The 226,359-nt window shown below is 65.8% G+C and carries 204 protein-coding genes, 5 tRNA genes and 2 pseudogenes (2 of these 211 only partly in view); 109 read left to right on the forward strand and 102 right to left on the reverse strand.

What is annotated here, in order from left to right; all coding sequences use genetic code 11:
• The 3 genes from nusG to RHM57_RS15395 form a co-directional block, all read right to left on the reverse strand.
• Positions 1–798, reverse strand: the 5' portion of a protein-coding gene (gene nusG / locus RHM57_RS15385; protein ID WP_134446685.1) for a transcription termination/antitermination protein NusG. It extends 201 nt beyond the left edge of the window; the window shows 798 of its 999 coding nt (coding positions 1–798); its start codon is at positions 796–798; its stop codon lies beyond the left edge, outside the window.
• Positions 799–898: 100 nt separating this feature from the next.
• Entirely contained in the window at positions 899–1,174 is a 276-nt protein-coding gene (gene secE / locus RHM57_RS15390; RefSeq protein WP_134446683.1) for a preprotein translocase subunit SecE, read from the reverse strand.
• Between the two features lie 42 nt (positions 1,175–1,216).
• Positions 1,217–1,289, reverse strand: a tRNA-Trp gene (locus RHM57_RS15395).
• 145 nt (positions 1,290–1,434) lie between these two features.
• Between RHM57_RS15395 and RHM57_RS15400 the strand changes: the two genes are divergently transcribed.
• From RHM57_RS15400 to RHM57_RS15420, 5 genes are all read left to right on the forward strand, one after another.
• Positions 1,435–2,676 (forward strand): pyridoxal phosphate-dependent aminotransferase, encoded by a 1,242-nt coding sequence (locus tag RHM57_RS15400; protein ID WP_416173093.1) that lies wholly within the window; start codon positions 1,435–1,437, stop codon positions 2,674–2,676.
• Positions 2,677–2,770: 94 nt separating this feature from the next.
• Entirely contained in the window at positions 2,771–3,730 is a 960-nt protein-coding gene (locus RHM57_RS15405) for an ABC transporter ATP-binding protein (protein ID WP_322188554.1), read from the forward strand.
• On the forward strand, positions 3,727–4,590 hold the full coding sequence (locus RHM57_RS15410) for an ABC transporter permease (protein ID WP_322188556.1): 864 nt from the start codon (positions 3,727–3,729) through the stop codon (positions 4,588–4,590). The genes RHM57_RS15405 and RHM57_RS15410 overlap by 4 nt, the downstream gene beginning before the upstream one ends.
• A 42-nt stretch (positions 4,591–4,632) precedes the next feature.
• Positions 4,633–5,880, forward strand: a complete 1,248-nt coding sequence (locus RHM57_RS15415) for a sensor histidine kinase (RefSeq protein ID WP_134446675.1) — start codon at positions 4,633–4,635, stop codon at positions 5,878–5,880.
• Positions 5,877–6,500, forward strand: a complete 624-nt coding sequence (locus tag RHM57_RS15420; protein ID WP_134446674.1) for a response regulator — start codon at positions 5,877–5,879, stop codon at positions 6,498–6,500. The genes RHM57_RS15415 and RHM57_RS15420 overlap by 4 nt, the downstream gene beginning before the upstream one ends.
• A 36-nt stretch (positions 6,501–6,536) precedes the next feature.
• Here the strand turns inward: RHM57_RS15420 and RHM57_RS15425 are convergent, their stop codons facing one another.
• Both RHM57_RS15425 and RHM57_RS15430 read right to left on the reverse strand, forming a co-directional pair.
• Positions 6,537–7,172: a response regulator transcription factor gene (locus tag RHM57_RS15425; protein WP_322188559.1), complete on the reverse strand. Its 636-nt coding sequence runs from the start codon at positions 7,170–7,172 to the stop codon at positions 6,537–6,539.
• A gap of 147 nt (positions 7,173–7,319) precedes the next feature.
• Positions 7,320–8,840, reverse strand: coding sequence for a PspC domain-containing protein (locus RHM57_RS15430; RefSeq protein ID WP_322188561.1), 1,521 nt, complete (start codon positions 8,838–8,840; stop codon positions 7,320–7,322).
• A 112-nt stretch (positions 8,841–8,952) separates the two neighbouring features.
• On the opposite strand from RHM57_RS15430, the gene RHM57_RS15435 reads away from it, so the two are divergent.
• Positions 8,953–10,644, forward strand: coding sequence for a PspC domain-containing protein (locus RHM57_RS15435; protein WP_322188563.1), 1,692 nt, complete (start codon positions 8,953–8,955; stop codon positions 10,642–10,644).
• Between the two features lie 9 nt (positions 10,645–10,653).
• On the forward strand, positions 10,654–11,334 hold the full coding sequence (locus tag RHM57_RS15440; RefSeq protein WP_322188565.1) for a hypothetical protein: 681 nt from the start codon (positions 10,654–10,656) through the stop codon (positions 11,332–11,334).
• Between the two features lie 153 nt (positions 11,335–11,487).
• Here RHM57_RS15440 and RHM57_RS15445 read toward each other — a convergent pair whose 3' ends face one another.
• The 3 genes from RHM57_RS15445 to RHM57_RS15455 form a co-directional block, all read right to left on the reverse strand.
• Positions 11,488–12,636: a UDP-N-acetylmuramate dehydrogenase gene (locus tag RHM57_RS15445; RefSeq protein WP_322189881.1), complete on the reverse strand. Its 1,149-nt coding sequence runs from the start codon at positions 12,634–12,636 to the stop codon at positions 11,488–11,490.
• 103 nt (positions 12,637–12,739) lie between these two features.
• On the reverse strand, positions 12,740–13,180 hold the full coding sequence (locus RHM57_RS15450) for a MaoC family dehydratase (protein WP_134560347.1): 441 nt from the start codon (positions 13,178–13,180) through the stop codon (positions 12,740–12,742).
• Positions 13,177–13,623 carry an FAS1-like dehydratase domain-containing protein gene (locus RHM57_RS15455; RefSeq protein WP_134446663.1) on the reverse strand — a complete coding sequence of 149 codons (447 nt, stop codon included), beginning with the start codon at positions 13,621–13,623 and terminating at the stop codon, positions 13,177–13,179. The genes RHM57_RS15450 and RHM57_RS15455 overlap by 4 nt, the downstream gene beginning before the upstream one ends.
• A gap of 29 nt (positions 13,624–13,652) precedes the next feature.
• Here RHM57_RS15455 and RHM57_RS15460 point away from each other — a divergent pair, with 29 nt between their 5' ends.
• The 3 genes from RHM57_RS15460 (at position 13,653) to RHM57_RS15470 (ending at position 15,626) form a co-directional block, all read left to right on the forward strand.
• A complete protein-coding gene (locus RHM57_RS15460) occupies positions 13,653–14,111 on the forward strand; it encodes a GNAT family N-acetyltransferase (protein ID WP_134560349.1) in 459 nt (152 codons plus the stop codon).
• Between the two features lie 50 nt (positions 14,112–14,161).
• Positions 14,162–14,788: a HEAT repeat domain-containing protein gene (locus tag RHM57_RS15465; RefSeq protein ID WP_134446661.1), complete on the forward strand. Its 627-nt coding sequence runs from the start codon at positions 14,162–14,164 to the stop codon at positions 14,786–14,788.
• Between the two features lie 70 nt (positions 14,789–14,858).
• Positions 14,859–15,626: an SGNH/GDSL hydrolase family protein gene (locus RHM57_RS15470; protein ID WP_134446889.1), complete on the forward strand. Its 768-nt coding sequence runs from the start codon at positions 14,859–14,861 to the stop codon at positions 15,624–15,626.
• A 172-nt stretch (positions 15,627–15,798) separates the two neighbouring features.
• On the opposite strand, the gene RHM57_RS15475 is transcribed toward RHM57_RS15470, so the two are convergent.
• Together RHM57_RS15475 and RHM57_RS15480 are read right to left on the reverse strand one after the other, a co-directional pair.
• Positions 15,799–16,740 carry a carbohydrate kinase family protein gene (locus RHM57_RS15475; RefSeq protein WP_322188568.1) on the reverse strand — a complete coding sequence of 314 codons (942 nt, stop codon included), beginning with the start codon at positions 16,738–16,740 and terminating at the stop codon, positions 15,799–15,801.
• Complete coding sequence (locus RHM57_RS15480) at positions 16,737–17,732, reverse strand: LacI family DNA-binding transcriptional regulator (protein WP_134446887.1); 996 nt, start codon at positions 17,730–17,732, stop codon at positions 16,737–16,739. The genes RHM57_RS15475 and RHM57_RS15480 overlap by 4 nt, the downstream gene beginning before the upstream one ends.
• A 188-nt stretch (positions 17,733–17,920) precedes the next feature.
• Between RHM57_RS15480 and RHM57_RS15485 the strand changes: the two genes are divergently transcribed.
• The 7 genes from RHM57_RS15485 (at position 17,921) to RHM57_RS15515 (ending at position 23,835) form a co-directional block, all read left to right on the forward strand.
• Positions 17,921–19,018, forward strand: a complete 1,098-nt coding sequence (locus RHM57_RS15485) for a substrate-binding domain-containing protein (protein WP_134446659.1) — start codon at positions 17,921–17,923, stop codon at positions 19,016–19,018.
• Positions 19,019–19,110: 92 nt separating this feature from the next.
• The gene (locus RHM57_RS15490; RefSeq protein ID WP_241975475.1) at positions 19,111–20,157 is read left to right on the forward strand and encodes an ABC transporter permease; all 1,047 of its coding nucleotides are present in this window, start codon (positions 19,111–19,113) and stop codon (positions 20,155–20,157) included.
• Entirely contained in the window at positions 20,154–20,960 is an 807-nt protein-coding gene (locus RHM57_RS15495) for an ATP-binding cassette domain-containing protein (protein WP_134446658.1), read from the forward strand. Before RHM57_RS15490 ends, RHM57_RS15495 begins: the two co-directional genes overlap by 4 nt.
• Positions 20,957–21,283: a putative quinol monooxygenase gene (locus tag RHM57_RS15500; protein ID WP_134446657.1), complete on the forward strand. Its 327-nt coding sequence runs from the start codon at positions 20,957–20,959 to the stop codon at positions 21,281–21,283. The genes RHM57_RS15495 and RHM57_RS15500 overlap by 4 nt, the downstream gene beginning before the upstream one ends.
• A gap of 71 nt (positions 21,284–21,354) precedes the next feature.
• Positions 21,355–22,023, forward strand: coding sequence for a histidine phosphatase family protein (locus tag RHM57_RS15505; RefSeq protein ID WP_134446656.1), 669 nt, complete (start codon positions 21,355–21,357; stop codon positions 22,021–22,023).
• A gap of 43 nt (positions 22,024–22,066) precedes the next feature.
• Positions 22,067–22,387: a DUF6458 family protein gene (locus RHM57_RS15510; protein ID WP_416172960.1), complete on the forward strand. Its 321-nt coding sequence runs from the start codon at positions 22,067–22,069 to the stop codon at positions 22,385–22,387.
• A 56-nt stretch (positions 22,388–22,443) separates the two neighbouring features.
• Complete coding sequence (locus tag RHM57_RS15515; protein ID WP_134446655.1) at positions 22,444–23,835, forward strand: protein kinase domain-containing protein; 1,392 nt, start codon at positions 22,444–22,446, stop codon at positions 23,833–23,835.
• On the opposite strand, the gene RHM57_RS15520 is transcribed toward RHM57_RS15515, so the two are convergent.
• The 8 genes from RHM57_RS15520 to RHM57_RS15555 form a co-directional block, all read right to left on the reverse strand.
• Positions 23,798–24,763 (reverse strand): DMT family transporter, encoded by a 966-nt coding sequence (locus RHM57_RS15520; protein ID WP_322188573.1) that lies wholly within the window; start codon positions 24,761–24,763, stop codon positions 23,798–23,800. The two genes, RHM57_RS15515 and RHM57_RS15520, sit on opposite strands and share 38 nt — an antisense overlap.
• Positions 24,764–24,894: 131 nt before the next feature.
• Entirely contained in the window at positions 24,895–25,956 is a 1,062-nt protein-coding gene (locus RHM57_RS15525; protein ID WP_322188575.1) for a metalloregulator ArsR/SmtB family transcription factor, read from the reverse strand.
• 75 nt (positions 25,957–26,031) lie between these two features.
• Positions 26,032–26,742, reverse strand: a complete 711-nt coding sequence (locus RHM57_RS15530; protein ID WP_241975479.1) for a GntR family transcriptional regulator — start codon at positions 26,740–26,742, stop codon at positions 26,032–26,034.
• A gap of 84 nt (positions 26,743–26,826) precedes the next feature.
• Positions 26,827–27,903 (reverse strand): mannonate dehydratase, encoded by a 1,077-nt coding sequence (uxuA, locus tag RHM57_RS15535; RefSeq protein ID WP_134446652.1) that lies wholly within the window; start codon positions 27,901–27,903, stop codon positions 26,827–26,829.
• On the reverse strand, positions 27,894–29,549 hold the full coding sequence (locus RHM57_RS15540) for a mannitol dehydrogenase family protein (RefSeq protein ID WP_322188578.1): 1,656 nt from the start codon (positions 29,547–29,549) through the stop codon (positions 27,894–27,896). Before RHM57_RS15540 ends, uxuA begins: the two co-directional genes overlap by 10 nt.
• Positions 29,550–29,554: 5 nt before the next feature.
• Positions 29,555–29,683, reverse strand: a complete 129-nt coding sequence (locus RHM57_RS15545; protein ID WP_255454104.1) for a hypothetical protein — start codon at positions 29,681–29,683, stop codon at positions 29,555–29,557.
• A 209-nt stretch (positions 29,684–29,892) separates the two neighbouring features.
• Positions 29,893–31,947 carry an FAD-dependent oxidoreductase gene (locus tag RHM57_RS15550; protein ID WP_416173115.1) on the reverse strand — a complete coding sequence of 685 codons (2,055 nt, stop codon included), beginning with the start codon at positions 31,945–31,947 and terminating at the stop codon, positions 29,893–29,895.
• A gap of 174 nt (positions 31,948–32,121) precedes the next feature.
• Complete coding sequence (locus RHM57_RS15555; protein WP_322188581.1) at positions 32,122–33,195, reverse strand: DMT family transporter; 1,074 nt, start codon at positions 33,193–33,195, stop codon at positions 32,122–32,124.
• 170 nt (positions 33,196–33,365) lie between these two features.
• Here RHM57_RS15555 and RHM57_RS15560 point away from each other — a divergent pair, with 170 nt between their 5' ends.
• Complete coding sequence (locus tag RHM57_RS15560) at positions 33,366–34,805, forward strand: HNH endonuclease signature motif containing protein (RefSeq protein WP_322188583.1); 1,440 nt, start codon at positions 33,366–33,368, stop codon at positions 34,803–34,805.
• 117 nt (positions 34,806–34,922) lie between these two features.
• On the opposite strand, the gene RHM57_RS15565 is transcribed toward RHM57_RS15560, so the two are convergent.
• Entirely contained in the window at positions 34,923–35,519 is a 597-nt protein-coding gene (locus RHM57_RS15565; RefSeq protein ID WP_134446647.1) for a cation transporter, read from the reverse strand.
• Between the two features lie 51 nt (positions 35,520–35,570).
• Here RHM57_RS15565 and RHM57_RS15570 point away from each other — a divergent pair, with 51 nt between their 5' ends.
• The 3 genes from RHM57_RS15570 to RHM57_RS15580 all read left to right on the forward strand — a co-directional run bounded on the left by RHM57_RS15570 (position 35,571) and on the right by RHM57_RS15580 (position 37,340).
• Positions 35,571–35,744 (forward strand): hypothetical protein, encoded by a 174-nt coding sequence (locus RHM57_RS15570; protein WP_166787281.1) that lies wholly within the window; start codon positions 35,571–35,573, stop codon positions 35,742–35,744.
• Between the two features lie 10 nt (positions 35,745–35,754).
• Positions 35,755–36,450, forward strand: coding sequence for a deoxyribose-phosphate aldolase (deoC, locus tag RHM57_RS15575; protein ID WP_322188585.1), 696 nt, complete (start codon positions 35,755–35,757; stop codon positions 36,448–36,450).
• Positions 36,451–36,761: 311 nt separating this feature from the next.
• Positions 36,762–37,340, forward strand: a complete 579-nt coding sequence (locus tag RHM57_RS15580) for a carbonic anhydrase (RefSeq protein WP_322188587.1) — start codon at positions 36,762–36,764, stop codon at positions 37,338–37,340.
• A gap of 67 nt (positions 37,341–37,407) precedes the next feature.
• On the opposite strand, the gene RHM57_RS15585 is transcribed toward RHM57_RS15580, so the two are convergent.
• Both RHM57_RS15585 and RHM57_RS15590 read right to left on the reverse strand, forming a co-directional pair.
• On the reverse strand, positions 37,408–37,956 hold the full coding sequence (locus RHM57_RS15585) for a helix-turn-helix domain-containing protein (protein ID WP_134448812.1): 549 nt from the start codon (positions 37,954–37,956) through the stop codon (positions 37,408–37,410).
• Positions 37,957–37,966: 10 nt separating this feature from the next.
• Positions 37,967–38,635 (reverse strand): cyclase family protein, encoded by a 669-nt coding sequence (locus RHM57_RS15590; RefSeq protein WP_134448811.1) that lies wholly within the window; start codon positions 38,633–38,635, stop codon positions 37,967–37,969.
• 111 nt (positions 38,636–38,746) lie between these two features.
• Here RHM57_RS15590 and RHM57_RS15595 point away from each other — a divergent pair, with 111 nt between their 5' ends.
• The 5 genes from RHM57_RS15595 to RHM57_RS15615 all read left to right on the forward strand — a co-directional run bounded on the left by RHM57_RS15595 (position 38,747) and on the right by RHM57_RS15615 (position 43,465).
• Positions 38,747–40,324: a purine-cytosine permease family protein gene (locus RHM57_RS15595; protein ID WP_134558669.1), complete on the forward strand. Its 1,578-nt coding sequence runs from the start codon at positions 38,747–38,749 to the stop codon at positions 40,322–40,324.
• Positions 40,321–40,731, forward strand: a complete 411-nt coding sequence (locus RHM57_RS15600; protein ID WP_134448809.1) for a nuclear transport factor 2 family protein — start codon at positions 40,321–40,323, stop codon at positions 40,729–40,731. Before RHM57_RS15595 ends, RHM57_RS15600 begins: the two co-directional genes overlap by 4 nt.
• Before the next feature lie 81 nt (positions 40,732–40,812).
• Positions 40,813–41,820, forward strand: a complete 1,008-nt coding sequence (locus RHM57_RS15605; RefSeq protein WP_134448808.1) for a dimethylarginine dimethylaminohydrolase family protein — start codon at positions 40,813–40,815, stop codon at positions 41,818–41,820.
• Positions 41,821–41,823: 3 nt separating this feature from the next.
• Complete coding sequence (locus RHM57_RS15610) at positions 41,824–43,095, forward strand: M20 family metallo-hydrolase (protein WP_322188591.1); 1,272 nt, start codon at positions 41,824–41,826, stop codon at positions 43,093–43,095.
• Between the two features lie 55 nt (positions 43,096–43,150).
• Positions 43,151–43,465 (forward strand): hypothetical protein, encoded by a 315-nt coding sequence (locus tag RHM57_RS15615; protein WP_134558666.1) that lies wholly within the window; start codon positions 43,151–43,153, stop codon positions 43,463–43,465.
• A gap of 160 nt (positions 43,466–43,625) precedes the next feature.
• Here the strand turns inward: RHM57_RS15615 and RHM57_RS15620 are convergent.
• From RHM57_RS15620 to RHM57_RS15650, 7 genes are all read right to left on the reverse strand, one after another.
• Positions 43,626–43,699, reverse strand: a tRNA-Met gene (locus tag RHM57_RS15620).
• Between the two features lie 33 nt (positions 43,700–43,732).
• A tRNA-Thr gene (locus RHM57_RS15625) sits at positions 43,733–43,804 on the reverse strand.
• 81 nt (positions 43,805–43,885) lie between these two features.
• Positions 43,886–44,413: an alpha-glucosidase C-terminal domain-containing protein gene (locus RHM57_RS15630; protein ID WP_322188593.1), complete on the reverse strand. Its 528-nt coding sequence runs from the start codon at positions 44,411–44,413 to the stop codon at positions 43,886–43,888.
• A gap of 18 nt (positions 44,414–44,431) precedes the next feature.
• The gene (locus RHM57_RS15635) at positions 44,432–45,763 is read right to left on the reverse strand and encodes an alpha-amylase family glycosyl hydrolase (protein ID WP_322188595.1); all 1,332 of its coding nucleotides are present in this window, start codon (positions 45,761–45,763) and stop codon (positions 44,432–44,434) included.
• 8 nt (positions 45,764–45,771) lie between these two features.
• Positions 45,772–46,680, reverse strand: a complete 909-nt coding sequence (locus tag RHM57_RS15640; RefSeq protein ID WP_134448804.1) for a sugar ABC transporter permease — start codon at positions 46,678–46,680, stop codon at positions 45,772–45,774.
• Position 46,681: 1 nt separating this feature from the next.
• On the reverse strand, positions 46,682–48,304 hold the full coding sequence (locus RHM57_RS15645) for an ABC transporter permease subunit (RefSeq protein WP_134562057.1): 1,623 nt from the start codon (positions 48,302–48,304) through the stop codon (positions 46,682–46,684).
• A gap of 125 nt (positions 48,305–48,429) precedes the next feature.
• Positions 48,430–49,668: a sugar ABC transporter substrate-binding protein gene (locus RHM57_RS15650; RefSeq protein ID WP_134448826.1), complete on the reverse strand. Its 1,239-nt coding sequence runs from the start codon at positions 49,666–49,668 to the stop codon at positions 48,430–48,432.
• Positions 49,669–49,842: 174 nt separating this feature from the next.
• Here RHM57_RS15650 and RHM57_RS15655 point away from each other — a divergent pair, with 174 nt between their 5' ends.
• A complete protein-coding gene (locus RHM57_RS15655) occupies positions 49,843–51,519 on the forward strand; it encodes a glycoside hydrolase family 13 protein (protein WP_134558663.1) in 1,677 nt (558 codons plus the stop codon).
• A 148-nt stretch (positions 51,520–51,667) separates the two neighbouring features.
• Positions 51,668–52,615: a GTP pyrophosphokinase gene (locus RHM57_RS15660; protein WP_241975298.1), complete on the forward strand. Its 948-nt coding sequence runs from the start codon at positions 51,668–51,670 to the stop codon at positions 52,613–52,615.
• A 23-nt stretch (positions 52,616–52,638) separates the two neighbouring features.
• On the opposite strand, the gene RHM57_RS15665 is transcribed toward RHM57_RS15660, so the two are convergent.
• From RHM57_RS15665 to RHM57_RS15675, 3 genes are all read right to left on the reverse strand, one after another.
• On the reverse strand, positions 52,639–53,928 hold the full coding sequence (locus RHM57_RS15665) for a M23 family metallopeptidase (protein ID WP_322188598.1): 1,290 nt from the start codon (positions 53,926–53,928) through the stop codon (positions 52,639–52,641).
• A gap of 292 nt (positions 53,929–54,220) precedes the next feature.
• Complete coding sequence (locus RHM57_RS15670) at positions 54,221–55,051, reverse strand: inositol monophosphatase family protein (RefSeq protein WP_322188600.1); 831 nt, start codon at positions 55,049–55,051, stop codon at positions 54,221–54,223.
• A gap of 83 nt (positions 55,052–55,134) precedes the next feature.
• A tRNA-Tyr gene (locus RHM57_RS15675) sits at positions 55,135–55,219 on the reverse strand.
• A 168-nt stretch (positions 55,220–55,387) separates the two neighbouring features.
• Here RHM57_RS15675 and RHM57_RS15680 point away from each other — a divergent pair.
• Positions 55,388–56,407, forward strand: a complete 1,020-nt coding sequence (locus RHM57_RS15680) for a LacI family DNA-binding transcriptional regulator (RefSeq protein ID WP_134558660.1) — start codon at positions 55,388–55,390, stop codon at positions 56,405–56,407.
• Between the two features lie 135 nt (positions 56,408–56,542).
• Here RHM57_RS15680 and RHM57_RS15685 read toward each other — a convergent pair whose 3' ends face one another.
• From RHM57_RS15685 to RHM57_RS15705, 5 genes are all read right to left on the reverse strand, one after another.
• On the reverse strand, positions 56,543–58,654 hold the full coding sequence (locus RHM57_RS15685; protein WP_322188602.1) for an HlyD family efflux transporter periplasmic adaptor subunit: 2,112 nt from the start codon (positions 58,652–58,654) through the stop codon (positions 56,543–56,545).
• Complete coding sequence (locus RHM57_RS15690; protein ID WP_134562052.1) at positions 58,647–59,528, reverse strand: hypothetical protein; 882 nt, start codon at positions 59,526–59,528, stop codon at positions 58,647–58,649. The genes RHM57_RS15685 and RHM57_RS15690 overlap by 8 nt, the downstream gene beginning before the upstream one ends.
• A gap of 103 nt (positions 59,529–59,631) precedes the next feature.
• On the reverse strand, positions 59,632–60,864 hold the full coding sequence (locus tag RHM57_RS15695) for an ABC transporter permease (protein WP_322188604.1): 1,233 nt from the start codon (positions 60,862–60,864) through the stop codon (positions 59,632–59,634).
• Entirely contained in the window at positions 60,861–61,655 is a 795-nt protein-coding gene (locus tag RHM57_RS15700; RefSeq protein ID WP_304989794.1) for an ABC transporter ATP-binding protein, read from the reverse strand. Before RHM57_RS15700 ends, RHM57_RS15695 begins: the two co-directional genes overlap by 4 nt.
• Positions 61,648–62,862, reverse strand: a complete 1,215-nt coding sequence (locus RHM57_RS15705) for an efflux RND transporter periplasmic adaptor subunit (protein WP_322188607.1) — start codon at positions 62,860–62,862, stop codon at positions 61,648–61,650. Before RHM57_RS15705 ends, RHM57_RS15700 begins: the two co-directional genes overlap by 8 nt.
• 171 nt (positions 62,863–63,033) lie before the next feature.
• Between RHM57_RS15705 and RHM57_RS15710 the strand changes: the two genes are divergently transcribed.
• Entirely contained in the window at positions 63,034–63,522 is a 489-nt protein-coding gene (locus tag RHM57_RS15710; RefSeq protein WP_134448794.1) for a YajQ family cyclic di-GMP-binding protein, read from the forward strand.
• A 123-nt stretch (positions 63,523–63,645) separates the two neighbouring features.
• Here RHM57_RS15710 and RHM57_RS15715 read toward each other — a convergent pair whose 3' ends face one another.
• Genes RHM57_RS15715 through ubiE form a run of 3 tightly spaced genes read right to left on the reverse strand, consistent with a single transcriptional unit; the run spans position 63,646 to position 66,943 of the window.
• Positions 63,646–65,106 carry an FAD-dependent oxidoreductase gene (locus RHM57_RS15715; RefSeq protein WP_134448793.1) on the reverse strand — a complete coding sequence of 487 codons (1,461 nt, stop codon included), beginning with the start codon at positions 65,104–65,106 and terminating at the stop codon, positions 63,646–63,648.
• A 10-nt stretch (positions 65,107–65,116) separates the two neighbouring features.
• Complete coding sequence (locus RHM57_RS15720; RefSeq protein WP_134558656.1) at positions 65,117–66,187, reverse strand: polyprenyl synthetase family protein; 1,071 nt, start codon at positions 66,185–66,187, stop codon at positions 65,117–65,119.
• Positions 66,188–66,217: 30 nt separating this feature from the next.
• Complete coding sequence (gene ubiE / locus RHM57_RS15725) at positions 66,218–66,943, reverse strand: bifunctional demethylmenaquinone methyltransferase/2-methoxy-6-polyprenyl-1,4-benzoquinol methylase UbiE (protein WP_166787350.1); 726 nt, start codon at positions 66,941–66,943, stop codon at positions 66,218–66,220.
• 113 nt (positions 66,944–67,056) lie between these two features.
• Here ubiE and RHM57_RS15730 point away from each other — a divergent pair, with 113 nt between their 5' ends.
• On the forward strand, positions 67,057–68,283 hold the full coding sequence (locus RHM57_RS15730) for an isochorismate synthase (protein WP_322136988.1): 1,227 nt from the start codon (positions 67,057–67,059) through the stop codon (positions 68,281–68,283).
• A gap of 145 nt (positions 68,284–68,428) precedes the next feature.
• On the opposite strand, the gene RHM57_RS15735 is transcribed toward RHM57_RS15730, so the two are convergent.
• The 3 genes from RHM57_RS15735 to RHM57_RS15745 all read right to left on the reverse strand — a co-directional run bounded on the left by RHM57_RS15735 (position 68,429) and on the right by RHM57_RS15745 (position 71,788).
• Complete coding sequence (locus RHM57_RS15735; protein WP_322188609.1) at positions 68,429–69,304, reverse strand: polyphosphate kinase 2 family protein; 876 nt, start codon at positions 69,302–69,304, stop codon at positions 68,429–68,431.
• Positions 69,305–69,381: 77 nt separating this feature from the next.
• Entirely contained in the window at positions 69,382–71,277 is a 1,896-nt protein-coding gene (locus RHM57_RS15740) for a thiamine pyrophosphate-binding protein (protein WP_322188611.1), read from the reverse strand.
• On the reverse strand, positions 71,270–71,788 hold the full coding sequence (locus RHM57_RS15745) for a PLDc N-terminal domain-containing protein (RefSeq protein ID WP_134448789.1): 519 nt from the start codon (positions 71,786–71,788) through the stop codon (positions 71,270–71,272). The genes RHM57_RS15740 and RHM57_RS15745 overlap by 8 nt, the downstream gene beginning before the upstream one ends.
• A 90-nt stretch (positions 71,789–71,878) precedes the next feature.
• On the opposite strand from RHM57_RS15745, the gene RHM57_RS15750 reads away from it, so the two are divergent.
• Positions 71,879–72,283: a DUF4229 domain-containing protein gene (locus RHM57_RS15750; protein ID WP_134448788.1), complete on the forward strand. Its 405-nt coding sequence runs from the start codon at positions 71,879–71,881 to the stop codon at positions 72,281–72,283.
• Here the strand turns inward: RHM57_RS15750 and RHM57_RS15755 are convergent.
• From RHM57_RS15755 to RHM57_RS15765, 3 genes are all read right to left on the reverse strand, one after another.
• Positions 72,257–73,306: a 1,4-dihydroxy-2-naphthoate polyprenyltransferase gene (locus RHM57_RS15755; protein ID WP_134448821.1), complete on the reverse strand. Its 1,050-nt coding sequence runs from the start codon at positions 73,304–73,306 to the stop codon at positions 72,257–72,259. The genes RHM57_RS15750 and RHM57_RS15755 overlap by 27 nt on opposite strands.
• A 158-nt stretch (positions 73,307–73,464) precedes the next feature.
• On the reverse strand, positions 73,465–74,709 hold the full coding sequence (locus tag RHM57_RS15760; protein WP_322189883.1) for an AMP-binding protein: 1,245 nt from the start codon (positions 74,707–74,709) through the stop codon (positions 73,465–73,467).
• Between the two features lie 16 nt (positions 74,710–74,725).
• Positions 74,726–75,637, reverse strand: coding sequence for a 1,4-dihydroxy-2-naphthoyl-CoA synthase (locus tag RHM57_RS15765; RefSeq protein ID WP_134558652.1), 912 nt, complete (start codon positions 75,635–75,637; stop codon positions 74,726–74,728).
• Positions 75,638–76,016: 379 nt separating this feature from the next.
• Between RHM57_RS15765 and RHM57_RS15770 the strand changes: the two genes are divergently transcribed.
• The 4 genes from RHM57_RS15770 (at position 76,017) to RHM57_RS15785 (ending at position 79,002) form a co-directional block, all read left to right on the forward strand.
• The gene (locus RHM57_RS15770) at positions 76,017–77,054 is read left to right on the forward strand and encodes a sigma-70 family RNA polymerase sigma factor (protein ID WP_241975296.1); all 1,038 of its coding nucleotides are present in this window, start codon (positions 76,017–76,019) and stop codon (positions 77,052–77,054) included.
• Positions 77,055–77,248: 194 nt separating this feature from the next.
• The gene (locus RHM57_RS15775; RefSeq protein WP_134448786.1) at positions 77,249–77,581 is read left to right on the forward strand and encodes an ATP-dependent DNA ligase; all 333 of its coding nucleotides are present in this window, start codon (positions 77,249–77,251) and stop codon (positions 77,579–77,581) included.
• Positions 77,578–77,841 carry a hypothetical protein gene (locus RHM57_RS15780; protein ID WP_134448785.1) on the forward strand — a complete coding sequence of 88 codons (264 nt, stop codon included), beginning with the start codon at positions 77,578–77,580 and terminating at the stop codon, positions 77,839–77,841. The genes RHM57_RS15775 and RHM57_RS15780 overlap by 4 nt, the downstream gene beginning before the upstream one ends.
• Before the next feature lie 147 nt (positions 77,842–77,988).
• Positions 77,989–79,002, forward strand: coding sequence for an o-succinylbenzoate synthase (locus tag RHM57_RS15785; RefSeq protein ID WP_134448784.1), 1,014 nt, complete (start codon positions 77,989–77,991; stop codon positions 79,000–79,002).
• 21 nt (positions 79,003–79,023) lie between these two features.
• Here the strand turns inward: RHM57_RS15785 and ccsB are convergent, their stop codons facing one another.
• The 5 genes from ccsB to RHM57_RS15810 are packed head-to-tail and all read right to left on the reverse strand — an operon-like array spanning position 79,024 to position 83,822.
• Positions 79,024–80,055 carry a c-type cytochrome biogenesis protein CcsB gene (gene ccsB / locus RHM57_RS15790; RefSeq protein ID WP_322189884.1) on the reverse strand — a complete coding sequence of 344 codons (1,032 nt, stop codon included), beginning with the start codon at positions 80,053–80,055 and terminating at the stop codon, positions 79,024–79,026.
• A 51-nt stretch (positions 80,056–80,106) separates the two neighbouring features.
• The gene (resB, locus tag RHM57_RS15795) at positions 80,107–81,798 is read right to left on the reverse strand and encodes a cytochrome c biogenesis protein ResB (protein ID WP_322188614.1); all 1,692 of its coding nucleotides are present in this window, start codon (positions 81,796–81,798) and stop codon (positions 80,107–80,109) included.
• Positions 81,782–82,543, reverse strand: a complete 762-nt coding sequence (locus tag RHM57_RS15800; RefSeq protein WP_134448782.1) for a cytochrome c biogenesis CcdA family protein — start codon at positions 82,541–82,543, stop codon at positions 81,782–81,784. The genes resB and RHM57_RS15800 overlap by 17 nt, the downstream gene beginning before the upstream one ends.
• Positions 82,540–83,181: a TlpA family protein disulfide reductase gene (locus RHM57_RS15805; protein WP_241987443.1), complete on the reverse strand. Its 642-nt coding sequence runs from the start codon at positions 83,179–83,181 to the stop codon at positions 82,540–82,542. Before RHM57_RS15805 ends, RHM57_RS15800 begins: the two co-directional genes overlap by 4 nt.
• The gene (locus tag RHM57_RS15810) at positions 83,178–83,822 is read right to left on the reverse strand and encodes a histidine phosphatase family protein (RefSeq protein WP_322188617.1); all 645 of its coding nucleotides are present in this window, start codon (positions 83,820–83,822) and stop codon (positions 83,178–83,180) included. The genes RHM57_RS15805 and RHM57_RS15810 overlap by 4 nt, the downstream gene beginning before the upstream one ends.
• 64 nt (positions 83,823–83,886) lie before the next feature.
• Between RHM57_RS15810 and aspS the strand changes: the two genes are divergently transcribed.
• Positions 83,887–85,215, forward strand: coding sequence for an aspartate--tRNA(Asn) ligase (gene aspS, locus RHM57_RS15815; RefSeq protein ID WP_198413453.1), 1,329 nt, complete (start codon positions 83,887–83,889; stop codon positions 85,213–85,215).
• A 121-nt stretch (positions 85,216–85,336) separates the two neighbouring features.
• Here aspS and RHM57_RS15820 read toward each other — a convergent pair whose 3' ends face one another.
• Both RHM57_RS15820 and RHM57_RS15825 read right to left on the reverse strand, forming a co-directional pair.
• The gene (locus RHM57_RS15820) at positions 85,337–85,633 is read right to left on the reverse strand and encodes a Dabb family protein (RefSeq protein ID WP_134448780.1); all 297 of its coding nucleotides are present in this window, start codon (positions 85,631–85,633) and stop codon (positions 85,337–85,339) included.
• Positions 85,630–85,899 carry a glutaredoxin family protein gene (locus RHM57_RS15825; RefSeq protein ID WP_134448779.1) on the reverse strand — a complete coding sequence of 90 codons (270 nt, stop codon included), beginning with the start codon at positions 85,897–85,899 and terminating at the stop codon, positions 85,630–85,632. The genes RHM57_RS15820 and RHM57_RS15825 overlap by 4 nt, the downstream gene beginning before the upstream one ends.
• A 53-nt stretch (positions 85,900–85,952) precedes the next feature.
• Between RHM57_RS15825 and RHM57_RS15830 the strand changes: the two genes are divergently transcribed.
• On the forward strand, positions 85,953–86,690 hold the full coding sequence (locus RHM57_RS15830) for an HAD family hydrolase (protein WP_134448778.1): 738 nt from the start codon (positions 85,953–85,955) through the stop codon (positions 86,688–86,690).
• A 46-nt stretch (positions 86,691–86,736) separates the two neighbouring features.
• Here the strand turns inward: RHM57_RS15830 and RHM57_RS15835 are convergent, their stop codons facing one another.
• The 3 genes from RHM57_RS15835 to proC all read right to left on the reverse strand — a co-directional run bounded on the left by RHM57_RS15835 (position 86,737) and on the right by proC (position 88,343).
• Entirely contained in the window at positions 86,737–86,835 is a 99-nt protein-coding gene (locus tag RHM57_RS15835; protein WP_003792170.1) for a 30S ribosomal protein bS22, read from the reverse strand.
• Between the two features lie 123 nt (positions 86,836–86,958).
• Complete coding sequence (locus RHM57_RS15840; RefSeq protein WP_134558651.1) at positions 86,959–87,405, reverse strand: ArsR/SmtB family transcription factor; 447 nt, start codon at positions 87,403–87,405, stop codon at positions 86,959–86,961.
• Positions 87,406–87,473: 68 nt separating this feature from the next.
• Positions 87,474–88,343, reverse strand: a complete 870-nt coding sequence (gene proC, locus RHM57_RS15845) for a pyrroline-5-carboxylate reductase (protein ID WP_322188619.1) — start codon at positions 88,341–88,343, stop codon at positions 87,474–87,476.
• A 58-nt stretch (positions 88,344–88,401) separates the two neighbouring features.
• On the opposite strand from proC, the gene RHM57_RS15850 reads away from it, so the two are divergent.
• Entirely contained in the window at positions 88,402–89,364 is a 963-nt protein-coding gene (locus RHM57_RS15850) for a cation diffusion facilitator family transporter (RefSeq protein ID WP_134562045.1), read from the forward strand.
• On the forward strand, positions 89,361–90,110 hold the full coding sequence (locus tag RHM57_RS15855) for a glutamine amidotransferase (protein ID WP_134448774.1): 750 nt from the start codon (positions 89,361–89,363) through the stop codon (positions 90,108–90,110). Before RHM57_RS15850 ends, RHM57_RS15855 begins: the two co-directional genes overlap by 4 nt.
• On the opposite strand, the gene tadA is transcribed toward RHM57_RS15855, so the two are convergent.
• Positions 90,079–90,558 (reverse strand): tRNA adenosine(34) deaminase TadA, encoded by a 480-nt coding sequence (tadA, locus tag RHM57_RS15860; protein WP_206750881.1) that lies wholly within the window; start codon positions 90,556–90,558, stop codon positions 90,079–90,081. The two genes, RHM57_RS15855 and tadA, sit on opposite strands and share 32 nt — an antisense overlap.
• A gap of 33 nt (positions 90,559–90,591) precedes the next feature.
• Between tadA and upp the strand changes: the two genes are divergently transcribed.
• Positions 90,592–91,224, forward strand: coding sequence for a uracil phosphoribosyltransferase (upp, locus tag RHM57_RS15865; RefSeq protein WP_134448773.1), 633 nt, complete (start codon positions 90,592–90,594; stop codon positions 91,222–91,224).
• Between the two features lie 567 nt (positions 91,225–91,791).
• A complete protein-coding gene (locus tag RHM57_RS15870) occupies positions 91,792–92,493 on the forward strand; it encodes a winged helix-turn-helix domain-containing protein (RefSeq protein ID WP_134448772.1) in 702 nt (233 codons plus the stop codon).
• Positions 92,494–93,127: 634 nt separating this feature from the next.
• Here the strand turns inward: RHM57_RS15870 and RHM57_RS15875 are convergent.
• Entirely contained in the window at positions 93,128–93,508 is a 381-nt protein-coding gene (locus RHM57_RS15875) for a hypothetical protein (protein WP_322188621.1), read from the reverse strand.
• Between the two features lie 14 nt (positions 93,509–93,522).
• Entirely contained in the window at positions 93,523–94,113 is a 591-nt protein-coding gene (locus tag RHM57_RS15880; RefSeq protein WP_322188623.1) for an HAD domain-containing protein, read from the reverse strand.
• A gap of 89 nt (positions 94,114–94,202) precedes the next feature.
• Between RHM57_RS15880 and RHM57_RS15885 the strand changes: the two genes are divergently transcribed.
• From RHM57_RS15885 to RHM57_RS15895, 3 genes are all read left to right on the forward strand, one after another.
• Positions 94,203–94,568, forward strand: a complete 366-nt coding sequence (locus RHM57_RS15885) for a hypothetical protein (protein ID WP_322188625.1) — start codon at positions 94,203–94,205, stop codon at positions 94,566–94,568.
• A gap of 101 nt (positions 94,569–94,669) precedes the next feature.
• The gene (gene istA / locus RHM57_RS15890; RefSeq protein ID WP_322188627.1) at positions 94,670–96,262 is read left to right on the forward strand and encodes an IS21 family transposase; all 1,593 of its coding nucleotides are present in this window, start codon (positions 94,670–94,672) and stop codon (positions 96,260–96,262) included.
• A complete protein-coding gene (locus RHM57_RS15895) occupies positions 96,259–97,029 on the forward strand; it encodes an ATP-binding protein (protein ID WP_322137582.1) in 771 nt (256 codons plus the stop codon). The genes istA (RHM57_RS15890) and RHM57_RS15895 overlap by 4 nt, the downstream gene beginning before the upstream one ends.
• Before the next feature lie 318 nt (positions 97,030–97,347).
• On the opposite strand, the gene istB (RHM57_RS15900) is transcribed toward RHM57_RS15895, so the two are convergent.
• The 6 genes from istB (RHM57_RS15900) to RHM57_RS15925 all read right to left on the reverse strand — a co-directional run bounded on the left by istB (RHM57_RS15900) (position 97,348) and on the right by RHM57_RS15925 (position 107,515).
• Positions 97,348–98,112 carry an IS21-like element helper ATPase IstB gene (istB, locus tag RHM57_RS15900; RefSeq protein WP_322135186.1) on the reverse strand — a complete coding sequence of 255 codons (765 nt, stop codon included), beginning with the start codon at positions 98,110–98,112 and terminating at the stop codon, positions 97,348–97,350.
• Positions 98,109–99,230: a Mu transposase domain-containing protein gene (locus RHM57_RS15905; RefSeq protein WP_322138562.1), complete on the reverse strand. Its 1,122-nt coding sequence runs from the start codon at positions 99,228–99,230 to the stop codon at positions 98,109–98,111. The genes istB (RHM57_RS15900) and RHM57_RS15905 overlap by 4 nt, the downstream gene beginning before the upstream one ends.
• A gap of 948 nt (positions 99,231–100,178) precedes the next feature.
• Positions 100,179–102,758 carry a DEAD/DEAH box helicase gene (locus tag RHM57_RS15910; RefSeq protein ID WP_322188629.1) on the reverse strand — a complete coding sequence of 860 codons (2,580 nt, stop codon included), beginning with the start codon at positions 102,756–102,758 and terminating at the stop codon, positions 100,179–100,181.
• On the reverse strand, positions 102,755–105,580 hold the full coding sequence (locus RHM57_RS15915; protein WP_322188631.1) for a hypothetical protein: 2,826 nt from the start codon (positions 105,578–105,580) through the stop codon (positions 102,755–102,757). Before RHM57_RS15915 ends, RHM57_RS15910 begins: the two co-directional genes overlap by 4 nt.
• Before the next feature lie 604 nt (positions 105,581–106,184).
• Positions 106,185–106,616 carry a hypothetical protein gene (locus RHM57_RS15920; protein ID WP_322188633.1) on the reverse strand — a complete coding sequence of 144 codons (432 nt, stop codon included), beginning with the start codon at positions 106,614–106,616 and terminating at the stop codon, positions 106,185–106,187.
• Positions 106,613–107,515, reverse strand: a complete 903-nt coding sequence (locus tag RHM57_RS15925; protein WP_322188635.1) for a nucleotide-binding protein — start codon at positions 107,513–107,515, stop codon at positions 106,613–106,615. The genes RHM57_RS15920 and RHM57_RS15925 overlap by 4 nt, the downstream gene beginning before the upstream one ends.
• A 698-nt stretch (positions 107,516–108,213) precedes the next feature.
• On the opposite strand from RHM57_RS15925, the gene RHM57_RS15930 reads away from it, so the two are divergent.
• The 6 genes from RHM57_RS15930 to RHM57_RS19630 all read left to right on the forward strand — a co-directional run bounded on the left by RHM57_RS15930 (position 108,214) and on the right by RHM57_RS19630 (position 118,394).
• Positions 108,214–109,092 carry a DUF4238 domain-containing protein gene (locus RHM57_RS15930; RefSeq protein WP_322188637.1) on the forward strand — a complete coding sequence of 293 codons (879 nt, stop codon included), beginning with the start codon at positions 108,214–108,216 and terminating at the stop codon, positions 109,090–109,092.
• A 1,285-nt stretch (positions 109,093–110,377) separates the two neighbouring features.
• A complete protein-coding gene (locus RHM57_RS15935) occupies positions 110,378–111,106 on the forward strand; it encodes a TnsA-like heteromeric transposase endonuclease subunit (protein ID WP_322188639.1) in 729 nt (242 codons plus the stop codon).
• A 70-nt stretch (positions 111,107–111,176) separates the two neighbouring features.
• Complete coding sequence (locus RHM57_RS15940) at positions 111,177–112,478, forward strand: ISL3 family transposase (RefSeq protein ID WP_322135197.1); 1,302 nt, start codon at positions 111,177–111,179, stop codon at positions 112,476–112,478.
• 198 nt (positions 112,479–112,676) lie between these two features.
• Positions 112,677–114,704 carry a Mu transposase C-terminal domain-containing protein gene (locus RHM57_RS15945; RefSeq protein WP_322188641.1) on the forward strand — a complete coding sequence of 676 codons (2,028 nt, stop codon included), beginning with the start codon at positions 112,677–112,679 and terminating at the stop codon, positions 114,702–114,704.
• A 113-nt stretch (positions 114,705–114,817) separates the two neighbouring features.
• Entirely contained in the window at positions 114,818–115,732 is a 915-nt protein-coding gene (locus tag RHM57_RS15950) for a TniB family NTP-binding protein (RefSeq protein WP_322188643.1), read from the forward strand.
• A gap of 1,993 nt (positions 115,733–117,725) precedes the next feature.
• Positions 117,726–118,394 carry a zinc-ribbon domain-containing protein gene (locus RHM57_RS19630; protein WP_416173116.1) on the forward strand — a complete coding sequence of 223 codons (669 nt, stop codon included), beginning with the start codon at positions 117,726–117,728 and terminating at the stop codon, positions 118,392–118,394.
• 90 nt (positions 118,395–118,484) lie between these two features.
• On the opposite strand, the gene RHM57_RS15955 is transcribed toward RHM57_RS19630, so the two are convergent.
• Entirely contained in the window at positions 118,485–119,297 is an 813-nt protein-coding gene (locus RHM57_RS15955) for a GIY-YIG nuclease family protein (RefSeq protein ID WP_322188645.1), read from the reverse strand.
• A gap of 579 nt (positions 119,298–119,876) precedes the next feature.
• On the opposite strand from RHM57_RS15955, the gene RHM57_RS15960 reads away from it, so the two are divergent.
• From RHM57_RS15960 to RHM57_RS15975, 4 genes are all read left to right on the forward strand, one after another.
• Positions 119,877–120,344: a MarR family winged helix-turn-helix transcriptional regulator gene (locus RHM57_RS15960; RefSeq protein ID WP_241975294.1), complete on the forward strand. Its 468-nt coding sequence runs from the start codon at positions 119,877–119,879 to the stop codon at positions 120,342–120,344.
• Between the two features lie 45 nt (positions 120,345–120,389).
• Positions 120,390–120,581, forward strand: coding sequence for a DUF1918 domain-containing protein (locus RHM57_RS15965; protein WP_134448813.1), 192 nt, complete (start codon positions 120,390–120,392; stop codon positions 120,579–120,581).
• Between the two features lie 171 nt (positions 120,582–120,752).
• Entirely contained in the window at positions 120,753–120,923 is a 171-nt protein-coding gene (locus RHM57_RS15970; RefSeq protein ID WP_166788304.1) for a hypothetical protein, read from the forward strand.
• A gap of 109 nt (positions 120,924–121,032) precedes the next feature.
• Positions 121,033–121,983: a DNA-3-methyladenine glycosylase 2 family protein gene (locus RHM57_RS15975; protein ID WP_322188647.1), complete on the forward strand. Its 951-nt coding sequence runs from the start codon at positions 121,033–121,035 to the stop codon at positions 121,981–121,983.
• Here RHM57_RS15975 and RHM57_RS15980 read toward each other — a convergent pair.
• Positions 121,927–122,343, reverse strand: coding sequence for a PLD nuclease N-terminal domain-containing protein (locus RHM57_RS15980; RefSeq protein WP_322136979.1), 417 nt, complete (start codon positions 122,341–122,343; stop codon positions 121,927–121,929). The genes RHM57_RS15975 and RHM57_RS15980 overlap by 57 nt on opposite strands.
• A 228-nt stretch (positions 122,344–122,571) precedes the next feature.
• Between RHM57_RS15980 and RHM57_RS15985 the strand changes: the two genes are divergently transcribed.
• From RHM57_RS15985 to RHM57_RS15995, 3 genes are all read left to right on the forward strand, one after another.
• Positions 122,572–122,970, forward strand: coding sequence for an ATP-dependent DNA ligase (locus tag RHM57_RS15985; RefSeq protein WP_241975293.1), 399 nt, complete (start codon positions 122,572–122,574; stop codon positions 122,968–122,970).
• A 64-nt stretch (positions 122,971–123,034) separates the two neighbouring features.
• Complete coding sequence (locus RHM57_RS15990; RefSeq protein WP_322188650.1) at positions 123,035–125,827, forward strand: cation-transporting P-type ATPase; 2,793 nt, start codon at positions 123,035–123,037, stop codon at positions 125,825–125,827.
• Positions 125,828–125,987: 160 nt separating this feature from the next.
• A complete protein-coding gene (locus tag RHM57_RS15995) occupies positions 125,988–127,094 on the forward strand; it encodes a DNA alkylation repair protein (RefSeq protein WP_322188652.1) in 1,107 nt (368 codons plus the stop codon).
• On the opposite strand, the gene RHM57_RS16000 is transcribed toward RHM57_RS15995, so the two are convergent.
• Entirely contained in the window at positions 127,072–127,731 is a 660-nt protein-coding gene (locus RHM57_RS16000) for a class I SAM-dependent methyltransferase (RefSeq protein ID WP_322188654.1), read from the reverse strand. The two genes, RHM57_RS15995 and RHM57_RS16000, sit on opposite strands and share 23 nt — an antisense overlap.
• Before the next feature lie 288 nt (positions 127,732–128,019).
• On the opposite strand from RHM57_RS16000, the gene RHM57_RS16005 reads away from it, so the two are divergent.
• Positions 128,020–128,559, forward strand: coding sequence for a cytochrome b (locus RHM57_RS16005; protein WP_322188656.1), 540 nt, complete (start codon positions 128,020–128,022; stop codon positions 128,557–128,559).
• 45 nt (positions 128,560–128,604) lie between these two features.
• Here RHM57_RS16005 and RHM57_RS16010 read toward each other — a convergent pair.
• A pseudogene (locus tag RHM57_RS16010) lies at positions 128,605–129,219 on the reverse strand (TetR family transcriptional regulator); the annotation flags it as partial.
• Between the two features lie 117 nt (positions 129,220–129,336).
• Here RHM57_RS16010 and RHM57_RS16015 point away from each other — a divergent pair.
• A complete protein-coding gene (locus RHM57_RS16015) occupies positions 129,337–130,800 on the forward strand; it encodes an MFS transporter (RefSeq protein ID WP_322188658.1) in 1,464 nt (487 codons plus the stop codon).
• Positions 130,801–131,909: 1,109 nt separating this feature from the next.
• Here the strand turns inward: RHM57_RS16015 and RHM57_RS16020 are convergent.
• The 8 genes and pseudogenes from RHM57_RS16020 to RHM57_RS16055 form a co-directional block, all read right to left on the reverse strand.
• On the reverse strand, positions 131,910–134,966 hold the full coding sequence (locus RHM57_RS16020; RefSeq protein ID WP_322188660.1) for a type I restriction endonuclease subunit R: 3,057 nt from the start codon (positions 134,964–134,966) through the stop codon (positions 131,910–131,912).
• A complete protein-coding gene (locus RHM57_RS16025) occupies positions 134,963–136,132 on the reverse strand; it encodes a restriction endonuclease subunit S (protein ID WP_322188662.1) in 1,170 nt (389 codons plus the stop codon). Before RHM57_RS16025 ends, RHM57_RS16020 begins: the two co-directional genes overlap by 4 nt.
• Positions 136,129–137,697, reverse strand: coding sequence for a type I restriction-modification system subunit M (locus RHM57_RS16030; RefSeq protein ID WP_322188664.1), 1,569 nt, complete (start codon positions 137,695–137,697; stop codon positions 136,129–136,131). Before RHM57_RS16030 ends, RHM57_RS16025 begins: the two co-directional genes overlap by 4 nt.
• Positions 137,698–137,816: 119 nt before the next feature.
• Entirely contained in the window at positions 137,817–138,482 is a 666-nt protein-coding gene (locus RHM57_RS16035) for a hypothetical protein (RefSeq protein ID WP_322188666.1), read from the reverse strand.
• Positions 138,483–138,537: 55 nt separating this feature from the next.
• Positions 138,538–139,494, reverse strand: a complete 957-nt coding sequence (locus tag RHM57_RS16040; protein ID WP_322188668.1) for a hypothetical protein — start codon at positions 139,492–139,494, stop codon at positions 138,538–138,540.
• A complete protein-coding gene (locus RHM57_RS16045; protein WP_322189885.1) occupies positions 139,491–140,048 on the reverse strand; it encodes an ImmA/IrrE family metallo-endopeptidase in 558 nt (185 codons plus the stop codon). The genes RHM57_RS16040 and RHM57_RS16045 overlap by 4 nt, the downstream gene beginning before the upstream one ends.
• 5 nt (positions 140,049–140,053) lie before the next feature.
• Positions 140,054–140,263 carry a hypothetical protein gene (locus RHM57_RS16050; protein ID WP_322189909.1) on the reverse strand — a complete coding sequence of 70 codons (210 nt, stop codon included), beginning with the start codon at positions 140,261–140,263 and terminating at the stop codon, positions 140,054–140,056.
• 27 nt (positions 140,264–140,290) lie between these two features.
• Positions 140,291–140,479, reverse strand: a pseudogene (locus RHM57_RS16055) (helix-turn-helix domain-containing protein); the annotation flags it as partial.
• A gap of 112 nt (positions 140,480–140,591) precedes the next feature.
• Between RHM57_RS16055 and RHM57_RS16060 the strand changes: the two are divergent.
• The 7 genes from RHM57_RS16060 to RHM57_RS16085 all read left to right on the forward strand — a co-directional run bounded on the left by RHM57_RS16060 (position 140,592) and on the right by RHM57_RS16085 (position 145,388).
• Positions 140,592–140,834 carry a multiubiquitin domain-containing protein gene (locus RHM57_RS16060; protein ID WP_322188670.1) on the forward strand — a complete coding sequence of 81 codons (243 nt, stop codon included), beginning with the start codon at positions 140,592–140,594 and terminating at the stop codon, positions 140,832–140,834.
• Positions 140,809–141,984 (forward strand): ThiF family adenylyltransferase, encoded by a 1,176-nt coding sequence (locus RHM57_RS16065; RefSeq protein WP_322188672.1) that lies wholly within the window; start codon positions 140,809–140,811, stop codon positions 141,982–141,984. The genes RHM57_RS16060 and RHM57_RS16065 overlap by 26 nt, the downstream gene beginning before the upstream one ends.
• Positions 141,981–142,385 carry a DUF6527 family protein gene (locus RHM57_RS19635; protein WP_369125146.1) on the forward strand — a complete coding sequence of 135 codons (405 nt, stop codon included), beginning with the start codon at positions 141,981–141,983 and terminating at the stop codon, positions 142,383–142,385. Before RHM57_RS16065 ends, RHM57_RS19635 begins: the two co-directional genes overlap by 4 nt.
• A 4-nt stretch (positions 142,386–142,389) precedes the next feature.
• Positions 142,390–142,575 (forward strand): hypothetical protein, encoded by a 186-nt coding sequence (locus RHM57_RS16070; protein WP_322188674.1) that lies wholly within the window; start codon positions 142,390–142,392, stop codon positions 142,573–142,575.
• A gap of 302 nt (positions 142,576–142,877) precedes the next feature.
• Positions 142,878–143,444, forward strand: coding sequence for an SLATT domain-containing protein (locus RHM57_RS16075; protein ID WP_322188676.1), 567 nt, complete (start codon positions 142,878–142,880; stop codon positions 143,442–143,444).
• A gap of 844 nt (positions 143,445–144,288) precedes the next feature.
• Positions 144,289–144,594, forward strand: a complete 306-nt coding sequence (locus RHM57_RS16080) for a hypothetical protein (protein ID WP_322188678.1) — start codon at positions 144,289–144,291, stop codon at positions 144,592–144,594.
• Entirely contained in the window at positions 144,591–145,388 is a 798-nt protein-coding gene (locus tag RHM57_RS16085) for a J domain-containing protein (RefSeq protein ID WP_322188680.1), read from the forward strand. Before RHM57_RS16080 ends, RHM57_RS16085 begins: the two co-directional genes overlap by 4 nt.
• Before the next feature lie 96 nt (positions 145,389–145,484).
• Here RHM57_RS16085 and RHM57_RS16090 read toward each other — a convergent pair whose 3' ends face one another.
• Positions 145,485–145,994: a DUF6804 family protein gene (locus tag RHM57_RS16090; protein ID WP_322188682.1), complete on the reverse strand. Its 510-nt coding sequence runs from the start codon at positions 145,992–145,994 to the stop codon at positions 145,485–145,487.
• Between the two features lie 102 nt (positions 145,995–146,096).
• Here RHM57_RS16090 and RHM57_RS16095 point away from each other — a divergent pair, with 102 nt between their 5' ends.
• Positions 146,097–146,288, forward strand: a complete 192-nt coding sequence (locus RHM57_RS16095; protein WP_322188684.1) for a hypothetical protein — start codon at positions 146,097–146,099, stop codon at positions 146,286–146,288.
• Positions 146,289–146,352: 64 nt separating this feature from the next.
• Here RHM57_RS16095 and RHM57_RS16100 read toward each other — a convergent pair whose 3' ends face one another.
• On the reverse strand, positions 146,353–147,300 hold the full coding sequence (locus tag RHM57_RS16100) for a GIY-YIG nuclease family protein (protein WP_322188686.1): 948 nt from the start codon (positions 147,298–147,300) through the stop codon (positions 146,353–146,355).
• A gap of 388 nt (positions 147,301–147,688) precedes the next feature.
• On the opposite strand from RHM57_RS16100, the gene RHM57_RS16105 reads away from it, so the two are divergent.
• Positions 147,689–148,594, forward strand: coding sequence for a hypothetical protein (locus RHM57_RS16105; RefSeq protein WP_322188688.1), 906 nt, complete (start codon positions 147,689–147,691; stop codon positions 148,592–148,594).
• Between the two features lie 99 nt (positions 148,595–148,693).
• Here the strand turns inward: RHM57_RS16105 and RHM57_RS16110 are convergent, their stop codons facing one another.
• The 4 genes from RHM57_RS16110 to RHM57_RS16125 all read right to left on the reverse strand — a co-directional run bounded on the left by RHM57_RS16110 (position 148,694) and on the right by RHM57_RS16125 (position 151,362).
• Positions 148,694–149,377 carry a hypothetical protein gene (locus RHM57_RS16110; protein ID WP_322188690.1) on the reverse strand — a complete coding sequence of 228 codons (684 nt, stop codon included), beginning with the start codon at positions 149,375–149,377 and terminating at the stop codon, positions 148,694–148,696.
• Between the two features lie 305 nt (positions 149,378–149,682).
• Positions 149,683–150,492, reverse strand: coding sequence for a metallophosphoesterase (locus RHM57_RS16115; protein ID WP_322188692.1), 810 nt, complete (start codon positions 150,490–150,492; stop codon positions 149,683–149,685).
• Positions 150,489–150,734 carry a hypothetical protein gene (locus tag RHM57_RS16120; protein WP_322188694.1) on the reverse strand — a complete coding sequence of 82 codons (246 nt, stop codon included), beginning with the start codon at positions 150,732–150,734 and terminating at the stop codon, positions 150,489–150,491. The genes RHM57_RS16115 and RHM57_RS16120 overlap by 4 nt, the downstream gene beginning before the upstream one ends.
• A 262-nt stretch (positions 150,735–150,996) precedes the next feature.
• On the reverse strand, positions 150,997–151,362 hold the full coding sequence (locus RHM57_RS16125) for a helicase associated domain-containing protein (RefSeq protein WP_322188696.1): 366 nt from the start codon (positions 151,360–151,362) through the stop codon (positions 150,997–150,999).
• Between the two features lie 589 nt (positions 151,363–151,951).
• Here RHM57_RS16125 and RHM57_RS16130 point away from each other — a divergent pair.
• The 6 genes from RHM57_RS16130 (at position 151,952) to RHM57_RS16155 (ending at position 159,282) form a co-directional block, all read left to right on the forward strand.
• Positions 151,952–153,379 carry a GH1 family beta-glucosidase gene (locus tag RHM57_RS16130; protein ID WP_322188698.1) on the forward strand — a complete coding sequence of 476 codons (1,428 nt, stop codon included), beginning with the start codon at positions 151,952–151,954 and terminating at the stop codon, positions 153,377–153,379.
• A gap of 30 nt (positions 153,380–153,409) precedes the next feature.
• Positions 153,410–154,675 carry an extracellular solute-binding protein gene (locus tag RHM57_RS16135; RefSeq protein ID WP_322188700.1) on the forward strand — a complete coding sequence of 422 codons (1,266 nt, stop codon included), beginning with the start codon at positions 153,410–153,412 and terminating at the stop codon, positions 154,673–154,675.
• A gap of 71 nt (positions 154,676–154,746) precedes the next feature.
• Positions 154,747–155,625, forward strand: coding sequence for a sugar ABC transporter permease (locus RHM57_RS16140; RefSeq protein WP_322188702.1), 879 nt, complete (start codon positions 154,747–154,749; stop codon positions 155,623–155,625).
• A gap of 13 nt (positions 155,626–155,638) precedes the next feature.
• Positions 155,639–156,529, forward strand: a complete 891-nt coding sequence (locus tag RHM57_RS16145) for a carbohydrate ABC transporter permease (RefSeq protein WP_322188704.1) — start codon at positions 155,639–155,641, stop codon at positions 156,527–156,529.
• A 6-nt stretch (positions 156,530–156,535) separates the two neighbouring features.
• Positions 156,536–157,975: a glycoside hydrolase family 5 protein gene (locus RHM57_RS16150; protein WP_322188706.1), complete on the forward strand. Its 1,440-nt coding sequence runs from the start codon at positions 156,536–156,538 to the stop codon at positions 157,973–157,975.
• 83 nt (positions 157,976–158,058) lie between these two features.
• Positions 158,059–159,282, forward strand: coding sequence for an ROK family protein (locus RHM57_RS16155; protein WP_322188708.1), 1,224 nt, complete (start codon positions 158,059–158,061; stop codon positions 159,280–159,282).
• A gap of 278 nt (positions 159,283–159,560) precedes the next feature.
• Here the strand turns inward: RHM57_RS16155 and RHM57_RS16160 are convergent, their stop codons facing one another.
• Positions 159,561–160,196 carry a helicase associated domain-containing protein gene (locus RHM57_RS16160; RefSeq protein ID WP_322188710.1) on the reverse strand — a complete coding sequence of 212 codons (636 nt, stop codon included), beginning with the start codon at positions 160,194–160,196 and terminating at the stop codon, positions 159,561–159,563.
• A gap of 282 nt (positions 160,197–160,478) precedes the next feature.
• Between RHM57_RS16160 and RHM57_RS16165 the strand changes: the two genes are divergently transcribed.
• From RHM57_RS16165 to iscB, 4 genes are all read left to right on the forward strand, one after another.
• Positions 160,479–160,796 carry a hypothetical protein gene (locus tag RHM57_RS16165; RefSeq protein WP_322188712.1) on the forward strand — a complete coding sequence of 106 codons (318 nt, stop codon included), beginning with the start codon at positions 160,479–160,481 and terminating at the stop codon, positions 160,794–160,796.
• Entirely contained in the window at positions 160,793–161,179 is a 387-nt protein-coding gene (locus RHM57_RS16170) for a hypothetical protein (RefSeq protein WP_322188714.1), read from the forward strand. Before RHM57_RS16165 ends, RHM57_RS16170 begins: the two co-directional genes overlap by 4 nt.
• A 219-nt stretch (positions 161,180–161,398) precedes the next feature.
• Positions 161,399–161,713 (forward strand): hypothetical protein, encoded by a 315-nt coding sequence (locus RHM57_RS16175; RefSeq protein ID WP_322188716.1) that lies wholly within the window; start codon positions 161,399–161,401, stop codon positions 161,711–161,713.
• Positions 161,714–162,423: 710 nt separating this feature from the next.
• Complete coding sequence (gene iscB / locus RHM57_RS16180; RefSeq protein ID WP_322188718.1) at positions 162,424–163,764, forward strand: RNA-guided endonuclease IscB; 1,341 nt, start codon at positions 162,424–162,426, stop codon at positions 163,762–163,764.
• 99 nt (positions 163,765–163,863) lie between these two features.
• On the opposite strand, the gene RHM57_RS16185 is transcribed toward iscB, so the two are convergent.
• On the reverse strand, positions 163,864–165,102 hold the full coding sequence (locus RHM57_RS16185) for a site-specific integrase (protein ID WP_322188720.1): 1,239 nt from the start codon (positions 165,100–165,102) through the stop codon (positions 163,864–163,866).
• Positions 165,103–165,428: 326 nt separating this feature from the next.
• Between RHM57_RS16185 and RHM57_RS16190 the strand changes: the two genes are divergently transcribed.
• Both RHM57_RS16190 and RHM57_RS16195 read left to right on the forward strand, forming a co-directional pair.
• Complete coding sequence (locus RHM57_RS16190) at positions 165,429–166,055, forward strand: hypothetical protein (protein WP_322188722.1); 627 nt, start codon at positions 165,429–165,431, stop codon at positions 166,053–166,055.
• Positions 166,056–166,169: 114 nt separating this feature from the next.
• The gene (locus RHM57_RS16195; RefSeq protein ID WP_322188724.1) at positions 166,170–166,616 is read left to right on the forward strand and encodes a hypothetical protein; all 447 of its coding nucleotides are present in this window, start codon (positions 166,170–166,172) and stop codon (positions 166,614–166,616) included.
• An 83-nt stretch (positions 166,617–166,699) separates the two neighbouring features.
• Here the strand turns inward: RHM57_RS16195 and RHM57_RS16200 are convergent, their stop codons facing one another.
• Positions 166,700–166,921: a hypothetical protein gene (locus RHM57_RS16200; RefSeq protein ID WP_322188726.1), complete on the reverse strand. Its 222-nt coding sequence runs from the start codon at positions 166,919–166,921 to the stop codon at positions 166,700–166,702.
• A gap of 127 nt (positions 166,922–167,048) precedes the next feature.
• Between RHM57_RS16200 and RHM57_RS16205 the strand changes: the two genes are divergently transcribed.
• Positions 167,049–167,438, forward strand: coding sequence for a hypothetical protein (locus tag RHM57_RS16205; RefSeq protein ID WP_322188728.1), 390 nt, complete (start codon positions 167,049–167,051; stop codon positions 167,436–167,438).
• Positions 167,439–167,838: 400 nt separating this feature from the next.
• Here the strand turns inward: RHM57_RS16205 and RHM57_RS16210 are convergent, their stop codons facing one another.
• A complete protein-coding gene (locus RHM57_RS16210) occupies positions 167,839–169,236 on the reverse strand; it encodes a HipA domain-containing protein (protein WP_322188730.1) in 1,398 nt (465 codons plus the stop codon).
• Positions 169,217–169,558, reverse strand: coding sequence for a helix-turn-helix transcriptional regulator (locus RHM57_RS16215; protein WP_322188732.1), 342 nt, complete (start codon positions 169,556–169,558; stop codon positions 169,217–169,219). The genes RHM57_RS16210 and RHM57_RS16215 overlap by 20 nt, the downstream gene beginning before the upstream one ends.
• Before the next feature lie 2,160 nt (positions 169,559–171,718).
• Here RHM57_RS16215 and RHM57_RS16220 point away from each other — a divergent pair.
• Complete coding sequence (locus RHM57_RS16220) at positions 171,719–174,850, forward strand: hypothetical protein (protein WP_322188734.1); 3,132 nt, start codon at positions 171,719–171,721, stop codon at positions 174,848–174,850.
• 485 nt (positions 174,851–175,335) lie between these two features.
• On the opposite strand, the gene RHM57_RS16225 is transcribed toward RHM57_RS16220, so the two are convergent.
• From RHM57_RS16225 to RHM57_RS16240, 4 genes are all read right to left on the reverse strand, one after another.
• Entirely contained in the window at positions 175,336–176,286 is a 951-nt protein-coding gene (locus RHM57_RS16225) for an IS1595 family transposase (RefSeq protein WP_322188005.1), read from the reverse strand.
• Positions 176,287–176,483: 197 nt separating this feature from the next.
• Positions 176,484–177,215, reverse strand: a complete 732-nt coding sequence (gene istB, locus RHM57_RS16230; protein ID WP_322140266.1) for an IS21-like element helper ATPase IstB — start codon at positions 177,213–177,215, stop codon at positions 176,484–176,486.
• Entirely contained in the window at positions 177,212–178,693 is a 1,482-nt protein-coding gene (gene istA, locus RHM57_RS16235; protein WP_322140446.1) for an IS21 family transposase, read from the reverse strand. The genes istB (RHM57_RS16230) and istA (RHM57_RS16235) overlap by 4 nt, the downstream gene beginning before the upstream one ends.
• A 294-nt stretch (positions 178,694–178,987) precedes the next feature.
• Positions 178,988–180,052: a DNA-methyltransferase gene (locus tag RHM57_RS16240; RefSeq protein WP_322188736.1), complete on the reverse strand. Its 1,065-nt coding sequence runs from the start codon at positions 180,050–180,052 to the stop codon at positions 178,988–178,990.
• Positions 180,053–180,317: 265 nt separating this feature from the next.
• Here RHM57_RS16240 and RHM57_RS16245 point away from each other — a divergent pair, with 265 nt between their 5' ends.
• On the forward strand, positions 180,318–180,587 hold the full coding sequence (locus RHM57_RS16245; protein WP_322188738.1) for a helix-turn-helix domain-containing protein: 270 nt from the start codon (positions 180,318–180,320) through the stop codon (positions 180,585–180,587).
• A 467-nt stretch (positions 180,588–181,054) separates the two neighbouring features.
• Here the strand turns inward: RHM57_RS16245 and RHM57_RS16250 are convergent, their stop codons facing one another.
• Positions 181,055–181,804, reverse strand: a complete 750-nt coding sequence (locus tag RHM57_RS16250; protein WP_322188740.1) for an ATP-binding protein — start codon at positions 181,802–181,804, stop codon at positions 181,055–181,057.
• A complete protein-coding gene (istA, locus tag RHM57_RS16255) occupies positions 181,801–183,351 on the reverse strand; it encodes an IS21 family transposase (protein ID WP_322188742.1) in 1,551 nt (516 codons plus the stop codon). Before istA (RHM57_RS16255) ends, RHM57_RS16250 begins: the two co-directional genes overlap by 4 nt.
• A gap of 75 nt (positions 183,352–183,426) precedes the next feature.
• On the opposite strand from istA (RHM57_RS16255), the gene RHM57_RS16260 reads away from it, so the two are divergent.
• Positions 183,427–184,425, forward strand: coding sequence for a tyrosine-type recombinase/integrase (locus RHM57_RS16260; protein ID WP_322188744.1), 999 nt, complete (start codon positions 183,427–183,429; stop codon positions 184,423–184,425).
• A 55-nt stretch (positions 184,426–184,480) separates the two neighbouring features.
• On the opposite strand, the gene RHM57_RS16265 is transcribed toward RHM57_RS16260, so the two are convergent.
• A tRNA-Arg gene (locus tag RHM57_RS16265) sits at positions 184,481–184,553 on the reverse strand.
• Positions 184,554–184,654: 101 nt separating this feature from the next.
• Positions 184,655–186,040 (reverse strand): MFS transporter, encoded by a 1,386-nt coding sequence (locus RHM57_RS16270; RefSeq protein ID WP_322188746.1) that lies wholly within the window; start codon positions 186,038–186,040, stop codon positions 184,655–184,657.
• An 84-nt stretch (positions 186,041–186,124) separates the two neighbouring features.
• Between RHM57_RS16270 and RHM57_RS16275 the strand changes: the two genes are divergently transcribed.
• The 4 genes from RHM57_RS16275 (at position 186,125) to RHM57_RS16290 (ending at position 192,304) form a co-directional block, all read left to right on the forward strand.
• Entirely contained in the window at positions 186,125–186,859 is a 735-nt protein-coding gene (locus tag RHM57_RS16275; RefSeq protein WP_134558640.1) for a flavodoxin family protein, read from the forward strand.
• Between the two features lie 115 nt (positions 186,860–186,974).
• Positions 186,975–188,594: a carboxylesterase/lipase family protein gene (locus RHM57_RS16280; protein ID WP_322188748.1), complete on the forward strand. Its 1,620-nt coding sequence runs from the start codon at positions 186,975–186,977 to the stop codon at positions 188,592–188,594.
• Between the two features lie 174 nt (positions 188,595–188,768).
• Entirely contained in the window at positions 188,769–190,553 is a 1,785-nt protein-coding gene (locus tag RHM57_RS16285; RefSeq protein ID WP_134448762.1) for an APC family permease, read from the forward strand.
• Between the two features lie 110 nt (positions 190,554–190,663).
• Complete coding sequence (locus RHM57_RS16290) at positions 190,664–192,304, forward strand: HNH endonuclease signature motif containing protein (RefSeq protein WP_322188750.1); 1,641 nt, start codon at positions 190,664–190,666, stop codon at positions 192,302–192,304.
• A 156-nt stretch (positions 192,305–192,460) separates the two neighbouring features.
• On the opposite strand, the gene RHM57_RS16295 is transcribed toward RHM57_RS16290, so the two are convergent.
• The 3 genes from RHM57_RS16295 to RHM57_RS16305 form a co-directional block, all read right to left on the reverse strand.
• Entirely contained in the window at positions 192,461–192,994 is a 534-nt protein-coding gene (locus RHM57_RS16295) for a hypothetical protein (protein ID WP_322188752.1), read from the reverse strand.
• Between the two features lie 11 nt (positions 192,995–193,005).
• Positions 193,006–194,538 carry an alkaline phosphatase gene (locus RHM57_RS16300; protein ID WP_322136971.1) on the reverse strand — a complete coding sequence of 511 codons (1,533 nt, stop codon included), beginning with the start codon at positions 194,536–194,538 and terminating at the stop codon, positions 193,006–193,008.
• Positions 194,539–194,696: 158 nt separating this feature from the next.
• Entirely contained in the window at positions 194,697–197,723 is a 3,027-nt protein-coding gene (locus tag RHM57_RS16305) for a hybrid sensor histidine kinase/response regulator (protein WP_322188754.1), read from the reverse strand.
• Between the two features lie 923 nt (positions 197,724–198,646).
• Between RHM57_RS16305 and RHM57_RS16310 the strand changes: the two genes are divergently transcribed.
• The 13 genes from RHM57_RS16310 to RHM57_RS16370 all read left to right on the forward strand — a co-directional run bounded on the left by RHM57_RS16310 (position 198,647) and on the right by RHM57_RS16370 (position 212,827).
• Positions 198,647–199,228 (forward strand): glycosyltransferase, encoded by a 582-nt coding sequence (locus tag RHM57_RS16310; RefSeq protein ID WP_322189886.1) that lies wholly within the window; start codon positions 198,647–198,649, stop codon positions 199,226–199,228.
• Positions 199,225–200,502, forward strand: coding sequence for an oligosaccharide flippase family protein (locus tag RHM57_RS16315; protein ID WP_322188756.1), 1,278 nt, complete (start codon positions 199,225–199,227; stop codon positions 200,500–200,502). Before RHM57_RS16310 ends, RHM57_RS16315 begins: the two co-directional genes overlap by 4 nt.
• A complete protein-coding gene (locus RHM57_RS16320; RefSeq protein ID WP_322188758.1) occupies positions 200,499–201,335 on the forward strand; it encodes a dolichyl-phosphate beta-glucosyltransferase in 837 nt (278 codons plus the stop codon). Before RHM57_RS16315 ends, RHM57_RS16320 begins: the two co-directional genes overlap by 4 nt.
• Before the next feature lie 9 nt (positions 201,336–201,344).
• Positions 201,345–201,677, forward strand: a complete 333-nt coding sequence (locus RHM57_RS16325; protein WP_134449091.1) for an STAS domain-containing protein — start codon at positions 201,345–201,347, stop codon at positions 201,675–201,677.
• A complete protein-coding gene (locus RHM57_RS16330) occupies positions 201,674–203,086 on the forward strand; it encodes a PP2C family protein-serine/threonine phosphatase (RefSeq protein WP_322188761.1) in 1,413 nt (470 codons plus the stop codon). Before RHM57_RS16325 ends, RHM57_RS16330 begins: the two co-directional genes overlap by 4 nt.
• On the forward strand, positions 203,070–203,528 hold the full coding sequence (locus tag RHM57_RS16335; RefSeq protein WP_166787369.1) for an ATP-binding protein: 459 nt from the start codon (positions 203,070–203,072) through the stop codon (positions 203,526–203,528). Before RHM57_RS16330 ends, RHM57_RS16335 begins: the two co-directional genes overlap by 17 nt.
• Positions 203,525–203,893 (forward strand): STAS domain-containing protein, encoded by a 369-nt coding sequence (locus RHM57_RS16340; protein WP_134449094.1) that lies wholly within the window; start codon positions 203,525–203,527, stop codon positions 203,891–203,893. The genes RHM57_RS16335 and RHM57_RS16340 overlap by 4 nt, the downstream gene beginning before the upstream one ends.
• Positions 203,894–203,902: 9 nt before the next feature.
• Complete coding sequence (locus RHM57_RS16345; RefSeq protein ID WP_134449095.1) at positions 203,903–204,292, forward strand: response regulator; 390 nt, start codon at positions 203,903–203,905, stop codon at positions 204,290–204,292.
• Positions 204,289–205,419, forward strand: coding sequence for an endonuclease/exonuclease/phosphatase family protein (locus RHM57_RS16350; protein WP_322188764.1), 1,131 nt, complete (start codon positions 204,289–204,291; stop codon positions 205,417–205,419). Before RHM57_RS16345 ends, RHM57_RS16350 begins: the two co-directional genes overlap by 4 nt.
• Entirely contained in the window at positions 205,416–208,937 is a 3,522-nt protein-coding gene (locus RHM57_RS16355) for a hypothetical protein (RefSeq protein ID WP_134562141.1), read from the forward strand. The genes RHM57_RS16350 and RHM57_RS16355 overlap by 4 nt, the downstream gene beginning before the upstream one ends.
• A complete protein-coding gene (locus RHM57_RS16360) occupies positions 208,934–210,202 on the forward strand; it encodes a hypothetical protein (RefSeq protein ID WP_322188768.1) in 1,269 nt (422 codons plus the stop codon). Before RHM57_RS16355 ends, RHM57_RS16360 begins: the two co-directional genes overlap by 4 nt.
• Positions 210,199–212,028, forward strand: a complete 1,830-nt coding sequence (locus RHM57_RS16365) for a hypothetical protein (RefSeq protein ID WP_322188770.1) — start codon at positions 210,199–210,201, stop codon at positions 212,026–212,028. Before RHM57_RS16360 ends, RHM57_RS16365 begins: the two co-directional genes overlap by 4 nt.
• A 136-nt stretch (positions 212,029–212,164) precedes the next feature.
• Positions 212,165–212,827, forward strand: a complete 663-nt coding sequence (locus RHM57_RS16370) for a TetR/AcrR family transcriptional regulator (RefSeq protein ID WP_134449100.1) — start codon at positions 212,165–212,167, stop codon at positions 212,825–212,827.
• Positions 212,828–212,903: 76 nt separating this feature from the next.
• Here the strand turns inward: RHM57_RS16370 and RHM57_RS16375 are convergent, their stop codons facing one another.
• Entirely contained in the window at positions 212,904–215,969 is a 3,066-nt protein-coding gene (locus tag RHM57_RS16375) for a cell wall-binding repeat-containing protein (protein ID WP_322188772.1), read from the reverse strand.
• Between the two features lie 311 nt (positions 215,970–216,280).
• Between RHM57_RS16375 and RHM57_RS16380 the strand changes: the two genes are divergently transcribed.
• Genes RHM57_RS16380 through RHM57_RS16390 form a run of 3 tightly spaced genes read left to right on the forward strand, consistent with a single transcriptional unit; the run spans position 216,281 to position 219,929 of the window.
• Positions 216,281–217,885 (forward strand): APC family permease, encoded by a 1,605-nt coding sequence (locus tag RHM57_RS16380; protein WP_134449102.1) that lies wholly within the window; start codon positions 216,281–216,283, stop codon positions 217,883–217,885.
• A 25-nt stretch (positions 217,886–217,910) separates the two neighbouring features.
• Positions 217,911–218,396: a DUF1003 domain-containing protein gene (locus RHM57_RS16385; protein ID WP_322188774.1), complete on the forward strand. Its 486-nt coding sequence runs from the start codon at positions 217,911–217,913 to the stop codon at positions 218,394–218,396.
• A gap of 42 nt (positions 218,397–218,438) precedes the next feature.
• Positions 218,439–219,929, forward strand: a complete 1,491-nt coding sequence (locus RHM57_RS16390; protein WP_322188776.1) for an alpha-amylase family glycosyl hydrolase — start codon at positions 218,439–218,441, stop codon at positions 219,927–219,929.
• Here RHM57_RS16390 and ald read toward each other — a convergent pair.
• A complete protein-coding gene (gene ald / locus RHM57_RS16395; RefSeq protein ID WP_134558307.1) occupies positions 219,926–221,041 on the reverse strand; it encodes an alanine dehydrogenase in 1,116 nt (371 codons plus the stop codon). The genes RHM57_RS16390 and ald overlap by 4 nt on opposite strands.
• A gap of 190 nt (positions 221,042–221,231) precedes the next feature.
• Between ald and RHM57_RS16400 the strand changes: the two genes are divergently transcribed.
• Positions 221,232–221,675: an Lrp/AsnC family transcriptional regulator gene (locus RHM57_RS16400; protein WP_322188778.1), complete on the forward strand. Its 444-nt coding sequence runs from the start codon at positions 221,232–221,234 to the stop codon at positions 221,673–221,675.
• A 37-nt stretch (positions 221,676–221,712) separates the two neighbouring features.
• Here the strand turns inward: RHM57_RS16400 and RHM57_RS16405 are convergent, their stop codons facing one another.
• Positions 221,713–222,309, reverse strand: coding sequence for a hypothetical protein (locus RHM57_RS16405; RefSeq protein WP_134558308.1), 597 nt, complete (start codon positions 222,307–222,309; stop codon positions 221,713–221,715).
• 103 nt (positions 222,310–222,412) lie between these two features.
• On the opposite strand from RHM57_RS16405, the gene RHM57_RS16410 reads away from it, so the two are divergent.
• A complete protein-coding gene (locus RHM57_RS16410; protein ID WP_134558309.1) occupies positions 222,413–223,102 on the forward strand; it encodes a DUF2461 domain-containing protein in 690 nt (229 codons plus the stop codon).
• A 138-nt stretch (positions 223,103–223,240) separates the two neighbouring features.
• Here the strand turns inward: RHM57_RS16410 and RHM57_RS16415 are convergent, their stop codons facing one another.
• Entirely contained in the window at positions 223,241–224,629 is a 1,389-nt protein-coding gene (locus RHM57_RS16415; RefSeq protein WP_241975241.1) for an alpha-amylase family glycosyl hydrolase, read from the reverse strand.
• Between the two features lie 58 nt (positions 224,630–224,687).
• On the opposite strand from RHM57_RS16415, the gene RHM57_RS16420 reads away from it, so the two are divergent.
• Together RHM57_RS16420 and RHM57_RS16425 are read left to right on the forward strand one after the other, a co-directional pair.
• Entirely contained in the window at positions 224,688–225,545 is an 858-nt protein-coding gene (locus tag RHM57_RS16420) for a PhzF family phenazine biosynthesis protein (protein ID WP_322136965.1), read from the forward strand.
• Between the two features lie 88 nt (positions 225,546–225,633).
• On the forward strand, positions 225,634–226,359 hold the 5' portion of the coding sequence (locus RHM57_RS16425; protein ID WP_134449110.1) for a shikimate 5-dehydrogenase. 93 nt of this gene lie beyond the right edge of the window; only the first 726 of its 819 coding nucleotides appear in the window; the start codon lies at positions 225,634–225,636; the stop codon falls past the right edge of the window.

Genomic DNA, 226,359 nt, shown 5'->3' on the forward strand with positions numbered 1-226,359 from the left:
GCCGTGCGTGCCCGCGCCCTTGGCGGACGGCACGTCCTGGATCTCGACGAGGCTCTTCAGCATGCCGAAGGCCTCCTCGAAGCGCAGCGGCGTCGGGTTGTGCGCGTTGCCGACGAAGCCGGTGACACCCGGCGTGTGCCGGACGACGGACCAGCTGTCCTCGTTGAGGTCCATGCGGACGAGCACGTATCCGGGGATACGCACGCGGGTGACCATCTTGCGCTGGCCGTTCTTGATCTCGACGACGTCTTCCATCGGAACCTCGACCTGGTAGATGAAATCTTCCATGGCCATCGACTGCTTGCGGTTCTCGATGTTCGACTTCACGCGACGCTCGAAGCCGGCGTAGGAGTGGATGACGAACCACTTGCCGGGCTGGAAGCGGAGTTCCTTGCGGAACTCGGCGTATGGGTCTTCGTCGACGGGCTCAGCGGATGCGTCAGCAGCGTCGGCCGCATCGGCTTCTGCATCGGCCGTGTCCGCGCCGCCGTCGACATCTTCCTCGTCGTCGACGGCTTCGGCGGCAGCCTCGGCCTCGTCGACGGAGTCGATGTCCAGGGCGTCGTCGACCTCCGAGTCGGCTGCGGGGTCGACCGCGCCGGCGAGGGCGTCGAGGGCGGCGTCGAGGTTGTCTTCAACGCCGACGCTGGGGTCGAAGACGTGGACGGCCACCTGTTCGGCGGCCTCCACGGACTCTTCCTCCGCTTCGTGGACGTTGCCTTCCTGTGCTTCGTCGTCGTCAGACGCCTGCTCGGCGGCGGTGGCCCAGTCGGCGTCGTCGTGATTCGTCTCAGTCACTAAATCTCAATCCTTATGTAGTGCGCGGGCACGAAGACGTGTCCCGCGCAGCGTTGCCGTGAATCCTGGCCGTGCGGTCAGCCGCCTTGGCGGCGGCCGGTCAGCCGCTTGGTGTTCCGAAGACGTACGTGACGACGAGTGCGAACACCCAGTCGAGGGCGGAAACCAGCGCCATCATGATCGCTACGAAGACCAGCACGACAGCCGTGTAACTCAGCAGTTCCTTGCGGGTCGGCGTGACAACCTTGCGAAGCTCCGCCATCACCTGCTTCAGGAACAGGGACATCCGTGCGAACGGACCGCGTTTGCCGTCGCGAGCGAGTCGTGCGTCTGCGACGATTTCCTCACTGGGTTCGTCGACAACTTTTCGGGCCACCTGTTACACCTTTCATGGGCCGACGGAAATGCCACCGACTTGCAGGGCGGACAGGACTCGAACCTGCAACCTGCGGTTTTGGAGACCGCTGCTCTACCAATTGAGCCACCACCCTATGCAGCCGGATCGCCATGCGAACTCACACCACCCCCCCGAAAAATACTCGAGAAAAAGGCGCAAAAAAGCATGGCAGATTTCAACTACCTCGATCAAGTCTAGGTCACACCGGCACGACTGTAAAGCTGGGGCCGCCGGGGCGGATGCTGGCCGCGCGGGTGCGGCCACCGTATGCTCGTTCTGTGGCTCACGAACTCAAGCGAATCTCTACCCGGATCGGCTCCATCGCGGAATCGGCGACCCTCAAGGTCGACAGCAAGGCCAAGGCCCTGCAGGCAGCCGGTCGACCGGTGATCAGCTTTGCGGCGGGTGAGCCGGACTTCCCGACGCCCGCGCACATCGTCGAGGCGGCGCTTCTCGCCGTGCGCGACCCGAAGAACCACAAGTACACGCCGGCCGCGGGTCTTCCCGACCTGCGCGAGGCCGTCGCGGCGAAGACGCTCCGCGACTCCGGCCTCGCAGTCTCCCCCGCCCAGGTGGTCATCACCAACGGCGGCAAGCAGGCCGTCTACCAGGCCTTCGCAACCCTGCTCGACCCGGGCGACGAGGTCATCGTGCCGACCCCATACTGGACCACGTATCCGGAGTCGATCCGGCTCGCCGGCGGCGTGCAGGTCGACGTCTTCGCCGGAAGCGACCAGGGCTACCTCGTCACGGTCGAGCAGCTCGAGGCCGCCCGCACCGAGCGCACCAAGGTGCTGCTCTTCGTTTCGCCCTCCAACCCGACCGGCGCGGTCTACTCTCCGGAGCAGACCAAGGCGATCGGCGAGTGGGCGGAGGAGCACGGCCTCTGGGTCATCACCGACGAGATCTACCAGAACCTCACCTATGACGGCGTGCGCGCGGTCTCGATCGTCGAAGCCGTTCCCGCCCTCGCCGACCGCACCATCCTCGTCAACGGCGTCGCGAAGACGTACGCGATGACCGGCTGGCGCCTCGGCTGGATGGTCGGCCCGCTCGATGCCATCAAGGCGGCGGCGAACCTGCAGTCGCACCTCACCTCGAACGTGTCCAACGTGTCGCAGCGCGCCGCGATCGCCGCGCTCACCGGCCCGCAGGACGACGCGATCGCGATGCGGGAGGCCTTCGACCGGCGCCGCAGGCTCATCGTCTCCGAGATGAACAAGATTCCCGGCATGGTCACGCCGACGCCGCAGGGCGCGTTCTACGTCTACCCGAACGTGACCGGGCTGCTCGGCCGCACCTGGGGCGGCGTCACGCCGACGACCTCCCTCGAGCTCGCCGACCTGATCCTCGACCAGGCCGAGGTCGCCGCTGTTCCCGGCGAAGCGTTCGGACCGAGCGGGTACCTGCGCTTCTCATACGCGCTCGGCGACGACCAGCTGCTTGAGGGCATCCGCCGCCTGCAGCGCCTCTTCGCCTGACGTCGCAGCCGGCCCCGCATCCACCGACCGGTGGATGCCAGGGTCGGCCGGGCGGACGCTTACGTTCCCGGGCCTCTGGTGGGATTCTTTCGGTATGAAGACCACAACTCCCGCGAGCAGCTCAGACCCCGTCGTGCGCGTGCGCGACCTGCACAAGTCCTACGGCGCGTTCGAGGCCGTCGCAGGCATCAGCTTCGACATCCGGCCAGGGGAGACCTTCGCGCTCCTCGGCCCGAACGGCGCAGGCAAGAGCACGGTCATCGAGATCCTCGAGGGCTACCGCGATCGCACGAGCGGTGAGGTGAGCGTGCTCGGCACCGACCCGCAGCACGGCGGCCTCGACTGGAAGGCCAGGCTCGGCATCGTGCTGCAGTCGACCGGCGAGAGCGGCAACGTCACGGTCGCCGAGCAGCTCGCGCACTTCGCGAGCCTCTACCCGAACCCCCGGCGGGTGGCGGAGGTGATCACGGCCGTCGGCCTCGAGGACAAGGCGAAGACCCGCATCAGCCGACTGTCCGGCGGGCAGCGCCGGCGGGTAGATGTCGCGCTCGGCATCATCGGCCGGCCCGAACTGCTCTTCCTCGACGAACCGACCACGGGGTTCGACCCCGAGGCACGTCACCAGTTCTGGGACCTCGTGCGCAGCCTGAAGGCGGAGGGCACCACGATCCTGCTCACGACCCACTACCTCGACGAGGCCGCCCAGCTCGGCGACCGCGCCGGGGTGATCACCGGGGGCCGCCTGATCGACATCGGCGCGATCAACGAGATCGGCGGGGCAGAGGCCCGGGTGCCGCTGGTCCGCTGGCGGGATGCCGGAGGGGAGCCCCACGAGATCCGCACGGACCAGCCTGGCCGGGTCGTCGCCGAACTCGTCGCTGCGGGCGGCACTGCGGGCGGCGCGGAACCGGCCGAACTCGAGGTGATCCGCCCGAGCCTCGAGGACGTCTACCTCGGTCTCGTGCGCGAGAACCGCGCGGAAACCACTGCGGCGGCGTCCGCTGGTTCAGCTTCTGCTTTTGCTTCTGACGACAGCACGGAGGTGCTCGCATGACCGCGATCGACACGACTGCCGGGACCGGCAGCATCCGCTCGGCCCGCCACGGTGTGCTGAGGCTCGGCCTCGCCCGGGTGTATTACGAAGCGCGTATGTACTTCCGCACCCCGGACAGCGTGTTCTTCACGTTCCTGTTCCCGTTCATCATGCTCGCGATCTTCACGGCCGCCTTCGGCTCGGCAGGCAACATCGGCAGCGCGCCCGATGGCAGCGGCGGCGTCAGTGTCGGCGCGTATTACCTTCCGGGCATGCTCGCGGCGGGGATGCTGCTCTCCGGGGTGCAGAACCTCGCGGTCGACATCGCCGGCGAGAAGAGCGACGGCACTCTCAAACGGCTCGGCGGCACCCCGCTGTCCCCGCTGAGCTACTTCATCGGGAAGATCGGGCAGGTGCTCGTCACCGGCACGATTCAGGCGGCCCTGCTGATCCTCGTCGCGCGGTTCGTGCTCGACATCGCCCTGCCGACCGACCCGGCCAAGTGGTTGACCTTCGCCTGGGTCTTCCTGTTCGGTGTGATCGCCTGCGCGTTCCTCGGCATCGCGCTCTCGGCGCTGCCGCGCTCCGGCAAGAGCGCGACCGCCGTCGTGATCCCGATCGTGCTGATCCTGCAGTTCATCTCGGGCGTCTACCTGCAGTTCTACGTGCTGCCCGACTGGATGCAGAACGTCGCGAGCCTGTTCCCGCTCAAGTGGATGGCGCAGGGGATGCGCTCGGTGTTCCTGCCGGACAGCTTCGCGAGCCTCGAGCAGAACGGGGTCTGGGACCTCCCCCTCGTCGCGCTCAACCTCGGCATCTGGCTCGTGGTCGGGCTCGTGCTCAGCAGGGTGACGTTCCGCTGGATCCGCAAGGAAAGCTGAACCGATGTTCCCCGGTCACGGCGAGCGTGGGAGGCTGGGCGCATGAGGATTCCGGCCATGACGACCCTGCGCTGGTGGGACGTCGCCGTCGGCGGGTCACTGCTGCTGATGGGGGTGCTCGCGGCCGCCGACCAGTACCGGTACGGGCACGAGCTGTCGCGGATCGGCGCGCTCGCGACGCTCGTCGCGATCGGCATCGGCTATGTCGGTTTCGGACGGCGCGCGATCGCCTGCCCGACCGGACGGACCGGTTCGGTCGCACTGGCCGCGACCGTCTTCCGCGGAGTGCTGATCGTCGGCGTGGGCGTCGCAGCGGCGTTCAATCCGAGTCTGGCGACGCTCCAGGCGATCGCCTTCCCGCTGCTCTGGACGCTCACCGATTCCTTCCTCGTCTCCGTCGCCCTGAGTGCGCTCCTCGCGGCATCGGCGGGGGCGGGTCTCTGGCTGGGCATCGGCGGCACTCCCGCGGCCCTCGGGCAGGCGTATGCCACCGAAGGGATCTCCTTCGTGTTCGCGATCGCGATGGGCGCCTGGATCACCCGCATCGCCCGCGACGGCAGCACCCAACGGCGTCTCTACGAGGAACTCAGCCTCGCCCAGGACGAACTCGCCGCCCTGCACAGGGACGCCGGGAGCGCGGCCGAACGGGAACGCCTCGCCAGGGAGATCCACGACACCATCGCCCAGAGCCTGACGAGCCTCGTGATGCTCGCGCAGCGCGCGGGGAGCGAGCTCGGGCCGGACAGCGGGGCGAGGCCCACCGTCGAGCTCATCGAAGACACCGCCCGGCAGGCCCTGACCGAGGCGCGCAGCCTCGTCGCGGCGATGTCGCCCGTGCGGGTCGGAGATTCGACCCTGGCCGAGACCCTGCGCCGCCTCGCCGGGCGCTTCGAACGCGAGACCGGCATCCAGGTGCGGGTGATCCTCGCCGACACCGGGCTCGACGGGCTCGACCGGGAAAACGAGGTCGTGCTGCTCCGCTGCGCCCAGGAAGGCCTCGCGAACGTGCGCAAGCACTCCCGCGCGGGGGCGGCATCCGTTCGTCTCGAACACGTCGGCACGGATGCCGTCCTCACCGTGACCGACGACGGTCGCGGTCTCGGCGCCTATGCTCCCGCCCAGGAGAACGGGTTCGGCCTCTCGGGGATGCGCGACCGGCTCGCCCTCGTCGGTGGCCGGCTCACGGTCGGCGCCGGTGAGCGCGGCGGCACCGTACTGCGGGTGACCGTGCCGGCGGCGGAAGCCGGGCACCCCACGATCTCCGTCGAATCGGCGAGGCACGAGCGATGATCCGCGTCATCGTGGCCGACGACCACCCGATCGTGCGCGGCGGTATCGCGCTCCTGCTCGGCGGCGCCGGCGACATCGAGGTCGTCGGGCAGGCAGGGAACGGCGAGGAGGCCGTCGCGCTCGCGGCCGCGCTCAACCCCGACCTCGTGCTGATGGACCTGCGGATGCCGCTGCTCGACGGCGTCGCGGCGACCGCGCTCATCGTCGCGGCGAACGAGCGGACCCGGGTGCTGGTCCTCACGACGTACGAGAGCGACGACCAGATCCTCGCGGCCATCGCGGCCGGAGCGAGCGGGTACCTGCTCAAGGCCGCGCCCCAGGCGGAGATCATCGAGGGCGTGCGCTCGGTCGCGCGCGGCCAGACCGCGCTCGCACCGTCGATCGCGGCGATGCTCGTACACCGGGTGCGCACGGATGCCGCGCCGGCTCCGCGCCTGTCTGCCCGCGAACTCGACGTGCTCCGGCTTGTGTCGGCCGGCGAGAGCAACCCGCAGATCGGCCGGTCCCTGTTCATCAGCGAGGCGACCGTCAAGACGCACCTGCTGCACGCCTTCGAGAAGCTCGCGGTGAGCGACCGGACCCGCGCCGTGACCCGGGCGATGGAACTCGGGCTGCTGTAGCCCGGCATCCGCCGCCTGCTTGGCTCGGCAGTGGGGCTAGAGCAGCTTGCGCTCGAGCGCCCAGGCGGTGAGTTCGTAACGGGAGGAGAGCTGCAGTTTGCGGAGCACCGCTGAGACGTGCGTCTCGACGGTCTTCGGCGAGATGAACAGGCTCCCGGCTACCTCCTTGTAGGTGTAGCCGCGGGCGATCAGCCGCATGACCTCCTGCTCCCGCGCGGAGAGGCGGTCGAGTTCTTCCGTCGTCTCTGCGGTCTCGCCGGCGACCGCGCCGAACGCGTCGAGCACGAACCCCGCGAGCCGGGGCGAGAACACGGCGTCGCCGTCGGCGACCCGGCGGGCGGCCTCGGAGACCTCGGCCCCCGATGAGCTCTTGGTGATGTAGCCGCGGGCCCCCGCCCGGATCACCCGGACCACGTCGTCGGCGGCGTCGGAGACGCTCAGCGCGAGGAACAGGGTGTGCGGCGCCCGGTGCGCGGCGTCGTGGATGACCTCGCTGCCGCCGCCACCGCGCCCGCCGGGCAGGTGCACGTCGAGCAGCACCACCCGCGGCTGCAGTGCGACCACGAGCGCGATCGCCTCGTCGACCGTCGCGGCCTCACCGAGCACGCGGATGTCCGCGTCCAGTTCGGCGCGCAGGCCCGAGCGGAAGATCGAGTGGTCGTCGACGATCACGACGGGGAGACCGGCGGTCGAGGCGGGCAGGGTGGGCAGGGTGGGCAGGGTGGGCAGGGTGGGCAGGGTGGACGGGGTGGAGCGGGGTGGGCGGGGTGGGCGCGCTTCCGGGATCGGTGCCGGGGCCTGGGGTGCCGTGCGGCTCGCTCATGGGCGGCTCCCGTCGGCATCCGCTGCCGCGGGCAGGGTCCGGTCGGGGTGAACCGCTTCGACGGAGTTTTTCGGGTCTTCGATCGTTTCCGGGCCGCTCAGGTGCGTTGTCATCACAAAGTCCGTCGAATTGGTTGGGTGCGGGAGGGCAGGGTCTGCGGGAGCGGGCGCCGTGGGCAGGGTGAGCAGGATCTCCGTGCCCGCGCCGCCGGGGCCGGGGCGCACGAGCGCGGTGCCGCCGAGGCGGCGCATCCGCCCGATGACGGACTCGCGGACGCCGTGCCGGTCGTCCGGCACGTCGTCGAGCCGGAAGCCCGGGCCGCGGTCGGTCACGCTGAGGCTCACCGCGTTCGCGCCCGTCTCGAGGTAGACGGACACCGGCCCGCCGGAGTGCCTCGCCGCGTTGAGCATGGCCTCGCGCCCCGCGGCGAGCAACCCCTCGGGGGCTGGGCCGAGGCTCGAGCCCGCACTCACGATGTCGAACTGCACCGGGAAGTCGGCCTCGAGCTCCGCCCCTATCCGGCGGAGGGCCGTCGGGAGATCGACGTCGGGGATGCCGCCGGCCCCGCCCGCACCGGCATCCGTTCCTGCGGCAGTACTCGCGGCCGAGCCCGCGGCAGTGCCGAAGCCGGTCCCGGTCCCGGTGAAGAGCCACTCGCGCAGCTCCCGCTCCTGGGCGCGGGCGAGCCGGGCCGCGTCGCTCTGCGGCCCGGCCTTCTGCTGGATCAGTGCGAGCGTCTGCAGCACCGAGTCGTGCAGGTGCGCGGCGATTTCGGCGCGCTCGGCCTCCCGCGCCCGTCCCGCGCGCTCGTCGGCGAGGTCGCGCGAGAGCCGCACGAGCCACGGCGCGATCACGACGACGACGCCGAGCAGCACCGAAGCGGATGCGATCACGACCGTCCACCCGTCGGGGCTGTCACTCGTCACGAAGAACAGCAGGATGCCGACGGCGACGAGCACGAGGGCGCCGAGCGCGCGCACGAGCAGGGCGGACGAGTGCTGCTCTGAACCGCCGCGGATGTCCGCGAACTGCCGCCAGGCGAGCGCGGTCCCCGACAGCACGACGATCGCGGGGATGACCACGGCGAGCGGGATGTCGGCGCCGAGCCGGCTCGCGACGAGAGTGAGACCGGCGGCGAGGAGCGCGAGCCCGAGCAGGATCTCCGTGATCGGAGCCGACCGGGCCGAGGACGCGGCGGCGGCGGCTCGCTCGGCCGCGGCATCCGCGGGACCGCCGAGGCCGTGGCGGGAGCCGGGGGAACCGGCGTACCCGGGCGCCGGCCGCGCGAGGCTCGCCTTGGGGAGCTCGGCGGCCCCGAACCGGACGGGGTTCGCCGTCGCGGTCGGCGTCGTCACCCAGAGCCAGGCGTAGAGCAGCGCGCCGGCCCCGCCGGCCAGGACGAGCAGCAGCGTCGCGGTGCGCACCACCGTCACGGACAACCCGGTGTGCTCAGCGAACCCCGCGCAGACGCCGGCGATGATCCGCTGGCGCGGCCGGGACATCCGCTCAGTTCTCATGTCTTCATCCAAGCACCCCGAAGGCCGCCCCGATCCGGTACGGCCAGATCTCAGGGTCCGTTCAGGGTTCTCCCCCATAGCAGCGCGCCATCGCGGGTGGTTGAGTGAAGTTATGACCGATCAACCGCGTAATCCGACATACCCGGCCGGCCCGGGCCCGTCGGGTCCAGACCAGCTCACCCGTTTCTTCGACTGGATCCGCCGCAGCGGCATGGTCCGCGGCGCAGACCGCTGGTTCGCCGGGGTCTGCGGCGCCATCGCCGGCCGCACCGGACTCGACCCGATCATCGTGCGCGGCATCGCGTTCGTGCTCGCCGTGCTCGGGGCGCCCGTGCTCTTCGTCTATGCGGTGGGCTGGGCGCTGCTCCCCAACGCACTCGGCCGCATCCATGCCGAGGAAGCCCTCCGCGGCCGCTTCGAGCCCGCCATGATCGGGATCGGCGCCGTCCTCCTCCTGACCGTCGTGCCGTTCACCCGCGGATTCTGGTGGGACGGCCCTCCCGCGGCCTGGGGCATGCCCGGCTGGCTGAGCACGTCGCTGAGCGCAGCGTGGGGCCTCGCGGTCGTTGCCGGCATCGTCTGGCTCGTGCTCTACCTCGTGCGCCGCGGTCCTGGCAGCGGCGGGTCTTCCGGCGGCGGAAACGGTGGCGGAAACGGTTCCGGTCCGGGCGAGCGCCCGCGCCCCACCTCGGGCTACGGCTCAGCGGCGGATGCCGGTTCGACCCCGCCCGCGCCCGGCGCACCCCCCGTTCCTCCGGCTCCGCCGGCTCCACCCGCGCCCGGCGCCGCGGTCTCTGCCGGCACCGCCGGCCCGGCCGCGTCCGCCGGCTTCGCTCCCCAATCGTCGTGGATCGCGACGCCTTCCGCGACCGAGAATCCGTACCAGGCCGACTACCGGAACCGGAACGGGATCCCGTCGGCGACGCCGGAGACCTACCCTGCGGCATCCGCTTACCCGGGCGCACCGGGCACGCCGGCAACCGCCGCGTACCCGGCGACCGCGGCGAGCGCGACGGCGGCGAACCAGTCCTGGCAGGAGCAGAACCGGGTGCGCTCCGAACAGAACCGTGCCTGGCGCGAGCAGAACCTCGCCTGGCAGGAGCGCCAGCGCCAGCGCCAGGCCGAACACGCCGCCTGGCGCCGCGGCCGCCGGCCGAGCGCCGCCCTCTCGGCGATCACCCTCGGGTTCGCACTGCTCGCCGGGGCGATCGCAGCGTTCGTCTACGCGCACGGGGTCTGGTCGAACTCCGCGTTCGTGCTCGGCCTCGCCGTCGCCCTCGGCGTCGCGGCGATCGGGATGATCGTGTCCGGCATCCGCGGCCGGGAGAGCGGGGCCCTCGGCGGGCTCGCGTTCCTCGCCGCGCTCACCCTCGTCGCCCTCGGCTGGATGCCGCAGGGCACCCAGTTCGCCTTCGCCGGCACCCACAACTGGGCCGTGCCCTCGTCCTCGGCCGGGGCTCCCCCCGGCTACGCGATGTTCGCCGGCACTCCGACCGTCGATCTCAGCGCCCTCGACAACGCCCCAGCTAAGGACGTCCGAACGGTCGACGTCTGGCTCGGATTCGGTGTGACGACGCTCGTGCTGCCGAGCGACCGACCCGTCGAGGTCGAGGTCAACCTCCTCGCCGGCGTCGTGACGACCGGCGGCGAATCGGGCGACCCCGAGCGCGCCGGCGTCTTCATCCGCGACGTGCGCACCGTCAACGCCACGGATGCCCGGGCCGTCACCCACGTTCGGGTCTGGTCGTTCGCCGGCCAGGTCGACCTCACCCAGTCCGGCGCCCGCGTCGGCACCGCACGCTAGGAGTCCGCCATGACCGATCCCGTCACCCCGTCCACCGGTTCGGGCCGTCCCGGCGGTTCCGCAGAGCCGCCCGCGACCGGCGAATCGCCCGAGTCCGCCGGCTCCCCCAAGACCACCGCATCATCCGATTCCGCCGCACGCGAGACCGCGGTGCTCCCCCTCAACGCGACCATCCCCTTCCCGATCTCGGAGGCCGATACGGAAGTGCTCCCGTTCGACACGACGGACCGTTCCGGAAACGCCGAGACCGAAGTACTCCCGGCCGAGCCGGTCATTCCGGAGTTCGCCGCATTCACCGCACCGCGGGAAAGCGCGATGCCTCTGGCACCGAGTGCCGCTGCGAGTGCGAGTGCGACACCTCCGTCCGGCTCGACGCCGCCGCCCGCACCTCCGACGCCGACCGCGCCGACTGCGCCGACTGCGCCGACTGCGCCGACTGCGCCCGCTTACGCGGCTCCGGGCGCGACCACCCCGGAGACATGGCCGACGGCGCCGGCGCGGCGGAGGCATCCGCTCTTCGGCACGATCTTCTGGGGAACGGTGATGCTCGCCTTCTCTGGCTTCATCATCTACCGCACGATCGTGCCCGGCGAGACCGACCCCGCGCTGTGGCTGCTTGGCGGCGTGATCCTGATGGGGCTCGTGCTCATCGTCGCGGGGATCGCCGCGGCCGCTCGCCGCGCGACCTGACCGGCCCCGAGTTCGGACTCGGATGCCGGTTGAGCGCCCCGCCCCGTCCCGCGCGCCATTTCCGCCGCTACGCTACCGGCATGCCTGGCGCGGAGCGGCGCATTTGGCGCGTGGGAGCGGATGCCGGCAGGCGCGCGGCAGCGAAACCAGGAACTACAGGCCGAGGCCGACGAGCACAGGCTCCGGCTGCAGGATCACGCCGAACTCCGCCTGCACGCGCTGCTGCACGAAGCGGGCGAGCTGGGCGATCTCCTCGCCGCTCGCGCCGCCGGTGTTCGTCAGGGCGAGGGTGTGCTTGCTCGACACCGCGGCGCGGGAGCCGGGCAACCGGAAGCCGCGGGAGATTCCGGCATGCTCGATGAGCCAGGCCGCGCTGAGCTTGACAAGCGGAACAACCTCGACCGCGCCGGGCACGGGGCCGATCCCGTAGTAGTCCTCGAGCGGGATCACCCGGTCGGGAAGCTCGGGGTCGTCCAGCGGCCAGCGCGGCGCGGACTCCGGCAGGGTCCGCGAGAAACTCAGGGAGACGATCGGGTTCGTGAAGAACGAGCCGGCGCTTGTCGCATCCGGGTCGCCCGGGTTGAGCAGCATCCCCTTCGCGGCACGCAGCCGCAGCACGGTCGCGCGCACGTCCGCGAGCGGCACCCGGTCGCCGACATGTACGCCGAGGGCGTCCGCGAGCTGGGGGAAGGCGAGGGGGCGGCTCAGCGCTGCCCCGAGAACGGATGCCTCGGCCTCGGTGTCCCACAGCTCCAGCTCGACAGCCACGACGAGGCCGCGGAGTCCGTGCTTGAGCAGCGACGTGCGGTAGCCGAGCTCGAGTTCTGCGGCGGGGATGCGGCGCCGTTCGCCGCTCTCGTAGTCGAGGAAGTCGATCGCGACGAGGCTGTTGGCGAGTTCCTGGCCGTATGCGCCGATATTCTGCACGGGCGCGGCCCCGGTGGAACCGGGGATGCCGGAGAGGGCTTCGATCCCCGACCATCCCTGCGCGACGGTGTGGGCGACGAGATCGTCCCAGGGTTCACCGGCCTGGACCCGCAGGATCACGCGGTCGGCGGAGCGCTCGACCGTGATGCCGCGGGTCAGCACTCGTACGACGGTGCCGTCGAATTCGGTGTCCGCCGCGACGGTGTTCGAGCCGCCGCCGAGCAGCAGCCAGTCCTCGCCGGACGCCCAGGCGTCCTGAACGGTCTCGATGAGCTCGTCCTCCGTCTCCGGCGCGAGCAGGAACAGCGGTCGCCCGCCGGTGCGGATCGTGGTGAGGTCGGCGAACGTCGTCGGCGCAGCATCCGCCGGCACCATACCGGCGGTCACGCCGTGCCCGGCGTCCGTTTCGGCCTGCCCGGACGCGGGCGCCGACGCTGGTGCGGGCACCGAACCGAAAGCGGGGTCCGTCATCGGGGGCCTAGGCGAGCGAGACGCGTGCCTGCGCCTTGCCGAGGACGGTCTGGTCGTTCGCGGTGACCGTGAGGTCGATGCGCACGATGCCGGCATCCGCTTCGATGCGGCCGACCTTCGCGACCACGGACACGACGGCGCCGAGCGTGGGATCGACGAGCACCGGGCGGGTGAAGCGCACCTGGTAGTCGATGACGCGGGCGGGGTCGCCGGCCCAGTCGACGACGGGTTGCACGGCGAGGCCCATCGTGAGCATGCCGTGGGCGAGCACGCCGGGCAGGCCGACGGAGACGGCGACGTCGTCGCGGTAGTGAATGGCGTTGAAGTCACCGGATGCCCCGGCGTACCGCACGAGGGAATCGCGCGTCAGCGGGAAGAGGCCGGTGGCGACGATCTGGCCGAGGGTGAGCTCATCGAGTGCGGGCGTGGCCGCGGGTTCCTGGGTCATTCGTCTCCCCTGACGACGAGGGTGGATGTCGCGGTGACGACGTGGGCGCCGGTCGCGTCGACGACGCGGGACTCCGCTGTGACCATCGAGTGGCCGCCGAGGCTCTTCACGCTTGCGACGGAGAGGGTGGCGGTCAGTTCGTCACCGGCGACGATCGGGCGGCTGAAGGTGAAGCGCTGCTCGCCGTGCACCACGCGGCTGAAGTCGATGCCGCCGTCGGGCTCGGCGAGGAGCTGGGCGAGGGTGGCCTCCTGGACGACGACCGCGAAGGTCGGCGGGGCGACGACGTCGGCGTAGCCGGCCGCTCGGGCGGCCGCCGGGTCGTGGTTGATCGGGTTGCGCGCGAAGACGGCACGGGAGAACTCCCGCACCTTCTCCCGACCGACGAGATAAGGGGCGACGGGCGGGAAGACCCGGCCCTGCAGTTCGGGGTTGACAGACACACGAGGAGTTTACCGGGCAGACTGGATCCGTGGAATTTGTACGCGTACGCCTGACCGACGCCGAAGTGGTCCCCCTGTTGAGCGATCTCAATCGCGAATACACGCTGCGGTACGGCGGCGGCGATGACGTTCTCGAGGACAAGGCCGCGGATTTCGCGGCACCCGATGGCGGGTTCATCGTGCTGCGCGAGGGCGACGTGACCGTCGCGGGCGGCGGCATCCGTCGGTTCGATGCCGACACCTGCGAGGCGAAACGCCTGTGGACAAGCCCCGCCTACCGCAGGCAGGGGTACGCCGCCGCGGTTCTCGGCGCGCTCGAAGACCTCGCCCGCGAGCTCGGCTACTCCCGACTGCGCCTCGAAACGGGCTACCGGCAGCCGGAGGCTCTCGCCATGTACCGCAGCCTCGGCTACACCGAGATCGGCAACTACGGCGTCTACGAGCATGCGACCGGCTTCGAGCGGATGCTGGGCGCACGCACGATGTGACGCGGCCGTAGTGGCCCCGTGGCCTCCCGGGCAGTACCGTGGGGAGTGCTATGCATAACAAATTAGAGCCACACCCCGACCTTCCCATCGACCTTCCGACGGCCGAGCGCATCCACGCGGCCGTCGAGCACTACGGCGAGACCGCGGTGGTCGACAGTTCCGTGGCCTTGTTGCGCGCCAAGAACGCCGGCAAGGACTTCCTTCTGTACGCCGGCGGCCGCCACGCGCTCGGCATTCTCGAGGGCGCCCCTGCGCTGTACTGGCCCGAGCTCTGGGGCGCGCGTGCGCTGCTCTACGTCTGGGGAGAGTCGGCCGCGCCGTACATCGTCGTCGGGCTGAACAACCAGGCCTGGCGGGTGCGCGAGATGTGCGCCCGCGTCGTGCAGCTGCGCGAGCTGCAGGTCGCCCCGAAGCTCGTGCGTCTCACGACGGACGAGGTGCCGCGCGTGCGCGCCGCCGCCCTGCACGCGCTCGCCGCCCAGGGCACCGAGGAGAACCTCCCCACGATCGTGCAGCGCCTGCGCGACCCCGACAAGGAGGTGCGCCGCGCCGCCCAGCAGGCCCGCGATGTGCTGCAGGAACGCTGGCAGCTGTCCCGCGACCCGAGCCAGGGCGAAGAACAGACCCACGGCACGAAGCACAGCCACGGAACGAAGCACAGCCACCCCGAGCGCTGACCCCAGCCGCGGGCGGGTAACATCGCGCTGGTGACGGATGCGGGGCACGCCCGCAGCAACAGGGGGTCGGATGTACCAGCGCTTCATCGCCATGGGCGACAGCTTCACCGAGGGGGTCGGCGACGAACTCCCCGACGGGCGGTTGCGCGGCTGGGCCGACCTCGTCGCGCTCGGGCTCGCCGCGGCATCCGCTGCCCCGGTCTCGTACGCGAACCTCGCCGTGCGCGGCCGGTTGCTCGGCCCGATCGTCGCCGAACAGCTCGAACCCGCGCTCGTCCAGGCGCCCGACCTGCTGTCCATCTGCGGCGGCGGCAACGACATGATGCGCCCGCGCGTGGAGATTTCGCGCGTGGTCGGGCTGATGAGCGAGGTCGTCGAGGCCGGGCTTGCGCACGGCGCGCACATGCTCGTGCTGAGCGGCGGCAACCCCTCGAAGCAGCTCCCCCTCGGTGCGCTCATGCAGCGCCGCGGCGACCAGCTCGCCGACGCCGCCCGCGCGGCATTCACCCGGCCCGGAGTCACGCTCGTCGAGAACTGGGCGGATGCCCGGCTCACCGATACCCGGTACTGGTCGGCGGACAAGCTGCACCTGAACGCGAGCGGGCACACCCTGATCGCGTCCAATGTGCTCACGGCTCTCGGCGTACCTGTTCCTGCGGAGTGGTCGGCGACGGATGCGTCGGGGGCCCCTGCGGCCCCTCCGGCCCAGCGGATGCGCACCGCGGCTTACTACCGCGGCTACGTGTTGCCGTGGATCGGGCGGCGCCTGACCGGCAAGTCCTCCGGCGACGGCCGCGAACCCAAGATCCCGCTCCTCACGGCCGTCGACCCCGCCTGAACGACCCCCGCACGCCCTGAGGTGTCGCATATCGACGTTCCTGAGCCTTGGGAACGTCGATCTGCGACACCTCACGAGGCCCGCCACCCACGCGCTGAAGTGTCGCATATCGAGGTTCCTGAGCCCCGGGAACGTCGATCTGCGACACCTCACGGCCGCTCGGCGGCGCGGCTCAGAGGGCGGGCGGCACGCGGAGCAGGGCTCCCTCCGAGCGGCAGGTCGCGGCCGCGATGCGCATGGCGCTCGCGAGCAGATGTTGCCAGCCTGCGGCATCCGTCGGGACGCCGTCGCTGAGGAAACTCTGCACGCTCGACGCCAGGGTCGCGTCGCCGCCGCCCATGGTGTCGACGACCGCGCCGGGCAAGGACGCGATCAGCTCGCTCACGAGCAGGCCGTCGTCGGTCTTGATCGAGGCCCCTGCGCGGCCAGCGGTCGCGAGCACGTGGTGCGTTCCGCTCGCGACGAGGCGCTCGCGCAACTCCTCGAGGCTGCTGCCGTAGAGGAGCTCCGCGTCCTCGTCGCCGACCTTGGTCAGCAGGCTGCTCGCTGCGGCGCGCTCGAAGTTCTCCACGAAGCGGGCCTTGTCGTGCAGCATCCCTGCCCGCGGATTCGGGTCGATCACGAGGCGGTGCTCGCCGTCGCCGACCGCGGCGAGGAACTCATCCGTCTGCGCGGTGTCGTCGAACGGGAAGCAGCTGACGACGACGAGCGGCGCGGCATCGAGGGCGGCGCGCTCCCGGGGACCGAATTCGATGCGCCGCTTCTGCGCGGCCTCGTTGAAGGCATATCTCGGCTCACCGTCGGTGCGGTCCGACGTCGCCCGGGAGCTCCCGAAGGGTCCGGGCGTCGCGATCAGCTCCACGTCGTAGCTGGCGATGAAGTCCCGGAGCACGGCGCCGTCTGCGTCGTCGCCGACCATCGCGATCAGGGTCGTCGGCACGCCGAGGATGGCGAGGCCGACGGCGACGTTGAGCGCCGCCCCACCGGGGAACTCCTGCACTGAATCGGGTTCGCGCATCTCGTCGATGAGCGCGTCGCCGACGACGACGACGCGCGGGCGGGTCGCCCCCGCACCCGCAGTCTCTGTGCCTGGCGCTGTCTGGTTTTCTGTCATTTCGGTCTCATCTCCCCTGATCCGCGAGTGATCAGCTCGGTTGGTACAACATAGGTTCTCCCGGCGGAGCGGTCTCCGTCGAGTCGGGCAAAGATCCGTGCGGCAGCGAGCCGGCCGATCTCGTGCGGGTTCTGCGCGACGACCGTGACGCCCGGTTCGAGCAGGTCGGCAAGAGGCACGTCATCGAAGCCGACGAGCGCAACCGTGTGGTGTGCGCCCCGCTCGCGCAGGCCGCGCACCGCGCCGATGGTGATGAGGTTCTGGCTGCTGAACACGGCGGTCGGCGGATGCTCCGACTCGAGCAACGCGATCAGCGCGCGGTTCGCGGCGTCCTCGTCGTGCAGGCCGGTGATGACCGGGATGTCCGCGGTCGCGACCCCGGCCCGCCCGAGTTCTTCGAGGAACCCGCGGCGGCGTTCCTGCGCCGTCTGGATGTCGGCCCGGTCGCCGAGGAAGGCGATCCGCCTGTGCCCGTACGAGAGCAGATGCCGCGTCGCGGCCGCCGCACCCGCCGCGTTGTCGCTCACGACGACATCTGCTTCGACGCCGGCCGGCTCGCGGTCGACGAAGACGACGGGAGTGCCGCGGCGCAACTCGGGCAGGAGGTAGCTCTGGCTCTTCGACACGGTCGTGAGGATGAGGCCGTCGACGCGACGGCGCAGGAACGCGGACACCGCGACTTCTTCACGGTCGGGGTCGTCGTCGAGGCTCGACGCGAAGACCGCGACTCCGCGGGCGTTGGCCGCGTCCTCGACGGCGCGGTGCATCGCGCCGGAGAACGGGTTGCCGACGCTGCCGACGAGCAGGCCGAGGGTGCTGCTGCGGCCGTCGGCCCTGCGCAGGTTGCCCGCATGCAGGTCGGGGTGGAAGTCCAGGCTCTCGGCCGCGGCACGCACCCGGGCGATGGTGGCGGGCGACACATTCGGTTCACCGTTGATCACCCGGGAGACGGTCTTCACGCCGACCCCGGCGAGCGCTGCAACGTTCTTCATCGTGGGGCGGGCACGCGGGTCGACGACGTCCACCGGGCTCGCAGCCCAGTCTTCCGGTCCTGACATCGATGTCACAGTTTGGTCTCCGCCTCACGATTGCACTTGACCTTATTACATTCACCGCTGAAGATGATCACTGACATCGTTGTCAGGGAGCACCCTCCCCCCTAGCAAGAGGAGATTCAAAGATGAATCGCACCACCACACAATCCACCGTCACGCGGATGATTGCCGCCGCTTCGGTCGCCACGCTCGCCACGATCGGCTTCGCCGGTTGTTCCTCGAACGCCTCGAGCAGTTCCACCACGGGGGCCGCCTCCGGCCCGATCGGCGTCTCGCTCATCGTCAAGACCACCACCAACCCCTTCTTCGTCGCAATGGAAGACGGCGCCAAGAAGGCCGCAGACGCGGCCGGCGTCACCCTCACTCTCGCTGCCGGCAAGGCAGACGGCGACGAGGCGAGCCAGATCACCGCCGTCGAGAACGCCATCTCCAAGGGCGACAAGGGCATCCTGATCACCCCGACCGGCCCCAGCGTCGAGGACGCGCTCGTCAAGGCCCGCGCCGCCGGCCTCTTCGTGATCGCGCTGGACACGCCGCCGACGAACAAGGATTCCGTCGACATCACCTTCGCGACGGACAATTACCTCGCCGGCCAGGACATCGGCAAGTGGACCGCTGCAAAGCTCGCCGGCCAGAAGGCCACCATCGCGATGCTCGACCTCTTCGGCGACAAGATCGTCTCGGTCGACGTCAACCGCGACCAGGGCTTCCTGGACGGGATGGGCATCAACACGGCCGACAAGGCCAAGAACGGTGACGAAGCCAAGACCGGAACGTACAGCGGCGGCGACTACGAGATCGTCGGCAACGAGCCCACGAACGGCGCGGAGGACGGCGGCCGCACCGCGGCCGAGACGCTCCTGAGCAAGAACCCGAACATCAACGTCGTCTACACGATCAACGAACCCGCAGCTTACGGCGCCTACCAGGCGTTCAAGGCGGCGGGCAAGACCGACATGATCGTCGTCTCGATCGACGGCGGCTGCGCGGGCGTCAAGCAGGTCAAGGACGGCATCATCGGTGCGACCGCCCAGCAGTACCCGGTCAAGATGGCCGAACTCGGCGTGCAGGCGATCGTCGACCTGATCAACAAGGGTGCGAAGCCGACCACGAGCCCCGGCCTCGACTTCTACAACACCGGTGTCGCGCTCGTGACCGACGCCCCGCAGACCGGGGTCGACTCGATCGACACGACGAAGGCATCCGGCATCTGCTGGGGTTAGCCAGAGCCGCTACCGCTCCCGTGGGGTGCCGAGAATCGATTCCGGCATCCCACGGGGCTTCCCTGTAGGCGTTTAGGAAACCGGAGCCCATCGTGACCCAGCCCACCCAAACCGCGAACCCGGCAACGGGCCCGCATGACCTGGCCGAGGAATTCCTCGACCGCACCACTCCCCTCAGCCGGCTGCGCGGCCTCATGCACCGCTACCCGGCGATCAGCCCGGCCGTCGTGCTCGTCATCGCGATCATCGTGTTCGGGATGCTCAACGAGCGGTTCCTCAACCCGGCCAACCTCTCGCTCATCACACAGCAGGTCGCCGTCGTCGGCACCCTCGCCATCGCCCAGACCCTGATCATCCTCACCGCGGGCATCGACCTTTCCGTCGGCGCTGTGATGGTGCTCAGCTCGATGGTGATCGCCCAGTTCACGGTGCAGAACGGCGTCTCGCCGGTCGTGGGCCTGCTCGCGGGGCTCCTCGTCGCACTCGCGGCCGGCGCCTTGAACGGCTTCCTCGTGACGCGGCTGCGGCTTCCCCCGTTCATCGTCACCCTCGGCACCCTCAACGTCTTCGTGGCGCTCACGCTGCTGTACTCGAACGGCGCGACGGTCCGCGGCGGCGACATGCCCGACCTCCTCACCTGGACGGGGACCACGTTCTCCATTGGCGGGGTCAACTTCACGATGGGCGTGCTGATGATGCTCGTCCTCTACGTCGTGATCGCCTTCATCCTCTCCCAGACCGCATGGGGCAGGCACGTCTACGCCGTCGGCGACGACAAGGAGGCTGCCCGCCTGGCCGGCATCAGCGTCAGCCGGGTACTCATGAGCGTCTACCTCGCCGCCGGGGCGATTCTCGCGATCGGCGCCTGGATCCAGATCGGCCGCAGTAACGCGGCCTCGCCGAACGCGGGCACCGACCTCAACCTCGACTCGATCACCGCCGTCGTCATCGGCGGCACGAGCCTCTTCGGCGGCCGCGGAACGATCTGGGGCACCCTGCTCGGCGCCCTCATCGTCGGCGTCTTCCGCAACGGGCTCTCCCTCGCCGGACTCGATGTGCTCTGGCAGACCTTCGCGGTCGGCGTGCTCATCGTCCTTGCTGTCTCCGTCGACCAGTGGATTCGAAAGGTACGCAAATGACCCTCCTCGATGGCAGCACATCGTCGGCCGCAGGACCGTCCGTGGTCCGAGAGCCGATCCTCACGGCAACGAAGCTCGTCAAGACCTACGGCCGCGTCGTCGGCCTCGACGGGGTCAGCCTCGAGCTCTACCCCGGCGAGGTCCTCGCGATCATCGGCGACAACGGTGCGGGCAAGTCCACCCTGATCAAGTGCCTGACCGGCGCCGAAGTCGCCGATGAGGGCGAGATCACCCTCGACGGGAAGCCCGTGCAGTTCAAGCGGCCCCAGGACGCGCACGCCGCCGGCATCGAGACGGTCTACCAGACCCTCGCCGTATCCCCGGCCCTCGACGTGGCCTCGAACCTCTTCCTCGGCCGTGAACTGCGGCGTGCGGGCCTGCTCGGTTCGGTGTTCCGCATGGTCGACAAGAAGGGCATGCGGAAGCGTGCGCGGCAGGAGCTGGCCGACCTCGGCATCAGCACCCTGCAGGACGTCACCGTCGCGGTCGAGAACCTCTCCGGCGGTCAGCGCCAGGCGGTCGCCGTCGCGCGCGCGGCGGCATTCGGTTCCAAGGTCGTCGTCCTCGACGAACCGACGGCGGCCCTCGGCGTCCGCGAGTCGAACCAGGTGCTCCAGCTGGTCAAGAACCTCCGCGACCGGGGCATCCCGGTCATCCTGATCAGCCACAACATGCCGCATGTGTTCGAGGTCGCCGACCGTATCCACATCCAGCGCCTCGGCAAGTGCGCCGCGACGATCACGCCGCAGTCGCACTCGATGACGGATGCCGTCGCGATCATGACCGGGGCCAGGAAGGCATGACCATCACACCGCCCACGCATCCCGGCGAGCCCGTCGCCCTGTACGCCGAATTCACCGCCCTCCCCGGCCGCGGGGACGAGGTGGCCGCGCTCCTCGCCGGCCTGACCGTCGACGTTCGCCGGGAGCCGGGCAACGTGACCTTCGACCCGCACCGCCGCGTTTCGGACCCGCTCGAGTTCTTCGTGTACGAGGTGTACCGCGACGCCGAAGCGTTCCAGGCGCACATCACGGCGGCCTACGGGGCCGTGTTCAACGCAGCCCTCGGCGACCTGATCGAGGGCGAGGGATCGGAGCTGACCTGGCTGACTCCTCTCACCGTCTGATTTCTGCGAGGGCCGGTCGTTGGGCATCCTAGAAGCGGATGCCCGACGACCGGGCGTCCCGAAAGGTAACCATGCGCCTCATCCTGATCCGGCACGGCCAGACGGTGTCCAACGTCGGTGGTCTCCTCGATACCGCGCACCCCGGCGCCGACCTCACGCCGCTCGGCCGTGAGCAGGCCGGGAATCTCGTGGCCGCCCTCGAATCGGTGACGATCGACGCCCTCTACGTCTCCACCCTCGTACGCACCCAGCAGACCGCGGCACCGCTCGCGGCGGCACGGGGACTCGAGGCCCGCGTCCGCGAGGACATCCGCGAGGTCGCAGCCGGCCACCTCGAGGGCCGCCACGACCGGGCAGCCGTTGACGCCTATTGCACGACGTTCCTGGCCTGGGCGAACGGCGACCTCGACACCGTGATGCCCGGAGGAGAGTCCGGCAGGGACACCTTCGCCCGGTTCGACCGGGTCGTGACGGAGGCCGACGATCTCGGGCACGAGACCGTCGCCTTCGTCAGCCACGGAGCGATCCTGCGCGCCTGGACGGGGTACTCCTGCAGCAACCTCCACGCCGGCTACGTGTCGGACAATCCGCTCAGCAATACCGGCACGATCGTCGTCACCGGTTCGCCGCTCACGGGGTGGACCGCGGAAAGCTGGATCGGCAGCGTCCTCCCCGAGGTCCTGACGAGTGCCCCCGCCTCGTCCGGACCCGCCGGACTGCCGGCGGACCGTGGATTCTGAGCGCGCCCACCGGTTCTCTTTTCGGTGTACCTAGGCTAATCTGATGCAACTGTACGACACCGGATCGCTCGGACTCGGCCTCGCCGCATCCCGAAGAATGGACAACACGATGAGCATTGGCGCCGGAATCTTCCTCCTTGTTGTGGGAGCGATCCTTGCATTCGCCGTCGATCTCCAGGTCGCAGGAATCGACCTGAAGACGATCGGTTACATCCTGATGCTCGCCGGACTTGTCGGAGTCATCCTCGGCATCGTGCTGATCACGCGGCGGCGACAGTCCGTTTCAACGACTCGGTCCGCCGTCGATCCTGCCAGCGGTGAACAGATCACCCGGCAGACGACCGAGCGCGACCCGCTGATCTGAATTTGCCAGGTTCGGGATATCCCGGCGAACCGAAACCTCGACACTGACAGGGTCAGATGACCGCGAAACCCACAGGGCTTCTTGGCCACCGTTACCAGCTCAAGGAGCTGATCGGACGCGGCGGCATGGCGTCCGTCTACCGGGCCGCCGACAACAGGCTCGGCCGGGATGTCGCGATCAAGGTATTCACGACCGTCGCCATCGAACAGGACGACATCCAGCGCCAGCAGGCCGAGATCAACGTGCTTGCAAGCCTCAGTCACCATAGCCTCGTGACGCTCTTCGACGTCGGTGTGCACCGGGCCACGCCCGACCGACGCCAGATCTTCCTGGTGATGGAGCTCATCGACGGCGTCGACCTCCGGGAGCGACTCCTCGAAGGTCCGCTGTCGGTGCGGAACATCTCCCAGGTCGGCTATGACCTGGCCGAGGGCCTCGAGTATATCCACGGGCGAGGCATCGTGCATCGGGACATCAAGCCGGCGAACATCCTCCTCGCCCAGTACAGCAGCCGGTTCCGGGCGCGCGCCAAGCTCACCGACTTCGGCATCGCGCTGTCCCCGGCGAGTGAGCGCCTGACCAACGGCGGCATGACGTCGGGAACGGCGGCGTACCTCAGCCCGGAGCAGGCCAGAGGCGAGGAAGTGGGACCGCCGAGTGACATCTACGCTCTCGGACTGGTGCTCCTCGAGTGTTTCACCCGGGAACTCGCCTTTCCCGGCCAGCCGGTTCCGGCGGCCGTCGCCCGACTCCTGCGCGATCCGGTGATCCCGGCGTCGATATCGCCGGCCTGGCGCGACCTGCTGTCCACCATGCTCGCCAGGGACCCCGCCGACCGGCCGGACATCGGCGAGGTGGTGCTCGCGCTCCGCCAGGCCGTGATCACGGAGACGGGCAGGCACCGGGGCGAGGAAACCAGTCCCCTCGTGACGGACGAAGCAGGGCGGATGGCTGCGGTCGCGCGCCTGCAGATCCTCGACACGCCTCCGGACGGAACCTTCGACCGGATCACGGCACTCGCCGCCAGGATCTTCTCGGTGCCGATCTCCATCATGAGCATCGTCGACCAGGACCGGATCTGGTTCAAGTCCCATGCCGGGCTCGACCTCGAACAGATCTCCCGAGACCCTGGCCTGTGCGCCTCGGCGATCATGCAGGACAGGCCCTGGGTGATCGAAGATGCGCGCACGGATGTCCGCGCCCTCGCGAATCCCCTGGTCTCCGGTGGTTTCGGCCTGCAGTTCTACGCGGGCGTTCCGCTGCGCACCCGGGACGGATTCAACCTCGGCACGCTGTGCGTGCTCGACTTCGAGCCGAGAACCGTGACGGATGCCGAGATCGAGACCCTGGGCGACCTCGCCGCCCTGGTCATGAACGAACTGGAACTGCGGCTCGAGTACGGCAGGGACCTCACCCGGCCCGCACCGGCATCCGCCGGGGCACCGTAAGGATCGCGAGTCCCGTCACAAGCAGCAGGATGCCGCAGATGGTCGCGGGAGTGAAGTCCTCGTGCAGCAGAAAGATTCCGAGTGCGGTCGCCGTCACGGGTTCGACAAGCGTGAGTGTCGATACCTGCGAGGCCGGGAGGCCCCGCAATCCGCGGGCGAACAGGGTGTATGCGAGGGCCGTCGTCACGACCGCGAGCCACGCGGCCGTCGCCAGCCCGGCCGGTTGGGCGAGCCAGGCCGGATTGCTTGCGAGAAGCACGGGCAGCATCAGCACGGCGGCCGTACCGAAGGTGGCGCCCATGGCTGTGGTGGGCGACCAGCCGCGATCGAGGAGCAGCTTGGTGCTCAGCGTGTACACGGCGTAGGACGCGGCCGCACCGAGTGAGCCCGCGATCCCGAGCGCCGTCACGGGGCCGCCTCCCCCGCTGTAGAGCCCGGAGAGCGCTGCCACCCCCGTCGCCGCAACGAACGTCGCACACGCCCAGCGGATGCCCGGGGGCCGGCGGAACCAGCCCCACTCGAGCAGTCCCGTCAGCACGGGAGCGGATCCGAGCGCGACGAGGGTGCCGACCGCGACCCCGTTCTGCGCGGTCCCGGTGAAGAAAGCCGGCTGGTACGCGGCAACGCCCGCAGCCCCGAGGAGCACGAGCGCCACGCTCGAGCCGCGCAGCCGGCCGCGGACGCGCCCCGGCTCGCGGTCGCTGTCGCCGTCGCGGTCGGCCCCGGCCGACCGCCTCCGGCGCTCAGCGAGCGCCACCGCGAACGCGAGGATCGCCAGGAGCGCGCCGCCGAACACGATGCGCGCCGCGCCGAGAGACGTCGCACTCGCCTGGGCACCGCCGAGGGCGCCGAGGGCCTGAGCGGTGCCCGTCGTCCCGAAGCACACGGCCGCAAGTACGATCAGCCACCTCGAAGCCCGCACGGTCATACGTCATTGTTCCATGCGCCCTGCCGCTGCCTGCCACCGTGAGATGGACGGTCGAGATGCACCGTTCCGGTCGAGTGTTCCCGTTCTGCCGGTGGCTCTCGACCGGAAAAGGTACATCTCGGAGGGCACACTCAGGTCGTGGGCAGCCGCATCCGGTCGAGGTCGGCGAGGAGGGCCTTGACCCGCGCCTCGATCTCGTCGCGAATCGCCCGGACGCCCTCCATCGGGAGTCCGACGGGGTCGGCGAGGTCCCAGTCGAGGTACGTGCGGCCGGGATAGACCGGGCACGCGTCGCCGCAGCCCATCGTGATCACGTAGTCCGCCGCCCGGACGACCTCGTCCGTCAACGGCTTGGGGTACTCGCCCGCGAGGGGAACGCCGATCTCGTCGAGCGCGGCGACGACCATCGGATTGACCCGGCCGGCCGGAGCCGACCCTGCCGTCAGGACCCGCACGCGATCCCCCGCGAGCGACCGCAGAATGGCCGAGGCGAGCTGGGATCGTCCTGCGTTCTGAACGCAGACGAACAGCACGTCCGGAACGTCCGGAACGTCGGGAACGTCCGGAGAGCCTGGAGAACCCGGAATGCCCGACGCGCCCGACGCGTCGGACGCGTCCGTCGCGAAGAGACCGTTCGTCGCATTCCGGCCATCCACCGCGGCCAGCGACTGCAGTCGGTCGCCGGCGAAGCGCGCCGTGAACGAGGGAAGATAGCGGGTGATCTTCGCCTGCCGGGCGAGGAGTTCGTAGCTCTCCCGCACGTATCGGCCGACGGTTTCGTGCGCGAACGTGCCCCGGAACCGGGTCGCGAGGTCGTCCGTGATGCGCGCCAGCACGGGCGCGGCCACGACGGCCGCGATCGGGTCGGTGTCGCTCCTGGTCGTCTCGAGAACGTCGCCGACCCGCTCGGGCACGACCGAATACCAGACCTGACGCCCGACCTGATCCCGGGCGAGCAGGCCTTCCTCGGTCATGATGCGCATGTGATGGCTGACGGTCGGCTGGCTCAGTCCGAGTGCCGTGGCGAGTTCGCCGACGAGTGCGCGGCCGTCCGGCCGGCCGACGATCATGCCGAGCAACTGCACCCGGGTCGGGTCGGCCATCGCGCGCAGGCCCCGGGCGATGTCCTCGGCGGCCGCGCGGTCGAGCGGCCGCAGCGCGTCCGGATCGGGGCCGGCAAGGTCTGTTCGCATAGACGCGAGTCTATGCGACCGGGCAGCGGATGCCCCTGGCGACCCGGCGTGCCACCTGGCCGGCGTCCCGCGCGCCTACTGGGACGGGTCGAGGGTGAACAGCTCCGGGTTGGTCTGCCGCACTGCGGCAATGTCGTTGAAGACACGGCGCAGGTGCTCCCGCATGGCGCTCGCGGCCGCATCCCCATCGCCCGCCGCGAGCGAGTCGGTGATGACCTGATGCTGGTCGATCAACACGCTCATCCCGGTGAAGGACAACGACAGGTGCCGCGCCCTGTCGAGGTGCGCCTTGGCCTGGGCGACGGTCCGCCAGGCGGAGCCGTGGCCGCTGATGCCCATCAGGGTCGCGTGGAACTCCTCGTCGAGGGTGAAGAAGCCGGACTGGGTCTTGCGGCTGTCCGCGATCCGCTGAGCGTCGATGATCGCGTTCAGTTCGGCGATGTCGTCGGGCGTCGCGCGGGCGACCGACTCGTTCAGGGCAGCGAGCTCGAGGGATTCCCGCACGAACTGGGCCGTCTCGATCTCGGAGAGCAGGATCGGCGCGACGAGCGTTCCGACCTGAGGGACCACGAAGACGAGCTGCTCCTCGGCGAGGAGGATGAGGCTCTCGCGGATCGGGGTGCGGGACAGCCCGAGCTGGCCGGCGAGCTCGTTCTCGGACAGCCGGGTGCCGGGGGCCAGGTCGAGCGTGATGATCTTCTGGCGGATGATCTCGAGGGCGTGCGTGCGGGCGTTGCGCCGTGTGGTCGCGGGCCTGGCCCGAAACGCTCCCGAATCCATCGTCATCTTTCTAGTATGAGGCGCTGGTGTTCTTGCATGGTACGGCGCAGTCAGGTGGGCCCGGAAGTCCGGGCCCACCAACCGGGCGGCTCAGGCCCTGGAGGCCTTGTCGATGGCTTCCCACAGCCCGTTGAGGTACGCGATTCCGAGCGCACGGTCGTACAGGCCATAGCCCGGGCGCCCGGTCTCGCCCCAGATCATCCGGCCGTGGTCCGGACGGATGTACCCGTCGAAGCCGACGTCGTGGAAGGCCTTCATGATCTCGTAGATGTCGAGCGAACCCATCTCCGAGAGGTGCGCGGCCTCCTCGAAGTTGTCGTTGCCGAGGTGCTTGATGTTGCGCACGTGGGCGAACGGCACCCGGTCGCGACCGGCGAAATAGCGGATGAGCGCGGGAACGTCGTTTTCCGGATTCTCACCGAGGCTGCCGGTGCAGAGGGTCAGCGCGTTGTGCGGGCTGTCGACCATTTCGACGATGGCCTTGAGGTCGTCGAAGTTCTTCACGATCCTGGGGAGGCCGAAGATCGGCCGGGGCGGGTCGTCCGGGTGGATGGCCATCTTGATGTCGTACTTCTCGCAGGTCGGGATGATCGCCTCGAGGAAGTACCGCAGGTTGTCGGAGAGCTTCTTCTCGTCGACATCCGCGTACTGGGCGAACAGGGCCTTGAGGCCCTTCATGCGCTCGGGCTCCCAGCCCGGCATGACGTATCCGTTCGAGTCGCCCTCGACCGATGCAGCCATGCCCTCTGGGTCCATGGTGTCGACGATGGACTGGTCATAGGCCATCGTCGTCGAACCGTCGGGAAGCGTCCTGGCCAGCTCGGTGCGCACCCAGTCGAAGACCGGCATGAAGTTGTAGCAGATGACCTTGATGCCGAACTCGGAGAGGTTCCTGATGGTCTCCTTGTAGTTCTCGATGTACGCGTCGCGGCTCGGGAGCCCGATCTTGATGTCGTCGTGGATGTTGACGCTCTCGATCACCTCGAGGCTCATCCCGGCTTCCTCGATCTGTGCTTTCAGCTGGGCGATCTTGGCTTTGGGCCAGACCTCGCCGACCGGGACGTCGTAGAGGGCGCCGACGACACCTTCGACGCCCGGAATCTGCCGGACCTGCCCGAGCGTGATCTTGTCGTCGTCGGGTCCGAACCACCGGAATGTCATTTGCATGATGCTGTCTCCTCTGTGTTACTTGTGGTGCTGTTGCTTGTGGTGCTCGCGTACTTGTGCAGCGTGCTGCGAACCGCCCCGGGGCCCGCGACGAGTTCTTCGACGTACCCCTCGATCCGCGCACCGAGTCCGGTGTCGTACAGGTTCAGCCCGAAGATGTCCCGGTTGGAGAGGATCGGATGCAGCCGCCGGCCGACGCTTGCCGGGTCCCCGAGCCTGATGTCACTCACGTACCGGCGCAGGTGCTCGTTCATCGGGTCCGGGCTCAGCTCGAACGGCTCTCCCCCGTCGTCGAGTGCGAGCAGGTAGCGGCACCAGCCGGCGATGGCGAGCGGAATGAACGTCAGATCGTCGGCGGCGCCAGTGTTCCGGTAGAGCTTGATCGTCTCGCCGAAGCGGATGCCGACCTTCTGCGAGGTGTCGGAGGCGATCCTCTGCGGGGTGTCCGGGATGCGCTTGTTCGGCAGCCGTTCCCCCACGACCTGGTCGAGGAAGCTCTTCGGGTCGATGATGCCGGGGTTCGTCACGACGGGGAGCCCCTCGCGGTAGCCGATCCCCGTGATCAGGGCCGAAATGTCGGCGTCTGCGGTCTCGTCGGCGATCGACGTGAAGCCCAGCAGGCATCCGTAGATCGCCATGGCCGTGTGCAGCGGGTTGAGGCAGGTGCACACCTTCATGCGTTCGACCTTGTTGACGGTGTCGCGGTCGGTGAAGTACACGCCGGCCTTCTCGAGCGGCGGACGGCCGTTCGGGAAGGTGTCCTCGACGACGAGGTAGTTGACTTCCTCGGTGTTCACGAAGGGCGCCGTCGTCGTGTGCTTCTGCGTGACGAGGATCTCGGTGTCGCCGAATACCGCTGCCTGCAGCTCGCCGGCGACGGAGGCCGACGGGCCCGGCGTGATCCGGTCGATCATGCTCCAGGGGAATGCGACCTTCGCCGGGTCGGTGAGGTAGCCGAGGTACCCGTCGTCGACGAAGCCCCTGTCCTTCCAGGCCCGGGCGACCACGAGGATCGCGTCGCGGAGCTTCTCGCCGTTGTGCGAGAAGTTGTCGGTGCTGACCATCGCGATCGGGGTCGCGCCGGCCCGGTAGCGCTCGAGGAGAAGCGAGGCCAGGTGCGCCATGGTGTGCCGCGCGTGGTCCGGGCCCGCCTCGATGTCCCCCAGCATGAGCCCGGAAAGTTCGCCGTCCGGGCCCTTCAGGTTGTAGCCCTTCTCGGTGATCGTGACCGTGGCGAGCTGCAGGCTCGGGTTCGCGAAGATCGCCCTGACCCGCGCGGTGCCGGCCGGGTTCGACTCCGCGAGGTACTGGCTCTCGGTGATGCTCGCGATCAGTTCCTTTTCGATGTCCCCGTTCGCCTTCATCACGACGGTCAAAGAGAGGTTGTCGCGACCCTGGTAGATCGTCTCGATCAGTTCGTCGTCGTAGGTGTCGACGACGACGATTCCGGTCTCGCTCTCACCGGCGTTGAGCAGTCGCTGCTGCAGCGAGGCGTGCAGGCAGCGGAACAGGTTCCCGCCGCCGAAGTGGATCCAGGCCGGGTTCGCCGTGGTGGCTCGCGTGACCGCGGCGCGGTCGAAGTGCGGCACGGTGATACCGGCCGATTCGAACGCGGCGAGGTTCTGCATGGTTTCGGTCGTGAGCATCAGCATCAGTTCTTGGCTCCCGCCGTTGTCAGTTCGACCTGGATCTGCTCGAGCGTCTTGCCCTTATTCTCCGGGACGAGCTTGTACGTGCCGGCGTGTGCTTTGGGTTGTGCTGGTGCGTGTGCGACGGTCATTGTCGCCACCTTCCTGGGGATGGAGCTCGTCCCGAGACGGATGGTCCCTGGTTGCTTAGACTACTACCATACTAGTGTTCCACAGGAATGGCTAGGACAGTGCCGCGGGCGTGCCGGACGCACCGAGCGCGGGTGCTCCGCCGCAACGCGGGTGGCGCACCACCAGCGGAACGGCGCAACACCCGCGCTCGGTGCGCGAAGGTCGCCGCCTACAGGCCGGAGGCGACTTCGAAGGCGTCCCAGATCCCGTACATGATGTTCGACACCCTGCGGGCATCGCCGAGGAGGTGGATCTCCTTGCCGGAATCGAGAATGCTCCGGTACAGCGTGTTGTTCGAGGCGTAGCCGACCGAGAGGATCACCGATTCGCTCGCGATCTCCCGCTCGATGCCGCCGACGACCACGACGACGCCCTGCGGTGTCGCACGCAGCACCGTGGCCGACGTCACCGTCGCGATGCCCTTGAACGGAATGAGTTCGTGCAGCATCATGTGGTTCGCCTCGCACAGCGGCCCGGACACGTCGAGGATGTCCTCGGCCTGCTCGACGATCGTGACGTTCACCCCGTGGTCGGCGAGGTGCAGGGCGAGCTCGCACCCGACGAGGCCGCCTCCGACGATCACGGTTGTCGCGCCCGGGACCGAGACGCCCTCGAGCACGTCGGCGGCCGAGAACACCGGCACGCCGCCCGGCAGCGCGAAGAGCCGTGGCACCGAACCGGTGGCGACGATGATCTCGTCCGCGGCGGATGCCTCGATCATCGTCTCGTCGACCGGCGCATTCAGGTGCACCTCGACTCCGAGCTCGGCGAGCGTGGCCTCGTACCAGCGGATCAGCGCGAGGTCGTCCTCCTTGAAATCGGGGACACCTCCCGGAATCAGGTTTCCGCCGAGGGCAGCGGAGGCCTCATAGATGACGGGCACGTGCCCGCGCAACGCGAGCACCCTGGCCGCCTCGCAGCCGGCGACCCCGCCGCCGACGATCATCACGTTCTTGGCCCGGAGCGCCGGGTGCAGGCGCCATTCGGCTTCGCGTCCGCACTGGGGGTTGACCGCGCAGTTGATGGCGGCGAACGCTTCGATCCGGCCCATGCACCCCTCCTGGCAGGAGAGGCACGGGCGGATCAGGTTCTGGTGCCCGCTGTGCAGCTTGTTGACGTAGTCGGCGTCGGCCAGAAGTGGGCGGCCGAGCGAGACGAGGTCCGTCGCGCCGTCCTCGACCGCGGCGAGCGCGATGTCCGGGTCGTCCATCCGGCCGGCGCAGATGACCGTGATGCCGACCGCATCGCTGACCGCCTTGGCGAAGGGCACGTAGAGGCCCTTCTTCTGGTACATCGGCGGGTGGTTCCAGAACCAGGAGTCGTAGGTGCCCACGTCGATGTCGAGGGCGTCATATCCGTACTCCTCGAAGAGGCGCGCGGCCTCGAGACCTTCCGGGAGGTCGCGACCCTTCTCGACGAAGTCCTCCCCGGGAAGGCCGCCCTCTCGCCAGTCCTTCACGAACGACTTGGGGCTGAATCGCAGCGTGACCGGGTAGTCGGCGCCGCAGCGTTCCTTGATTTCGTCGACGATCTCGCGGGCGAAGCGCAACCGGTTGTCGAGGCTTCCGCCGTACGCATCCGTGCGCTGGTTATAGAAGGAGGTCGCGAACTGGTCGAGGAGGTACCCCTCGTGCACGGCATGGATCTGCACGCCGTCGAACCCGGCGCGCTGGGCGAGCACCGCGGAATCGCCCATGCTCCGCACCGTCGCGTGGATCTCCTCGACCGTCATCTCGCGGCAGATGGCCTCTGACCACCGATGCTTGATCGGCGACGGCGCGACCGGCTGCGCGCCGCCCTGGAGGAAGGCGGTCATGATGACCCGACCGAAGCCGGCGCCGAGTTGCAGCATGATTTTGGCGTCGTAGGCGTGCACCCGCTCGACGAGTTCACGGCTGGTGCGGAGGAACGCACCGGGATTCCGCATCGGCATCGGCACGCTGCCGTTCGGAAACTTCTCCGCCGGGTTGGTGACGGGCGTGATTCCCGTGATGATGAGCCCGACGCCGCCGCGGGCTCGCGCGACGTAGTACTCGATGCCGCGCGAATTCCAGCCGCCCTCCGCATCTGAGAAACCGAGGGGCCCCATCGGCGCCATCGCGAATCGGTTCTTGAGCTCCATCGACCCGAGGTTCGTCGGTTCGAACAGGCGGCGATATCGAACGGATGCGCGGGGCGGCGCCGGAGAGGCGGGTGCAGCGGATGCTGGTGGTGCAGTCTTAATCGTTGGGACAGTCAGGATTGACGTAGCGGTATCCTCCTTGGTTGAGTGGATCCGCCAACATCGTTGTCAAGGGTGCAGCTTCTTCGGCGAAGCCGCGACGGTCCCTCCCTCCTCACGGTACGCTCAGCGCGGCGATGCGGACCGAGGAAACGGCCGAATCGGAATCTGTCAGGCTCAGTGCTCGTGCCGGTGGTGCATGTCCGGGTAGTGCTCGTGCGTGTGGGTGATGGCTTGGTGCGTGTGTTCGTGCTTGTGCCAGGTTCCCGGCGAGACCGGCTCGGCATGGTCGTGCTGGTGATGCTCATCGTGAGTGTGCCAGTGGTCGTGCGTGATCGGTTCGTGCGTGTGCTCGTGCTCGTGGCGCTCGGTGAGGTGAAGCCAGATCCCGACAGCCATCAGGAAGCCGGCGATGACGAGAGGCCACGTCACGGCGTCACCGAGAATGATGGCCAGCACCGCGCCGAAGAATGGCGCGATCGAGAAGTACGCCCCGGCCCGCGCCGTACCCACATGGCGCATTGCGACGATGAAGAGAACCAGGCTGATGCCGTAGGCGAAGAACCCCACGACGAGGGCCGCAGCGATGTTTCCAGCTGCCGGGAGGTGCGCACCGAGGAGGAAGGCGAGCGCCAGGTTGACCGGGCCGGCGACGGAACCCTTGACGGCGGCGAGCCACGTCGCATCCGTCAGTGCGATCTTTCGGGTGAGGTTGTTGTCGAGGCCCCAGCAGAGGCACGCGCCGAGGATGGCGAGGGACGGCCAGGCGCTTCCGAAGTTCGCCCCGCCGGGAGCGCTCAGGATGACGGCCCCGGCAACGATCGCGAGCATTCCGAGGGCGATGCGCCGGTCGAAATTCTCTGTGAAGACGAACCAGGCCAGGAGTGCGGTGAAGACACCTTCGGCGTTCAGCAGCAGCGATGCGCCCGAGGCCGGCATGTTCGAGAGGCCCAGCATCAGGAGCACAGGGCCGAAGATCCCGCCGAACAGGATCGCACCCGACAGCGGCACCCACTCGGCGCGGCTGAGCCGCACCCGGGGCGACCGGCGAACGACCCGGATCAGGCCGAGGCCGATCCCGGAGCCGCAGTACAGCAGGCCGGCCAGCATCCACGGACTGACCTCGCCGAGGAGGATCTTGGCGAGCGGTGTCCCGGCACCGAACAGCACCGCGGACACCAGCGCCGCCTGGACTCCCCGGTTGGCGAGGGCACCCGCCCTCGAGCCGTTCTCCGGTGATGAAGTATTCATCCGCACAGTCTCTCAGACGCATGGGCGACCACACTCGCGACGTCGGCGAGACTACCGGTTTCCGAGACGGCCACTCCTCAACAAAGTGCTTCTGACCGGGTTATCCACAGGTGATTTGCGGGCGTGCGGATGCCGGTGGAATGTCGGTGATGGTCCGTAGAGTGACCGGTATGACAGCTGAAGAACCCTCAACTATTCGTTCGGAAAGCACGGCGGAACCCCCGCCCGGGACCCCTCCCGACCCGTACCTGAACCCCCGGCATCTGAGCCTTGTGGAGCCGCCCCTCGCCGATTTCTATGACGCGATCCGGGACGCGGACCGGGAAATCAATCAGGCCACCGCTCGCCGGGCGGCCGCGGTCTACACCGCCCAACGGGTGCTCGCCGATGTCGGCCGGGCCCGGGCGGAGGCCGCTGAACGCGCCGGTGGGCCTCGCCCGCCGTGGTCTCCGGAGGAAGCCACGAAAGAGGAGTTCACGTGCGAGGTCGGCGCTCTGCTGCGGCTCCCGCGCCGGACGGCGGAGACCCTGATCGAAGCCAGCCGCACCCTCGCCGAAGACCTCCCCGCAACCCGGGACGCTCTGGCCTCCGGGGCGATCAGTTACCGGCACGCCCAGGTGATCATGGAGCAGGCCTGGGGTATCCGGGTCGATGATGACCCGGAAGCGGCCGCCCGGGCCCGCGCCGTGTTCGAGGAAGTCCTCGTGCCCGACGCGGAAGTGCTGACCGTGGCGAAGCTCGCCGACCGGGCCCGAAGGGTGCGGGAACGCACCCACCCGGAAACCATCACCGCGAGGCACCAGAAAAGCGTCGAAGACCGGCATGTGGTGTTCCAGGCCCTCAACGACGGCATGGCGTCGCTGTACCTGACCGGGGATGCCGAGAAGGTGCAGGCCGCCTACCACCGCACCCTCGACACCGCCCTGACCCTGCAGGGCCCGGAGGAGTCACGCACCCTGACCCAGATCGCGGCCGATGTGCTCACCGACGTCCTGATCGGCGGGATCACCCCGGATGGACTGGGCAAAGGGGTGGCCGCGCAGGTCAACGTCACCGTCCCGGTGCTGACCCTGCTGGGGAAGAGCGAGGAGCCCGGGTACCTCGCCGGGTACGGACCGATCGACCCCGACACGGCCCGGCGTCTCGCGGCGGGTGCGCCGAGCTTCACCCGGCTGCTCACCCACCCGGAAACCGGCGTCGTGCTGTCCATGGGCAGGGACACCTACAAGCCACCGGCCGATTTGAAAAAGTGGCTCGAGGTGCGGGATGAAACCTGCACCTTCCCCGGGTGCCGCCGCTCCGCCAAACGATCAGACCTCGACCACAGTGCGGAGTGGCAGCACGGCGGGGAGACCGACGCGATGAACCTCGCCCACCTCTGCCCGTATCACCACGCGGTGAAGAGCTACACACGGTGGTCGCCGAGGCACCTCGGCGACGGCCGCATCGAATGGACCTCACCCGCCGGGTACAGCTACATCGTCGAACCCTCCGCCGACATGAGACCACCCCGGAAACCGAAACCCGCACCGAAACCACCGGTCCCGATCGTGGACGTCTGGAACCTCGACCCCACACCCGAAGACCCCGACGACCCGACACCGTTCTAGAACCGGCGGGTCCCCCTCACTGGACTGCTACATTGTCCGGCCGCCGCAGCTATCGCTACGGCCCAAAAGCCACAGCAGCCGATACGGGGACCGACCAGGCGACCGACAAGAACGGGATCATGGCCGGAATATGTGGATGGCTTCACGGACCGCGTAGTAGACGATCACATAGCCGGCGAGTGGATCGGCCCACCACCAGCCGAGGACGAGGTCGAGGACCAACCCCGCGAGTACGGCGACGGCCAGCACACCGTCGATCAGAGTGACTCGGCCTTCCGTGACGAGCACGGGATTTCCGAGGGCGCGGCCGGTCCGGGCCTTCCCGAACGCCAGTGCGAACATGACAGCGGCCGTTATGCCCGTCCAGACGATTCCGGCGACGCTCGGCGACGCATGGTGGTTCGACGCCAGGGCCACGGTCGATTGCACGGAGAGGTATGCGGCGAGCGCGACGAACGCGACACCGATCATCCGCAGCGCACGCTGCTGACGAGTCTCCCCCGTGCCGGACAGTTCCCAGAGCACGACTGTACTGGCACCGATCTCGATGAGGCTGTCGAGTCCGAATCCGACCAGGGCGACAGACGATGCGGTCACGCCGAGCACGGCCAGGATGGCGACCCCAACGACGTTCCAGCCCAGGGTGACATATTCGAGTCGTCGTCCTCGCCGGAGGAGAACCACCTCGGTGTCGACGGCTCCGGTTGAACGCATGCCGTCCAGCGTAGAGTGAATGTCTGGGCAGATCACAGGCTCAGAGGGTCGGTGCTGCGCACAGCGCTCCGCTCCCGAATCTCCCGAACCTCCCACATCGCCATCGAAGCCGGTCGGGGTGATGCCTGGTTTCGCCGACTGGACCTGGACGGTCGCGTCGTCTCGATCGAGGAATTCAGCGCATCGACCGCGCTGCACATCTCCCCCGAACTCGTCACCAGCTAAGGACCCACCCATGACAACCTCCCTCGTCGACACCATCAGCATCGCCCGCCGTATTGACCACACCCTGCTCAAGCCGGAGGCCACCACCGCCGACGTCACCGCCCTCGTTGCCGAGGCCATAGAACTCGGCACCTACTCTGTCTGCGTCTCTCCCTCCATGCTGCCGCTCACCATCCCGGAAGGGGCCGACCTCAAGGTCGCGGTCGTCTGTGGTTTCCCCAGTGGCAAGCACCACAGCATCATCAAGGCCGCCGAGGCCGCCCTCTCCATCGCGCAAGGCGCCGACGAGATCGATATGGTCATCGACATCGGCGCGGCCAAGGCCGGCCGCTTCGCCGACGTGCAGGCCGATATCGCCGCCGTGCGTGCCAGCGTCCCAGCACCGAAGGTGCTCAAGGTCATCATCGAATCCGCGGCGCTGACCGATGCCGAGATCGTCGCCGTGTGCGAAGCGTCCGTGGCCGCGGGCGCCGACTTCGTCAAGACCTCCACCGGCTTCCACCCCGCCGGCGGGGCCACCGTGCATGCGGTGCGCCTGATGAAGCAGACAGTAGGCGACCGGGCCCAGGTGAAGGCGTCGGGCGGAGTCCGCAGCTTCGACGACGCCCTCGCCATGATCGAAGCGGGCGCGAGCCGCCTCGGCGTCTCCGGCAGCGCGGCGCTGCTCGCCGGCGCCATCCCGACCGGAGCTGCCGGGTCCTACTGACCCCCTCTCAGGCAAAGAATGACCCGGACTTCCGACGGAGTCCGGGTCAGTGTGGCGGGAGCGGGAATCAAACCGACGACGCCTTCCGAGCTTCCCGGTCAGCTGAAATGGCCGGAGAACTTATATGTGAGCTGCGACCAGGATCAAGGCGCGAGTTCTTGCGATATGCACGTCAGCTACCGCCCGACAACGCAGTGGACGACTTCCCCGGAACAATGCGCAACAAAGGCTTTCCGCTCCGGCATCGCTGACTACGCTTTCACAAAGTCCGCCAGCCGAGGCGGCTTACCCCCATCGTGAAGGACGCATCCATGACCGTTCTCGAAGAAGTCCTGTCCGCAAACAGCGCATACGCCGAAGCATTCGGCGACAAGTCAGAGCTCGCCCTGCCGCCGGCCAGGGGCTTCGCGATCCTCACCTGCATGGACGCGCGCCTCGATCCGGCCAAGTACGCGGGTCTGAGCGAAGGCGACGCGCACGTGATCCGCAACGCCGGCGGGCGTGCCTCCGACGACGCCATCCGCTCGCTCGTCATCTCCTACAAGCTCCTGGGCACCAAGGAATGGTTCGTCATCCACCACACCAACTGCGGGATGGAATTCTTCACCGACGAAGTCATCCGTGGACTGCTCGCCAACAGCCTGGAGACGGCCGCCCTCGGCGAGGCCGGCTTCTACGACGTCGGCACCGGCCCGGGTTCGGCGGAGGCGAAGTACGTCGACTGGCTGACGATCTCCGACCAGGCGTCGAGCGTTCTGGAGGACGTCGAACGCATCAAGGCGCATCCGCTCGTTCCCGAGGGAATCCCGGTCTACGGCTACATCTACGACGTGACGACCGGCCGGCTCGTCGAGGTGCCTGCGGCCACGGCAGCCGGCTCGGCGCACTGAGGCAACCCCTGCCCGGCTGAGGCGCGGTGCCGGGGCAAGCCTGCGGACGCGAGCCGGCGATGTGCGTCTACGGCGCCGGGGCGAGCATCCAGATGACTTCGCAGGCGTCCGCCGGCGAGGGGTTTCGCCAGCGATGCGGATCCCTGCCGCGGAATGTCATCGCGTCACCCGTGGCCAGGAGAAAGACGTCTTCGCCGATGACCAGCTCGAGAGAACCGGCCAGGACGAGCACGAACTCCGCCTCGCTTTCCAGTTCGTAGAGGTCCGGGCCCGCCGAACCCCCCGGCTGGATGCGGGAGTGGATCACCTGCATATGGGTCTGCACCCCCGGCGTCAGCAGGAACTCCTCGGCGCCCTGGCCCCCGAAGTTGATCGGCGCCCCCTCACCGGCACGGACGATCTGGGTGGCCGGCGCCTCGAAGAGTTCTCCCACCCGGAGACCGACGACATCGCAGATCGCGACGAGGGAGGAAACCGAGGGCGACACCTGGTCGCGTTCCATGCGGCTCAGAAACCCCGAGGTGACTCCCGCCGCGGTGGAGACCGCCTCCAGGGTCAGGTTCTTGGCCTGCCGGGCTGCGCGGAGCCGCGCTCCAATCGGAATCTGACGTGCCATTTCAACGTCCCTACGGTTCGAGCCGAATCGCTACCGCTCGCACCGGAGCACCATCTGCCGCTTCAAAAGCTATCGGAAGAAGCGAGATCACCGGCGCAGGGAAGTCGATTGCCGCGATATTCGTCAGATTCTCCCCGATCACGCCGTCGACGTCTGCGATGAGGTGATGCACAGGGAATCCATCACCAGGATGCGTCTCATCGGGTGTTTCATCGATGTTGATCGCGTCGATCGCGAACGTTCGCACGCCGAGCCCGATCAGGCGACGGCAGGCATCCGCATCGAGAAAAGGGTTCTCGAAATACCGGTCGGTACCGTAGTGCTCGCTCCAGCCGGTGTGCAGGAGGATGATCGAACCCGGTCGCACCTGGTCGGCGACCGGCTCGATGAACTCCCAGCCGATGCGGCCGCGGGGCCCTGCGGCCCGGGCGTCGACGATGACGCCGCGTCCGACGAAGCGCTCGAGCGGGATCTCGTCGATCTTCAGGCCGGTCTCGCTGAAGTGGAAGGGGGCGTCCACGTGGGTGCCGGTCTGGGACCCCATGGACACGTTGAGCAGATTGAAGCCGTCTCGCTCGATGGTGCTGTGCACGGAGAATTCGAGCACCGGATCCCCCGGGTAGACCTGCGTGCCCGCACCGACGGGGACGGAGAGATCGACAATCAATTGTTTCGTCATGGTAAATAATTCTTGCATATCTATCAATTTTCTCCCAGTGAACGTAATGTCATCTCAACTTCTTCTGCGCAGTCGGAGACCCCACCCGCTACGAAAGACAAGGCGTTCACCATGACCAGCAGCAACACTGGCGCCGGCGATTCCGGCACCGCCGTGCTCAATGCCCGCCCCAAGATCACCGAGGTCGAAACCCACGGGATCGACACCATTCCACACCCTGACCGCACATCGACGTGGGTCGACCTCCTCCGCATCCAGTTCGGCGGCGCCAACACCTTCGCGACCGTTCTGCTCGGCACCTTCCCGATCGTGCTCGGCCTCTCGTTCTGGCAGGCCGTGCTCGCCACCGTCGCCGGGGTGCTCGTCGGCACCGTCTTCCTCATGCCGATGGGCCTTTTCGGCCCGCGCACCGGCACGAACAATGCCGTCTCGTCCGGCGCGTTCTTCGGCGTTCGCGGCCGCGTCGTCGGCTCCTTCCTGTCCCTCCTCACCGCGATCGCCTTCTACTCGATCTCGGTCTGGGTGAGCGGTGATGCCCTCGTCGGCGCGCTCAACCGCCTGGCCGGCATCGAGGACTCCGTCGGACTCCGCACCCTCGTCTACGGCGTCATCGGCGTGATCGTCATCGTCGTCGTCGTGTTCGGCTTCCAGTTCATGCTCCTCGTCAACAAGACCGCCGTGATCGCAAACACCGCCCTGATCCTGCTCGCGTTCGTCGCGTTCTCCGGCACCTTCGACGCCGGATACAACCCCGGACCCGATGCCCTCGCCCTCGGCGGCTTCTGGCCCACCTTCGTCGCGTCCGCGCTCATCGTGATGGCGAACCCGATCTCCTTCGGCGCGTTCCTCGGCGACTGGTCTCGCTACATCCCGAAATCGACGCCGACGAGCAAGCTCCTCCTCGCCACCTTCCTCGGCCAGGCCCTCACCCTCATCCCGTTCCTGTTCGGCGTCGCCACCGCCACGATCGTCGCGGGCCAGGCAGACTACGTCTTCGCCCTCATCCAGGCCTCCCCGATCTGGTACGCAGTGCTCCTGATGGTTGTCGCCTTCATCGGCGGGCTGTCGACGGGCACCACCTCGCTCTACGGCACCGGCCTCGACTTCTCCTCGGTCGTGCCTCGCTTCAGCCGGGTGCAGGCCACCATCGGAATCGGTGTCATCGCTTTCCTGTTCATCCTCACCGGGCGTCTGTTCTTCGACCTGCTCGGTGCCGTCAACGCGTTCATCGGGGCCATCATCGTGACCACGACACCCTGGATGGTCATCATGGCGATCGGCTTCATCGTGCGTCGCGGACACTTCGATGCCCGCAACCTGCAGGTCTTCAACAAGGGCGAGACCGGTGGCATCTACTGGTTCAACTCCGGCGTCAACTGGCGCGGCATGGTCGCCTGGATCGGCGCCGCCGTGATCGGACTCCTCTTCGCGAACTACCCGCCCGTCATCGTCGGCCCGTTCAGCGCCCTGGGCGGCGGCATGGACCTCAGCCTCGTGACGGCCGTCGTCGCGGGAGCCGTGCTCTACCTCGGCGCCCTCTGGATCTTCCCCGAACCCCGCTACGTGTTTGGCGAGGAAGGCCCGCGGCTCGTTCCCTCCTCGAATGCGCCGCTCCAGGACGTCGTGACCGACCACGCCTCGAGCGCGGCCCGCGTGCACGCCAGGGCCGCCGCACGGCGCGCCTCATGAGCGACGACGTGGCCGACCCCGGCACCCCGGCCGCCGACGCCCTCGCCGCCGCAGACGCGCTGATCTCCGACTTCGGAAACCATCGGCGGGACGCGTACTTCTCCCGGTTCGCCCCTGAGGCGACGTTCCTCTTCCATTCGGCGCCCGCGCGGCTCGAATCCCGGGCCGCCTACGAACAGCTGTGGGACGAGTGGGAACAGCAGAACGGCTTCCGGGTACTCTCCTGCGTCTCGAGCGAGCGTCGGATCCAGGTCTTCGGCAAGGTCGCCGTGTTCAGCCACGACGTCGCCAGCACCGTCAGCTTCGACGACACCGTGGAGACCCTGGCCGAGCGCGAGTCGATCGTTCTGGAAAACCGGGGCGGCGCATGGCTGGCCGTGCACGAGCACCTCTCCGCGAGGTCGTGAGGTTCCCGTAGGAGCCGGACACGACATCCGACCATGACCATATCGACACGCGTCCACACCCAGTCACCGAAAGAAGCATTCATGCACGAGATCGATTCCACCCTCGAGATATCCGACGGAAAGTTCCACCGGCTCCTCGGACCGGAGGCCCTCCCCGCGTTCGGCGACACCGGGGAACTCGAAGCGACCTGGGGACGGCGCTGGGGTGCCGCAGACGAGGTCGGCCGGCTGCGCTCCGTGCTGATGCGACGGCCGAGCCAGGGCCTCGCGAATGTGCGGGCGAACACCTACAACGAGGAACTCGGCGCCCTCGTCGACCCGGAACTGCGCTGGTACTGGACCGGGCGCGACACCCCGGACCTCGACCTCCTCAACGCGCAGTACGACGACTTCGTGAGCACCCTCACCCGCAATGACGTCGAGGTGGTGTTCGCCCCCGAGCTTCCCGCCACGTTCACGAAGTCTGTGTACACCCGCGACCCGTTGATCACGATCCCAGGCGGAGCGATCATCGGGCGCCTCGCCCCGCGGATGCGCCGGGGGGAGGAACAGTCGATCACCGCAACGGTCGCCGCTGCGGGGATGCCCATCCTCGGCACGGTCACCGGCTCCGGCCTCGCCGAAGGCGGCAGTTTCCAGAAGGTGCGGCCGGACACGGCGTTCTTCGGCACCTCGGTGCGCTGCAACCCGGAAGGGTACCGGCAGCTGGCGAGGATCCTCGAGGAATTCGGCATCACCCTGAAGCGGGTCACGCTGCCCGGATACCTCATCCACCTGGACATGTGCGCCGTCATGCTCGACGACGACCTCGCCCTCGTCAACCCGCGGCTGGCGCCCTACGACTACATGGCACAGCTGTGGGACCTCGGCATCGAAACCATCGAGGTCGATCCCCGCGAGGAATGGGCGTGCAACATGCTCGCCCTCGATCGCCGCAAGGTGATCATGCCCGACCACTTCCCGCGGACGGCCGAGATCCTCAGCGACCGGCACGACGTCGAGGTCCTGCCCGTCGCCTACCGCGAGATGCTCAAGAACGGCGGCAGCGTGCACTGCTCGACTATGGAACTGCAAAGAGACTGGAGCTAGACGATGACCACGAACACGATTGTCGACGCGAACACCGAGGCGGATGCCGCAGCACTCCTGGCCGATTTCCACACCATGTCCGAATTCGGCGCTACCAGTGGCGGCGGCGTCGACCGTCAGGCGGCGAGCGCCGCCGACGGCCAGACGCGGTCCTGGTTCTCTGCCTGGCTGGCCGACCGCGGCTTCCGGGTGGAGGTCGATACGATCGGCAACATCTTCGGCCTGCTCGAGCTGGTGCCCGGCGCGCCGTACGTGCTGTTCGGCTCGCACCTTGACAGCCAGCCCCTCGCCGGGCGGTACGACGGCGCATATGGCGTGCTCGCCGCCGGGCACGCCGCGCACCGCGCACACCGCGATCTCGCGGCATCGGGAATCACGCCCCGGTACAACATCGCCGTGGTCGACTGGTTCAACGAAGAGGGCTCACGGTTCAAGCCGAGCATGATGGGCAGCGCGGTCTTCACCGGCCGACTCGACCTCGAGGTCGCCCTGGCGACGACCGACCCGAGAGGCACGAGCGTGCGGGAGGCGCTCGACGCGATCGGCGGCCGCGGCGGCTTCGTCGGACCCGATGTGGCCGGCTACGCCGAGATCCACGTGGAACAGGGCCGCACGCTCGAAGACGCCGGGGTACCGATCGGAGTCGTCGCAAGCACCTGGTGCGCGTACAAATACGAGATCGTCGTACTCGGTGAGCAGTCCCACACCGGCTCAACCCTGATGCGGGACCGCCGCGATGCCCTTCTCGGTGCCTCCAAGCTCGTCGTCGCGATCAACGAGCTGGTCCGCGAGTTCGACGACGAGGTGCTGCACGCATCCGTCGGCGAGTTCACGGTCGGGCCCAACTCCCCCGTGACCATTGCACGCGAGGTTCGGCTGCTCGCCGACCTGCGCGCCCGGGAATCCAGCATCCTCGCCAGCGCCTTTGAAATTCTGCAACAGCGGATGCGCGCCATCGAGTCGGAAACCGGCGTGCGCATCGAGGTCCTCGCCTCGAGCATCTGGGAGAGCGGACCTTTTCTCGAGACCGGGCTGGCCATCACCGAGACGGCCGCCGAGCAACTCGGCCTCGACAGCATGCGGGTGCTCACCCTCGCCGGGCACGACGCCACGAATCTGAAGGAAACGGTCCCCGTCATCCTCATCTTCGTTCCGAGCATGGACGGGGTGTCCCACAACGAGAAGGAATTCACCCACGACACCGACCTCGTCGCGGGCGCCCGAGTGCTCACCGAGGTCGTGAAGCGCCTCGCGCTCGGCGACTTCGCGGGGTAGTCGCGGCGGCGCGGTTGAGGCGTCGCGTCCGGGATCGGTCCCCTAGCATGGCCACATGGGCGAGATCGAGGCTGGGCAAGGCAACGTTTCCGAGTCAAACCGCTCGCGTCGGGTGAGCGTATCGATGGTCGTCCTCGGCGCCGTGGCGGCCGTCATCGGACTTGTGCTTCTTCTTCTGCCGAGCAATCAAGCGAGCTTCGGCTGGTACGCGTATGCGCCGCTCAGCGATTCGACATTCCTCCCGCCGGGCGGGCTGTTCTCGCCACAGAATCAGATCGGGACGGTGGTGTTCATCGTCGGGCTGGTCGTGCTCGCCTTCGGTGCCGGCTGGATGCTCGGGCAACGTCACGATGTGCGCCGTGCGGAATAAACCAGAACATCGAACTGGACGATGAGTCCGCGGCCCGAGGGAAGGGGCGCCGATAGTCGTGGTGATCGACAGCACAATCCAAAGTGCGGGGTTTGTGCGGGGTTGAGCCTCTGGATGGCACGAAGAAGCCCCGGACTTCGCTGAAGTCCGGGGCTATGTGTAGCGGGAGCGGGAATTGAACCCGCGACACCACGATTATGAGCCGTGTGCTCTAACCAACTGAGCTACCCCGCCACGACCTGCCGGCCTCACGACCGCCCAAGCCTGAGCCCCCTGTGGGAATCGGACCCACTACCTCTTCCTTACCAAGGAAGTGCTCTACCAATGAGCTAAGGGGGCAGAACTTCTCTTCAGAAGTTGCGCCCTGAATTTCGGCAACCGGTAAACATTATCATCTCCGCCGCCCTCCCCGTGACCGTTTCACCCAACGGGCACGAGCACCCCGGGAAGCGCCCAGGCCGTGAACGACAGGCCGGGCGCTGTGAGGCGGATGCCGTCGGTCGCGCCTACGAGCTCGGCGTCGCCAAGAAGCCGCATCGCGGCATCCGCTCCCGCCAGCGTTCCGGCCGGCAGGGACACCGCACCGGGCGCCCGTGCCGCCAGCACGAGCACGGACTCATCGCCCGTTTCGCGCACGAAGACGAGCACGTCGTCGTCGACGTGCAGCCAGCGCATCGAGCCTCCGTTGAGGGCCGGGTGGCCGGTACGCAGGTGGATCAGGGCGGCGTAGAGGTCGATCGTCTCCGCGACCGCCGGCTCCCCCGCGCTCGCCCAGGGCATCGGCGTGCGCGAGTGCTCGCCGTCGTCGCCGGTGAGGCCGAACTCATCCCCGGCGAAGACGACCGGGATACCGGGCAACGTGACCGACAGCCCGAACGCCACCGGCACGGCTCCGTCCAGGGCGTGAGTGCGGAAGCGAGGTGTGTCGTGCGTGTCGAGGGCGTTCATCGTGGCGAGCCGCGTGCGTCAGGGGAACCCGGCGGTGAAGCGGCGATGCGCCTCGACGAACTGCACCCCGGTGTACTGCGGGATCGTGCCATAGGGCAGGCCGAAGAACGAGGAGGGACTGTTCGGCTTCGAGAGCCAGCCCCAGACCGGCCGGGTGAAGTTCGCGTAGGTCATCGCGCCGTGCCAGGCGTCGCCCTGGAAGTCGCTCGCGGCGTCATTGGTGCTTTCACCGAGCAGGATCGTGTCGGGGTTGACCTCGATCATGGTGCGGCGGATGGTCTGGCGCACCTCGGCGTTGAGGTCGTCGCCGAGCATCCGCCCGGTCATGTTGGCGACGTCGATGCGCCAGCCGTCGAGGCTGAAGGGCGGCTCGAGCCAGTGCGCGACGACGGAGTCGGGGCCCTCGATGAAACGCCGCCGGAGCTCTGCCGAGGCCCAGTTGAACTTGGGCAGGCTGCGCGCACCGAGCCAGGAGGCGTAGCCGTCGTGCTCCTCGTCGAGCCAATAGTAGAAGGCACCCTCGGGGGCCGCCGGGGCGCGGTGCGCGGCCCGGAACCAGTCGTGGCGATCGCCCGAGTGGTTGGACGTGAGGTCGCCGATCACCCGGAGGCCGCTCGCGTGCGCGGCACCGACGAGCCGGACCAGGGCATCGTCGCCGCCGAGCAGGGGATCGACCTCGCTGAAGCTCGAGGCGTCGTAGCGGTGGTTGGAGGCACCGGGGAACACCGGGGTCAGGTAGATCAGGGTGATGCCGAGCCGGGCGAGGTGGTCGAGGTGGTCGACCACGCCGTCGAGGTCACCGCCGTAGAACTGGTGCGAACGACCGGGCTGTTCCCTGTCGACGCCGTCGCTCCAGCCCGCCGGGATGCCCCACGCGGGTGCCTCCCGCCCGTCGGCCCTCGCGGACCGGCCGAACCGGTCAGGGAAGACCTGGTACATCACGGTCGACCGCGCCCACTCGGGCGGCGGAGCAAACGTGACGAGCTTGAAGTCCTCCGAGTCGAGCGTCTCGATGGAATGCACGCCGCTCGCGTTCAGCCAGGCGTGGCTGCCGTCGACCCGCGTGAGGAGGAACCGGTAACCGTGCACCGGGTTCTCCACGAGCACCTCGGCCTCCCACCACTGGGCGCCGTCGACCCACTGCGTGCCGTCGACCGTGCCGAGCAGGTGCGCCGTATTGAATCGAGGCTCCCTGTCGGGGTTGGACCGCGCGTAGACGGCACTGACACAGCCGAACTGCCGGGGAACGCGCACCCGCACCCGCACCCTCTCCCCGAGCGCGGGAGTCTGGGTGGAGACGTAGAGCGGTGACCCGTCGTGATGGGGCTCTGCAGAGGGCTGCGGACACATCGTGCCGATTACTTGACGGACCCGGCGGTCAGCCCGCCGACGATGTACTTCTGCAGGAACAGGAACAGGGCCATCACCGGCAGCGCCGCGAGCACGGCTCCGGCGGCGAACACCGAGTAGTTGCTCGAGAACTCCTGGGAGACGAACTGGTAGAGGCCGACGGCGAGCGTCTGCTTCTCCGGCGTGATGAGCACGATGCTCGCGATCACGAACTCATTCGTCGTGCCGACGAAGGAGAGCAGGCCGACGACCGCGAGGATCGGGGCGACGAGCCGCAGGATGATCGTGAAGAAGATCCGGGCATGGCCGGCGCCGTCGATCTTGGCCGCCTCGTCGATCGAGGCGGGGATCGTGTTGAAGAAGCCGTACATCAGGTAGGTGTTCACGCCGAGGGCGCCGCCGAGGTAGACCATGATCAGCCCGATCTGGGTGTCGAGGCCGATCGCGGGGAAGATGTCCGAGATGCCGCTGAGCAGCAGGAAGATCGCGACGACGGCGAGGAGCTGCGGGAACATCTGCACGAGGACGAGCATGAGGAGCCCCGCCCGACGCCCGCGGAAGCGCATGCGGGAGAAGGAATATGCGGCGAGCGCTCCGAGGAAGACGGTGCACACCGAGGTGATCGTTCCGATCAGAAGCGTGTTGCCGTACCAGGCGGCGTATGGCTGCTGCGGCAGGTTGAACAGGGTCGAGTAGCTGCCGAGGTCGACCTCGTTGAAGAGGCCGTTCGCCGTGATCAGGGTGCCACCCGGGTGCAGCGACGCGGAGAGCACGTAGAGCAGCGGGAATGCGGAGAACACGACCATGACGGCGCCGACGAGGTGCCGCCAGCCGGTGCGGGAGAACCACCGGCCGAAGTTGAACGGTCGTTTGGTCGGGATGTACAGGTCACTGGTTTCGGGGGCTGCGATTCGCATCTCAGTTCAACTCCTCTAGCGCCTTGGTCTGTTTGAAGCTGACGATCGACACGAGCGCGACCAGCAGGAAGATGATGATCGAGAACGCGCTCGCGAGCCCGTAGTCCCGGCTCGCGCCGACGAAGGCCACCTTGTAGACCATCGAGATCAGGATGTCGGTGGCCCCGACGTTCACGCCGGCCGTGACGTCTCGGGGACCGCCGCCGGTGAGCATGTAGATCAGGTTGAAGTTGTTGAAGTTGAACGCGAACGAGGAGATCAGCAGCGGCGCGACTGAGACGAGCAGCAGCGGGAGCTTGATCAGCCGGAACACCTGCCAGGGCCTCGCCCCGTCCACGGTCGCGGCCTCCTGGATCTCGGTCGGGATCGACTGCAGAGCCCCGGTGCAGACCAGGAACATGTACGGGAAGCCGAGCCAGAGGTTGACGAAGATGATGCTGAACTTCGCGAGCCATTCGTTGGTCAGCCAGGGGATGTCCGCCCCGCCGAAGAGCACCTGGTTCACGAAGCCGAATTGCGGGTTGAGCATGCCCGCCCAGACGAGGGCGGAGAGGAAGGCTGGGAAGGCGTACGGCAGGATCATCACCACCCGGTAGACGTTCCGTCCGCGCATCCGCAGGTCGTTGAAGACGATCGCGAGGAAGAGCCCGAGCCCGAACGTGGTCAGCACCGAGAGCAAGGCGAAGGCGAAGGTCCAGAGGGTGACGCTGATCAGCGGCCCGCGGATGGACTCGGAGCCGAAGGCGTGCACGAAGTTCGCGAAGCCCACCTCGACCTTCCAGCCGGGGAGCAGTTCCTCGCCGCTCGGCGCCACGAAGGAGCCGGTCTTGCCGTTGTCGGCGTAGACGACGCCGGTGCTGCTGTTCGTCATGGTGCCGTCGGCGGCGGAGTAGACCAGGTCGGAGACGTAGAGGTAAGCGCTCGACCCGTCGGGGGTGCGGAGGGACCCGTCGTTCGGGTCGTCCGAGACGGGGACGGAGAGCGCGGCGATCGCCTGCTGCTGGGCGACGATGTCGGCGAAGCGCAGCGACGTGTAGCCGGCGAGGCCGGTGGCCTTGCCCGTGGCATCCGTCGTCGCGTCGGTGACGACCCGGAGGGGGCTCGTCGCCGAGCCGACGCTGATGGTGCCGTCGGGGTCGGTGACGAGGAAGCTGAACTCGCCGGACTGTTCGAGCACGGTGAGGCCGTAGCTCGCGGAGTCGGGAACCCGCTCCTGCGAGGAGACGATGAGCGCGTTGACCGCGTCGGCCTTGGTGCTGTTGTGACCGGTGCCGTAGTTGGTGAAGGCGATGTAGCCGGAGTAGCCGATCACGAAGATCTGGAAGATGAGCAGGAAGATCAGCCCGGGCGCGAGGTACTTGGCCGGGAGCTTCTGGTGGCTGAAGTAGATCCAGTTGACGACCAGGGTGACGAAGGCGACGAGGCCGACGACGACCCAGTCCTGCTTCATCACGAGCACGAAGAGGGCGTAGACGCTGATCGCGTCGACGATGCCCAGAAGCACGATCTTAACGAGGAGCACCTTGACCCCGGCGGAGGCGGCCTCGGCGACCCGGGAGGCCCGCCGGGAGCGTTTCGTCTGCCGGAGCTGCGCCGCGTCCTGCTCGGTGCGTGGTGTGGTCATCGTCGTCCGCTTTCTCGGGTGCAGGTTGTGCTGGTGAGCGGATGCCCGTCCTCGGGGGACGGGGACGGGCATCCGTCGTGCTGTGGTGCTGTGGTGCTGTGGTGCTGTGGTGCTGTGGTGCTTCGTTACTTGATGGCGGTCTGGATGTCGGCAGTCATCTTCTGCCACAGGGCGACCGGGTCACCCTTCTGGGAGATGATCGCCGCTTCGGTGACACCCCAGAACTGCCAGACCTTGCCCATCTGCGGGATGCTCGGCATCGGGACGGCCGTGGCCGCAACCTTGCCGAAGCCGGCGGTGATCGGGTCGGAGCTGGCTGCCTCGAAGGCCGCGGTGTTGGCCGGAGCCCGCCCGCCGACCTTGTAGAGGGCGGTCTGGACCTTTTCGCTGCCGATGTAGTTGACCAGGAACTCGTTCGCGGCGAGGGCGTTCTTGCTCTTGGCGCTCACGACGAAGCCCTGCACGCCGACGAACGGCTGTGCGGTCTGGCCGCCGGCCGAGGGGATCGGGTCGACGGCGACGGTGATGCCGGCCTTCTGGGCGTCGGGGACGTTCCACGGGCCGGTGATCAGGAACGGCGAGGCCCCGGCGAGGAACTTCTCCTTGGCGATGTCGCTCGTGACGTTGAGGCTCAGGTTGCCTGCAGCGCCCTGGGCGCCGAGCCAGGTCGCGAAGCCCTCGCCACCGGCGTTGCCGATGGACAGGTCGTTCGCGTTGTAGCTGCCGTCGGCGTTGGTGCCGAAGACCGGGGCGCCGAAGGAGGTCTGGAACGGGTACAGGTGGTACGGGTCGGCGTCCGGGCCGAGCTGCACGAGGTACGGGAACTCGGTGCCGGCGGCCTTGCCCGCTGCGACCATGTCGTCATAGCTGGCGGGGGCGGCCGGGGCGAGCGCGGTGTTGCGGAGCAGCGCGATGTTCTCGATGGAGTACGGGACGCCGTAGGTCTTGCCCTCGACGCTCATCGCCGTGACCGCGACCTTCTGGTAGTTGGCGGCGGTGTCGCCGAGTTCGACCGGCTGCACGACGCCGTTGGCGACGAAGTTGCCGAGCCAGTCGTGGGCGGCGATCGTGATGTCCGGGCCCTTGTCGGTGGGGACCTGGGCGATGAACTCGTCCTGGATCTTGGTGAAGTCCTTCTGGACCAGCTTCACCTCGACACCGGTCTCCTGGGTGAACGCTGCGGCGGCATCCTTGAGCACGGGTGCGCGGTCGGCGTCGACCCAGACGGTCAGGCTTCCGGAGCCGGCGGCGGCCGTGGAGCTCGCTGTCGAGGCGGCCCCTCCGCCTGAACAGCCGGTCAGGGCCAGTGTTGCGGCGGCCAGTACGGCGCCGGCGGCAAGCAGGGCTTTCTTCTTCACCATCATTGGTGTGCCTCTCATAGAACGAACAAATAAAAGTGCAAGCGTTTACATGTTTAGTCGATCGGCTGTTGATTGGCAATTCAAAGCACGATGGTATTTGAAAGTTTGTCGGAATCGTTTAAGCATAGATTTCTGCAAACGCTTTCATGAGGGATTCCATGCAGTAAAGTTTTCGTCATGACAGGCTCCGAATGGTGGCGTACCGCCGTTATCTACCAGATCTACCCGCGCTCGTTTGCTGACTCGAACGGCGACGGTATGGGCGACCTCGCCGGTATTACCAGCCGACTCCCGGCCCTGCGCGATCTCGGGATCGACGCGATCTGGCTTTCACCGTTCTATACGTCGCCCCAGCGCGACGCAGGCTACGACGTGGCCGACTACTGCGACGTCGATCCACTCTTCGGCAGCCTCGACGATTTCGCCACCCTGCAGGCGACGGCGCACGATCTCGGCATCCGGGTCATCGTCGACCTCGTGCCCAACCACTCCTCGAGCGATCACCCCTGGTTCCAGGCCGCCCTCGCGGCCGGCCCAGGCAGCGAGGAGCGCGGGCACTACATCTTCCGCGACGGCAAGGGCGTCAACGGCCAGCTGCCGCCGAACAACTGGGAATCCGTCTTCGGCGGTCTCGCGTGGACCCGCGTCATGGAGGCCGACGGTACTCCTGGCCAGTGGTACCTGCACCTCTTCGACTCGAGCCAGCCGGACTTCGACTGGCAGAGCCCCTGGGTGCGCGCACAGTTCCGCGACGTGCTGCGCTTCTGGCTCGACCGCGGCGCCGACGGCTTCCGGGTCGACGTCGCACACGGCATGATCAAGGCCGCAGGCCTCCCTGACTACACTCCCCCCGCGGACGGCGGCAGCATGGGCGGAGCCACCGCGCTCGAGCCCGGCGTCGTCGCCGAGCCCGCCGCGACCGCCCCGTACTGGGCGCAGCCCGGAGTGCACGAGATCTACCGCGACTGGCGGCTCGTGCTCGACGAGTACCCCGGCGACCGGATCCTGGCCGCCGAGGCCTGGGTCGACCCGCTCAGCCACGTCGCCGAGTGGGTGCGCCCCGACGAGATGCACCAGGCCTTCAACTTCGCCTACCTCGAGACCCTCTGGGGCGGCCCAGCCCTCCGCCGCGTCATCGACGATTCCCTCGCCGCGTTCAGCGCGGTCGGGGCGCCGAGCACCTGGGTGCTCTCCAACCACGACGTGGTCCGGCACGCTTCGCGCCTCGCGCTGACGGGCGACAACCTGCAGGGTCACGGCATCGGCCCGAAGACGGTCGGCCTTCCCGATACCGTCGTCGGCCTGCGTCGCGCGCGGGCGGCATCCGCCCTCATGCTCGCCCTGCCCGGCTCGAGCTACCTGTACCAGGGCGAGGAGCTCGGCCTGCCCGAGGTCGTCGACCTGCCGGACACCGCTCGCGAGGACCCGACCTGGTTCCGTACCAACGGTGAACGCTACGGCAGGGACGGATGCCGCGTGCCGCTGCCCTGGGTCGGCTCTGCGCCGTCCTACGGTTTCGGCCCGACCGCGGCCAGCTGGTTGCCGCAGCCGGCCATCTGGGGCGAACTCGCCCGCGACGTGCAGGAAGGCGTGCCGACGTCGACCCTTGAGCTCTACAAGCTCGCCCTCCGGCTCCGCAAGGAGCACGGCCTCGGGCTCGGTTCGGTGTCCTGGCTGAACGGGCTGGACGGGCTCGGTGACGCGGTCGTGGCGTTCACGAACGGCAGCGTGACCGTTGTCGCGAACACGGGGGCGGCATCCGTCACGCTGCCCGCCGGCGAGGTGCTGCTCGCGAGCGAACCGCTCACGGGACGCACCCTGCCCGGCGACACCACGGCCTGGCTGCGCGCCTAGCTCCACCCTCCCTCAGCTGAGGTGTCGCATATCGATGTTCGCGACCCGCGCGAACATCGATATGCGACACCTCAGCGGCTGCCGTTCAGCCCGAAGTGGGAGGATTGAGGGAGCGGCGCCGATTGGGAGCCCGTAGAAGGAGCACACCGTGACCGCCCCACAGACCGACAGCGTCGCCGGCATCCAGCAGAGCACGGATACCGACCTGGTCGCACAGGAGAGCACGGATACCGACCTCGTCGTCGAGTCCGGTTCAGGGCCAGGAACCCGGTCTGGGGCTCGCGCAGTGTCCCGTGCAGGAGCCTACGTCGAGACACACGCGGAAACACACGCTGAGATGCAGGCCGAGAGCGACGCCGAGAAGGCGCGCCACCATGAGATCAAGACCGAGCTCACCCGCTTCATGATGTCCTACAAGTTCGCGACCGACGAGATGATGACGAAGATCAACATCCTCAAGGAAGAGTTCGCGTCCATCCACGACTACAGCCCGATCGAGCATGTCAGCTCCCGGATCAAGTCGCCGGAGGGGATCCTGAACAAGGCTCTCCGCAAGGGCTGCCCGCTCGACCTCGAGGACATCCGCCGGCAGATCCAGGACATTGCGGGCATCCGGGTCACCTGCAGCTTCATCTCCGACACCTACCGGGTGCTCGACATGCTGACCAGCCAGGAAGACGTCACCGTCCTCGAGGTCAAGGACTACGTCGCCGCCCCCAAGTCGAACGGCTACAAGAGCCTGCATCTGATCGTGGCGATCCCGGTGTTCATGTCCGACCGGGTCGAGCCGGTCACCGTCGAGATCCAGATCCGCACCGTCGCGATGGATTTCTGGGCGAGCCTCGAGCACAAGATCTTCTACAAGTACCGCGGCGTCGTGCCGGCGAACCTCGTCGCCGAGCTCAAAGAGGCAGCGGATGTCGCCAATCGCCTGGACATCCAGATGGAACGCCTGCACAACCAGGTCGTCGCCCTCGAACCCACGGTGCGGGCAGGGGACGACCTACTGAGCATCGCCGGACTCACCCCGTTCGCGCTGCCGACGAGCCTGCTCGAAGCCATCGATCGCGGCCGCACGAGCGACGCCACCGACTAGCGCCACCGGGCGCGCGGGGGGCTCTAGTTCGTGTTGGCGCGGAGCCAGACGAGCGGGTCGACGTGGACGCCGTCCTTGCCGCCGAGGCGGATCTCGAAGTGCAGGTGCGGGCCGGTGGACATTCCGGTGTTACCGACCTTGCCGATGACCTGGCCGACCTTGACGACGTCGCCGGTCTTGAAGAGCATCGAGCCGTGGATCATGTGCGCGTAGACGCTCGAGACGACCTTGCCGTCGATGACGTGGTCGATGATCATATGCACGCCGAGGCTGCCTTCGCCGTCTTCGGTGAAGCTCACGACGCCGTCGGCGATGGACTGGATCGGGGCACCGATGCCGGGGTTGAAGTCCTGGCCCTGGTGGTCAGCGGAACAGCCGGCGCAGTTGCGATAACCGAACCGGTCGCCGATGTGCACGCCGACCGCGAAGGGCCACTGGATCGTGCCGTTCGGGTTGTTGGTGAAGGTCGCTTCCATGCGGATGCCGCTCGCCGCTGCGACCTCGGCGATCGACTTCGATTCGAAGCCGTCACGCGTGACGGAAATCGTGTCCGTGCCGCCGTCCATGCTGAGCGTCTGGGCCGGCTCGGCCGGTGAGGTCTGCGTGGAGAGCCGGGCGGCGGCCTGCACGTCGGCCGAGGAGAGCAGCGCCTCGGCGGGAAGCGATGTCGACACGGCCATCAGGGCGACGAAGGCCATGGCGACGACCGTGACGCCCGTCGTGGCGAGGCGGCGCAGCTTCGGTGCCGGCCGCTGGGACGGCGCCTGGACGGCGGGTCGCTGGGTCGACTGCTTCATCGTGCCGCTGCGGAGTGCCCGAGAGGCGGTCCGCGACCCGGTCCGAGACGGGCGGACCGGCTGGCCGCCGTCGTCCAGGGCCCGGATCGCCCCGGCGGCACCGTGGCCGGACTTCGCGGCGCGAACCTGGGACCCGGTCGGCAGGGGGATCGAGGCGGTCCGCGACCCGGCATCCGTCAGGAGCTGGTCGAGGTCGGTCACGGGTGCGTCTGCGGCGGCCGGGGCAGCAATCAGGCGGTCGGTGTCGTTGACCGTCACGGCGGCGAGTTCGGGTTCGGCGAGTTCATCGGCGAGGACCTGCGCAGCGTCGGCGCTGAGTTCGATCGGCCGCGCGGCGTTCGGAACGGCGGGAACGGCGGGAACGGCGAGTGCGTCGGCTGCTGCGGCGCGGTGTGCAGCGGCCAGGGGTGTCGCGGCGAGGCGTTCCTGCTCGCGCAGTTCCCGGCGGGTCAGTGCGGCCGGATGCACGGGGACAGCCTGCTGGACGGGCTGCGCCGGAGCGGAAGAATCGGTCACTGCCGGGCTTCCAGAGTCACTCGCGGCACGCGCGCGTTCACGCGGTGTGGAGGAGTGAGAAGACAAAGTCGGGTGAATTCTTTCGGCGGGGCTGACAGTGGCGAGAGAGTGGTCGTCTTGGCCTGGCCAAAGTAACGAATCACTACAGGCTAACCCGCGAGGCCGAATATTCCATTCCTGTGCACGTAATGACACCCCAAAACGGGGTATTTTGCCGTCACTATTGGGGGCGCTGTTTCGGCCGGATTTCCGCTGTCACCCCGGCATCGGCGGGCATCCGGCGGCCGACGCGTCACCGTTCCTGAGAACTCATGAATTCGCTGAAGAGTGGGGCCAGTATCGGCTCGAAGTCGGCGTACAGGTCGGGTGCCCCTGCGATCAGGAGGTCGATTCCCTCCCGGTCCTCGCCGAAGGCTCCGACGCGCGCGCCGGCCTCGCGGGCGACGAGCGCACCAGCGGCCTGGTCCCACGGGTTGAGCCCGCGTTCGTAGTAGAGGTCGAGGCGCCCCGCGGCAACCGAACAGAGGTCGAGGGCGGCCGAACCGATCCGGCGGATGTCCCGTACCCGGCCGATGAGGCCGTGTACAACGTTCGCCTGCCGCAGCCGCATGGCCGCCCGGTAGGAGAACCCGGTTCCGACCAGTGCGAGGTTGAGGGGAACGCCGGTCTTGACCTGGAGCCTGCTGCCGTTGAGGTGTGAGCCGCCGCCCGCCGAGGCCGTGAAGAGTTCGCCGAGCGCCGGGTTGAAGACGGCGCCGGCCACGGTCGCCCAGGTGGCCGGGTCGTCGCCCTCGACGACGGCGATGCTGACGCCCCAGGCGGGGATCCCGTAGAGGAAGTTGACCGTGCCGTCGATCGGGTCGACGACCCAGGTCAGGCCGGAGGTGCCGGGGGTCGCCGCGGATTCCTCGCCGAAGAAGCCGTCATTCGGCCGCGCCTCGGCGAGCAACGCGCGGATCAGGTTCTCGGTCTCCCGGTCTGCGAAGGTGACGATGTCCTCCGGCGAGGACTTGGACGCGGCCACCTCGACACCCTCCGCGCGTCGCCGCGCGGCCAGCTCCCCCGCGACGAGCGCGGTGTCCTTGGCGAGGCGGAGCAGTTCGGTCGGGGCGGGAGCAGTCATGGTTCCACGGTAGATGACGCAGGGGAGAGCCGGGAAGGAGACGCAAAAACCCCCGGAAACACGGGGTTTCCGGGGGCATTGGGTGGTGGCAAGTGAGGGATTCGAACCCCCGAAGTCTACGACGGCTGATTTACAGTCAGATCCCTTTGGCCACTTGGGTAACTTGCCATTGCGCACCCGACCATGTGAAACCACCTGACCGGAGACGCTCAGACAGAATACAAGGGAATTGCCCCCGTGCGAAATTGCGTCCGGAACCGTCGCTGACGGCTGGCGGATGCGCCCGCTCGATATGATCGCTGAAGGGCCATTTCCCCCTGACTTGTGAGGAGCCGCATGGTCGGCATCGACGACGTCGCCCGCCAGGCGGGCGTGTCCACAGCGACGGTGTCCCGCGCCCTGAGCGGCAACGGGCATGTCTCCCCGGCCACCCGGCTCCGGGTCGAGACCGTTGCGGGGGAACTCGGCTACGTCGTGTCCTCGAACGCCTCGAGCCTCGCATCCGGTCGGATGAAGAACATCGGCGTCGTCGTGCCGTTCCTCGACCGCTGGTTCTTCTCCAATGTCGTCGAGGGCGCGCAGAAGGCGCTGCTCCGCGGCGGTTTCGACCTCACCCTCTACAGCCTCGCCGGGGACTACGACGAACGCCGCAGCGTCTTCGAGCACTTCCTGCTGCGCCAGAGAGTGGATGCCGTCATCGCGGTCTCCCTCGAGCTGAGCCCGGATGAGGTGGCCCGGTTGCACGCGCTCAAGAAGCCGCTCGTCGGCATCGGCGGTCCGATCCCCGGGGTGCGTACCCTCACGATCGACGATGTCGCCGTCGCCCGTCTCGCGACCGAGCACCTGCTCGCGCTCGGGCACACCCGGATCGCGCATATCGGCGGCAACCTCGAGCTCGACCTCGACTTCCACCTGCCGACGAACCGGCGGCTCGGCTACGAGCTCGCGCTGACCGGCGCGGGCATCACGCCGACGCCCGCCCTGTTCCAGGCGGCGGACTTCACGGTCCGCGGCGGGTACCAGGCCGCGAAGCAGTTGCTCGGCAACCCGCACGAGCGTCCCACCGCGATCTTCGCCGCGTCGGACGAAATGGCGATCGGCAGCATCCTCGCCGCGCGCGACCTCGGGCTGGTCGTGCCGCGGGACGTCTCCGTGGTCGGGACGGACGACCACGACCTCGCCGACTTCTTCGGGCTGACCACGATCGCCCAGTTCCCGCAGTGGCAGGGAGACAAGGCCGTCGAGATCCTGCTCGACGAGCTGCAGCCGGGAAAGCACGACCCGGTCGGACTCGACACCGCCATCCCGTTCGAGCTGATGGTGCGGTCGAGCACCGCCCGCCCGGCCCAGGGCTGAACCTCACCCGTTCGCGCCCCGCGTCGAATCCACCGCCGCCCCCGTTCCGAATTCAGGAGTTGCGCCCGGCTGAACCGGTTTTCTGACCGGTTCTGGCCGGAATCCGAGGCCATCTCCTGAATTCGGAACGCGGGCTCAGCCCTGGGGCGGGGTGCCACCGCTGAAGCCGCTGAAGTCGCCGGATGGCGGGCCGCCCTGGAAATCGGTGCTGCTTCCACTGCTCGAACCGCCGAGGCTGGTGAGGCTCGAGCTCGTGTCGGCCGCGGTCCCCGGGATCGCGTCGTCCAGGTCGGCGAGGATCACGACGTCGCCGGCCACGAGGCCGGAGTCGATCTCGGTGAGCTCGGTGCCGACCGCGCCGACCGTGACCGTCGTCGAGGTGGAGGTACCGGCGACGAGCAGGTCGACGGTGTATGCCGAGCCGTCGCGGTGCACGGCAGAGGTCGGCACGGTGAGCACGGCATCCGTGCTCTCGATCGCGACCGTGACCTGGGCGGAGGCCCCCGTCAGGATTGTGGCGTCCGTCGCGTCGACGGCGAGGGTGACCGCATATTTCGGCGTCGACGACGTCGAGACGTTCAGGATGCCGATGGAGCTGACGACCCCGGTCAGTTCCGTTCCCGTCGTGGCGAGTTCGATCTTCGCGGTCTGGCCGACCTCGAGGCTCGCGACGCTCGCGAGGGACACGGTCGAGTCGATGACGTAGCCGTCATTGCCGAGGATCGTGATGACGGCGGTGGTCGACGCCGCCGAGACGGTGTCGCCGGCAAGGATCGCCACCGCGGCGACGGTTCCGGCGTACGGGGTCGTGAGGGTGGCGAGGGTGGCCTGCTTCTGGGCGATGGCGAGCTGAGCCCCTGCCGCGGCGATGTCGGCCCGGTCGGCGACGATCGTCTCGGCCGAGGCGACCGTCGTCGTCGCCGTCGAGCCCGTGCCGGCTCCGGAGATGGTTCCGGTCGTCCCGGTGGTTCCGGTGGCGGTGGACGGGGTGCCCGCGGTTGCTGCTGTACCCGTTGTCGTGCCGGTCGCACCCGTTGTCGTGCCGGTGCCGGTGGCTCCCGTGGTCCCGGTTGAGCTTCCGGTCGTCGCGGTCGTCGTGGCGGCATTCGCCGCCGTGACGGCGTCGGTGAGGCCGGTGACGGCGGAGTTCAGCGCGGTCACGAGCGTCAGCACGTCCTGCTGGGCCGTGTCGACGGTCTTCTGGCCGGCGAGGACCGCGGTGATGGCGGTCTGGCAGGCGGCCAGGTCGGCCTTCGCGGCGGCGAGTCGCTCGGCGGCGGTCGCAGGGTCAGCGGTCGCCGTCGGGGTCGCCGTCGGGGTCGGGGTCGGGGTCGGGGTCGGGGTCGGCGTGGCGGTGGCGGTGGGCGAGGCATCCGTCGTGGCGGTGATCGTGTCGGTCGCGCTCGTGTCGGTCGTCGCGGCGTCGTCGAGTGCCGCGTCGATGAACGGCTTGCAGGTCTCGTCGGTCGAGGCCATGGTCGCGTCGCTCGCGGCGAGCGCGGTCTGGGCATCGGTGTATTTCGCGAGGAGCGCCGCCTGGGCTGCGGTGACCGCGGTCACGGCCGCCGTCACGGCCGCGTTCGAAACGATCGGGGTCGAGCCGGTCGACGCTCCCGTCGTTCCCGAGCTCGTGTCCGTGGTGCCCCCGGACACTGAAGCCGCCGACGAGGACCCGGTCGCGACGGCCGTAGACGACGTCGACGACGTCGCGGTGGTCGCGGTTGTCGCGGTGGCGGTCTGGGAGTCGAGGTCGTCGGTGAGGGTCTGCTCGGCTGCGGTGACGGTCTCCTCCGCCTTCGTGACCGCGGCGGCCAGATCCGTGGCGTCGAGGGTCGCGAGGGTCTGACCGGCGGTCACGGTGGCCCCGACCGCGACGTCGACCGTCGCGACGGTCCCGCCGACGGAGAAGGCGGCATCCTTCCTGGTGGTCGGTGCGACGGTCCCGGTGACGGCGAGCGACTGGCTCACCGTTCCCGTTGCGGCGACGACGGTGCGGAAGTTGCCGCTGTCCGTGCGGTTCATCGCGTAGACGACCCCGCCGCCCGAGGCGCAGAGCACGGCGGTGACCGCGCCGAGGGCAATCAGGCGCCGGCGGCGCTTCACGACGGCCTTCGCCGATCGGGCCGTCCTGACAGATTTCGCGGTCGCAGGCGAAGCCCCGGCTGCGGCCGCTGCGGCTGCGGCTGCGGCTGCCGCAGCCTCCGCGCGGGCCGCCTTGCGGGAGGCGCCGAAGGGAGTCCTACTCATTGGAGGTGCTCCCGCTCGGACGGGTTCCGCCGCCGAAGCCCGACCGCGAGACGCAGCCGTCCGCGGTGGCGGTCGAGATCTTCAGGGCGGTCGCGGCGAAGCCGCCGCTCGTGTCCGAGGCGCCGGTCGCCACGGCGCACGCGCCGACGACGAGGGCGCTCGAGTCGGAGGCGACCGTGTTGAGGTACGTGGTCGTGGACGCGACGGTGACCGCGGTCGAGGTCGTGTCCGTGCCTCCCATGCCAACGGCGTCGATGGTGATCGAGTCGGCGGTGACCGCGGTCACGAGTCCGCTGACCGGGAAACCTCCTGTCATCCCGCCCGGGGCGCCGGTGGCGCCGTCGGTCGGCATGTCCGTCGGCATGTCAGTCGGCATATCGGTCGGTGCGGTCCCATCGGGGGCACCGCTCGGCATGGTGCCGTCGGCCCCGCCCGTTCCGCCCGCGCCGCCACCGCGGTTGCCCGTCGTGCAGGCTCCATCCACCGCGTCGGTCACGGTCACGCTCGTCGCGGCGGTGGCCACCGTCGTACCGCTCGCCGCGGTGAAGCCGGAGACGGAGACGCAACGGCCGACGGAGACATCCGTCAGGGCGCCCGTCACGGTCGCAGTGATCGTCGTCGCGGCCGTGTACGACACGGCGGTCTGGGTGCTGGAATCCTGAACCTGCAGGATGCCGGCGGCAACGGAGGCGATGGTGCCGGTGATGCCCCCGTCTCCCTGCCCCCCAGCCGAGGCCGCCGGGGCTGACGAGGCGGCCGGGACCGCGGCCGTGCTCGCCCCCGCGGCGCAGCCGGTCAGGAGGAGCACTCCGCCGAGGGCGAGAAGAACTCCGAAGTTGGTGGCGAAACGGGTGGTCGGTCGAGTGCGGGTCATGAGGTCTCCAATGGACGTGGAACGGTGGCTGAAGCGGATGCCCGGGGCCGGTTCTGCCTGCCGGGCGAGTCGTGCGGGGCGTGGGTTCGGTTGACGCGCATGGCTACTCGCTCCTGAGCGCATCGATCGGCGCGAGCTTGGCCGCCCGGGTGGCGGGGTAGACCCCGAAGACGATGCCGATGGCGATCGCCACGCCGATGGACAGCCCGACCGCGAGCGGGGACACCACGATCGAGCTTCCGATCACCGCGGGCAGGGTCAGGGCGGCAACGACGCCGATCACGGCACCGAGGATTCCGCCGGACAGCCCGAGGATGGCGGCCTCGATCAGGAACTGGCGCCGGATCGCCCACGGTGGGGCGCCGAGCGCCTTGCGGAGGCCGATCTCCCTGGTGCGCTCGGAAACCGAGACGAGCATGATGTTCATCACGCCGATGCCGCCGACGAGGAGCGACAGCCCGGCGACGCCAGTGAGGAGGATCGTCAGGGTCTGGTAGACCGCTGTCGCGGTGCTGACCAGGGCGTCCTGGCTGCTGATGGTGAAGTCGGCGTCGTCCGTCGAGGAGATCGAGTGCAGGTTGAGCAGGAGCGCGTCGGCCTCCTGGTACGCGGCGGACAGTTGCGTGTCCGAGGCGGCCTGCAGGTAGATCGTCGACACCGCATTGCTCGAGGTGCCGCCGACGAGGGCGGTGGCCGCCGTGCTGAACGGCACGATGGCCACGTCGTCGAGGTTGCTCGAGGAATCCGAGCCCGCCGTGGCGAGCACGCCGACCACCTGGAAGGTCTTGTCGCTGATCACGACGGACTGGCCGACCACGTTCTGGGTGCCGAAGAGTTCGTCGGCGGTCTCCGAGCCGAGCACGACGACCGCTGCGGAGGCATCCACCTGGGCCTGGGTGAAGAAGGAGCCGCGGGCGAGGGTGCGCTGCCGCACCGAGGTCCACGCGGTCGTGGTTCCCGTGACCGTCGTCGTCCAGTTGGTGTCATTGGCCGTCAGCGAGAGCGAGGTGGTGCTCTCCGGGGCGACCCCGGAGATGTCGGGGGCGTTCACGGTGGAGCTGAGGGCCTCGGCGTCCTTGATCGTGAGTGTCGCGCTCGTGCCGAAGCCGCCGCGGGTTCCCGTTGTGCTCGTGCTGCTGCCGGGGGCGACGATGAGCAGGTTGCTGCCGAGGGAGCTGATCTGGGCGCTGACGTCGAGCTGGGTGCCGAGGCCGAGGCCGACGGTCAGGATGACCGCGGCGATGCCGATCAGGATGCCGAGGATCGTGAGCATCGAACGCAGGGCGTGGGAGTAGACGGCGCTCCAGCTGGTGCGGAAACTCTCCATCCAGGTCATGCCGCATTCACCTCGTCCCTGATGATGGCGCCGTCCTTGACCCAAACGATGCGGCGGGCGCGCTGGGCGACCTCGAGTTCGTGGGTGATCAGGACGATCGTGCGGCCGAGGGCGTTGAGTTCGTCGAACAGGGTGAGCACGTCGCGGGTCGACACCGAGTCGAGGTTTCCGGTCGGTTCGTCGGCGAGGATCATGGTCGGTTCCCCGACGAGGGCCCTGGCGACGGCGACGCGCTGCTGCTGGCCACCGCTCATCTCTCCAGGCTTGTTGTCGAGGCGGTCGCCGAGGCCGACGCGTTCGAGGGCGCGGCTCGCGCGCTTCCTGCGTTCCTCGCGCGGGACGTGCCCGTAGACGAGCGGAAGTTCGACGTTGCGCCAGGCCGGGAGCGAGGACAGCAGGTTGAAGCCCTGGAAGACGAAGCCGATCTGCTGGTTGCGCACGCTCGCGAGTTCGATCTCGTCGAGCTCCTCGACGTCGGTGCCGCCGAGGCGGTACTGGCCGCGGGTGAGGGTGTCGAGGCAGCCGAGGATGTTCATGATGGTGGATTTCCCGGAGCCGGACGGCCCCATGATGGCGACGTACTCGCCCTCGTGGATGGCGAGGTTGATCCCTTTCAGTGCTTCGAATTCGATGGTGCCGGACCTGTAGGTCTTTCCGGCGTCGATGAGCTCGATGACGGGGCCTGCGGCATCCGCTTCGAGCACCCACGGGTGGGCGGGCAGGGCTGCGGACGGTACTGCCGCCTGGGGCGCGGGCAGGGGGGCGAACGGGTTCGCGAGCGGCTCAACCACCGTTCGACCCGTTTCCCTGGGTCATTCCGCCGGAGGGCGGGCCGCCGGACGGGAATCCGCCGCTGCCGCCGCTCTGCCGGTCGGTCGTCGAGCCGCTGTTGCCGGAGCCAGGGGTGAATGTCACGACCACGACTTCGTCGCCCTCCGCGATCCCGGTGAGGATCTCGGTGACGTTGCCGACGGTCTCGCCGACGGTGACGGTCGTCGCAACCGCGGTGCCGGAGGCGTCGAGGGTCTTCACCGTGGAGACGCCGTCCGCGGTCGTGACCGCGGCGCTCGGGACGGTGAGCACGTTGGTGCGACGCTCGTAGACGATTTTGGCCGTGACGGCGACGCCGTCGTAGAGGCCGTCGGGGTCGCCGGTGACGGCGACGACGACGGGGTAGGTGACCGCTCCGGAGGTCGTCGACGGCAGGATGCCGACGGACTGCACGGTTCCGAAGAACGCGGTGCCGTCGTCGAGGGAGAGTTCGACCTGGTCGTTGACCGCGACGTTCGCGATGTCCGACTCGCCGATGGCGAGGGAGAGCGACCACGAGTCTGTTCCGACGATACTGAAGTCGGCCGTGCTCGTCGAGGTCGAGGCGGTCGAGGCGGTCGTGGCTCCCCCTGCCCCAGAACTGCCCGAGCTGCCCGAGGAGATCACGTCACCGACGGCGACGTTGACCGCGGTGACGAGGCCGGCGGCGGGGGCGGTGAGGGTCGCACCGGCGACTGCGGCCTGCGCGGTCACGACGGCGGCCTCGTCGACGGCGACGGATGCCGTCTGGGCCGCGATCTGAGCGACGGCAGCGGCGGTTCCGTCGCTGTCGCTCACGCTCGTGGCGAGTTTCGCCTTCGCGGTCGCGAGCGTCGCCTGCGCTTCGAGCACGGCGGCGTCGAGGCTGAGCGTGTCGACGGTTACGAGCACCTGGCCAGCGGTCACGGTGGTCCCCGCGACGACCGGCACGGCCGTGACGGTACCGGACACGGCGAAGCTGACCGAGTCGTTCACGGTCGGGGTCGCGGTGCCGTCGCTGTCGACGGTCTTCTGCATGGTCGTCAGGCTCGCTGCGGTGGTGATGGGAGCGGCGACCGTGGACTTGGTGTTCGCCGGAACGGCGAATCCGAACCAGTAGATGCTGCCGCCCGCGAGGGCGAGCACGATGACGCCGGCAACCACCCAGGTTCGTGGGCGGATGTGCGTGAGAAACTGTGGCCGTTTCATGGTCTCCTCGATAGCTCGTGCGCGGCTTCTGACTGCCGCGTCGGCAACGGTACGCAGCAGGGCTATGGCCGCGGCCTCCAGCGGCTATCAGTTCCCGATGAGCCCGGCATGCCCGGTGCGTGAGCCGGTGTGCGGATGCCGGGCGAAGCATCCGCCGATAACATTGCTGTCATGGCAGACTCAACGTTCGACATCGTCAGCAAGGTCGACCCGATGGAGGTCGACAACGCCCTCAACCAGGCCCACAAGGAAGTCGCGCAGCGCTACGACTTCAAGAACGTCGGCGCCTCGATCGAGATGAGCGGCGAGAAGGTGCTCATGAAGGCGAACTCGGAGGAGCGTGTCAAGGCGATCCTCGAAGTCTTCGAGTCCAAGCTCATCAAGCGCGGCATCTCGCTGCGCAGCCTCGACGCGGGCGACCCGTACGCCTCCGGCAAGGAATTCCGGATCGAGGCCTCGATGAAGGCCGGCATCGACCAGGAGAACGCGAAGAAGATCGGCAAGATCATTCGCGACGAGGGCCCCAAGGGCGTCAAGAGCCAGATCCAGGGCGATGAGCTGCGCGTGAGCTCGAAGAGCCGCGACGACCTGCAGGCCACGATGGCGCTGCTCAAGGGCAAGGACCTCGACGTCGCCCTGCAGTTCGTCAACTTCCGGTAGGCATCGGGGCATCCTTGTGACGCCGTTCCACAATATGGCGCTGATGAGCCCGGACACCACCGCAGCGGACGTCGACGCCCACCTCGCCGTGTTCGGCGAGGTGGGCAGCGAACTGCTCGGGTTCTAGGCCGAGGCGGTCACTGCTGCTGGCGCGACGGCGCGGGAGATGGCGACCATCTCGTCGCGCGGCACGACCTTGATCCGCACCCGACCCTCGGCCGCGCCGAGCGCCTGCTCGTGCTGGTCGAGGCGGTGCCAGCCGTCGAGGTTCGTGTAGTCGACACCGCGTTCCTCGAGGAGCGCGACGACGCTCTCCTCCGACGGGGATTCGGGCCGCCACCAGTTGCCGAGATCGTTGATCAGGTGCCGCACGGTCTCCATCGCGTCGGACTTGGTGTGCCCGATCAGGCCGACAGGCCCGCGCTTGATCCACCCGGTCGCGTACACGCCGTAGAGCTGCTGGTTGGCGCTCCCCGCACCGGACGACGGGTCGCCCTTGGAGAGCACCTGCCCCTCGCGGTTCGGGATCACGCCGTGCTTCTTGTCGAACGGCACCCCGGGCAGCGGCGAGCCGAAGTACCCGACCGCGCGGTACACGGCCTGCACCGGCAGCTCGCGGATCTCCCCCGTGCCCACGACGCCGCCCTGGCCGTCCGGCGCTGTGCGTTCGTAGCGGATGCCGCCGACCCGGCCTGTGCCGTCGTCGATGAGTTCTAGGGGCTTGGCGAAGAAGTGCAGGTGCAGCCGGCGGCTCGCGCCCGCCTGCGGGTCCTCGGCGAGCTTGTGGGCGCGTTCGCGCCATTTGCCGAGCACCTTGTCGATCACGAACACCTGCTTGTTGCTCGCAACGGCGGCGCGCGCGGCGTCGTCGTAGTCGAAGTCCTCGTCGTAGACGACGATGTCGACGTCGGGCAGTTCGCCGAGCTCACGCAGTTCGAGGGGCGTGAACTTCACGGATGTCGGTCCGCGACGCCCGAAGATGTGCACGTCGGTCACGGGTGAGGCCTTGAGCCCGTCGTAGACGTTCGCCGGGATCTCGGTGGGCAGCAGGTCGTCCGCGTGCTTCGCGAGGATCCGAGCCACGTCGAGGGCCACGTTTCCGTTGCCGATCACGGCGACCTGCTTCGCTTCGAGCGGCCAGGTGCGCGGGTAGTCGGGGTGGCCGTCGAACCAGCTCACGAACTTGGCGGCGCCGTAGGAGCCGACGAGGTCGATGCCGGGGATCCTGAGGTCGGCGTCGCGCACGGCGCCGGTCGCGAAGATGACCGCGTTGTAGTGCTTCCTGAGGTCGTCGAGCGTGATGTCGACCCCGAAGCGCACGTTTCCGAAGATGCGGATGTCGCCGCGGTCGAGCACGTCGCGCAGGGCGGTGATGATGCCCTTGATGCGGGGGTGGTCCGGCGCGACCCCGTAGCGTACGAGCCCGTACGGCGCGGGGAGGTGGTCGAACAGGTCGATCGAGACCTCGAAGTTGCGTTCCGCCTTGAGCAGGATATCCGCGGCGTAGATGCCGGCCGGCCCTGCCCCGACGATCGCCAGGCGCAGCTTCGCGGGTTGCTGGTCGGTGGGGCGCTTCTCGGTCATGACGACCTTTCTAACTTGAACGCTCGACGATCGTGTCGGCGAATCGGGTCAGCGCCTTCTTGACGGACCCGTCGGGCAGGGGAGCGAGGGAAGCAACGGCGTCGTGTGCCCAGCCGTGGGCCTCTGAGAGGGTCTGCGCGGTCACCTCGTGGTCGCGCAGCGCGGCAATCGCGGAGTCGGCCGCCTCTGAGCGGGTGCCCTGGCTGCTCATGACGTCCCGCTCGAGCCGCTCGAGCAGGGCCGCGGATGCCGGCTCGTCGGCGGCGCGCTCGCGGAGCCTGAGCAGGGGCAGGGTGGCGACCCCGGCACGCAGGTCGGTGCCTGGCACCTTCCCGGTCGCCTCGGGCTGCGGGGACAGGTCGAGCACGTCGTCGATGAGCTGGAACGCGACGCCGATTTTCTCGCCGAAGCTCACGAGGGGCTGTTCGAATTCGTCGGGCGCATCCGAGAAGATGATGCCGGCCTGGGCCGCTGCCGCGATGAGCGAACCGGTCTTGTCCGCGAGTACCGAGATGTAGTGCTCGATCGGGTCGTCGCCCGCGTGCGGGCCGACGGTCTCGTGCAGCTGCCCCATGACGAGGCGTTCGAAGGTGTCGGCCTGCAGGCGGATGGCCCGCTCGCCGAGCTTGGCCATCAGCTGGCTCGCCCTGGCGAACAGCAGGTCGCCGGTGAGGATCGCGACCGAGTTTCCCCAGACCGTCTGGGCGCTCGGGACGCCGCGGCGCTGGCCGGAGTCGTCCATGACGTCGTCGTGGTAGAGCGAGGCGAGGTGGGTGATCTCGATCGCCGTCGACGCGGTCACGACGTCGGTGATCCCACCGCTGCCGAGGTGGGCGGTGAGGAGGGCAAGCATCGGGCGAACCCGCTTGCCGCCGGCTTCGAGGAGGTACCGGGTGGTGACGCTTGCGATCTCGTCTGCGAAGACGATCTCGGCGAAGAGGCTCGCCTCGACCCGCTCGAGACCGGCGTCGATTCCGGCGGCAAGGCCCCGGTCATCCGCTGTCGAGAAGATTCGATCGCTGAGGCCGATCTGGCTCGTCACGGAGGAGCCGCGCCGGAACAGGGGAAGACTCGGTTTCACTCTGACAGCCTATCCATTGGGTGGGGAGTTTCAGTCGGCGGGGACTGCCGCGGGGGCGGCCTTGACGCCGCGGTGCAGCGCCACGATTCCGAGGGTGAGGTTCTTGTAGGCGACGGACTCGTACCCGGCTTCGCGGAGCCATCCGCTCAGCACGGGCTGGGTCGGCCAGGCGGCGATCGATTCGCCGAGATAGTCGTACGCCTCGGCGTTCGAGGAGGCGAGCTTGACGACCCGGGGCATCACCTGGTTGAGGTAGGCGAAATAGGCGCTGCGGATGACCGGGTTCGGCGGGGTGGAGAACTCGCAGATGACGACCCTGCCGCCGGGCTTGGTGACGCGGAAGAACTCGGCGAGCGCCTTGCGCGGTTCCACGACGTTGCGGAGGCCGAAGGAGATCGTGACGGCGTCGAATTCGTTGTCGGCGAAGGGAAGCGCCGTGGCGTCGGCCTGGACGAACTCGACGAGCGGGTTGCCCGCTTGGCGTTCGCGGCCGACCGCGATCATGCCGGCGGAGAAATCGGCGGCGACGACGTGGGCGCCGGTGTGGGTCAGCGCGACGCTCGAGGTGCCGGTGCCCGCGGCGATGTCGAGGATGCGCTCGCCGGCCTGGGGGTTGACGGCGCGGGTCGCCTGGAGCCGCCACAGGGCGGCGTTTCCGACCGAGAGCACCGCGTTCGTGCGGTCGTAATGCGTCGACACCTGATCGAACATGGCAGCGACCTGCTCCGGCTGCTTACTGAGGTCTGCTCTGTTCACTCCAACAGTCTAGGTTGCCGTTCCCCGGTGATCCTGCGAAGCCGGTGATAGGGGCAGTCTGGAGTCCGGGAAGCCGGTCGTCGTGGCGGCTGGCATAGGCTGGGCAAGTGAATGTGCAGGCCCTAACGGTTGAAACCACTCCCATTGCCGACATTCGACAACTGGTCCTTCTCCTCGACGCCCAGAAGCCGCTGCTCTGGATGCGCCGCAACCAGGGCCTCGCCGGCCTCGGCTCAGCGCTGCGGCTCGAATTCTCGGGCCCGACCCGCATGACGGATGCCGCGAGTGCGTGGCGGGACGTCGTCGCCGCTGCGACGGTGACCGATCCCCTCGCGCGAACGGGCACCGGCCTGCTGGCGTTCGGAACGTTCGCCTTCGACGACGAATCCGCCGAGACGAGCGTGCTGCTCGTTCCGGAGGTCATCGTCGGACGTGAGGACGGTCTCTGCTGGGTCACCCGGATCTGGCCGACCGGAGGCACCCCTCCGGAAATTCCGGTGGCGCTGCATCCGCTGGGCACGGAGTACCGGATCTCGCTGCTCTCGGGCACGCTGCGGCCCGAGGCATACAAGGCAGCCGTCGATGAGGCGGTCGTGCGTCTCTCGGCCGGCGAGGTGAACAAGGTCGTGCTCGCCCGCGACCTCCGCGGCCACCTTCCGGCGAAGTCGGACCTCCGCCGCACGATCAGCGAACTCGCCCTCGGCTACCCGGACTGCTGGACCTACGCCGTCGACGGACTCGTCGGGTCGAGCCCCGAAACCCTGATCCGCGCCGACCACGGCGAGGTCAACGCCCGGGTGCTCGCCGGGACCGTCTCGCGCGGCGCCGACGCCGCAGCGGACCTCGAGGCCGCCGCCGCGCTCGCGACGAGCGCGAAGGACGGCGACGAACACGCCTTCGCGGTGCAGAGCGTGCTCGCCTCGCTGCGCCCGCATACCTCGCACCTGCTCACGAGCGAGCTGCCGTTCACGGTCAAGCTCCCGAACCTCTGGCACCTCGCGACGGATGTCGAGGGAACCCTCTCCGACGGATCGACCTCCCTCGACCTCATCGCCGCCATGCACCCGACGGCGGCAGTCGCGGGAACGCCGACGCAGGCAGCGCTTGCGCTCATCCGCGAACTCGAGCCCTTCGACCGCGGCCGGTATGCCGGGCCGGTCGGCTGGGTCGGAGCGGACGGCGACGGCGAATGGGCGATCGCGCTGCGCTGCGCCCAGGTCACTCCCGGCGGCGACGTCACGGCATACGCCGGCTGCGGCATCGTGCTCGGTTCAGAGCCCGACCGCGAGCTCGCCGAGACCCGGATGAAGTTCCGCCCCATCGTCGAGGCCTTCGGCTAACTCCCCCTCCTCCTCCGCTGCGCTCTGCGCTCAGCGCTCAGCGCCGTGAACCGCGAGAGCACACTTATGGCCCTAAAGACGACCCCATAAGGGCCGATTTCGTACTCTCGCGGGATGAACGGGAGGAGTGGGCGGATGGGGCGGGTCAGGTGGCTGCGAGGCGCGCCTTTTCGGCGTCGACGTCGAAGGCGGCGGGCGGCCAGTCGAGGTCCAGACGCTCGAGGGCATCGATCAGCAGGTGCTGCACGGCGAGGCGCGCGTACCACTTCTTGCCCGCGGGAACGACGAACCACGGCGCGTCGGGGGTCGAGGTGCGTTCGAGGGCGAGCTGGTATGCCGTCTGGTAGTCGGCCCAGCGCATCCGCTCGTCGACGTCGCCCGGGTTGTACTTCCAGTGCTTGTCCGGGCGTTCGAGGCGCTCCAGCAGCCGCTCTTTCTGGTCTGCCGAGCTGATCTGCAGCATGACCTTGACGATCGTGGTTCCGTCGTCGACGAGATCCTGCTCGAACTGGCGGATCTGCCCGTACCTGGCCTCGATCTCTTCGGCGGGGGCGAGCTCGTGCACGCGGGCGATCAGCACATCCTCGTAGTGCGAACGGTCGAAGACCCCGATCAGGCCGGGACCCGGCACGCGGCTCCGCACCCGCCAGAGGAAGTCGTGCGCGCGTTCTTCCGCTGTCGGTGCCTTGAACGCGGTGAGGCGCACACCCTGCGGGTCGACGGACCCGACGACGTGCCGCACGATGCCGCCCTTCCCTGCGGTGTCCATGGCCTGCAGCACGAGGAGTACCTTGCGGCCTCCGCCGTCATCAGCCGCGGCCCGGCTGTTGGCGTAGAGCTTCTCCTGAAGCGAATCGAGCAGGCCGACACCCGAGGCCAGCGCCTTGTCGGCGTTCTTCTTCGCGACGCCGTCGAAACCAGGGGTCGCGTCGGGGTCGACGGAGGCGAGCCGGAATCCGGGGCCGACGCGGAGCGTCTCGATCGGGTCTGAGTCCCAGAACTTGTGGTCGAGCCCGCTCATGATGATGCACCCTTCGTCGAAAATTGCAGGAAGACTGACACTGTGCAGCCGGGCCCTCGCGAGGCCATGCAGAAAACCTAGCGCGTGAGCGGCACCTCGAGCAGGCTCGGTCCGAGCGGCGGCGCGGTGAGCGCCCGCTCGAGCTCGCTGCGGGTCGCCGCCCGGTCGTATTCCCAGCCGTATGCTGCGGCGAGCGCGGAGAGGTCGACGCCCTGCGGTGTGTAGAGCACCCTGCTGATCAAGTCGTCGGGGGCGGATGCCGCGACCTCGAGCCCGTCGAAAATGGTTCCGCCACCGTCGTTGCCGACGATGACCTGCAGCCGCGCCCGCGCCTCGCCCGGGACCAGGAGCATCGATCCCGCGTCGTGCAACAGGGCGAGGTCGCCGAGGAGCAGCCGGGTCGTTCCGGTCGAGCGCGGTTCGCTGCCGTGCTGGAACGCCTGGCTCGCGAGCGCGATACCCGTCGCGGTCGAGATGGTGCCGTCGATGCCCGCGAGGCCCCGGTTCGAGTGCACGGAGATCTTCTTGCCCGGCACCCGCCGGTCCGCCTCGCGGATCAACCGGGACGCGCCGAGCACCAGCCGGTCGTGCGGCCAGGAGGCCCGCCAGACGGCGTCGACGAGCATGCTCCGGGTGACGGGAGCGCGGAGGGCTGCGAATTCGGCGCGCGTCATCCCGTGGGCGCCGAAGGGGACATCCGCGTCTTCGGTCGCCGCGTCGAGAACGCGCCGGCTCGACATCACCCAGCTGCCGAGCCAGGCCCGGCCGTCGCGGGTTTCCGCCTCGGACGAAGCGGATGCGCCGACACGCGCCGTGCGGGCGAACGTGCGCACCCGGTGCCCAGGGTTGTACCACTCGGCGCCGGTCGGGGCCACGACGATCGTCTCGACGTCGTCCCGCTGGATGAGGGCCGGGACTTCCCGGCTCAGCGACGGATGTCCGAACACGATCACGCGCTCGACCCTGCCGCCGAAGTCCTCGGCCTGCAGCAGCTCACGGTATGCGGCCACGAGATTCGGCCCGAAGCGGGCGTTGCTCGACACCTCCGCGAGCAGTGGCCAGCCTCCGGCCCGGGCGAACTCCTCTGCAGCACTCCCCGCGCCTGTGCCGGCGACCACGACGGTGCGCAGCCCCCCGTCGACGACGAGTGCGGCCTGGTCACCCGTCACCACGTCACCGCTCACCGCGAAAGCGGGTGAGCCGTCGGTCTGGCCGTGGCTCAGCGGCGGCTCAGTCGTCGTCGCGGCCGGGCCGGCGGAGCGCTCAAGGGTCACGGGGGCGGAGAGGGGCTCCCGGAAGGCGAGGTTGAGCTGCACGGGACCGGGGTCGAGCGAGCGGCCTCCGGTGGCGGCATCCATCGACCGGGCGGCGAGTTCGGCAGCGCGGACAGCGTCGGAAGAACGGCCCGCACCGTCGGCACGGGACTCGGTGGCATCGCCGGCATGGCCGGCCGGGGCACCGGCAGCAGCAATCGCAGCAGCACCGGGGGCCGGTACGTCGAGGCAGAGCCGGGTCGCGACGCCGAAGAGCCCGGTCTGCACGGTCGTCTGGTTCGAGCGGATGCCGCGGAGTTCGACGGGGCGATCGGCCGTCAGCACGATGAGGGGCACCCCGGAGTGATGGGCCTCGAGCACCGCGGGGTGCAGGTTGGCGACGGCGGTGCCGGACGTGCAGATCACGAGGGCGGGCACGCCGGTCTCGACCGCGAGGCCGAGCGCGAGGAAACCGGCGCCGCGTTCGTCGATGCGCACGTGCAGGCGGACCAGGCCGAGGCGTTCGAGTTCCGCGGCGACCAGGGCGAGCGCCTGCGAGCGGGAACCGGGGCTCACGACGATGTCGCGGATGCCGAGGCTCACGAACGCGCCGAGGAGGGCGACGCTGAAATCGGTCGCGGGGCTGCCGGTGGCCGCCGGACTGGTGAAGGGCAGGCCTTCACCCACGGCCGCGGTGTCGGTCAGGATCGGGTCAGGCATCCCGGCGGCCAGGCAGTTCGCCCTCGCCAGGGTCGGTCGTCTTCTTGGGTTCGGCTGCGGCGGGACCCTTCGCCGGGCCGGTGGACTGGCCCGTCGATGGCCCGGCGTTGCCGGCGGCCTGCCCCTTGCCGGGGCCGGAGTTCTGGCCCTTGCCCGGTCGGTCTGGCTTGTCGGTCGCGTCCGGCTTGTCGAGGTCGGCGAGCTCCTGCTCCATCTGGCGGATGCGCTCCTCCTGGAGCCGGTCCCGGCCGAGGCTCTTCAGAAAATCGGGATCGTCATCGGGGGCCAGCTGCCGCGATGGGCCGCGACCGGGCGCGGAACTCTGGTTGCTGCCACGGCCGATGAACAGCCAGAGGAGGGCGCCGACGACGGGGACCAGGACGATCACAAAGACCCAGACCCAGCGCGGCAATCCGCGGATCCGACCGCGGTCGAAGGTGACACACTCGACGAGCGCATAGACGGTCACGAGAATGACCGCAATTCCTACGACAAGCCACACCTTTACCATCCGCTCATTCTACGTATATCACCCGAGAGATCGGTGAGTACGCAGAGGTCCGCAAATCTAACGATCGGAACCACAATCTATGCTGAAAGTATGAAAGCTGTCCCGTCCTGGCTGAGCTACTCGGTCTACCGCATCCTCATGTTCGCAGTACCCCTCGCGGTACTGCTGATGCTCTCGATCGTCTGGTGGGTCTCCGCCATCGTCGCGGCCCTGATCGGGCTCTGCCTGTCGTACATCTTCCTGCGGAAGCCCAGGGAGCAGGTCGCCCTCGACCTGTACACTGCCCGGCACCCCACCGCTGAGGTCGTACATCCCGACGCGGAGTCGGAGGACGCGGCGATCGACCGTGCCGCCGACGCCGCTGCTTCTGCCGCGGTCGCCTCTGCCGAGGCAGCGGATGCCGCCGGCCGGGCGACGACGCGGGCCGCGGCATCCGCTGCGCCCGTCACGACCGCTGGGTCAGCGGCGTCAGAACGCGAAGGCAGCGCCCAGTAGCAGGCCGTACAGGAGCGCGCTGAAGCTCGTGAGCTTGAGCGCCAGGATGAGCTCGGCCGCGGTCTTCGCTGTGACGGTGATCAGGCACGCCGGAAGGGCGAGCAGGAGCACGAAGAGCACGAACCAGGCGAGCGGGTAGAAGAGCGCGAAGAAGGCCGCGATCGCGAACGGCACGAGCAGCAGCACGCAGAAGACGATGCGGCCGGGCAGGTTGCCGATCAGCACCGCGAGGGTGCGCTTGCCGGACGCCTTGTCCGGGACGATGTCACGCAGGTTGTTGACCATCAGCACGGCGCAGGCGATGAGCCCGATCGCGACCCCGCCGAGCCAGCTCTCAAGGTTCACCGTTCCGACCTGCACGAAGGTCGTGCCCGCGGTTGCGACGAGTCCGAAGAACACGAACACGAACAGCTCGCCGAGGCCGAAGTAGCCGTAGGGACGCTTGCCGCCGGTGTAGAACCAGGCTGCGACGATCGCGGCGGCGCCGACGAGCAGCAGCCACCACTGGCCGCTCAGGATCACGAGCACGAGACCCGCGAACGCGGCGAGCCCGAAGAACGCGAGCGCGACGGTGAGCACGGACCGCGGCCTCGCCGCTCCTCCGCCGGTCAGCCTGGCCGGGCCGACGCGGTAGGCGTCGGTGCCGCGGATGCCGTCGGAGTAGTCGTTCGCGTAGTTCACGCCGATCTGCAGGCAGAGTGCCACGATGAGCGCGAGCAGGGCGCGGACCGGGTGGAAGACGCCCGGGTCGCTCGCGACGATGGCCGCGCCGGTGCCGAGGGCGACCGGGGCGATCGCGAGGGGAAGGGTGCGAAGGCGCGCGCCGGAGATCCAGTCGCCGGCCGTCGCCGGGCCGGAGCGGCCGTGCGCCTCTGCGCCGTTCCGCTTCGCCGGGTTTCCGGATCGACCGGAGTTGGCGGGCTTGCCCGCTGCCTTCCCGGCTGGCTTACCCGCCTGCTTTCCGGACGGCTGTCCGGCGGACGCCGGTGCCCCGAGGGTCTCCGAAGGATTCAATCGCTGCATTTTGGGCCTGACCGGCCGCGCTCCCTGTGCCACGTTTTCATGTTACCGGGCACTTGATAAGAGGATGCCGCGAGTCGGCACCCTCGCGCGACGCGCGCAGATCAACGCCCGTGGCCAGCGCATGCGCCCGCGGCTCAGCCCACGGCCAGTGACCGCGGCTAGGCCCGCACGGGGCCGGCGTCGGCGATGCGCTGCAGGGCGAGCCGGTCGGGCTTGCCTGAGACGAGCAGGGGGATCTCGGCGACCACAAGCAGGCGATCGGGCCGGGCCGCCTTGCCCAGGGCGGATGCGACGGCGTCCTTCACGACTGCGAGTCGGGCCGTCGACGTGTCTGCCTCCGTCTCCGGCGAGCTGAACGGCGTTGCGGTCGGCGACGTGCGCGAGGCCTCGCCCCGCGACCGGGCCGGCACCGCGGCGTGCGACCCAGGGACCGCGACGACGGGCACCTGGCCCCACCGGGCATCCGCCACCCCCACGATCACCGCGTCGGCGAAACCGGGCAGGGCGCGCACCACGCGTTCGACGGCGTCGAGGGAGACCTTCTCTCCGCCCGAGATGATCACGTTGTCCGCGCGGCCGAGCACGCGCACGAGGCCGGTCACGGCGTCGACCTCGCCGAGGTCGCCGGTGCGGTACCAGCGCACGCCGTGGTCTTCGGTGAAGCGGTCGTGGGTGCGGAGCGGGTCGTCGAGGTACCCGTCGGCGAGCACGGAGCCGGACATCTCGAGCTCGCCGTCGACGACGCGCACAACCGTGTCGCCGATCGGGCGACCGTTGTAACAGCATCCGCCGGCCGTTTCAGAGGAGCCGTATGTGCGCACGACCGCGATGCCGAGCGAGGCGGCGCGCTCGATCAGGGCAGGGGGCATCGCCTGGCCGCCGACCAGGATCGCCGTGAAGCGGCGCAGGAGTGCGAGCATTTCCGCGGCCCCGCCCTGGTCGTCAGCGTCGACCGCGTCGAGGAGGCGGGCGAGCTGCACCGGCACAAGGGAGGTGTAGCGCAGCGGCGCGGTCAGCCGGGTCGCCGCTTCGAAGAAGGCGGCCGGGTCGAAGTGACCGGGTGCCAGCGCGATCGGCGTGGTCCCCGCCTCGAGCGAGCGGACGAGCACCTGGACGCCCGCGACGTAGTGGGCGGGCAGGGCGAGCAGCCACTGGCCGGGCCCGCCGAGCGCCGCACTCGACGCCGCGGCGCTCGCCAGGAGGGCTGGCGCGCCGAGCAGCACCCGCTTGGGCACGCCGGTCGAACCGCTCGTCTCGATGACGACGGCCGTGCCGTCCGGAACGGTCACGGGCACGGGCACGGGCACGGGCACGGGCAGCAGGGCGTCCCCGCGCCCGGAGAGGGCCTCGCGGAGCAGGTCGAGGAGGTCGAGCGGCCGGTCGACGGAGACGACCCGGAGCATCCGTGTCACGGCGGGACTAGAACTGCCAGTCGTACGGACCCCAGTCGGGGTCGCGTTTCTCGAGGAACGCGTCGCGGCCCTCGACGGCCTCGTCCGTGCCATAGGCGAGCCGCGTCGCTTCGCCCGCGAAGACCTGCTGCCCGACGAGTCCGTCATCGACGGCGTTGAAGGCGAACTTGAGCATGCGGATGGCGGTGGGCGACTTGGTCAGGATCGTGCGAGCCCAGTCGATGGCTTCGTTTTCGAGATCGGCGTGCGGGACGACCGCGTTGATCGCGCCCATCTCGAGGGCGCGCTGGGCGGAGTACTCGCGGGCGAGGAAGAAGACCTCGCGCGCGGCTTTCTGCCCGACCTGGCGGGCGAAGTATGCGCTGCCGTAACCGGCGTCGAAGGAGCCGACGTTGGCATCCGTCTGCTTGAACTTGGCGTGCTCTGCGCTCGCGATGCTGAGGTCGCAGACCACGTGCAGGGAGTGCCCGCCCCCGGCCGCCCAGCCGGGGATGACGGCGATGACGACCTTCGGCATGAAGCGGATCAGGCGCTGGATCTCGAGGATGTGCAGTCGGCCGCTGCGGGCCTTGTCGATGCCGCTGGCAGTCTCGCCTTCCGCGTACTTGTAGCCGTCGCGGCCACGGATGCGCTGGTCCCCGCCCGAGCAGAACGCCCAGCCGCCGTCCCTCGGGCTCGGGCCGTTTCCGGTGAGGAGGACGACGCCGATGCGCGGGTTCATCCGGGCGTCTTCGAGGGTGGCCTGCAGCTCGTCGACGGTGTGCGGCCGGAACGCGTTGCGCACCTCCGGGCGGTTGAACGCGACGCGCGCGATCTGCCCGGTGAGGTCGTGGTGGTACGTCACGTCGGTGAGGGACTCGAAGCCCGGGACGAGTTTCCACTGGCTCGGGTCGAAGATTTCAGACACCTGTTCGATCATGCTGCAAGCCTACGCGGCGGACCCCGCGCGCGGACCCGAGGGGTGCCGGCTGGACAGCGCGCGGATGGGCGCGCTCTCACACATACTCAGGCCTGAAAAACCAAACGACACGCCGGTGAAAATGAGAAATACCCCTTTTGTGGTGGCAAAGTCAACCCCCTTGAGCGCCTCATTTTCACCATGTGTACTTGTGGTCTCAGTGAGACCCGGAGGTAGTCATGAACGACCTAGACACACAGTCAAAAGCCCCGATCGACCTGCCACTCCACAACGACGTGGCAACCCGAACCCACAGCACCATCAGCGCCGTCAGCATCCGCATGACCCCGGCAGAAAACACCAGAAAACACCAGAACGCCATCGGAACGGCGGTGCGACCGTGACCGTCACGATGAACACGTCGGCACCGGCCCACGACCACTTCGATTCTCCCGACTCCTACCGCGCCCCGCTCCCCTCGATCAACCCGGCCGGCTCATCCCAGCGTTCGGCCGGCAGTACGGCAGCGTCCCGCTACAGCAGGGCATCCACGGATGCCTTCGGCGACTACCTGCGCCGCATCGGCAAGGGCCCCCTCCTGAGCGCCGAGGATGAGGTCAACCTCGCCCGGCGGATCGAGGTCGGCCTGTTCGCCGCAGAGAAGCTCGCGCACGGGGTCGACGACCACGAGCTTTCCCGGGAACTCGCCTGGCTCGCCCACGACGGCGGCCGGGCGAAGAACCACTTCATCGAAGCCAACCTCCGCCTCGTCGTCAGCATCGCCAAGCACTACTCCGGCCGCGGGGTGCCGATCATGGACCTCGTCCAGGACGGCAACATCGGCCTCGTCCGAGCGGTCGAGAAGTACGACTTCATGACCGGATACAAGTTCTCCACCTACGCGACCTGGTGGATCCGCCAGGCGATTCACCGCGGAATGGCCGACAAGTCCCGGATGATCCGCATCCCCGTGCACACCGCGGAGAAGCTCAACAAGATCAAGCGCATCCGCCGCGACCTCACGAGCACCCTCGACCGCGACCCCTCGCTCAAGGAGCTCTCCGAGGCGGCGCAGATCCCCATCCGCGACGTCTCGCGGCTGCTGCAGTACGACAATGAGCCGATTTCCCTGCATTCCCCGGTCGGTGACGGCGTCGGAGACATCTCGGAGCTCATCATCGACGACGACCTGCCGCAGCCGGACGAGTATGCGACGGTCACGCTGCGTGCCGCGGACATCTGCTTCTACCTCGACGCGCTGCCGCCGCGGGAGCGGTCGATCCTGAAGGCCCGATTCGGGCTCGACGGCGACGAACCGCGCACCCTCGACCAGATCGCCGTCATCCAGGGCGTCACGCGGGAGCGGGTCCGCCAGATCGAGAAGCGCGCGCTGGCCCTCCTGCACGTGCCTCGGCTCGAACGGTACCTGCGCGATTAGATGCCCGCAGGCCTGGTCCGTCGATGACCGGTTGTGCGGGTGCGTGAGCACCCGCACAACCCGGTTCCGGCGTGACCCAACTTTTCCACGGCACTGAACTTTTCCACGGCTCTCCGGGGGACCCCCCGAACTGAGCATTGGCAACGTCTCGATTTTGTAGCAATAATTCCTTATGACGCGCCAACGAGGGAATCATGGGAAAGCTCACCTATAACTCGACGGTGACGGCCGACTTTGATGATCGCATCCTGGCGCACATCCAGGTGGTCATCGGAGCCAAGCTGCGCCGGGGAGAGTGCTTCTACTTCACGTGGAGGGACGACCCGTCCGGAGGCGACGGTCGCAGCACGATCTGGCTGCATCCGGCCATCCCGCTCGCCTTCAAATACTTCGGCGGTCGCTCGCCGAGCCTCAATCGCGACTGGGTGGAGGCGCTCATGCTGACCGCCAACTCCTCTGGCGGTTTGCAGCTCGTCCCCGAACCGCACCGGCCGGCATCCGTGCTCGCGACGAAGGATGAACCATGATTCGCATCGACATCGTCTATGGCGGTCAGCAGTACTCCCTGGGCGGCCGGTCCGCAGAGTCGCTCCGGAATGAGATCAACGCGGCCGTCACGTCCGGCCAGCCGTACTGGCTTCCGGTCAACAGCGGCGGCGGCCGCTTCGAGGACGCCTATCTCCTGATCGCGCCCGGCATCGCGTTCGCGGTTATCGACGTCAAACCCACCAACGGGGACGACCTCGACCTCGAGGTCGACGGCGCCTTCAACCACGACTCCCTCTAGCCTCCCGCACGGTCCGCTCCGCCGCGCGCCCACTGCGCCGTTCCGCGCCCGGCAGGCCTGGCGCGGAGCGGCGCTTCTGGCGCGCACGCCCCGACGCGTGCGGCGGCACGGTCGCCCGCACCCGCGCCCGGCTGGCAGACTGGAAGCATGCTTCCCCCACTCGCAGAGTTGCTCGGAACGGCCCGCATTGTCGCGTTGCCGCTCATCACCCGATTCCGCGGAATCGACACCCGCGAGGCACTCCTCCTCGAAGGACCGGAGGGCTGGACGGAGTTCGCGCCGTTCGCCGAGTACGACGACGCAGAGTCCGTCGCCTGGCTGCGCGCCGCGATCGACTTCGGCTGGACCCCGACGCCCGCCCTCCTGCGCGAGAGCATCCCCGTCAATGCGACCGTCCCTGCAATCGACGCGGAACTCGTGGCGGATGTCCTCGCCCGCTTTCCGGGGTGCCGCACGGCCAAGGTGAAGGTGGCCGCCCCCGGGCAGACCCTCGCAGAAGACGTCGCCCGCGTGCGCGCCGTGCGCCGGGTGCTGGGACCGGAGGGGCGCATCCGTGTGGACGCGAACGGCCTCTGGAACCTCGACGAAGCCGAACACGCCCTGAACGCCCTCGGCGAGTTCGACCTCGAGTACGTCGAACAGCCGTGCGCGAGCATCGAGGAACTCGCCGAGATCCGCCGTCGCTCCGCCGACTACCTCGGCATCCCCGTCGCCGCCGACGAGAGCGTGCGCCGCGCCGAGGACCCGCTGCTCGTGGCGACCACGGGCTCTGCCGACATCCTCGTGATCAAGGCGGCACCGCTCGGCGGGATTCACGTCGCACTCGACCTCGTTGCGCTGGCCGGCCTGCCCGTCGTGGTCTCGAGTGCCCTCGACACCTCGGTCGGCATCGCGATGGGCGCGCACCTCGCCGCCGCGATCCCCGGCCTCGAGTTCGACTGCGGCCTCGGCACCGCCTCGCTGCTCGCCGCCGATGTCACCCACGACCCGCTGCTGCCGGTCGACGGCCGGATCCCGGTTCGCCGCGTCGTGCCCGACGCCGACCTGCTCGACCGCTACGCGGCATCCGCCGAGCGCAGCGCCTGGTGGCTCGCCCGCCTCAGCCGCTGCTACGCCCTGCTCGCCGCCGAACCCGCCATCACGGACGCCATCACGGACTGACCCGCCCGGGCGGATGCCGGGTTAGAGGCCCGAGTATGCGTGCAGTCCCTTGAAGAAGACGTTCACGACGCCGAAGTTGAACATCACGGCGCTGAAACCGACGATCGCGAGCCACGCGGAGCGGGAACCGCGCCAGCCCCTGGTTGCACGGGCGTGGATGTAGCCGGCGTAGATGGTCCAGATGATGAAGGTCCAGACCTCCTTGGTGTCCCAGCCCCAATACCGGCCCCAGGCCTTCTCCGCCCAGATCGAACCGGCCATCAGGGTGAACGTCCAGAGGATGAAGCCGATGATGTGAACCCGGTACGCCAGGTTCTCGAGCGTCGCTGCCGAGGGCAGCGTCGCGAGGAAGCGGAGGCGCACCCGGCCGGCGGTCGTGACGAGCGCCTCCCGCCGGAACTGCAGCAGTTGCACCACGGAGAGCGCGAAGCCGAGCGCGAAGAACCCGGTTCCGAGCGAGGCGACGAAGACGTGGATCACGAGCCATGCCGACTGGAGCGCCGGCGGCAGCGGGGCGACCTCGACATAGAAGCGCAGCGCCGCGATGCCGAGCAGCACGAGCACCATGCCGGTCACGAAGGTGCCGAGGAAGCGCAGGTCCGCGCGGGTGAGCACGATCAGGAACACGGTCACGATGAGCAGGGTGCCCGTCATCGCGAACTCGTACATGTTGGCCCACGGCACCCGCCCGGCGGCGAAGCCGCGCAGCACGTCGGCCATCAAGTGGATCGCCCAGGCCAGCACGGTGAGCGAGACGCCGATCCGCAGGCTCTTCGAGCGGCCGTACGGGGTGGCGGCGTCGTTGGCGATGCGGGCGCTGATCCGGTTCACGATCGTTCCGGCGGATGCCGCGGCACCGGCCTTGCCCGCAGGCTTCCCCGGATCGAGGGTCGCGTCCCTGCCCGCCGGTTGCGCCCCATTGGCCGCGCCGACGCCGACCGGTACGGCGGCGAGCGCCGCGAGGCCCGTCGCCTCGTCCGCCGTCTTGACGGCCGCGGAGCGCTTGGCGAGGTCGAAGGCGAAGGAAATGAAGGCGAGCGCATAGACGGCCATCGCCGAGTACAGGCTCAGGATCGAGAGCTCGTTGAGATTCACGTGGTCAGCCTAATTCTGTTCGGTCGCCGGGACGGCTGATGTGGAGGATACCAGCAGTCGCCCGTGGCGGTCTGCGATGTCGGTCACGGCTGCTTCGAGGGCCGGGTCCTCGCCGCGGGCGAGTCCCGCGTACTCGAGGGTCAGCGATCCGTCTTCGCTCTCGATCGCCTTGACCCAGACTCGCCGCCGCGGCACGAACAGGCTCGTGAGCAGCCCGAGCAGGGCGAGGATCGCGAAGGACAGCACCCAGACCTGCGTCGGGTCGTGGTGGATGTCGAAGGACGCGAACCGCAGCACCGAGCCGGAGAAATCGTTCGCGGCGGCGCCGGGGTGCGCGTCGTTGAACGTGACGGAGCCGAGTCCGTTCGGCAGCTGCTGGGTCTCCCCCGGCTTGAGCTCGAGCGACTTCACGCCGGTCTTGCCACCGGTGAGCCGCGTCATCTTGTCGGTGTTGAGCGAGTAGACGGATGTCGGAACTCCCGCGTTCAACCCGAGGTCGCCAGAGTAGATGTTCAGGGTGAGCATCGGGTATTCGAGGTCCGGGTACGACGAGTAGAAGGCGCCCGTCGAACTGGCGGCCTGCGTCGGGTAGAAGAAGCCGATCATGCCGAGCTGTTCGCTGAGGCCGTCCGGCACCTTGATCACGCCGAGCGAGGTGAGGTTCGCGTCCTGCGGCAGGAACGGCACCGCGTCGGTGAAGACGACGACCCCGTTGGGGTCCTTGACGGTGATCGAGGGCGCGTAGCCGTTGCCGAGCAGGTACACATCGGTGCCGCCGGTGCGCATCGGGGTGTTCACCTTGACGACGCCGGTCTGGAGGGCCTCGCCGCGGCGGGTGACGCTGACGGCAGCGGAGTAGTCGATCGCCTGGCCGTACGCCTCGAGGTTCTGGGTCTCGTAGGTGACGCTGAAGTCGTCGAGGGTGAGCTTGTACGGCTCGAGGCTCGAGTCGCTGAAGAACCGCCCCGGGCTGAACGAGTCGTAGGCGAGCAGGGTGTTCACGAAGGTCTGGCCCTCGACGAGCACCCGTTGGCCGCTGAACCCGAAGCCGCTGCCGAAGCCGACCGTGATCAGGATGCCGACGAGCGCGAAGTGGAACACGAGGTTTCCGGTCTCGCGCAGGTAGCCGCGCTCGGCCGACGCCGAGAATTCCCGCCCGCCGCGTGCCGGCGCGCTGTCGAACAGGGCGACGCGGTAGCCGCTCTTCTTCAGGAGCGAGCGGGCGGAGTCGACCGCCGCCGCGGCATCCGTGCCGGCAGGAGCCGTGCGTTCGGTGAAGCCGGCGAGCCGCATGAGCCGCGCTGGCGTGCGCGGCGGCTGGGCCCGGAGCGCCTGGAAGTGGTGCTTCGTGCGCGGGATCACGCAGCCGATCAGCGAGATGAACAGGAGGAGGTAGATCGCCGAGAACCAGGCGGAGGAGTAGACGTCGAAGGCCTGGATCTTGTCGAGCACGGGAGCCAGGTCGGGGTTGTCCGCGAAGTACTGGGTGACACCGTTCGGGTCTGAGCTGCGCTGCGGAACGAGCGAACCGGGCACGGCGGCGATCGCCAGCAGGAGCAGCAGGAACAGGGCGGTTCGCATGTTGGTGAGCTGGCGCCAGAACCAGCGCAGCCAGCCGACGAGGCCGAGCCTGGGCTGGATGACATCGTCGGACGCCGGGGCCGGCGCTGGGGAATCGTAGTGGTCAGATGGCCGGGACATAACTGCCGATCACTCCTTGCAGGTCGAGGAGCCAGGCATTCCAGACGCCGGTCACCATGAGGACGCCGATGACGACGAGGAGCACGCCCCCGAACAGATTGATCGCGCGGACGTGCCGTTTCAGGAACGACACCGCCCCTGTCGCCCAGTTGAGGCCGAGCGCGATGAGAAGGAACGGGATGCCGAGTCCGAGCGCATAGAACAGCGCGAGCAGGCCGCCCTGCCACGGGGAGCCCGTGGTGAGGCTGAGCGAGTTGATCGCCGTGAGCGTCGGACCGGTGCACGGGGTCCAGCCGACGGCGAAGACCGCGCCGAGCACGGGGGCGCCCGCAAGTCCCGCGCGCGGGCGCCAGCTCGTCTTGACCGTGCGTTGCAGGGCCGCGAACTGGCCGACGAAGACGAGCCCCAGCAGGATCACGACAACGCCGGCGATCCGGGTGACGAGGTCGCGGTACTGGTTGAGCCAGAAGCCTGCCGCGCCGAAGACGACCCCGGTCAGCACGAAGACGAGCGTGAAGCCGAGCACGAAGAGCCCGACGCCGGCCAGGAGCCGGTTCCGGCCGCGCCGGTCACCGCGACCGGCGGTCGACCGGCCGTCGGTGAATCCGCCGATGTATGCGAGGTAGCCGGGCACGAGCGGCAGGATGCACGGGGACGCGAACGAGACGAGCCCCGCGAGCACCGCGATGGGAATCGCAAACAGGAGCTGGCCGCTGAAGACGATTTCGCCGAAGGGATTGTTCACGCCGCGGGGACCTCGGCGATCGCGTCGCGCACAATGGTCTCGAGGATCGAGGGCGTCGACAGGGCGCCGAGGATGCGCGCGGCGACCCGGCCGCTCTTGTCGAGCACGAGGGTGGTCGGCACCGCGTTCGGCGGGATGCTGCCGCTGAAGGCGAGCTGCATGGCCCCGCCGTCGACATCCATGATCGAGGGATAGGTGATGCCGTAGCTCTGGTTGAACGCGATCGCGTTCGCGGCCTGGTCGCGCACGTTCACGCCGAGCCACTCGGCTCCTTTGCCGGAGAACTCGGCGTTGAGCTTCTGGAGGGCGGGGGCCTCGACCCGGCACGGCGCACAACTCGCGTACCAGAAGTTGACCACGAGCACTTTTCCGGCGTAGTCGGTGTTCGACACGGTGGCGCCGGTCTCGTCGACGCCGCTCCAGGTCACGGCGGCCCCGCGGTCGGCGGCCGGGATCTCCGTGACGCTGCCGTCGCCGGCGATGAAACCCTTGTTGCTTCCGGCGCGGTACTGGTCGGCGAGGGGGTCTGTCGAACAGCCGGTGAGGACGAGCGCGAGCGCGAGCAGCCCCGTCAGGCCGGCCAGGCCGGCGGCACGGCGCCGACGCGGGTGCGTTCCGTTCGCGGGACCGGCCTTCACACCGCTCCTACATCCGTGGCCCCAGCCTGCAGCGAGGCCGCCGGGTTCGCGTAGCTGATCTCCACGAGTCCCTCGCCCCGCCACGACAGCGTGGTGATGCTCGACAGGGCGCAGCGTCGGCCGCGCGGGTCGTGCGGGAGCCGCTCGCCGGCGAGGGCGCGGTGCACCATCCAGATCGGCAGCTGGTGGCTGACAAGCACGACGTCGCCGTCGGTCACGGAGTTGTATGCCTCGTCGATGGCCGCGAGCATCCGTGCCGAGATCACCCGGTACGGTTCGCCCCAGCTCGGTCGCAGCGGGTTGAGCATGGCCGGCCAGTTGCGCGGGTCGCGCAGGGCGCCGTGCTCGCCCGACATCCGCTTACCCTCGAATCTGTTGGTCGGCTCGATGATGCGCTCGTCGATCTCGACGGGCAGGCCGAAGGCCGCGGCGATGGGCGCCGCGGACTCGCGGGTGCGCTGCAGGGGGGAGGCGATGACCCGGCGCACCGGCCGGCCGCGTTCGACGAGGTCGACGGCAGCGGCGGTCGCCATGGCGGCACCGAGGTCGGAAAGCCGGAATTCGGGCAGCCTGCCGTACAGCACGCGCTCAGGATTGAACACTTCACCGTGACGGACGAGATGGATCTGGCTGGCTACCACCCGCTCATTCTACGGAGGAGGTGCCCATGAATTAGCCGAGAGCCGGTGCCGCTAAACTTATCTGGTGACTTCGCGCGTATTGATCAAGAACCTGGCCGCCCTCTCTAACGGAACCGTGACGGTCTCGGGGTGGGTCGACACGGTCCGCGACCAGAAGAAGGTGCAGTTCGTCGTGCTGCGCGACGAGTCGGGTGCCGTGCAGCTCGTGAACCCCCGCACGACGGATGCCGACGGTGCCGTCGTCGCCGACGAGCCGGCCTCCACGATCTCCACGCTCGCCCAGGGCAGCTTCATCACCGTGACCGGTGAGCTCAAGCACGACGAACGGGTCAAGCTCGGCGGGATCGAGATCAAGCTCGCGACGCTTACGGTCGTCACCGCCGCCATCCCCGAGACGCCGATCGCCGCAGACTCAAGCCTCGACAAGCGCCTCGACTGGCGCTTCCTCGACCTGCGCCAGCCGAAGCAGAACCTGATCTTCCGCATCCAGACCACGTTCGAGCACGCACTCCGCACGTACTGGATCGAACACGACTTCATCGAGTTGCACACCCCGAAGCTGATGGCGAGCGCGAGCGAGTCCCGCGCCGAACTCTTCGAGGTCGAGTACTTCGACACCAAGGCCTACCTCGCGCAGAGCCCGCAGTTCTTCAAGCAGATGGCCCAGTCGGCCGGCTTCGGCAAGGTCTTCGAGGTCGGACCGGCGTTCCGCGCCGACCCGTCGTTCACGAGCCGTCACGCGACGGAGTTCACGAGCGTCGACGCGGAGATCAGCTGGATCGACAGCCACGAAGACGTCATGCAGCTGCACGAGGAGCTCCTCGTCGCCGGCTTCACGGCCGTCAAGGCCAAGCACGGCGAAGAAGTCCTGGCCCTGTTCGGCGTCGAGGTGACGGTTCCCACCCAGCCCTTCCCGCGCATCCCCCTCGCCGAGGCCAAGGAGATCGTCAAGGGTCGCGGCTACGAGGTGCCGCGCGACGACGACGACATGGACCCGGAGGGCGAGCGCCAGATCGCCGCGTACGTGCTGGAGACCTACGGCCACGAGTTCGTGTTCCTGACCGACTACGCCGCGAGCATCCGCCCGTTTTACCACATGCGTCCGGAGAACGACCAGACCATCACCAACAGCTACGACCTGATCTTCAACGGCACCGAGATCTCGACCGGCGCGCAGCGTGAGCACCGCATCGACGTGCTCACCGCCCAGGCGATCGAGAAGGGCCTCGACCCGGAAGAGCTCGGCGGTTACCTCGACTTCTTCCGTTACGGCGTTCCCAGCCACGGCGGCTTCGGCATGGGCCTCGCCCGGGTGCTGATGCTGATGCTGCACCAGGCCAGCATCCGCGAGGTCACCTACCTGTTCCGCGGCCCGACCCGTCTCGAGCCGTAGGCCGCCGGGGTCCAAGCGGCACAACGAAACGCAGGAGCTCCGGCGCCCTGAGGCTCACACCGCCTCAGCAGCCCGGAGCTCCTGCGTTTCGGCGTTTCCGGCCGGCTCAGAACCGCACGGGTCAGAACTGGACGTCGACGGCTGCCTTCTCGGCGGCGACGGAGCGGATGAACGCCGCGGCGGCCTCGTGGGCCGGGTGCACCTGGTAGCGGGCGAGCGCGTCGAGGTCCTCGTAGTCCGCGATCAGCACGACGTCCCAGTTGGGGTTCCCGACGACATCCGTGCCGACCTGCAGGGTGCGGATCTCTGGGACGACGCCGACGAGGGCCTCGAGGCGCTCGACGATGGCGGCCGCATCGGCCGCACGTGCGGCGGGCTCGGTCGCGGCGAGCCGCCACGACACCACGTGCCGGATCATTTCACGGCCAGAAGGGCCGTGCGGAGGCGGTCGGGATCGATCCGCCAGTAGTTGTGCACCGTGCCGTTGATCATCAGCACGGGGATGTCCTCCAGATACAGGTCGCTCAGGGCCGCGTCGTCGAGGATCGAACGCTCTTCGATGGCCATCTCGGGCGCTCCCGGCGTGCCGTCCAGGGTCCTGACGACACCCGTGACGAGCTCACGCGCATCGTCGCACAGGTGACATCCGGGTTTCCCGATCAGGGTGAGCAGTGCAGTAGCCATGCACCCAGCCTAAGCCGGGGACGGCATGGTGACCCAACTAGACTCCAAGGGAGATGTTCCAAGCCACTCCCCCGCGCGCCATCGCGTTCTTCGATGTCGACAACACCCTGATGCGAGGGGCCAGCCTCTATCATCTGGGCGTCGCCGCGTGGCGGGGCGGGATCATCACCCGCAGGGACATCACCTCCTTCGGCTGGAAGCAGGCCCGGTTCCTCGCGGTCGGCGAGAACCGCGATCACCTCTCCACGGTGCTGCTGCGTGCCCTCGAGGTCGCCGTGGGATTCGAACAGGCCGAGCTCATCCGCTTGAGCGAAGAGATCTTCGACACGAAGCTCACCCGCCGGCTCTGGCCGGAGACGGTCGCGGTGGCCAGACGGCACCTCGAGAACAGCCACGAGGTCTGGCTGCTCACCGCGAGCGTTCAGGAGGTCGCCGACGTCATCGCCGAGCGCCTCGGCTTCACGGGCGCGCTCGGAACCGTGCTCGAGGCGGACGACGGCATCTTCACGGGTCGGCTGACCGCCGGGGTCTGTCACGGCGCCCTGAAGTCCGAGGCGGCACGGGCACGCGCCGCGGCGAGCGGCGTCGACCTCGCCGACTGCTGGGCGTACTCGGACTCCCACAACGACATTCCGCTGCTCGACCTCGTCGGCCACCCGGTGGTGGTCAACCCGGACGCTGCGCTCGCGCGGTATGCGGCGGCGCGCGACTGGCCCGTGATGCGGATGAAGCGCGCGAGCATCCGCCGGGCGGCACGCGCGAACCGGGTCCGCACAAGCAAAAAGCGCTAGGCCCGGAAGGACCTAACGCTCACGCTTGGGGACGGGCTAAGCCGTCCTACTTCTTATTGCGACGCTGATGGCGGGTCTTACGAAGCAGCTTGCGGTGCTTCTTCTTCGCCATACGCTTGCGTCGCTTCTTAATTACAGAACCCACACGGACCTCACAAGATTTGATTTCGCCGCGAGATTCGCGACAGACACGAAAGTGCCAGTCTAGCGGATAAGCGCGACGCTCGACGCTCGGTCGGCGGTTGCCGGTCGAGTACTGCTGGTTGTTCTATTCGTTCTTCCGCCATTTGCGCGGTTTAACGTCTTTGACCGCATGCGCGACCTGGAATGAGGTATCGGCGAAGACCTTGCCGATCGCGGTCGCGAACGCCCGCTGTTCTTCCTTGAGGCCCTCGGCCTCTTCGGCTTCCTCCTCCGTTGCGGCATCGAAATCGACGCTCAGGAATGGGATCAGCCAGTCTTCGATCTCCTCCAGGGGGGCATAGTCGAGATGGTAATAACGGTGCTGCCCTGCTTCACGTACGCCGACGAGTCCCGCCTCGCGCAACACCTTGAGGTGCTTGGAGACCGTCGGCTGGCTGAGGCCGAGTTGCACGACGATGTCAGACACGCTGAGCTCGCCGCCGACCGCCCCGGACTGGTTGTATCGCTCGAGGAGAATGCGTAATATTTCGCGTCGAGTCGAGTCCGCCACCACGCCGAAGATGTCTGCCATACCTTTAGGCTAGTCATTCCCACGAAGGGATACTACGGAAGGGCCCGCAACGGCTGTCCGGGACAGGGTCAGTCGGTGGGGGCGGCGAGTTCGCGCGCCCGGGCGAGTGCGGCATCCGTCGCCCGGTCGAAGAGCTCCTTGAGGCCGCCCTTCTCGAGTTCCCAGACCGCGCGCTCGGTGGTGCCGTGCGGGCTCGTGACCTGGCGGCGCAGTTCGCCCGGCGACAGCGGGCTTGCTGCGAGGAGGGTGCTCGCACCGAGGAAGGTGCCGTTGACGAGGATCGCGGCCTCCTCCGCCGTGAACCCCTTGTCGATGGCGGTGCGGGTGAACTCCTCGATCAGGTAGAACACGTATGCCGGGCCGGAGCCGCTGATCGTGCTCAGGGCGTCGAGCTTGTCCTCCGGGACGACGAGCACCGAACCGACGGTGCCGAACAGGGCCCTGGCCAGGTCGAGGTCGGCCGCCGTGGAACGGCTGCCTGCGCTCAGGCCGGTCACGGCCTTGCCGACGAGGGCAGGGGTGTTGGGCATTGATCGGATCACGGCGACGGATGCCGGCAGCAGCGCCTCGAACGTGGCGATCGTCACGCCGGCCGCGACGCTCACCACGAGGGTGCCCGGCGCGAGGGACGACGCGATCTCGCGGAGCAGGTCGGGCACCATCGCCGGCTTCACGGCGACGACGACGATGCGCGCCCCGGTGACCGCTTTGCGGTTGGCGTCCGGATCGAGCGCGGTCGCCCAGGCGGTGACCCCGGGCAGGTCGTGCAGCTCTGCCGCCTTCTCCGCGGTGCGGTTGGTGGCCCGGATGCCGCCCTCGACCGTCACGGCGGGGGTCAGCAGCCCGGTCAGGACGGCACGCGCCATCGATCCGGCTCCGAGGAACGCGATGGTGGGCAGGACGGCGGGGGGCACCGCGGTGGCGGCAGTCTCGGTCATGCAGCCAGTCTACTTTTCGGGGCGTTTCGCAGCCTCGGGGGCCTCCTAGAATTGCTGCATGAGCGCATCTTCGGGGAACAAGGCCATCATCGCTGCACTCGGTGCGAACCTGGGCATCGCCGCGACAAAACTCATCGCCTGGGCGTTCTCCGGTTCGTCGTCGATGCTCGCGGAGGGCGTGCACTCCCTCGCCGACTCCGGCAACCAGCTCCTGTTGCTGCTCGGAGCCCGCAAGTCGCGGAAGGACGCCGACACGGAGCATCCGTTCGGCTACGGGCGCGAACGCTACGTCTACGCCTTCGTCGTCTCGATCATCCTGTTCTCCATCGGCGGCGTCTTCTCGCTCTATGAAGGGGTGCAGAAGCTGCAGGACCCGCACCACCTCGACGTGCCGTGGCTGCCGATCCTCGTGCTGCTCGTGGCGATGGGCCTCGAGTCGTTCTCCCTGCGCACCGCGATCAAGGAGTCGAACCACACCAGGGGCGGCGAGACCTGGGTGCAGTTCATCCGCCACGCCAAGGCCCCCGAGCTGCCCGTCGTGCTGCTCGAAGACGTCGCGGCGCTCAGCGGCCTCGTGCTCGCATTCCTCGGCGTCGGCCTGACCATCGTCACCGGCGACCCGATCTGGGATGCGATCGGGACCATCTGCATCGGTGTGCTCCTCGTGCTCGTCGCGATCGTGCTCGGCATCGAGACGAAGAGCCTCCTCGTCGGCGAGGGCGCCCGACCCACCGACACGGCGACGATCCAGCGCGCGATCCTGAACGGCCCGGAGACACAGCGCATCATCCACATGAAGACGCTCTACCTCGGGCCGGACGAACTGCTCGTGGCCGCGAAGCTCGCGTTCGACGCCGAGCTGCGCTTCTCGGATGTCGCGGCGTCGATCGACGTGATCGAGGAACGCGTGCGGGCGGCGATGCCGAGCGCCCGCGCGATCTATCTCGAGCCCGATGTGTTCCACGACCCGAGCCAGCACGGCCCGCTCACCGACACCATCATCATCCGGGGCCGGGAATGAGCGCAGTGCCTGCCGCGCCGGCGACGGATGCCGCACCGGTCGCTGGGACGCGGACGGCACTCGTGCTGCGCCACGACGCCACCATCCATCTCGGCAACCTCGAGCCCGTGCTCCACGAGCACGGCTATTCCGTGACCTACGTCGAGATCCTCAGCGACGACCTCAGCACGATCGACCCCACCTCCGCCGACCTCGTCGTCGTGCTCGGCGGGGAGATGGGCGCGTATGAGATCGACCGGTTCCCGGCGCTCGCCCGGGAGATCACGATCCTGCAGGACCGGCTCGCCGCCGAGCGCCCGGTGTTCGGCGTGTGCCTCGGCGCGCAGCTGATGGCCAACGCGCTCGGCGCCAGGGTCTACCCCGGGCCGACCAACGAAATCGGCTTCCGCACGGTCGAACCGACGAGCCTCGGCGCCACAGGGCCGCTCCGCCACGTGGCCGGCGTCCCGGTGTTGCAGTGGCACAGCGACACCTTCGACCTTCCGGAGGGCGTGACACGCCTGGCCGGTTCGCCGCAGTACGGCAACGAGGCGTTCGGTATCGGCGACTGGGCGCTCGCGGTGCAGTTCCACCCCGAAGTGACGCCGGCCATGCACGAGGTCTGGCTGCGCGCTTCCGCCGCGGAGGTCACCGCGGCCGGCCTCGACCCGGAAACGCTGCGCGCCGAGCGCGACCTCTACGCCGGGACGATGCAGGATGCGTCCCGCGCGCTGTTCAGCGAATGGCTCGACGGGCTGGATCGCTGAAGAACTCCCGGAGGAGGGCGCCGCACTCCTCGGCGTCGACCTCCGCGTAGACCTCGGCACGATGGTTGAGCCTGCGGTCGCGCAGCACGTCGTACACGGAGCCCGCTGCTCCCGCCTTCTCGTCCCAGGCGCCGAAGACGACGACCGGGATCCGCGCGGCCAGGATCGCGCCGGCGCACATCACGCAGGGCTCGAGCGTGACCACCAGAGTGCAGCCGGTGAGGTGCCAGTCGCCGAGAGCGGCGGCCGCGGCCCGGATGGCGACGATCTCGGCGTGACCGGTCGGGTCCTGCCGTGCCTCCCTGTCGTTGCGGCCGTGGCCGACGACGACACCGGAGGCATCGATTACGACCGCGCCGACCGGGACGTCACCCGTCTCGAGGGCCGCGCGGGCCTCCCGGAGGGCAAGCCGCATCCATTCGCGGTGCTCGCGAGCCTGCTCGCCCATCCGGATACCTCCCCCAGCTAGTAGATTGAGCCTATGCGAGTCCATGTAGCCGACCATCCGCTCATCACCCATAAACTGACGGTTCTGCGGGACAAACGCACCTCCTCACCGCTCTTCCGCTCCCTCGTGGAGGAGCTGATGACGCTCCTCGCCTACGAGGGAACCCGCGGGGTGCGGGTCGAAGACATTACCGTCGAAACCCCGGTCGGGCTGGCCCACGGGGTGCAGATCAGCGACCCGAAGCCGCTCGTCGTGCCGATCCTGCGCGCCGGCCTCGGCATGCTCGAGGGCATGGTCAAGCTGCTGCCGACCGCAGAGGTCGGCTTCCTCGGAATGGCCCGCAACGAGGAAACCCTCCAGCCGACCACGTACGCCGAGCGCCTGCCCGACGACCTCTCCGACCGCCAGTGCTTCGTGCTCGACCCGATGCTCGCCACCGGAGGCTCGCTGATCGCGGCCATCAAGTTCCTCTTCGACCGCGGCGCCGTCGACGTCACCGCCATCTGCATCCTGGCGGCGCCAGAGGGTCTCGCCGCCGTCGAGGCGGCGTTCCCCGGTCGTGAGGTGTCGATCATTCTCGGCGCCGTCGACGAACGCCTCAACGAGCTCGGCTACATCGTTCCCGGACTCGGCGACGCCGGCGACCGTCTGTACGGACTCGTCTAGGGCACAGTCCACCCGTTCCGCCGGTTGCGACCACGCCGGCGGAACACGCAGGTCCTGCGACACACGGGCGTCGCAGCGCAGTACTTTCACGAATCTTTGATGAAGTGCCTTTCCATCGAGGAACATGTGATGAAGTGCCCATCGAGCACGGATCCTCCCGTTCGACCCGACCGGGGCGAACGTGATGCAGCAGGTTTCCTGGCTTCCTGCGTCACAAAGTTGACACACGCCGTAACAGTGGGCTTTACTCACAGTTATGACAACCCCTCACCGCCCCCTGACCTCCCTCGAGGCCCTTGGGAATGCCGGCATGATGATGCCCGGCATGCGCGCCGAGTGTTGCCGAATGTGCCGCTGAATCGCGACATCATCGCCGAGTTCCCCTCTCGCCTCCGAACCCCGCGCAGTAGCACCCCGTGCCTCTGCACTGAGCGGTTCTGAGTCAGTCGGTTGAACTCCCGGAGCCTTTCGTACGCTCCGCACCCGGTCGCAACGGCCATTGTCGAACCCACAACCGCGCAGAGCGCCGGGTTCACCCCAGCATCATCATTCCCAAGGACTCCTGCCATGTCGCTCGCACACATTGACACCGCCCGCTCCATCCACAACGCCCGCCCGGCACTCGCCCTTGCGCCTGCCCCCGCTGCTCCGCGCATCCGCGCCGTGCCGGAGGGCACAGAGGCCCGCGGCTTCGTCCTCTACGTCGGCATCGACGAGGCCAAGGCCGCCGCGGCCGGCACCTCGCTGCACCGCATCGTCGAGGCGCTCAAGGCTCTCACCGAGGAACTCGCCCCGAACGCGGAAACCCACGCCGCCGTGGCGCTCGCGCCGGCAGGTGCCGGCGGTCGCGACGTGGACGTCGTGCGCCTCGCCCTCCAGGACCCGGCCGCCCTGGCCCGCCACCGCACGGTGGCCGACCCGGACCGCGCCGCCGGCGGCGTCGTCGTGGACATCTCCCGCAAGCGCGTCGTGCTCGACAACGAGACCGCGGCGCTGACCTACAAGGAATTCGAACTCCTGCAGTACCTCGTGCTGCGTGAGGGCCGCACCATCGAGCGTGCCGAACTCATCGAAAAGCTCTGGGATGCCGCGGATGAGGACGACGCGCCCAACGAGCGCACCATCGACGTGCACGTGCGCCGCCTGCGCGCCAAGCTCGGCCGTTACGAAGACATCGTGCGCACGGTGCGCGGCGTCGGCTACCGCTTCGACCGTCACGCGGATGTCTCCATCCGCCAGTCGACGACGCCGAGCCCCGACATCTTCTAGGCCTTCTCCCCGGCCGTGCGCGATGCGCGACGAGCGGCGGGTTCATGACGCGGACGGGCCGTTAACGTGATTGAGGGCCGGTCGTAGAGGCTTAACGACCGACCCTCTTCCCTTGCACCAAGAGTGTCCTGCAATCACATTTCGCGTCTTCCGCCACAGCAAACGGTTGACGCACAACGAATATATAACGAACCGGTAACGGAAAGCTAGCTGTGCGGCTGTATTCTTTCTGCGAATTCGCCAAGTGTGAGATTTCAGCGCATTTGGCCAAAGCACATGTCGGTCTGGCCAATGGACAAAGCAGTTGGCTTGTTGGCCAACAAGACGGACTCTGGGGCAATCAACAAGTGAGGATGACGCAGGTTCTTGACCCAGTTGTTAGTGTCCTGATCTTGTTGTCGGTCACTTGTCCGTCATGACGAATCACTGCCCTACAACCTTTCGTCAGAGCAGCAGTCAACCGGCAACTGGATGATTGATCACTTCAGGGGGGGGAGGACGTTCGTTCCACCAATGGAGCGACGGGATGTCGGAGCCATGCTAATAACTGGAGCACAAAGCCTGCACGCCTGCAGTCTCATTCCTGTCGAGAGATGGCCAAATGTCTGTAGGCATCCCTGCGGCTCTGTGCTTTTCAGTGACGCAAGATTTGTGCTTGGCGTGTGGCGCGTTGGACTGCAGTCTCGGTGTCGCCAGACCGCAACCTTTCAATATTGCTAATGCCGTCATAGGGGTCCCTGTTGACGATCCATTGGGCGATGCTCCACTCGCTCAGGGTGCCGCCCAGGGCCTTCAGTACTCTGTCCAAGCATGGGAGGAATTCGCCATCCGGGCCGAATTGGAAGCTTGGGAAGAGCAAGTCACCCTCGAGGGTGCTGACTGTGAGGAGTTTCCCGTCTCGGGCCAAGCCAAGGATGGAGTCTTCCGTGAGGTCGAGCCATTCCTGCAGCCCTGCACAGTCGTAGAACGGTCCGACTGCTTCAACGAGGACCCGCGTCGCCTCTTCTTCATTCATGGTAGGAACTCTACTCAGCGGTCATGTTGGAGGCCACTGATCGTTGACGCTTCTGGTCCCGATTTCAGCGCGTTTAGCCAGGCTCGCATGGCGTGGATGTCATCCGGGCGGAGGCCGACCATGGGGTGCGGGGGGATCATCAGGCTGGGCGTGCCAGATGTGGCATTGAGCACTTTCCAGCCGTGGAGTTCAACCTCGCTGTCGTCCGTCCAGATGAACGGCCCTGCCTGGGCTGCTTGATCTTCGAGGAGGCGTTGAGCTTTCCACCAGCCCCGGGCTTCGCCTGAACTGCGAGGCCCCGGAGTCAGAGGCAGGATCCGACCATTCGCCAGACCGCCCAGTTTGGGGACCAGCAGTCGCCTGACGGCATCGACTTCCACCCAGGTGGTCAGCCAGACGAGTTCAAGCGCGAACTCGGCCCGCAACCTGTCGAGGGCCTCGATCAGAGCAGGTGCCCAGACCACGTCATAAGTCGCGGCTCTGTCGCCGTATTCAACGAAAACTGAAGTAGATGCAGCGGCTCCCCAGGCTGCGTCTGGACGCCCGAATGGGCAGATACACCCGTCTACATCCAGATATAGTCGCGGCGCAATCGTTTCAGGCATCTGGGGCAATGCGACGTCCTCTCTTGCGGGTTCTTTGGCGTCACCAGGGGGCGTTGCCGTGCTTCGCTCGTGATGAGAGCATACGAACTATGACTGACAATCACGCACCCGAGGATTTCGCTGGCGATCCCCTCCCGAGGGATGTGGCATTCCAGGTCTCCGACGCCGCCGTACGGCGCCTGGCGGAGGCCGTGGCCCGACTGGCGAACGATCCCGACTACTTCCTGCAAGCGCTCACGGACATGCTGCTGGCTATGGAGCCTAACTCGCGTGAGGAACTGCCTGAGAACGAAGTGCGCTATCTGATCGAATCGGGCGCGTTCACCGCCGAAACATGGGCCGCGGCATCGAAGTCCGTGAACAGAGGAAATCTGCAACTCCGAATTACGGAGGGATGGCTGCTGAACCTCTGGCGAGTCGCCCTATCGGGTAGCGGTGTTCCGGCGATGCGGTAGCAGGATTCCGGGGACAGGGTAGCGCTCGAAGCGGGTGTGCTGCTCTGCTGTGAAACGACAACACATGGGGTGTTGTCGTTTCACGTTTGGAGTACTGGTTCATGGCGGATTATCGAAAGATCCTGGTGCTGTTGCTGGAGGGGCGCAGCTATCGGGACGTGGTGGAGATCGCGGGGTGCTCTCACCGGGCCGTGGCCCGGGTGAGCCAGGAAATGCAGGCGCGCGGCATCACCGCGGCGGATTCGGTCAGCGACGCCGACCTAGCCGGGTGGTTCCCGGACGGGCGCCGGAAAGTGTCCGAGGAATATGACCAGCCCGACCTGTCTCGGGTGCTGGCGTCGATGAAAGCGAACCGGCACTTCACCCTGTTGTTGGCCTGGCGCCGCTACGTCGACACGAAGGACCTCGGGAAGAAGTATGGCTATTCGCAGTTCTGCGCCCTGTTCACCGACTACGTCCGCAGCCACGACCTAGTCGCGGTGCTGAACCACGAGCCGGGCCGGGCGATGCTGGTGGACTGGGCCGGCGACACCATCGAGCTGGTCGACGCGGTCACCGGTGAGACTACGAAGGCGGTGCTGTTCGTCGCGGTGCTGCCGTTCTCCGGGCTGATGTTCTGCTGCGCGTTCATCGATATGAAGTCGCCGGCCTGGCTCGACGCCCACGTTCAGGCATTCGCATTCTTCGGCGGGGTGCCGCAGATCATCGTGCCGGACAACCCGACGACGGCGACAAACCGGTCCCACCCCGGCGATGCGGAGCGGGTCGTGAACGCCCGCTATCAACAGCTCGCCGACCACTACCAGTGCGCGATCGTCCCCGCCCGAGTGAAGAAGCCCCGGGACAAGGCGTCGGCCGAGAACGCGGTGAACGTCGTCAACAAACGCGTCATCGGGTATCTCGAGGACGATGTCTTCACGACTCTGGCCGAGTTGAACGACGCGATCGTTGAGCGGGTGCGGGAGATCAACCACGATATCCGCCGCGCTGACGGCTCGACCCGGTGGGAGAGGTTCGACGCCGAAGAGAGGAAGCTGCTGGGATCGTTGCCGGACGCGGCATTCGAGGACGTCCAGTGGAAGGAGCTCAAGGCAGGCCGCAACTACCACGTCACCGCCGACACCCAACGGTATTCGGTGCCGTTCGCGTTGGCCGGCAAGCTGTTGCGGGTGAGGCTGACCGCCTCGACGGTGACAGTGTTCGACGGGAACGACATCCTCTGCCAACACCCGCGGTTGACGGGCCGGAAAGGCCAGTACTCGACCCTGCCGGAGCATGTTCCGCCGCAGCACCGCAATATCGACGGGCTGTGGTCCAGGCGGTGGTTCACCGATCGGGCCCGCAGTTTCGGCCCGGCGACGGTCACGGTGATCGAGCAGATCCTCGACAGCCAGGCAATCGAGGCGCAAGGGTATCTGGCCTGCCAGAACATTCTCGACGGGCTCGGCAAGAACAACCGGCAACGGCTGGACGCCGCCTGCCAGGAGCTGCTGAACCGTCACGGGCACCCCACCTACACGACGCTGAAACACCTCATGGCCACGATCGACAGCGACGCGAAGAAACCCAAGCCGTTGATCCCGGCGGCCTCGACCCGCAAGCGCGGCAGCACCGTCGTCTTCCGGGACACCGGACCCGACGTCTATGTTCGCGACGCCTCCCACTACGAGATCGGCGAAGGGACCGGGCGATGACCTTCACGAGCATCGACTACGACAAGTTCCGCGCCCTGCGGGTCACCCATGTTGCGACCCGGCTGGAGGAACTCATCCAGGACGAGGCCAACGACACCCTCACCCCGGAGCAGCTGTTCCTCACCGCCGTCGACGACGCGTTGGAATCCCGGCGGGTGAACAAGGTCGAGCGCCTGATCCGCCAGGCACAGCTTCCGATTCCCGGAGCCACGATTGCGGAAGTCGACTACCGCGACGGGCGCGGCATCACCCCCGTTCGGATGCGCCGCTATGCCACCCATCAGTGGCGGGCGGATTCGACGAACCTGCTCATCATCTCGCCCAGCGGAGGCGGGAAAACCTACCTCGCCTGCGCGCTCGGGATCAGCGCCAGCCAGAGCGAGCACACGGTCGCCTACTTCCGGATGGACGACCTCGCCCGACGGCTCGTCATCGCCCGCGGCAATGGCATCGCGCACCAGAAGCTGCTGAACGAGCTGTCCAACATCGACCTACTCATCATCGATGACTTCCTCACCGTCGGCATCGACAGCGACGCCGCCAGCGACTTGTTCGCGGTGCTCGCGAACCGAGAACACCGGTTGCCGACGATGATCGCCTCACAAACCGGACCCGCGCACTGGGTCGCCGAACTCCCCGACCGGGTCGCGGCGGACTCGATCGTGAACCGCCTCGCGAACCACGCCCGGATCATCAACCTGGGCCAGATCGACATGCGCCGGCACCGCAACGAACAAACCCGCAGCCACGACACCTACTGGGAGTGACACCACAGCGGCCCGGGCAGACAGTCCGGGCCGCTACCACTTCCGCAGAAGAACGCTACCGGGTCGTCAGAACAGCGCTACCCGATGAGGCGACGCGCCACCTCTTCGCGACTATGTCACTGGAGAACGTCACAGGTTTTCTGGGATGGGACAGAGAAGCTGTTCGGAAAGCCGTTGCCGAGGGACACCTGTACGCATTCGAGATCACCGGCCGGCTTCGCTTCCCCACCTGGCAATTCAATGTCGGGTCCCCTGTTAACGCCAACCGAAAATAGGGCCACTTCTGCCAACTGAAAACAGGGCCACTCTCGTGTGGTTCTAGTGTGCCGTAGTCGCGGTGGGTTGGTGTTGCTTGAGCCGGTAGCTGTTGCCTTTGAGGCTGATCACGTCGGCGTGGTGAACGATGCGGTCGATCATCGCGGAGGCGATGGTGAGGTCGCCGAACACGTCGCCCCAGCGGGCGAAGGGCAGGTTGCTCGTCATGATCAGTGAGGCGTGTTCGTAGCGAGATGACACGAGTTGGAAGAACAGGTTCGCGGCGTCCTGGTCGAAGGGGATGTAGCCGACCTCATCGACGATCAGCAGGCTGTAACGGCGCAGCCTGATGAGTTCGGCGGCGAGTTTGCCTCGTGAGTGGGCTTCTTGGAGTCGAGTCACCCAGCCCGTCGCGGTGTCGAAGAGGACCCGGTGGCCGGCTTTGGCGGCCTTGATTCCAATGCCGACGGCGAGGTGTGTTTTCCCGGTTCCGGGAGGCCCGAGGAGGACGACGTTCTTCGCTTCGGTGAGGAACACGCTCGTGCCCAGGTGCGCGATCAGGTTCCGGTCTGCGGAGGGCTGGTGGTCGAAGTTGAAGTCCTCGAGGGTTTTGTGACCCGGGAACCGGGCGGCCTTGATGCGGAGCGCTGCCCCGGAGGCTTCGCGTTCGGAGACCTCTTTGGAGAGCACTGCGGCGAGGTATTCCTCGTGGGACCAGCCCGCGTCGCGGGCCTGGTCGCCCAGGCGCCGGAAGGCTTCGCTGATCCGTGGGGCCCGCAGCGCGCGGGCGTAGTACTCGATCTGCGAGGCCGCTTCCGACCCGGTCATGACGCGACCGCCAACACGGTCGGGGTGGTGTCTAGGTCAACGCTGAAGAGTTCGTCGTAGCGGGCCAGTGAGGCCATCTCGACGACGGCAGTGACCGCGGGCCGGCGGGCGCGTTGGGCTTGGAACTGCGCGCGCAGCTCGGCCGCGCGGAGGACGTGCGCCGGATCGGTCACGGTCAGTTGCCGAGCCCATTTCCGGCGGTGCGCGGCGATGAGGACCCCGTCGTGGTGGACGGTGACGCGTTCCAGGCCCGCTGTCACGTCCACGACCCGGCCGATCATGGTCGGGTCGACGGAGTAGTCGTTGCTGAAAGCGCGAACGTAGTAATCCCGTGGGAGCCGGACGCTATTTCGGAACATCACTTCCGGCGCCAGCGGCGGCAGCCCGCGCATCGCCGCCCGGTCGATGCTGATCAGGTCCTGCGGGCGGCCTCTGCGTGACCGGGAGAGACGGTTGTTCGCGATGGGCAGCCACCCGGCCAACTGCTCATTGAAGTCGTCGGGCGAGGTGAACGCCCGGCCCGACATGAAGCGGCTGCGGAAGAACCGATTCATCCGCTCGACCATGCCCTTGGACTCGGGGTCACGGGCCTTGAGTAGCTTGATCTGGGTGCCGAGCGTACCGGCGAACGCGGCGGCGGGCTCGGTGAGTTTCCCGCGCCCGATGCCGGTCTCGTTGTCCCAGGTCAGCCGGGCGGGAACGGCCTCGGCCTCCTGCAGCAACGACCACATCCCGCCGAGCAGATCCGGCGTCGTCCGAGACGGCAACATGCGGGCCTGGATGAATCCGGAGAACGTCGAAGTCATCACCAGCACCGGCGGCGCAGCAGCCTGGTCATGGCCCAGCGGCAGGTCTTCGTGCGGGAACCAGAGATCACACTGGACCTGGAACCCGGGCGGGTGCACCAGCCGGTCCGCGGGGTCCGGCACCGCGTACTCCGGGCGCAGCTCGGCGATTTTGGCCCGGAACAGCGACGGAGACCCCGACCAGCCCACCCGTTCGGCCGCGGTCGCGGCCGGCATCGTCGGCGTTGCCGCAAGCAACACCCGCACCTGCGACGCAAACGCGTCGAAACTCGACCCGGTCGGCTCGCGCTTATACGTAGGCGACCTATCCACAGCCAACGCCCGATCCACCGTTCCCCGGGACACCCCGGCCAGCCGGGCTATCTCCCGTTTCGAATGCTTGCCCGTCGAATGCAGGTGGCGAATCTCTGCCCAATCATCCAATTTGATCACCTTCCATAATGGTTGGTGGCCCTATTTTCAGTTGGCGTTTCTGGCCCTGTTTTCGGTCGGCGTTAACAGTCCCCGGTGAAACTCCTTCCCGGCCTCACCGAAATCATCCAAGTCATCACCCCACGGTGGAGCTGGCGAAGCGCTGCAGGATTTATGGCCACACCGCAGTCAGAGCTCGTCGCCGATGGACGCCAAACCCCGGTTGAGTGGCTCCGTGACGGCGGCAACGTTGACGACGTGAGGAACATTGTCGAAGCTTCCGACTGGTCATGAGTATCGGATCGCGACAAAATCCAATCGATGACTGGGTCTTAGTGTGACCATGTCAACCTTTTTGGGCCCCACTAGGGCAATCTCGGAGCGACCCCCTTGGTGTGCTTCTTGATTATTGAAGGGACTGTGGGTGGCGCTTGGGCCAGAATCGGGGGATGAACTCTGACGTTGCCGATCCCATTGAGGTCATCTGCTAGGCGGTGATCCTCCCAGATATCGCCGCCGCCTAGATGAGAAATGATGACCTGCACGGTTCAGGAACTCCACCACTCAGCGAGACTTGCCCCCGGCTGGGACAGAGCCACCCCGTGTCGCCAGCCTCGATTGGTTACTCGGGACTTGTCTTAGTCAGGCGCACCAAGTCGCACGACGAGCCACGTCAGTAGAGGCTCGCTAGCCGCTCGTGGACCTGCATGAAGACCAGGCAACGTTCGCAGTTCAGAGGAGCACTCAGCGAGTCTGTTTCCATGACGGCACCATGACCCTGACTGGGATGAGCTACCGGTCGGCTCCAGGTGCTCTAAACCACCCCATAAAGCCCCTGTCACTGGCCTCCTACCTGAACGCCAAGAAAGCGTTCTCTACATCGGTGACGGAAACTCGCGCGCCAGTCCTGCTTTGGGTTAGGTCTGCCAGCCAGTCGCCGCCCACCAACCGGCGTTCCAAAGTGCTTCTGGCGACGCCGCGTTCCTTCGCCGAGCCGGAGCCGGACGCGGACGAGTACTCCGTAAACCTTTCCGCCATGTAGTCGAACAAGAGCACTACAGCTTCCTGATCTATCACGGCAATTCGACCGTTTGATGCGGCCAGTTCCGCAGCCGCCGAGAGTTCAGAAGCTGCCACTAGACAACCCCGTACTTGGGCCTTCGGCTGAAGAGTTTCCTCCTCGAGGACAACGGCGACGAGCTCGTTGACATCCTCTCTGCGTACGGGCGAATCGGGTTCGTGCCCCATCCACACCCGAATGTTTCCACGTCCCGCCGAAACCCATGACCACCGACAGCCTTTTGGCCGAGGTTCAGCGTTTTGCTTCACGTCGGCTCCGCATAAACGAGCGAGGACGACGTAGGCCTCTACGCGTCCTGCGACATCTCCGGATAGATTTTGCCTGCCTGCAACAACGGCCTGCAGTGCTCGTGGCCCCACTTCTCGAATCCACTCATCCCATGCCAGGAATATTGCATCCAGAGACGTGTCGCCAGGCGCGCTCCCGCCCATCGCGTCGATTGTTCGCTGGAGCCTGACGAACCAGGCCGTTTGAGGGGCAGAGTCCACCGCCGATTGGAGTGCTGCTTTCGCTTTAGCACTGCTGTCAGCTGACCGCTGCGAAAACAGGCTGTGAGCCTTAATGTAGGTCCAAAATGCCGCGTGTTCCAACTCCCCTGACGATTTCAGCACGGCCGCTGCTTGCTCAGCGTTGTCGGATGCTCGTTCAAAGGCTCCGAGCCAAAGGCTTGTCGAAGCGTTGACCTCAAATGGCGCGCTGTCAACTGATGCAGTTGTGCTCAGCTGCCTTCCCGGTCGCAATCGCCGACCAGTGAGGAGGGCGGGTGCGGGGGCTGCTGGCGAGGGTGCATCGATTTCATCCCAGAACTTGGCGGCCGCTTCCTCGGTGAGCTTCCAGGACCGACCGTGGAGGTCGATTCCCGCTGAGACGGCTGCACGAACATCCTGCCCGAGAGCTCCGTGAACAGAAGGATCCGCCAAAGCTGCCCCGAATCCTGGATCGAGCCCTAAGTACAGTGCGGCGTCGTTCGGTGTACGGTTCGCCCGGCCGAGCGCCTGAGTCACGCGTTGGCCGACTCTGTAACGCATGTACGTAGCGTCACCCAGATATGCGACAACGAATCGTTCGAATTCCGTCGACGCGGCGGGGACGCTCGGCACGATGACTAGCCGGCAAACATCGTTTGGGAAGTCCAACCCGTCAAAACGTCCAGCGGTCACTAAGTGCGCGAATGGAACAGTTGACCATCGCTCGACGGCGCCATCGTCACCTTGCTTGAGGCGGAACACGTTGCGGCCGGCTTTGGTCAGGCGGCGTTGAATCTCATCTGCCTCCGGAGTGCTTGCACAAAGCCACGCCACCCGACCCCCGCCCTTAAGTGCCGCCTTCTCGACCTGCTTCATCGCGAATGCCCATACTGGCTCGGCCAGCGCCTGTTCGGGCCCCGGGTTGATCAAGAAGGTGCGTTTTCCCAACTTGGCGGTTGCCTGCAACGCATCAATCGCCGGAGAAATTGTGTGAATTTGTTGAGTGCCCAGGCGCCGCTGGATGTCCCCCGTTTGCCCTAGCGTCGCCGAGAGGTAGACCCGTTCGCGCGACTTGGTGTAGCCCGGCACGGTTTGAGTAGGGATGTGATAAGGGCGGATCTCGATAGCCGAGGGCCCAACCAGGACTCCACAGCGAACGAGATTGGCCTTTATGGCACGCCAAGCGAAGTGTGCTGAACTGTCGTCATCGGTGTAGTCAGAAGAATCAATCGAATCCGAAACTACCTTGGCGACTCTCTCCCAGTCGAAGAATGAAATGAATTCTGGCGCGCTTGCAACTGAGACCAAACCGTCCCGCAGTGCAGGGAGAAGAGGGTAAGACTGTGGTGACGCTTGGATTATTGCATCACAAATCGTCTGAAATAATGCAGTTGCGATGGCACCCTCACGCGGAATGCGCAGCGTGAACATGTTCGAGAGGGCCTGCTCGGCCAGATGGGCGTCATCGAAAATAATCACATCGGCGGGTTCAACCTTTGGCGACGAGTTGAAATAGACCCAATAGTTCATTACTCCGACAACCTGCGCCTGATTGTACGCAAGCAGATCCGCGGCAGGATAGTTTCCACCAACGAATTGCCGCGCCTCCAATCCAGGTAGCTTTGCAATCTGCGTCATGACTTGATTCCCGAGCTGTCTCGTACCCGAGAGGTATGCGACCCGCTGTCCCCGTTCGAGCGCATAGTCAGCTATAAGCAGCGCTACGAGTGTCTTTCCAGCGCCAGTAGGGAGCTCAATTCCGAGATCGGGGTTCGTTGCCCGAAGTTCCTGGTATTCCCTCAAGACTTCAAGTTGCTGTGGTCTCAATTCGGTGAATGTCGCGCTTTCAAACGTGTTGAGTTGCGCTACAAAATCGTTCATTGAAGAACTCCCAAAACCCGGGCGTCCGAGCCCACCGGAGCTTTCTCATCAAGAATCGCCACCACCTGCTGGAGCCACATCGCCACCACGGCGTCTTCAACGCTCAACGAGTCCACTGCAGCGATCACTGCTGAGAGAATCGCTTCATCTTTGAGATACATTTCCAGCTCCAGCACGTCGCTCAACTTGACGACCTGATGAGCGAAGTCGGCAGCTTCTGACGCACTCACATTGTGAGTTGTCGCGCGTTCGAAGAGCAGGGCTGTCATTTGGTTCCATCTTTCGTGTTGTTCGCTGGAGAGTCCGTGAAGCACGCCGGCCCGGGATAGCACAAAGCCCGCAGAGTAGCCCTGGACCATTTCCCCACCGGGGACAGAAGGGGACGGTTTCCAACTCGTACTTGCGCCAAGTTCGAGATTCGCAAATGCTCCGGCGAACCCTGGTTTACCTTGCCAGCGCCGCAGCACAGCGACGGCGCTGATGCGCGCCCTTCCCGTGGACTCAAACGAATCCTTGATCGCTCGTCTGGCTATGTTCGAGTCGGTGGTGGACGCGCTATCCACGTACGGCTTGACGACCTCCGAGAGCTTCATCAGCTCGGGCCTGGGCCATCTTCTGAGCGCACCCAGCGCATGCTCGAGCAAGGACCGTCGAATCGCCGGGTTTGTGAAAGCGATGTCGTCTTCCAAAACGTCCAAGGCCAGCATCTCTCCGCTACCCAAAAAGGCTCCCAGGGTTCGGTTGTTGTCTAGCTGGCGAATGCGACCAAGCATCGAGTCACGCAGCCGCTCAACAGAGAACACCTTGGCAATGAATAGCAGAAGGGTATGTCGCCAAAACGACGAGGGCGCGAGCGCCTCCAGACGGTCAAGAACCTCCGCATCTGAGCCGTTCGCGAGTGCCCGTGCTGCCATATATTCCTGTAGCGACTTCACTTCGAAGGCAACGTGATCCGCTTGCTTTCCGACAAGGAGTACCACACGGTTCTTCGCGGCCATCAGTAGATCCGAGGTGAGTCGCTGCACCTCAGCCCCCTCATAGCCGGCGCTACAGAGCCTGTCCCGAAAGAGAGCCTCCAGTTCGTCATCGCTTAGCATCGCTTCCGATTCGCCCGAGATTTCAGCTCGGACCTGAAGCCGTAGCCCGACCTGCTCGTGAACGAAGTCGATGTGCTCACGGTGCCTCTCGAGAAGAATCCCGAGGTTGCCTGCTCGTCCAACCTCACGCGCATAAATGGTCCGATAGTACGCGTCGAACAGGGAGAATTTTGACGACGGCACACGGCTCATGTTCTCCAGGAGAATCGTCATGATTGTGACCTGTAGCGGAGTACGCATGAGGCGGCTCGTCGATTCGCTCGCGGAAGCGCTTCGGAGCCGCTCGCCGATTTCTTCGGCCTTATCCGCATTGTCTTTCTGGCGAATTTGAACCAGCTGCGAGGCATAGTCGAGGCCCTCTCGTTCAGTCAGGTCTCGCAGACGAAGCATCTGCGGATCGAACTCAGCGAACTCGCCGTGATATCCCTGGGGCCTTGTCGTCGCGACGATTAGGACGTCCCTGTCATTTAGCCGGGTTTCAGTTACAAAATCCGCTATGTGATCGATGACTTTCCGGCGCGTATCGGTCGCAGCGACCTCGTCGAGGCCGTCGAGTATCAGCAACCATGGCCATTTAGCGTTCCAGTGGGTGAGCTGATTGGTCTTCAGCGTCTCACCAGCGACAATGATGTTGTTCGCAATGAATTTGAGTAGCGAAGTGTCGGGATCAGCAGCCAGTGCGTCTCCGTATTTTGACAACTTGACGTACACCGGCCATCGCCGATTGACGGGCGGTTGCACCCCCATCGCAAGAAGATGAGTGCGTGAGGCTTCAACAAGGTCTTTCAGATTGGCCGGCAGGCTCGTTGGTGGAGCCTCGCTCAAGAGCGCCACCCTGTAAGCCTGGCAAATCAACTGAGTGATCGTACTCTTGCCTTGCCCCGGCCCGCCCACAAGCACGATTCCAGTGCCATGGTCCGCTTCAAATGCGTCACGCAGGTTCATGTCACCGCGGGCCAGCACGTGTTTGAGTACGCGAACCTCCTGCTGCACTTCAACACCGTCGGGACTCCGAGATATCAATGCCGGTAAGTCAATTCCTACCTTATTGAGCGCAAGCCTTTCGTCCCCTGCTCCGCCGCTGTCGCCCAGCTCAACCCATTGATCGCTGCGGAGCTGTTGGGCAGCATGCACCCGCAGATGGGTCCCAATGGCGGCAGTTGATGAATCGAAGTAGGTGAGCAGTTCGGAAAGCACATCCCCCGGCGTCACGAAGCCGGCGAATGTCCGCCGGATCGATTCATGATCTTCTAACATCCGGCAGATGTTGGCATAGTGCCAAACAAACGTCCCCTTCAGCCCGATCTTTCCTTCCCAATCAGCGAGTTCCCGCTCCACTTGGTCCAGCCCACCTCCATCGCCAGGTGACAGCCGCATGTTGGTCGCGATGAGGAAGTACTCGGGCATTGGCGTTCGCTTCGCATTACCGAATTCATCGGGCTGGAATTTCCGCAGCTCAGCGCGTATCTCTGCAATCAGGACATCTGCGTTGGTGGAGTTCTGTCCGGAGGGGAACAGATGGTGCTTCGCTTGAATGACCCCGTAGCCATTCCACAACTCACCTCGCCCCTGCGGAAAATCGAGCCTTCCGCTGAAAGTCGCCTCCCGCCCACCATCTCGGCCATCGCCAAAGATCTGGACCCCGTTGCCAAGCACTCGGATGGAAAGGGTTTGCACGAGGTGCTCGAATTGACGCCAGCCCATACGGTCGAGATCGAAGTCCATGGCTCATCTTCCCGCAGTTCTCGACGCAGTCTCGTCTTGAGGACCCAAAACGCTTTCCTATGGAGACTCGCGGTGCGTAGAGCAAGTCGGTTGATGGCCGACGACAGTCAGCTAACAGGATGAACATTCACTTCCGTGGGCACCACGTGTGGTGCCCTTGAACCGACGACCTCAACGAAGCGTTCTTGATCCCGCGGCTTGACTTGCTTTGGAGGGTGATCGACTCGCGAGGTCTCCGTCCGGAGCCGGACGCACTCGTTGCGGGCCGGCTAGTCACGACAGGTCAAGAAGACTCCGGCCGCGAATGTATTCCTGTCTAGCCACCTTCCGATGTCTAAACGTTGTCGCAGATGACGCACCGTTCTGGGTCTTCTTACAGTGCGGAGTATTCGGGGATCGCGCAGACGGCACGTATCGGTCGACTCGAGCAACCACCGAAGGACTGTTTGAGGGACCGCCTAATGGGCATCCAACTGTACGTGGATCGTTACCTTCGAGCGCCGCCCACAACGCGCGAGCCCACGCCACGTCATCGCAGTCACAATCCGACAACCGCTCCGTGCGGCGCGTTCAATGGTGCTGCAGCCACCGGATCATGAATCGCCTACACGGCGTAAGCCTCACCACACACCAGACAATAAAACGGTGCAGCTGCTTCCTCTGGAACCTTGACGGGCTCCCAGGGGTGGCAGGGACCGGCGATGATGGCCATGTCATCAGGCTCAATGAGCGGATCCGGCACCACGGAGTGCCCTTCCACTGTGAATGCGGCACCCAGCTCGCTTGCGAGCTCATCCAACATGGGACCTGCGGCCACTCCCTGCGCGTATGCAAGTTGGGCTTGAGTCCACCACTGGTCGAGCGGGGCAGATTGTCCGCAGAGTGGGCACCAGTGAACATCGGGGTAGACGTAGTAATCCGGCACCTCGTCCGTACGACCGCTGAACCACTTGAATTCCCGGCCACACGTCGGGCATTCCCGGCGCAAGAATCCATCAACGTCGAGGGGCAAGCTCACTGAAATCTCCATCGTCATCCCACCGTGTCCAGATAGATCTCTTGCTCGAAGGGGGTGCCATCCTCGAGGTTCGCTGCGACTATGAGCTCGAATTGGTTGGGGGCGCTGCCTCCCAACCCCCGATTGCTGGTAAAGGCTCGAATAGTGAGCGTCTTGCCGACGGGCAATTTCGGAATCGAATCATCCTGCCAAAGCTGCACGTGATCCGCGAGCGCCGCGGGAACGACTACGGTCGGACTGAACAACGGCAGAGCCCCATTGTTGGTCACCTTCAGAATATCCATTCTCGAACCGCTTCCAGCTATCCAGCTGCCGTCGACGTGTGGCCCCCGCCTCTCGTTCGTGACCAGCTTTCGCCCCATCGGCAATTCGCCGGCAAGAGGCGCCAACGTGAAGTTGCCTGCCTTCATCCAGTGATCACCGGTCAGGTCCACGGGGCAACCAGCAGTCTTAAGCCGCTGGGCGAGCGACTTTCTTCGCTGCGGGGTGTTATCGAGGCGAACGGTGTGCCGGCCACCCACATCACTGAACGGCCGAAGGTCACCGAACTCGACAAGGATCGTGTGGTCCTCGTTGCGGCCCATAGCCATGCCCGCTTCGAAGAGGACGTTCGGGCGCGCTTGACCGCGCGCTTTCTTGTCAGTGTCGTCGTCTCCACTCGCATATTCGCTACGCACATACGCAATGTCGTCAGGAGTCATGAGAACGACGACTGCCTGGCCCGCGCCGAACGCCGCATCGAGGATCTCGCCAACGTAAGGCGACCCCTTGCCCGTCAGCTCTACAGCGTGGTCCCACTCGATCGGCTTCAGGCCGAGAGCACCGAGAAACGAAAACATTGAGTTTCGGATCTCTTCGTTGCGCCCGTGCACTACAAAAACGCGATCGGATTTGCGATCACCGTCATCTGCTCCCATGCAATGACTGTACCGCTGCCCAATGACCGGTCAGAGGAACTCGAAACAGGAGTTGCCCACACTTGCACAGTATCAACTACTCAAATGGGGTGGGGTCAACCGAGGAATTCAATAGGACCACGTGGTTAAGCCCATCGCAAGACGAATCATGGGGATCGGCCATATCGAGTGCGAGGTGGTTGGTGGCCCGACATCGAGCACCTGTCTCGTTAGCGGATCCCCTATCGAACAGACCCCGTGGCGGTATACGACCAGTGTGGGCACCCTCAGAAATGGTTGGAACCCTACTGGCCGCCACGCGGAGGAGCCCGTCAGTTGCGAACTGCGCTCCGGCCTGAACAAGAGCGACTAGCCTGCCTGCTGCACCCCCTGTTTCCGGGCCCAGTCGCGCTCATCGGGTGGCGGTCCGATCAGCGATCGTTATCCGGTCGCTTCCCCACCAGGTCGACACGCCCGAAACTGTGAATTGCATTGCTACATCGCACCTTCTTGCAGCGCTATTGGAGCACCCTCTGCACGTAAGCCGATCCGTCGACGGGCATTTGGCGGACCTAGGCGCATCCACCGATGTAGTCGGGGTAGCTCGTGAATTCGTGGAATGCCCGACGCTAAGAACGGGGGGGCTCAGCAGCACGACAATAGGCTTGCAGAGGGCAACAGATGCTCCGTGTTCGGGGTGAGACAGGAGTATGGCTTCGATGGGGCAGTCCTACGACCATTACGTCAGCCGGGCACACATGCGCCAGTGGGCGACCGACAACCGGGTCACAGTGCTGCGCCGCGACGCTGAGAACCCCAAGCCGCTCGATATCGGCAAAGCAATCGCCGCTGAACAGGGGCTAAACAGCCCGTCAATCGAGGCGGCATATGGACGGATCGAGAACGCCTTTGCCCGGGCGCTGCCACGACTGCTCGACTCATTCAGCACACCAACGAACCTCGACTGGCAAGCTGTCCGGAAATACGCCGTACTGGTCCACGACCGGTACCCGGCACTGCGTGGCTCGGCCGTGGATGAGAACGGTCTGCCTGGTGGAAATGCCATGATGGTGCCGAATCCAGCTCACTGGGGCGGCTTGAGTGGGGTATCAGACCATCTGGCGCATCTTGCAACAACCATGGACCGTGAGCAGCTCAAGGCGGCGCGCCTGCAGCTGCTGCCAGTCTTCGCCCAATCGCTGCCACCCATGGCACAGGTGTTTCACGTCGGGCCAATGTTGCTCGGCGACGCAGGCATCCACGCAATCACCCTGCATCCCGATGATAAGACGAACCGGAGCTGTATCGCGATGCCCTTGTCGTCTAACGCCCTGGTCGTCTTCGGAAATCAATCGTTTGAGAACGAGGATGCGCGTGAAATCGAGCACGTCTTGAGAATGAAGGTCGCGATGGAGTCGACCGTGGTTGTCGATACGCCGGACGCACCCGTCATTAGGGGATTAGTGATGCAGATGTGGCGCTACCAGCCTCGGCCCAGCGGAATGGGTGCCCCCAAGGCGATTCACGTCTGGAGCCGGCCCGAGGACATCCCCGACTCTCGGTGCGATGAAGGCCAGTCGAGCATCTGGACACCATGATGAGGTGCACCGCGACCGTCCGGTGCTCCTAGGAGGGAAGCTGATGCTTCGACACACCTATCGCGCTTTGCGTCGGTGATTCCACGAATTCACGAGCCGCGCCTTACAGGAATTTGGGATGCGTGAAGACGTCCAGTTGACGGTAAATCACAGTGCACGTACCTCAGCCGGGCGAAATGCCGGCTCGGTGGCCCAGTGGTCCTGAACCATGCAACTCATGGCGCCGTCTCGAACGTTCGATGGTGCGTTGCGGGCGGTTGCAGCCCGTTTCCGCACACTCAGCCGGAGAAGAATGCCGGCCTTAGGCCTTGGAGACCCGGGAGGGGCCAAGATCTCAAAAAAACATCTGCAGGTATGCCGCGCAGATCTGACACCCCAAATCTTCCGTTTTTTGGAGGAATCCCCTAATCGCGTTCCGCCGTTTCAGGATGCTGCTGGAACGTAGGACGGTACCCCTCAACATCTGCGATAAGCCACAATCGCACGGTGCTGTGGGAAACGCCCACTTCTCTCGCAACGGCGCGGAGGGTGAGCCCGCTCTTGAGGGCCTGGCGGCATGAATTCCGGCGCAACATGGTCACCTCAGCCTGAACCGCAGCAGACGCCTGGAGAAATTGCCTGGCATCGCTTTGATCACAATCGGACACGTCGATCTCAGCGAGAGATTCCCGTACTAAGTGGAGCGTTTCCAAAAGGATTCTCAGCCGGGCAGCCGTTTGTTGGGTTGTTACAGTAGCGGGTTGCGAGTATCGGCGTTGACCGGCACTTTGTCTAATTTCTGGCATTGCAAGAGACCCTCCATGTGTGGTGTGCTTTCGTCCACAGGGTGGGCTTTGCAGTTCGCCGTCAATTTCGGGAAGTCGATTAGGAGGGTCAAATTGGATGCCGCCACATTGTGGTGGCGCGTTTTCAAGAGCTTTGTCCTGGATCCCCGACGCCAATCGGGTGTCGCAGGTAGTCGAACTGTCGTTCCTTGCCAGGAATTAGTCTCGACGATACAAGGTTTGCTTAGCCGTTTCAAGGAACGGTCAGTCCGTCGCGCCTCCACTCCCGTTTCCTTCTGCCCACCTATTTCCTCAGCGTTGGACCCAGCGAACCACGATTCCATGCCAGCGGCAGTCCAGCTAAAGCAACATTCGCGCGGAATGCTGTCGCACCGGACCCGCGTTGAAATCGCTCAAGCGCTAGATGCTCGTGAAGGTCGAGACCTGCCGCAGAAGCGGATACCGCCAAGCATCACCTGCTGGCTCGCTCCCGTTACGTGGCCGGATTGGAGGGATCGCATATGGCCCTGAGCCTCAAGTCTTCCATCGCTGGGCTGCCTCAATCGCGCCCTGCTGCCTTCGCAGCGATCGAGGCCATCTACTACCGACCTCGGCGAGGTGCGCCGAGTTGGGTGCGTGCAGACCGCAGCGCGACTAGCTGCGAGCTTCATCAGGTCCTCCCGGTGCGTAAGCCGACGAAGTACGCCAAGCGCCAGCATTACGAGGGACATTACTGGTTTAGCGGCGTCAACCAGCTTGTCTGGCACGAATCGATGGAGGAGTACTCGGCACTGATGTGGCTCGACCATTCTTTTGAGATCCATGGCATCGCAGCCCAACCGATGTGTCTATATTTCGCTGACGGCTCGCGCCACGTACCCGACTATTTCGCTCGCCACGTCGGTGGTCAACAGGTGGTGTACGACGTGCGGCCGCTTGCGCGAGTGAATGAAGACTTCATGCTCCAGGCAAAAAAGACACGCGACCTCTGCTACCAGGTCGGGTGGACATACGTTGTTCTCACTGGTTTGGACGCCATTTCTCGCTACAACTTGGAGTGGATTGCGACCTATCGTGATCGACGCTTAGCGGCGGACGCTGTCCTCGCGCAGGCCATTCTCGATCACCTCAGCAGGCCTCAACGTCTCGTTGACCTTGCGCAACTCCTCGATCCAATGGTCCCTGCGCGCCATATGCACCATATTTACGGCTCTCCTGACGTTACCGTGGGTGGTTTCCGAGCGCCTTAACGAGTGCACGCCGCTCTCCGTCTAGGTTTCTAACTGACAAAGGCAAGAAACACAGGGACGAGAAAACGGCGTGCAAAACTCAACACTATGGCGGACTCTGCTCGGAGTCGACAAAACCATCGTCGAAGCGGTCGATCTCGACGCGGATACGGGCATGCTGGTCGCGTCGGTGCGCCCAACGGCATCGATGCGGAACCGGTGCGGGGCCTGCCGGAAGCGCTGCCCGCGCTACGACGCCGGTGACGGGCGGCGCCGCTGGCGATCCCTGGACGCCGGCTCGGTGCAAATCCACTTAGAAGCTGCGGCGCCGCGGGTGAGCTGCCGGGTGCATGGCGTGACGGTCGCCGCCGTGCCGTGGGCCCGGCATCAGAGCGGGCACACTTTGTTCTTCGATGACCAGGTCGCGTGGCTGGCCACGCAAACATCCAAGTCCGCCATCACCGTGCTGATGCGCATCGCGTGGCGCACCGTGGGCGCGATCATCACCCGGGTTTGGGCAGATACGGAGAAGCAGTTCGACCAGTTCGCGGGCCTCACCCGGATCGGGATTGACGAGATCAGTTACAAGCGCGGCCACAAGTACTTGACCTGCGTCGTGGACCACGATTCTGGCCGTCTCGTCTGGGCGGCACCAGGCCAGGACAAGGCCACCCTCGAGACGTTTTTTGATGCGTTGGGGCCGGAGCGTTCGGCACTGATCACGCATGTTTCCGCGGACGGTGCGGCCTGGATCGCCAGTGTTGTCGCGGAACGAGCGCCGAACGCTGTTCGCTGCGCTGATCCGTTCCACGTCGTGAAATGGGCCACCGAGGCCCTCGATGAAGTCCGCCGGGGCGCGTGGAACGAGGCCCGCAAAGCCGCCCGGCACAACGATGCCCGACGCACTCGCGGCCGGCCCCCAGCCGACGCCCCGGCACGCCCAGACAGCGCCCGGGCGACGGGCATCAAGAACTGCCGATACGCGCTTTGGAAGAACCCGGAAAACCTGACCGAGAAGCAACAAACGAAGCTCGCCTGGATCGTGCAGACCGACCCCCGGCTGGCTCGGGCGTACTACCTGAAGGAAGGCCTCCGTGTGATCTTCAAACTGCCTCTCGAGGAAGCGACCGAAGCTCTCGACAAATGGGTTGGTTGGGCTCGCCGCTGCCGCATCCCGTCCTTCGTGAAACTGCAGAAGAGCATCGTGAAACACCGCACCGCGATCCTGGCCTCCATCGAGCACAGCCTCTCCAACGGCCGCGTCGAATCCATGAACACCAAGATCCGCCTCATGACCCGCATCGCGTTCGGCTTCAAATCACCCGAGGCCCTCATCGCCCTCGCAATGCTCAGCCTCGGCGGGCACAAACCCGTGCTTCCCGGCCGGGACTAACCCACGGAAGAGTCAGGAGAGCCGTATTTACAACCTCATGTGGGAGAAGCGCATCGACTTTGATCCGTCCGCGACGCTCAACTGGTCGACCGTATTGATGGCAGCAGGGCACATTCGCCCCGGTACCTTGCGGTTCGACGCCACACTTCCCACCGACCGATGGTAGCCAAATGACATCTCAACAATCCGAGGAACACCATGCGTGAAATCAAGCTCCAGTCGGAGGTGGTCCTCGACGATGGCCAAACTTACGTCGTTGTAGAACATGCCGGCTCAAACGTGAAACTGCGCAACACACTAACTGGCGAGTACTTGGTCATCACGTTGTCTCACTTGGTTCTGCGCTTGGCCGAACCGCCCGCCATGTCCTCTTGGCCCGTCCGCGGGCTCGACGGCCTCAGCCACGGTGAGTATGAGTCGACGGAAATCCTCAGCGCGCACCTTGAGGAAGTGATCTATGGAACTCCGATAGTTTCCGGCGGTGCGCGGCGGCCGGAGTTCGATCCGGAGCTTGTTTCGATCGGGAAACGAGTCGAACGCAAATCTGACGAACTCACGACATTGGGTTTTGGAATGTCGACCAGGACGTTGAGGCGAAAGGTGAGCGACTATCGCCAAGCTGGCCCCGCAGCGCTGGTCGATCAACGAAGCACCCGAGTCTTCAAGGCGTTGGACGGTGTGGACCCTCGGCTGCTCGCTGCCATAAAGCTCCTGCAAGGTAAAACGACCAACGCCACAACTCGAACGCACGACCACTTTGTGCATCATCTGAAGGAATACCTCCACAAGAAATACCCAGAAGATTACCCGGCGAAACTACCGTCGGATGCCACGCTCCGACGGTACAAGAAGGCGCTCGGTTCTGGAAAATACATCCACGGCAAATCGGGTAACCGCAGATCGGCTGCGGTCGCACCAGATCATGTATTCGGCGGCCGCGTCGCCATCAAGGCCGGACATGAGGTACAAGTCGATAGCTCTCCGTGGGACATCATTGCGCTTGACGACACGGGCACCCAGCGCAAAGCACAGCTGTCGATCATGATCGACAAGAAAACCCGGACCCTTGCCGCCTCCGCGGTGACTATTGGCGGAGTCAAAGCGGTGGACATCGCTCTGATGCTGGCGCGATGCGTCACCCCACGGCATATTCGTCCCGACAATGTGTACTTAAACACCCACAACCTGCCGGACATGCCGTGGGCGCGCTTGCTGAGCAGAGAGGACATGGAGAAATACGACACGTCACGCCCATTGATCAAACCCGACCGAATCATGATCGACAACGGTGCCGACTACAAATCCTTAGTTGTCTTGTCCGTCTGCCAGTCGCTGGGCATCAGCCGCACGGAGGCGTCGGTGAGGACAGGGTCGGATAAGGCAATCGTTGAACGGGCGTTCGAAACCATCAAGACTAGATTCGCCCAGTACCTGCCTGGCTACACCGGCGGAGACCTCTCCGAAAGAGGGTTAGCCCCGCAGAACGACAGTGACTTGCTGGACATCCACACGCTCGCCGAGCTGTTTGACCGCTGGATCACTGTCGTCTGGCAGAACTTGCCCGCAGAAGGTCTTCGAGATCCGGCGGTCCCCGGATTGCAGATGTCCCCAAACGCGATGTACATGGCGATGTTCGATGTAAGCGGATGCATCTCACTTCCCTTGCGATTGGATGAGTACATTGCTCTGCTGCCCATCGAATACCGCACGATCGGTACAGACGGCATAGTTATCGGGTATCGGAAATACGATTCCGCTGCATTGCAACCGTTCCGCTTGATGCGCACCGCCGATCGCGGCCATAGCGGCAAGTGGGCCGTTCGAGTCGATCCCTACAACCCGTCGACCGTATGGGTGGCTCATCCAGACGATGGTGAGTGGATCCCGTGTGCATGGAAAAACGCGGACACCTTCAAACAACCGTTCAATGCGACGGTTCGTCGCGAGGCGAAGAGGATCAGTTCTGAGATGGGTTTCTATGACGTTCCGGAAGCGGTGGCGCTCACCACTGAAATCATCGGACGAACAAAGTCCGTCCGCGCGCAAGCTTTAGCCGAGGAGGCTCGTAACCGCGCGGCAGCACAACGACTCGCAGACAGCGGCCTGACACCGCCCATACGCCAGCAGAAACCTCCCCACCGGCGAGTTCATACCAGCGACGATCCCGCAACCGATAGCACCTTCATGGAGATCGGTGCGTTCGACCCGGATGAGAATCTCCGATGAGGATGTTTTCTCCGAAACCGATTCCCGAACTCGGTACCCGGGAAGGTCTAGCCCAAGTCCTTGAGAAGAGAGCCGTACGCCCGTCGCTTCCCTCAATCGAAGAGTTCCGCGCCATGACGCCTGAGGCTAGAGCAACTCTCAACGAGAAGCGATTCGATTACATCAGCGCCGACATTGTCATCAATACCCCCCAACTGAAGAATGTCGCACTGACGGTTCAGCGTGCTGTCGTCACAAACCGGTCTAAGACCTCTGGTCGGTTCGGTGTCATGATTTCAGGCGCAGGAACTTCGGGAAAGACGACCGCGGCGATAGCAGCCATGCGCCACATCCATGCCCGATACACTGCGGAAGTCCCCGACTTCGCAAGTCGAGACCTCGTCCCCATCGTTTATATCGAAGTGCCAACTGGCGCCGGTGGCCGGGCTGTGATGATCCGCTTCGCCTATTTCTTGGGTCTACCCACGCGCCGCATTGACACCCTCGAAACGCTCTCCAACATGATCGTCATGCACCTGAACGCGCTAGGAACGAAACTGGTCGTCGTGGATGAAGTTCACAACCTTGCCAAGCACAGTCCTAGCAATGGTGAGGGCGTAGACGTCCTCAAGAGCCTGTCAAACCGCATCAGCGCCACGTTCGTCTACGCGGGTATCAACATTCATCGCGGCAATTTGCTGGCTGGCGAGCGGGGTGAGCAAATCACGGGGCGTTTCACTCTCACCAAGATCGAACCTTACCTGACCGCAAATCCGGCGCAAAAGGCCGAATGGGATGGAATAGTTCGAGCCTTTGAACGCGAAATTTCTCTCTACAACCATCGCCCCGGTGACCTGCAACTGATTTGCGAAGAACTCCACGCCCTCACCCGCGGATCAATCGCGAGCCTAGGCCGAATCCTGACCTGGGCAACAGAAGAGCTTCTCCAATTCCACATCGAACCCGAGCAGGAGAAAATAACCCAGGACCTACTCAGTCGGGTGCCCGACGACATCAGAACCTCCAACGAATCCGAACTCCACTCCTAGCTGTCGCATTCGACAATGAATCATCACGACATTGCTGCAGCGCAATCTCACAGGGAACGCCCTTTTCCCATACCTGTGCGGCACCGACAATACGAAATGCCGCGCAGCTATTTCCGAAGGTCGTGCGAAGCAAACTTTCTCCCCGTGAACATGGTTGGATACTTGATCCGCAAAACTCGCGAAGCGAACGTGGGCATGACCCAGGATCAGGCCCTGTGCCGGATCGCGGAACGCACCGGCGGACTCGACGAAGGGTACTTCGCCAGACTCGCTGCACATGGGGGCAGCCACCCGGGTGGCGTCCTGTGCAACCGATGCCGAACCGGTTCGGGCGCACGCTACATGTGCCGGTTATGTGCGCACGGAAATTTGGTCGAACAGTTCCCGTTCCTCCTCCCCAACGTCTGCGTAACTCATCGACTATGGGTCGCACAGGGGACCGGCCCCGCCGCACAATTCGGAGTGGAGGATGCGGTGGTCCAAGCAGAGTTGACCCGGCACAAGCTGGTGGCATCGGGCCGACTCGATGCACCCTTGGAAGCCGTCCTTGTCGCTGCGTTCCGAACGGGCGCTCAAGATCGTCCAACCACAAACGAACTGGCCGTCTCTCGCACCTATCCACTCATGATGAATGTCGCTCGGGCGATCACATCAGTGAAGTTCGTCCGCGCGTTCTTCGCTCCAGGCGAAGCAACGAACACCTCCCTCGACTACTTCACGACCACTGTCTCGACGGCCTCAGGCATGGGTTCCTGTCGCGTTGACCTCCTTTGGGAGTTCTTCCAGCCCATATGCCGGCGAATCAATGCCGACTTGCGGCTACACCCCCAAACGATGAGATGGACCGGGCACGACTACGGAATAACGCCGAGCATCTGGGACTGCTGGGCAGAGTCGACCCGATCATCACACCTTGAGGGGAATCCCCTTTCCGTACGCGCACCCCTGCGATGACAGACGAGAGCTTTCCTTCGCGAGCCACCCTGGATTTCCTCTAAGTAGATAGGCAACACGCTCCATCTTTCTTTCATCGATTCCGATTGATTCCTCTCGGATGCCCCGCCCCAGTAGTCACCGTTTGATAGAAGCTCGGATAAGGAGGCGTGCTTACAGCTCAAGGGACCGCGACGACATAAGTGATCTCCATGGAGACCCTGAGCAATCAAATCTTGAACGAGTTCTACCCATTCGGCTACGCCCCCTGCGCAACGAAGATCCCAGCAGCTATTTGACACGCCTGCTGAATGTCAATCACTTGGATCTGTCAAATTTCAGCAACATGATTCATGCAACACTGCAGTCGTATCCGGGCGTAAACGAGTTCCTCGCGGTACGCCTCCTAGCGGAACGCAAAGGAGGGTTGCCTCCAAACTTCTACGGAAAGACCCAGTCACCGTCCCAAATCCATGAAGGGGGAAAACAATGCCCGCGATGCACAGTAGACACCACCGTGTACCTCTGTTTGCAGTGCACCAAAGGTGATGTAGGCATTTCGTATCCCATCTTGAGCGCACAGGTGTGTGCCCAGCACCACACTTGGGTAGGTCTTGAATCACGACCCTCCACACAGTGCGCCGTCGCGCAGGACGTTTTATCAGCCGATGCCCTACTCCAGACGTTGGTTGCAAGCGGCCGTGTCGACCTGCCCATGCTCTTCGTGCTGCGGGCAGCGCTTCGGAAGAAAGATCGCCCGATGCACACGGTTGCTTCATCCGAAAGTGACGCACACCAATCAGTGGCGCTCGTCGCCATCGCCGTCGCCACGACCTCCGAGGATTTCGTAGAGTCCTTCTACGACCCGGGTTGCACGTTCGAAGCGGCACATAACGCCCTAACCGTGTGCATCCGCGCGATCACGAGCGATCGACTCCGGGAAGTGTTGGATGCTCTCTGGCGGCTGTTCCGGCCGACGTTCTTACGGATTCGGGAGTACCTCTCAGGCAACAGTGATGCGCTTCCCTGGGAGGGGCACAACTATGGAGTCACGCAAGCAATGTGCCACTCATGGAACACCGGCGTGACCATTGCCGAAGACTTCGCTCGGTACTTTGAGCCAGAGAATGTGATCTCGGTCGCGTCAGATCCGGCTTTCCACACCGCGTCGGGCCGTTCCACCGACTTCGGACACAAAAGAAGGCTAGACCCGCTCGCTCAGATAACTCCCGGCCGAGTTCACCCAGTTCGCGCGTTTTACTCTCAACTGGGTTGGGACGTTTCGCGCAATGGCGACATAACGACTTCCACTCGCCTGCGGGATGACCCCATAGTCGGTTGGACCTGCCACTCGGAGCACAATTTTGCACTCTCGGTTTCAGACAGATTGCGAGGCTTCGGCTGCGGTACGTGCTGGCCCAAAGGCTATTCAATCCTCGCGACTCCCTTCACGATTGCCCACCCGCTGGCTTGGCGGGATTGGGACTATTCCGCCAACGGGGCGCGAACACCCGACCGCATCTTTCCTGGCGCAGATGAGAGCGTCACCTACTTCTGGTTGTGCTCTTCGGGCCATCGTTACCAGAACAAGGTGCGACAGCAAGCAAGAATCGGATCCGCCTGCAGCTGCCCGAGCTGGGCGAGTTCGCCACGATTGGGGCCCCGGTCCTTGTACTACTCAACGCGCGCAGCGGGAGTCGAAAACGGCACCACGCTGCCGGAGCGGTGAGCGCGAGCGCTGGGAAGCGGTGCAACCCTGGCATAAGCGGGTCCACGACAGTGAGATAGGTCTCTTTGGCGAGTATCCCCGCCCGCGCGTTCAATTCCCGTTTAGCCCATGCTTGCGGGTGTCCAGGGCGTTCTTGAAGTGGTTCTCCGCTTCGTTGATCGCGTTAGGCGGAGTCGCAGGATCGAAAACCCTGAGCAAGGAAAAACGGAAGGTGTTCGGGTCGATTTTCATCAGCTTGACGTTGCCCCCGTGGCCGTTTGAGGCGTAGACATTCCAGCGTTGGCGAATACTCTCTGTGCCGTCGGCCTTACCGACGTACTGACGTCCGTCGAGGGTGTCAGTAATCAGATAGATGCCGACCACAGATGAGAGTGCGGTGCGCCACGAGGCATAGCGGTGCTCGCGCATCACCGCCTGAAGCTGCGCATAATTCAGAATTAGCCGGTCGAAACCAGGAAACGGTACCGGCTCCGCATCGGCGATTTCCATAACCGGATATGCGGCGGCGGTAGGGCCGTTGAGTCTCCAAGTGCGCGGTGACCTCCAACCGATCACGAGCCTGTTCCGAAGGCCCGTCATGTGCTCCGAGACGGCAAGTTCGAAGGTGCGGAGTGTGCCATCGTTCGAGATCTCGCCGCGGTTGTTCACCACCGACCAGAGGCGCGCTCGGTCGCCGCCCTCGCGGACGAAGACAACCCAGATTGACGGCGGGACGGCCGGGAAAGCTCCCGGTTTCGCGGACTGCTGGCTGGTGTAACTTAGGATCTCCAGATCGGAAGAGTCGGCATGAATGCCCTGCAGGCCGGTGTCCTCGTGCTCGCGCACATATGCGTGACGGATTACCTGCACCTCGTTTGGATCGATACCAGCACTGCGAAGAATTGGGCCGAGCGTCAATGTCATGGGTAAGCTGCCTTCCTTAGTGGCGGTCGGTACAGCAGGTCAGTGCCCATCCTCGCAGGCGGCGCACAGTCGCTTGCCCAACTTCGCGAAGCCATCCTGGCCCGTGGGACCGTGGCATTCCAAGCCGCCAACGCACCCGCGTCAGCCTTCTGGTGCTCCATCTCATCAGACACCAAACCCGAATGCAGACACGAGCAACGATGCTTGCCCGGGCGGCTGGATCTGGCTCCCGACTCCTGTTGCAGTTTGTCGTGGGTGAGCTGACCAAGGATCCAACGCGGCAGGAGGTTGGAGTAGGACCATGTTCTCGTGTGCGTCTCAATGACCTCAAAGCCGGTGTCCCGCAGCTCGTCGCCCAGAGCCTCGATAGACCAGCGATAAGCCTGACGATGAGCAATAAGGCCCGGAAATGGACAGATAGGTTGGATCAGTTCGTTGGCGACGCTCTCTTCATGTCGCGGGTTTGTGGGGGCCAACTCTCAAAATCGGGCCAGGTACCTTGGAATCTGACACCAAGAGGCGTGCAGCGAGGGTTGGCGTAGATTCTCTAGTCTGGGAAGACACGACTGAGGAGGACCGGTGACGGATCGAGCGGCCGCAGTATCCGCCTGGGAGTCGCTCTTCCGCGCGCAGGTGGCGATCATGCGCAGCCTCGCGAGCGATTTCCCGTCCCGCGAGATCTCCTTCAACGAGTACGACGTGCTCTTCAACCTCTCGAGGGAGCCGGACCGGCGCATCCGCTTGCGTGACCTGAACCAGCACGTGCTGCTCACCCAGCCGAGCGTGAGTCGCCTGATCGATCGCCTGGCCTCGCGCGGGTATATCCGCAAACTCACCGACCCGAACGACGGGCGCGGCGCGATCGTCGAGCTGACGGATGCCGGGTACGCGTTGTTCCGCAGTGTCGCAGTCGACCACATGGGGTCGATCTCGGCCCGCTTCGGCGATGCCCTCTCCAACGAAGAGCTCGAGCAGCTCACATCCCTGTGCGACCGGCTCCGGATCGGGCCGGCGGGTTGCCCGCCGCCGGAGGACCTGCCCTGTTGAGAACCGCCGCCCCGGCGTAGCGTGAGCCGCAGGAGGTTCGTGACCATGCACGCAATCATCGGCGACAGGATCATCATTCGCGGCCGGACGGTCGAGACACCGGACAAGCACGGGGAGATCATCGAGGTCCGCGGGCCAGACGGCGAACCGCCGTACCTCGTCCGCTTCGGCGAGGGCCACCAGAGCGTCGTCTACCCGGGCACGGACTTCGTCGTCGAGCGCTCCGACACGGACTGAGACCGCTGAGAACCGGCGGCCGGCGCGCCTGCACCCGGGACCCGGCATACGTTTCGGTTTGGATACATACTTCGTCACATCCGTCTAGGGGGTACCACGGCCGGTTTCGAGAGCTACCGTTGAAGTACACGTTACAAACCGTGGCGGGTAAGAGGATTAGGGGACCCAACCATGCTGATCACGTGTCCGTTCTGTCATTCGCCGGCGCAGCTCACGCCGAACGCCGCGCACGCGAAGCAGGTCACCCTGCCGCTCTACGTGCTCAAGTGCTCGGGCTGCGAACGCACGAGTGTGCGGATCGAGCCGATTCGCAAGCAGCACCTCACGGTCGGGGCGCACTGACCCGGCACCGGGTGTTCGAAGGAACAGGGTCCGGGGTTCGGAGCGCACCCGAAGCGCAGTGAGCCTCCGGGAACGCCCCTGTGTCGTACGCAGTCCCTAGGCTGTCAGGGTGGGCACAGCGACGGGACCTGACAACGCACCGGGGGCGGCGGACTGCTCGAGCCGGTGGAAGCCCGCCCATCCGACGGATGTCGGGCTCACTCTCTCCCGCTGGCGCCGGGGCCGGACAGACCCCACCTTCCAGGTGAGCCAGGACGGTGCCGTGTGGCGCACGACGCTCACCCGATCGGGACCCGCGACGCTGCGCCTGACCCAGTCCGGCCTGACCGAGCTTCGCTGCGAGGCGTGGGGCGAGGGCGCGAGGGAGGCCGTCGAGGACGCACCGGAACTTCTCGGGGAGCGCGACGATCCCTCGGGGTTCGAGGCGCAGCATCCGCTCGTGCGGGATGCGCACCGGCGCTGGCCCGGCCTGCGGATCCCCCGCACCGGGCGGGTCATCGAATCGCTCATTCCCGCGATCCTCGAACAGAAGGTCATCAGCCTGCAGGCGACGGCCTCGTTCCGCACCCTCGTCCGCGCGCACGGGACACCTGCTCCCGGCCCGGCACCTGCCGGAATGCGCGTGCCGCCTTCGGCACGGGCCTGGCAGCTCATTCCCTCGTGGGAGTGGCATCGGGCCGGTGTCGACCCGATGCGGTCCCGCACGGTGATGGTCTGCCTCGCCGTGACGCGGCAGCTGGAAGCGGCGAGCGACCTGTCGGCGGCCGAGGCGAGCGCGCGGCTGCGGGCGGTGCCGGGGATCGGCGAGTGGACGGCGGCGGAAGTCGCCCAGCGGGCGTTCGGCGACGCCGATGCGCTCTCGGTCGGGGACTACCACCTCGCCGGGGCGATCGGCCATACCCTGTTCGACGCGGACTTCGACGACGCGCTCATGGTCTCCGCGATGCGCATCTGGCAGCCGCATCGCTACCGGGTCGTCCGCCTGCTGGAGGCCTCGGGGAGCCTAGGCAAGCCCCGGCACGGGCCCCGGCTCGCCTTCGTCGACCACAGGGGTCACTGAGGCGGACTCGGACTGTGTCGGTGCGGGCGTTGGACTCGCGTCGGGCTCCGCGGGCGCCAAAGGCGCCGCGGGCACGGTGACCGCTGCCGGCACTGGTCCTGCCGAGGGTGCTTTCCGCCTGCCGCAGACGAAGTAGGCGATCGGCCCGACGAAGTTCAGTCCGATGATGGCGGCCCACAGGAGCTTGGGTCCGTTGACGAGTGCGGCGGGCCGCTTCACAAGGTCTGCCCATGCTGTCGCGGCGAGCGCCAGCTGCACCGACCCGGCGACGAGGACCCCGGTCTGCTCCCGGGGGCTGAGGTCGCTCCAGGCCCGTTTCCGTGCCGATCGCTTCGCGACGTTCTTCCTGGCCTGTGTCATGAGATTCTCCCCGTTGGCACCCTCTGCGGCAGCCGACGAGCACAGCGTACGCCCGGTCCACCGGCCCCGCCCTCACGCGCTGCCACGCCGTCTTTCCCCTGATCCGAAGGTTGCCTAGAAGCTCGCTTAATTGGTTGTAGTGACGAATTCTCACGCGTATAACTGGGCAATATGCTTCGAGGCGACATCGATGGCGCTGGGCCTCAGGCCGATCCGGAATGGCGCGCCATGGGATATCTGATGTACAAGGGGATGATCGTCGATTTCGACGATCGGATTCTCGCTCACCTGCAGATCGTGATCGTGCAGAAGCTCCGCAGGGGCGAGAGCTTCCTGCTCTCCTGGCCCGATGTCGGGAAATCCGGCGGTCACAGTTCGGCGTGGTTGAACCCGTCGATTCCGCTCTACTTCCGGTTCTCCGGCGGCCACGCCCCGAGCATCAACGAGAGATGGCTGCACTGCCTGAGCGAATCGGCGAACAGTTCTGCCGGTCTGGTCGTGACCGGGGAGGAGGACTCCCTTGTCGCCGCAGATCCGCGGCAGGCTTCCCTTCCCCGCCGACGCGGGGAGGGATACCTCGTGCACGCGGCCCCGCTGGTGCAGGAGACCACCGCCCGCGGAGACTGAGCGCGGACGCCCCGGCCGGTGGGCGCCGGCATCCGCCGCCCGGGCCGAAGCGTAGCCTTGGTCCATGAGCTTGCCGCAGCTCCACCCTGCCGATTCTGCTGACCCCGCCGCGTCGATCTATCGGGAAACGGCTGATGAGGTGCTCAGCGCATTCGGGAGCTCCCGCTCCGGCCTCACGACCGGCGCCGCGGACGAGCGGCGGATCCGCGCGGGCAGCAATGCGATCGTCACCCTCAGGAAGGAATCCACGCTGAGGCGCTACCTGCGCCAGTTCGCCGACTGGATGATCGTGTTGCTCCTCGCGAGCGCCGCCATCACGGGGTTCCTCGGCGACCTGGGCACCGCCGGCGTCCTCGTCGCACTCGTCGGATTCAACACCCTGATCGGTTTCGTCCAGGAGAACCGCGCGGAGAAGACCATGGAGGCGCTCGAAAGGCTCGTCGACCCGACCACCCAGGTCTATCGGGACGGCGCCCTGACCGAGATCGAATCCCGGGCGCTCGTGCCCGGGGACGTGGTGCGCCTGACCGAAGGCGCCTCAGTACCCGCCGACGTGAGACTGGTCGACACCACCGCCTTCTCCACCAACGACTTCGCCCTGACCGGGGAGAGCGACCCGACCCGGAAGCACGCGCGGCCGATCCCGCACGAGGTGCCGCTCGCGGACCGGCACAACCTGGCTTTCGCGGGCACGAGCGTCGCCACCGGTGAGGCGCTCGGACTCGTCACCGCGACCGGGATGCACACCGAGCTCGGCCGAATCGCCCGGCTCAGCCAGTCGGCCCCGCAGACCCGCAGCCCACTTCAGGTGGAGACGGGCAAGATCGCGAAGTACGTCAGCTATGGCGTCGCCGTGGTGTCTCTCGTCGTGCTTGTCATCGCCGTGCAGTCCGAGCTTCCGCTCCGCGAGGCGATGCTCTTCGCCGTCGGATTCGCCTGCGCCCTCATCCCGCAGGGGCTGCCCGCCGAAGTCAACACTGCGCTCGCCGCCGCGGCCGGTACCCTCGCCCGGCAGAACGCCCTGGTCAAGAAGCTCAGCTCCGTCGAGACGCTCGGGGCGACGCACGTGATCTGCACCGACAAGACCGGCACGCTCACCAAGAACGAGATGACGGTCAGCGAACTCGTCGTCGGCGGCGCCGACTACCGGGTCACCGGGATCGGCTACGCGCCCATCGGCGTCTTCGAGCCGGAATCCCGGAGCGACACGGCAACGGCCCGGCTGCGCGCGTTCCTCACCGTCGGGGTGTTCGCGAACAACGCCCGCCTGGTCGCCCCTGCCGGGGACGACGACTGGCGCATCCTCGGCGACCCGACGGAAGGCGCGCTCCTGGTCGCGGCCGGCAAGGCCGGAATCGACCTCGACGCCTTGCGCGCCCGCTGCCCCGAGATCGACGAACTGCCGTTCGATTCCACCCGGAAACTGATGACCAGCATCCGCAGGGACCCGGACGGAGTGCTCACCGCATACGCGAAGGGCGCCCCGGAAAGCCTGCTCGCCCGGGCCACCCTGATCGACGACGGCACCGCCGTGCGTTCGCTCACGGACGCCGACCGGGCGGCCCTGCTCGCCCGGCACACCGAGAAGGCGGGCCGCGCACTCCGCAACCTCGTCTTCGCGACGCGGGTGCTCACCGAAGCGGATGCCGCCAGCAGGGACATCCATGTCATCGAACGCGACCTGACCATCCTGGGACTCGTCTCGATGCAGGACCCGATCCGCGCTGCCGTCCCCGCCGCCATGACGACCGTGCTCGCAGCCGGGGTGAAGGTCAACATCGTGACAGGCGACTTCTCCCTCACGGCCGAGGCCATCGCACACCAGGCCGGGCTCTCTGGCGACGACGGGCTGAGCATCGTCACCGGCGCGGAGCTTGCGGCGATGCCCGACGCCGAGGTTCTCCGTCACGCACTCGGCGGCGGCACGGTGTTCAGCAGGGTCGCGCCGGAGGACAAGGTGCGTATCGTCGACCTCGTCAAGGCCTCCGGGCACATCGTCGCCGTCACCGGCGACGGCATCAACGATGCGCCAGCATTGCGGCATGCGAACATCGGGGTCGCGATGGGCGCCTCCGGGACGGATGTGGCCAAGCAGGCCGCCGAGATCGTGCTGCTCGACGACAGCTTCGCAACCCTCGTGAACGCGATCGCCGAGGGACGGACGATCTACCGCAACATCACCAAGGGCGTTCTCAGCTGCCTGACCTCGAACATCGCCGAGTTCGTGGTCAACACCGCGAGCCTGGCCCTGGCCTCCCTGTTCGGCGTACCCCTCGCCCTGAACGTGTTGCAGATCCTCGCTATCGACCTGCTCGGGGAGATCTTCCCGATCGCGGCGCTCGGCAAGGACCCCGCCGAAGGGGAGACGATGAAGGACCCGCCCCGGGATTCCCGCGCCCGGATCCTGAACGGACGGTCGATCGTCGACGTGCTCTGGTGCGGTGCCCTGATGGGCATCTTCGCCATCACGAACTACCTGCTGTTCTACGACCGGAACGGCATCGACCCGTTCAGCCAGACCGTGCCCGCTCTGCCGCTCGCCCAGGCGATGTCGATCACCTACGTCACGATCATGGTCTGCCAGCTCGTCAGCATCATCCAGCGCCGCAGCGTGCACGGGTTCTTCACGAGGTACCAGTTCAGCAACCCCTCGTTCTGGTATGCAGTCGCCCTCGCTATCACGATCATGCTCGTCATCGTCTACGTGCCGGTGGTCGCGGGCTTCTTCGGCACGAGCGGGCTCGGCGTCCTGGACTGGGCGTTCGTGCTCGGTGCCGCGATCGTGTTCCTCGGGATCCGGGAGGGGGCTGCTGCCCTTCGGCGCCGCGGTGCGAGCGCGGACGCCGGCCGCGCCTGAGACATCCGCTTCTCACCGCGACCGGCACCGCGCCCGCGCTGGTTTCGGCACACCGCGCCCGCCGTTTCGGGCGCGGACGGAAGAAACCGGCGGGGTGTTCGGCGCGACCGCAATCTGGCACGCTGGAGGGGTACACCGCTACACCAGCACCAGGAGCCCCATGCCCTTCGCCGACCAACTCATCGGAGTGCCGACCGCGGTCGCCCTCACCGCGGCGATCCAGGCCGTCACACCGCACGCGCCGCTCACCGCGCTGCGCGCAGCCACGGAAGCGCTCGACCCGCTCTCACTGCGGGAGCGGAGCGACCTGTTGCGTGACGCCCTGCTGGCAGACCTGCCGGGCGGCTACGACTCATTCGCCGCGACCATCCGCGCAGCCGCGTCGGGAACCGCGCCGTTCACCGGCTGGCTGATCTGGCCGGTGTCGACCGCGATCGCGGTCAAGGGCATCGAAGCGGGCACGGATGCCGCCTTCGACGACGCCCTGGGCATGCTCGCCGAGCTCACCGGCCGGCTCAGTTCCGAGTTCGCGATCCGGCTACTCCTCGACCACGACCTCGAGCGGGCGCTCCCGGTCGTGCTGGGCTGGACCGCCTCGACCGACGTCGACGTGCGCAGGCTCGCGACCGAGGGCACCCGGCCGTTCCTGCCCTGGGCTCGGCGGGTCCCGGGGATCCTCGCCGAGCCGACCGCGACCCTGCCGATCCTGCACGCGCTCTACCGCGACGATGACGAGGCCGTGCGCCGGTCGGTCGCCAACCATCTCAACGACCTGAGCAGGCAGCAGCCGGAGCTCGCGGTCGCCACGACGGCCGAGTGGCTCGCCGAGCCGGACGGGCACACCGCCCGGCTCGTGCGGCACGCGCTGCGCACCCTCGTGAAGCGAGGCAATCCTGCCGCGCTCGCCCAGCTCGGCTTCCATGCGGCCGATGTGACGGTGGCCGGCCCGGTGCTGGCCGAGACGAAGGTGGCGTTCGGCGGAACGGTCGACTTCACCGCAAGCATCCGCAACAACGCCCGTGTGTCCACCCGGCTGGCCGTCGACTATGTCCTGCACCACCAGAAGGCGAACGGCACCCTCACCGGCAAGACATTCAAGCTCACGACCCTGACCCTGGAGCCCGGCGAGGTCGTGCTGCTGGCCAAGGGGCACTCGCTCCGGGCGATCACCACCCGTCGCTACTACCCCGGAGAGCACGCCGTCGAGTTGCAGGTGAACGGTGTGACCCACGGCCGGACGCCGTTCATCCTGCTGCCGGAGGCCTGACCGGCCGGGTCGCCCTGACCACCACGTCGCGCACGGGGGTCGCGCCGTCGTGGGCGGCGGGCGCCTCCCGCTCACGCGATTCGGCGACCTCGACCTCGAGTTCCGCGCCGTCGATCGCGGCGAGCACGTCGTCGACCCCGAACATCAGCTCGCGGAAGTGCGCCCGGTGCTCGCCGGCATCAGCGTCGGAGACGTCGTGACCGACGATGAGCAGCGTGCCGCCCGGCGCGACGGCCGCCGCGAGGGCCCGGAAGAGCACGCTTCGGGCGCTCTCGGGCAGGTGCATGAACTGCGAAGTAACGAGGTCGAATGAGCGGGGCTCTGGCGACCAGAACGTCAGGTCGTGCTGCTCCCAGCGGATGCGCGCCGCGGCGGGTCCGTCGACGGACTCCGCCCGGGCACGTGCCTTGTCGAGCGCGTTCGTGGAGATGTCGACACCGGTGACGTGCCACCCGCTCATCGCCAGCCAGAGTGCGTCACCGCCTTCCCCACTGCCGATGTCGAGGGCGCGGCCCGGTGCGAGCGGGGTCGCTTCGGCGACGAGCACGGGGTTCGGGTCGCCGCTCCACGCCAGACCGGGGGCGGCGTAACGCTCCTCCCAGTAGTCGCGGCCGAACGGGTGTTCCTCGTGTGTCATGGCAGACCTCCTTCTCCGATGTTCGGCCCCGTGCGTTCGACGAACTGGTCGGGGCACCGAAGACGGGCGACCCGCGCATCCACCCAGGACCGACGCGGCACCGCGACACCGCGACCCGACCAGACCAGACCAGACCAGACCATCCTGCCACTGTCGCGTGGCGGCAGCGGTGGACCGCAGGCTCGAACCTAAAAAAGTAAGCGCCTGTTGACATTTTGCGCACACGAGCCTAGGCTCATGTCGAATCAGCCCGTCGGGAACAGCGCTCGGAAAGGTCGCACGTTGGCAATGAAGAGCACGGCAACGCGGTACGGCACGATCGCAGCCAGCTTCCACTGGGTGAGCGCCGTCGTCATCCTGACAATGCTCGTGACGGGTGTCCTGTCAGCGGGACTCGTGAAGGGCGAAACCAGATCCGGCCTGTTACGCGTCCACGTGGTGCTCGGAATCACCCTCCTGGCGATCACGATCGCCCGGGTCATCTGGGGGTTGGTTGTCGATCGACGTCCGGCAGCATTCGCAGGCCAACGGCGTCGTGAACGGGTCGCCGAGCTCAGTCTCCGCGTCCTGCTCTACCTCGCGCTCTTCGCCGCGTTTGCGAGCGGCATCGCCACACTTCTCATCTCCGGGACAGCCCTCCCCCTCCTCGGGGGCGTCACAGTGGCACTCCCCGACTTCGAATCAGTGCCCGGTTTCCCGATCCACGGTCTCGCCGCGGGCCTCCTCCTCCTCCTGAGTCTCGGCCACATCGGTGCTGCGCTCTGGCACCAACTTGTCCGCAAGGAGCGTGTGCTGGCTCGGATCGGCATCGGCCGCTCCGCTCGGTGAGTCTCCCGCGAGAACTTCGCCAGGAGGAGAGAGCAGGAGCCTGAGGAGTTCACCAAGCGGGCGGCCGAGTTCCTCACTGCTGGCCGTATTGAGGGGCGACATCTCAGTGGTTGATCGCAACAGCACGATACCCAGGGCGGCGGAGAGCGCGAGCTGGGCCCGAAGCAGGATTGTGTCGGAGTTGTCCCCGTCAGGCGTCCAGCCGGTCGCGGTGGCCATCTGTTCCGCGAAGGACCGAAGGATGTCGCGACGGAGACGATCCGCCCGCTCATCACCCGAGGTTCGCAACAACAACAACAACTGCACGGTCTGCGTGCCGCTCGGCGCGTCCGTGATATTCCGGACCATCGTGCGGACGATCGCGTCCACCGACGTATCCGTTCCATCGTGCCGGCCGAGCTCGTGACCCGCTGAGGTCACGCAGGCCTCGAACAGGCCCTCCTTCGAGCTGAAGTACCTGTTGATGAGCGCCACGTTCACGCCGGCATCCGCAGCGATGTCCCTGACGGTCGTCGCCGTGTAGCCGTCGCGGGCGAACCGGTGCCGTGCGGCTTCCAACAGGCGTTGCCGCGTGCCATCCCCCTTGCGCAGCCTGACGCCGTCCGCCGCCAGGGGCAGCGCAGCAGAGGCGTCTACTTTCTTCGGTGCAGCGGCGACCATGTCATCCTTCCCTCTCCTCCACCGTACAGCGTGCCCACCCCGAGGTAAACCTGCGTTGACTTCTGTGCCGGCTGGGCTAGGCTAAAAAGTAAGCACACGTTTACATTGGGAGATGTCATGTCAGAAACGCAAGCAGGAAACCGCGGGACGACGGTGGAGGGCACGCACCCGAACGCCACGTTGATCGTCACCTACCTGGCCTTGGGAGGATTGTCCTACGCCGTGTTGCAATCGCTGGTTGCTCCCACCCTGGGCACGATCGGGAAGGATCTCGGGGTGACGACCGCCGACGCATCCTGGATCCTGACCGCCTACCTGGTCTCGGCTGCTGTGCTGACGCCCATCCTCGGCAGACTCGGCGACATGGTCGGCAAGAGGCGAATGCTCATCATCGTTCTGTCCCTGCTGCTTGTCGGCACAGTGCTGGCTGCACTCGCCCCGAACCTGGGCGTGCTGATCGTTGCCCGCGCCCTGCAGGGCGCGGCGGGAGCGATCATGCCCCTCTCGATCGGGGTGGTCCGTGACGAACTCCCCCCAGAACGCGTGGGCGTCACGATCGGGCTGCTGTCCGCGATCGGCGGCGTAGGCGCGGGTGTGGGAATCGTCGCGGCCGGCCCGATCGTGCAAGCCTTGTCCTGGCCCTGGCTCTTCTGGCTGCCCGCCATCCTCATCACCATCGCTCTCCTCGGAGTGATCTTCGGCATGCCGGAGTCTCCGGTGAAGACCCCCGGGCGACTGGACCTCATCGGCGCCGCCATCCTGTCCGTCTCCTTGGTATCGCTCATCCTGGCCATTGAAGAAGGCGGGAGCTGGGGCTGGGGGTCGGTCGCGACGATCAGCCTGCTGGTCTTCGGCGGAATGACACTGGCCGGGTTCGTGCTCACAGAGCTGAAGATCCGCGAGCCCCTCATCGACATGCGCCTGATGAAGGGCCGGGGCGTCTGGACCGCCCACGTCGTCGCCCTCGCGTTCGGATTCGTCATGTTCGGCACGTTCATCGTCGTCCCGACCCTCCTGCAACTGCCCGCCGCGACCGGTTATGGATTCGATAAAACGGTCTCTGAGGCCGGCCTGTTCCTGCTCCCCACCGTCGGGATGATGGTCATCTGCGGCCCGATCGCCGGAATGCTCGTGCGCAGGGTAGGGCCCAAGACACCGATGCTCGTCGGTGCACTCGCGGTCACTGTCGCGTTCCTCCTGCCCGCAATCGCCCACCAGGAAATCTGGCAGATCGTCGTCTCCGGGATCCTCACCGGCGCGGGAATCGGCTTCGCACTCGCCTCCGTGTCCAACGCAATCATCGAGAGCGTCCCTGCGACCCAGACCGGCGAAGCGATCAGCGTCAACACCATCGCCCGCACCATCGGAAGCAGTATCGGCACTGCCGTGATCGCCGCCGTCATCACCTCGAACACCACAGCACAGGGCCTGCCCACAGACAACGCATTCACGATCAGCTTCTGGCTCTGCGCGGGCATCGCAATCCTCGCCATCGTTGCCACGCTTATCGCACCCTCACGGCGTGAGCGACAGGCAGGCGGCCAACCAGACCTGGTATCAGCGGCCTCTTCCCAGCGGTAGCCACGCCAGTTTCTGCGGTCCTCACGTAGGGGCCGGTCACCTGCCGCGAACGGGCGGTCGGCGCATGGAGACCGTGCACAGGAGGTCAGATTCGAGAGAATCGGGATGCCCGGCAGACAACCTGCTCCACAACAGGAAAAACCCCCGCAATCGAACCGATTGCGGGGGTTTTATCCTGTGCGCCCGAAGGGATTCGAACCCCCAACCTTCTGATCTGGGATCATGGGATTCACCACTATGCAGCACCGATCGACTGTCGCCAATTAATGACGCTTGACCGGGATTTTCGACTGATCTCAATGGTCCTGCCATACTCCTCCCCGGTGCCCATAGTGGCGAACGCAATGTGGCGAATTTCGATGAGCGGCGCGACGAAAGTCCGTGGCGCTGGTTCTGAGCCTCCGCCCAATCAGCGGGCGCCGACGGAACAGATCACTGCGCCATACCCGACTTCTGACTCCGCATGTGGCCATCAATGCACTCTTACAGCGTCACGACACCCCCACCGCCCGCACTAGCCTCAGTGGCGGTCGGAACAATCTGAACATCCCCACGGCGTGACACATGGAGCCAAACGCCTTAGATAGGCGCTGGAGGCTGCTGCTGGCCCTCGACATGTGGCAGGCCGGCAGCATCGAGACATCCCCCGAGACCGCCGTCGACTTTCCGGTGCGCGTGAGAGATCCCATGCTTTTCGGGATTCGTTCCACCTAGTCCGGGAAATGCGGAGACTCCCTAATGGTGTGACCAGTCCGAACGGAAGGAGTGTCGCGGAATTCCGCGGAGCACGCTGTAGCCCGATGAGTGCGCGTCAGGTTCCCTAGGCGAAAACGTAAGTCGCAGTCCGGATGAACACCACCGAGCTAGCCGGTCGTATGGTCCGTTGTGACTTCGCTAGCTACATGATCCTTCTCGCAGAGTGCTTGAGCCTCCAGAGTCGAAGACCGACCTAGGCTCAAGTTCCCATTCCTTAACATCCTCAACGCAGATCCATTTTGTCACTGGCTAGGTGCTTCCAGAGCCCAGAGCCAGCGCCTCGGGGCGACCTAGATGGAGAGATTACTTATCTTCGTTGGTCACGGTCTGGGTCTAGTGAGTACGCGGTAGCGTCACTCGCCGGCGCCTGAACTCAATCCAAGGAAGCGCTCAAAGAACTCGCCGAGTCTTTGGATTACGCGTTGCTTCTTCTCGCCGTGCCCGCCGTCGACGGAGAATCGTGAGGCAGGTGGAAGCACCTTGGTGATGGCGGTGCCGCCTGCCTGGATCTGGCCGTCACGGAACGCGGTCGCGACAAAGACACGGGTCTCATCGGGTTGAAGGTTCTCGTCGGCGATGATCGTCTCGAGTTCGGCCTCACGCTTGGCTGCGATGAATGCGCGCCATTCCTGGTCTATGTGACCGTCCACAGAGATGTTGTCTACGAAGTCTTCGATGAGGTCTTTTTTGTTGCGCAGGGAAGGGCTAGCAGCGACGGCTCGTGTGATTTCGGCACGGATCTCTTTGTCGTCGCCGTCGCCTCGTTCGTCACGGTACTTCTGGACGAGCATGAGAATGTAGTCGACATTGATCTCGACCTGCTTGATGAGCTCGATCTCGAAGACGATATCGTCAGTGATCTGCTCCTTGTCCGCGTCGGTGCCCTTGCGGAACTCTGCGTAAAGGTCGAGGTAGATGCTGCGGTAGTCCTGCCCTTGGCGGTCGGTGAGGATTTCATTCCCGGTGAACTCGTCGAACGAAGTCAGAATGTTGTGTAGACGCAGGATGGCGCCGAACAGCTGAATGAAGTCCTTCCACGCGGCCTCACCGATGATCTGCTGGCCCAGCGGGTAGGCGGCGAGTAGTTCCGCGACTTTCTCGGCGTAGTCGTTGTAGTACTCGGCGTATGCCTTGAGCAGCACGACGCCTTGGGCATTCTTGTTGCCGAACAGGGCGATCGCATCGTTCGTAGCGTCTTCGAGGTTCCGGAAGCTCACGATGTTGCCGTAGGTCTTCACCGAGTTCAGGATGCGGTTGGTGCGCGAATAAGCCTGGATGAGGCCGTGGGCACGCAGGTTTTTGTCGACGAACAATGTGTTCAGTGTGGTGGCGTCGAAGCCGGTGAGGAACATGTTGACCACGATGACGAGGTCGATACCCCGGTTCTTCAAGCGGAGTGAGAGGTCTTTGTAGTAGTTCTGGAACTTGTCGGCGGACGTGTCGTAACTCGTGCCGAACATTTCGTTGTAGTCCTGGATCGCGTCATCAAGGAACGAACGGGCGTCCATGCTCAGCGCGCCGGTATCGAAGCCTTCCTCGTCCAGCGCCCCGTCGTCGACCGCGTCGTTCGCGCCGTAGGAGTAGATGAGTCCGACCTTCAGTTGGCGGTCGGAGGGCAGGTGCTCCTGCAGGAGCTGGAAGTGGTTGTAGTAGACGCGAGCGGCCTCGATGGACGCGGTCGCGAGGAGGGCGTTGAAGCCGCGTACGCGCTTGTCGTCGAGAGTGTAGCGCTGGGCACGCTTCGTCTTCTGGTCGAAGTGCTCCAGCGTGTAGCCGACGATCTGCCTGATCCGTTCCGGGGCGAGTAGAGCTTTCTCAGTATCGATCGATGACACCTGCTTGTCGATGACGTTGCCGACCTTGATGGTGTTGACGTAGTCGATGCGGAAGGGCAGCACGTTCCTGTCCGAGATCGCGTCCACGATCGTGTAGATGTGCAGCTTCTCGCCGAACGCTTGCTCGGTGGTCTTTAGCTGCGGGTTGCCGGCGCTGCCCGAGTTTGCGGCGAAGATCGGTGTGCCGGTGAAGCCGAAGAGGTTGTAGCGTTTGAACGCCTTCGTGATCGCGGTATGCATGTCCCCGAACTGGGAACGGTGGCACTCGTCGAAGATGATGACGATGTGCCCGTCGTAGATCGCGTGGCCCTTGTTCGCGCCGATGAACGTCGACAGCTTCTGGATCGTAGTGATGATGATCCGCGCGCCCGGATCTTCGAGTTGCTTCTTCAGTACCGCAGTCGAGGTGTTCGAGTTCGCCGCGCCCTTCTCGAACCGGTCGTACTCCCGCATCGTCTGGTAGTCGAGGTCCTTGCGGTCAACGACGAACAGCACCTTGTCCACACTCGGCATCTTCGACGCCAGCTGCGCCGCTTTGAACGACGTGAGCGTCTTGCCCGACCCAGTCGTGTGCCACACGTAGCCGCCCGCGGCGACGGAGCCGAGCTGCCTGTAGTTCGTGGAGATGTCGATCTTCCGCAGTATCCGCTCGGTTCCGACGATCTGGTACGGGCGCATCACAAGAAGCATTTTGTCGGCGGTGAGGACGCAGTACTTGGTGAGGATGTTCAGCAGCGAGTGTTTGGCGAAGAAGGTCCTCGCGAACGCGCCCAGCTCGGTGATCGGCTTGTTCTGCGCGTCTGACCACCAGGAGGTGAACTCGAACGAGTTCGACGTCTTGCGGACCCTCTTCGAGCCGGCGGCTTCGCTCAGGTGCTGGCGGCGAGTGGTATTGGAGTAGTACTTCGTCAGTGTGCCGTTGCTGATCACGAACAGCTGCACGTACTCGAACAGGCCAGAGCCTGCCCAGAAGCTGTCGCGCTGATAGCGGTCGATCTGGTTGAACGCCTCACGGATGTCGACGCCGCGACGCTTGAGTTCGATGTGCACCATCGGCAGGCCGTTGACCAAGACCGTCACGTCATAGCGGTTGGCGCGGGCGGCGCCGCGCTGCGCGTCGCGTCCTTCGCCCAGGCCGATTTCGTATTGGTTGATGACCTGCAGGCGGTTGTTGTGGATGCTCTGCTTGTCGATGAGGATGATGTTCTTTGTCGAACCGTCATCCCGCATCAGAAGCTGGACGTGATCCTCTTGGATGCGCACCGTCTTGTCAACGATGCCATCGTTCGTACCGGCGATTCGCTCGGAAAAGAACTTTGCCCACTCAGCATCCGAGAAGGTCACTGAGTTCAGGGATTCGAGCTGGGCGCGTAGGTTCGCCACAAGCTGCGCTTCGGACGTGATCGGAAGGTGGTCGTACGCCTGTGACTCAAGAAGTCGAATTAGCTCGCGTTCGAGATCCGCTTCCGATTGGTAGGCGGCCTCCGCCTTCGCGTCCGAGATGTACTCCGCGACGACGGTACTCTCGTTCGACACCGCGATCGGGTCGTACCGTAGTCGAGTCCCATCGCTCATGCCGCCGCCTCCTTAAACGTGAGCAGCTCGTCGCGGTAGTACTCGTACTGCTTCCGACGAGCAGCAAGCTCAGCAGGGAGACCGATAATGCGGTCGTTCACGAGAGCATCAAGACTATCGAGGGCGCCCACTATCTTCTTCTGCTCATCAAGGGGTGGTACTGCTAGTTGCCACGAGGCCATGTCCGCTATCGGTATCCTGTCGACGGTTGAACCCGTAACGGTCTTGGCTTTGATGAGCGCCTGGAACTGTGGTCCGAGGTAGACAAGCGTCAGAAACCGGGGATCAACAACGGCCTTTCGTGGCCGCAGAAGACCCATTCTCCGGCCCAGTGCTGCAGGCACATCCAAGTCCCAAAACGCGGCCTGTCCTAGACGCGTCTCGTAAGAAAACATCGTGTCGCCGCGTCGAGGCACGACTCGACGCGTCCACTTAGCGAACTCGTCCTCTCCAAGATGTGCCGACTCTGCGAGGTCAAAGCGTCCGCCCTTTAGCGATGAGATGCTCAGATACCAGGGACCGGATTGAGTCTTCTTCGGTGTCGCATGAGGCCCATCGAAAACCTGGGCCACTTCACCGATCGTTGTCGTTCGCCAACCTTGACGCGGGCTCAGAAAGGTCTCCCAGTAGAAAGAGTGCTGTCGGCGGCGGGCTTCCAGCTCCGCCTCCAACTCCGCTTCCAACTGAGCGAAACGATCCAAGATACGCACGATTTCCCGCTGGACCTCAAGAGGCGGCACTGGCACAATCGTTGCACCGAGCGCTCCCCGCGCGAGTCCGGGAATCCCAGCGCCTCGAGCCGATGACTGAATAATGGCCTGCTTGGATTTCAAGACGTGATACAGGTACCTGCGGTCAATGGCAGGTCCCGGAGTGACGACGTAACAATGCGCCCCTGCCCAGAAACGACTAGTAACAAAGTTGACGAATCCCGCTGAAGCGCCCCCTTGGCTAACGATTAGCGCGGGCCCATCGGTGTTGTATTCGGAGTGCCATCCCGACGACGCGACACCTCCGTTGTAGACCTCGTATTCACCGTGAGACGACAAGGTGTCGCGATTCAATTGCTTGCCGGTACGGAAATGTGCTACTTCGTAGCTCGAAAGCTTGAGATGCCGAACGCCCCTAGGGCTCAACTCGGCGAGGAGCTCGTCGACGGACCTCACTTCGTCTTCTCCAGATCGGCGACCATTTCGTCGATTGAGGTGCGAAGTTCTTGTTGTCGATGCACAATCCGCGCGATTTCCTCGTTCAGCTCGGTGATGTCTACTACTTCGCGGGTGTCTTCGGCCTTGACGTAGGACGAGACGGCGATGTTATAGCCGTTCGCGGCGATGGACTCGTTTGTCACGAACTTGGCGAAGTACTCAACGTCCTCGCGCACGGTGAACGCTTCGAGGATCTTCTGCTGGTTCGGAACAGCGAGCTTGTTCTTGTTTCCCGTGCGTGCGAACTCGGCCGAGGCATCGATGAAGAGGACCGAGTTGTCGTGCTTGGACTTCTTAAGCACGATGATGCAAGTTGCGATTGTGGTGCCGAAGAACAGGTCCGGTGGCAGCTGGATGACGGCGTCGACGTAGTTGTTGTCGATGAGGTATTTGCGGATCTTCGCTTCCGCTCCCCCGCGGTAGAGCACGCCGGGGAACTCGACGATTGCCGCGGTGCCGTTGACGGCCAGCCATGACAGGATGTGCATGGTGAAGGCGAGGTCGGCCTTCGACTTCGGTGCGAGCACACCGGCGGGTGCGAAGCGCGGGTCGTTGATCAGCAGCGGGTTCGCGTCACCGTCCCACTTGATCGAGTAGGGCGGGTTGGAGACGATCGCCTCGAACGGTTCCTCGTCCCAGTGCGCGGGGTCAGTGAGGGTGTCGCCGTGGGCGAGGTTGAACTTCTCGTAGTTAACGTCGTGCAGGAACATGTTGATGCGGGCGAGGTTGTAGGTGTTCAGGTTGATCTCCTGCCCGTAGAAGCCCTGCCGGACGTTGCCCTTTCCGAGGACCTTGTCGAACTTAAGCAGCAGCGACCCGGAGCCGACTGCGGGGTCGTATACCTTGTTTACTTGGGTCTTGCCGACAACGGTGATGCGGGCCAGGAGTTCGGAGACTTCCTGCGGTGTGTAGTACTCGCCGCCGGATTTGCCCGCGCTGGAGGCGTACATCTGCATCAGGTACTCGTAGGCATCGCCGAATAGGTCGATGGTGTTCTCGCCGAAGTCACCGAGCGGCAGTTCGCCGATCGCATCCAGAAGCTTGACGAGCTTTTCGTTGCGTTTGGCGACAGTGTTGCCGAGCTTGGAGCTGTTCACGTCGAGGTCGTCGAACAGGCCTTTGACATCATCTTCGCTGTCGGTGCCGACGGCCGACCCCTCGATGTTCTTGAATACTCTCGCGAGCGTCTCGTTCAAATTCGCGTCCCGGGACGCGGCTGCCCGGACGTTCTGGAACAGCTCCGAAGGAAGAATGTAGAACCCCTTCTCCTCGACCGTTTCCTTGCGGCCGAACTCGGCCTGAGCGTCGGGGAGGGTGGCGTAGTCGAAACCAACGTCGCCTGCCTTCTGCTCGCCGGCATTGATGTAGGAGGTGAGGTTCTGGGAGATGAAGCGGTAGAACAGCATCCCGAGCACGTAGGACTTGAAATCCCAGCCGTCGACGGATCCGCGCAAGTCATTTGCGATGCGCCAGATGGTTTTGTGGAGCTCAGCGCGCTGCTCTTCTTTGGTTGTGGGTGCCATCGTTCATCTCTCGCGCTTGCGTACTGTTGGTGTCGTTGGAGGTTCTCCCTCACAGTATCGCTGGGCGGTGACACGCCATGACAGGAGTGACCATGTGCGTGCTGGCGCAGCGAGGGTGGCTATTTGCCTGACGCTGCGCTGATCCGAGCTAGGCGCGAGACCATCTCGCTCCACATCGCTTCGTAGTCGTCTGCTCTGTGGATGCGAGTGGTTTTGCTCTGCCGGTTTGCCACCAGGGTGAGGAAGTACTCCCCGCCGATGGAAGTGCGCTCCGGCCGTGGCGCCTCGTCCTGTTCCCTTCGGACCCGGTTGGCCAGCGCTATCCATGCTTCGATGTCGTACGGCGCATCGAAGGGCTCGCGGGGCGGCGGTTTGACCCCGAAGCCGGATTCCTCGATGCGCTCTGATTTGAAGCCGTTCTTGGATCTGTACACGTAGCGCACGGCATGCTCGGTGCCTGTTTCGAAGCCGAAGTGGTAGATGGTTGCGGTAGCTCCTTCCATCTCGTAATTCTCCAGCATGAGGTTCGCCCAAAGGAGGCTCAGCTGTTCCGGCGCGAACTTGTCAATCATCTCCATGTCTTGGACGATTGCTGAGCTCCGAAGGAGTTCGTTCCAAGCCGCACCCAAGTTAGCGATGCCCGTGACCGCAACGGCCATGTTCAGATGGGGCAGGGTCAAGCACTTGCTCTGGAACACGAAGGCTTCGCCGTCGGGTGCGGTAGCCAACGTATCGGTGAGGATGAGGATCGAGTCGGCTTCATGGCTGAACATGAGGAGGCTCATAGTCGAGCGCTCCGAGACGGGGTCAGGTTGATGGCGTCTACGTGCTGACGAGTGTTCATTTGCGCTCCTCACTAGCCTCGATCGAGACCGAGCCGCTGGCTGCAGCTAGTGCGAGCTGCCGCTTTGCAGCTTCGAGGGCGTGAGCGGCCTGCCGCAGGCGCTTGAGCTCATCGTTCACGCGCTCTTGTGTGTCGGCGAAGGCTCGCTGAACGGCGAGCGCGGGCAGCAGGACGACGAATTCCTTCAGGTTGAAATGAGTTCGTGAAGCGCCGGCCGCCATGAATTTTTCGTTCACGGGGGCCGCGATCGCGGCAGCAAGGTACTCCGGGTCTAGCGAGCCGTCGAGCACTCGGTTGGACTGCATGAATCGTCCTAGAACCCAGCCGTTCTCTGGCCAGACTCGGGTACTCACCGTGCTGCCGTCTAGATAGACGATGACGTCACCCTTGTGGACGAGCTGGGCAGTTGTACTGGGTGACGCAAGCACGTGTTCTGTTTCGATCCCGACGAGATCCGCTCCTGGTCGCACGTGCCGGATCGTCAGGATCGGGTACGGAGGGGCCGTCTCTGCGAGGTTGCGTTCCATGTGCCGGCCACGGAGAACGGCAATCGCTTCGCTCTTCTGTAGTTCTCCGATTGACAGTGTTCGCGCCTCGTCTTGGAGGGGAGTGACCTTCAAGCTGGGCAAAGCCTGGCCGAGCGCGGACACAGCCGTAGACGCGGCGGAATACGAATCAACGACGAGGGTTGTCCAGTCGCGTGCGGAGAGGTGTTCTGTCGGATCGATGGTCCAGCGGTTCGGCAGAAGGGTCGCGTCCGGCGCAAGGAGATCGACGACGGGCACGTCAACGGCGAACGACTTATCGAGATCCTGGGCGCGCTGGGCCAGCCAGTTCTCATAAGCACCGACAACCGGGCCGTCGCTACCGAGCGCATCCGCGTTCAGACCCGTGGCATCGATGAGCAGAACGCTCGTTCGGCGATCGATTTGGTCGGGCTGGCCTCCGGTCATGGACGGCGGAATTTCGCCTCCGCACGCGCCGCCCGGACTCGCTGACCCTTCATCTGGTTTTGAGCAAACTGTTCACTGACCATGTACGCCTCAGCCACTTCCTTGTTCCCCCATTTGGCGAAGGCCATCTTCTCGACGGCAGCGAACGGAACCAGCAGTTCTCCGGCGAGGAAATCCGCTTCCTTCTCCTGCTGGTTGCCATACTGTCCGCTGTGGTCACCCAGGACGACACCGGTGAACTCGTGCTCGAGGAGGAGATGGCCGAGTTCGTGGGCGATGCTGGATCGGCGCCTGGCTGGCACATGCTTGTCATTTTCGATGATGAAGCGTGCCGTCCCAAGCGGGACGAGTGCCGCCGACCACTTGGATGTATTCGAGACAGCGAGGTGCTCGATCGCGTCCGGGACCAGGTGCCGAAAATCGGTCAGCGTGTAGACCGGGACGCCGTGGCCGTCGCAAAGAGCGTAAGGATCGAATGGGTCGAGCGGTCCCAGACCGAGTTGGGCGCGTTCCTCGGAAGCTAGGGCGCGCATCTCCTTCTGGATCCAACGCATGGCGGTCACACCTGACTTCTGCGCTCGTCTCGGAAGCGCTGGGCTGCAGCGCTGATGACCTGCTCTAAGTAGACGATGTCTTTGTCGTTGAGGTCCTTGCGCGCGCGGAGCAACGGGGCGAGGGCCGCTTCGAGCGCCGGCTCTTCCTCCCCTACGGCATCGGCGTCACCGCTCCTGTAGAAATCTTCTGCCCGCATGCGAAGCCACGAGGTCATAGCGGCGAATGCAGGGAGATCCGGGCTGAGCCCGTTCGCCATTCGGGACATGGTTGAAGGGCTGACGCCAAGTTCCCTAGCGAGCTGTCGCCAAGAAAGGTCCTTTGCTTTCCGTGCGGCGTCAAGCGCCGCATGTAATGCCTTAACGTCAACGGTCGGTGCAGCATCCACTGATCTGCCTCTCATTTCGTTCGCTGCTCTAAATGTCGAGCACATGTGTTAGTCTAGTCCTGTTCGACTTTTCGAGCAGCGAGCGAAGTGTGGCGCGTCCTCCGCTTATGGATCAGCGCCAGAGAGCTCCCTCATGAATGACCAGAAGCAAGAAAACATGCCCGGCCCAACCACCATCATCGTCAACACCCGCAGCCACCCCGTGACGGAGAAGAAGATCTCCTTCGAGCAGGTCATCGAGCTCGCTTACCCGGACCAGCCGGCCACGGAGGCCGACTCGTTCACCGTCCGGTACAGCCGCGGCCACGACGGGCACGGCTCCGGAACACTCACCGCCGGCCAGGACGTTCCTGTCAAGAAGGAGATGGTCTTCGATGTCTACCGCACCACTCGCTCGTAACCCGGATCTCTCACGACTCCTCGACGACGGGTACGAGGTGGTCATTGATGGCGGCCACCTCATTGTTCGCCGGATTCCCTATGTCACCGCCGATGGCACGGTGCAATACGGGATCCTTGCGTACCCGGTAGCTGTCGCCGGCGACATGATCACGTCACAGACCGATCACCGGATTTGGTTCGGCGGATCCCAACCGTTCCACGCCAATGGCAGCCCGCTGCAGTTGGCGACCCCCGAGTCGCACCCGATCACGGACACGCTGCAGGCGGCGTTCATGCTTTCCAGCAAACCGGGGTCGGGCGCGTACCCGGACGAGTATTCGAAGGTTACCTCGTACGTGCGGATTCTCGCCCACGAGGCGTTAGCGATCGACCCGACGGTGACCGCCACTCCGGGAGGCTCTTGGGACGTCGTCGACGATGACAGCCCGTTTGCGTACCGCGACACCGCCACGTCACGTGCCGGGCTCGCACCGCTGATGAAGTGTTTCACCGGGCAACGGATCGCGATCGTCGGCCTCGGTGGGACCGGCGGATACATCCTCGACCAGATTGCGAAGACCCCGGTATCAACGATCACCCTCGTCGACGGCGACCCGTTCGAGAACCACAACGCATTCCGCGCACCAGGGGCTGCCTCTTTGGAGACGCTGCGCTCGCAGCCTAAGAAGGTGGACTACTTCAAAGGCATCTACTCGCACATGCACACCGGGATCATCGCCCAGGACGTCTTCCTCGACGAGGCCAACCTAGACCTCCTTGCCGGTTCAACATTTGTCTTCCTCGCCTCCGACGACGCCTCCTCGAAACCAGCGATCATCGCTTGGCTCGAGAGAATCAACATCCCGTTCATCGACGTCGGCATGGGAGTGGGAGAGACCGACGGCCGAATGAGCGGCCTGCTCCGCGTGGTCACCAGCATTCCCGGGGGACGCGATCACGTCCACGACCGAAATCGCATACCCGACGCGCCCGCCCACGACGATGAGTATGGGCGGAACATCCAGATCGCCGACCTGAACACCCTCAACGCGACGATGGCCGTCATTCGGTGGAAACGTCACATCGGCTTCTACGCCGACGGGACCAGGGAAGGGTTTTCCACATATTCCGTCTTTACGAATGACATCACCAACGAGGACCAGCTGTGACTGGGGTTGAGCACCTCAAGTCAGCGTTCGTCGAGTCCTTTCCACCACGGCTGGACCCGGGCGTACTCTACATCTGTCTCCGGTTCAACACATGCGGTCACCTGTGCTGCTGCGGGTGCGGCGAGGAAGTGATCACGCCACTTTCCCCCGCCCGGTGGTCATTCACATACGACGGTGAGAACGTAAGCATGTCCCCATCCATCGGTAGCTGGGCGTTGCCCTGCAGGTCGCACTATCTGATCACACAAGGCGACATCATATGGAGCCGCCGGTTCTCTCCCCACCAGATCGAGGCGGCACGGAGCGGCGACAGGCACGCGTTAAGAAACGAGGACCAGCAGGTGCCTTCAGTTGGGCCGACCCGGTGCCGCCCATGGTGGCGCTGGCTCGTGCGACGGTGACGAAATGGACCAATTGCTCTCACTGATCGGCACAAACCTGCCGACGTTGCTCATCCCTGTTGCAAGCGGGATCGCGTTTTGGCTGGCCAAGGCGATTCTCATCGGCGTTCTCCAGGGCACATGGTGGCTACTCTCCGCGATTGGCCGCACGATTGTCAACACAGTCAGCTGGACGATCGGGTGGTTTTGAGGCAACATGCCCGTTGAATCCGGCTACACGACCCGCCGCTCAGGGCGGCGGGCATCTGGGTTCGCCCGTAGGCGCCGGCCGCCGCTGCGCTTGGACTCGCGCATACCTGGGTACGTCATGCTTAAATCGCCCTTCACTGCGGTAGCTTCAGTTGTCTCGGCTGCTCGCTCAAGCAATTGGGCGCTACTGAAAGATTGCGACTTTGTCGCTCACCGTATGGTGAAGCTCGCTTGCGGGCGTTGATTGATTGCCCTGCCGTCGCGTCGCGACGAGCAGCCGAGTTCATAACAACGGGGGATGCCATGAGTGAGTTGGAACGAGTTGCTGCGAGGTCGTATAAGTCCTACAGAGCACGGCTAGTAGCTTCCAATCGTCTGCAGGCTCGACAGCGAGCTTGGAACACCTGTCTGTTGGCGTTATCTGTCGCCACGACGGTGGCTTCAATTGCCCTGCTTAGTGACGGGACGATGTACGGCAATGCCGGGCCAACCGTGCTTGTATGCGTGTCCGTTGGAGCGTTGATTTCGTCGCTCGTTGCCGCCGGGCTTAACTACGGGGGGAGAAGCCGGGATATGTTCATGAATTACCGCGCACTGCAGCGGCTCTCTGTAGAAGCTGAGTCGATGCTCGATCGCGAGTTCGTCCACGACGAAGAAGTTTCCAAACTCACCGAACGGCACAATGCCCTGTTGGACGACTCCGAGAATCACACGTCGGCAGACCATAAATCCGCAGATCCGGAAGCTCCAATCAGCATCTGGGTCCTCAGGCGCGCACAGTGGCTGACAAATCTTCCTTATCTCGCGCTGAGTGTTCCAGTGCTAGTTGTCTGGCCCTTCGCCCACTGGGCACTTCGAGGGGGTAAGTAATCTGACTGCTTCTGCGATCTTCCGAAGATCAACAACAAAGCGACATCTTCACAACATCTATCGCTCTTACGTCATGGAAACCTTGGCTGTCGGGCGAGATGGTCAGCGTGCGCGAGCACTCGAGAACGAATGGCCCGAAACGGTCTCGCCGGGCCGTGCCTGACAAACTCTCCAACATGGTGAGACTGATGACCGGGTCAACGGTTTCGAAGGATCATGCAACAGCTCTGACGCCAAGAGGCATCGCCGAAGCCGCCGGCCCCCGCCTCTGAGCATTGCCGTCGGCTACCGCCGAACAGGTCATAGATCTCTACCGGACCCTTGGCGGGATCCAAGATGCGCCAAGAGTTAACGCGGCGACCGTCGTCATGCCTGATCTCATCGGCGATGTGCATGTGTCCGTGGGCGACAATGGCTGGGCGGAGGGCCGCGCATACCTTCGTGACGCGATCGCGCGATGCCGCCGCGTAGGCGAGCGCAGTATCGCTCCAGCCGTAAGGTCTGCGCATCTCACGGGAGGATAACGGGGAGCGGCCTTGAGGGATCCAACGGCACTCCTCCGCCCGCGACATTCTCTTTCCGCCTCATTTGAGCGGGGCTTACAAGTGCTGCTCCGGCCAGAGGCCAGCATGCCGCCGGATTACCCATATCCTGAATCATGACCGCCGCCAGCCCGTCTTTACCCTTAACATTCAAAAACCCTCCCGGCTGGCCGCCGCCATCTAACGAGTGGATTTCGTCACACCTCGGCTGGAACCCGCCACTCGGATGGACACCCGAATCCAACTGTTTTCCAGCACCCCACAATTGGAAATACTGGAGGAAAGACCCCACAGGGTGGCGGATGTACTCGAAGCCTGTGCTCGCATCCGCGAAGGTTTCCATCTGGATCGGGCTGGGAGTATTCGTCGCCGGCATCGTGCTGACATCGGTCGGCTTCGCAGCAGCCGCGACGAGCGGAGGCTCATATCTAGCGCTCTGGGGGGCGATTGTCTTTGGCCCCCTCCAAGTCGTTCGAGGAGTCATCAGTATCCGCCGATCCAACGCGGAATTGCTGGCAATTCTGCTCGCAAATGCACAACTGGTCAAAATTGCCAATGATCAAGCCGCATACGCGCATTACTTGAAGCAGATGGGTGCTAACAGATGACCCCTGAGGCCGCAGCAGCGATCTTGAACGTGAAGGTGTCCGCGACAAGGACCGAAATCGATGCGGCCTATCGATTGCGCGCGAGAATGAGCCACCCTGACCGTTTTGCCGGAGCGCCCGCCGCCGATATCAAGGCGGCCAGCGCCGAATTCGTTCGCATCTCGGATGCGCGTGATGTCCTTCGCGCTCGGATACCGACACATGCGTCGCCTCGAACCGAATCCCCGCAACCGCGGCCCACAAGAGAACCGACCCTCAGCTTCGAGGAATTCGTGCGGGCCTCCGACACCTATCGCTGGCACGACGGGCAAACCTCCGGCCGCCGAAGCGATGGAGCGCCCTTCGAATCGTCAGAAGATACAACGAGGCTCTCGTCGACAGCACCGAAAAGAGCCCTGTTCTTTCGTGGCTGGTGGCCAGTCGCGTTGACGATTGCGGCACTAATTGCCCTGGCTTCGGGGATGGCAACTTCGGCGGCAAACAAAACCGCATTTGGGAATAGCGAATCAGGTAGCAGCATCATCGACCACGTTCATCAGGAAGTGGTGGTGGACCAACCTTCAGTCCAGAAGCACTGCGAGGCCGGCTTCAAGTGCTGGATGTGGACGCTCACGTCTGATTCGAGCTGCCCCAGCGCGTCGGTTACGATCCGCCTCACCTCAACTTTAGGAGGACCGACTACCGAGACGGCGAGAAAGTACATTGCTCTCACGGCAAATCAGCCCGTTCGTTTGCTCCACGAGTCGACTGCCTCGGCGAATGTCTACGCCAGCATTGATGCCATCACGTGTTAGCCGGCCGGGTCTTTGGATGCTCCGGTTTCCCCTCGGCCACCCCCGAGAGGGATGCTGTGGTTCTCTAAAAAGGAGACTTAGAACCAGTGTCTGGAATCATTCGCATGACGCGTACCTGTCATACGTTGTGACGCAATCAGGATTCCCGGTTCCGGACGAGCCCGCCATCATCCAGATCGCAAGACCAATGCCGACGGCGATCGCGGTCATCATCCACCACGCCATTGGAACGGAGGGTTTCGATGAGACGCCTTTCGTCTTGGACGGCGCCGGAGCAGGAATGGCGAAACCCGCAACGATGAACAATCCCGCCACGGCGAGGTCGAGCGCCACCCACACTGGTTGGGGAAGGCGTATTACGTCCGCCGGAGCCCACAAGACGATCATGGGCAGAAAGAGACCCAGCCAACGCGGGTGCCCAGCTCGAAGCGCAAAAACGGCCAGAAGGACTGCTCCCACCGTCACGACATATCGAAGGAATTGGTAGTACCCGAACGGGAGGTCGAATGCGCCGACAAGCAGGACACCCGCGGAAGCCGTGGCGGCAACGAGCGCCGGGTAACGGTCGAGGAGCACACCCTTATCGAGATCTCGATCAGCTGACATATTCAGAGTCTATGGTTGGCCCGCGCCCATGAGGTACGCGCCGAAGCGCGGCCAGAAGCCGAATCCGTGAATCGGCGCAAGCCCTGAAACCAGCGACCGGACGTGCCCGCCTTTGCGCCGGGGACATACAATACGGCCACCGGGAACCTCTACGCCCAGGCCGACGAGCCGGAGCTTCGGGGCCCGTCCGAGCCGGTCCGGACTGGAGGGTCGGCGCCGCCGGCGACCGTCGACACCGCGCTGAACCTTCAGTTCTCCCACCTTGCGGACGTCGACCCGGACCAGCTGAACTGAGCTGAGCTGAGCTGAGCTGAGCGTGACCGACAGGCCTTTCGCGCGCCGATAACGTCCTACTACGTTAGGTGCCGGCCGGCGCCGGCACGGCCAAATCGACCCCCTCGGACTGCCACGCGCCGTAGCTGACGCCCGTCCCGCGCACCTTCCACTCGGTGCGACCGTTGGTGGTGCGCCCGAAGACTACGGCCGCCGCCGCACTGGGACTGGCGAAGACCTGATCGTGGACGAAGAACTTAGTCTGCCCATCCGGCGATAGCACCGTCGTCCCATCGCGGTCGAGCTTCTCTTTGAGCCGTCCATAGCCGTCTGCGGGAGAACCCGTCCACGCCAACCGGGTTCGGGACCCCTCCAGCACAGTGAATTCTCCGTCGATTTCCCGTGCCGTGGCCATCAGGCCGTCCTTCTTCAACCCCAGGTCGAACAGCGGTGACTCGTGCCACGCGGGAGAGCCCCCGGGTCGAACGGACATGGTGTCCCTCGCGTGCGCGACTGATCGGAAGATGTTGACGCCGAGGACCGGGAAGACGATCTGGGCCTGGGCGATGAAGTACTCCATGTCCGACACATCTGCTTCGGGAAGCAGGATCGGAATGGGCGCAGTGGAATTGGTGAGCTTCGCGCGATTGGCTTCCCGGGCGATGGTAATGAAGCGGCTCTCCAGGTATCGGGCGTGAGCCTTGGTAAGGTTCGTGTCTTTGCTGGTGAGCACAATGGCGCGGACCCAGAAATCCTTCCCGCCTTGTTCCTCCGAACGGGCGTGCTGATAGAGCCGCCTGCTGACGTCGTCCCCCTCGCCGATGTAAGCCAGCGCACCACCCAAGCTGTCGGGATCGTCACCGATCAAGACGTAGATCCCCGTGCGACTCGTTTCGGGACGTTTGAGCAAGCTTGCAAGATCCGAACGCGGCGCGGCCACCACATGCCCGGTCCAGTTCATGATCTCGGCCGTCAGCAAGCCGCCTGGCGTTCCATCCGCCAAGAACAACCGCACAGATTTTCCAACACTCATAGAGTCAGTCTCGTAGATTTCGGACCGACCCGAGTTCACCTCGCATCGAGAACAGGACCGACGCGCGGGGCGTGCACAATTCATCCACCCTTGGACATGCCCCCGTCTCACCAAACGTCGTCGTCCCTCAGGCCATTGCATTCAAGGTCAACCATTCGGAGACCCGCCGTCGTGCCACACGGCGACACCGCCGCTAGCCTGCGCCGCATTTTTGCTCCTCGATCTGCGCAAGCGCTGAGTCGAGCGTCCTCATGGTGACATCCTCTGCCGTGAGTGACCGATCTCAAATGAGATCCGATGCGGTGGAGGCGAGCGATCGGATAGGACCGCCTTTCCACCGGGTGTGGACAGCGCACGAATGTCGGCTCCGGACCGTAGGGTCAGGGACATGGATATCACCGGGGGAACAGGAACACTCAGCAGGGCCGTGAAGGACAAGACCACGCCGCTGCGTCAATATCTGCAAGTCACGTTCCCGAACCCACGCCGGTTACAGCAGGAGTACAAGGCCCACGCCGGCGAGCTCATCGTGGGCAGCTCGGGCGCGCCGCCCGCTACTGTCGGGACCGCGGTTGACCTCATGATCAGGTTCCTGCTTGACCCGACTGATGTTCCCCTTTCCGCGCGAATTCTGTTTCCCTTTCCGGCTTACGTGGATGTTGTGGACGACCTGGCCCGCATTGCTGGGAACTCGCTTCGTGACGGTGCGACCGGCAACGACGCCTTTGCCCGCGCCGTCTGGGGACTCGCGCTGTGCGTTGAGGCCCACCGAGCTGGACCGCTCAACTCGCCGTTCGTGTCCGAGCTCTTCATCCACGGTGGTTTTGATGTCGAAACCATGCTGGCCCAGGCCACGCCCGCAGCGCTCGTTGAACTCGCCGCGCTCAGGACGACGGCAGAGCAGCACCTGATCCGACGCTTGGATCGGCCCTTTCATCTCGGTCCCGAGTTCGACGCGTCCACGCGCGACGGCGGCATCGATAGGCGACTCATCGCAGCCGAAGCGGATCTGATCTGTGACGGCCTGCTCCTCGATATCAAGACTCAACTCGGCGGGAAGAACAGTGTGGGCGTCCGGAAGGACACGCTCAGTCCCGATCACCTGTATCAGCTGATCGCCTACGCGCTGCTGGACTATTCCGACACCTACGGCATCAACCGCCTCGGCTTGTATTCCGCCCGCTACGGAGGTTTACATGTCTGGTCTCTCCACCACGTCACCTCCACAATGGCAGGAGAGCACGTCAACTTCCGCGAGCTCCGCCAGGAGATTTGGGACATGCTCCACAAGTAGGCCATGGCATTGGGACGCAGTTTGCCGAAGCCAATGGCGCAGCCTGGTTGCGGTCACAGCGCTGACCTCAGCAGGGTGACAGGGTGACGGGCCAGCAGCTCAGAACAAGTCGGTCGTTGGCGGAGTGATTCGGAGCTCAAATGAAATGGCCCTGAATCTGCATCGAGCGAAGTTCCGGCTCAGACCAATCCGAGTGACGCGTGTACCACGCGAACGGTATGCCTCTGGATCGTGTCTATGTATCTTGGCGTTCGCGCGGGAGTAATGAGGCATTCGTTTGACCGAGTCTGTAGTGAGCCCGAGCTCCTGCTCGATAAGCGCCGCGTGCCTCGCCACCGATTGATAGGTCTTTCCTCCTACACAGACGATGGACTCGACTGCGCCCAGAATCTCTGCCTGTCGGATCAGAGACCGCACCGCAAGCAGGATCTCGTCAGGTTTCGAACGAACGAGGCGAGAGTCTGATTCAGCAATAGCAGGGTGCAAGTCGGTCATGTACGAACCCCAAAGTGGTGTGCCGACAAAAGCCTCCGCAAGAAAAATATCGTTGTGCTTCCGGGCCGGATTGTGAAAGTTCGCCCAGTCCGGTGTGGTCGCCGCGGTCTCGCGGACCCTATCGGTTCCCGGGTTGAGAGAAACAACCATCGCTCGACCGTGCATCGTGGCTCGCGCTTGATCATTCGGAAATGACGCGGTGCCGGTCAACGCGCCGGAAGCATCAAGTTCCCAAACTGCCCACGACGCTTCTCGTCGATAATCGCTCATCGCAACAAATAGGTCCACGTGTTTCCTTCAATTTTGGAATTGGTGATGATGGTGTCACCACACTGAGCCGGTTCCTACTTCGTTGGGCCGTCCTGGCGCCACATGCCTAACCTATCGCCAGCTGGGAACAGTCGAAGTGAGGTAATAACCTGTTCGGCGGTAGCCGACGGAGCTGATTCAAGCCGCGGGGCCCGCGGCTTGAGCGATGCTTCTTGGCGACGAAGCTGTTGCACGATCCTTCGAAACGTGCCGAACCGTTCACCAGTTCTCAACAGGCTGGAGAATATGTCAGGCACAGCCTATGAGTGCCCCAGTACGTGTCCTCAACAAACCCAGGTCCACCCGAAGTCCGTCAGGTTGAGTAGACCCATGTTTCGAACCTCGCCATCGTTAGCGAGTGAGTAAACTCGGCGGCCGTCGCCAAGCTCGATCTCATCGGCGACGTGCATATGCCCGTGGACGACAACCGCGGGGTTCACCGCCTCCCAAACCTGGGTGACCCGGTCGCGCGCTGCGGCCGCGTAGGCCAGTGCCGTATCGCTCCATCCGAACGCGTTAGAGCCGAGAATCTTCTCGACGGCAGCCGTGCCCCCGTTCACCGACTCGTGGGTGATGAGGACGTCGACGGGGCCGCCGGCGATCGCATTCTCCACGTCCTCATCCGTGGGGGCTTCGGTCAGCCACCACGTCTTCCCTATCCGGCGATTCGCATAGTCGAGTGAGGCACCACCGCCGAACGACAGAAACGTGCGTGAGCCGAGGGCGAAACGGTACCCGCGCGGCAACGCCCAGACCGCTTTACTGAAGCGCACAGCCTCGCCGGGATGCTGTGCGAACGCCTCGTCGAGCCGATCCCAATCTTCGTGGTTTCCCGGCGTCACGAGAACGCGTTCGATGCCCGCACGGTGGCACCAGTAGTCGACACTGTCGAGGAAGCTCTTGCCCTCGGGTCCCGGCCAAAAAGCAAAATCTCCGACGTGGAGGATCGTGCGGGTCCCAGGGGCTTGCCGGGCGAGGAAGGGAATAGCTTTCTGCACCCAAGAGACGTTCGCGTGCCAATCTCCGGCGACCGCGACACGCGTTTCTCCGCTCAAGGACAGGTCAGCGATCAAGGGAATGTTCGAATGGGTCATCGTCCGCTCCAGTCGATGTGGATGTAGAGGATGTACTCGCCGAGAACGTCCACGGCGATCCAGCGGTCGCGAACGAGCGCGTGGAGCTCAGCGCTGCCCAGGGTCACGGACTGTGAACCGTATCGTCGGCCGAAGAGAAAGAGGCCGTCACGATCCAGCCGCGGTCGGCGAATAGCGAGGTGGCGTGCTTCGCCGCTGTCGGTGATGTCGGCCGTTGCTTTGTCGTCGTCTGTCGCCATCATTTGCTCATTTCATCGGTGTCGGCAGTCCAGCTGAGCCAGGTCGCGTCGCAATACCTGTGGCGGCCGATGAGCGGCGGACCGATCGATCCCGCCTATCGCACAGTGTGGCCGGAATCATTCCTACTGCCGCAGAATCTGGCAGCTTTGCATTCCTGCACGGATTCCGTCGGGGGCTGGACGCTGTCGTGCCCGCCTCCAGCTGGGGAGCCGTGTTGCGCGTCGGAGCGACAGACCGGACTGGGCCCACGATTGGTCTCAGTCCTCACCGGTGGTCAAGGTCGCGGGCCTCGGTGACCTTGCGCGTCGTCGACGCTCCCCAACTCCAGAATTCGACCTCGTTCAGCAACGCGGTTCGACGTTGGGAGAGCTTCCCTCGGTGGTAAGCCATCCGATTCTTCGCCGCCCACCCCGCGAGCGCGCTTTCGGCGGGAGTGGATCGTAGTTTGGGGGCCTCCCGATGGGTCCGTGTGAACTGGATGTATGCGTCATAGATCGTGTGCCAGGCGTCTTCGAGGGGGTTGAAGCTAAGCCCGCCGTTCAGCGGGGCATTTGTGAGCTCCCACGAAAGCAGTCCCAGGGCACGATGGCTTGCACGCTTAGACTCCGAGGTTCTCGACAATGCGCTCACGCCGGTTCGACTTAGGGAACAGAATATTGCCGGGCTGCAGGTGCCAGCAAATGACGACCCGCGAAGAGCGGGTACTTACCCTGGCCGAGGGGCCCCCACTCCTCGATCTCGATCCCGTGATCGCGCGCGAAAGCGGTGACCTCCGGCTGTTGGTGGGCGGGGTGAAGTTCGATCTAGTTGACGGCCGGCACGACGTCCGTCTCACCGAGCAGACGTTGCAGGCGCGGGACGAGGAAGTTGGAAATGCCGATCGAGCGCGCCCGGCCGGAGGCGCGGATCTGCTCCAACGCCTGACCCGCGCAGCCCCAGGAGGCCGACCGGGGAACAATCCGCGACGACGGCCAGAGCCAAACCGAGAACGCCGAGCCAACATGGGTGTGTTCACCGGCCGGGCCTGAAAGACAGAGCAACAATTTCGCAGTGCTCGCGCTCGCGCTCTCCGGAGCGGGACGACGGTGAGTGGAGCTCATCACCCAGGGCGGAACATTCAACTCCAGGTTGTAAACGGATTCTCCATGGCTTATATTAAGTAATGGAATAAATCTAAGGAGTCATCATTAGTTCAACGACGAGTACTCACATCGGTGCAATGGCCGCTCTGCCCGCAGAACCGTCGTTCGGATCGCACCCGGGTCACCTGGGCGATGAAATGATCCGTCTGGACAGATTCCCGACGAATTTCGTTTGGGGACTCGCGACGGCGGCGTACCAGATCGAGGGGGCCGCGTCCGAGGGTGGGCGCGGGCCGAGCATTTGGGACACGTTTGCGCACACACCAGGCCGCACGAAAAACGCCGATACTGGGGATGTTGCTTGCGACCACTATCATCGGTGGCCCGCGGACCTCGATCTGCTCAAGGAACTTGGCGTGTCGAACTATCGCCTCTCCGTGTCCTGGTCTCGTCTCCAGCCAGGCGGTAGCGGCGACCTGAACCCGGAGGGTGTTGCCTTCTACCGCGCAATATTGGCGGGAATGCGGGAGCGTGACATTGCGCCATATGTGACGCTGTATCACTGGGACCTACCGCAGGAGCTAGAGGACCTGGGCGGCTGGGGTGATCGAGAGACCGCGTTCCGCTTTGCGGACTTCGCTGCTCAGACCGTGTCAGCCCTGGGCGACTTGGCGTCGACGTGGATCACTTTGAACGAACCGTGGTGCTCCGCGTTCCTCGGATATGGTTCCGGGGCGCACGCGCCCGGTCGACAAGACCTGAACGTTGCAGTTCGTGCGGCCCATCACCTCAACCTTGCGCATGGGCTAGCTACAGCGGCTATCCGGGCCATTGACCCCAGTGCCCGCATCGGCGTCACGAATATCGTTACGGACATCGTCCCCGCCTCCTCCCTAGCCGGAGATCAGGCTGCCGCCGCTCGGTTAGACGCTGTTAGCAATCTCGTCTTCCTTGAGCCGGTATTTCACGGCAGGTACTCAGCTGGCGTTCACGCTGCCCTCGACGCATATGGTCTCCGCGATGCCATCGAACCAGAGGACCTGGCCATCATTCACGCCCCGCTGGACTTCGCCGGGATTAATCACTACCAGCGCGTGATCGCTCACGATGACGCGTCGACTCCTTTTTCTGTCAGGGAAGTGGCGGCACAGCCGGCGACGACGTCATTTGGTTGGTCAGTCATCCCCGAATCCATGACGGCCGTTCTCCAACGAGTTGCCCGCGAGTTCACTTCCGTACCCCTGTATGTCACCGAAAGCGGCGCCAGCTACCACGACTACGTCGATCCGAACGGAGACGTCATCGACACGGATCGAGTCGCCTATCTCCGCGGCTACATTGACGCTGCCGGCCAAGCGATCGCCGCGGGCGTCAACCTCAAGGGCTACTTCGTGTGGTCGTTCCTGGACAACTTCGAGTGGGGCGAGGGCTATAGCAAACGCTTCGGCCTGGTCTACGTCGACTACCGAACCCAAGTGAGGATCCCCAAACTTAGCGCGCGGTGGTACACCGCTTTGATCGGTGCCCACCGGGCACTCAGCGTCCAAAATCCTGTTTCTGCCTAACATCCCAACCCCATCGAAAGGAACACCTCAATGTCGAGATCCCGCACCAAATGGATCCTTCCCCTCGCCGCCGGCGTCGCTGCCAGCGTCCTTGCCCTCTCTGCCTGCTCCAGCGGCGCGTCCGGCAGCGCCTCCGGTGTTCCCTCCGACAAACCTCTCACCGTCTGGGTGATGGGAGACAGCTCGAAGAAGTTCGAAACCCTCGTCGAACCGTTCACCAAGAGCACGGGAATCAAGGTCGACGCTGTCGCCATCCCCTGGGACAGCATCGATCAGAAGCTCACCACCGCCGTCGCCTCAGGTAACGGCCCGGACGTCGTGCAGATCGGCGTGTCAAAGATCCGTTCCTTCGCCGACACCGGCGGGTTGCTCACCCTGGACCAGGCAACGATTGCCAACTATCCGAACCTCGCAGCCGACAAGTTCGTGGCCGGCGCATCCGGAGAGGCCACCGCTGTCGCTGGCAAAGTTGTCAGCATCCCGTGGGTCAGTGACACCAGAGTGCTGTTCTACCGCTCCGACATTCTCTCAGCCAGCGGCATCTCAAAGCCGCCTACCACGTGGGACGAACTCCGGGGCGACGCTAAGACTCTCACCGCCCGCGGCGCCGGCAATTACGGCTACTACATTCCGCAGTGGGATAGCGCTTTGCCGGTGGAAATGACGTGGGACCAGGGCGGTGACGTGGTGGATAAGACGGGCAACATCGATTTCAACACGCCCGCGTTCCACAAGGCCGTCGACGTTTACGCAGGCCTGTATGCGGACGGCAGCGTACCCACCAACAGTGACTTCGACCAGGTGCAGGGATTCACGTCCGGCGCCACGCCGATGGTCGTCAGCGGTCCCTACCTCGCCTCTGCGATCACCGCCGCAGCCCCCGAGCTGGCCGGCAAATGGTCGGCGGTTCCGCTGCCATCGGCGAAAGCAGGTACGTCGCTGCTCGCCGGGTCTAACCTCGGCGTCTTCGCCAAGACCGCGAACAAGGACGGCGCCCTGCAACTACTGAACTACCTCTCCGACACCGCGACGCAGGTCTCCTGGTACAAGGCAGACGGCGACCTTCCCACGGTCAAGACCGCTTTGACTGATGACTCACTGGTGTCAGACCCGTTGTTCAACGTCTACGCCAAGCAGTTGGCCGACTCCAAGCTGCTGCCGCTGGTGTCGAACTGGGACGGCGTCACCGGAAAGGCTCTGCTCGATAGCCTGAACTCCATCGTTCTCAACCACGCCGATCGGGACAGCACATTGAACACGCTCTACGCGTCCACCGCGGGCCAGTCGGTCAAGTAACCCACCATCGGGTCTTGGGGCGGAGCCTGCTTGCGCTCCGCCCCAAGGCCCCACAAGGATCGGGACAAACCATGAAGATTCGCGCTACGCCCTACGTTCTCATCGCCCCTGCGACACTCCTCCTGCTTGCTTTCGGCGTGCTGCCCATCCTGATTGCGGGCTTCGTCAGTTTCACTGACATGAACCTCGCCGGGTTGGGTGATTGGTCGGTGATCAAGTTCATCGGCCTCAACAACTACACTCAACTTTTCGCCGACCCGGCCTTCTGGCAGTCACTCGGGAATACTGCCTTCTTCGCCCTGATCGGCGTGCCGTCTGTCATTATCTCCTCGCTGATCGTCGCCCTGCTGCTCAACCGCAGCAACAGCCGCTTCTACCGCGCGCTGCGCTCCTTATACTTCCTACCCGCCATCACCGCGATCGTCGCCATCGCATTGGTTTGGGGGTACCTCTACAACACCCAGTTCGGCCTATTCAACTACCTGCTGTCCCTCGTGGGGGTACCGCCGGTGCAGTGGCTCAGCGATCCGCTTCTGGCGAAGTTCTCCGTCGCGTTCGTTGCCATCTGGCGGGGGACCGGTTTGAACATCATCATCTTCCTAGCTGCCCTCCAGGGCGTGCCTCGCGAATATTTGGAAGCGGCGTCGTTAGACGGTGCCTCGGAAATCCGCAAGACCGTCTCGATTGTCATCCCGTTGCTGCGGTTCGCGATCTTCTTCGTCATGATCACAACGGTCATCGCGTGGCTCCAATTCTTCGACGAACCATTCGTGTTGACCAAGGGCGGCCCGATCGGCGCCACCACTTCCATATCCCTGTTCCTTTTCCAGAAAGGATTCAGCGGAAGCCAATTCGGCTATGCGAGCGCAGGCTCCGTAATCCTGTTTCTGATCATCGCAGTGATCACCCTCGCCCAACTGCGTGCAAGGAAAACCGATGTCGAATACTAAGCTCCAACCCCCCATGACCAAAGCAACATCGCCCGTCCAGCATGAGCAGGCGGCGTGCAACCCGCGACCGGCCAAGCGCAAGTCGCGCAGTCACGCCAATCGGCTGACCATCATCGTCGGCATCGTGCTGGGGCTTGGTGCGCTGGCCACCGCGTTCCCATTCATCTGGATGTTGACCTCGTCACTGAAACCCCGCAGCGAAAGCGTGGCGTACCCGCCAAGGATCCTGCCGCAGAAACCCACCTTCGAGTTCTTCGTCCAACTCTTCCAGGACCTCGACTTCGGCCGGTACCTGCTCAATACCATCGGGCTTGTCCTGATCAGCATGATCGGGCTCCTGCTCATGGCCATGGCCGGTTACGGCTTCGCGAAATTTACATTCCGCGGGCGCGACGCGCTCTTCTTCCTTGTCCTAGTGACCATGATGATCCCAGTTCAGGTGACGATGATTCCCACGTACCTCATCTTGAACGGTATGAAACTCACCAACACCATCGTCGGGATTGCCCTCCCCACCCTGGTTAGTGGATTCAGTGTCTTCCTCTTCCGGCAGTTCATGACGACCATTCCCTCGGAAATGATGGAAGCGGCACGCATTGACGGAGCCGGAGAGTTCAGGGTCTTCCTACAAATCGTGCTACCACTGTCGAAACCGATCTTGGCGGTCCAAGTCATTCTGACGTTCATCGCCAGCTGGAACAGCTTCCTCTGGCCCTTGATCATCGCCAACGACGAACACCTTTACACCCTCTCCGTTGGTATCGCGCTTCTGAATCAGCAGATCGCGACGAATCCCTCCCTGCAAATGGCAGCCGCGACGCTGATGGTGGTCCCGATCCTCATCATCTTCGTAGTCTTCCAACGCTACGTCGTTCAAGGATTCTCCCTTTCCGGACTGAAATAGGACAACATGACAAACCCCACCCGCTTCAACGGATACGTTCACGCTCACAAGGCGGAGTTGGTCGACGGCACCGGTGCCCCGCTCCTGCTTCACGGTATCGGCCTTGGGAACTGGCTGCTCGCCGAAGGCTACATGTGGAAGTTCGGCGATGAGATGAGCTCACCGCGGCAGATCGAGGCACGTATTACCGACCTCCTCGGCGCGGAACGGGCACTCGAGTTCTGGGCCCGCTACCGCGACGCGTTCATCACCGAAGCGGACATCCAACGCATCGCCGAACTCGGCTTTGACCATGTCCGGCTGCCGATCAACTCGCGCGGCCTCATGGACGACAGCGGCAACTGGATCGAAACCGGATTCATTCTCATCGACCGGGCAATCCAGTGGTGCGAGCGGCACAACCTGTGGATTTTGCTCGATCTGCACGGAGCACCGGGCGGACAAACTGGAACGAATATCGACGATTCCCCTAACCTGAAGCCCGAACTGTTCATGGATGACCGCTATCGCAGGCAAACAGTGAAATTATGGCGAAAACTCGCCCGCCGATACCGCGACCGGACGAGTGTCCTCGGCTACGACCTGCTTAATGAACCCCTGCCGAACGAATGGCAACACATTTACGCTGACGAGCTCGTCGATTTCTACCGGGAGCTCACAGCTGCGATCCGTGAGATCGACCCTTATCACCTCATCGTCTACGAGGGCTCGCACTGGGCAACAAATTGGTCCATATTTACGGAGGTCATCGACCCGAACTCTGCCCTTCAATTCCATCGTTATTGGTGCCCGCCCGAACGGTCCAGCATTGCCGAATATTTGGAAGCCCGTGACCGGCTCGGGTTGCCGATCTACATGGGCGAGGGAGGCGAGAACACCCCGGAATGGATCTATTCGGCGACCCGCCTGTATGAGCAGCACAATATCGGCTGGAACTTCTGGCCATGGAAGAAACTCGACACCGACACGTCCCCGATATCAGTGAGCCCACCCGCCGACTGGAATTTGATCGCGGACCCGGAGGTAACTCTCGACCCCGAAGCTGCCCAGCACGTTCTCAATGAGCTGCTACACCGCATTGCTCTCCTCAACTGCTCCGTTCGCCCCGACGTTGTGAACGCGTTATTTGGCCGTCAACCACTTCGTATTCCAGCCTGGGGATATATTGAGGCCGATGCGGCAGCACCCACCCGGTTTTCACCGACAGCTGAGATCGATGGTCTGTGGCACCACACCGCCGGCGAACCATACAAGGATGCGGAAGTGCCACACATTGAGCTTCGCCCGGGGGCAGTCATGAGGTTCCCATTGGAAGCGCCACCCTCGACGTGGACGATCAACGCCGACGACCCATCCTCATTCGCCGTGACCTGGGAACAGGACCACCTGGCCGTGCGTGTGAACACACCTGCCCGGCTTATCAGCCTCGACCTCGAAGCCGAGTAGGTGCAGAGGTGAACACCGCAACGGGCTTCGCGAGGCGAGCCGAAGACCCAGACCAGCTCCATCATTGGTATCGTCGGACCACCATGAGCGTCGACCCAAACACCCGCCGACCTGCCCGCTCCTCGGCGGGTGCATCAACAGTGACGTCGCTCCGGCAGCGCAACAAGGGAGCCGTACTCAAGCAGATCATCCTCGCTGGCGAAACCACTCGAGCGGCACTAGCCAGCGACTGCGGCCTCTCGATGGCATCCGCAACCAACATGGTCACTGAACTGACCGGAGAGGGACTCGTCGAGGAAACCGGGTTGGTGTCCTCCCACGGCGGGCGGCCGATCTCCCTCTTGGCCCCTCGCGCGGACAGTGCCTACACGCTCGGCGTCGACGTCGGCGAACGTGGAGTCGCCGTCGAACTCTTTGACTTCCGGATGAACCGCGTCGACCGTGAATTCAGCGGCGGAGCAGAGCCCGAAACCGCCGCCAGCATCGTCGATGACCTGAATCAGGCCGTATTCGCCCTCCATCTCCGAAATCCCCACCGATGGGACCGCCTGCTTGGGATCGGACTCGGACTGCCCGGCCTGGTAGAGACCGAAGCAGACGGCGTTCAAGTGCTCTACGCCCAAAGCCTCGGCTGGCCTGCAATACCCATTTCGGAGCTCATCCGCGGTGACCTCCCAGTGTTCGCCGACAACGGCGCCAAAGCACAAACCAAAGCAGAACTCTGGTTCGGCGCGGCCCGCGGCGTCAATCACGCCTTAGTTGCTCTCCTCGGTCGCGGTGTCGGACTGGGAATCATCACCGACGGGGCACTAACCCATGGGGCAGCAGGAAGCGCAGGCGAGTGGGGGCACACCAAGGTACAAGTCAACGGCCGACTGTGCCGTTGCGGCAGCAGGGGATGCGTGGAAGCGTACCTTGGCGCAGACGCAATCCTTGCCGAATGGGAAGCCGCCGGAGGCCAATTCGAGGGCACCGGCTGGCGTGCTCTAGGCGACCTTCTCGACGCTGCAGAAAAAGGGGATCGAGCAGCCGGCCTGATCGTCACGAGCATCGTCGACACCCTTGGCGCAGCGGTCGGGAGCATGGTCAACCTGACCAACCCGGAGCGTGTGGTTGTCGGAGGTTGGGTCGGGAACCGATTAATGGAAGGCCTGCGGCCACGAATCGAGCAGTCGATCCGAACAAACGCCCTGGCGCGTCCCGGGAGCCAATTCACACTTCACACCTCCAGTTTTGGCGGAGACACGGTTGCGCTCGGGTCGGCGTTGATGCCCATCGAAGCTCTCATCCAGTCCCCCAACGTATAGTCGCGAACCATCAGGCAGTCAGCGACGGACCTCCGCGCAACAGTGTGACATGAACCCGCACGAACGAACGTCCCTGAATGTGTCGGGCGAACATTTGGTTTCTTCTCGATCGTTCGTCTAGCTGACTCTAGGCAGCGTGCTGAAGCAGTTGGGGAGCTTGCGCCCGTCGTTAATCCCGTTCTGGGGTTGGTGCTCGCTGATCAACACTGCAACAGCTGGGGAGCCGTGTTGCGCGTCGGAGCGACAGACCGGACTGGGCCCTCGATTGGTCTCAGTCCTTACCGGTGGTCAAGGTCGCGGGCCTCGGTGACCGTGCGCGTCTTCGACGCTCCCCAACTCCAGAATTCGACCTCGTTCAGCAACGCGGTTCGACGTTGGGAGAGCTTCCCTCGGTGGTAAGCCATCCGATTCTTCGCCGCCCACCCCGCGAGCGCGCTTTCGGCGGGAGCGGATCGTAGCTTCGGGGCCTCCCGATGGGTCCGTGTGAACTGGATATATGCGTTGTAGATCGCGTGCCAGGCGTCTTCGAGGGGGTTGAAGCTAAACCCCGGAATGCACTCGAGTCGGCACTTCTGATAGGTGCAGAGGCGGTCGGCTTTGAACGCCCTGCGCTGGTTTCTGACCCGGTTCACCAGGGTCATTTCTTCGGCACTGACCGCGCCGGCAGAGAGACGACGGTTTTCGCGGGGCATGCGGGATTCGCGTGCGACGAAGTTGCTGAGCGCTTCCGTGTTTCGGGTCCAGGCGATGACATCTCGACCGGGGTTGGTAGCCGCAGCGGCGCCCGCTGCGGTGCGTTCGGCGTTGTAGAAGATCAGGGATCGCACCTGGTCGGCGGTGAGGGTCGCCCTGTTGCGGAGTTCGAGTTGGGCGTAGTCGGCGTGGAGGAGCTCGAGTGGGGTTGGTTCGGACATGGGTGCCTTTCCGGCCCGCACGGGTGTGTGGGTCGGATAGGGCATGCGCGGCAGGTTCTCGTCGGCGGGTCGGAAGGTGTATTCCGGCACGGATCCGCGGTCGTTTCAGACCGGGATACCGTCCCTGCACCGGCGATCGCACCGACCGCCGAGAGGGATCGGAGGAATGGAAATGCCTGACTCAGTAGAGAAACGGACGCGCGTCCTGAACGCCGACGTGTATGACCAGTGGCGGCCGTTGTGGTCAACGGGTCGTGGAAGACGGGCAGTCGGATGCGTGCGGTGAGCACTTTGACGGGGCAGAGCGGCGGCCGATTCGCGATCGAGACCGCGTCGGGATCAACGTACTGGCTGGACCTGGACCGTGCGGTCATGCGCCGCCTACCAACGGTCGACGATCGCGCCAACGAACACGAGCTGCGCCGAGACGGCGCCGAGGTGGCACTGCTGCGTGTCGTGGAGTGCTCGATCGGACAGCCGATGCACCTCATCATCAACCTCCGCGTCGCCGGAGTCGTAGCGACCTCGCGCCGAACAACGACGGTGATGGCGATCACTCAACTAGATCCTGCTGGCCCAAACGAAGGGACCGCGACATGACCGCTGGACAAGCCCCCGAAGCTGCGGAACAGGCCTGGCCAGGCATCACCCGCCTGACCACTGAGCGCGACTCAGTGATCTTGGTGGATTGGGAACTGCGCGCCTACAACAGGGCACCTGGCGTCCTCGCGCGGCGCCTCTATGCGGACGAGCAGTGGCTGCGTTTCACAGATATCGGTTCGCTCGAAATTGGGAGGTGCGCCACGTTCGTCTCCCCGAGCCAGACTGCCGGCAACTACATCAGCTCGCCACTTGTCGCCATTGAACGGATGACGCAGGCCCGGGAACTCAGTGCGGCCGACATTGAGACTGTCCGATTCATCGGCGGGTACATCAACCGCCGTACTGTCCCGCCTCCTCGTCAGAACCATGACCGTGACTGAGGCCCACAGCGGCCCCACCACCCTTCTTAGGCCGACCTCTACTTGGCCCCAGCCCCACGATCATCCAGCGGGGGATCCTGATGCTCAATCTCATCACCAGCCCGGAAATCGATACCGATGACCCGGCACCGCCCTGCAGCAAAGCCACATCGAGTTCACAACCTGCACGGCCCAACGAAAGGACCAACCATGAGCGCTCCAGACAATGAACCTGTATTCGTGAACGAACTGACCGGCAAGGAGGGCGGAACCTGGCGGGTCGTGACGCGAGACAGCAACCACTACTTCGACCTGGACTTCGGGACCGTGACGCGTGTCCGCGGCGCAAACGCGGGTCCCACCATCAACGACCGGACCCGCCCTCTACGCACGATCGATGCCCTCCGGGTCGGCGAACGAGGCCGGTGGACCATGCTTACCGACGGGTGGTCCGACGACATCGACTACTACTGGGCTAATACGTCGCTCGTGGCACGGATCGAAGCCATCTGCCGCGAGGACCTTCCAGGAGCAAGCGATGTCACGCCCGACTAGAAGAAGCGGCGTATTCCCCTCCGTCGTCTCTAGGATTGGCTCGAGTTGGGGTCCCGACTGCCTGAGTCGAGAATGCGGTCGAACGGAACCGCCCGTGCCAGACGAGCGGGCCGCAATTCGTGAGAAATACGTTCCTCGCTTTGCCGTCCGGCATCCATCCGCCATCGCAACTGGCATCGCCATCCTTGTCGCGTCTGGGCGCAGATTCACTCACCCGTCGTGCGGCCCCGTTACCACCAAGACGGTGCAGACCGTAAAGTGCCGAGGCCCGCCAAGGGATCATCCATTGGTAGCTCCGAGTCGACGCGTCAACGCCCCATCGACGCGCACACGTAACTCACGTCGGTCGCCCGATTCGGGTGTTGCAGCGAGCTCGCAACAGCGCTGACCATTTGAAAATGGACTGACCAGGCCAGGACACCGCAATATCGAGACGAGGTCAAGTGTCTACGTTCCGCGCAAGCAATGAAACCCACGGCAGGGTGCTTCCTCAGCCTTGCCCTCTGGAAGCGTCTGGAAACGAACCCCCTCGGGAGGGGGCGAAACACAAGACAGCAGACGGCCAAAGTAATTCGGCCCGAAAGACTGACGCGGGACATCGCCGAGGGGAGACTGCGGGGACTTCGTCTGGCCCCCGCGGCGCCATTCCCCGTGCGCCTCAGGGCGCCGGGGAAAACATCGGTCGTAAGGCCGTTCCTACGATCGCCTACGTGGCGGTCCTAGGCAGAGACGGGAAGCCGTTGATGCCAGCCCACCCGGCCCGGGTCAAGCAGCTCCTTGACACGGGCCGGGCTGTGGTTGCTTGTGGAACACCCTTCGTCATCCGACTCAAAGATCGAAAAGCGAATGACTCTGGGACCGTCGTGCCTGGAGTGGTCGTTGGCATTGATCCCGGCTCGAGATACGCCGGGATGGCCGTATTCGTGGACTACTCAGACGATTCTTCGGGCGAGACGGTCGTCCGCAGGAAAGGCGTCTTTGCAGTTCAAGTTAACTTTCGTGGATATTTGATTCATTCGAAGCTCGGATCACGCGCAGGGCGAAGACGAGCGCGACGGTCGCGTAACACTCGCTATCGCAGTCCGCGTTTCTTGAACCGACGACGAGCCAGAGGATGGCTGCCACCTTCCCTCGCTCACCGGATCAACGCGACAATGGCCATGCTCGCTAAACTCCGAACCTGGTTTCCGGTGAAAAAAATCTATCTGGAGTACAACAAGTTTGATGCGCGGGCGATATTGGAGCCCCATGTTCAGGGCGTCGAATATCAACGCGGCGAGTTATTTGAGTACGAAGTCCGCGAGTTCCTCTTGGAAACGCGTGGTCGACAGTGCGCCTATTGTGACGCGGCGGATGCCTTCTTGACCATCGATCATATTCAGCCGCGGGCGCGAGGGGGCACGAACCGTGTCTCGAATCTGACCCTTGCGTGCGTTGCGTGCAACCAAGCCAAAGGAGCGATGGCGGTAGATGAGTTCGTGAGCGACGCCAGCCGATTGGCTCGAATCCTGTCGAGCACGCGCCGTTCGCTTTCTGATGCAGCGGCCGTCAATTCGACGATGAAGGCTCTCATCGACGCGCTCAGGGCCACCCACTTGCCAGTCACAACGCACTCGAGTGCCCGCACGAAATACAACAGGGCAAGATCAGGGCTACCAAAGAGCCACTGCATCGACGCCCTCTCCGTCGGCCTCGTCGACTCAATCATGAACTATCCGGCGAAAATCTACCTGGCCTCCGCCACCGGACGAGGCCAATATCAACGAACGAAACCAGATCGCTTTGGCTTTCCCCGCAAGCCGTACACGGCCTTTCCCCGCACGAAGCGCCATTTTGGCTTCACCACCGGCGATCATGTCCGGGCGGTCGTGCCCGCCGGCAAGAACGCCGGGGTTCATGTGGGCCGAGTAGCCATACGCACGAGCGGTTCGTTCAACCTCAGAACAGGATTCCGCACGCTTCACGGTATCCGTCACACTCATTTCATCTTGTTGGCTCGAAACAACGGTTGGGAGCACGGCTACCTTGGCGAACCACCGCCGCCAGCATGACTTCTGGCAGCGCGTCTGACACCTAACTTCGGAAGAGAGACCGTCCGCTCCCGACCAAATCGCTTCGTCCCGAACGTGCGACTCGGCTCGCCCTGCAGGTCACAGTCCGAGTCGAGTCACCGCGTTGTTCTCGAGAGGTGACGCCTCCCGCGAGTAGATTTCAGCGGTCGCAGGGTCACGATGGCCAGTTTGTCGCATAATTTCATGGTGCGTGGCGCCAGCACGAAAGGCCTCGGTCACGAACCCGGCTCGCAAGGAATGCGCTCCATACAGCCGAGGGTCATACCCAGCGACCCCCACCCGCCGTTTGACGACGTCATAGACCACATTCCCCGTGATGTGTCGTTCCTTGATGGCGCCGTTCTTCATCACCGGCCGGAAGAATGGCTGGTTCACGGCGATAGCAATGGTTGGTAGCTCATCCCGGCAGATATGCCCCTCCAGCGAAACCACATTCAATTCGTTTTTCCGGTCCGTCAGACCGCGCTCAGCTGCCGCGAGCATGCGTAGCCATCGGATATATGCACACGCGGCACATGTGAGAGTGCTTGTACCGAATGGAATCGCTTTTGAGATTCCATTTCCTCGCTGATCCGTTTTGGATCGGCGTAACCCTATGTAGAGGCCGTCCTCCGGATGGATCCTGAGGTCACGAAGCTCGAGAGACGCCAGCTCCGAACGTCGAAAGGCTCCACCGAACCCAATGAGCAACAGGGCGGAATCTCTCTGCCCGATGACCCCTTGCGGCCAAGATTTGCGGTCGATCCCGACCAGGGTCCGGCGCAGCTCATTGAGTAACAGTGGCGCCCTTCGATCGATAGGTCGAGCCCTTTCGCGTCGAATACCCGCGATGGTCATTTCTACATCGCGGTCATCGCCTGGTTTTGCGAACCCAGCAAGGTGATGTGCAGTGTTGATCGAATAGAGCCAGTGGCTAAGCGTTCCAGCGGCGTAGACCCAATCCCCTGCACCATCCGTGAGATCTGCCGCGTAGCAAAGGTAGGCGGCGACGACCAGCGGTGTAGCCGGGAGCGACGCGAGGTCTTGGACACGGCACCAACTTTCGAATGCGTGCCAATTCGAACGTAGCCCTCGTCGCGTATTCGGTGCGAGGGCCTCGCGCTGGAATGCGCGAATGCGATCCATGCTTACCGCCGGCGGGATCGGTGTTGCCATCGTGACTGCCGCGGCGGTGCGTTCTCGATGCCGGACGACCTTATCGCCAGCAGCGGGCGTCTTTCCCGCATCTGTGGGGCTGGAACCACGCAAGGGGGCCTCCGGATCTTTTGCTGCGCCGCCAAGTCCTTCTCCGCGACATCTTCTAGACATGCGGCACATCCGCGAGCCTTGGCGAATTCTCAATCGATGTCACCTTCGGAGCCGCCAGTTTCTCGATTTACCGACTCAAGCCTCGGATCCGTCCAAAGCAGGTGGGGCCGCCGGATAGTAATGATTCCTGGCAGAATCACCTACAAAAATCATCGGGTCCAAGTGAGAAGGGGCTGACGGCCTAAATGGGGGTCAGAGGGCTCTGTGGCCCGGGAACACTGGGATGCGGGTGAGTTCGCGGCGCCGCGGCGCCCCGCGCATGTGTCGGGCGACGAAGCAGCATCCCGCCAGCCGATACGGTGAACGGGCACCACAAATCACACGGGGGACGCACCATGACCGCAGCACGACGCACCATTCTCATCGGGAGCTCAGCGCTCCTCGTCACGGCGCTTCTCTCCGGGTGCAGCCTCTCCGGTGGTGACCTGGGCGGGCTCATCCCCACCAGTGGCACGCCGGCTGCTCTCAGCGACACAGCAACCCCGATACCCACCGCACTCGCCGGCGACACCAACGGCGACGGCAAGCTCTCCGAGTTCGAGAAGCAGATCCTGGCGCAGAACGCGCCGAAGGACTACACGCTCGCTGACGGCACTGTCGTGTCGATCGACCCGAAGCAGCCGTTGCCTGCCGCTGTTGTGGCCGAGGTGCGGGCTGCCATCAGCCCTGCGACCACGAGCCTCGCGGACTCCTCCCCGGGTAACGATGGCACTGGCAAGCGTCAGGCGATCCTAGATGCGCTCGACGCCCAGGCGGCCGTCACTGGCAAAGGAATCGTTGTCGTCACGGGCGTAACGAGTGCCAGTCCGACGCCAGGCGGACCGGAGCTTGACGGCTGGATAGCGCTAGCATCCAGCGTGCACTTCACCGGGATCATGTTCACTCAAGACAAGAGCGCGATGGTTGCCGCGGTCCAGGCCTGGGCTGCAAGCAGAGGGTTTGAATTCCTGCTGATGGAGTGATGCGATCCGCGGCTACGAGATCATCGTCGTCGTCGTCGAGGCAGGGCAGTAACGTGACTCGGCGCCGCCCACCGCTGCGATGCATACGACGTTTAGCCAGAGAGAAGGAGAACAGTGCGCAGAGCATCACGGTTCCTGAGCGCGGCCGCCACCGCCAGCATCTGCATCCTGCTGCTGACCGGCTGCGTGCCTGGACAGTCCATCGACAGCCTGGCCAAACAACCCGAAGCCGCGTTGACGTACCCGGGCAGCACCGATGTCCGGACCAACGACATCCCGGGACGGGTTCAATTCGGTCTCGATGGAGGCGACGTGGCCAGGACCGGTATATCCGGGACGACAACGCACACACAAAGCGAGGTCATCGCCTTCTACTCGCACGCACTGGCAGCGAATGGCTGGACGCAGCCCAGGGACGATCATCGCTCCGAGACCGCTTCGGGACTGCCCTCTTACTTTATGCAATGGGACAAGGTGAAGCCCTTCCTGACGTACGTCATCGCCGTATGGACTGAGGGTGAAACCACGAAGTACGCAACTGAACTGGAATCGCAGCGGTAATGCGTTCGATTCACGGTCGGGAAAGAAGATGGCGGCTGCCGGGTTGCCGCGGTCGATGACCAGTCAGCGCGTGTAGCCCTGCTCTACGCCGTCGGGCTACCGGTCGCCACGCACGAACCGCCCTGACTATCGTCGTTGGACGGCACCGTAATCAGGACCTTCGCCACCGTGCTCGGCTCCACATCAGTGAACGTGAAATCGTGCGCGTTCTGCCCGCCGAGAATCTGGCCGTCCTGCACCACGACCGCCCCGGACTTCTCCGTCACCGTCACATGCACCGTCGCCGGCCCGCGGACATCGGACATCGTGACGACAACTGGGCCGCCGCTAGCAGTCCACATTCCGACGGCAAGTGAACAGTCAGGTGCCGGCAGCTGCGTCGTTGCCACGTCACCCAACAGGTAGCTGACAGCGGTTCCCGCATCGGAGCTCGTGACGATCGGGGCTCCCGAAGCCGCAGCGAGCACAGCGCTCGTGCAGTCGACGCCGGTCGATGAGCCGACCGCCGCAGCAACCGTCTGCATCAGCTGCAAACGGCTCACGCTCACAGCTTTCGCCGTTGAGTCCACCGAGAAGCTGACAGTGGAACCCTCCTCGCAGGACGTGCCGAGCTTCGCTAGGACCGTCCTATACGCTGCCAGCTGGTCAGAACCGGCGCCATCAGCTTTCAGAAGGCTCGAAGCGTCAGGGACGGCCGCGTCCGACGCCGTTGCCGGTGCTGCCGGCGGTGACGAGCTCGTCGAACAAGCGGTGAGGAGGAGGGATGCGGTGACCATGAGGATGGTGACGGCAGTTCGGGTGGTGGTCAGTCGCATGATCTGAGCGTAGGTCGCGCGGTGGGTTCGCCACGAAAGCGTTGGACCCCCAGGTTGGGGGCGATCGGTGGCCGGGCCTGAGTCTCAGTAACGCCGTTCCTGCCATTCACGGTAACGCTGTCACAATCTCCGTATTGAGTAGCTCGATTTGGCCGTCGCACCACTCGGCGGTCACAGGATCGCTCTCGCGCAGCATGACCGAGAGTTCCGAGTATGTGGAACGAATGCGTGCCACCGCCCACAAGAGCACCATCTCAGTACCCTCACCCTCTTCGCCAACCTCGCTGGCATGCGGGTCGAAGAGGGTGGTCGGCCGGTGCCCTGGCTGTTGAGGTTGCCGCTGCGCGCGACGGTTGTGAGCTGGTGGCGGCGATCGTGCAGGTGGCGCCGGCACCCTCCTGGCTCCCTCAGCCGTGGTACGGGCAGCCGTCCAATCCAACCCGCCGTCGGCAAGGCCCCTTGCCACCTCCCCGCGGCTTTCCGCACCGACCGGTATAACTGGGCTGAGGTGCAATCTGGTGCCTCACCACCGCTTCCCCCGGGTCAGACCCCGCCGCCCGCCCGATCACGATCGTCTGAGGTAGCCCTTCCATGATTTCTGGTCGAAGTAGTGCTCCGAAGAACAGGCGGCGTTCGGTGCTCGTCATCCGTGCCTGCTCGGCGGCGTCGTGCCGGCCATCGTCAACCGCCGAGATCACACTGTTCATGATCTCGCTTGCTTCCGGCTCGGACAGCCCGTACGACGCCCGGTGAGTTAAGAGGGCTCCGAGGTTGAATCGCCGGTCGCCGTCAGTCCCGATCCTCGTTTGCGTCATTGACGTCCCAGCGCCCATGAACGGGGAGAGGTCGTAGGCGGGGGTGAACGAAAGCGCGTGGCCGTCCCAGAAAGCGGATGTGTTGCGGAGGTGGTCGTCGTCGGCGCGAACTACCATCAGGAAAGCTAGTCGTCGGAAAATCTCCGGACCGACCAGTGTGGGTTCGGCGGCGCGTTGACGCATCCGATCAACCAGTTCAGGGTACGAGCCGACTCTGTCGGTTGATTCCGCGACCGTGTACCCGGAAACGACCTGACGCCTCCCACCATCCGACGTTCGATCAAACCGTTCGGTCAACAGAATGTCACCGTGTGCGCCCATTGTGATCAGCTGGTGCCGCGGCACGGTGATGCCTACTTCTCCGGCGAGGATGATCGCAGCTGCTTCCGCCTTGATCAGCGGTTCAGTGTCAGTGCGGACGGTGAACTTGGCAAGCCACTGTCGTCCGCCAGCGTGAACAAACGCCTTCGGCTGAGCACCGCCCGGCGTCGCCATGCTATTGCGCACAGCCTGACGGAGCTCCCCCGTGAGATCCTCGTCATCCTGAACACGCGCGGCACCGTCTGCCAGGATCTCCAAGCTCGCCTGGCCGATTCGAGGGACATACGTGTGGGACTCAGCCTGGAAGTCGAGCGCTCCAACTCGGTCTGACCCGGAAGCGAGCATCATTCGGATGTCTGGAACTCTGGTTTCAGAGTCCACGCCAAGCGTGTGTTGGATGACCTTCTGCCCCCACGAGTCCGGCATGGCATCACGGATCGTCAACGGCATGCCCCACACAGGATGAGCTGAGTGGACATCTGTGCCCAGGGCGAGGTGAGGCCCAAGCGCGATGGCGTCCGGTCGAGCGAGGTAAGAATCGCCGTACTGGAACGTGAGGCCGGCACTGGTCCGGGCCGGCGCGACGACCCCGGCGACGACAGGTTCAGTAGCGCCAGGAAGGAACACCCACAGGAAGACGTGTGCCGGGTCAGAAGTCCGTGGAGACACCGGGTTCCTTTCGGTTACGTACGTTCGAAGGGATGAGCGTCAGCGCCTGCTCCATCGAAACCCTGACCCGAGACAAGGTTCTCGGGTCAGTGATGTCAAAGAGGGGAACCCCGACGACGGCGGCGACGTTCAGGGCGTTGCCCAACGACACGCTCGGGCTTCCGCTCTCAACTTGGAGAACCGTGCGCTCGGAGACACCGGATCTATCCCCAAGCTGAACTGCAGTCCAACCCTGCTTCTGCCGGGCGATGCGAACCTGAGTGCCGAGGATGCGCGCCGCATCGGCGGCCTGGTCCACAAGGGCGATGGTGCGGCGAGTCATCCGAGTCTCCTTACTGTGAGGCTAGAGCACTTTTAGCCTGCTACTAACGTGTCGCCTTGTCAAACGCTGTGTTGCGGACACGTATTCCATGATCGCTCGCGACAGTGCAGCCAACGCCAGAGAGGAAAGGGCGCAATCGTGGATCGCTACATGTCTCCAGTCGTGACCGTCGACCCTCACCCTCCTCGCCAACCTCACCGCAAACCAGGTCGCAGCTGCCAGCCAGGTCGTCGGGATCCTCGACGTGCCGGTGGCCGGTGCTGGCGACGGCGCTGAACTGGTGGCGGTGAGCCTGCTGCGGGCGCCAACGAGCTCGTGGCTCATGAGGGTCTACGACCAGGTGGCTGGGATCTTCGCGTTCGCCCCCACACCCCGGGCCGGGTACGACGTCCAGGCCTCCGTCTACCTCCGGCCGGCATGGCGGGGATGCGGGCTGTTCGGTGAGCTGTACGCGGCGCCGGCGCTGCGGTGTGCCCCGTCGGCGTCCGTGCCTGCAGCTCCGTCGCCGAAGACAACCTGCGGTCGATCGCCGCGCACCGGCGGGTGTTCGTCGACGATGGGCGGCTGCTGGATGGGATGACGACGGTCGAGGAGGAGTTCTGGGTGTTCGAATTTGCGGGTGGCGTTATGGGGGCTGTCGGAGGAGGCTGCTGAGCGGGTCGTTGTTACGGAGCATGCCGCTACGAGCAACTGATCGGGCGTGTGATTGCTTGGTGGCACTCCCCCGTCACCAAGTAGTCACAAGGTGTCGCGCACTTGCACCGCCGAATCGGAATTGCCTGAAGGAGGGAGCAGAGTCCCAATCCGATTGCGAGCCGACTTGCCGACTTGCCGACTTGCCGAACTCTGGCAGGTCGGCGTCTGGCGCGAGTCGGAGAACTCCGAATTGACGCCGCACACATATAACTGCATGATCCCTCCCACCACCTTTGAAGCTTCCCACCCACGAGCATCGCGCGGACGGTTCACCGTAAAGACGCAATCATCGCCGGACGCGGTCACTAACTTGATCCAGGATCTCGTCACGGGAGAGGGTAGGCCTGCATCCAGACCGAATACGGACGGACACGCCGGCTGGGGCGTCGCCATGTGGGCCGACGCTGAAGCACGAGGCAGAAGCGCGAGGCTAAGTCTGGAACGATCCAGTCTGTATTCGCGCTTGGGGATCGAGGGAACCAATACTTTCGAGATCTTCGACCGGATCAACGCGATCGTGGACGATGCGGAATTGGGCGCTCGCTCGTAGTTGAGTCAATCATTTTCAAGATGCGACACTCAATCAGGTCGCGGTGAGTTTGACGTTTGGGAGTAGTTTCATGCGTTCCCGCGTGCGTTTCTATCCTGGCAGTTGAAGTGGGATTCAGAAGAACGTCGACCCGGTTGACGAACTGCAGTGATCGCGGTGAACCTGTGTTCAGGGACCAGCATTTAGGTCCCAACGTGCTCGAGGCGGCTGCGGGAGACATGGTCATAGTGAACCTGCGCGGCGTCGACGGCATTGGCAGGCAGCCGAGACGTGACAACCGAGGCTATGCGTTCCTGCAGTCTGGACGGGAGTCGGCGCAGCAGAGGAAGCCGGCATGGCTTCGGGTTGGCCAAATGATCTACTCAGAAACTGCGGTGGGCCGCCCGCAGACGCAGCACCGCCCAGTGATCGCGGTTTCGACGCGTCGTCACAAGGCATTTGAGAGTGTGACCGACAGTTAGGTCCCATGCATGAGTACCCATGCACCCGCGAATTACCCAGGCCAGGTAACAGCCAAATACCTGATCATATGCGATAAAAATTGATCATTACCCGGTTACCCCGTCGACGCTAGACCTAGATAGATGTTTGTCAACATCGAGCGCCCAGATATGGCTGGTGGGAATTCGCCTGTATGAAATTATCTGGGTAACTGGGTAACTCAATCTATCTAAGGGCATGAATCCCAGTCATTCGCTGGTCGGATGCCATTACCCGGAACCGGTAATTGGGGTAATTGGGGTAATTGGGGTAATCAGTCAGCCTCTTATCCTCCCAATGCGCATCGCGTGCGAAGGATCACTCCCCTGCAGTTCGGACACCGGTGACCTCTGGTTTCTCGCAAAAGACTCCCCGTATGGCGCGGTGCCCGCCGACGATTCCAGCCGGTTTCGAAACCTGCGCATAGAGACTGTATGACCACCTCAACCGCACCCAACCATCCGATGACACCCTGGACCCCTGACGACTACGCGCCACTTGTCACGTTCACCGGCGCCCACAAGCTTGCCTCCTCGGGCGTTGCGCCACTCGTCGCTGCTGCGCGTGGCTATGAAACAATCGAGAGCTCGCACGTGCCGGCCTTCGCCAAGACACACGGCTTTGGTTCGTCCAATACCAAGAGGTATGCGCAGCTCCACCGCATTACCCAGTACACCGACGCTCTCGTCCTGATGTGGTACCAGGCGGATCAGGTCGCATTGGCCAGAACAAACGATCAGACGCCAATCTTCACGACCATGCAGTTGAGGCCCGGAGTCGCACGACCGAACGCTTCCGGGAAGTTCGCCAAGTACGAGAACATGGCCGGAAGCGAATCCGTAATCGACATGAACCCAGCCACGCCGGCTGAGTGGTTCACTGACTCACCTCGAGTGCTGATGACCGAAGGTGTCATTAAGGGCGATTCGGCTTTGACGGCCCTCCTCCGAGCCAACGGTGTCGGCGACGACGAACTGCTCAGCGGTGGACTGACCCGCATCGCTGCCTGCCAAAGGCTCAACGAACTGATGCTGCGCGTTCCGGTCGAGAACCGAGTCACCATTTTGTCGCTCATCGGTGTTGGCAATTGGAAAGGCAATGACCTCTGGGTTAGCTTGTCGCTGGCGAACCGGGAGCTTCTGCTCGCGTTCGATGGCGATGTCGCGACAAACTGGAACGTCTGGAACCAGGCCAACAACTTGTGGCGGTTCGCATTCGGGCGGGGGGCCCGCGTCAAGCTCGTGGACCTCAGTCTCAGTGTGGACGAAGAACTCGTGCAACTCATGGCAGATGGTCCGAGGACAGGGTCCTTCATTGCCAGCGTTGACGACATCCCAGCAGCGGGGGACAAGGTCGGGCTCGACGACTTCCTTGCCAAACACGGAACGTGGAACAACATTTTGGAACGCCTGCAGGCCGCCCTCCCTGACTCGCCGCGTCGTCAGCGGGGTCACGCCGACACCGGAACCTGGAGGGTTGCCGAGGACAACAACTCTGTCCAGGCCCTCCTCCCCGGGCCGCCGGACATGGATGGCAAACCGGGCCCGCTGGAGTGGAAAGTGCAGATGAACATTGGCGGTCACGTTGCCTCCGTCGAAACACACCGGGCACCGTCATCCCTAGAGGTCAAGACAGGTCGCTTTGGTGCGGGCCTTGAGGAGGAAGATATTCCCACAACGTCTACGTGTCGCTTCGATTTGCAGTGGCTGAAGGAGGACGGAATCACCGAACACGCAATCGTCACCGGTCCCGCCACACTTCTGATGTACCCGCCGGAGCAGTGGGACAAAATGAAGGCGAACCTTCCGAACAACCTCCTTCTGCACCCTGAATGGCCTCCCGGTCGCGACGGGATGAAGTGGTTGTCGGCCATCAAGGACAACGTCGAGGTCCCGACCCAGCAGAACGTGTCATGGTCGAGGATGGGGTGGGTTCCAGTTGAGGGTTCCAGCGTGTGCTCGTTCATCTCTGGGCGCACCATCATTTCCCCAAATGACGAGGACAAGGCGATGACCATCGCCGGGGTCACCGACATCGTGCTGCCCGGGGCATCGAATTTCGGACTTCCCAAATCTGAACCCGTTGTAATGTCGCACGAGTGGGTCGAACAGGTCCGAACAGACCTGACCGCACTCCGTGAACACTACGTCGAGAACGCACCGTGGACGGACGTCAACATCGCGGCGGTCGTCATGGCAGCAGGCCTGCGTCCCTCCGTCCCAATCTCGTGCACGACGGCCATCTGGGTTCAAGGCCCTCCGGGTCAGGGTAAGAGCTGGTCGGTCGCCCAGATTCTCTCTTTTCATCAGCAGAGGGCCACTTGGACGAACAAGAAATTACCCGGGTCGATGAAAGATACAGCCACAGGAGTTGAGCAGGCCATCGCCCAAGCAAACATTTGGGTAATGGACGACCTCGCGCCGTCCCCCGACAAGCGGACGAACGACCTGGAGCAGGCCAAAATCGGCGACATCGTCCGGTCAATTCACAACAAATCCTCCAAGCGGCGTTCGGGCGTTGACCTGAAGGCACGGGAGGTATTTGTTCCTCATGCCCTCCTGCTCGTTACGGCTGAAAACGAGCACACCATCAACTCAGTCCGCGACCGAACCGTCGTTCTCAACCTCGACAGGAATTCGCTCCGCAGTGATGAAGCGCGCGACGAGATGGACGACTTCCGTGACAACAACCGTGCCCCCGGACGACTTATGGCCGCTGCTGTGCAAGCCTTCCAGCACCTCGCCACTCTGAACGGATGGCCCAAAATGATGTCGAACATTGAGGGTTCTCCCGAGGACGGCGTCCGCCACAGCCAAGGATCTGAAGATTTGTCAATCATGGGTCAGTATCGCACCCTGGCGAAGGAGGTCATCGGCGGTGTGAAGGTCACTGGAAAGTCCGACGGTCGACACGTAAACATGGCTGTCGACTTGATGCTCGGACTCGCACCCCTGCAAGTCCTCGCGCAGATGGTTCACGATTCGGAAATGCTTGCCCTCATGAACCCAGCTACGACGGGCAGCCTCCCTGCCCGCGTGGCAGCTGTGGTGTCCTTGTCGTATAGGAGCCAGAGTGAATCAACGCCAGGCCTTGCAATCCTTGGGGCTGTGCGAAACCTGCTCGCCGCAGGAAAGGCTCACATTCTGAACGCAAACGATCCCGCCTTGCCTCCGCTAGCCAACACCCAGTACGCGGCGAACCGGGCCCTCGGATGGCAGGTCGACACTCAGGACAGGCTGCGCCCCCTGGGCACGGCAATCGGCTACCTGACAGCAGCCGGGGCAACAGGAGAGATGGACGTCGTCATGCTCCACCCCGTCAACGCGTTCGACCAGGCACAGCGCACCTATCCCATCGCGCTTCCGGCCGGAACATCGCCGACGACCTCCTTCGGAAGCCTCTGGAACGAAAAACTCATCCACCCGCACTATCTAGCTAAGGGCCGCGATGGCAATCGGGTCGGGAAAGTCTTCAGCGTCGCTGGACATTCCAATCGAAGCGTCCCGATTCACATCGACCTAATCCTGGGTGAGCGCATGTCAGCCGACGGTGGGGAGTCCGAATAGGGACATGGACAAACCCCGACTCGGTCACTGCGCCTCCTCGACCGCGCGTATGAGCGTAGAGCTAAGCGGCTCGCAACGCCGTCGGACGCGAGACGGCTCCTTGCTGAGCGGCGTCAGGACAATAAGTGGAAGACGCTGCGCGTACGAACCCTTTGACCGCCGACTCAATTGACCTCAACAGAGCATGAAACGGGCCTGTAGTCCTGGCTGACTGCGCCCGTTGTGGACCTCGTGGGCGAAACACGACACTTCCGCAGCTGAGTGTCGTATACTGAAGCACGCTCTGCCCGCGTGGCCCACAACGCTCATGCACACTCCTGCGGACCGTGCAATCCGCTACTGCACGGTCACTGTCGAAACAACGGGACCGCTACGTCACCCGCCACCCAATGGGCCGTTGAGAAGCGCAATCCCGACCAGCGAACCAGTCTGTGTTTTGTCAACTCGAACCCGGCCATTTGATCGCTAGTGCGTATCCGCTTAGCTCAGCTTCGCTTGGCTGCTGCCGGGCCTTCGGCCACGATCTCAGCCCTGGTAGACGGCGGATGGTGGCTGCTGAGACCAAGGAGGGTTTGAAAAGCGGCCATCGGTGTGCGTCGTCGGTTGTATCGGAAGATGAACTCGTCGAGGTAGACCTGAAGATGCTCGGCGCTCACGCCGCGGTGTGTGCCGCGGAGCCAAGACTTGAAGTTCGAGATCGCCCGGTGCGCCCGCGGCAAGACCGGGTCGGTGTCGCCGTCACGCTTGGCCTTAGCCTGGCTGCGCCGGCGGTGCACGTAGCCCATACTCGTCAGTTTCGCGTAGCCTTGCCACCCGTCAGTATGCACGATCGCTCCCGCCTCGACGGTCCGTTCGATGAATCCGGACAACGTTGCCGCGGTCGCGTCGTCGATCAGCTCGATCCGTATGCGACCTGAACCGGTGCCGCGCACCTCCACTGCGATGATCCCGGTGGAGGCCTTCGCGACCCCGCTGCGCCCGCCGCTCCTGCCCTTCTCCACACCGCCGATCTCGAACTCATCGACTTCGACCTCGCCCGAGAGCAAACCCCGATCAGGGGCAACCATTGCGCGGCGCAGCTTGTGCAGCATTGTCCAGGCCGTGTCGTAGCGGGTCAGCGCGAGTTGACGTTGCAACTGCCTCGCTGACAATCCTGGCGTGCCGGTAGCCACCAAGTACGCCGCCCAAAACCACAACCGCAGCGACAACCGGGTCTTGTGCATCACGGTCCCGGCCGTCACCGAGACCTGATACCGGCATTGGACGCACTGCCACAGCCGTCGGGTGGCGATCGGATACGCGTCGCGGCCACCGCAACGGGGGCACGTGAACCCCTCCGGCCATCGACTCTCAAAGAGATAGTCCAGGCACGCCTGCTCATCCACGAACCACTCCTGGAAGGCCAGAATCGACCGTGGAAAATCAGGTTTGGACACACTTCACACTAGCTGAGCTAAGCGGATACGCACTTGATCGCTAATTAACCGGCCACTTCAGCACCGTTTCCGGCCAATTGATCACGGTGCCTGCGGCGGTCGGTTTTGGGGTCGTTTCCTCGCGCTGACCCGCGGCAGAGTGGCGTTGGGGTGGCCCAATCGGCGTCAGGTTCGAGACCAGCCGGGCCTGGCCGGGGCTATTTCATGAGGGCATGCTTGACGCGGTAGGACTCGCCGCGAAATTGGAGGAGGCGGCCGTGGTGGACGATGCGGTCGATGACGGCGGCGGCCATGTTGTCGTCGCCGAACACTGTGCCCCAGCGTGAGAATTCTAGGTTTGTGGTGATGATCAGGCTTCTTTTTTCATAGCCGTCAGCGATGACTTGGAACAGGAGGCGGGCGCCTTCGGTGTCGATCGGAAGGTAGCCGAATTCGTCGATTGCGAGTAGCTGGTTTTTCGCTATGTTGACCAGTTCCCGGTCGAGGCGGCCTTCGTCTTTGGCGCGGCGCAGCTGCATCACCAGGGACGAGGTTGTGTAGAACCGGGCCGGTATTCCTTGTTGGCAGGCGGCGGCGATCAGCGCGCTGGCGAGGTGGGTTTTGCCGGTCCCGACATCGCCGTAGAGGACCAAGTCTTCGGCTCGGTTGATGAAGTCCAACGACGTTAGCTCCTCCCTGCCGTAGTCCTCAGGGAATTTCACGCTGGAGTAGTCGAAGCCCGTGAGTGATTTCAGCGCTGGCAGTCGGGCGGCCGTCAGCAGTCGTTGGCGGCGTGATGCTTGTCGGGATTCGTGCTCGGCCAGGAGCATTCCGTGGAGGTATTCGCGTTGTTTCGGGGTGCCTTTCTCGGCCCATTCGACCAGCACGCTGTGGGTTAGTGACGCCTGCCGGCCGGTCTCGATGATGTCCTGCGCAGTGATCAGAGTCATGCGATTTCTCCCGTCAGCGTGTTGAGGGTGGTGAAGCTTTCGGTGGTGAAGATGTCATAGACGCTCAGGTCCACGTTCTCCACGGCCGGGCTGGTGCCGTCGGCCAGGCGTCGGGCGAGCATGCCCAGCGCGGCGATCTCGGGGGTGTCGCCGCGCTGGATGAGCAGGTCGGCAGCAGTGATGGCGGCGTCGAACCCGGCCGATCCCGATGCGGCCTCGACGGCACTGAGCAGGCGGCGTCGGTTGGTCGCGGGGGCCTTGTCGAGCCAGTCGCGCACCGGCTCAGAGACCAACGGCCGCAGCGGGGAATGGCTCCAGGCGCCGGGCTTGGTCACTAGCAGCGGCAGCAGTGCCGCGGGCTCGAAGATCGTCTCGGCCTGCACTCCGAAGGCGCGGGGAAAGGACCGCACCGGCGCGGAATGCTCATCGAGGATCTCGACGACGTCGTGGCGGAGCCCGACGGTGAGGGTGCGGCTGTGGAATGAGGATCCGGCCGCGTAGGTGTTGCCGTCGATGAGGACGTTTCCCTTCTTGTCAGCCGTGCGGGACTCATAACGCACCGGGTCAAACCCCACGCCGGGCAGCGCCAGCGACGCAGCGACGTCTTGGGCGAAGAGCTCGCTGATAGGTAGGCCTTTCCGGTAGTGCGTCGTCTCGGCCAAGGCCATGCACCGTGTCATCAGCACGTCGTTGAGCCCCTTGAGAGTGGCCGCTTCTGGCTCGGGAACCATCAGGTTTCGGCGGAGAAACCCGACGGCGTTTTCGACGTTGCCCTTCTCGTTGCCGGAGTATGGATTGCAAAACCGCGACTCCGACCGGTAATGCAGTTTGAACGCGCCGAACAGTTTGGCCTCGACGACTTTGGTGCCGACTCTTCGCCCGATACCGGTGGCGTTGTCAAAGACCAGGTGCCGGGGCGCGGCGCCGATGTGATCGAACACGGTGCGCAGCCCGTGGCAGACGCACTCGGCGGTCTCTCCGCGGTAGGCCTGAACGAAGCGCATGTCCGAGAACGGGAACGTGACGACGAAGATGTGCAGGATCTGGCGGATCCCGCCGATGATGGCCTCGGCCTGGCCGAAGTCGACCTGCGCAGTGCCGGCCGGCCAAACCAGCTCCGTGAAGCCCTCACCGGCCTGACGGTGTTGGTCGTTCCACTTCCTCACGAAGCGTTGCACCGGGGAGTAGCTGCCGCTGTAGTTCTCCTCGTTCATCAAGCGATCAAAGACCCGCTTGGCTGTGTGGCGTTGCTTGCGCGGCCGGCGTTGGTCCTCGCCCAACCACGTCTCAATGGTGTCTTCAAACCCGGTCAAGGCTGACCCGGCTGGCCTCAGAACGGGTGTCGGTGGTTTCGGTGAATAGTTCTGTTGCCCGGTGTATTTCGCCACCGCATCGCGGCTGACTCCCAACCGGCGGGCGATTTCACGGCCCGCAATTCCGTGGGAGTCGAGTGTTCTGATATTTTCTTGCACGGACATGGGTACCGTCATCTGCTTCCTGGTTCCTTCCGGCGCGACCGCTTGGCAGTAGACACGCCTTTAGGAACCTATCGGGGGGTGGCGGGCCCATGTCTCCATCGCTTGGAGAGGGCCACGGCCGCCAGGTGATCTCAATCTCTACGCATCCCCAACCCCATTTCTTGGGCGGGATTTGCTGGCCTGATTTTTAGCGCTCATTTGGCAGGAAACCAGCCGCTAACTTGGCAGGGATCCAGCGCCGAAACGGCCTACAAAGAGTTGATCACACACACAGTCGGAGAAGCATTCAGTGCGTCACCCCAACCGTTCAAGCCGCTGCTCGATTAGGGGTAGGTACGCAGCCTCTTTTTCAAAGCCGATTGACCTTCTGCCAGCTCGAGCGCACGCCTCTAGTGTCGTGCCCGTGCCAGCGAACGGGTCCAGAACAAGTTGGCCTGGGCGAGTCACTAATTGTACGAGCCAATCCATGACAGCCAGAGATTTGACGGTAGGCCCACTCATCCCACCCACCTCGGGTCTCTCGCTCTTCGATGCCTTCGGGTGATGGAAGAAAGTCTGGTAGAAACGTGTTGCGTCTTCGTTGCGACCGCGAGTCGATAGGCCTTGATCGTGCACCTGGGCTACAGGACATTCCCGGAGACAATGATTTTTGGTACAGCGTTCCGTATGGTGCAAGAGAACGTTGCTCGGCAGGCGACCCGCCGGCGGCGGTGTTGACTTAGCTCCCGCAGGGCGATCCACTCGCCATGTCTGGTTTCCATTGACAATGCCTGGCGTTCGACTGCGGTTCTCCATACCAGCGGGTATTCGACATGCATCGACATTCAGCCCCCCGACCCCGCCGGCTGCTATCACGTTTGCCATCGATTCCCGCGGCGACTTGTTGCGGAACATGAGGATCGGCTCCAACGCAGGCCTGAGCATGTTGCCAAATCCAACATAGTCACGGGCAGCGTCGGTGGCTCCGACACGCGTCAGTTCCGCGTCTAGATGCCGAAATCCGGCCGCGAAACCTTGGCCGTGGATAAGCGCGAGACAATCGACTACCTCGAAACCGGCATCCTCAATTGCGACCGACATTCGGGCGAAGGTCTTGGGATGACCGAACGCGAGGAGATTGCTCCCCGGCTTCATGACCCGGCGTACCTCCTGCCAGAAGTCCGGGTTCATCGCGATCTTGGAACGGTCCCAATGAGGACGCCCATACTCATTCTTCGTCAGCCCGATTGCGAACGGCGGGTCAGTCAACACACAATCAAACATTGAAGGCGGGAAGTCCTTGAGTAGATCCCACGCGTCGCCATGCAGAACCGAGACAAGCTCTCTTTTGGAACGGCTGTCGATCTCTTGAGTTGTCATCTAGCCACAACCATAACGGGGCCACGGGGCGGGTCACCGCGCATGTCCATGCGGTCCGGAAGGTTCGCGGCACAGTTGACCTGGCTCGACTAGTTCCGTCGACGGGCGGAAGACACCAAACGATCGTGGTCCGCCGGCGTTCAGTCACCCCCACTCACTCCAGAAACCGCTTCGGGCTGCACAAAACAGAAAACTGTCCCGCGCATGTACTCCGTGGATCGGGGATTCCCGCTCCGGCCAAGCAACCGGAAAGTACAGACACATCATGACGCTCACGTCGTTTCAGACATCACCCCGAACTCCACTCCTCACGGCAAAGGAGGTTTCCGAGATTCTGCGCGTCCCGCTGGCAACCCTCTACAAATGGCGGACTACAGGCGGCGGCCCGGAAGGCCATTTTGTTGGGCGTTACCTGCGTTTCACCCAACAGGCTGTCGACGTTTGGTTCATGGCCGGTGGGAACAAATCGTCCAGCGTCGTAGTGAGGATGGTGGCCAGGGCTGCAGCAAAGGCCGAGGACGTCAACCGTGGCTAATCGGATCCTCCCCGTTGGGGGCTCGCCTTTCGGGAAGGTTTCCACACGCCTGCTCCCGAATGGGAACTTTCAGGCGAAAGCGCGCATCCGTTTTGAAGAAGGTGGGAGGCTCTACCCTTTCACTGCTCAGGACGCTGATGAGGACCTCGCCGTCCAAGCTCTAAAGACCAAGCTCCTTTCCGCCACTGAACCCGCTGCCAAGCCGAGGCGCCGGGTGGACCTGGATGGTGTCCAGATTGCCGAGGAGTTCACGACCGAAATCCATAGGACTCGGCCAAATACGCTGGTTCGAGATGCCGTCGCGCTGTGGTTCCAATCCGTAGACAGCGACCCACTGCGCCGCGCCCAGACTAGGTGAGTATTCGAGTCTCTGAGCCCCACCCGATCGTGCGGTTGAGCCCCACTGGTCGTGCGGAAGAGCACCAGTGGTGGTGTGGCTCAGCACCACTGGTGCTCCCCGTCACGGATTACGCGGTTGCGAGGGCGGTTTGTTCCCTCATGTTGTAGGTGCCGGTGTCGACCCAGGTGGTGTTGTGGATGATGCGGTCCATGATGGCGTCGGCGTGGACGCTGGCGCCGAGGCGTTGGTGCCAGTCCTTCTGTTGATACTGGGTGCAGAACACTGTTGATGTCTCGCCGTAGCGGCGCTCCATCAGCTCCAGCAGCATTGTCCGCATCGATTCCGTCGGCTTATCGAGCAGCCACTCGTCGATGACCAGCAGCGTGAACGCGGCATATTTGCGGAGGAACTTGCCCGCCCCGCCCGGGGCGTCTTGCGCGGCGACCCAGGCTTCCTCGAGGTCGGGCATCCGGACGTAGTGAGCGCGGATTCGATGCTCGCAGGCCCGTTTGGCGATCGCGCATCCCAGATACGACTTCCCCGACCCGGTAAAGCCCTGGAAGACGACGTTCTGCTGCCGGGTGACGAACGAGCAGGTCCCGAGCTGGGTCAGCACCTGCCGGTTGAGGCCGCGCTCGTCGAGCAGGTCGATGCGCCGCAAATCCGCGTTCGGGTAACGCAGTCCCGCCCGCCGGATCAGCCCGTCAACCTTGGAATGCATGAAGCTCGAGTAGGCGTCGTCGACGACCAGCCGGACCCGTTCCTCGAAGGTCAGGCTGATCGAGAGAATCTCGTCCTGGAGGTCGATGGCCTCCAACAGCTCGCCGGCATTCATCTCGCGGAGCTTGCGTTTAGTCTCCCCGTCCAGCGCGCTCAACGGTTCCCTCCGGCGTAGTAAGCGCTGCCACGAACATAACCGCCATCGTCCGGTTCCGGTTCCGGAACTTGTCCGGTTTTGTCTTGCCCGGTGTCGAGGATCGGCCGCAAATGCGCGTAGCGCGGGGAGCGGACCGGCCCCCGCAGCGCGAGTGCGCAGGCGGCCTCGACCCGGGCCGGAGGGAACCGGCGCGACAGTTTCAGCACGGCCAGCGCGGCGTCGAAGCCGGCCTCGTCGATGAAGACGGTCTCGAAGATCTTGGCCGTCACGGTGACGGTTGCCGGCCCGATCCGCGCGGCCCATTCCTCGATCCGGGCTCGGTCCCAGGCCTGGAAGCTGCGCCCCTCGGGCAAGTCCGCATCGTTCGTCCGATACTGGTTCGTCGTCGTGACCGGCAGCAGCAAATGGCTGGCCAGACGCTCGTCGCGCCGATAGACCTCCAGCATCGTCTCGGTGACACGAAGGTCTACCAGCGCGCCGATGTGGCTGAAAGGGACGGAGTAGAAATTCTTGGCCCAGACCACGTGGGCGTTGGCGTTGACCTTTCGTTTATAGGACCACGTGCTGATCTCGAACGGTGCCGCTGGCAGCGCCTGCAACAGAGGTTTCTCCTCGGTGGTGAACACGCTGAGGCGGGACCCGACGCGTTTCTGGAACGGCTCCCGGTTGTAGGCATCCATCTGTTCCCGGATTCGCAGGCGCAGCTGTGCCAGCGACGTGAACGTCTCCTGCCGCAAACCCGCGATGACCCAGGTCGCGACATGGGAGACCGTGTTCTCAGTACTACTTTTGTCGCGCGGGTGCCGAACTCTGCCGGGGAGCACCGCGGCCGAGTAGTGCGCAGCCATCTCCCGGTAGGCATCGTTCAAAACGACCTCCCCTTCCTTCGGGTGGGAGATCACCCCTGTCTTCAAGTTGTCGGGCACCAGGCGTGGGACGCTGCCGCCGAAGAACGCGAACATTGCAGTGTGGGCGCGCAGCCACGACTCCTGCCGCATATCCAGGGTGGCTTCCACGAACGCATAGCGGCTGAACGGCAGGCACGCGACGAACAAATACACCTTCGACATCTCGCCCGACGTCGGATCGAGTAGTTGCATTGTGGGCCCGGACCAGTCGACCTCGATGCTGCGGCCGGCTTTGTGGCCGACCCGCGACGTCGCCCCCGAGACAGCGGCGTGCTCGCCATAGAGGCGGCAGAAGCGGTCGTAGCTCATCGTCGCCTGCGCCATCGATGAGGCGTCTACATACTCCTGGTGCAACAGCTTCAACGTCACCCCGACCCTGGCCAACTCCGTATGCACCCGCGCCCAGTCCGGCTGCGCGAAGACACTCTCGTGGACGCCGCGGCCGGGGAACAACGTCGAATACACCTTGGCCTCCGACAACTCGGCGACGTCGTCCCAGTCGAGCCCGAGCCGCTCTGCTGCATCGAGCACAGCTCGAATGCTGTGCCGGGACATTCCCTGGGCGGACTCGATAGCCCGTCGCGACAAGCCCTGATTACGCAGCTGCAGGATCTGCTTCGCTTTGATCTTCCGTACCATTGCCGGTACTCCTTCCACCGTGTGGCGCTCACACGGTGGAAGGAGCTTTTCAGGTGGGGCTCAACCACGCCGGTAGTGGGGCTGAACGATACAAATCACGCATCTGAACAGTGGGGCTCACTCGCACCACAGGTGGTGCCCATCGAAGCCAATATTCATAGGGATGCATATCGGCAGGTCGCACTCATTTTGCTGGCTAAATATGGGCACAAGGAAATTCAACAGCTCGATGCGGGCGACCTCAAACGCTATTTCACGTCGCTCTCGCATTCGCAACCCTCCGCTGCGCGACGAGTCCGATGGATGCTCAAGCATGTCGTGGCAGACTCCGTTTTGGACAAGGCGCTGTCGCACAACATTGTCGCGGAAACACCGACCATACCGCGCGCAGCGCAGGAGCCGCCCGAAGTTCTCAGCGCGGGAGATTTCCAGCACATGAGGCAGTTGGTTTTCGCGTGGCGCACAGCGCGAGCCGGCGTCGGCGGTGCTCAGCGAGATAGGTCATTCGTCCTCACTGATGTGGTCGAAATCTTGGGTGGAACGGGACTTCGCATAAATGAGCTTCTGGGCCTGAGGCATCGAGATGTGGACTACGTAAATCGAACCGTCAGTGTTTGCGGGACCCTCGTCGAATTGAAGGGTTTGGGATTGCACTATCAGGCCGCTACAAAGACCATGGCCGGCAAGCGCACGATAACGCTGCCGAAATTTGCACTCGACGCGCTTTCGCGCCAGGCAGCGCTCAACGGTCACCCGGAATACGTCTTCTCGACGGGCACAGGAAATTTCGTGAACTCGCACAATATTGGGCGCTCATGGCGCGCGGCCCGGCTTGGCACGTCATTGGACTGGGTCGAGATGAAGACGCTGCGGGCATGCGTCGCTTCCTGGATTGAAGAAGAAGACGACCTCGCCGCGGCATCCGCCCAACTGGGGCACGCCCTCCCGTACATCGAGGGCTCCAAGGTCACCGCCAAGTACTACATCGGGAGAAAGCGCCGTCGAGTGGTCGACAATTCGGCCATCCTCAGCGACCTGCTGGGCCCCAATGTGGCGAATGAAAGTGGCGACTGAAAATCCCACCAAAAAGAAAACCCCCGCAATCTCAATGATTGCGGGGGTTTTTACGTGCGCCCGAAGGGATTCGAACCCCCAACCTTCTGATCCGTAGTCAGATGCTCTATCCGTTGAGCTACGAGCGCATGTGCCAGGCGAAATCCTTCGCGAAGACAACTTAGAAACTATAACAGATTTCCCGACCCCTCCCGTTCGAGGGCAGGTGGGAGAGGCGCGGATGCCGCGCTCAGGCGGGTTCCCTGGCCGCAGGCGCTGCGGCATCCGCCCCGCTCTTCGGGGTGCGGATGCCGAGCCACGACACGAGTGCGCCGGCGAACATGAGCGTGGCGGTGACCAGCAGGACCCGCTGGAACCCGGCGACGCCGAGCTGTTCGCCGGCGATCGTGCCGGCGAAGGCGATCATGATGAGTCCGGCGACCCGGGAGACGGCGTTGTTGATCGCCGAGCCGATTCCGGCCTGCTCAGGATGGATGGAGCCGAGCACGGCGCCCGTCAGGGGTGCCACCGTGATCGAGAGCCCGAGGCCCACGACGGCGATGCCGGGGATCACGGTGCGCCAGACATCCACCGGGGGAACGGCCAGGGTCAGGATCAGGAAGCCGATGCCCGCCACGATCGGGCCCAGGGTCATGAAGAGTCGCGGGCCGAACCGGCCGGCGAGCCCGCCGAACAATGTCGAGAAGAACAGCATCATCAGGGTCGCCGGGATGCCCGCGAGCCCCGCGCTCGTCGCCGAGAGGCCGCCGACCTGTTGCAGGTAGACGGCGAAGGTGAAGAAGCCGAGGCTCAGCGCGCCGTAGATGCCAACAGTCGCGAGGTTGCCTGCCCAGAAATTGCGCACCCGGAAGAGGCCGAGGGGCATCATCGGGTGCGGAGCGCGCGCCTCCCACCAGAGAAACGCGGCGAGGGAGAGCAGCCCGATGACGAGCGGCAGGTACACGATGGGGCTGCCCCAGCCGAGCCGACCCTGCTCGATGAGCGCGAAAACGGGACCGCCGAGGCCGACGACGGCGAGGCAGGCCCCGGCGACGTCGATCCGGGCGGCCGGTGCGGTGCGCGCCGGTTCCCGGACTCCGGCGAGCACGATGAGGGTCGCCACGATCGGGAGCACGTTGATCGCGAACACGAGCCGCCAGCTGCTCGTGTCGACCAGGACGCCGCCGAGGACGGGCCCGGCGATGCCCGCGATGCCGGTCCAGCCTGTCCAGACGCCGATCGCCCGGCCCTGGGCAGGACCGGTGAACGTCGAGGTGATGAGCGCGAGGGAGCTCGGGACGAGAAGGGCGGCAGCAGCGCCCTGCAGGATCCGCGCGACGACGAGGGCGGCGCCCCACGGTGCGACGGCGCACGCGAGAGAAGTGATCCCGAACCAGATCAGGCCGACCCGCAGAACGCGCACCCGGCCGAAGGTATCCGAGAGCGAGCCGGCCACGAGGATGAGGGCGCCGAGGGAGAGCAGGTAGCCGTCGACGACCCACTGCTGCAGGGTGAGGCCGCCACCGAGCTCGCGGGAGATCGCGGGGAGTGCGACGTTGACGATCGAACCGTCGAGGAACGCGACGAAGGAGGAGAGGACGGCGACGATCAGGATGCGGCGTTCGCGAGGAGTCACCCGGCAATCTAACCCCGGATCCCGGACGAAGTGAACCCGCGCCCCGGGGTAGCCGGTGCGCGGAGCGGGTGCAACACTGGCGCCATGACCCCGAGCCGTAATACCCAGGCCTCCTACGACTATTCCGGGCTGCGTGCCCTGTTCATCAATTGCACGCTCAAGCGGAGCCCCGAAGCCAGCAATACCCAGGCGATCATCGACCTGAGCATGAACCTGATGCACGAGCAGGGCGTTTACGCCGAAACGATCCGGGCGATCGACCACGACATCGCGACCGGCGTCTATCCCGACATGACCAAGCACGGCTGGAAGACGGATGCCTGGCCGGCGCTCTTCGACAAGGTGCAGACGGCGGACATCCTCGTGATCGGCGGCCCGATCTGGCTCGGCGACAACAGTTCGGTGACGAAACGCGTGATCGAGCGCCTCTACGCGATGAGCGGAGAGTTCAACGACAAGGGCCAGTACGTCTATTACGGCAAGGTCGGCGGCGCCATCATCACCGGCAACGAGGATGGCGTGAAGCACTGCTCGTCGAACATCCTCTACAGCCTGCAGCACATCGGCTACTCGATCCCGCCGGCCGCGGACGCCGGTTGGATCGGCGAGATCGGGCCGGGTCCGAGCTACCTGGACGCCGGGTCCGGCGGCCCCCTGAACGACTTCACCAACCGCAACACGACCTTCATGACCTGGAACCTGATGCACCTCGCGGCGATCCTGAAGGCCAACGGCGGCTTCCCCGCCTACGGGAACCTCCGCAAGGACTGGGACTCCGGCGAGCGCTTCGGCTTCGAGCCCAACCCCGAGTACCGCTGAACCGAACCCGGTACCCACCAGAACCCACCAGAACCCCGACCCAGACCCAGACCCAGACCCACCACCCACACGAAGGACCAAGACAACTCCAGAAGATTCCCACGAGGAGGAGCGCATGTCCACAGCAGTGACCCTCGACGATGAACCGCATCCAGGCCCCGGCCCCGGTTTGGGAGCCCCCCTTCGCTCCGTCTCGCTCCCCCGGGGCCGGCTCGACGTCCGCGTCAGCGGCGGGATCGTGCGCGGAGTGCACGAGGACGGGATACTGGCCTGGCGCGGCATCCCGTATGCGGCGCCACCGGTCGGCGACGGGCGTTTCCGGGCGCCGCGTCCTGTGGAATCGTGGGCAGGCATCCGTGACGCCTCGAGGTTCGGGAAGATCGCCTCACAACCGCACCGCGGGCAGTTTCGGGCCCACGGGCCGCGCAGCGCCTCAGGGGAAGATTGCCTGACGATCAATGTCATGCGCCCGGCCGCGGGACACCCGCGCCGGCTCGGCCTGCCGGTGATGGTGTTCATCCACGGCGGAGGGTACAGCGTGGGGTCCTCCCAGGACTTCACCGGCCGCGGCGAGCGCTTCGTGCGCAGCGGCCGCGTCGTCTACGTGAGCTTCAACTACCGCCTGGGGGCGCTCGGCTACATCGACTTCACCAGATTCTCGACGCCGGACCACCCCTTTGAGAGCAACCTCGGGTTGCGCGACCAGGTCGCCGCCCTGCGCTGGGTGCGGGACAACATCCGCGCCTTCGGCGGGAACCCGAACAACGTCACCGTGTTCGGGGAATCGGCGGGAGGGAACGCCGTCATCACACTGATGGCGACGCCGGCGGCCGAGGGGCTCTTCGCGCGCGCGATCGCCCAGAGCTCGCCGTCCAACGCCGCGTTCTCGCGGGAACTCACGGATGCCTGGGCCGGGGAGGTCGTCGAGGAGTTGCGGACGCTCACGGAAGCCGACGCCGGAGCGGTCGGCCTGGCCCCGGACGAGCTGCTCGCCATGGCACCCGCCGACGTGATCTCCCAGGCTGTCATCGCGGTGCAGACCCGGACCCCGGACTCGAACCCGGGCACCTTCTGCCTCGTGCCCGTCGTCGACGGCGACTTCCTGCCGGAACGCCCGGTCGATGCCTTCCGCGCCGGCCGCGAACACCGGGTCCCGCTCATCATCGGCTCCAACGAGCGGGAAGGCACCCTCTTCCGCGGCAGGGTCGACATCCTGCCGCATTCGGCTCCCCGGATCAGCGCCATCTTCGACCAGGCACCGGAGAGCTCACACGAGGCGATGCGCGCGGTGTACGCGGGGTTGTCACCGCTGCGCGGCTCGGTCGATTTCGGCAGCGACTTCGTGTTCTGGTACCCGAGCCTGCAGCTCGGGGAGCTGCACTCCAGGGTCGCGCCGGTGTACGTCTACCGCTTCGACCTCGCGCCGCGCCTGATGCACATGCTCGGATTCGGCGCGACCCACGGAATCGAGCTTTTCGCCCTGTTCGACCAGACCGACCTGCCGGTCGCCCGGATCATGAGCGTGCTCGGCGGTCGCGAGCTCTTCATCAACGCGGGCGAGCGGATGCGCCGGAACTGGCTGCACTTCGCGCTCACCGGCCGTCCTGACGCCGACTGGCCCCGCTTCACCGAGGAGGACCGCCTGACCCTGATCATCGATGCGGAGGACCGCGTCGAGTCGGATCCCCGCGGGGACCGTCGGGCAGTGTGGCAGGAATTCCTGCCCGACTGGTGATCGCGGGTCCCTCCCTCGGCCCAGAAACATGCGAAACCGGAACATTGGGCAGGTGCGGGCCGCGGGAAACAGGGGTAGAACGGTGTCAATCACGATCGCTCACCGCTGAGGGACCGCGTTCGTCCTGTTCCGCCCTGTTGCCGACCCCGGTCGGCCCTCACGTGGGGAGTACCGATGACCGATAGCGCTTCGTCCCAAGCCGGCGAGAAACGTTCCGACCAGGTCGACAGCAAGGGGCTGAAAGGCGGGGCGCTCGGCCTGCTGTCGAGCGTCGTCGTCGGAATGGCGTCAACGGCCCCCGCGTACAGCCTCGCCGCGAGCCTCGGCTTCATCGTCGCGAGCGGCGGAGCCCTTCTCGCCGGCGTCAAGGCACCGGGTATCGTGCTGCTCGCCTTCATCCCGATGTACCTCATCGCGGTCGCATACCAGGAGCTCAACAAGGCGGAGCCGGACTGCGGAACGACCTTCACCTGGGCCACCCGTGCGTTCGGCCCGATCACCGGCTGGCTCGGTGGCTGGGGTATCATCGCCGCAGACGTCATCGTGATGGCCAACCTCGCACAGGTGGCCGGTTCCTACTCATTCACCTTCATGGGCGACCTCGGACTGACGGGTGTCGCCGACCTCGCGAACGACCAGTTCTGGTCGACGGTCGCCGGTGTGCTCTGGATCGTGATCATGACCTGGATCTGCTACCGCGGTATCGAACTCTCCGCCCGCATCCAGTACGTGCTCCTGGGCATCGAGGTTGTCGTGCTGATCATGTTCGCCGTCTTCGCGCTCATCCGCGTGTACACGGGGAGCGCGGAAAGCTACTCGCTGACCCCGACGCTCGACTGGTTCAACCCGTTCACGCTCGACTTCGGCAGCGTGATCGCCCCGGCCGTGCTGACCGCCGTGTTCATCTACTGGGGCTGGGACACAGCCGTCTCCGTCAACGAGGAGACGGCCGACCCGAGCAAGACCCCTGGCCGGGCCGCCATCATCAGCACCCTGCTCCTGCTCGGCACCTATGCCCTCGTGACCGTCGCGGCGGTCGCCTTCGCGGGCGTCGGCACCGACGGTGTGGGACTCGGCAACGACGCGAACTCGGCGGACGTCTTCGCCGCGATCGGGCCGGCGCTGTTCGGTGACAGCACCCTCGGCAACCTCGCGATGCTCCTCCTCTCGGCCTCGATCCTCACCTCGGCCTCCGCGTCGACGCAGACCACGATCCTGCCCACCGCCCGCACGGCCCTGTCGATGGGTGTCTATCGCGCCCTGCCCGCACGCTTCGCAAAGATCCACCCGCGGTACCTCACCCCGACCTGGGCCACCCTCGCCATGGGCGGCATTTCGATCGGGTTCTACCTGCTCTTCACCCTGATCAGTGTCCAGCTGCTCGGGGCGCTGATCGGTTCCGTCGGCCTGATGATCGCCTTCTACTACGGGCTCACCGGTTTCGCGTGCGTCTGGTATTACCGCAGGTCGATGTGGTCGTCGTTCCGGAACGTGATCATGCGGGGCCTCTTCCCACTGCTCGGCGGCCTGATGCTGACCGCGGCCTTCGTCTACGGGCTGCAGCAGTACGCCACGGTCGACTGGCTCACCGACGATAACGGGGACAACGTCACGATCTTCGGCATCGGCGCCGTCGCCGTCGTCGGGATCGGCGCACTGGTGCTCGGTGTGGTCGTGATGCTGGTCTGGTGGGCGGTCAACCCGAATTTCTTCCGCGGCCGCACCCTGCCGCGCCAGTCCGACGACCTCGTGCTCGCCACAACCGAAGCGGAGTCGATTCCTCGATTCGGACTGCCGGACTCCAAGCTGATGCCGACGATGATCGCGCCGGACCTGTCGAACCTTCCGCCCGGCCAAACCGCCGTCAACGCCGAGACCGGCGAGGAAGTCAGCACGCCCGGCGACCTCCCCCCTGCAGACGCGAAACGGCATCCGCGCGCCGAGGCCGACGACGAGTAGCCGGCGGGTGATCGAGCGACCCTGTCCTCACCAGATACCTGATCAGAGTTAGCTTCCACAGACCTGAGCCATGCTCAGAGAGTGTCGGTGGTTGGTCGTAGCGTGGGGGCATGATCAACCGTCCCGAGTCACCCGCTTCACCCGATCAGCCGCATGGCGAACGGGTGCAGGGCGGTGTTCTCGGCGGGTTGCGGTCGATGGCGGATGTCGTCACCGGGCTGGGTGGTTCGTCCGCCGCTGTCGACACTCTCAGTGACGAGGCGGTGCTCGAGGGGCACGTGTTGATCGCGGGAGCCCGGCGGGCGCTGGAGACGTGTGCCGCGTGGATGGCGGCGACCCTCGCCCGCCGTTCCCGGGCTGAACTCGGCGGGAACGGGCTCGCGGCCCGGCAAGGCTTCCGGACTCCGGAAGACCTGCTGCAGAGCGTGTCTGGGTCAAGCAAGGGCGATGCTGTCAAGCTCCTCGGGGTGGGCCGGCTGCTGGCCGAGGCCGACGCCGCCGAGAAGGCCGCCCGCGAAGCCGCCGAGGCGCAGAAGTTACTCGACGGGACTCCGCCCCTCAACGAGGCCGCTCCAGACCTGCCGCCAGTCGACCCGCCGGTGCCTGCGGCCGCGGTTCCGCCGTGGCACGCGCCGATCGGCCGGGCCCTGCGCGAGGGCTGGCTGAGCGTCGAGAAGGCGGACTCGCTCCGGAAAGGGCTCGGCGACCTGGACCGGGCGATCACCCCGGAGAAACTCGCCACTGCCCTGGCCCGGCTCCTCGCCGAAGCGCGCACGGTGAACGCTGACCAGCTGTTCAAGCGCGCCCGGCGGGTGCGGGACGTGCTCGATGAGGCCGGCATCGCCGCCCGCGAGAAGGCCGTCTACGACGACCGGTCGCTGCGGTTCTGGCGGCTCCACACAGGGCAGGTGCGCATGGTCGGCCTGTTCGCCCCCGAAGACGGCGAGTACCTGATGAGTACCTACGACGCCATCACCAGTCCCCGCCGGGGCGGGGTCCGCTTTGTGGACAAGGAGCAGGCAGCGTGGGCGAAGCGCGTGCAGGACGACCCGCGCACCACCGAACAGCTCACCGCGGACGCATTCCTCGCCCTGACCAAACTCGGCGTCAAAGCCGACCCCAAGCGCATCGCCGGAAGCCGCAGCCCCGCCGTCCGCATGATCACCATCCGCCCCAGGAGCACCACACCCACCGGTTTCGCGCCCACGGGAACCACACCCACCGATGCCGCGCCAACCGAGGCCCCGTCACCCACAGCCGACGCTGCGGCGAACCCCGAAACCGCGGCACCCGCGCTCCAACCCGGCGTCATCGAGGGAACCGCGGTCACGGTCTCCACCGAAACCCTCGAACGCAACCTCTACGACACCGGGATCCTCGACGTCACCTTCGACGGCCACGGCAGCGGTGTCGACCTCGGCCGCGAACAGCGCACGTTCAGCCCCGCCCAACGCGCGGCCCTCTCCCTCCGCGACGGCGGCTGCATGTGGCCCGGCTGCGACCGGCCACCGTCCTGGACCGAAACCCACCACATCCACCACTGGAAAGACGACACCGGCCAGACCAACCTCGACCACGGCATCCTGCTCTGCCGGGCCGACCACCTCAGGCTCCACAACGAACACTGGCGCATCACCCGCGACGACACCGGCCAGTACTGGCTCACCCCACCACCCGGACTCGACCCCGACCAGAAACCCGTCCCCCTCACCAGCAAGAACACGATCCTCCGCGACGATGACCGGGTCTGATCCCAATGAGGCTCGCGTGAGGTCGCGATGCTCACACCAGGAATGGTGCAGCGCGGGTGCTTCATGACGGAGAACAGGCCGGCCTGCGAACGCACACGGAGAAGAGGCCGGCCTGCGAACGCACACGGGGAACAGGCCGGCCCGCGACTCACCTGGTCATTCGTTGACGAGGACCGGGACCCCGATCGACACGGCCACGGCCCGGCCGGACACATCCCCGGGTACCGCGATTGTGAACTCCTGACGTTCTATCGGCGGCTCGGTGTGGGTGGTGTCCTCGCTCAGGTGGTGGACGAAACGACCATTGCCGACCAGGACACCATCGGCGTCATAGAACCCGGCCAGCACCTCGAGGTCGAGCACGTCGCTCACGTCGCTCGTCACACGTACGGCACCCGAGACCGCACCCCCGTCGAAGGTGAGGTCCTCGAGCACGAACCGGTCGTCGAAGGGACCGGCCGCCGCAACGATCGTCCCCGGGCTCGGGTGCACCAGATTCAGGCTCTCAAGCTCAGGGTTCCCGGTCGACGGTGTCAGTCCTGCAAAGGTCGCCTGAGGAGTGAACTGCGTCGCGGCGGCCGTTTGCGCGTCACTGTGGGCGCCGGTCGCCGCCGCATACACGGCAACGCCGACGACCGCACAGATGGCGACGACACTCAGCGCCGCGGCGATTCCGGATCTGGTCTTCACGCGAGGTCCGACTACACCACTCGGAGCGCGCGCCCGACTATCCCGAAGAGCGCCGTGTTATCGATCGTGCCCTGGAGCTGATCCGACCCGGGCCCCGTGGCGAACACCGGGACATCCGCCCCGGTGTGATTGCCGGAGAGATAGGTCAACCAGAGTCCGGCGTCCGGGGAGCCGTCGACAACACCCGCCGCATCCGTCGGGGTCCGGAAGGTCGCCGGCCCGAAGTTCTTCGGGTCTGCGGCGCCGGCACCGTTCACGATGCCCGTTGAGCGGGCGGCATCCTTGGAATTGGACGGCCGGGTCGGGGTGGAGTTGTTCGCGGAGTTCCCGCTGTCGACGTTGGCCGGCGGAGTCCCGGCCTCGGCGTTCGTGAAGGTGCCCTTCTCGATGATGTTGAATCCGGCGCACTCGTGGTCCGCGGTCACGATGACGAGGGTGTGTCCGTCTCGCTTGGCAAAGTCCTTGACGATGGCGACCGCGTCATCAAATGCCTTCATCTCGCCGAGGGTCTGCGCGGCGTCGTTGGCGTGTGAGCGCTTGTCGATCAGGGCGCCTTCAATCTGAAGGTAGAACCCCTGGCCTCCCTTTCCGCTCCGGTCGTTCTTGTCCGCGTTGTTCTTGCCCTTCTGCAGCAAGTCAATGGCCTTGCTCGTCATCTCCGACAGGGTCGGTTCCTGCGCCTGGACCGAAGACGGGTTGTCCTGCTTGGTCTTCTCAACGGTCAGGTTGCCCTTGTTGAAGAGTCCGAAGACCTTGGCACCGGAGGCGGCGGCCAGGTCGGCTTTCGTGGCGATCGACTGGCCGGTGATGGAGCCGAGGACCGAGTAGCCCTGCCCCTTGAGCGCCGTCTCGTCAGCGGCATCGAAACGGCTGAGCCCGCCACCCAGGATGACGTCGGCCGTGCCGTTGCGGGCGATCTGGTCGGCGATGGGGGTGACCCGTACGTCGCTCGTCGGGAGGGCTGCCCCCGTGATGGACAGGTCCTGGCAGGCCGCATCGGAGTACACCGGACCCTGGCATCCCCTGGCGAGGGCGTGGCTCATCTGGCCGGCGGGAGTGGCATCCGTGATCTCAGCGGTCGAGACGTTTCCGGTGCGGTAGCCGGCCTTCTTGGCCAGTTCCATCATCGTGGGAACGACCGTACCCTTGGCATCGACGCCGAGGGCCGCGTTGTAAGTCTTGACACCGGACGACCATGCCGTCGCCGCAGAGGCCGAATCGGTCACCGGATTGGGCTTGAAGTCGGTGGCACCCGGCTGGCCGGAGAGCTTCTCGACGGCGTACGTACTGACAAAGCCCTGGGCAGGCAGCGTTTCCATGGCGAGCTTGCCTGCGGCGCCGTAGTAGCGTTCGCGGGCGGCGGTGACGTGGGTGCGCCCCATGCCATCGCCCAGGAGGTAGATGACGTTGGTGGCGCGGGCCCTGTCGTTTCCGTCATCGGCTGAGGCCGCTAGAGCGGCACCGCCGAATCCAGTGAGGATGACGCTCGCGACCAGTGCCGTCACAAGGGTGGTCGAGGTGAAAACGGAGGTCTGTCTCTTCATGAGGATTCTCCCAAAACTGTGCGATGGAGCACTCGGAGCGGCAGCTCATGTTGCCACTGCTCACACGGTATGGCGTGCCGGTAACAGTGACGGGTACCCCCGGTGAACAGACTCTGACCGTTGCCCGGTCGACGGTTGATGCTGCCCGGCGAGCAGGGTCACCTCGCGTCGAGCGTGGCCGCGAGGTGGGGAGTGAGCACCGCCGTCACCTCGGCGATGACTGCCTCCAGCCTGGCCAGGTGATCCTCCGTGACCGGTCCACCATGGTTGGCGGATTCTTCGATCTCCCCGCATACGGCGGCGAGCCCGCTTGCCCCGATCGTGGCGCTGCTCCCGCGCAACCGGTGGGCGATGAACGCGGCCTGCACCAGGTTGCCGCGGTCGAGCTCCGCCCGAAGGGCCGCCAGGTGGCCGCCGCTTTCGTCGAGGACGTGTTGCAGCAGAACTGCCTTGGTCTCGGCGCCCATCTCGTCGAGGTAGCCGAACAACTCGGGATCGAGCACCGGTGCTTTCTCGGCCACCGGCGTCGTGGAGAGGCCTGCCGCGAGGTCCGACTCCGGACTCGGCACCGGAGTCGGCACTGGCACTGGCACTGGCACCGGCACCGGCACCGGCACCGGCACCCTACTGGTGAGGGCAAGGGCCTCCGCGAGTTCCTCGACCCGGATCGGTTTGCTGAGGTACTGGTCCATGCCCGCGTCGGCACAGGCCCGGCGCGCTTCCGCCGTGACACTCGCCGTCAGCGCGATGATCATGGGCTGGCGGATACTGTCGCCCAGTACCCGGATCAACCGCGTGGCCTCGAGCCCGTCCACGATCGGCATGTGCACGTCCATCAGGACGACGTCGAAGTCGCCGAGTTGGACCGCCTGAACGGCTTCCAGACCGTTACTGACGGTGTCGACGCGGTGACCGCCCTTGGCGAGCATCAATTGCGCGACCTTCTGGTTGACGAGGTTGTCCTCCGCGAGGAGGATTCGCAATCCGGAAGCTGCGTCAGCACGCGCGGGCACCTCGGAGCCCGCGGCGACCTGGCCGGAAAGCACTTCGATGACGACGCGTTGCAGTTGGGCGCTGCGCACCGGCTTCGTCAGGACCGCCGCGAACGGCGCCTTGCGCGCTTTGCTCAGTGTCGCGCTCATGCTCGTGAGCAGGATCATCGGGGTGTCCTGCCATCCCGGCAGGTCCTGCAGCACCCGGGCGACTGCAGCGCCGTCCATCCCCGGCAGTTGCATGTCGAGGATCGCGATATCGGGAACCGGGCTGTTCCTGGCGTCCGCGATCATCTCATCGGACGTCGCGGTCACGGTACATTTCATCCCCCACCGGGAGAGCTGACCGGACAGGATCCGACGGTTGGCCTCGTTGTCGTCCACCATCAGCGCGCGGAGTCCCGCAAGTGAGATCGTTTCGGTCACGCGGCGCTCCGGCGACGGGCTTTCCCGCCAGGCGATGGTGAATGCGAAGGTGGAGCCGACCCCGACGGTGCTCGTCACCTCGATCCGGCCCCCCATGATCTCGACCAGGGCCTGACTGATCGCCAACCCCAGACCCGAACCGCCATACACCCGCGTCGTGGACGCATCCACCTGACTGAACGACTGGAACAACCGCGGCATCCGATCCTCAGGAATCCCGATCCCGGTATCCGACACCAGGAACCTGAGCGCCACCACCCCGGACTCCCCCGGAACGACCAGCCCGGCCGGCTCGATCCGCACCATGATCGTGCCCGACTCCGTGAACTTCACCGCATTACCCACCAGGTTCACCAGAACCTGCCGCAACCGCGTCACGTCCCCGCTCACCCACGACGGACACCCATCCGCGAAATCACACAACAACGTCAAACCCTTTTTATCGGCCGCGACCGCCAACAAACCGACCGAATCCTCCACCGCCGAAATCAGATCGAACGGACGATCCTCCAACTCCAGGCCACCCGACTCGATCTTCGAAAAATCCAGGATGTCATTGATCAGATCCAGCAACAGGTCCCCGCTGCGCCGCACCGTCTCCACATAATCGCGCTGCACCGCGTCCAACCGGGTATCCAGCAACAACCCCGTCATCCCGATCACCGCATTCATCGGCGTCCGAATCTCATGACTCATCGTCGCCAGAAACGCCGACTTCGCCGTCGTCGCCGCCAACGCCGCATCCCGCGCCAACCCCAGACTCACATTCAACTCCACCTGCCGCACCCGCAACCGATCAGCATCCCGCACCGCGAGCACCAGGCGCACCGCACCGACCAACAGGGTGCAGAACGAGACGAAGACGGCAAGCGAGGCGAGCGGCACGAACTCGTTCACGACGATCACGCAGAGTGCGCCGATGCTGAAAATCGCGGGTGCGGCGAGAGCGAGCGTGGCACTCGCGCGGTCGGGCAGGGCCGAAACGCCAGGACTCCATGCGGCGAGACCGAGCAGGACGCCGACAACGGGCCACGCGACATCGACGATTCCGCCCCGGACATAGGTGCCGTCGGCGACGCCGGCCACCAGGAAGGTGTTGGCCAGTGCGAAGCCCAGGAAGGCGATGACCAGCAGGAACCACGCCCGGCTCGGGCGTCGGCCGTATACGGTGAGGGCGCACACGAGCAGGGCTACGAGGATCAGGGGCGAGACCGGGTATGCGAGTCCCAGGATGTCGTCCAGGACGATGTCCGACACCGGTCGGAACAGCAACGCCGCCGCAACCGCCACGAGGCCGAGTCCGGCGATGACACCATCCAGCCACACGGTCGCCGACGTCGGGTTCAGCCGTCGCCGCATCAGAACGAGAAGGAACGACACCGAGAACACCAGGAAGAGGGCGAAGAAAATGATGGCCGCGAGGGAAGCCGTATGGGGAGCCCGCGGCGGGAAGAGAATCGACTCGGCAGTGTCTGCCGCGGCGATGCACAGCATCGCCGCGCCGAGCAAGGCCCAGGCGAGTCGTTCGGACTTCACGAGAATGACGCGCGCCAGGACGAGGCCCGCCACCGCGAATTCGAGTCCGAGGTAGTACGTGTAGTCGACCCAGACCGGACGTTCCGCCACGTCGGTGGCCACGGTGGCCCAGGCATAGGCGGCGATCCCCAGGCCCACCACGACGAAGGCAACAAGCATCAGCCGAGGCATCACGAACGCGTCGCGCGGCGACGAGTGCGACGGGTCGGAGCCGGTGCGGTCAGGTCCCATGTCTGGGGCCTCTCTTCTTGGTCGAACGAGGAAACGGGTAGGTATGTGCACATTCCGGATCGACCAGATTTGCATACAATTCCCCCTGAGGATACGTCATACTGTGTCTGCACGGTACCCCCGAAGACACCGCGCGAACACAGGAGTAAGTCAGGTGGACTGCCCGGTTTCACCACGAGATGTGCTCGGTTCCGAGCTCGTTGGGCAGGCAATTGAGTGCAACACAACCGTCGGCGAGCGCCGTTCCGGTTTTCACGATCCACAGGGGGTACGCATGAGCCCATACGCTCTGACGCCGTCGGACCTGGTCCCGGCCCGATGAGCGGGAAACTGCGGGTCGGTGTCGTCACGGCCTTTCCCCCGGGCCGCAACAGCCTGAACGAGTTCGGCTTCCACCTCGTCAAACACCTCGCCCGGCAGGCCGAGGTCGGCGAGGTGCTGCTGTACGCCGACGTGACGGATGCCGGCAGTCCGGCCCCCCTCGACGGCGTGACGACTTATCCGAGCTGGACCTTCAACAGCGTCACGAATATCGTGCGACTCACCCGGGCGATCCGGCGCACACGCCCGGACGCCGTGCTCTTCAACCTCCAGTTCGCCACCTTCGGGGACAAGCGCATCCCCGGGGCACTCGGGCTGCTGATCCCGGCCGTGCTGCGGTTGTTCCGGGTACCGACCGTCGTCGTGCTGCACAACCTCGCGGACAACGTCGACATGCAGGATGCCGGCTTCGCAGGCTCCGCGACGACGGCGCGCCTGATGAAGTTCGCCGGACGCATCCTCACCCGCGCCCTGCTCCGCGCCGACCTCGTGGCGCTGACCATCCCGCGCTATGTGGAATACCTGCAGGAGAGCTACGGCGCGACGAACGCGCTCCTCGCACCGCATGGAAGCTTCGAGGAGGTCGCATTCCCTCTTTCGGCATACCGGACGGACGCCGGCGCATCCTCGCGTTCGGCAAATGGGGCACGTACAAGACCGTCGACGTGCTCGTCGAGGCATACCAGGAGCTCCTCGACCGCGGGTACGACGACCTCGAGTTGGTGCTCGCGGGTACGGACAGCCCGAATTCCGCCGGCTACATGCAGTCGGTCGCCGAACGGTTCTCCGATCTGCCTGACCTCGTCTTCACGGGCTATGTCGCCGAAGAGGAGGTGGCGCCGCTCTTCTCCGCCGCGACCGTCGTCGCCTTCCCGTACACGTCGACGACCGGGAGTTCGGGTGTGCTGCACCAGGCCGGGGAGTATGGTCGTGCCGCCGTGCTGCCCCGCATCGGCGACCTGATCGACATCATCGAAGAAGAGGGCTTCCTCGGCGTCTACTTCGAACCGGGTGACGCGACCAGCCTCGCCGACGCCCTGGCCGAGGTGCTCGACCACCCCGAACAGCGGGTGTCCCTCGGCCGCCGCAACTTCGCGGCCGCCTCGGGCATCCCGATGTCCGAGGTCGTGCACTGGCACCTGATCCACATCCAGCGGCTGCTCGACAGGCGGGCCATGCGATGACGGCGGAACCTTCCTCACGGACTCCCTCCCTGGTGGGCGGCGGTACCGCTCTTGCCGTGGCCATGATCGTGGCCAATGCCGGGAACTACGTGCTCAACCTGTTCCTCGGCCGGGTACTGACCCCCGCCGAGTTCTCGGATGCCAACCTGATGGTGACGCTCATGCTCACGATCACCTCGATAGCGCTCTGCCTGCAGCTCGTGGCGGCCCGCTTCGTCGGAATCTATGACGAGTCCGGCGAGCCGGACCGCTCCGACCGGCTCGCCCGCACCCTGCGCGGTTATGCGCTCGGTGCCGGCATCCTGACCGGGGTGATCCTCGCCGGAGGCAGCGCCCTCTGGTCGCAGGTCTTCCACACCGCGTCGTTCTGGCCATTCGTCATCCTCGGCGCCGGAATGCCGTTCTACCTCGTGCAGTCCGTCGGCCGTGGTGTCATGCAGGGCCGGCTGCGCTTCCCCGGTCTCGCCACGTCCTTCGTTGTGGAGATGGTTGTGCGTCTCGGCTGCGGTGTGGCCCTCGTCGCACTCGGCTTCGGTGTCAACGGTGCGACCATCGGTCTCACGGCGTCGTTCGTCGCCACGTGGCTCGCCGTGAAGCTGCTCGCCAGGACCGGACCAGGGCTCACGGGCACCGCCCCCGACCTGGTCACGGTGCGCAGCTACGCCGCCCTGGTGTCGGTACTCCTGATCGGCCAGATCATCGCCAACAACAGCGACGTGCTCGTCGCAAAGGCATTCTTCTCCCCGGATGCCGCGGGGATCTACGCCGCGATCGCTCTCGTCGGGCGGGCGGTGTTCTTCCTCGCGTGGTCGGTCGCGACCGTCGTGTTCCCTGTCGTGGCTCGACGGCACGCGAGCGGCGGTGACACCGGGTCCCTGCTGACCGGCGGCATAGCGGCCGTCGCCGGGATCGGTGCCGCGTGCACACTGGGCGCGCTGGTCCTGGGCGGTCCCGTGCTGGGCTTCATCCTCGGCCCGGCCTACGGCGACCTCTCGGCGCCCCTCGCCGCATACGCGGGGATGACGACCCTCTTCGCCGTTGCAAACCTCGTGGCCAGCCACGAGCTGTCGCAGGGACGCAACACCCAGTCCTGGCTGCTGTTCGGAGCATCCGTCGTGCAGCTCGTGCTGCTGCTTGTCTGGCACGAGTCGACAGCGCAACTGATCATCGTGCAATTCGTGGCGATGGTGCTCCTGCTCGGCGTGATGGCCGCCCGGCACCTCCTCACCAGATCCTCCCCCCACATTCCCACCGAAGAAGGGTTGCCCCGATGACCGCGGAGACCGGCACCTACCAGGCCTATCGCAAATGGGTCACCGAGAAGTCGACTGTGCCGCCGCGCGTCTCGGTCGTCATTCCGGCATACAACGAGGAGTGGCGAATCCTGCCGACTGTCGGTGCAATCGCCACCCACATGTGTTCGAGGGGCGAGCCCTGGGAGTTGATCATCGCCGACGACGGCTCCACGGACACGACAGTCTCCCTCCTGCAGGACCTGCGCTTCCCGAACATGACCGTGCTCGTCGCCGCCAAGAACACCGGAAAGGGCGACGCCGTCCGCAGGGGAATGCTCGCGGCCCGCGGTGAATTCATCCTGTTCGCGGACGCGGACCAGTCAACGCCGATCGAGCAATTCGACCACCTCATGGCGAAGATCGATGCCGGCTACGACGTCGTCGTCGGCTCGCGAGCCGCCGCCGGCGCGGCGGTGAGCGGAAAGAGCGCCCTGCGGAAGGTCCTGAGCCGGGGCCTGCACGTGATGGTGTCCGTCGGGTTCGGCATCGAGATCGCGGACACGCAGTGCGGCTTCAAGCTCTTCACCGCCCCGGCGGCCCGGTCGCTGTTCACCCTCCAGGTCGTCGACGGGTTCTCCTTCGATCTCGAGGTGATCTACCTCGCCGGGCGTCTTGGCCTGAGCACGGCCGAAGTCCCCGTCGAATGGATCGACGCGCCCGGTTCCACGGTCGACGCCGCCAAGGTGAGCCTGCAGTTCGTCGCCGACCTCGTCAAGATCAAGGTCCACGACCTGCGCGGCGGGTACACCGTCACCGGCCATTCACCGGTCTCGCGAGCCTCGTCCCCCGCATCCGTCGCATCGATCAAATAGGAAATCACGATGAGAATACGCACCGAATCCGGAATCGGCCACACGACAGTCAGCCTTGCCGGCCGTTTCGACGCCCACGAGACCGCGGACTTCCGCAACGTCGTCGACCTCCTGATCCGACCGGAGAACGCGACCCTGCGACTCGACCTCTCGAACGTCGTGTTCGTCGACTCGAGCGCCCTCGCCGAACTGTTGCGCTCGCAGAAGGCTGCCAAGGCAATCGGCGGCGAAGTCATCCTCGTGAACGTCTCCGACCCGGTCCGGATCATCCTCGAACTGACCGAACTCCAGCAGGTCTTCACCCTGGAGTCCCGGACGGACCCGACCACGACCGCATCATGACCCCCGCTTCCCCCGAAACCCACCTGATCGAGAGCGACCTCGCCGACGCCGCTCTCGAACGCTTACTGGTGGCGGCCGGGGCCGGCGAGATCCACCGACCGCCCGGTTCCGACTGGACCGTCTCCGGGGACGCGGCCCCCGACGCCATCGACGCAGCCAACGCCATCCGCCGTGCGATCCACGGGATCTACTCCGCCCAGGACGACGTCACGGAAGCCCTGATCACAAGCCAGGACCACCTGATTGCCCTTCGGGCGCTCACCCAGGTGAACCTGAGCACCCTCGGCAGGTCCGAGGCGCTTCGCGACCTGCTCGACCAAGCCAGGGTACTGACCGCGTCGGACCTCGTCGCGATGGTCGACGATCGCCTGGTGCACACCACGGGAGGGCCGTCCTCGGACTCGCCCGAGCTCACGGAGGTCATCCGCGAGGCGACGAAGAGTACTGACGACCCGGAGCCGAGACTCGTCGGCCAGGGGAACGCTGTGATCGCACCCCTCAACGACCAGAGCGGGGGCATCCGCGCGCTCGCATTCCTCAGGACGAACGGACCGGTCTACACCACGGGCGACCTGCGCCTCGTCAGGGCGGCGGTTGCGGCCGCCGACATGCAGTTCGCGCTCACCCGGCTGCATCTCCTCGAGATCAAGCGCGCCACTTTCGAGCGCGAGCACCAGGTCGCATCAAGCCTTGCCCAGGCAGTCTTCTCCCAGCCTGCGCCGACCCTCTCCGGGGTCGAGGTGTTCTCCGACACCATTCCGGCGAGCCTTGCCGGCGGGGACTTCTTCGCCTTCGCCGTGGTGGGCGATGTGCTGTGGTTCGCCGTGGGCGACGTCGCCGGAAAGGGTCTTCCCGCGGCGATGGTGATGACGCGTGCCGTCAGCGCCGCCCGGGTGGCCTTCCTCACCCACGACGCAGACGATCCTGCGGGGGCGATGTGCGCGATGGGCATCGAACTCTACGACTATCTCGACGATGTCGGACTGTTCATCACCGTCGCCCTCGGCGCATACCGGCCCAGTACGGGCGCCCTGCACGTGTGCAACGCCGGCCATTCCCCGGTGATGCTCGTCCTGGACGGGATCATAACGCTCATTCCGGCGTCAATGCCACCGCTCGGCGTGTTACCCGAGCCACGAGGTCGGACAGTGCGCTTCGACCTGCAGCGGAACGACGCACTGGTGCTCGGTTCCGACGGACTCGCCGAACAGGAGAACTCCAGCGGGGTGATGCTCGGCTACGACCGTCTGGTCGAACTCTGTGCCGAGCTCCCGGGAGAGTCCGCCGAGCGGCTCGGACACCATATTCTGGATGCCGTGAAAAGACACGCGGATGGAACCCCGCCCTCCGATGACCGCACCCTCGTCATCCTCCGAGCCGTGGAGGCGATTCATGACCGCGTCAGCTGACCCGACCGAGCTTGTCATCGAGGGCACAACGGCGATGGTCCGCAAGATCGGTCCGTGGCTGCACGGGGTGCTCGGCGAGCTCCCCGACGATGAGGCCGGCGCGATCGCCGCACGCCTGGAACTCGCCGTCCACGAGGTCGCGATGAACATCATCGACCACGCCGGCCTGCCGGTCGCTGCGGAGATCCGGTTCAGCGCCGGAATCACCGATTCCGTCGTCGAGATCTGCGTGACCGATCCCGGCCTGCCCTTCGACCCGGCCGGGGTCAGGATCCCTGTGGCCGGGGTTCCCCAGGAACGCGGATACGGCCTCATGCTGGTCCGCAAACTCGTCAACGATCTCGACTACCGCCGGGTCGACGCCGGGAACCGATGGACCCTCCGCGTCAACCGCACCCCGCCGGCCGACTCCCAGAAGACCGGAAATGAGCACCAGCCATGATCGATCCAGACACCGTCCGCACATCGAGGGACAGCGGCCTCACGGTCGGCGTCGCGACGCCGGCCGCCGGACTCACCGTTGTGACGCTCGGTGGTCGACTCGACGCCGTCGCCGCATCCGACCTGCGCGCCCGGCTCGACGAGTCCGACATAGCCGGATGCCCCCAGATCGTGTTCGACCTCGCTGCCGTCGATTTCGTGGACAGTGCCGGCCTCGCCGTGCTCGTCTGGCAGCGGCGTTCCTGCCGGGCACACGGTGGCGACGTTGTACTCGTGCGTCCGGACTCGGACAATGCGATGCGGGTGTTCCGGCTCACCCAGTTCGACCAGATCTTCCGGATGCTGCCGCAGCAGCAGGACGACTGAGGCCGCGCCATGACCGCCGAATCCCTGTCCAACACGGCCCTGGTCGTCGACGACGAAACCGTGTCCCGCCTCGTCCTCTCCCATATGTTGCGCAGGGCGGGCTGGGACGTCACCGAGGCCGACGATGTCGCCCCGGCGATCGCGCTCGCCCGGTCTGGCACCTTCACGGCGATCTTCTCCGACTTCTCGATGCCGGGCGGCACCGGTGTCGACCTGCTGAACGCGCTGCCACCGGCGCCGGCTCGCCCGCTCTTCGTGCTCGTGACCGGCATCGTGGAACATTCCTCTGTCGGACTCGACCTCGCGAGCGTGATCGATGGGCACCTGATCAAGCCGATCAGCTCCCGCGCGCTCTCCGAGTGCCTCGCGACGATCCTGCCGCGCCAAAGGGACCGGTGAGTCGCGGCGTCACGCGTGCCCTGACCAGGACTGCGTGCGGCCTCGGCTGGCTGGCAGCAGGCGGCATGACCGCGAGCGCCCTGATCCGGGCGCTGTCCAGTGAAACCGAACCACTGCTGATCGGGGTGCAGGGCATCACGGTGTGGCTGCTCCTCCCGGCGTATCCTCTGCTCGCGGGCACGGGAATCGTGCTCGTGCGACGGGCCCGGCGGGCCCGCAGACGTTCCGACGGGCCGGCCCGCCTCAGGTGGCCACTCGCCCTCGGCACGGTTGCGCTCGCCCTCGTTGTCGTGCAGGCCACCCTGCTGATTCCGGCCATCGGATGGAACGGCCCGCGCACGGCACCCGTCGGCGCCACTCCGCTCCGGATCGTCAGCGCCAACGTCCTCCTCGACAACACCGAGCTCGCCACCCTCGCCGGCGAGCTCGTCGCGACGGATGCCGACGTGATCGTGCTCGAAGAGGTCACCCCCGAACACCTGGCCACGCTCGCCGCCTCGCCGCTCTGGGCGGCCTACCCGGAACGGATCCTCGACGCGCTCCCCGGATACCATGGCTCGGCGATCTTCTCCCGCCTGCCGATCGAAGACGGCGGCCCGATCGACGTAGCCGGGTCCCCGATGCTCGAGGCGCGCATCCACACGCCCGCAGGACTCGTACGGATCATCGATGTGCACGCGGTAGCACCCGTCACCTCGGAGAACACCGTGCTCTGGCGGGGACAGTACGCCGAGCTGGCCCGGATCGCGGCAAGCGACACCGGCACCCTCATCCTCGCGGGAGATTTCAACGCGACCCTCGACCATGCGCCGCTGCGGCGGCTCGTCGCCACCGGGCTGCGGGACGCCTTCGTGGAGTCCGGCCGCGGTTTCGGGGCGACCTGGCCACGCTGGGACGGCGTCGTTCCTCCGCTGATGCGCCTCGACCATGTGCTCGTCAGCCAACAGGTCACGGTCGTCGCCGTGACCGACCAGACGAGCGCGGGGAGCGACCACCGCCGCCTCGTCGTCGACCTCGCCCTCCCGTCGTCGCAGAGTCCGTCGTCCCAGAGTCCTTCGTCTCAGAGTCCTTCGTCTCAGAGTCCTTCGTCTCAGAGTCCTTCGTCGCCGGAGACTCCGACGCCATGACCCTGGTGACGGAGCCGGCCCCGGTCCCCGTTCCGGCAGCGGAGAAGGCGAGGGTGCACCGGCCGGAAGAAGCGCCGGACGGGCGCTCGCGCAAGGGCTTCGTGCGCCGCCACCGCCTGCTCTTCATCGCGCTCATCCTCGTGCTCGTGTTCCACGGCTCTTTGCTGCTCGCCGGAAGTTACCAGCGCACCTACGACGCCTACGTGCACATCTTCTTCGCCGACCACTACGCCAGAGACTGGTTCTCGAGCTGGGACACCCGCTGGTACACCGGGTTCTCCACCCTGAGCTACCCGCCGGGCGGCCACTTCATGATCGCGGCCCTGAGCAAGATCATCGGGTTGCGCCCCGGCTTCGTCGTCGTGCAGGTCTTCGCCCTCCTCAACCTCACCATCGGGGTCTACCGCTGGAGCGGCATCTGGGTCAACCGCACCTCAGCAGGCTGGGCGGCCATCGCCCTGGTGCTGGCGTCGTCCATCGCTGAAACCGTGCACGTCTTCGGCCAGCTTCCCACCACGCTCTCGCTCGGGTTCCTGCTCAACGGGCTGCCCTTCGCGAATACCTGGGTGCGCACCGGCAACCGGAAGGCCCTGCTCGCCGGGGTCGGCTGCATCATGGCCACCACGGCCTGCCACCATGTCACGACCCTGTTCGGATCGCTCTTCTTCCTCGGGCCCGTCCTGCTCGGGGCACTCGTGTTCGCCGTGCGCACCCCGCTCGCCGGCGAAAAGGACGGACACCCGCCGCGGTTCAGCTTCCGGCTGCTCTGGCCGCTGATCGCCCGCCGGATCCGCCGGGTGATGCCCTCCCTCGTGCGGACCGGGATCCTCGGGGCGCTGGTGGTCACTGCCCTGCTCTGCGTCGTCCTTCCGTACTGGCTGTACTCCAAGAGCGACCCGATCACCCAGGTCTCCATCCCGCACGCCAGCCGCGACAGTTTCCTGGTCAATGTCAACGCCGGCCTGGTCTTCTGGCTGATCCCCTGGGGCACGACGCTGCTCGTGCTGCCATACGCATTGATTCGCGGCATGGCGGGCAAGGCGTGGCCGCTCACCCTCTCCCTCGGCGTGCTCGCGTTCCTCGGCACCGGCGGCACCACGCCATTTCCCAAGATCCTCCTGGGCGGCGCGTACGACATCCTCACACTCGACCGCTTCACGTTCTGGGCGACCATCTCCATCCTGCCGCTCGTCGGTCAGTTCGTGTCGAGCGTCACGAACGGTTCGATCCGAGCCTGGCTGCTCGCGCATGTCGGGCGCACGCTCTCGGTGGTCCTTCCGGGCCTGCTGCTGGCCGCACACCTCACCACGACCCTCTACGCGGCGAACCTCACGCAGTACCGGGCATTCCAGCCTGCCCCGATCGACGTCACCCCGATCACGACCTTCATGAACAAGGATCAGCACTCCCAGTGGCGGTACCTCACACTGGGATTCGGCGACCAGATGGCCTGGCTCGGTACCAATATGACCGCCGGAACCGTCGACGGCGACTATCACTCTGCCCGGCAGCTGCCCGAGCTGACGTCCCGGCCGATCGAGCGCCTCGAGGGCGCGAAGTACTCCGGTGTGCCCGGGATCGGGAGCCTGCAACAGTTCCTGGCGGTGCCCGGCCGGTACTCGCTCAAATACGTCTTCAGCAACGATGCCTTCTACTCCCCGCTGCTCGACGCGAGCGGCTGGACCGACCTCGGTCCGCTCGAGAACGGCATCGAAATCTGGGAACGCTCCGACGTCGCCCCGCTGCCGACGAACGAGGTCTCGCACCAGGCACCGCTCTGGGAGCGCCTGTGGTGGGGACTGATCCCGCCCGCCTCCATCGCCCTGGCGCTTGTGCTCATGGTGTGGTCCCTGATCGGAGCGCCCACGCGGGTGCCCGGCGTCGGCGCCGTCGTGCGCCGTGTCGTGCCGGCCAGGCTGCGACGGATGCTCGCCCGCCCGCCCCGCACGGCCGCCCGCCTCCTGCGCTCCGCACTGAAGAAGCTCACGAGCCCGGTGACCCGCGCCGTCGGCGCCGTCGACGCCGCCCTCGCCGGGGCGAGCGACCGCATCCCGCACACCGAGGAGCCCGCGCCCCCGGCCGGCGGCTGGCTGCCCTGGGGCGGGGCGCTGCCGCGCCTCCGCACGCGGGCACGCGCCCGGGTCCGGAAGCGCCGCCGCCGCTGGCAGGCGGCCGTCGTGACCCTGATGCTGGTCATGGTCGCTGCCGGCGGCGCCCTCGCAGTGGCGAAGCCGCGCCAGCCCACGGCTGCCGAAGTCGTCGAGGACTACTACGGACACCTCGATTTCCGCCGCTTCGCCGCCGCATACGCCCTGCTCGATCCCTCGACCCGGCCGGACTACACGGTGTACCAGCAGGAACTCGGCAGGGACGGAGGCCTTGTCGCCTCCTTCGCGAAGCTCGCATCCGTCACCGCAGTGCCGGCCTCGAGCACCCCGGGCAGGCAGGTGATGACCGCAACCCTCGACTATCTCACCTCCCTGCAGTCGTATCGGGTGATCACCCCTGTGACCCTGATCCAGGAACCGACCGGCTGGTTCATCGACCTTCCCGCCGGAGACGCGACGTCTCCGCCGGACCAGTTCACCAGCCGACCCGCCGTCGGCTTCCTCTCCCAGGGTCGTCGCGCACTCAGCTCGGACGGAACCTCCACGATGGACGTGCTCGACCGGCCCGAGCTGACCCTCGGCAACGTCAGCTCCCTGCTCGTGAACGGTCGCTGGGTCGTGATCGGCGAGGTGACGAACACCGACGTCGACCCCGCAGACGTCACCGTCGAAGCGCAGCTGCGCGATCAGGACGGCGCGCTGCTCGCCAGCTGGGATGCCGCCCAGGTACTCGTTCACAAGCTGCTGCCCGGAGCGACGAGCCCCTTCCGGATCGAGTTCCAGAGCATCGCCGGTACCGGCGACTACGGCCTCGAAGCCGACGGCGGCCTCAAGGACACGACGGCGGTGACGCCCCCCTCCGCGACAAGCGTCACCGTCGCAGCACCGGCCACGTCCTCCAATATCCACGGCCCTGTCGAGTTCGACCCTCAGACGATCACCCCCTTCGTGCTCGCCGCCGGCGCGACAGTGTCGTCGGTGGCCGTCTACGCCCGCGCCGTCGTGACCCCGCGGGCGAGCGCGCGCGGCCTGCAAGTGCAGCACCTGCGGCTCACCGGCTCGGCCGTCGACGGCTACGCCGTTCTCGGCGAGCTGCGCAACGACAGCACGGTGGAAGCCTCCGTTCCGCACCTCCTGGTGTCCTATACGGCAGCGGACGGCAGCCTGGCCTGGGTCGATCATGCCTATCTCGAGCACAGCATCGCCCCGCAATCGGTCAGCGATTTCCGCATTCCGCTCGCGTCACGCACCCCGATCGCAGCCTCCGGGGTGCCGACGACCGGCTACGCGGGTCCTGCCCACTCTCCGCCGGCATCCGCGCTCGCCGCCTCGATCGCCCTGCCCGCCGATACGGGCTTTTCCGGGCTGTCTCTCACGGCGACGACCTACGCCAGAGCGAGCCAGCCGTGACGCGGCCGGGCACGCGCCGCGCAGTCGGCCTGATCGTCACGCTCGCCCTCGGCCTGGCGATCGGGCTCCCCACGGATTCCGGAGCCGGCTCCCGCGCGGAAGCGCGGGCAGCACAGAACGCTGCGACCGCCCTCGTGCTGCAAGTCGCGCCGACCGCGCCGGCGGGCGCGGAGATTCCGGTGACCGTCGCGGGGGCCGCCGACGGCGCGACGGTGCAACTCGTCGCGATCGGTTCGCTCGGCCAGCTCGTGCTCACCGCCGTGAGTGTCGACGACACGGCGGAATTCCGGCTTCCGGTCGCCCTGACCCGCAGCGCAGGGTCCGTCACCCTCGTGGCGAGTTCCGGTGGAACGGTCGTGCGGGGTGCCACCGAGCTCACCCCCGGGGCCGCGGTCGGCCCGATACAGGCCGTCGTCGGCGCTCGCTCCATCGTGGCCGACGCCGCAGACCTGTCCATGGTCGTCACGATCCCTGTCGACGCCTGGGGTAATTCCATCGCAGAGGGTTCACCGGTGCTGGTCTCCCGCGAGAACCCCGTCGGAGTGCGGAGTTCGAGCGGAGCGGTCGTGTCGCACCTGCTCGCCTTCCAGGAACTCGTCTCGGGCACCCTGGCCGGTCGTGGCCAGGTCTGGGTCGCTTCCGGTCCCGTGACCGGACCGAGCGTCAGCCTCGACGAAGTCGCCGGGCCACCGCTCCCCTTCTCACTCGAGCCCGTCGAGCCCGTGTTGGCCGCCAACGCGGGGGCCGACGGCCAGACGCTCGTCCCGATCCGGACTTCCGTGCTGCGGGATCGCTTCGGCAATGTCGAGCCGGACGGCACCCAGGTCACGGTGGAATGGACGGGCCCTGAAGGCGCGGGGCGCACGACCGCGGCCACGATCTCCGGCGTCGCCCAGCTCTCGCTGCAGGCGCCGGGAACGCCGGGCGCGTTCCAGATCACCGGGCTCTGTCGCGGTGTGCACTCGGCGAGCGCCCTCACACTGCCGTTCGCGGCCACCGTCGGTACTGTCGACCTGAACGCACGCCTGGTCGACGCCGGCGTCTTCGTGAGTATCGGCCCGGTCAACCGCTTCGGCGGCACATTCGTGCCGGATGGAACGACGGCCCGCGTCTCCGTGGTCGACGCCATCGGCGAGGCCGGCTCCGCAAGCGCCGGGCTCGTGAACGGCGTGCTCGACATCCTCGTCGCGACCAGGCCGCTCGTCAGTCCGGTCACGGTCACCGTCTCGGTGCTCGGCGCAGAAAACGTGGAGACGCTCCGATGACGAGGCCCAGGCTCCCGGTCCGCGTCCCGGGGAACTTCAGGCGCAGCCGCATCAAACGGCTGATCGCCGCGCTGCTCGGCCTCGGCCTCGTCGCCGCGACCGTCGGGCTCCTCGTGCTCAGCGGGCAGATCACGCTGCAGAGTTCGACAGGGGCGAAGGTCTCGTCCGGGCTCCACGAAGTCGCGACGGTTCCGGTCAACGCAAGCCAGCTCGTCAGCTGGCTGCCAGACGCGTGGCAGCGCGAACGAGTGCTCGAGCCCGCGACGCGCATGATGATCGCAGCCAGCTATATCCGGGCCTGGGCCGCGATCGGGCGTTTCCAGTCCACGGGCGAGCGGCCTGCCGTCAACGACACCTTCAGCGGGGCGGCCCGGCGTGCCGTGCTCGATCTGCCCCGCACCGGCCCGAGCGCGACCTGGGACCTGCGCCACTCCCTCGAACTCGAGTTCTACGCCCTCGACGGCGCGACCGTCGCCTTCCACGACGGGGGTGCGAACATCGCACGCACGGTCGGCACCGGGCTGAATGAGACGGTACTGCTCAGCCACGAGAGCTACGACGTCGTGATGGTGCTCGAAGACGGCTTCTGGCGCATCCGCCAGCTCCGGCGCTCCGCAGGGAGCGACACTGCCACACTGACGACGGATGCCGCCGGAGCGACCGCGATCACCGGCACCCCGACGACGACACCCCTCACCGTGCCGGCGAGCCTGGCCACCGAGTACCGCCCGGCCGGCTGGGCGCCCGTCCTTCCGGTCGCCGTCACGGCGAGCGCCACACCGACACCGACTCCCGGCGCGACCCCGACCCCTGCGCCCTCCGTCGTTCCCATTCCCGCCCCCACCCTGCTCGCCCCGGCCACCCTGGGGGCCGACTTCGCCCGCCTGCGGGCCCTCGGTTTCGACACCATCCGGGTTCCGCTCCCGTACACCGAGCTGGGCGGCGCGAAACCCACCGACGACGCCATCACCGGCCTGATCACGTTGCTCGAGCAGGCCGACCGGCACGGACTGCGGGTCGACCTCGTCCTCTTCGACGGCTTCCCCGACCTCACCCCCGCGAACTGGGTCGCTGCCGACGCCCACCTCACGGCCATCGCGACCGCGGTGCGCGGCCAACCGGCCCTCGCCCTCTGGGACCTCGCCGACCGGCCGGAGCAGCGCACGACCGGGTCTCCGAGCCCCGCCGAGATCCGGGCGTTCCTCCTGCACACCGGCTCCGTCCTGCGGGAGCTCGACCCTGGCACGCCGCAGACCGTCTCCTGGGCGACGAGTGCGGCCGCGGCCGATCCGTCGATGGCCCGGCTGGTCGACGCCGTGTCCCTGCACCTGACCGGAGGCGGTGACCCGACCGCAGCGATCGGGGCTGTGCGCGCCGCGCTCCCCGACCGGGCCGTGCTGCTGACGGTGACCGGGCTCAGCACCGAGGGCGGCTGGGGACCCCTGCCGAAGACCGAGGCACGGCAGGCCTCCGACGTCGCCCGGGTACTCCTGGCCGCGGAGCGCGCCGGACTGTCCCGCCTCAGCGTGGCGGCCTTCGCCGACACGAAGACGGATGCCGGCGGGCTGCTCCGCGCCGACGGCTCTGCCAAGCCCGCCGCCGTGCTCTTCGAGGCCGGCGCCCAGCTCACGACGATTCCGGCACCGGGCCTTCTCGACTACGCCACCTCGAAATTCTGGATCCTGGTGTTCGCGGCCCTGCTCGCCGGCGCCGGGGTGCTGCTGTGGGTCCGTCACCGCCTGCGCAAGCGCAGGCTGCAGAAGCCGGGTCCCGCGGACTCCCCCACAACAGGTCAGCACGACCGCCCAGGAAGCACACCACAGTGATTGCCACGCGCGCCCTCGTCCAGGTCCTCCTCGACAGTGCGATCTGACCCCGTGTCGTCGCCTGGGTGATGCGTCACCAGGGTGATGTACTGTAACGACGCCATCCACCGAGACTGCCCACCGAGAGAAGAGCCCGATGAGCGACGCAGACGACGCCGGTCACCGCAGGGCCGGAAGGCCGCTTGAGACGGTTCTGACGAAACCGCGCATCACCGCTGCGGCCCTCCGGCTGATCGGGGCGGCCGGCTACGAAAGTTTCACGATGTCCGGCCTGGCCAGGAGTCTGGGAGTGGCTCCCTCCGCGCTCTACAACCACGCGGCATCGAAGCACGTCGTGCTGCAGTGGTTGCAGGACCACGTGATGACGATGGTCGATGTGGCCGGCTTCGGCTCAGAGCCGTGGGACACGGCCCTGCGCCGCTGGGCCTGGTCGTACCGGGACATCTTCGCAACGCACGTTCCGTTGATCTCGATTGTTGCGGTGCTCCCGGTCACGGGCGCACCGCAAACCCTGCGCATGTACGAGACCGTCGCGGCGGGACTGTCCTCCGCCGGGGTGCCTTCTGCACAGATCGTGCCCTCGATCGTCGCACTCGAGTCGTTCATCTTCGGCGCGGCTTTCGATGTGACGGCTCCGGCCGACATATTCGAGACCGGTGCGCTCGCCGAGTCGAGTCCGATCTTCAGCGCAGCGGTGCGGCACGGGCAGCAGAACGCGGGCAGGGCGCGGGCGGATGTCGCGTTCGAGTTCGGACTCGAGGCCCTCGTCGACCGGATCGGCGGCCTGCGCCAACCCTGAGCATCCGCCCGGCCTGTCGTGCCGTGCGAGCTGCCGCGGGCGCCGCGGGTCGTGCGGCGCCCGGAGTATCACTGGCTCACGGGCACGGCTTGAGCGCCGCGACGTCACCGGTGAGGGCGGTCGCCGTCCCGATCAGGACCACCCGGGTCGCGCCGAGGCGGGTGATCGCGGTGAGCGTCGCCCGGGGCACACACGTCGCGGGCGTGAGATACAGCGGAGCCGACTTCGCCCCGGCGAGCGCCGAGCCGACCAGGGCATCCTGGTAGCTCGTTCCGCTCGCGAGGTACACCGTCGTCGCGGACGTGAAGGCGTTGAGGTTGAGCGCCGCGCTGGTCGCGTAGCGATCTGCGCCGCTGTACCGGGTCACCGAGGCGCCGCCGAGTTGCAGCTTCAGCCAGAACTCGGTGAGGCTCGTCACGTCCGCCGTCCCGCCCGCGATCTTCACGGTCCTGGTGTGCAGGGTGCGCAGCAGGGCGGCCGTTGCGAGGTCGGGCAGGAAGCCGCCGGCCGGCACGAGAACGACCGGTGCGCCCGCGCGGGCGGCGGCGGATGCTGCCGCGAGCGCTCCGGGGAAGTCGGCCCCTGTCGCGACGTAGGCCGTCGCCGCGAGGCTGCCGAAGGCATCCGCTGCCACGAGGCGGGAGGTGGCGTACCGGTCGGCGCCGGCGAGCCGTGCGACGGGTGCGATGCCCGCGAGCTCGGCCGAGACCGCCGCGGACACGCTTGCGGTTCCGCCGACGATGACGATCTTGCCCGGGTGCAGCCGGACCAGTTCGGCCCTGACCCCTGCCGGAAGCGCGGTGAGACCGGTCAGGAGCACGGGGCCGCCGAAGTGCGCGGCGGCTGGCCCGGCGCTGAGGGCGTCGGCGAAGCTCGTGCCGCTGACGAGGTAGACGCGGGAGACGCCGGGCGCGAAGCCCTGGGAGACGGCGATCGCCGTCGAGTACGGGTCGGTTCCCGCGACCCGGGTGACCGTCGCGAGGGAGACCGGTGCCGTGGGCGCCGAGACCGCTGACGCGGGCTGGTAGCCGGGCGCCGAGCCGGTGACCCGGACGGTGAGCGCCGCTCCGGCATCCGCGGCGACCGGGGTGTAGCCGGCCGACGTGGCGCCCGAGATGGCCGTGCCGTTTGCGAGCCGCTGGTAGGCGAAACCCACCCCGGCAGGCGTCCAGGTGCCCGGGATCGCGGTCAGTACCGCGCCGACCGAAGCGGTCCCGGAGATCACCGGCGTGGCCGTTCCGATCCCGCCGGCCGCGACCGCACCGGTGGGCGCAGAGACAGCTGAAGCGGGCTGGTAGCCGGGCGCCGTGCCGGTGACCCGGACGGTGAGCGTCGTGCCGGCATCCGCGGCGACCGGGGTGTAGCCGGCGGCGGTGGCCCCGGCGATGGGTGTGCCGTTGGCGAGCCACTGGTAGGCGAAGTTCACGCCGGCCGGCGCCCAGGTGCCCGGTATCGCCGTGAGGAGCGCGCCGACGGCGGCCGTCCCGGTGATCGTGGGGGTGCCGACGACGAGAGTACCGGCGACGACGACGGCGGTCGGCACCGAGGTCGCCGCCGCGGAGACCGGCAGGTAACCGGGCGCGGATCCCGTGACCCGCACCGAGAGTGCCGTACCGAGGTCGGCCGCGACCGGCGTATAGGTGGCGGATGTCGCCCCGGGGATGTCCGCGCCGTCACGCAGCCACTGGTAGGCGAAGGCTGCTGTGGCCGGCGACCAGGCGCCGGGGACCGCGGTCAGGGTGCTGCCGACGGAGGCGGAACCGGTCACGGTCGGGGTGGCGGGCACGAGGATTCCCGGGGCGCCGACGCTGTCATAGAGGGCGTAGTCGTCGGTCACGAGGGTTCCGTTGAGGATCAGGTTGAGGCCGAAGCTCAGTCCGGTCGTGCCGGCCGGGATGGCCGCCGTCGTGTAGAGGGCCTGCGCGTATGCGGAGCCTGCCGGGAAGTACGGACTCGACGTCCAGTAGCTCCAGCTGCCGATCGAGTTGCGCAGATAGACGTCGAACTGGGTGGTGACCGTTGAGGTGTACCACGCGCGCAGGGAGTAGGTGTGCCCGGGGGTGACCGTGGGGGCGCAGGCGCCGAGGTCCTGGGTGAGGATGAGTTTCGAGTCGCCGCTGACGAGGTTGCTCACGACCAGCTGCTCGGCCTTGGTGCCGGTGTGCGCGGCGGAGACCGTGCTGAAGGCCGCGGTGTTCGTGCCGAAACCGCCGACGGCCCAGCACTGTGGGAGGCCAGTGGTTCCCGCTGTCTCGAGGCTCGGGTTGACCACCCCGTTCACGCCGGGACCGGGGGCCACTGTCGAGGTCGTCGTGACGGGAACGACCGGCTTGACGGCGCCGCCGATGACGTCTCCGACGGTCTTGACCGTGGTGTTGTTGGATGCGGCACGCGTGGAGAGCCAGGCAGCGAACTGGGCGAAGACCGCTGGGTCGACGGAGAGCGCGTCGCAGCTTCCGGCGCAGAGGTGGTGGAAGGTGAGCTGCACCCAGCCCCCGCCCGCCGTCTCGGCGTTCGTAACCGTGTTCTCGAGGTCTGCGAGGGTCCAGGTCGTGTCGACCTCGTCGGGGGCGCGGGTGAGGTACGCGTCGGCCGGAGGAATGGTTTCGGCGAATCCGCAGCCCGTGCAGCCGAACCGGGTGTCGATGTCGCCGAGGCCGCGGGCGCTGTTGAACCCGCAGGCCTGGACGATCGCCTCGGTCGCGGCATCCACCGTTGCGAAGGGGTAGGCGAAGCTTCGCGTCGGGAAGCCCCAGTCGGCGAGGGTCGCCCGGCCCTGGCAGACCTGCCGGGTGGCTTCGTCCGCGGGGAGGGTGAGGAGGTCGGGGTGGGTGACCGTGTGGCCGGCGATCTCGTGACCGGCGGCGGCGATGCTCGTGAGGTCTGCCCTGGTCAGCCAGCCGGGGTTGTCGATGAAGCCGGTGGTGATGAAGAAGGTGCCCTTCATCCCGAACTGGTTCAGGGTGGCCACCGCGGCGAGCTGGTCGGCGTTGCCGTCGTCGAAGGTCAGGCTGACGACCGTCTGCGGGTCCGTGACAGCGGCGCGCGCCGGGGTCGCGCCGAGGGTGATACCCACGGCGACGGCGGCGAGGACCGCGATGAGCCTGAGCGAGCGTGCAGGGGCCAGCGAAAATCCGGTCATGGGAGGTGCTCCTCGTGAATCGTGACTGATCCTGGAATCCCAGCACCTGCGCCCAGTGTGCTGAGCGATTGATCCCCGAACAAGCAGAGCGCCGGAAAAAGGCGGTTTACCTGCGAATTACCACGCAAGTTTGCGGTTAACCACACGCGCCGCTCTGGCGCCCGCCGGTGAATCTGCGGTAAGTGCTTGCAATCCGCCTGACTCACCCCCAGAATAAACGAACTCAATTCATTTAGTCCATCGGATACACCGCAGTACCCGAACGGGCCGTTCGCGCGTCGATGCGCCCGGCCCGAGGAAAGGGACCACACATGACCCAGCAGTCCACCCGAGGGTCGGCGCCGACCTCATCGCAGCCGTTCACCGACGTCCACCTCGTGCACAGCTCAACGCTGCACGACGCGGCGGGGAGCAAGCACGGCATCACGAAGAAGGGCCTCAAAGGCGGGCAGCTCGGCTTGCTCGCCGTCGTCGTGCTCGGCATCTCCTCCGTCGCCCCGGCGTACAGCCTCACAAGCTCGCTCGGCGCGACCGTTGCCGAGGTCGGCAAGCAGCTGCCGGCCGTGTTCATCCTGGCGTTCATCCCGATGATCCTCGTCGCCCTCGCCTACCGGGAGCTCAATGCCGACTCCCCCGACAGCGGAACCTCCTTCACCTGGACCACAAAGGCGTTCGGTCCCTTCGTCGGTTGGATGAGCGGCTGGGGCATGCTCGCGGCCAACATCATCGTGCTCTCGAGCCTCGCCGGCGTGGCCGTCAGCTTCTTCTACGTCTTCCTCGGCGAGGTCTTCGCCAACCCGGATCTCGCCGCGCTCGCCGACAATACCTTCATCAACATCGCAACCTGTCTCGTCTTCGTGGCCCTCGCCGTCTGGGTGAGCTACCGCGGGCTGCACGCCACCAAGCTCGTGCAGTACAGCATGGTCGGCTTCCAGATCGTCGTCCTTCTCATCTTCAGCGTCTCGGCCATCGTCAACGCGACGAACGGTGCATCCACCACCGCGCTCGCCTTCGACTGGACCTGGTTCGACCCCACCCGTGTCGACAGTTTCAGCCAGCTGGCCGCCGGCATCTCCCTGGCGATCTTCGTCTACTGGGGCTGGGACGTCTGCCTCACCGTGAACGAGGAGACCAAGGGAACGAAGGGAACCGCGGGCAAGGCGGGTACCCTGACCGCCCTCGTCGTGCTCGGCCTCTACCTCGTGCTGATCGTGGCCACCATGATGGTGTCCGGCGTCGGCGCCGAGGGAATCGGCCTGAGCAACCCGGACAACCAGGGCAACATCTTCGCCGCGATCGCCGGACCCGTGATGGGGCCGGTCGCGATCCTGATGTCGATGGCCGTGCTGGCCAGTTCCGCCTCCTCGCTGCAGTCGACGATGGCCTCCCCTGCCCGCACCCTGCTGTCGATGGCGCACTACCACGCCCTCCCGCCGCACTTCGCCAGGGTCAGCAAGCGCTTCGGCTCGCCCGGCTTCGCGACGATCGCAGCCGGGGCCATCGCGGCCGGGTTCTACGCCGTCATGACGATCATCAGCGTCAACGTCCTGAACGACACCATCCAGTCGCTCGGGCTGATGATCTGCTTCTACTACGCACTCACCTCCTTCGCCTGCGTCTGGTACTTCCGCCAGAGCCTGTTCTCGAGCGTGCGCAACTTCTTCCTGCGGCTCCTGGTGCCGGCGGCGGGCGGGCTGATCCTCACCGTCGTGTTCGTGCAGACCGCCGTGAGCGCCTGGAGCCCCGACTTCGGCAGCGGTTCGGAACTCTTCGGGATCGGACTGGTCTTCGTGATCGGCGTCGGCCTGCTCGTACTCGGACTCGCCGTCATGGGCCTCACCTTCCTGGCCAGGCCGAGCTTCTTCCGCGGCGAGACGCTGCGCCAGGACACCCCCGCACTGGTCGTGCCCGAATAGCACGCGCGCCGGGTAGCCTCGGGGCATGAGCACCAGCACCGTGGCTACCCCGCACCTGTCGTCCATCCTCCCCAGGCACATCCTGGCGACCGGCGACCACCACCCGATCGTGCTCGCTGAGGCGAAGCGTCGTGCCGCGAGTGTGCAGCTGCGCATCGCGGATGCCGTCACGGCCTTCGCGGGATCGATGCGGTTCGTCTACCTGCATGCCGTCGTGTTCGCCGGCTGGATGCTGTTCTTCGAACCGAGCCCGTGGCCGACCCTGACCCTCGTGGTGTCTCTCGAGGCCATCTTCCTCTCGACGTTCGTGATGATCGGCCAGAACCGGCAGGCCGGATTCCAGCAGGCGAAGGCCGACCATGATTTCAAGATGAGCGACCAGGAACTGCTCACCAACACCGAGCTCACCCGGCGCGTTCATGAGCTCACGAAGGAAATCCACGCCCACATCGTCGGAACCGCTCCCGTCGCCCCGGTCACCGCAGCTCCCCTCGGTTCACCCGCGAGTTGACCGTGCAGCGTAGGGTGGCGGCTCTAGGGAAGGCAGGTACCCATGACCGACGTTGAACTCCTCGTCTACGCCGACCGCATCGGCGGCACGATCCCCGCGCTGGCCGCGCTCCTCGACGGGCCCCTGCGGGACTTCGGCAGTGTGCACGTGCTGCCGTTCTACGTGCCGTTCGACGGGGCGGATGCCGGCTTCGACCCGGTCGACCACACTGCGGTCGATCCACGCCTCGGCACGTGGCCCGAGGTCCGCGACCTGGCAGGCGACCGTGGGCTGACCGCCGATCTCGTGGTCAACCACGTCTCGGCGTCCTCGGTGGAGTTCACCGACTGGCTGGCCCGCGGCGCGGGGTCGCCCTGGAACGGCATGTTCCTCACCTATGGCACCGTCTTCCCGCACGGCGCAACCGAGGCCGAACTGACGGCGTTCTACCGACCGCGGCCGGGACTGCCCTTCACGGGGTACCGCGGGTCAGACGGCTCCCGGCATCTCGTCTGGACGACGTTCCTGCCCAGCCAGGTCGACCTCGACGTCGCCAACCCGGTCGCCATCGCCTACCTGCGCCGGGTGCTCCGCGTGCTCGCCGACGGCGGCGTATCGACGGTGCGGCTCGACGCGGTCGGCTACGCCGTGAAGACCCCGGGCACCGACAGCTTCATGACCCCGGAGACTCTCGCCTTCGTCGAGGTCGTCACGGACCTCGCCCGCGCGGAGAACCTCGCCGTGCTCGTCGAGGTGCACGGGCACTACGCCCAGCAGCTCGCGATCGCGCCCCTCGTCGACTGGGTCTACGACTTCGCGCTCGCGCCGCTCCTGTTGCACTCCCTGGGCACCGGCACGGTCGACCGCCTCGCGCACTGGTTCGAGATCCGTCCGGCCAACGCGGTCACGGTGCTCGACACCCACGACGGCATCGGCGTGATCGACGCCGGTCCGGCCGGAGGACGGCCGGGACTGCTGAGCGAAGCGGAAATGGCGGAGGTGTTCGCGCGAGCCGCCGAAGCCACGCACGGGCACTCATCCGTCGCCTCGGTCGTGCCGGAATGGTCGACCCTGCCACATCAGATCAATGCCACGTTCTTCAGCACGCTCGGCGGCGACGTCGTCGCCTATCTGGTCGCGCGTGCCGTACAGCACTTCCTGCCCGGACGCCCGCAGACCTACTACGTCGGCCTGCTCGGCGGTCTCGACGACCGGGAGCAGTTCGCCGAGACCGGGAGCGGGCGCGACGTGAACCGGCACCGCTACCCGGCCGCCGAGGTCGAGGAGGCGCTCGCGAGCGACGTGACCCGCGCCCAGCTCGGCCTCGTGCGGCTCCGTTCCGCCCATCCCGCGTTCGACGGCCAGTTCACCTGGTCGGCCTATGGCAGGGACGTGCTCGAGCTGCGCTGGGCGAACGCCGCGGACGGTTCCCGTGCGGTCCTGACGGTGTGTACCGCGCGGGCCGCGACGAGTTTCCGCATCCAGCTCGCGGATGCCGACGGCAGCGAGGTCCTCGACACGGTCGAGTCCCTCGCAGCCTGGACCGTCGGCTAGCCGACGATCTCCGCGAGGGTCAGGACCGGGGCGCCGAACGCGGCGGCCACGTGCTCGTTCGTGATGCGGCCCGCGTGCACGTTCAGGCCCTTGGCGAGTGCGGCATCGTCGGAGATGGCCTGCTTCCAGCCCTTGTCGGCGAGCGCGATCACGTAGGGCAGGGTCGCGTTGGTGAGCGCACGGGTCGACGTCGCGGGGACTGCTCCCGGCATGTTGGCGACGCAGTAGTAGATGCTGTCGTGCACGGCGAAGGTGGGCTTGTCGTGGGTCGTGGCGTGGGATCCCTCGAAGCAGCCGCCCTGGTCGATCGCGATGTCCACGAGCACGGAACCCGGTTTCATCGTGGCGACCATGGCGTCGGTGACGAGCTTCGGCGCCTGCGCCCCGGGGATGAGCACGGAGCCGATCACGAGGTCGGCGCCACGGACCTGCTCCGCGATCTCGTAGCGGGTGGATGCGCGGGTCTGGATGGCGCCGGTGAACCGGTTCTCCAGCTGCCGCAACCGGGCGATCGAGAGGTCGATGATCGTGACGTCCGCTCCCATGCCGAGGGCGTTCGCCGCGGCGTGCTCACCTGCGACCCCGCCGCCGATGATGACGACCTTCGCCTTGGGGGTGCCCGCGACGCCGCCGAGCAGGATGCCGTTTCCGCCGTTCGCGCTCATCAGGTGGTACGCGCCGACCTGGACGGACAGGCGCCCGGCGACCTCGCTCATCGGGGACAGCAGCGGCAGGCTGCGGTCGGCGAGCTGGACGGTCTCGTAGGCGATCGCCGTCGTGCCGGAGGTGAGGAGGGCATCCGTGGTCGGACGGGACGCGGCGAGGTGCAGGTAGGTGAAGAGCACCTGCCCGTCGCGCATCAGCGGGTATTCGGCTTCGATGGGTTCCTTGACCTTGAGCAGCAGCTCCGCGGCGGCCCAGACCTCGGCGGCAGTGCCGAGGATGGCCGCGCCCGCGACGCGGAAGGCGTCGTCGCTGAACCCGGAGCCGACGCCGGCGCCCGCCTGCACGAGGACCTCGTGGCCGCGGATGGAGAGTTCGTGCACGCCGGCGGGGGTGATGGCCACCCGATTCTCGTTGTTCTTGATCTCGGTGGGGATGCCGACCTTCATGGGGAACTCCGTCTGCGGTTTGGGCCGGACTTACCGGTGGATAGGGAAAATAATGCTCGGTATTCGTTTCGTGCACGTGACAAGCGTGGAATCCGCGATACTTGGTCGAAAGACAGCGCGATATTCAGTTGAGAGGGGCCCACGCATGACGGAAACGAAGAGGATTCGGGGCGGCGATGAACTCGATACCGTGGACAGTACGCTCGTGGCCCTCCTCCAGGCCGACTCGCGGATGAGCAACAGCCGGCTCGCGACCGCGGCGGGGATCGCGGAATCGACGTGCATCGCCCGGGTGCGCTCCCTCGTCACGCGCGGCATCATCACCCGGTTCACGACGCTCGTCGACCCGAAGGCGCTCGGGCTCGGCCTTCAGGCGCTGATCAGTGTCAGCATCCGATCGGGGGCGCGCACGCAGATCCCGGCGTTCCGGGACGAGATCCGGGCGATGCCGCGGGTCGTGCAGGTCTTCTTCCTCGGCGGCACAGAGGACTTCATCATCCATCTCGTGGCCCGCGACTCCGACGATGTGCGCGACTTCGTGCTCGAGAACCTGTCGGCGAACCCCGCGGTCGCCTCGACGCGCACGAGCCTGGTCTTCGAGCACCACTACAACGGGCTCTCCTCGGGAAAGTAGCAGCCGGGCGCCGAGGGACCCCGTCGGTTGGCGCCGGTCAGTCCGTGCTGCGGCTGGGCTTCCAGAAGCCGGTCGTGCCGAGCAGCCGGGTCTCCTTGTCGGCGTCGGCGGGAACCTCGACCTCGGGAGGGAAGACTCCATACTGGCGCCAGTCGTCCACCTGGGGCAGGATCTGCTCCCAGAGCAAGTCGACCAGTGGAGCCGGCAGCGCGTACTCCAGGCCGAGGTAGTTCGCGATCGACCACGCCTGGAAGGCCCGGTAGATGCTCGTGTGCTGCAGGTACTCGGCGAGCGGGTAATCGCCATACTGGAGGTGCACGATCGCTGCGGGATCGAGGTCCTGCCGCACGGCGGCGGTGGCCTCGTCGTTGAGCCGGTTGTAGCTCGCGATCGGGTCCCCGCCGAGCAGGTCGCCGTTGAAGCGGTCACCGACTTCCTCGATGGTGTGGCCCGCGAGCACGTCCCCGACCCAGGCCTCGTCGCGTGCGTGCGCGGCGAGGATGTCCCTGATCGTGGGATTCTCCGTGCTGGTCCACTCCGCGGGAGCCGGCAGGGTCAGCTGCTCCGGCGTGATCCGGTCGATGACGGAGCGCAACGCGGCATCCGACTGAAGAAATAGCTCTCTCTGCTCCATGCCGCAAAAAGTAGCACGGGCCACTGACGCTGACCAGCGTTCGACCGCATTCGGGCGTCGGCCCGACCACCGGTGCTGCCAGACTACGAGAGGAGGCGAGAGTATGACAACGCACTTTTCCGGTGAGGCGCTGCAGTTCCTGCGCGAGTTGGAAGGACACAACGACCGGGGCTGGTTCGAGGAACACAAGCCGGTGTACCTGAGCGAGGTCAGGGAGCCGATGCTCGACCTGGTCGACCGGGTCAACGAGTCCCTCGCGGGATTCGCGCCCGGGCACGTGCGGCCGCCGCAGAAGGCGATCATGCGCATTTACCGCGACGTGCGGTTCTCGAAGGACAAGTCCCCGTACAAGACGAACGTCGCCGCGTCCTGGCCTCTCGGGGGTTCGGAGAAGACCGGTGCCGGTTACTTCCTCAGCGTCTCCGGCCACGAGGTCCTGGTCGCGGGCGGCAGCTATGCGCCCTCCCCCGAGCATCTCACGGCGATTCGCGACCACATCGTCGCGCACCACGGGGAGCTTCGCGCCCTGCTCGCCGATCCCCGGCTCACGGGCATGTTCGACCCCGCCGACGGCAATCCGCTGGTGCGTCCGCCGCGCGGATACCCCGTCGATCACCCCGCGGTCGACCTCTTGCGCCGCCGCCAGTGGGCCGCCTTCGCGACCCTGCCGGCATCGGTGGCCGAAACGGATGCTTTCCTCACGCTCGTGATCGAACGTTTCGAGGCGCTGACACCCCTGATCGACTTCCTGAACGTGCCTCTGGCCACGCTGCGCCTCGAGCAGCGGCGCTGACCGGGGCCGCGCCGCTTCGACCGGGCGCCCGGCGGATGCCGCTACGAACCGTCGTAGGCGGCCTCGAGCACACGGATCTCGATCTTCGTCATCGCCAGCACGGCCTGCAGCACCCGACCGGCCCCGACCGCATCGGGTCTACCGTGCCGAGTCGCTCGCGGCGGGCGCGAGCACCTGCCAGCCGTGCGGCGCGATCGTGACACGCGGCCCCAGCGGCGCCGGCGTGCCCCCCGGCAGGAGCTGGGTCAGCCCCGAGCGGCCCAGGTCGACGCCGCACGGCTGGTCGCCGAGGTTGAGCGCGACGACGAGCGTGTCGTCACCGGCCCGCGCCTCGTAGACGAGGTGGTCGGCCCCGCTGTCCAGGATGCGGGTTCGGGCCTCGTGCAGCCACGGATGCCGCCGGCGCAGCCCGATCAGGTCCTGGTGCAGCCGGTAGACCGTGCGTTCGGTGTCGGTGAGCGCCGGAGGGCCGTCCGCCGGGAACTCCGGCCGGATCGCGTCGTCGCCGCCGTACTCCTCGGTCTTCAGGCCCGCGTAGCCGTATTCGTCCCCCGCGTAGATCGACGGGGTTCCTCCGGTCGTGAAGAGCACGGCGAGCGCGTGGGCGAGGTGCCGCGGATCCTCGAGGCGGGTCGAGATCCGGGTGACGTCGTGGTTGCCGACGAAGGTCGCCGGGGTGAAGCTGTCGAGGAAGCCGTTGTGCCTGCCGAGCGACCAGGCCAGCTCGTGCGGGTTGTGATCGTTGAGGCTGCTCCAGATCGCCTTCCAGAGCTCGTACTGCGTGACGGAGTCGAGGGTGGCCGCCGAGACGATCGCCGGGTAGTCGCCGTGGATGACCTCGCCGAGGAACCACGCCTGCGGGTGGCGTTCCCGCACCCGCGGCAGGACCCCGGCCCAGAATTCGGCGGGGACCGCGTATGCGGCGTCGAGCCGCCAGCCGTCCGCGCCGCGGTCGAGCCAGTGCTCGAGGACGCCGGTCACGTAGTCGGCGACCTCCGGGTTGCCGTGGTCGAGACTGATGAGCCCCGGATGCCCCTCGAAGGTTCCGAAACCGGCCTCGCCTCCCGGGAGGCCGGCCCGGGTTCCGGCCTGGAACCAGGCTGCCGCGGCACTTCCGGGGCCCTGCTCGATCGCCTCACGGTAGCGCGGGAAATCCGGGCCGACGTGGTTGAACACCCCGTCGAGGAGCACGCGCAGCCCGCGGGCGTGCGCTTCGGCGACGAGGGTGTCGAAGTCGGCCTCATCGCCGAGGCGCGGGTCGATACGGTAGTAGTCGCTCGTGTCGTAGCCGTGGCTCGTCGAGGCGAAGACCGGGCCGAGGGCAACGCCCGATGCGCCGAGCTCGATCGCATGGTCGAGCCAGGCCACGATCCGCAGCAGGCGGTGCTCGCCGGCACCGGGAACGGGTTCGCAAGGGGCGATCGGGTAGCTACCGACGAAACCGAGCGGGTACAGCTGCCACCAGATCGCGTGGCGCACCCAGTCGGGTTCGACTCGCCCGGCGGCATCCGTGTTGCTGATCATCATGTCTCTCAGCTTTGCACCCCCCGGGGCGGCGTCGCACCGGTGGCCTAGGGTGTTGAGCATGTCCGACGAGACCGAGATCCTGCGCCTGACCGCCTTCGCCGCCGAGCCCACCGGTGGCAACCCGGCCGGTGTCGTGCTCGACGCGAGCACGCTCCCCGACGCCGAGATGCAGCGGATCGCGGCGGCGCTCGGTTACGCGGAAACCGCGTTCCTGACCCGGCCGCCGACCCCGCAGGACCCGGGAAGAGCGGGCATCCGCTACTTCTCCCCCACGGCGGAAGTGCCGTTCTGCGGTCACGCGACGATCGCGACCGCCGTTGCGCTCGCCGGCCGCGGTGACGCAGAATCCTTCGTGTTCGAGACGAAGATCGGGGAGGTGAGGATCGCCACCCGGCGCACCGCTGACGGGATCGTGGCCTCGTTCACGAGTGTCGAGCCGCGGGTGGAGCCGATCGGGGCATCGGTGCTCGAGCACCTGCTGCGGCTGCTCGGCGTCGACACCGCCGACCTGCACCCGGACTACCCGCCCCGGCTCGCCTTCGCGGGCAACGTGCACCCCGTGCTCGTCTTCGCGGAGACGGCGACCTTCGACGGCTTCCGGTTCGACCCTGCCCAGGTGCGTGCCCTGATGGACGCAGAGGGCTGGGCGGGCACCGTGACGACCCTCCGCGTGCTGGGGCCGCTCGAGTTCGAGGCGCGGAACCTCTTCCCGGTCGGGACCATGACCGAGGACCCGGCGACGGGCTCTGCGGCGGCCTCCGTCGGCGGCTACCTCCGGGCGCTGGGCCTCGTCGACGCCCCGGCGCGAGTGTTGATCCACCAGGGCCGTCACGTCGGCCGCCCGAGCCTGCTCACCGTCGATATCCCCGAGACCGGCGGCATCGTGGTGTCCGGGACAGCCTCGGTCATCTCCTGAACCCGATCTCCTCGACCCCGTCTCGGACCTTCGGACGGGGCGTCCGGGTTACCGTGGAAAGACCGCACCTCATCCCGGGAGAAGAACCATGAAACCAGCGCTCAACAAGGACACGCAGCTGTGCATCTCGCTCGCGGCCCGCCCGAGCAACATCGGCACCCGTTTCCACAACTACCTCTACGACGAGCTCGGCCTCGACTTCATCTACAAGGCATTCACGACAACCGACATCACCGCGGCGATCGGCGGCGTGCGGGCGCTCGGCATCCGCGGCTGCTCCGTGTCGATGCCCTTCAAAGAGGACGTCATCGCGCTCGTCGACGAGATGGATGCCTCCGCGACCGCCATCCGCTCGGTGAACACCATCGTCAACGACAACGGGGTCCTGAAGGCGTCGAACACCGACTACCTGGCCATTGCCGAGCTCATCGCCGAGCACGGCATCGATCCGGGCACACCGTTCCTGCTCCGAGGGAGCGGTGGAATGGCGAAGGCCGTCGGTGCGGCCTTCCGGGACGCCGGTTTCTCCGACGGAACCATCATCGCCCGCAACGAGACCAGCGGTCGCCTGCTCGCTGACGAGCTCGGCTACCGGTGGCTGCCGGACCCGGGAGCCGAGACCGCACCGCTGATCGTCAACGTGACCCCGATCGGGATGAGCGGTGGCGCAGAGTCCGAGAGCCTCGCATACCCGCTCGGCACCGTCGACGCGGCCACGACCGTCTTCGATGTGGTCGCCCTTCCGGCGGAAACGCCCCTGATCCGCGCGGCGCGTGCGGCCGGGAAGCGGGTCGTGACCGGGGCCGAGGTCATC

Source organism: Cryobacterium sp. 10S3 (assembly GCF_034344045.1).
Lineage (GTDB): Bacteria > Actinomycetota > Actinomycetes > Actinomycetales > Microbacteriaceae > Cryobacterium > Cryobacterium glucosi.

What these genes read in the sequence shown, in the direction of transcription:
- RHM57_RS15400 (WP_416173093.1), top strand. Translation starts at nt 1,435, where the DNA reads ATGCTGGCCGCGCGGGTGCGGCCACCGTATGCTCGTTCTGTGGCTCAC.
- RHM57_RS15405 (WP_322188554.1), top strand. Translation starts at nt 2,771, where the DNA reads ATGAAGACCACAACTCCCGCGAGCAGCTCAGACCCCGTCGTGCGCGTG.
- RHM57_RS15410 (WP_322188556.1), top strand. Translation starts at nt 3,727, where the DNA reads ATGACCGCGATCGACACGACTGCCGGGACCGGCAGCATCCGCTCGGCC.
- RHM57_RS15415 (WP_134446675.1), top strand. Translation starts at nt 4,633, where the DNA reads ATGAGGATTCCGGCCATGACGACCCTGCGCTGGTGGGACGTCGCCGTC.
- RHM57_RS15420 (WP_134446674.1), top strand. Translation starts at nt 5,877, where the DNA reads ATGATCCGCGTCATCGTGGCCGACGACCACCCGATCGTGCGCGGCGGT.
- RHM57_RS15430 (WP_322188561.1), bottom strand. Translation starts at nt 8,840, where the DNA reads ATGAGAACTGAGCGGATGTCCCGGCCGCGCCAGCGGATCATCGCCGGC.
- RHM57_RS15435 (WP_322188563.1), top strand. Translation starts at nt 8,953, where the DNA reads ATGACCGATCAACCGCGTAATCCGACATACCCGGCCGGCCCGGGCCCG.
- RHM57_RS15440 (WP_322188565.1), top strand. Translation starts at nt 10,654, where the DNA reads ATGACCGATCCCGTCACCCCGTCCACCGGTTCGGGCCGTCCCGGCGGT.
- RHM57_RS15445 (WP_322189881.1), bottom strand. Translation starts at nt 12,636, where the DNA reads ATGGTGCCGGCGGATGCTGCGCCGACGACGTTCGCCGACCTCACCACG.
- RHM57_RS15450 (WP_134560347.1), bottom strand. Translation starts at nt 13,180, where the DNA reads ATGACCCAGGAACCCGCGGCCACGCCCGCACTCGATGAGCTCACCCTC.
- RHM57_RS15465 (WP_134446661.1), top strand. Translation starts at nt 14,162, where the DNA reads ATGCATAACAAATTAGAGCCACACCCCGACCTTCCCATCGACCTTCCG.
- RHM57_RS15470 (WP_134446889.1), top strand. Translation starts at nt 14,859, where the DNA reads ATGTACCAGCGCTTCATCGCCATGGGCGACAGCTTCACCGAGGGGGTC.
- RHM57_RS15475 (WP_322188568.1), bottom strand. Translation starts at nt 16,740, where the DNA reads ATGACAGAAAACCAGACAGCGCCAGGCACAGAGACTGCGGGTGCGGGG.
- RHM57_RS15480 (WP_134446887.1), bottom strand. Translation starts at nt 17,732, where the DNA reads ATGAAGAACGTTGCAGCGCTCGCCGGGGTCGGCGTGAAGACCGTCTCC.
- RHM57_RS15485 (WP_134446659.1), top strand. Translation starts at nt 17,921, where the DNA reads ATGAATCGCACCACCACACAATCCACCGTCACGCGGATGATTGCCGCC.
- RHM57_RS15495 (WP_134446658.1), top strand. Translation starts at nt 20,154, where the DNA reads ATGACCCTCCTCGATGGCAGCACATCGTCGGCCGCAGGACCGTCCGTG.
- RHM57_RS15500 (WP_134446657.1), top strand. Translation starts at nt 20,957, where the DNA reads ATGACCATCACACCGCCCACGCATCCCGGCGAGCCCGTCGCCCTGTAC.
- RHM57_RS15505 (WP_134446656.1), top strand. Translation starts at nt 21,355, where the DNA reads ATGCGCCTCATCCTGATCCGGCACGGCCAGACGGTGTCCAACGTCGGT.
- RHM57_RS15510 (WP_416172960.1), top strand. Translation starts at nt 22,067, where the DNA reads ATGCAACTGTACGACACCGGATCGCTCGGACTCGGCCTCGCCGCATCC.
- RHM57_RS15515 (WP_134446655.1), top strand. Translation starts at nt 22,444, where the DNA reads ATGACCGCGAAACCCACAGGGCTTCTTGGCCACCGTTACCAGCTCAAG.
- RHM57_RS15520 (WP_322188573.1), bottom strand. Translation starts at nt 24,763, where the DNA reads ATGACCGTGCGGGCTTCGAGGTGGCTGATCGTACTTGCGGCCGTGTGC.
- RHM57_RS15525 (WP_322188575.1), bottom strand. Translation starts at nt 25,956, where the DNA reads ATGCGAACAGACCTTGCCGGCCCCGATCCGGACGCGCTGCGGCCGCTC.
- RHM57_RS15530 (WP_241975479.1), bottom strand. Translation starts at nt 26,742, where the DNA reads ATGACGATGGATTCGGGAGCGTTTCGGGCCAGGCCCGCGACCACACGG.
- uxuA (WP_134446652.1), bottom strand. Translation starts at nt 27,903, where the DNA reads ATGCAAATGACATTCCGGTGGTTCGGACCCGACGACGACAAGATCACG.
- RHM57_RS15540 (WP_322188578.1), bottom strand. Translation starts at nt 29,549, where the DNA reads ATGCTCACGACCGAAACCATGCAGAACCTCGCCGCGTTCGAATCGGCC.
- RHM57_RS15545 (WP_255454104.1), bottom strand. Translation starts at nt 29,683, where the DNA reads ATGACCGTCGCACACGCACCAGCACAACCCAAAGCACACGCCGGCACG.
- RHM57_RS15555 (WP_322188581.1), bottom strand. Translation starts at nt 33,195, where the DNA reads ATGAATACTTCATCACCGGAGAACGGCTCGAGGGCGGGTGCCCTCGCC.
- RHM57_RS15560 (WP_322188583.1), top strand. Translation starts at nt 33,366, where the DNA reads ATGACAGCTGAAGAACCCTCAACTATTCGTTCGGAAAGCACGGCGGAA.
- RHM57_RS15565 (WP_134446647.1), bottom strand. Translation starts at nt 35,519, where the DNA reads ATGCGTTCAACCGGAGCCGTCGACACCGAGGTGGTTCTCCTCCGGCGA.
- deoC (WP_322188585.1), top strand. Translation starts at nt 35,755, where the DNA reads ATGACAACCTCCCTCGTCGACACCATCAGCATCGCCCGCCGTATTGAC.
- RHM57_RS15580 (WP_322188587.1), top strand. Translation starts at nt 36,762, where the DNA reads ATGACCGTTCTCGAAGAAGTCCTGTCCGCAAACAGCGCATACGCCGAA.
- RHM57_RS15585 (WP_134448812.1), bottom strand. Translation starts at nt 37,956, where the DNA reads ATGGCACGTCAGATTCCGATTGGAGCGCGGCTCCGCGCAGCCCGGCAG.
- RHM57_RS15590 (WP_134448811.1), bottom strand. Translation starts at nt 38,635, where the DNA reads ATGACGAAACAATTGATTGTCGATCTCTCCGTCCCCGTCGGTGCGGGC.
- RHM57_RS15595 (WP_134558669.1), top strand. Translation starts at nt 38,747, where the DNA reads ATGACCAGCAGCAACACTGGCGCCGGCGATTCCGGCACCGCCGTGCTC.
- RHM57_RS15600 (WP_134448809.1), top strand. Translation starts at nt 40,321, where the DNA reads ATGAGCGACGACGTGGCCGACCCCGGCACCCCGGCCGCCGACGCCCTC.
- RHM57_RS15605 (WP_134448808.1), top strand. Translation starts at nt 40,813, where the DNA reads ATGCACGAGATCGATTCCACCCTCGAGATATCCGACGGAAAGTTCCAC.
- RHM57_RS15610 (WP_322188591.1), top strand. Translation starts at nt 41,824, where the DNA reads ATGACCACGAACACGATTGTCGACGCGAACACCGAGGCGGATGCCGCA.
- RHM57_RS15615 (WP_134558666.1), top strand. Translation starts at nt 43,151, where the DNA reads ATGGGCGAGATCGAGGCTGGGCAAGGCAACGTTTCCGAGTCAAACCGC.
- RHM57_RS15630 (WP_322188593.1), bottom strand. Translation starts at nt 44,413, where the DNA reads ATGAACGCCCTCGACACGCACGACACACCTCGCTTCCGCACTCACGCC.
- RHM57_RS15635 (WP_322188595.1), bottom strand. Translation starts at nt 45,763, where the DNA reads ATGTGTCCGCAGCCCTCTGCAGAGCCCCATCACGACGGGTCACCGCTC.
- RHM57_RS15640 (WP_134448804.1), bottom strand. Translation starts at nt 46,680, where the DNA reads ATGCGAATCGCAGCCCCCGAAACCAGTGACCTGTACATCCCGACCAAA.
- RHM57_RS15645 (WP_134562057.1), bottom strand. Translation starts at nt 48,304, where the DNA reads ATGACCACACCACGCACCGAGCAGGACGCGGCGCAGCTCCGGCAGACG.
- RHM57_RS15650 (WP_134448826.1), bottom strand. Translation starts at nt 49,668, where the DNA reads ATGATGGTGAAGAAGAAAGCCCTGCTTGCCGCCGGCGCCGTACTGGCC.
- RHM57_RS15655 (WP_134558663.1), top strand. Translation starts at nt 49,843, where the DNA reads ATGACAGGCTCCGAATGGTGGCGTACCGCCGTTATCTACCAGATCTAC.
- RHM57_RS15670 (WP_322188600.1), bottom strand. Translation starts at nt 55,051, where the DNA reads ATGACTGCTCCCGCCCCGACCGAACTGCTCCGCCTCGCCAAGGACACC.
- RHM57_RS15680 (WP_134558660.1), top strand. Translation starts at nt 55,388, where the DNA reads ATGGTCGGCATCGACGACGTCGCCCGCCAGGCGGGCGTGTCCACAGCG.
- RHM57_RS15685 (WP_322188602.1), bottom strand. Translation starts at nt 58,654, where the DNA reads ATGAGTAGGACTCCCTTCGGCGCCTCCCGCAAGGCGGCCCGCGCGGAG.
- RHM57_RS15690 (WP_134562052.1), bottom strand. Translation starts at nt 59,528, where the DNA reads ATGACCCGCACTCGACCGACCACCCGTTTCGCCACCAACTTCGGAGTT.
- RHM57_RS15695 (WP_322188604.1), bottom strand. Translation starts at nt 60,864, where the DNA reads ATGACCTGGATGGAGAGTTTCCGCACCAGCTGGAGCGCCGTCTACTCC.
- RHM57_RS15705 (WP_322188607.1), bottom strand. Translation starts at nt 62,862, where the DNA reads ATGAAACGGCCACAGTTTCTCACGCACATCCGCCCACGAACCTGGGTG.
- RHM57_RS15710 (WP_134448794.1), top strand. Translation starts at nt 63,034, where the DNA reads ATGGCAGACTCAACGTTCGACATCGTCAGCAAGGTCGACCCGATGGAG.
- RHM57_RS15715 (WP_134448793.1), bottom strand. Translation starts at nt 65,106, where the DNA reads ATGACCGAGAAGCGCCCCACCGACCAGCAACCCGCGAAGCTGCGCCTG.
- RHM57_RS15735 (WP_322188609.1), bottom strand. Translation starts at nt 69,304, where the DNA reads ATGAGCGGGCTCGACCACAAGTTCTGGGACTCAGACCCGATCGAGACG.
- RHM57_RS15740 (WP_322188611.1), bottom strand. Translation starts at nt 71,277, where the DNA reads ATGCCTGACCCGATCCTGACCGACACCGCGGCCGTGGGTGAAGGCCTG.
- RHM57_RS15745 (WP_134448789.1), bottom strand. Translation starts at nt 71,788, where the DNA reads ATGGTAAAGGTGTGGCTTGTCGTAGGAATTGCGGTCATTCTCGTGACC.
- RHM57_RS15750 (WP_134448788.1), top strand. Translation starts at nt 71,879, where the DNA reads ATGAAAGCTGTCCCGTCCTGGCTGAGCTACTCGGTCTACCGCATCCTC.
- RHM57_RS15755 (WP_134448821.1), bottom strand. Translation starts at nt 73,306, where the DNA reads ATGCAGCGATTGAATCCTTCGGAGACCCTCGGGGCACCGGCGTCCGCC.
- RHM57_RS15760 (WP_322189883.1), bottom strand. Translation starts at nt 74,709, where the DNA reads ATGCTCCGGGTCGTCTCCGTCGACCGGCCGCTCGACCTCCTCGACCTG.
- RHM57_RS15765 (WP_134558652.1), bottom strand. Translation starts at nt 75,637, where the DNA reads ATGATCGAACAGGTGTCTGAAATCTTCGACCCGAGCCAGTGGAAACTC.
- RHM57_RS15775 (WP_134448786.1), top strand. Translation starts at nt 77,249, where the DNA reads ATGGGAAAGCTCACCTATAACTCGACGGTGACGGCCGACTTTGATGAT.
- RHM57_RS15780 (WP_134448785.1), top strand. Translation starts at nt 77,578, where the DNA reads ATGATTCGCATCGACATCGTCTATGGCGGTCAGCAGTACTCCCTGGGC.
- RHM57_RS15785 (WP_134448784.1), top strand. Translation starts at nt 77,989, where the DNA reads ATGCTTCCCCCACTCGCAGAGTTGCTCGGAACGGCCCGCATTGTCGCG.
- ccsB (WP_322189884.1), bottom strand. Translation starts at nt 80,055, where the DNA reads ATGGCCGTCTATGCGCTCGCCTTCATTTCCTTCGCCTTCGACCTCGCC.
- resB (WP_322188614.1), bottom strand. Translation starts at nt 81,798, where the DNA reads ATGTCCCGGCCATCTGACCACTACGATTCCCCAGCGCCGGCCCCGGCG.
- RHM57_RS15820 (WP_134448780.1), bottom strand. Translation starts at nt 85,633, where the DNA reads ATGATCCGGCACGTGGTGTCGTGGCGGCTCGCCGCGACCGAGCCCGCC.
- RHM57_RS15825 (WP_134448779.1), bottom strand. Translation starts at nt 85,899, where the DNA reads ATGGCTACTGCACTGCTCACCCTGATCGGGAAACCCGGATGTCACCTG.
- RHM57_RS15830 (WP_134448778.1), top strand. Translation starts at nt 85,953, where the DNA reads ATGTTCCAAGCCACTCCCCCGCGCGCCATCGCGTTCTTCGATGTCGAC.
- RHM57_RS15840 (WP_134558651.1), bottom strand. Translation starts at nt 87,405, where the DNA reads ATGGCAGACATCTTCGGCGTGGTGGCGGACTCGACTCGACGCGAAATA.
- proC (WP_322188619.1), bottom strand. Translation starts at nt 88,343, where the DNA reads ATGACCGAGACTGCCGCCACCGCGGTGCCCCCCGCCGTCCTGCCCACC.
- RHM57_RS15850 (WP_134562045.1), top strand. Translation starts at nt 88,402, where the DNA reads ATGAGCGCATCTTCGGGGAACAAGGCCATCATCGCTGCACTCGGTGCG.
- RHM57_RS15855 (WP_134448774.1), top strand. Translation starts at nt 89,361, where the DNA reads ATGAGCGCAGTGCCTGCCGCGCCGGCGACGGATGCCGCACCGGTCGCT.
- tadA (WP_206750881.1), bottom strand. Translation starts at nt 90,558, where the DNA reads ATGGGCGAGCAGGCTCGCGAGCACCGCGAATGGATGCGGCTTGCCCTC.
- upp (WP_134448773.1), top strand. Translation starts at nt 90,592, where the DNA reads ATGCGAGTCCATGTAGCCGACCATCCGCTCATCACCCATAAACTGACG.
- RHM57_RS15870 (WP_134448772.1), top strand. Translation starts at nt 91,792, where the DNA reads ATGTCGCTCGCACACATTGACACCGCCCGCTCCATCCACAACGCCCGC.
- RHM57_RS15875 (WP_322188621.1), bottom strand. Translation starts at nt 93,508, where the DNA reads ATGAATGAAGAAGAGGCGACGCGGGTCCTCGTTGAAGCAGTCGGACCG.
- RHM57_RS15880 (WP_322188623.1), bottom strand. Translation starts at nt 94,113, where the DNA reads ATGCCTGAAACGATTGCGCCGCGACTATATCTGGATGTAGACGGGTGT.
- RHM57_RS15885 (WP_322188625.1), top strand. Translation starts at nt 94,203, where the DNA reads ATGACTGACAATCACGCACCCGAGGATTTCGCTGGCGATCCCCTCCCG.
- istA (WP_322188627.1), top strand. Translation starts at nt 94,670, where the DNA reads ATGGCGGATTATCGAAAGATCCTGGTGCTGTTGCTGGAGGGGCGCAGC.
- RHM57_RS15895 (WP_322137582.1), top strand. Translation starts at nt 96,259, where the DNA reads ATGACCTTCACGAGCATCGACTACGACAAGTTCCGCGCCCTGCGGGTC.
- istB (WP_322135186.1), bottom strand. Translation starts at nt 98,112, where the DNA reads ATGACCGGGTCGGAAGCGGCCTCGCAGATCGAGTACTACGCCCGCGCG.
- RHM57_RS15910 (WP_322188629.1), bottom strand. Translation starts at nt 102,758, where the DNA reads ATGAACGATTTTGTAGCGCAACTCAACACGTTTGAAAGCGCGACATTC.
- RHM57_RS15915 (WP_322188631.1), bottom strand. Translation starts at nt 105,580, where the DNA reads ATGGACTTCGATCTCGACCGTATGGGCTGGCGTCAATTCGAGCACCTC.
- RHM57_RS15920 (WP_322188633.1), bottom strand. Translation starts at nt 106,616, where the DNA reads ATGACGATGGAGATTTCAGTGAGCTTGCCCCTCGACGTTGATGGATTC.
- RHM57_RS15925 (WP_322188635.1), bottom strand. Translation starts at nt 107,515, where the DNA reads ATGGGAGCAGATGACGGTGATCGCAAATCCGATCGCGTTTTTGTAGTG.
- RHM57_RS15930 (WP_322188637.1), top strand. Translation starts at nt 108,214, where the DNA reads ATGGGGCAGTCCTACGACCATTACGTCAGCCGGGCACACATGCGCCAG.
- RHM57_RS15935 (WP_322188639.1), top strand. Translation starts at nt 110,378, where the DNA reads ATGGCCCTGAGCCTCAAGTCTTCCATCGCTGGGCTGCCTCAATCGCGC.
- RHM57_RS15945 (WP_322188641.1), top strand. Translation starts at nt 112,677, where the DNA reads ATGCGTGAAATCAAGCTCCAGTCGGAGGTGGTCCTCGACGATGGCCAA.
- RHM57_RS15950 (WP_322188643.1), top strand. Translation starts at nt 114,818, where the DNA reads ATGACGCCTGAGGCTAGAGCAACTCTCAACGAGAAGCGATTCGATTAC.
- RHM57_RS19630 (WP_416173116.1), top strand. Translation starts at nt 117,726, where the DNA reads ATGTGCCACTCATGGAACACCGGCGTGACCATTGCCGAAGACTTCGCT.
- RHM57_RS15955 (WP_322188645.1), bottom strand. Translation starts at nt 119,297, where the DNA reads ATGACATTGACGCTCGGCCCAATTCTTCGCAGTGCTGGTATCGATCCA.
- RHM57_RS15965 (WP_134448813.1), top strand. Translation starts at nt 120,390, where the DNA reads ATGCACGCAATCATCGGCGACAGGATCATCATTCGCGGCCGGACGGTC.
- RHM57_RS15970 (WP_166788304.1), top strand. Translation starts at nt 120,753, where the DNA reads ATGCTGATCACGTGTCCGTTCTGTCATTCGCCGGCGCAGCTCACGCCG.
- RHM57_RS15980 (WP_322136979.1), bottom strand. Translation starts at nt 122,343, where the DNA reads ATGACACAGGCCAGGAAGAACGTCGCGAAGCGATCGGCACGGAAACGG.
- RHM57_RS15985 (WP_241975293.1), top strand. Translation starts at nt 122,572, where the DNA reads ATGGGATATCTGATGTACAAGGGGATGATCGTCGATTTCGACGATCGG.
- RHM57_RS15990 (WP_322188650.1), top strand. Translation starts at nt 123,035, where the DNA reads ATGAGCTTGCCGCAGCTCCACCCTGCCGATTCTGCTGACCCCGCCGCG.
- RHM57_RS15995 (WP_322188652.1), top strand. Translation starts at nt 125,988, where the DNA reads ATGCCCTTCGCCGACCAACTCATCGGAGTGCCGACCGCGGTCGCCCTC.
- RHM57_RS16000 (WP_322188654.1), bottom strand. Translation starts at nt 127,731, where the DNA reads ATGACACACGAGGAACACCCGTTCGGCCGCGACTACTGGGAGGAGCGT.
- RHM57_RS16005 (WP_322188656.1), top strand. Translation starts at nt 128,020, where the DNA reads ATGAAGAGCACGGCAACGCGGTACGGCACGATCGCAGCCAGCTTCCAC.
- RHM57_RS16015 (WP_322188658.1), top strand. Translation starts at nt 129,337, where the DNA reads ATGTCAGAAACGCAAGCAGGAAACCGCGGGACGACGGTGGAGGGCACG.
- RHM57_RS16020 (WP_322188660.1), bottom strand. Translation starts at nt 134,966, where the DNA reads ATGAGCGATGGGACTCGACTACGGTACGACCCGATCGCGGTGTCGAAC.
- RHM57_RS16030 (WP_322188664.1), bottom strand. Translation starts at nt 137,697, where the DNA reads ATGGCACCCACAACCAAAGAAGAGCAGCGCGCTGAGCTCCACAAAACC.
- RHM57_RS16035 (WP_322188666.1), bottom strand. Translation starts at nt 138,482, where the DNA reads ATGAGCCTCCTCATGTTCAGCCATGAAGCCGACTCGATCCTCATCCTC.
- RHM57_RS16040 (WP_322188668.1), bottom strand. Translation starts at nt 139,494, where the DNA reads ATGACCGGAGGCCAGCCCGACCAAATCGATCGCCGAACGAGCGTTCTG.
- RHM57_RS16045 (WP_322189885.1), bottom strand. Translation starts at nt 140,048, where the DNA reads ATGCGTTGGATCCAGAAGGAGATGCGCGCCCTAGCTTCCGAGGAACGC.
- RHM57_RS16050 (WP_322189909.1), bottom strand. Translation starts at nt 140,263, where the DNA reads ATGACCTCGTGGCTTCGCATGCGGGCAGAAGATTTCTACAGGAGCGGT.
- RHM57_RS16060 (WP_322188670.1), top strand. Translation starts at nt 140,592, where the DNA reads ATGCCCGGCCCAACCACCATCATCGTCAACACCCGCAGCCACCCCGTG.
- RHM57_RS16065 (WP_322188672.1), top strand. Translation starts at nt 140,809, where the DNA reads ATGTCTACCGCACCACTCGCTCGTAACCCGGATCTCTCACGACTCCTC.
- RHM57_RS16070 (WP_322188674.1), top strand. Translation starts at nt 142,390, where the DNA reads ATGGACCAATTGCTCTCACTGATCGGCACAAACCTGCCGACGTTGCTC.
- RHM57_RS16075 (WP_322188676.1), top strand. Translation starts at nt 142,878, where the DNA reads ATGAGTGAGTTGGAACGAGTTGCTGCGAGGTCGTATAAGTCCTACAGA.
- RHM57_RS16080 (WP_322188678.1), top strand. Translation starts at nt 144,289, where the DNA reads ATGTACTCGAAGCCTGTGCTCGCATCCGCGAAGGTTTCCATCTGGATC.
- RHM57_RS16085 (WP_322188680.1), top strand. Translation starts at nt 144,591, where the DNA reads ATGACCCCTGAGGCCGCAGCAGCGATCTTGAACGTGAAGGTGTCCGCG.
- RHM57_RS16090 (WP_322188682.1), bottom strand. Translation starts at nt 145,994, where the DNA reads ATGTCAGCTGATCGAGATCTCGATAAGGGTGTGCTCCTCGACCGTTAC.
- RHM57_RS16100 (WP_322188686.1), bottom strand. Translation starts at nt 147,300, where the DNA reads ATGAGTGTTGGAAAATCTGTGCGGTTGTTCTTGGCGGATGGAACGCCA.
- RHM57_RS16105 (WP_322188688.1), top strand. Translation starts at nt 147,689, where the DNA reads ATGGATATCACCGGGGGAACAGGAACACTCAGCAGGGCCGTGAAGGAC.
- RHM57_RS16115 (WP_322188692.1), bottom strand. Translation starts at nt 150,492, where the DNA reads ATGACCCATTCGAACATTCCCTTGATCGCTGACCTGTCCTTGAGCGGA.
- RHM57_RS16120 (WP_322188694.1), bottom strand. Translation starts at nt 150,734, where the DNA reads ATGATGGCGACAGACGACGACAAAGCAACGGCCGACATCACCGACAGC.
- RHM57_RS16130 (WP_322188698.1), top strand. Translation starts at nt 151,952, where the DNA reads ATGGCCGCTCTGCCCGCAGAACCGTCGTTCGGATCGCACCCGGGTCAC.
- RHM57_RS16135 (WP_322188700.1), top strand. Translation starts at nt 153,410, where the DNA reads ATGTCGAGATCCCGCACCAAATGGATCCTTCCCCTCGCCGCCGGCGTC.
- RHM57_RS16140 (WP_322188702.1), top strand. Translation starts at nt 154,747, where the DNA reads ATGAAGATTCGCGCTACGCCCTACGTTCTCATCGCCCCTGCGACACTC.
- RHM57_RS16145 (WP_322188704.1), top strand. Translation starts at nt 155,639, where the DNA reads ATGACCAAAGCAACATCGCCCGTCCAGCATGAGCAGGCGGCGTGCAAC.
- RHM57_RS16150 (WP_322188706.1), top strand. Translation starts at nt 156,536, where the DNA reads ATGACAAACCCCACCCGCTTCAACGGATACGTTCACGCTCACAAGGCG.
- RHM57_RS16155 (WP_322188708.1), top strand. Translation starts at nt 158,059, where the DNA reads ATGAGCGTCGACCCAAACACCCGCCGACCTGCCCGCTCCTCGGCGGGT.
- RHM57_RS16160 (WP_322188710.1), bottom strand. Translation starts at nt 160,196, where the DNA reads ATGTCCGAACCAACCCCACTCGAGCTCCTCCACGCCGACTACGCCCAA.
- RHM57_RS16170 (WP_322188714.1), top strand. Translation starts at nt 160,793, where the DNA reads ATGACCGCTGGACAAGCCCCCGAAGCTGCGGAACAGGCCTGGCCAGGC.
- RHM57_RS16185 (WP_322188720.1), bottom strand. Translation starts at nt 165,102, where the DNA reads ATGTGCCGCATGTCTAGAAGATGTCGCGGAGAAGGACTTGGCGGCGCA.
- RHM57_RS16190 (WP_322188722.1), top strand. Translation starts at nt 165,429, where the DNA reads ATGACCGCAGCACGACGCACCATTCTCATCGGGAGCTCAGCGCTCCTC.
- RHM57_RS16200 (WP_322188726.1), bottom strand. Translation starts at nt 166,921, where the DNA reads ATGTCCGATGTCCGCGGGCCGGCGACGGTGCATGTGACGGTGACGGAG.
- RHM57_RS16215 (WP_322188732.1), bottom strand. Translation starts at nt 169,558, where the DNA reads ATGACTCGCCGCACCATCGCCCTTGTGGACCAGGCCGCCGATGCGGCG.
- RHM57_RS16220 (WP_322188734.1), top strand. Translation starts at nt 171,719, where the DNA reads ATGACCACCTCAACCGCACCCAACCATCCGATGACACCCTGGACCCCT.
- istB (WP_322140266.1), bottom strand. Translation starts at nt 177,215, where the DNA reads ATGACTCTGATCACTGCGCAGGACATCATCGAGACCGGCCGGCAGGCG.
- istA (WP_322140446.1), bottom strand. Translation starts at nt 178,693, where the DNA reads ATGTCCGTGCAAGAAAATATCAGAACACTCGACTCCCACGGAATTGCG.
- RHM57_RS16240 (WP_322188736.1), bottom strand. Translation starts at nt 180,052, where the DNA reads ATGACAACTCAAGAGATCGACAGCCGTTCCAAAAGAGAGCTTGTCTCG.
- RHM57_RS16245 (WP_322188738.1), top strand. Translation starts at nt 180,318, where the DNA reads ATGACGCTCACGTCGTTTCAGACATCACCCCGAACTCCACTCCTCACG.
- istA (WP_322188742.1), bottom strand. Translation starts at nt 183,351, where the DNA reads ATGGTACGGAAGATCAAAGCGAAGCAGATCCTGCAGCTGCGTAATCAG.
- RHM57_RS16275 (WP_134558640.1), top strand. Translation starts at nt 186,125, where the DNA reads ATGACCCCGAGCCGTAATACCCAGGCCTCCTACGACTATTCCGGGCTG.
- RHM57_RS16280 (WP_322188748.1), top strand. Translation starts at nt 186,975, where the DNA reads ATGTCCACAGCAGTGACCCTCGACGATGAACCGCATCCAGGCCCCGGC.
- RHM57_RS16285 (WP_134448762.1), top strand. Translation starts at nt 188,769, where the DNA reads ATGACCGATAGCGCTTCGTCCCAAGCCGGCGAGAAACGTTCCGACCAG.
- RHM57_RS16290 (WP_322188750.1), top strand. Translation starts at nt 190,664, where the DNA reads ATGATCAACCGTCCCGAGTCACCCGCTTCACCCGATCAGCCGCATGGC.
- RHM57_RS16300 (WP_322136971.1), bottom strand. Translation starts at nt 194,538, where the DNA reads ATGAAGAGACAGACCTCCGTTTTCACCTCGACCACCCTTGTGACGGCA.
- RHM57_RS16305 (WP_322188754.1), bottom strand. Translation starts at nt 197,723, where the DNA reads ATGGGACCTGACCGCACCGGCTCCGACCCGTCGCACTCGTCGCCGCGC.
- RHM57_RS16315 (WP_322188756.1), top strand. Translation starts at nt 199,225, where the DNA reads ATGACGGCGGAACCTTCCTCACGGACTCCCTCCCTGGTGGGCGGCGGT.
- RHM57_RS16320 (WP_322188758.1), top strand. Translation starts at nt 200,499, where the DNA reads ATGACCGCGGAGACCGGCACCTACCAGGCCTATCGCAAATGGGTCACC.
- RHM57_RS16325 (WP_134449091.1), top strand. Translation starts at nt 201,345, where the DNA reads ATGAGAATACGCACCGAATCCGGAATCGGCCACACGACAGTCAGCCTT.
- RHM57_RS16330 (WP_322188761.1), top strand. Translation starts at nt 201,674, where the DNA reads ATGACCCCCGCTTCCCCCGAAACCCACCTGATCGAGAGCGACCTCGCC.
- RHM57_RS16335 (WP_166787369.1), top strand. Translation starts at nt 203,070, where the DNA reads ATGACCGCGTCAGCTGACCCGACCGAGCTTGTCATCGAGGGCACAACG.
- RHM57_RS16340 (WP_134449094.1), top strand. Translation starts at nt 203,525, where the DNA reads ATGATCGATCCAGACACCGTCCGCACATCGAGGGACAGCGGCCTCACG.
- RHM57_RS16345 (WP_134449095.1), top strand. Translation starts at nt 203,903, where the DNA reads ATGACCGCCGAATCCCTGTCCAACACGGCCCTGGTCGTCGACGACGAA.
- RHM57_RS16355 (WP_134562141.1), top strand. Translation starts at nt 205,416, where the DNA reads ATGACCCTGGTGACGGAGCCGGCCCCGGTCCCCGTTCCGGCAGCGGAG.
- RHM57_RS16365 (WP_322188770.1), top strand. Translation starts at nt 210,199, where the DNA reads ATGACGAGGCCCAGGCTCCCGGTCCGCGTCCCGGGGAACTTCAGGCGC.
- RHM57_RS16370 (WP_134449100.1), top strand. Translation starts at nt 212,165, where the DNA reads ATGAGCGACGCAGACGACGCCGGTCACCGCAGGGCCGGAAGGCCGCTT.
- RHM57_RS16375 (WP_322188772.1), bottom strand. Translation starts at nt 215,969, where the DNA reads ATGACCGGATTTTCGCTGGCCCCTGCACGCTCGCTCAGGCTCATCGCG.
- RHM57_RS16380 (WP_134449102.1), top strand. Translation starts at nt 216,281, where the DNA reads ATGACCCAGCAGTCCACCCGAGGGTCGGCGCCGACCTCATCGCAGCCG.
- RHM57_RS16385 (WP_322188774.1), top strand. Translation starts at nt 217,911, where the DNA reads ATGAGCACCAGCACCGTGGCTACCCCGCACCTGTCGTCCATCCTCCCC.
- RHM57_RS16390 (WP_322188776.1), top strand. Translation starts at nt 218,439, where the DNA reads ATGACCGACGTTGAACTCCTCGTCTACGCCGACCGCATCGGCGGCACG.
- ald (WP_134558307.1), bottom strand. Translation starts at nt 221,041, where the DNA reads ATGAAGGTCGGCATCCCCACCGAGATCAAGAACAACGAGAATCGGGTG.
- RHM57_RS16405 (WP_134558308.1), bottom strand. Translation starts at nt 222,309, where the DNA reads ATGGAGCAGAGAGAGCTATTTCTTCAGTCGGATGCCGCGTTGCGCTCC.
- RHM57_RS16410 (WP_134558309.1), top strand. Translation starts at nt 222,413, where the DNA reads ATGACAACGCACTTTTCCGGTGAGGCGCTGCAGTTCCTGCGCGAGTTG.
- RHM57_RS16415 (WP_241975241.1), bottom strand. Translation starts at nt 224,629, where the DNA reads ATGATGATCAGCAACACGGATGCCGCCGGGCGAGTCGAACCCGACTGG.
- RHM57_RS16420 (WP_322136965.1), top strand. Translation starts at nt 224,688, where the DNA reads ATGTCCGACGAGACCGAGATCCTGCGCCTGACCGCCTTCGCCGCCGAG.